Annotated in this window: 145 protein-coding genes and 1 tRNA gene (1 of these 146 only partly in view); 65 read left to right on the top strand and 81 right to left on the bottom strand. The window is 44.5% G+C overall.

Annotation, left to right across the window (positions count from 1 at the left end):
- Positions 1 to 396: 396 nt before the first annotated feature.
- Entirely contained in the window at positions 397 to 1,269 is an 873-nt protein-coding gene (locus tag R7F07_RS15230) for a Tim44 domain-containing protein (protein ID WP_005384268.1), read from the bottom strand.
- A 392-nt stretch (positions 1,270 to 1,661) separates the two neighbouring features.
- Here R7F07_RS15230 and R7F07_RS15225 point away from each other — a divergent pair, with 392 nt between their 5' ends.
- From R7F07_RS15225 to R7F07_RS15215, 3 genes are all read left to right on the top strand, one after another.
- A complete protein-coding gene (locus R7F07_RS15225) occupies positions 1,662 to 2,252 on the top strand; it encodes a TetR/AcrR family transcriptional regulator (RefSeq protein ID WP_005382308.1) in 591 nt (196 codons plus the stop codon).
- A gap of 13 nt (positions 2,253 to 2,265) precedes the next feature.
- Positions 2,266 to 4,140, top strand: a complete 1,875-nt coding sequence (locus tag R7F07_RS15220; protein WP_318110532.1) for an MFS transporter — start codon at positions 2,266 to 2,268, stop codon at positions 4,138 to 4,140.
- A gap of 114 nt (positions 4,141 to 4,254) precedes the next feature.
- Positions 4,255 to 5,184, top strand: coding sequence for a YeiH family protein (locus tag R7F07_RS15215; protein ID WP_017819997.1), 930 nt, complete (start codon positions 4,255 to 4,257; stop codon positions 5,182 to 5,184).
- Here the strand turns inward: R7F07_RS15215 and R7F07_RS15210 are convergent.
- The 7 genes from R7F07_RS15210 to R7F07_RS15180 form a co-directional block, all read right to left on the bottom strand.
- Positions 5,181 to 5,369, bottom strand: coding sequence for a hypothetical protein (locus tag R7F07_RS15210; RefSeq protein ID WP_017819996.1), 189 nt, complete (start codon positions 5,367 to 5,369; stop codon positions 5,181 to 5,183). The two genes, R7F07_RS15215 and R7F07_RS15210, sit on opposite strands and share 4 nt — an antisense overlap.
- A 100-nt stretch (positions 5,370 to 5,469) precedes the next feature.
- Positions 5,470 to 6,897, bottom strand: coding sequence for an o-succinylbenzoate--CoA ligase (gene menE, locus R7F07_RS15205; RefSeq protein ID WP_213961822.1), 1,428 nt, complete (start codon positions 6,895 to 6,897; stop codon positions 5,470 to 5,472).
- A complete protein-coding gene (gene menC / locus R7F07_RS15200; RefSeq protein ID WP_005382317.1) occupies positions 6,882 to 7,871 on the bottom strand; it encodes an o-succinylbenzoate synthase in 990 nt (329 codons plus the stop codon). The genes menE and menC overlap by 16 nt, the downstream gene beginning before the upstream one ends.
- 125 nt (positions 7,872 to 7,996) lie before the next feature.
- Positions 7,997 to 8,863 carry a 1,4-dihydroxy-2-naphthoyl-CoA synthase gene (gene menB, locus R7F07_RS15195; protein ID WP_104975975.1) on the bottom strand — a complete coding sequence of 289 codons (867 nt, stop codon included), beginning with the start codon at positions 8,861 to 8,863 and terminating at the stop codon, positions 7,997 to 7,999.
- Positions 8,856 to 9,683, bottom strand: coding sequence for a 2-succinyl-6-hydroxy-2,4-cyclohexadiene-1-carboxylate synthase (gene menH, locus R7F07_RS15190; RefSeq protein ID WP_042524030.1), 828 nt, complete (start codon positions 9,681 to 9,683; stop codon positions 8,856 to 8,858). Before menH ends, menB begins: the two co-directional genes overlap by 8 nt.
- Positions 9,670 to 11,388: a 2-succinyl-5-enolpyruvyl-6-hydroxy-3-cyclohexene-1-carboxylic-acid synthase gene (gene menD / locus R7F07_RS15185; protein WP_136976370.1), complete on the bottom strand. Its 1,719-nt coding sequence runs from the start codon at positions 11,386 to 11,388 to the stop codon at positions 9,670 to 9,672. Before menD ends, menH begins: the two co-directional genes overlap by 14 nt.
- Positions 11,385 to 12,692, bottom strand: a complete 1,308-nt coding sequence (locus R7F07_RS15180) for an isochorismate synthase MenF (protein ID WP_206947033.1) — start codon at positions 12,690 to 12,692, stop codon at positions 11,385 to 11,387. Before R7F07_RS15180 ends, menD begins: the two co-directional genes overlap by 4 nt.
- A gap of 217 nt (positions 12,693 to 12,909) precedes the next feature.
- Between R7F07_RS15180 and R7F07_RS15175 the strand changes: the two genes are divergently transcribed.
- The 3 genes from R7F07_RS15175 (at position 12,910) to R7F07_RS15165 (ending at position 16,138) form a co-directional block, all read left to right on the top strand.
- Entirely contained in the window at positions 12,910 to 14,124 is a 1,215-nt protein-coding gene (locus R7F07_RS15175; RefSeq protein ID WP_005384283.1) for a pyridoxal phosphate-dependent aminotransferase, read from the top strand.
- Positions 14,125 to 14,215: 91 nt separating this feature from the next.
- Positions 14,216 to 14,800 (top strand): 5'-deoxynucleotidase, encoded by a 585-nt coding sequence (yfbR, locus tag R7F07_RS15170; protein WP_017634778.1) that lies wholly within the window; start codon positions 14,216 to 14,218, stop codon positions 14,798 to 14,800.
- A gap of 15 nt (positions 14,801 to 14,815) precedes the next feature.
- A complete protein-coding gene (locus tag R7F07_RS15165; protein ID WP_017634779.1) occupies positions 14,816 to 16,138 on the top strand; it encodes an anti-phage deoxyguanosine triphosphatase in 1,323 nt (440 codons plus the stop codon).
- Between the two features lie 6 nt (positions 16,139 to 16,144).
- On the opposite strand, the gene R7F07_RS15160 is transcribed toward R7F07_RS15165, so the two are convergent.
- Entirely contained in the window at positions 16,145 to 16,759 is a 615-nt protein-coding gene (locus tag R7F07_RS15160) for a tRNA-uridine aminocarboxypropyltransferase (RefSeq protein WP_025766956.1), read from the bottom strand.
- 3 nt (positions 16,760 to 16,762) lie between these two features.
- Between R7F07_RS15160 and rrtA the strand changes: the two genes are divergently transcribed.
- A complete protein-coding gene (rrtA, locus tag R7F07_RS15155) occupies positions 16,763 to 17,314 on the top strand; it encodes a rhombosortase (protein WP_005382331.1) in 552 nt (183 codons plus the stop codon).
- 98 nt (positions 17,315 to 17,412) lie between these two features.
- On the opposite strand, the gene R7F07_RS15150 is transcribed toward rrtA, so the two are convergent.
- The 7 genes from R7F07_RS15150 to tig all read right to left on the bottom strand — a co-directional run bounded on the left by R7F07_RS15150 (position 17,413) and on the right by tig (position 26,350).
- Positions 17,413 to 17,697, bottom strand: coding sequence for a ComEA family DNA-binding protein (locus R7F07_RS15150; RefSeq protein ID WP_031777211.1), 285 nt, complete (start codon positions 17,695 to 17,697; stop codon positions 17,413 to 17,415).
- A gap of 255 nt (positions 17,698 to 17,952) precedes the next feature.
- Entirely contained in the window at positions 17,953 to 19,812 is a 1,860-nt protein-coding gene (ppiD, locus tag R7F07_RS15145) for a peptidylprolyl isomerase (protein WP_318110531.1), read from the bottom strand.
- 201 nt (positions 19,813 to 20,013) lie between these two features.
- Positions 20,014 to 20,286 (bottom strand): HU family DNA-binding protein, encoded by a 273-nt coding sequence (locus tag R7F07_RS15140; protein WP_005382341.1) that lies wholly within the window; start codon positions 20,284 to 20,286, stop codon positions 20,014 to 20,016.
- 191 nt (positions 20,287 to 20,477) lie between these two features.
- The gene (lon, locus tag R7F07_RS15135; RefSeq protein ID WP_005384300.1) at positions 20,478 to 22,829 is read right to left on the bottom strand and encodes an endopeptidase La; all 2,352 of its coding nucleotides are present in this window, start codon (positions 22,827 to 22,829) and stop codon (positions 20,478 to 20,480) included.
- A gap of 130 nt (positions 22,830 to 22,959) precedes the next feature.
- The gene (gene clpX, locus R7F07_RS15130; RefSeq protein ID WP_005382345.1) at positions 22,960 to 24,240 is read right to left on the bottom strand and encodes an ATP-dependent protease ATP-binding subunit ClpX; all 1,281 of its coding nucleotides are present in this window, start codon (positions 24,238 to 24,240) and stop codon (positions 22,960 to 22,962) included.
- A 70-nt stretch (positions 24,241 to 24,310) separates the two neighbouring features.
- Positions 24,311 to 24,937: an ATP-dependent Clp endopeptidase proteolytic subunit ClpP gene (clpP, locus tag R7F07_RS15125; protein ID WP_005382347.1), complete on the bottom strand. Its 627-nt coding sequence runs from the start codon at positions 24,935 to 24,937 to the stop codon at positions 24,311 to 24,313.
- A 105-nt stretch (positions 24,938 to 25,042) separates the two neighbouring features.
- The gene (tig, locus tag R7F07_RS15120) at positions 25,043 to 26,350 is read right to left on the bottom strand and encodes a trigger factor (protein ID WP_005382251.1); all 1,308 of its coding nucleotides are present in this window, start codon (positions 26,348 to 26,350) and stop codon (positions 25,043 to 25,045) included.
- Between the two features lie 526 nt (positions 26,351 to 26,876).
- On the opposite strand from tig, the gene R7F07_RS15115 reads away from it, so the two are divergent.
- The 3 genes from R7F07_RS15115 (at position 26,877) to R7F07_RS15105 (ending at position 30,285) form a co-directional block, all read left to right on the top strand.
- The gene (locus tag R7F07_RS15115; protein ID WP_171343111.1) at positions 26,877 to 28,682 is read left to right on the top strand and encodes an ATP-binding protein; all 1,806 of its coding nucleotides are present in this window, start codon (positions 26,877 to 26,879) and stop codon (positions 28,680 to 28,682) included.
- Between the two features lie 4 nt (positions 28,683 to 28,686).
- Positions 28,687 to 30,024 carry a sigma-54-dependent transcriptional regulator gene (locus tag R7F07_RS15110; protein ID WP_017819922.1) on the top strand — a complete coding sequence of 446 codons (1,338 nt, stop codon included), beginning with the start codon at positions 28,687 to 28,689 and terminating at the stop codon, positions 30,022 to 30,024.
- 78 nt (positions 30,025 to 30,102) lie between these two features.
- Positions 30,103 to 30,285, top strand: a complete 183-nt coding sequence (locus R7F07_RS15105; RefSeq protein WP_021034161.1) for a hypothetical protein — start codon at positions 30,103 to 30,105, stop codon at positions 30,283 to 30,285.
- Positions 30,286 to 30,318: 33 nt separating this feature from the next.
- Here R7F07_RS15105 and R7F07_RS15100 read toward each other — a convergent pair whose 3' ends face one another.
- From R7F07_RS15100 to R7F07_RS15040, 13 genes are all read right to left on the bottom strand, one after another.
- Complete coding sequence (locus tag R7F07_RS15100) at positions 30,319 to 31,680, bottom strand: TRAP transporter large permease (protein WP_005382255.1); 1,362 nt, start codon at positions 31,678 to 31,680, stop codon at positions 30,319 to 30,321.
- Between the two features lie 3 nt (positions 31,681 to 31,683).
- Positions 31,684 to 32,358 carry a TRAP transporter small permease gene (locus R7F07_RS15095; protein WP_005384308.1) on the bottom strand — a complete coding sequence of 225 codons (675 nt, stop codon included), beginning with the start codon at positions 32,356 to 32,358 and terminating at the stop codon, positions 31,684 to 31,686.
- A 70-nt stretch (positions 32,359 to 32,428) separates the two neighbouring features.
- The gene (locus tag R7F07_RS15090; protein ID WP_053307498.1) at positions 32,429 to 33,427 is read right to left on the bottom strand and encodes a TRAP transporter substrate-binding protein; all 999 of its coding nucleotides are present in this window, start codon (positions 33,425 to 33,427) and stop codon (positions 32,429 to 32,431) included.
- 212 nt (positions 33,428 to 33,639) lie between these two features.
- A complete protein-coding gene (locus R7F07_RS15085; RefSeq protein WP_053307499.1) occupies positions 33,640 to 35,109 on the bottom strand; it encodes a protein adenylyltransferase SelO in 1,470 nt (489 codons plus the stop codon).
- A gap of 176 nt (positions 35,110 to 35,285) precedes the next feature.
- Positions 35,286 to 36,098 (bottom strand): sugar transporter, encoded by an 813-nt coding sequence (locus R7F07_RS15080; protein ID WP_171343112.1) that lies wholly within the window; start codon positions 36,096 to 36,098, stop codon positions 35,286 to 35,288.
- Between the two features lie 172 nt (positions 36,099 to 36,270).
- Positions 36,271 to 39,255 carry a M6 family metalloprotease domain-containing protein gene (locus tag R7F07_RS15075; protein WP_171343113.1) on the bottom strand — a complete coding sequence of 995 codons (2,985 nt, stop codon included), beginning with the start codon at positions 39,253 to 39,255 and terminating at the stop codon, positions 36,271 to 36,273.
- A gap of 360 nt (positions 39,256 to 39,615) precedes the next feature.
- Positions 39,616 to 40,983, bottom strand: coding sequence for a TrkH family potassium uptake protein (locus R7F07_RS15070; RefSeq protein ID WP_171343114.1), 1,368 nt, complete (start codon positions 40,981 to 40,983; stop codon positions 39,616 to 39,618).
- Positions 40,980 to 41,642, bottom strand: a complete 663-nt coding sequence (locus tag R7F07_RS15065) for a potassium channel family protein (protein ID WP_171343115.1) — start codon at positions 41,640 to 41,642, stop codon at positions 40,980 to 40,982. The genes R7F07_RS15070 and R7F07_RS15065 overlap by 4 nt, the downstream gene beginning before the upstream one ends.
- 250 nt (positions 41,643 to 41,892) lie before the next feature.
- Entirely contained in the window at positions 41,893 to 43,101 is a 1,209-nt protein-coding gene (locus R7F07_RS15060) for a DEAD/DEAH box helicase (RefSeq protein ID WP_005382264.1), read from the bottom strand.
- A gap of 99 nt (positions 43,102 to 43,200) precedes the next feature.
- On the bottom strand, positions 43,201 to 43,941 hold the full coding sequence (locus R7F07_RS15055; RefSeq protein ID WP_080276914.1) for a transglycosylase SLT domain-containing protein: 741 nt from the start codon (positions 43,939 to 43,941) through the stop codon (positions 43,201 to 43,203).
- 211 nt (positions 43,942 to 44,152) lie between these two features.
- Positions 44,153 to 45,397 (bottom strand): NAD(P)/FAD-dependent oxidoreductase, encoded by a 1,245-nt coding sequence (locus R7F07_RS15050; protein WP_151514618.1) that lies wholly within the window; start codon positions 45,395 to 45,397, stop codon positions 44,153 to 44,155.
- Positions 45,398 to 45,404: 7 nt separating this feature from the next.
- The gene (locus tag R7F07_RS15045) at positions 45,405 to 46,472 is read right to left on the bottom strand and encodes a methyltransferase (protein ID WP_031779087.1); all 1,068 of its coding nucleotides are present in this window, start codon (positions 46,470 to 46,472) and stop codon (positions 45,405 to 45,407) included.
- A 27-nt stretch (positions 46,473 to 46,499) separates the two neighbouring features.
- The gene (locus tag R7F07_RS15040; protein ID WP_005382272.1) at positions 46,500 to 46,898 is read right to left on the bottom strand and encodes a hypothetical protein; all 399 of its coding nucleotides are present in this window, start codon (positions 46,896 to 46,898) and stop codon (positions 46,500 to 46,502) included.
- A 76-nt stretch (positions 46,899 to 46,974) separates the two neighbouring features.
- Between R7F07_RS15040 and R7F07_RS15035 the strand changes: the two genes are divergently transcribed.
- The 17 genes from R7F07_RS15035 to R7F07_RS14955 are packed head-to-tail and all read left to right on the top strand — an operon-like array spanning position 46,975 to position 62,189.
- Positions 46,975 to 47,703 (top strand): beta-ketoacyl synthase chain length factor, encoded by a 729-nt coding sequence (locus R7F07_RS15035; protein WP_171343116.1) that lies wholly within the window; start codon positions 46,975 to 46,977, stop codon positions 47,701 to 47,703.
- Positions 47,700 to 48,467 (top strand): lysophospholipid acyltransferase family protein, encoded by a 768-nt coding sequence (locus R7F07_RS15030; RefSeq protein ID WP_005388305.1) that lies wholly within the window; start codon positions 47,700 to 47,702, stop codon positions 48,465 to 48,467. The genes R7F07_RS15035 and R7F07_RS15030 overlap by 4 nt, the downstream gene beginning before the upstream one ends.
- Before the next feature lie 13 nt (positions 48,468 to 48,480).
- Positions 48,481 to 48,741 carry a phosphopantetheine-binding protein gene (locus R7F07_RS15025; RefSeq protein WP_005382278.1) on the top strand — a complete coding sequence of 87 codons (261 nt, stop codon included), beginning with the start codon at positions 48,481 to 48,483 and terminating at the stop codon, positions 48,739 to 48,741.
- A 15-nt stretch (positions 48,742 to 48,756) separates the two neighbouring features.
- Positions 48,757 to 49,014: an acyl carrier protein gene (locus R7F07_RS15020; protein ID WP_025766966.1), complete on the top strand. Its 258-nt coding sequence runs from the start codon at positions 48,757 to 48,759 to the stop codon at positions 49,012 to 49,014.
- Complete coding sequence (locus tag R7F07_RS15015) at positions 49,014 to 49,574, top strand: hypothetical protein (protein WP_025766967.1); 561 nt, start codon at positions 49,014 to 49,016, stop codon at positions 49,572 to 49,574. The genes R7F07_RS15020 and R7F07_RS15015 overlap by 1 nt, the downstream gene beginning before the upstream one ends.
- Positions 49,575 to 49,578: 4 nt before the next feature.
- The gene (locus R7F07_RS15010; RefSeq protein WP_171343117.1) at positions 49,579 to 50,979 is read left to right on the top strand and encodes an AMP-binding protein; all 1,401 of its coding nucleotides are present in this window, start codon (positions 49,579 to 49,581) and stop codon (positions 50,977 to 50,979) included.
- A gap of 10 nt (positions 50,980 to 50,989) precedes the next feature.
- Positions 50,990 to 51,358 (top strand): 3-hydroxyacyl-ACP dehydratase, encoded by a 369-nt coding sequence (locus R7F07_RS15005; RefSeq protein WP_171343118.1) that lies wholly within the window; start codon positions 50,990 to 50,992, stop codon positions 51,356 to 51,358.
- The gene (locus R7F07_RS15000; protein WP_171343119.1) at positions 51,351 to 53,057 is read left to right on the top strand and encodes a glycosyltransferase family 2 protein; all 1,707 of its coding nucleotides are present in this window, start codon (positions 51,351 to 51,353) and stop codon (positions 53,055 to 53,057) included. Before R7F07_RS15005 ends, R7F07_RS15000 begins: the two co-directional genes overlap by 8 nt.
- Positions 53,041 to 54,594 carry an HAL/PAL/TAL family ammonia-lyase gene (gene hutH / locus R7F07_RS14995; protein WP_171343120.1) on the top strand — a complete coding sequence of 518 codons (1,554 nt, stop codon included), beginning with the start codon at positions 53,041 to 53,043 and terminating at the stop codon, positions 54,592 to 54,594. The genes R7F07_RS15000 and hutH overlap by 17 nt, the downstream gene beginning before the upstream one ends.
- Positions 54,594 to 55,040, top strand: a complete 447-nt coding sequence (locus R7F07_RS14990; RefSeq protein WP_064376294.1) for an acyl-CoA thioesterase — start codon at positions 54,594 to 54,596, stop codon at positions 55,038 to 55,040. Before hutH ends, R7F07_RS14990 begins: the two co-directional genes overlap by 1 nt.
- On the top strand, positions 55,040 to 55,660 hold the full coding sequence (locus R7F07_RS14985) for a LolA family protein (protein ID WP_025534207.1): 621 nt from the start codon (positions 55,040 to 55,042) through the stop codon (positions 55,658 to 55,660). Before R7F07_RS14990 ends, R7F07_RS14985 begins: the two co-directional genes overlap by 1 nt.
- Entirely contained in the window at positions 55,632 to 57,974 is a 2,343-nt protein-coding gene (locus R7F07_RS14980) for an MMPL family transporter (RefSeq protein ID WP_318110530.1), read from the top strand. Before R7F07_RS14985 ends, R7F07_RS14980 begins: the two co-directional genes overlap by 29 nt.
- Complete coding sequence (locus R7F07_RS14975) at positions 57,971 to 58,582, top strand: DUF3261 domain-containing protein (protein ID WP_053350454.1); 612 nt, start codon at positions 57,971 to 57,973, stop codon at positions 58,580 to 58,582. The genes R7F07_RS14980 and R7F07_RS14975 overlap by 4 nt, the downstream gene beginning before the upstream one ends.
- A 20-nt stretch (positions 58,583 to 58,602) precedes the next feature.
- Complete coding sequence (locus tag R7F07_RS14970; RefSeq protein WP_258662691.1) at positions 58,603 to 59,790, top strand: beta-ketoacyl-[acyl-carrier-protein] synthase family protein; 1,188 nt, start codon at positions 58,603 to 58,605, stop codon at positions 59,788 to 59,790.
- Positions 59,783 to 60,247, top strand: coding sequence for a hotdog family protein (locus R7F07_RS14965; RefSeq protein WP_017634799.1), 465 nt, complete (start codon positions 59,783 to 59,785; stop codon positions 60,245 to 60,247). Before R7F07_RS14970 ends, R7F07_RS14965 begins: the two co-directional genes overlap by 8 nt.
- Entirely contained in the window at positions 60,244 to 60,969 is a 726-nt protein-coding gene (gene fabG / locus R7F07_RS14960) for a 3-oxoacyl-ACP reductase FabG (protein ID WP_005388326.1), read from the top strand. The genes R7F07_RS14965 and fabG overlap by 4 nt, the downstream gene beginning before the upstream one ends.
- Positions 60,966 to 62,189, top strand: coding sequence for a beta-ketoacyl-ACP synthase (locus R7F07_RS14955; RefSeq protein WP_167415075.1), 1,224 nt, complete (start codon positions 60,966 to 60,968; stop codon positions 62,187 to 62,189). Before fabG ends, R7F07_RS14955 begins: the two co-directional genes overlap by 4 nt.
- A gap of 94 nt (positions 62,190 to 62,283) precedes the next feature.
- Here the strand turns inward: R7F07_RS14955 and R7F07_RS14950 are convergent, their stop codons facing one another.
- Together R7F07_RS14950 and R7F07_RS14945 are read right to left on the bottom strand one after the other, a co-directional pair.
- Entirely contained in the window at positions 62,284 to 63,975 is a 1,692-nt protein-coding gene (locus tag R7F07_RS14950; protein WP_005382296.1) for a class I SAM-dependent methyltransferase, read from the bottom strand.
- Positions 63,976 to 64,138: 163 nt separating this feature from the next.
- Positions 64,139 to 64,215 (bottom strand) — tRNA-Arg (locus R7F07_RS14945).
- 203 nt (positions 64,216 to 64,418) lie between these two features.
- On the opposite strand from R7F07_RS14945, the gene folD reads away from it, so the two are divergent.
- Positions 64,419 to 65,279: a bifunctional methylenetetrahydrofolate dehydrogenase/methenyltetrahydrofolate cyclohydrolase FolD gene (gene folD, locus R7F07_RS14940; RefSeq protein ID WP_005382297.1), complete on the top strand. Its 861-nt coding sequence runs from the start codon at positions 64,419 to 64,421 to the stop codon at positions 65,277 to 65,279.
- A 68-nt stretch (positions 65,280 to 65,347) separates the two neighbouring features.
- Here the strand turns inward: folD and R7F07_RS14935 are convergent, their stop codons facing one another.
- The 4 genes from R7F07_RS14935 to R7F07_RS14920 form a co-directional block, all read right to left on the bottom strand.
- Positions 65,348 to 66,547: a NupC/NupG family nucleoside CNT transporter gene (locus R7F07_RS14935; RefSeq protein ID WP_005382298.1), complete on the bottom strand. Its 1,200-nt coding sequence runs from the start codon at positions 66,545 to 66,547 to the stop codon at positions 65,348 to 65,350.
- Positions 66,548 to 66,804: 257 nt separating this feature from the next.
- Positions 66,805 to 67,749, bottom strand: coding sequence for a LysR family transcriptional regulator (locus R7F07_RS14930; RefSeq protein ID WP_017634801.1), 945 nt, complete (start codon positions 67,747 to 67,749; stop codon positions 66,805 to 66,807).
- Positions 67,750 to 67,836: 87 nt separating this feature from the next.
- Entirely contained in the window at positions 67,837 to 68,808 is a 972-nt protein-coding gene (locus R7F07_RS14925) for a lytic transglycosylase domain-containing protein (protein ID WP_005388330.1), read from the bottom strand.
- 48 nt (positions 68,809 to 68,856) lie between these two features.
- Complete coding sequence (locus tag R7F07_RS14920; RefSeq protein WP_005382303.1) at positions 68,857 to 69,138, bottom strand: YcgL domain-containing protein; 282 nt, start codon at positions 69,136 to 69,138, stop codon at positions 68,857 to 68,859.
- Positions 69,139 to 69,335: 197 nt separating this feature from the next.
- On the opposite strand from R7F07_RS14920, the gene minC reads away from it, so the two are divergent.
- Genes minC through minE form a run of 3 tightly spaced genes read left to right on the top strand, consistent with a single transcriptional unit; the run spans position 69,336 to position 71,094 of the window.
- A complete protein-coding gene (gene minC, locus R7F07_RS14915; RefSeq protein ID WP_005382304.1) occupies positions 69,336 to 69,998 on the top strand; it encodes a septum site-determining protein MinC in 663 nt (220 codons plus the stop codon).
- Positions 69,999 to 70,015: 17 nt separating this feature from the next.
- The gene (gene minD, locus R7F07_RS14910; RefSeq protein ID WP_005388331.1) at positions 70,016 to 70,828 is read left to right on the top strand and encodes a septum site-determining protein MinD; all 813 of its coding nucleotides are present in this window, start codon (positions 70,016 to 70,018) and stop codon (positions 70,826 to 70,828) included.
- A 2-nt stretch (positions 70,829 to 70,830) separates the two neighbouring features.
- Positions 70,831 to 71,094, top strand: a complete 264-nt coding sequence (gene minE / locus R7F07_RS14905) for a cell division topological specificity factor MinE (protein WP_005388332.1) — start codon at positions 70,831 to 70,833, stop codon at positions 71,092 to 71,094.
- Positions 71,095 to 71,171: 77 nt separating this feature from the next.
- Here minE and rnd read toward each other — a convergent pair whose 3' ends face one another.
- The 7 genes from rnd to R7F07_RS14870 all read right to left on the bottom strand — a co-directional run bounded on the left by rnd (position 71,172) and on the right by R7F07_RS14870 (position 78,665).
- Positions 71,172 to 72,290, bottom strand: a complete 1,119-nt coding sequence (gene rnd, locus R7F07_RS14900; protein ID WP_031777213.1) for a ribonuclease D — start codon at positions 72,288 to 72,290, stop codon at positions 71,172 to 71,174.
- Between the two features lie 79 nt (positions 72,291 to 72,369).
- The gene (gene fadD, locus R7F07_RS14895; RefSeq protein ID WP_005382216.1) at positions 72,370 to 74,061 is read right to left on the bottom strand and encodes a long-chain-fatty-acid--CoA ligase FadD; all 1,692 of its coding nucleotides are present in this window, start codon (positions 74,059 to 74,061) and stop codon (positions 72,370 to 72,372) included.
- Positions 74,062 to 74,167: 106 nt separating this feature from the next.
- Complete coding sequence (locus R7F07_RS14890; protein WP_104975961.1) at positions 74,168 to 75,022, bottom strand: alpha/beta fold hydrolase; 855 nt, start codon at positions 75,020 to 75,022, stop codon at positions 74,168 to 74,170.
- Between the two features lie 6 nt (positions 75,023 to 75,028).
- Entirely contained in the window at positions 75,029 to 75,586 is a 558-nt protein-coding gene (locus R7F07_RS14885; RefSeq protein ID WP_005382214.1) for a Slp family lipoprotein, read from the bottom strand.
- A gap of 41 nt (positions 75,587 to 75,627) precedes the next feature.
- Positions 75,628 to 75,933 (bottom strand): hypothetical protein, encoded by a 306-nt coding sequence (locus R7F07_RS14880; protein WP_005382213.1) that lies wholly within the window; start codon positions 75,931 to 75,933, stop codon positions 75,628 to 75,630.
- 60 nt (positions 75,934 to 75,993) lie between these two features.
- A complete protein-coding gene (tsaB, locus tag R7F07_RS14875) occupies positions 75,994 to 76,695 on the bottom strand; it encodes a tRNA (adenosine(37)-N6)-threonylcarbamoyltransferase complex dimerization subunit type 1 TsaB (protein ID WP_171343122.1) in 702 nt (233 codons plus the stop codon).
- A 29-nt stretch (positions 76,696 to 76,724) separates the two neighbouring features.
- Positions 76,725 to 78,665, bottom strand: a complete 1,941-nt coding sequence (locus tag R7F07_RS14870) for an ATP-dependent DNA helicase (RefSeq protein WP_005382210.1) — start codon at positions 78,663 to 78,665, stop codon at positions 76,725 to 76,727.
- Between the two features lie 218 nt (positions 78,666 to 78,883).
- Between R7F07_RS14870 and purU the strand changes: the two genes are divergently transcribed.
- From purU to R7F07_RS14855, 3 genes are all read left to right on the top strand, one after another.
- Entirely contained in the window at positions 78,884 to 79,717 is an 834-nt protein-coding gene (gene purU, locus R7F07_RS14865; protein ID WP_005382206.1) for a formyltetrahydrofolate deformylase, read from the top strand.
- 206 nt (positions 79,718 to 79,923) lie between these two features.
- Positions 79,924 to 81,543, top strand: a complete 1,620-nt coding sequence (locus R7F07_RS14860; RefSeq protein ID WP_005382202.1) for a S1 family peptidase — start codon at positions 79,924 to 79,926, stop codon at positions 81,541 to 81,543.
- 4 nt (positions 81,544 to 81,547) lie between these two features.
- Positions 81,548 to 81,916 carry a hypothetical protein gene (locus R7F07_RS14855; RefSeq protein ID WP_171343123.1) on the top strand — a complete coding sequence of 123 codons (369 nt, stop codon included), beginning with the start codon at positions 81,548 to 81,550 and terminating at the stop codon, positions 81,914 to 81,916.
- A 73-nt stretch (positions 81,917 to 81,989) separates the two neighbouring features.
- On the opposite strand, the gene R7F07_RS14850 is transcribed toward R7F07_RS14855, so the two are convergent.
- Positions 81,990 to 82,586 (bottom strand): VOC family protein, encoded by a 597-nt coding sequence (locus tag R7F07_RS14850; RefSeq protein WP_017819945.1) that lies wholly within the window; start codon positions 82,584 to 82,586, stop codon positions 81,990 to 81,992.
- Positions 82,587 to 82,806: 220 nt separating this feature from the next.
- On the opposite strand from R7F07_RS14850, the gene argS reads away from it, so the two are divergent.
- From argS to R7F07_RS14835, 3 genes are all read left to right on the top strand, one after another.
- Positions 82,807 to 84,540: an arginine--tRNA ligase gene (gene argS, locus R7F07_RS14845; protein ID WP_025517318.1), complete on the top strand. Its 1,734-nt coding sequence runs from the start codon at positions 82,807 to 82,809 to the stop codon at positions 84,538 to 84,540.
- Between the two features lie 104 nt (positions 84,541 to 84,644).
- On the top strand, positions 84,645 to 85,073 hold the full coding sequence (locus tag R7F07_RS14840) for an HIT family protein (RefSeq protein WP_005382194.1): 429 nt from the start codon (positions 84,645 to 84,647) through the stop codon (positions 85,071 to 85,073).
- A gap of 150 nt (positions 85,074 to 85,223) precedes the next feature.
- On the top strand, positions 85,224 to 85,745 hold the full coding sequence (locus R7F07_RS14835; protein ID WP_042523163.1) for a YqhA family protein: 522 nt from the start codon (positions 85,224 to 85,226) through the stop codon (positions 85,743 to 85,745).
- 108 nt (positions 85,746 to 85,853) lie between these two features.
- Here the strand turns inward: R7F07_RS14835 and R7F07_RS14830 are convergent, their stop codons facing one another.
- The 5 genes from R7F07_RS14830 to znuA all read right to left on the bottom strand — a co-directional run bounded on the left by R7F07_RS14830 (position 85,854) and on the right by znuA (position 93,885).
- A complete protein-coding gene (locus R7F07_RS14830) occupies positions 85,854 to 86,084 on the bottom strand; it encodes a FeoC-like transcriptional regulator (protein WP_005426709.1) in 231 nt (76 codons plus the stop codon).
- A complete protein-coding gene (feoB, locus tag R7F07_RS14825; RefSeq protein ID WP_053307516.1) occupies positions 86,081 to 88,357 on the bottom strand; it encodes a Fe(2+) transporter permease subunit FeoB in 2,277 nt (758 codons plus the stop codon). Before feoB ends, R7F07_RS14830 begins: the two co-directional genes overlap by 4 nt.
- The gene (locus R7F07_RS14820) at positions 88,357 to 88,584 is read right to left on the bottom strand and encodes a FeoA family protein (protein ID WP_005382190.1); all 228 of its coding nucleotides are present in this window, start codon (positions 88,582 to 88,584) and stop codon (positions 88,357 to 88,359) included. The genes feoB and R7F07_RS14820 overlap by 1 nt, the downstream gene beginning before the upstream one ends.
- A gap of 833 nt (positions 88,585 to 89,417) precedes the next feature.
- Complete coding sequence (locus R7F07_RS14815; RefSeq protein WP_171343124.1) at positions 89,418 to 92,795, bottom strand: AraC family transcriptional regulator; 3,378 nt, start codon at positions 92,793 to 92,795, stop codon at positions 89,418 to 89,420.
- Between the two features lie 202 nt (positions 92,796 to 92,997).
- On the bottom strand, positions 92,998 to 93,885 hold the full coding sequence (gene znuA / locus R7F07_RS14810; RefSeq protein WP_171343125.1) for a zinc ABC transporter substrate-binding protein ZnuA: 888 nt from the start codon (positions 93,883 to 93,885) through the stop codon (positions 92,998 to 93,000).
- 78 nt (positions 93,886 to 93,963) lie between these two features.
- Between znuA and znuC the strand changes: the two genes are divergently transcribed.
- Together znuC and znuB are read left to right on the top strand one after the other, a co-directional pair.
- Positions 93,964 to 94,752 (top strand): zinc ABC transporter ATP-binding protein ZnuC, encoded by a 789-nt coding sequence (gene znuC / locus R7F07_RS14805; protein ID WP_005382185.1) that lies wholly within the window; start codon positions 93,964 to 93,966, stop codon positions 94,750 to 94,752.
- A complete protein-coding gene (znuB, locus tag R7F07_RS14800; RefSeq protein ID WP_171343126.1) occupies positions 94,745 to 95,530 on the top strand; it encodes a zinc ABC transporter permease subunit ZnuB in 786 nt (261 codons plus the stop codon). Before znuC ends, znuB begins: the two co-directional genes overlap by 8 nt.
- 119 nt (positions 95,531 to 95,649) lie before the next feature.
- Here the strand turns inward: znuB and sucD are convergent, their stop codons facing one another.
- From sucD to sdhC, 8 genes are all read right to left on the bottom strand, one after another.
- Positions 95,650 to 96,522, bottom strand: a complete 873-nt coding sequence (gene sucD / locus R7F07_RS14795; protein ID WP_005382181.1) for a succinate--CoA ligase subunit alpha — start codon at positions 96,520 to 96,522, stop codon at positions 95,650 to 95,652.
- On the bottom strand, positions 96,522 to 97,688 hold the full coding sequence (gene sucC, locus R7F07_RS14790) for an ADP-forming succinate--CoA ligase subunit beta (RefSeq protein WP_005382179.1): 1,167 nt from the start codon (positions 97,686 to 97,688) through the stop codon (positions 96,522 to 96,524). The genes sucD and sucC overlap by 1 nt, the downstream gene beginning before the upstream one ends.
- Positions 97,689 to 97,901: 213 nt before the next feature.
- Positions 97,902 to 99,110, bottom strand: coding sequence for a 2-oxoglutarate dehydrogenase complex dihydrolipoyllysine-residue succinyltransferase (gene odhB, locus R7F07_RS14785; protein ID WP_005382177.1), 1,209 nt, complete (start codon positions 99,108 to 99,110; stop codon positions 97,902 to 97,904).
- A gap of 28 nt (positions 99,111 to 99,138) precedes the next feature.
- Entirely contained in the window at positions 99,139 to 101,964 is a 2,826-nt protein-coding gene (gene sucA, locus R7F07_RS14780; protein WP_005382176.1) for a 2-oxoglutarate dehydrogenase E1 component, read from the bottom strand.
- A gap of 171 nt (positions 101,965 to 102,135) precedes the next feature.
- Positions 102,136 to 102,846, bottom strand: coding sequence for a succinate dehydrogenase iron-sulfur subunit (locus tag R7F07_RS14775; protein ID WP_005382174.1), 711 nt, complete (start codon positions 102,844 to 102,846; stop codon positions 102,136 to 102,138).
- A 15-nt stretch (positions 102,847 to 102,861) separates the two neighbouring features.
- Complete coding sequence (gene sdhA, locus R7F07_RS14770) at positions 102,862 to 104,628, bottom strand: succinate dehydrogenase flavoprotein subunit (protein WP_005382172.1); 1,767 nt, start codon at positions 104,626 to 104,628, stop codon at positions 102,862 to 102,864.
- Entirely contained in the window at positions 104,629 to 104,973 is a 345-nt protein-coding gene (gene sdhD / locus R7F07_RS14765; RefSeq protein WP_005382169.1) for a succinate dehydrogenase, hydrophobic membrane anchor protein, read from the bottom strand. It lies immediately after the preceding gene.
- A complete protein-coding gene (gene sdhC, locus R7F07_RS14760) occupies positions 104,967 to 105,359 on the bottom strand; it encodes a succinate dehydrogenase cytochrome b556 subunit (RefSeq protein ID WP_017634811.1) in 393 nt (130 codons plus the stop codon). Before sdhC ends, sdhD begins: the two co-directional genes overlap by 7 nt.
- Positions 105,360 to 105,755: 396 nt before the next feature.
- Here sdhC and R7F07_RS14755 point away from each other — a divergent pair, with 396 nt between their 5' ends.
- Positions 105,756 to 107,045, top strand: a complete 1,290-nt coding sequence (locus R7F07_RS14755; RefSeq protein WP_005382163.1) for a citrate synthase — start codon at positions 105,756 to 105,758, stop codon at positions 107,043 to 107,045.
- Positions 107,046 to 107,133: 88 nt separating this feature from the next.
- Here R7F07_RS14755 and R7F07_RS14750 read toward each other — a convergent pair whose 3' ends face one another.
- Complete coding sequence (locus R7F07_RS14750) at positions 107,134 to 107,892, bottom strand: Nif3-like dinuclear metal center hexameric protein (RefSeq protein ID WP_171343127.1); 759 nt, start codon at positions 107,890 to 107,892, stop codon at positions 107,134 to 107,136.
- A gap of 232 nt (positions 107,893 to 108,124) precedes the next feature.
- On the opposite strand from R7F07_RS14750, the gene R7F07_RS14745 reads away from it, so the two are divergent.
- Positions 108,125 to 108,898, top strand: coding sequence for a DUF1853 family protein (locus tag R7F07_RS14745; RefSeq protein WP_064369057.1), 774 nt, complete (start codon positions 108,125 to 108,127; stop codon positions 108,896 to 108,898).
- Positions 108,899 to 108,959: 61 nt separating this feature from the next.
- Here the strand turns inward: R7F07_RS14745 and pgm are convergent, their stop codons facing one another.
- Entirely contained in the window at positions 108,960 to 110,606 is a 1,647-nt protein-coding gene (pgm, locus tag R7F07_RS14740) for a phosphoglucomutase (alpha-D-glucose-1,6-bisphosphate-dependent) (protein ID WP_053303294.1), read from the bottom strand.
- A gap of 92 nt (positions 110,607 to 110,698) precedes the next feature.
- Positions 110,699 to 111,241 carry a replication initiation negative regulator SeqA gene (gene seqA / locus R7F07_RS14735; RefSeq protein WP_005382149.1) on the bottom strand — a complete coding sequence of 181 codons (543 nt, stop codon included), beginning with the start codon at positions 111,239 to 111,241 and terminating at the stop codon, positions 110,699 to 110,701.
- 92 nt (positions 111,242 to 111,333) lie between these two features.
- Here seqA and R7F07_RS14730 point away from each other — a divergent pair, with 92 nt between their 5' ends.
- The 3 genes from R7F07_RS14730 (at position 111,334) to fldA (ending at position 113,017) form a co-directional block, all read left to right on the top strand.
- Positions 111,334 to 112,101 (top strand): alpha/beta fold hydrolase, encoded by a 768-nt coding sequence (locus tag R7F07_RS14730; RefSeq protein WP_115385808.1) that lies wholly within the window; start codon positions 111,334 to 111,336, stop codon positions 112,099 to 112,101.
- A gap of 112 nt (positions 112,102 to 112,213) precedes the next feature.
- Positions 112,214 to 112,435, top strand: coding sequence for a DUF2788 domain-containing protein (locus R7F07_RS14725; protein WP_005393038.1), 222 nt, complete (start codon positions 112,214 to 112,216; stop codon positions 112,433 to 112,435).
- 48 nt (positions 112,436 to 112,483) lie between these two features.
- Complete coding sequence (gene fldA / locus R7F07_RS14720; protein WP_005382146.1) at positions 112,484 to 113,017, top strand: flavodoxin FldA; 534 nt, start codon at positions 112,484 to 112,486, stop codon at positions 113,015 to 113,017.
- Positions 113,018 to 113,069: 52 nt separating this feature from the next.
- Here fldA and R7F07_RS14715 read toward each other — a convergent pair whose 3' ends face one another.
- Positions 113,070 to 113,573: a DUF4442 domain-containing protein gene (locus tag R7F07_RS14715; RefSeq protein ID WP_005382144.1), complete on the bottom strand. Its 504-nt coding sequence runs from the start codon at positions 113,571 to 113,573 to the stop codon at positions 113,070 to 113,072.
- A 200-nt stretch (positions 113,574 to 113,773) separates the two neighbouring features.
- Here R7F07_RS14715 and fcrX point away from each other — a divergent pair, with 200 nt between their 5' ends.
- Positions 113,774 to 114,223, top strand: a complete 450-nt coding sequence (fcrX, locus tag R7F07_RS14710; protein WP_005382141.1) for a ferric iron uptake transcriptional regulator FcrX — start codon at positions 113,774 to 113,776, stop codon at positions 114,221 to 114,223.
- A 221-nt stretch (positions 114,224 to 114,444) separates the two neighbouring features.
- Here fcrX and glnS read toward each other — a convergent pair whose 3' ends face one another.
- Both glnS and nagE read right to left on the bottom strand, forming a co-directional pair.
- Complete coding sequence (gene glnS, locus R7F07_RS14705) at positions 114,445 to 116,115, bottom strand: glutamine--tRNA ligase (RefSeq protein WP_171343128.1); 1,671 nt, start codon at positions 116,113 to 116,115, stop codon at positions 114,445 to 114,447.
- 276 nt (positions 116,116 to 116,391) lie between these two features.
- Positions 116,392 to 117,885: an N-acetylglucosamine-specific PTS transporter subunit IIBC gene (gene nagE / locus R7F07_RS14700; RefSeq protein WP_005384985.1), complete on the bottom strand. Its 1,494-nt coding sequence runs from the start codon at positions 117,883 to 117,885 to the stop codon at positions 116,392 to 116,394.
- 489 nt (positions 117,886 to 118,374) lie between these two features.
- On the opposite strand from nagE, the gene nagA reads away from it, so the two are divergent.
- The 4 genes from nagA to asnB all read left to right on the top strand — a co-directional run bounded on the left by nagA (position 118,375) and on the right by asnB (position 124,294).
- On the top strand, positions 118,375 to 119,511 hold the full coding sequence (nagA, locus tag R7F07_RS14695; RefSeq protein WP_171343129.1) for an N-acetylglucosamine-6-phosphate deacetylase: 1,137 nt from the start codon (positions 118,375 to 118,377) through the stop codon (positions 119,509 to 119,511).
- A 2-nt stretch (positions 119,512 to 119,513) separates the two neighbouring features.
- Positions 119,514 to 120,728: a DNA-binding transcriptional regulator NagC gene (nagC, locus tag R7F07_RS14690; protein WP_042523152.1), complete on the top strand. Its 1,215-nt coding sequence runs from the start codon at positions 119,514 to 119,516 to the stop codon at positions 120,726 to 120,728.
- Positions 120,729 to 120,809: 81 nt separating this feature from the next.
- Complete coding sequence (locus tag R7F07_RS14685) at positions 120,810 to 122,399, top strand: cation:proton antiporter family protein (RefSeq protein WP_318110529.1); 1,590 nt, start codon at positions 120,810 to 120,812, stop codon at positions 122,397 to 122,399.
- Positions 122,400 to 122,629: 230 nt separating this feature from the next.
- Complete coding sequence (gene asnB, locus R7F07_RS14680) at positions 122,630 to 124,294, top strand: asparagine synthase B (RefSeq protein ID WP_171343130.1); 1,665 nt, start codon at positions 122,630 to 122,632, stop codon at positions 124,292 to 124,294.
- 115 nt (positions 124,295 to 124,409) lie between these two features.
- Here the strand turns inward: asnB and rfaH are convergent, their stop codons facing one another.
- Positions 124,410 to 124,910 (bottom strand): transcription/translation regulatory transformer protein RfaH, encoded by a 501-nt coding sequence (gene rfaH / locus R7F07_RS14675; RefSeq protein ID WP_005382098.1) that lies wholly within the window; start codon positions 124,908 to 124,910, stop codon positions 124,410 to 124,412.
- 333 nt (positions 124,911 to 125,243) lie between these two features.
- On the opposite strand from rfaH, the gene R7F07_RS14670 reads away from it, so the two are divergent.
- Entirely contained in the window at positions 125,244 to 126,632 is a 1,389-nt protein-coding gene (locus R7F07_RS14670; RefSeq protein WP_005382097.1) for a peptide MFS transporter, read from the top strand.
- 49 nt (positions 126,633 to 126,681) lie between these two features.
- On the opposite strand, the gene hemH is transcribed toward R7F07_RS14670, so the two are convergent.
- The 3 genes from hemH to htpG form a co-directional block, all read right to left on the bottom strand.
- On the bottom strand, positions 126,682 to 127,644 hold the full coding sequence (gene hemH / locus R7F07_RS14665; protein ID WP_054575221.1) for a ferrochelatase: 963 nt from the start codon (positions 127,642 to 127,644) through the stop codon (positions 126,682 to 126,684).
- A 166-nt stretch (positions 127,645 to 127,810) separates the two neighbouring features.
- Positions 127,811 to 128,455, bottom strand: coding sequence for an adenylate kinase (adk, locus tag R7F07_RS14660; RefSeq protein WP_005382094.1), 645 nt, complete (start codon positions 128,453 to 128,455; stop codon positions 127,811 to 127,813).
- Between the two features lie 320 nt (positions 128,456 to 128,775).
- Positions 128,776 to 130,680 carry a molecular chaperone HtpG gene (gene htpG / locus R7F07_RS14655; RefSeq protein ID WP_053303298.1) on the bottom strand — a complete coding sequence of 635 codons (1,905 nt, stop codon included), beginning with the start codon at positions 130,678 to 130,680 and terminating at the stop codon, positions 128,776 to 128,778.
- A 271-nt stretch (positions 130,681 to 130,951) separates the two neighbouring features.
- Between htpG and R7F07_RS14650 the strand changes: the two genes are divergently transcribed.
- Genes R7F07_RS14650 through R7F07_RS14635 form a run of 4 tightly spaced genes read left to right on the top strand, consistent with a single transcriptional unit; the run spans position 130,952 to position 133,459 of the window.
- Positions 130,952 to 131,830, top strand: a complete 879-nt coding sequence (locus R7F07_RS14650; RefSeq protein ID WP_017819958.1) for a transcriptional regulator — start codon at positions 130,952 to 130,954, stop codon at positions 131,828 to 131,830.
- Positions 131,831 to 131,841: 11 nt separating this feature from the next.
- On the top strand, positions 131,842 to 132,357 hold the full coding sequence (gene toxS / locus R7F07_RS14645; RefSeq protein WP_005382091.1) for a transmembrane regulator ToxS: 516 nt from the start codon (positions 131,842 to 131,844) through the stop codon (positions 132,355 to 132,357).
- 46 nt (positions 132,358 to 132,403) lie between these two features.
- The gene (locus R7F07_RS14640; protein ID WP_054728937.1) at positions 132,404 to 133,159 is read left to right on the top strand and encodes a sulfite exporter TauE/SafE family protein; all 756 of its coding nucleotides are present in this window, start codon (positions 132,404 to 132,406) and stop codon (positions 133,157 to 133,159) included.
- 21 nt (positions 133,160 to 133,180) lie between these two features.
- A complete protein-coding gene (locus tag R7F07_RS14635) occupies positions 133,181 to 133,459 on the top strand; it encodes a SelT/SelW/SelH family protein (protein ID WP_005382088.1) in 279 nt (92 codons plus the stop codon).
- Between the two features lie 38 nt (positions 133,460 to 133,497).
- On the opposite strand, the gene yfcE is transcribed toward R7F07_RS14635, so the two are convergent.
- The 6 genes from yfcE to R7F07_RS14605 all read right to left on the bottom strand — a co-directional run bounded on the left by yfcE (position 133,498) and on the right by R7F07_RS14605 (position 136,744).
- The gene (gene yfcE, locus R7F07_RS14630; RefSeq protein WP_047102892.1) at positions 133,498 to 134,043 is read right to left on the bottom strand and encodes a phosphodiesterase; all 546 of its coding nucleotides are present in this window, start codon (positions 134,041 to 134,043) and stop codon (positions 133,498 to 133,500) included.
- Positions 134,044 to 134,118: 75 nt separating this feature from the next.
- Complete coding sequence (locus R7F07_RS14625) at positions 134,119 to 134,328, bottom strand: hypothetical protein (protein WP_005382086.1); 210 nt, start codon at positions 134,326 to 134,328, stop codon at positions 134,119 to 134,121.
- A 149-nt stretch (positions 134,329 to 134,477) separates the two neighbouring features.
- Positions 134,478 to 134,885, bottom strand: a complete 408-nt coding sequence (locus R7F07_RS14620) for a CBS domain-containing protein (RefSeq protein ID WP_005382085.1) — start codon at positions 134,883 to 134,885, stop codon at positions 134,478 to 134,480.
- Positions 134,882 to 135,232 carry a P-II family nitrogen regulator gene (locus tag R7F07_RS14615; RefSeq protein ID WP_005382084.1) on the bottom strand — a complete coding sequence of 117 codons (351 nt, stop codon included), beginning with the start codon at positions 135,230 to 135,232 and terminating at the stop codon, positions 134,882 to 134,884. The genes R7F07_RS14620 and R7F07_RS14615 overlap by 4 nt, the downstream gene beginning before the upstream one ends.
- Positions 135,222 to 136,013 carry a DUF1538 domain-containing protein gene (locus R7F07_RS14610; protein WP_171343131.1) on the bottom strand — a complete coding sequence of 264 codons (792 nt, stop codon included), beginning with the start codon at positions 136,011 to 136,013 and terminating at the stop codon, positions 135,222 to 135,224. The genes R7F07_RS14615 and R7F07_RS14610 overlap by 11 nt, the downstream gene beginning before the upstream one ends.
- Complete coding sequence (locus R7F07_RS14605; RefSeq protein WP_005382077.1) at positions 136,010 to 136,744, bottom strand: DUF1538 domain-containing protein; 735 nt, start codon at positions 136,742 to 136,744, stop codon at positions 136,010 to 136,012. Before R7F07_RS14605 ends, R7F07_RS14610 begins: the two co-directional genes overlap by 4 nt.
- A 255-nt stretch (positions 136,745 to 136,999) precedes the next feature.
- On the opposite strand from R7F07_RS14605, the gene R7F07_RS14600 reads away from it, so the two are divergent.
- The 3 genes from R7F07_RS14600 (at position 137,000) to R7F07_RS14590 (ending at position 140,113) form a co-directional block, all read left to right on the top strand.
- On the top strand, positions 137,000 to 137,914 hold the full coding sequence (locus R7F07_RS14600) for a TIGR01777 family oxidoreductase (RefSeq protein WP_171343132.1): 915 nt from the start codon (positions 137,000 to 137,002) through the stop codon (positions 137,912 to 137,914).
- A gap of 44 nt (positions 137,915 to 137,958) precedes the next feature.
- Positions 137,959 to 138,786 (top strand): SDR family oxidoreductase, encoded by an 828-nt coding sequence (locus R7F07_RS14595; protein WP_064353702.1) that lies wholly within the window; start codon positions 137,959 to 137,961, stop codon positions 138,784 to 138,786.
- A gap of 472 nt (positions 138,787 to 139,258) precedes the next feature.
- Positions 139,259 to 140,113: a co-chaperone YbbN gene (locus tag R7F07_RS14590; protein ID WP_005388628.1), complete on the top strand. Its 855-nt coding sequence runs from the start codon at positions 139,259 to 139,261 to the stop codon at positions 140,111 to 140,113.
- 60 nt (positions 140,114 to 140,173) lie between these two features.
- Here the strand turns inward: R7F07_RS14590 and R7F07_RS14585 are convergent, their stop codons facing one another.
- From R7F07_RS14585 to R7F07_RS14560, 6 genes are read right to left on the bottom strand one after another with little or no spacing between them, the layout of a single operon-like run.
- Positions 140,174 to 143,938: a cellulose synthase subunit BcsC-related outer membrane protein gene (locus R7F07_RS14585; RefSeq protein ID WP_161441527.1), complete on the bottom strand. Its 3,765-nt coding sequence runs from the start codon at positions 143,936 to 143,938 to the stop codon at positions 140,174 to 140,176.
- The gene (gene bcsZ, locus R7F07_RS14580) at positions 143,929 to 145,035 is read right to left on the bottom strand and encodes a cellulose synthase complex periplasmic endoglucanase BcsZ (RefSeq protein ID WP_161441528.1); all 1,107 of its coding nucleotides are present in this window, start codon (positions 145,033 to 145,035) and stop codon (positions 143,929 to 143,931) included. Before bcsZ ends, R7F07_RS14585 begins: the two co-directional genes overlap by 10 nt.
- Positions 145,035 to 147,320, bottom strand: a complete 2,286-nt coding sequence (bcsB, locus tag R7F07_RS14575) for a cellulose biosynthesis cyclic di-GMP-binding regulatory protein BcsB (RefSeq protein WP_171343133.1) — start codon at positions 147,318 to 147,320, stop codon at positions 145,035 to 145,037. Before bcsB ends, bcsZ begins: the two co-directional genes overlap by 1 nt.
- A complete protein-coding gene (gene bcsA / locus R7F07_RS14570; protein WP_025766999.1) occupies positions 147,310 to 149,943 on the bottom strand; it encodes a UDP-forming cellulose synthase catalytic subunit in 2,634 nt (877 codons plus the stop codon). Before bcsA ends, bcsB begins: the two co-directional genes overlap by 11 nt.
- Before the next feature lie 3 nt (positions 149,944 to 149,946).
- Positions 149,947 to 150,726 carry a cellulose biosynthesis protein BcsQ gene (gene bcsQ, locus R7F07_RS14565; RefSeq protein WP_025767000.1) on the bottom strand — a complete coding sequence of 260 codons (780 nt, stop codon included), beginning with the start codon at positions 150,724 to 150,726 and terminating at the stop codon, positions 149,947 to 149,949.
- Entirely contained in the window at positions 150,723 to 150,920 is a 198-nt protein-coding gene (locus R7F07_RS14560) for a hypothetical protein (RefSeq protein ID WP_021034149.1), read from the bottom strand. The genes bcsQ and R7F07_RS14560 overlap by 4 nt, the downstream gene beginning before the upstream one ends.
- Before the next feature lie 470 nt (positions 150,921 to 151,390).
- Between R7F07_RS14560 and bcsE the strand changes: the two genes are divergently transcribed.
- The 7 genes from bcsE to R7F07_RS14525 all read left to right on the top strand — a co-directional run bounded on the left by bcsE (position 151,391) and on the right by R7F07_RS14525 (position 157,108).
- Positions 151,391 to 152,974, top strand: a complete 1,584-nt coding sequence (gene bcsE / locus R7F07_RS14555) for a cellulose biosynthesis protein BcsE (RefSeq protein ID WP_171343134.1) — start codon at positions 151,391 to 151,393, stop codon at positions 152,972 to 152,974.
- Positions 152,971 to 153,147: a hypothetical protein gene (locus R7F07_RS14550; RefSeq protein WP_171343135.1), complete on the top strand. Its 177-nt coding sequence runs from the start codon at positions 152,971 to 152,973 to the stop codon at positions 153,145 to 153,147. The genes bcsE and R7F07_RS14550 overlap by 4 nt, the downstream gene beginning before the upstream one ends.
- A complete protein-coding gene (bcsG, locus tag R7F07_RS14545; protein ID WP_171343136.1) occupies positions 153,147 to 154,772 on the top strand; it encodes a cellulose biosynthesis protein BcsG in 1,626 nt (541 codons plus the stop codon). Before R7F07_RS14550 ends, bcsG begins: the two co-directional genes overlap by 1 nt.
- A gap of 153 nt (positions 154,773 to 154,925) precedes the next feature.
- Positions 154,926 to 155,843 (top strand): SPFH domain-containing protein, encoded by a 918-nt coding sequence (locus R7F07_RS14540; RefSeq protein WP_005382060.1) that lies wholly within the window; start codon positions 154,926 to 154,928, stop codon positions 155,841 to 155,843.
- Between the two features lie 3 nt (positions 155,844 to 155,846).
- Entirely contained in the window at positions 155,847 to 156,308 is a 462-nt protein-coding gene (locus R7F07_RS14535; RefSeq protein WP_171343137.1) for an NfeD family protein, read from the top strand.
- A 324-nt stretch (positions 156,309 to 156,632) separates the two neighbouring features.
- Complete coding sequence (locus R7F07_RS14530; protein WP_021707680.1) at positions 156,633 to 156,812, top strand: hypothetical protein; 180 nt, start codon at positions 156,633 to 156,635, stop codon at positions 156,810 to 156,812.
- A gap of 113 nt (positions 156,813 to 156,925) precedes the next feature.
- Positions 156,926 to 157,108 carry a hypothetical protein gene (locus R7F07_RS14525; protein WP_021707681.1) on the top strand — a complete coding sequence of 61 codons (183 nt, stop codon included), beginning with the start codon at positions 156,926 to 156,928 and terminating at the stop codon, positions 157,106 to 157,108.
- A 40-nt stretch (positions 157,109 to 157,148) separates the two neighbouring features.
- Here the strand turns inward: R7F07_RS14525 and R7F07_RS14520 are convergent, their stop codons facing one another.
- The 3 genes from R7F07_RS14520 to zipA all read right to left on the bottom strand — a co-directional run bounded on the left by R7F07_RS14520 (position 157,149) and on the right by zipA (position 162,128).
- Positions 157,149 to 158,558 (bottom strand): hypothetical protein, encoded by a 1,410-nt coding sequence (locus R7F07_RS14520; protein WP_005382055.1) that lies wholly within the window; start codon positions 158,556 to 158,558, stop codon positions 157,149 to 157,151.
- 510 nt (positions 158,559 to 159,068) lie between these two features.
- The gene (ligA, locus tag R7F07_RS14515) at positions 159,069 to 161,081 is read right to left on the bottom strand and encodes an NAD-dependent DNA ligase LigA (protein WP_017819968.1); all 2,013 of its coding nucleotides are present in this window, start codon (positions 161,079 to 161,081) and stop codon (positions 159,069 to 159,071) included.
- Between the two features lie 90 nt (positions 161,082 to 161,171).
- Positions 161,172 to 162,128 (bottom strand): cell division protein ZipA, encoded by a 957-nt coding sequence (zipA, locus tag R7F07_RS14510; RefSeq protein WP_017819969.1) that lies wholly within the window; start codon positions 162,126 to 162,128, stop codon positions 161,172 to 161,174.
- A 251-nt stretch (positions 162,129 to 162,379) separates the two neighbouring features.
- On the opposite strand from zipA, the gene cysZ reads away from it, so the two are divergent.
- Positions 162,380 to 162,509 carry the 5' end (the start) of a sulfate transporter CysZ gene (gene cysZ / locus R7F07_RS14505; RefSeq protein ID WP_025767003.1) on the top strand. It continues 614 nt past the right edge of the window, so 130 of the gene's 744 nt are visible here — the first part of the coding sequence; the start codon lies at positions 162,380 to 162,382; the stop codon falls past the right edge of the window.

Genomic DNA, 162,509 nt, shown 5'->3' with positions numbered 1-162,509 from the left:
CTACAATCAAAAATTGCAACGCAGTTATCGAGTATTTTAACAAGCTAGAATGACCAGTTATTTACTACGATTGGTATAACCTATACTCAATCTCACTAAAGCAACCAACCCCATGTGAAACTCCACAAACAAAAGGCTGAGGAGCAGATCTTTACCCTACAAACAATGTACTAGCTATTTTGATTTTGTTAGTTCGTATGGCCTTAATATGAATGTTCAATATAAATAGGAAAACACTTGAGGACTTACTAGAAAAAGTGGGCTCGCAAAATTACCAAACGGACTCAATTAGTGATGTTTGCATAAAAACACGTACAAGAAATATAAATGATAGATACAAAAAATCCCGCAGGGGATGCGGGATTTTTACTAGTGACTAAATTGGTTTAAAGGTGACTAGCCTTGAATACCAACGATTAACCATGGCGCATTAGGCGCAGTCAAGTCACGCTCTAGGTGCCAGATATCTTCGATTTCTTCTTCAACACCTTCTACTGTGTCACGGTAACGACCGCTAAACTGCAGACTAAGCTGTGCTTTATTTGCATCGTAATCAGCACGGACGATCTCCGCATCAACGTACATTACGTCAGTATGCTGCTCACCGTCGAGCTTCGCGCGCTCTGCTTTTAGGTCTTCAAACAAGCTTGGAGAAACATATTCTTCAATAGTTTCTAGCTGGTTGTGATTCCACGCACCTTGCAGGATTCGATAGTGTTCACGAGAACCATTAATGAACGCTGCTTGGTCAAAACCCGGTGGGTAGTTATGTGGTACGTCTGTTTGAGCGCCAAAACCACCAAAGCCACCATTATTTGTGTTTGGTTGTTGCTCAAAGTTTTGCATGTTTGGTTGCTCAAACTTAGATGCGTTGCCACCAAATGCAGGCTGTTGACGATGCTGGTTCATACTGCCCTGCTTCGCACCTAGCATACCGCGCATTAGTTTAAAGATGACAAAGGCAATCAAACCAATAATTAGGATATCCATAAACTGGATACCTTCAAAAGCACCGCCAAAGAATGCAGCAAGTAGACCACCAGCAAGAAGTCCGCCTAGCAGCCCCCCCATAAGGCCTTTCTTACTTGAAGACTTTGTCGTCTGATCTTTGCCGACCGTATTGGTGTTTTGTTGCTGTTGTTTCGGTGCTGGTGCAGTTTTGTAGCTCTTACCGAAAGACTTACTGCCACCAAACTTCTTCGCTTCCGCGATAGGCGTTACAGCAACAGTAAACATCAATAAAGCAACAATAGAAAATAAACGTTTCATCGTTATCCTTAAAGTTAGCTATCTAAGATAGTGCCCCATTTTCAAGACGAAACAATCGTTGTTTCAAACAGTAGCACGCCAAAGATGATTTTTAAGTCATCATACTCTGTATACCGATTGATGAAAATAGCTTATAGAAGCTGACATGTATCAGAATATTGCCAAAAATGCAGACTGCTCACACTGCTTACAATTCAGCTGAAGGCGCTTGATCAATGTAAAAAAAGTATGGAATAAGTTCACTAATACTCCAGATTGTTTTACTTGAATTAGAATCAGTGACACAGCTCAGAATCCTACACCTTGAGGGCACTTGGACACATTGCCTTGTTGACGGTTAATAGGTAGCTGACTATCATATTGAACGATGTTCAATAAAGTAGTTTGAGAGTATGGCGCGCAGAAACGATCACACCCGAGAAGAGTTAGTGAATTTGACCTTAACAACGGTCAAAAACTTTTTAGATGAGAATTCTTACCACGAACTCAGTCTTCGTAAAATCGCTAACATGATTGGTTACGTGCCAAGCACATTGGTAAATGTTTTTGGTAATTATAATTTGTTGTTGCTTCATGTTGTCGCTCAAACTTTAGATGAGTTATCTCAAGAAGCACGCAAAGCGACTAATGACAGCAAAGACTCCCATCAAGCGCTTTTTGAACTCGCTTATTGCTACCACGATTTTGCTCAAAAACACCCATACCGTTGGCAGTTAGTGTTCGAACACAACATGAATGGAGCAGAACTTCCGGAATGGCATGCCAAACGTATCGATGGTATGACGGGAATGCTAGAGTCACTATTGGCTCAAATCGCACCACATCGTACTGAATCCGAAGTGATTCAAGCGAGTCGAGTCCTTTGGTCTGGCGTACATGGCATTACTTTACTCAGTGTTGATGATAAGTTTTTCTCTAGTGAACCGATTGATGGCAAAGAATTGATCAGTAATCTTCTTTCTAACTACCTCACGAACTGGTAACAAAGGATTATCCATGTCATCCGACAGACAGCCGTCCTTACTTACGCAGAGAAAGTTCCTGCCCTATTTCATTACTCAGTTTTTTGGCGCTTTCAACGACAATATTTTTAAAAACGTTTTGCTGTTGTTTGTCGCATTCGCTGGCTCCAGTGCACTACCTATTTCGAGCAATTTGTTCATCAACCTTGCGGCAGGCTTGTTCATTCTACCGTTCTTTCTGTTCTCTGCTTCCGCTGGCGTATTAGCCGACAAATATGAAAAGTCATGGTTTATTCGTAAGGTCAAACTATTTGAAATAGCCATCATGCTCTTGGGTGCCATCGGATTCATAACCGAAAGTTATGGTGTGCTTTTATTGCTACTGTTTTTAATGGGCACACAGTCAGCATTTTTTGGCCCAGTTAAATATGCCCTTTTGCCTCAAAAGTTAAATGCTAAAGAGTTAGTGCCCGGCAACGCTCTTGTTGAAGCTGGTACCTTTATCGCCATCCTTATTGGCACCTTAGGCGCTGGGATTATAGCCTCTGCAGACAACGCAAAATACCTCGCCGCATTTTGTGTCGTGATCTTCGCATTGTTAGGCTACTTGTCGAGCCGCTCAATCCCCTTTGCTGCAGCCAGCGCACCCAATCTCTCTTTTCGTTGGCAACCATACAAGCAAACCAAACACACGCTCTCTATCGCCAAATCCGATCGAGTTGTTTTTCAATGCATAATGGCAATAAGCTGGTTTTGGTTTTTAGGCGCCGCATATCTAACACAATTCCCGAATTTCACTAAGATTTACCTAAATGGCACCGAGAGTGCGGTGTCTTTCTTGCTCGCTCTATTTTCCATTGGTATCGCGCTAGGGTCGCTACTTTGCAATTGGATCTCAAACCATCGTATAGAAGTCGGTGTTGTGCCAATTGGTGCCTTTGGCATTACGGTATTTGGGTACCTAATGGCCACTTCCATTCCCAATGATCTACCTACTTTCCATAACTTTGTAGACTTCTTTAGATATGAGCCTTTTTGGCCATTATTTTTCTACCTATTGATGATTGGTGCTTCGGGCGGTTTGTTTATCGTGCCTCTTTACGCATTAATGCAGCATCGAGCAAAGGAAACCGAACGTGCTCAAGTCATCGCAGGGCTCAACATCTTTAACTCTCTGTTTATGGTCGGCAGCGCTGTCTTAGGTATTGTGTGCCTAAGTGTAATCAAGATGACAATTCCTCAACTGTTTGCATTGTTAGCCATTTTAAATTTCTTAGTCGCCGCTTACATCTTTTTGCAAATTCCTATTTTTGTAGTTCGCTTTGTCATGTGGATGCTTACGCACACCATCTATCGAGTTAAGCATAAGAATCTACACAACCTACCCGAGCATGGTGGGGCATTGATTGTATGTAATCATGTAAGCTACATGGATGCATTGCTACTTAGTGCCGTATGCCCAAGGTTGATTCGTTTTGTGATGGAGGAAGATTACGCCAACCTACCTCCATTAAGGCGCTTTTTACGTCGAACTGGGGTAATTCCAATTTCAGCGAGTAAGAGAAGCTCTATCAGACGTGCATTTAACGATGTGGAAGCTGCGCTAAGCGAAGGTCATATCGTCTGTATTTTCCCTGAAGGAAGATTAACTTCAGATGGTGAAATGAATGAATTCATGCGCGGTATTGATATAATCCTACGTCGTAGTCCAGTACCTGTCATACCTGTTGCACTTAAAGGCTTATGGGGAAGCTATTTCAGCCGCGCAAAAGGTCGCGCATGCTGTGGCTTACCGACTCGATTTTGGTCAAAGCTAGAAATAGAGGCAGGACAACCGGTGCCACCAAACGAGGCAACGGCAAAAACAATGTTCGATAAAGTGCATCAACTTAGAGGCGACTGGCGATAAATACACTTGAACACATGTTTAGGATAACTGAACATGTGTTCAAATCATTAAGACAAACTGACCACACCCAGTGCGATATACTCTCCCTTTCATTCACAACAGCGAATAAAAACCTTGAATAGAAACTACCTCCTGTTTGGATTGGCGTTACTTTTTTGTCTAACCCCTCTTGCCTCCTCTCCCATTGCTCTAGTTATCGGTTTTCTACTCGCAAGTTTTGGTTTTGTGCCTTCCGAGCTGCCCATCGCTTCTTTTACTAAAAAGCTGCTGTCTTACTCGATTATTGGCTTAGGCTTTGGCATCAACTTCGAGCAAGCGCTTACAGTCACATCGGATGGTATCGGCCTGATCATCGCCACTATTACAGGCACACTGATCATGGGCACTCTCATTGCCAGGGTGCTTAAATTGGAGCGAGTAACCGCTTACTTAATCTCATCAGGTACTGCAATTTGTGGTGGTAGCGCAATTGCTGCTGTGGCACCGGCGATTAAAGCGAAAGACGAGCAGATTGGATTAGCACTGGCAACGGTATTTGTCCTGAACTCCATTGCACTCTTTGTGTTTCCTGTGATTGGACATGCTTTAGGGCTAGATCAACACACATTTGGCACATGGGCTGCAATTGCCATTCATGACACATCTTCTGTTGTCGGGGCTGCCTCGGCCTATGGGGAAGAAGCGCTAACTACGGCAACAACATTGAAACTCGCGCGCGCTTTATGGATCATTCCTGTTGCTTTGATCAGTGCCGTCATCTTTTCAAGAGGCCAAAAAGAGTATGGAAAGAAAAAACTAGCTATCCCTTATTTCATTTTTTGGTACTGTGCAGCTATCGCGTTTAGCGACTTCTTTCCTCAATTTGAAATGGTCTATCACGGCATTTTCATTGGAGCAAAGCAAGCGTTGGTTGTATGTCTGTTCTTGATAGGTTGTAGCATTTCAATTTCAAAACTAAAGTCTGCTGGAGCTAAGCCACTGTTGTTTGGTGTGACTCTGTGGGTGTTAATTTCGACCACTTCTCTAAGTTGGTTACTGTTTTAGATATTGGTGGTCTGCTTATCGCGTTGAGGGGACGGTATTTCCCGTTTGCTATTTTTGTATATAACGACCAACGCAATAGCGTTCAAAAATACCGTTAGCTCTGCAAGAGAGCGGGCTAGCCCTTCACTACTTATCGCGATACTAATTTGTAGTGCTACTGCCGCAATTAAAACTAGCTTTGCCATCCTGAACCTTATGCATTTTCTCTCCACGAAGAAGCATAATTATGATTCAGAGTTATAAGGATACGAAATTCTCTTTATGACTAATACATAGCAAAATTGACTAATGCTGAAGTGATGACAATAGCCACTCTTTCACGGCCTTACGTGAAATTTTGATCCCGCCTTTTAGTAGAGTTTGTGGCATTACATGGTATTCCACTGGCCATTTAAACTTCTCTAACTTTGATTGCAAGTGCTGGTCATACTCCGATTTGCTGCGCAATCCATTGGTCTGAATCACAGCTACTGGTCTATGACCAAACTCCGCGTCTTCGACTGGAACCACTATACTCTGCACTACACCATCAATTTGGTTCAAAGCGGCTTCAATCTCTTCACAATGGATATTCTCACCACCAGAGATAAACTGATTGTCGGCACGGCCGATTATCTTTAATTCATCACCTTGCCACTCGCCAAGATCTTTGCTGTCAAACCAGCCTTTCTCATCCAGAAATGGGGTAACATGTCCTTGATGGAAATACCCTGCCGCTAATGTCTTACCGCCAACAAAAATGCGTTGGTCAACTAATTTTATCTTACGGTGCTTCAATACATGTCCAGCATTACTGGTGCTGTCAATTCTCTTTGCGGTAACGGTAGAGGCCGCCTCCGTCATCCCATAACCTAACCATGTCTCAATGCCTTGCCCTGTTGCTCGTAGTGCCAACTCGTGATCAACGTGGCTGCCGCCCAGTAGCACATGTGTCAATGACAAATGTGCATCATCATCCAATAACCGTTTGAGCTGAGTCGCAACCAAAGAAGCGTGTGATACGCCCTGAACATCATCAACAAGTTTCCCTGAACCGACTTTTAGTGTTGCTCCGACATATAGCCAACGATAGACAATCGCTAATCCAGAGACGTGATACAGCGGAAGCGATAACAGCCAAGCATCTTGCTGAGTGAAAATGAACTCCTGCAACAAGCCCTCTGCAGACGCAAGATGCTGTCGATGTGTATGAACCACAGCTTTAGGCTCCTCTGTAGAGCCAGAAGTAAATACTACTGAAGCGAGCCGGTCATGATGATAGCTATCTTCAGTCAACGAATCACTCTCTTGCTGTGATACTACAGGCGGTGAAAGCAATGTTGCCTTGAGTTTTTGTATATCATGTTCAGAAAAGGTCGAAGCGCACTCCTGAGAAAACCAGATAAACCGAGTTTGATCAGGCCTGTAAAGTGCAGCAAGCTTACCCTGCAACTTATCTAGTGGTTGTTCCATGGTCAGCGCAGCGAGCGCGCCTAACTGTTTGGAGGCAAGATAAAACAACAGTGTTTCTACTTGGTTCTTGCCAACCAAAGTCAGCACATCCCCCCGAGTTACACCCAAGTCATTCAAATAGTGAGTGTATTGGTCAATACGCTTCGAGAGTTGTTGCCAGTTTAATACTTCTGTTGATGTCTTGAGTGCAATAGAAAAAGGGCTCGTTTGAGCCCAATATTTCCATGGTGCCTTCGCAATATTGTCTACGCAGAATGCCACACAATCTCCTGGTCTTTTAGAGGAAGAACGGGAAGTTCACACTTAGGCCAGCCCTGCTCTAGCTGAGCTTTGAATAAGCCAATCGTATCCAAACCTGGAACTTCATCAGGCAGCTGCCATTGGGCAAAGCGCGCTAATTGAGTTAAACCGAGACTGGATTCAATGCTCGAGCTAATCACTGCTTTCATCCCCAGTGACTTCGCTTTCTCTATCAGTGTAATACAAAAATCCACTGAACCAATGAGTGTGGGTTTGATGATGATCGTTTTCACACCAGTTAGATCTTCAAGACGGAAATCTTCACGACGAACCGCATCTTGCAATGTTTCATCCCAAGCGATAGCAATACCAGTATTAATCGCAAAAGAGAGACTATCGCCAGGAGAGCGGCACGGCTCTTCTAGAAACGTGATTCGTTGACGCAGAGACGGGGCAATGTACTTAGCGAACTGCTGCGCTTTTTCTGGTGTCCAAGCGCGATTGGCATCGAGTCGAAGCGTTAATTGAGGGATTGATTCAAGAAAAAGGTTCACAAGCATGCCATCGCGAATTGGCTCATAAAGTCCAACTTTCACCTTAGCGACTTTCTCACCTTCCATTTCGTTCAGCTTTGGAATGAGCTCATCTGGGTCGCCAGTGCATAGTGGCGCTGTTTGGTATTTACCTTGTTGTGGTAAACCACCAGCTAATTCAAGTTGTGCCATCGATAAACCAAACGCAACCGACGGGTACATATTGGCATAATCCACATCCAACTCTGCTACCCAACGCTCCGCCTGTTCTTGTAGCTGAACACCCGCATCTTCGGTGCTCTCTAAGCTAAAACCAGGAAGAGGAGCGACTTCTCCAAACCCTGTTTTACCATCTTCGGAAAGCGCAACAACATAACCAACACGCTCGGTTAGCTTGTTGTCACGTAGGATGACACCACTATCCATGAGCAAGCTATAACGATAAATTTTCGCTTCACGCATAATTCAAGTCCTATGTAATGCCGTATATTTGAGCGTTCTGACGAGCAATCCCACCAGCCTCCCAGAGGGGGAGGCGCTCAGGAAAAAAGGAACAGAGGAGCTAACACGCTCCTCATTTAGACGGATTATGGGTTGCGAGGGAATTTATCGAAGTCTGGACGACGTTTCTCGTTGAATGCGTTACGACCTTCTTGGCCTTCATCTGTCATGTAGAACATCATAGTCGCGTTACCCGCCAGTTCTTGCAGACCCGCTTGGCCATCACAGTCCGCGTTCAACGCAGCTTTCAAGCAACGCAATGCCATTGGGCTGTGTTGCAGAACTTCACGACACCAACGAACGGTTTCTTTCTCTAGATCCGCTAGTGGTACAACTGTGTTTACTAGGCCCATGTCTACCGCTTCTTGAGCATTGTAGAAACGACATAGGAACCAAATTTCGCGAGCTTTCTTTTGGCCTACGATACGAGCCATATAAGATGCGCCCCAACCGCCGTCAAATGAACCCACTTTAGGGCCTGTTTGACCAAATTGAGCGTTGTCAGCTGCAATTGTTAGATCACACATCATATGCAGTACATGACCACCGCCAACAGCCCAACCAGATACCGATGCGATCACTGGTTTTGGACAAGTACGAATATCGCGTTGGAAGTCCAATACGTTGAGGTGATGTGTGCCTTGGTCGTCTTTATAGCCGCCGTAGTCGCCACGGATCTTCTGGTCGCCGCCAGAACAGAATGCGTCTTCACCTAGACCTGTCAGAATGATCACGCCAACACCAGAGTCGTAACGCGCATCTGCCAACGCATCAATCATCTCTTTTACCGTTTGAGGACGAAACGCGTTACGCACTTGAGGACGCGCAATGGTGATTTTCGCGATACCATCTTCAGACTTATGGTAATGAATGTCCTCGTATTTCTCGCCGCAATCTTTCCATTGAACCGGAGCGTAAAGTTCTTCTTCAGAAATGCCTACTGTTTTAGCCATGGTGATTCCCATTGTTCTCGTTACTCTCACCAAAGTGAGACTGAATTATTTGCTTGGTATGTATCGCAAACTGTTTGGGCTGCTCTTGATGGACGTTATGACCAGCGCCTTCAACTTGTCGATACGCCAACCCGCTACGTTGTGCCAGTTGGCTAAATTTTTGGTCTTTCTCACCACACAAGTAATACACTGGTATGTTCTGCTTTTGCAGTGAGGGCAACAAATATGCCTGTTTGGCTAACGATGTCGCCATCAACATATTCGCCACCGCTGAGCCAAGATTATCACTTCGCTTCGCAATGAATGTTTGTCTTTGCTCATGGTTTAGTGAAGAAAACACCGCTTGTTGGTACCAATCGTTCAAAACACGTTCAAGTGGTTCAGTTTTGAAACGCATTGCCCAGCGAGCATCATTCTCTAATCTCACCTGTTTCTCTGACTCAGTTTGAAGCCCGAAGTTTCCCCCTTCAATAATCGCGCCTGCAATATTGAGCTCTGGAAAGCATTGATGGGCAATACCATGCATCGCAATGCGGCCGCCCATAGAGTATCCAATCAAAATAAGTGGTTGTTGTGAGGGAAATAATAAAGATAGTGTGGAACCAAGAAGTTTGCAGCAATCATTTAAATCGCAGCAAAAAATAGATTGGCTGCGTCCGTGACCAGGAAGGTCAACCGTAACACGCTCATATTCGGGTAATGCATTTAAACACGCGAGCCAATCGGCACCGCTACCGAGTAAGCCATGCAAAAACACCAAAGTGGGCAACGTTCTACTTTGGTGTTTTTCTAATACAGGGAAACGTTCAAAGTAAAGCATTCAGACTCTTATTAAATGCCTTGAGTGTCTCAGCAGCTTGGTTAGATGGGGTTTGAACCTCGACCAGCAACGTTCCTTGGCCGTGACATAAATGCTCTTTTACAGATGATTGGAATTGCTCCAGTGTAGAAACATGCAAATACGCCAAACCAAACTGCTTTGCCGCGTGTTCAAACTGATAACCATGAGGCATTTGATAATATGTCGTTCTGCGCTCTGGTGGTACTGGCAACATATCAAAAATCGCACCGCCGTCATTATTAGTAACAACAAGTATCGCCGGCAGTTTATTGTGAGAAAATAGCGCCAGAGAATTGAGATCATAAAGTGCTGCTGTGTCACCGATATACATTAGTAACGGATTACCTCTTGCCCGTTGCACGCCTGATGCCGCAGCAAACAAACCGTCAATCCCTGACGCGCCTCGATTAGTGAAAACCTCTACACCATCCAATTTTCCGTACATATCAACAAGCCGAACAAACAAGCTATTACCCAAGAAAACATCTACGTTTTTTGTGCGCTCGTTGATGTCTGCTGCCAACGCAATTTCGTCAATGGCAGACGCTGAATCAGATAGGAAGGCTTCTTCGATACGTTGATGAACTCGCTTAACGTCATTCGCTAACCTATCAGCCCACCCAGCAAATATTGACTTCTCAAAACTAATGCGAGAAACCCACGTTTTAGGAGGCTCAACCCAGTGCATTTGCGCCAGATGATTTTGGTTATTCCGGTCCATACAAGGTGAGACATACCAATACTGAACGTCTTTACTTTGTTGATTTTTCGATACTTGTTTATCAATCCATTGGTTCAAACGTTTGGAGATGATTCGGCTACCAAATTGGATAATAAGTTCACAAGATTCAAGCTCGTTTGCGAACTCGGGAAGTTGAAGCCATACATCGTAATACGCCCAATCCGAACTGAGACCACTTTGCGGGTCTGCAAGTACTGGCCATCCCATCTTTTGTGCAAATGCCTGCGCCGACTTCGCTTGTTCAAGCGGTAAGCTGCCAATCACAACCAAGCCTTTTTTGTCCGAAAAAGGCGGGATGTTTGCCTGTGACAAATGGCTAAAACGCTGAGTATAAGTGCCGCTTCCTTTTCGCCATCCGGCGACCGAATCTAAGTAGGTTTGATAATCCGATTTTGCGCCGTTGGAATACAAAGGCTCTGGAAATGCACAATTAATATGAACGGCACTACCCTGCAATTGCTGAGTAAACATCACTTCGTCAACAGAGGTCAGCAACCAGTTAAGCGACGTTGCTAAATTTGGGCTTGGTAAATTCAAACTGGCCGAAACATGATGTGAAAAAATACCCAATTGATTTATCGCTTGGTTTGCACCACAGCCGACAAGTTCTACTGGACGATCTGCTGTCAGCAGCACCAGTTTTTCACCAGTAAGTTTGGCTTCGGCAACCGACGGTAATAAGTTCGCCACTGCCGTACCAGAGGTAACGATAATTGCCACGGGTTCCTGAGTAGCTTTCGCTAAACCAAGAGCCATAAAGCCCAATCCACGCTCATCAAAATGAGTATGAATGGAAAAGTCGGACTGTTCTGCCGCTTCTAAAGTTAAAGGCGTAGAACGAGATCCGGGAGCGATACAAACATGCTTAACGCCAAATCGCTGAAGCTCAATCAATATGGTTTCTGACCAAACTCGATTGAGCACCGCTTGGTCATGACTCATGATGCGACTCCCAATGGCGGATGATCAGAAATCAGCGTAAGTAACGTCGACATTTTCTTATCAAGTTCTGCCCACTCATGTTCTGCAATGGAGCCTGGAACAATCCCTGCGCCCGCAAACAGTTGTACTTGCTCACCGAGCACAAGCGCACTTCTGATTGCGACACAAAACTCTGCTCGTTCATGGCTTATGTAACCCATTGACCCCGCGTACCAGCCGCGTGCAAACGGCTCATTATCCAATATAAATTGCATCGACTCTTGTCGGGGTAAGCCAGCAACCGCCGCTGTTGGCTGAAGCGCCGATAACAACTGAACACCATTTATCCCCGCTCTTAGACTAGCGTGAATATTTCGCTTAAGGTGCTGCACTTTTCGTAGTCTGACCAAACTCGGTTCAGCTTCCACTTCAACCACTTCAGAATGTGGTGATAGACGGTCAATGATGTCGTCCACCACATACTGGTTTTCGTTGAGGTTCTTTTGGTCTTGGGATAACCAATTCGCCAACTCCATATCTTGAGTGGCATTGTCTCCCCGACCAATCGTACCTGCTAACGCTTCGGTATGTAGCTCATGCCCTACGCGAGAATACAAACGTTCTGGCGTAGACCCCATAAAACTGTGCTTACTGTCTAAGCTCAGCATGAAATGGAAGCTATGATGGTTATTTAAGTAACTTGCTTTAAGTAGCTGTGCAGCACTTAATGTGTTATCAAGCTGCACGGTAGAGCGACGCGCTAAAACCACTTTCTTAAAATCATCATTCTCTATACCAGTCAGAACCTTATGAACTAACTCATTCCATTGAGGCTGACTTGGCGTGTGAACAATAGAGCAGATGTGAGACGAAATTGGAGCTAAGGTCGCGACCTCACAAACCAGTTTATTCAACCCAGCTAGAGTTCGCGCTTTGTCTTCTGAAATATTAACTGCGAGAGACCACTGTTGGTCAAAACGAATTAACTCAATTTGAGGCAAAAAGAAAAAAGAGGGCATACAGCGACGATTCTTCTCATGCTGTCCATCAAAAGAGCGCCCGCCCCAGACTCTTTGCCCTTCACCTAGAATGGTATAAGCAGGACCTGGCTCAACAAAAGCGTGCAATTGCCCTAGTGCAACGACCTCTTCACGTGTATCGCGGGACTGCCAATAAAACTTAGGGAAAAGTGGTTGCGCATCAAGCCAATCAATAAATGAGAAATTAGGTTTCTCGCTAAGGGGCTCGACCAGACGTGTTTGATTGCCTTCCGATTGCTGAACTCGCTCGATAATTCTCTTTACGGCTTGATGGAACTGTGACAAATCAACCTCGTTGTATGTGAGGATAAATGGTAACTGACGGCTACTCTAAGTTTAGACCCAAAGCAAATCAAGGTCGTATGCGATCTTTTGCAAAATCCTGTGATAGCAAGCGAGCAAAACTTAACCAGCAGACAGATTATTTACAGATATATATTCTAATAAAAAACAAATTATTGTATTTTAATAAAGAAATTAACGAATTTTTAGGAATTAAACAATGCAAAATATCGGGATGTCGTCAAAACTCGACAATGTCTGCTACGACATTAGGGGTCCTGTACTCAAACATGCTAAGCGCATGGAGGAAGAAGGGCATAAAATCCTAAAGCTAAACATTGGTAACCCTGCCCCATTTGGTTTTGACGCCCCTGATGAGATTTTAGTCGACGTGATTCGTAATCTGCCGACTTCTCAAGGCTATTGTGATTCCAAAGGTATTTACTCTGCTCGTAAAGCTGTGGTCCAACACTATCAGCGTAAAGGTATACGCTCGCTAGATGTCGAAGATGTGTATGTAGGTAACGGCGTGTCTGAGTTGATCGTAATGGCCATGCAAGCGCTATTAAACAATGGCGACGAAATGCTGATCCCAGCACCAGACTATCCGTTATGGACAGCTTCAGTTGCACTATCTGGTGGTAAGCCGGTTCATTATCTATGTGATGAAGAGGCTGACTGGTACCCAGACCTTGAAGACATCAAAAAGAAAATCACACCAAAGACACGTGGCATTGTTCTGATCAACCCGAACAACCCGACAGGTGCGGTATACAGCCGTGACTTCCTACTTGAAGTGATTGAGATAGCACGCCAGCACAAACTGATCATTTTCGCAGATGAGATCTACGACAAAGTGTTGTACGACGGTGCAACACATACCTCAGTCGCCACACTCACTGAAGACGTGCTAGTCATGACATTCAATGGCCTTTCAAAAGCCTACCGTGTTTGTGGTTTCCGTGGTGGCTGGATGTTCCTAACGGGGCCTAAACATCTGGCTCAAGGGTACGTGAATGGCTTGGAGCTGCTTTCATCGATGCGTTTATGCGCAAACGTACCAATGCAGCATGCGATTCAAACCGCGTTAGGTGGATACCAGAGTATTAATGAACTGATTTTACCTGGCGGACGCTTATTAGAGCAGCGCAACCGAGCGTATGAACTGATCAATCAGATTCCTGGTGTTTCTTGTGTCAAACCTAAGGGTGCGATGTACCTCTTCCCGAAAATCGACACTAAAATGTACAACATCAAGAACGATCAGCAGATGGTTTTAGATTTCTTAAAACAAGAGAAGGTCTTACTGGTGCAAGGTTCCGGTTTTAACTGGCCAAAACCAGACCACTTCCGCATCGTGACACTACCGCACGTTGAAGATCTAGAAATCGCTATTGGACGTTTTGAAAGATTCCTATCAACCTACAGCCAGTAATGAATCACTGGTAGTAATTAGTGCTGATCTCTCATATGCTTAGAGGAACTCCTAGTGAGTTCCTTTTTTTACACCAGAAACGGAGGAAGCCATGAAAGAAAGCCATTTTTTCGCCCACCTGGCTCGAATGAAGCTGATCCAACGCTGGCCTTTAATGCGGTCCGTCTCACCAGAAAACGTTTCAGAGCATAGCTTACAAGTTGCTTTTGTCGCTCATGCCCTTGCCCTAATTAAAAACAAAAAGTTCGGCGGCAACCTTAATCCAGAACGCATCGCTATTCTTGCCATGTACCATGATTCCAGTGAAGTATTAACGGGTGATCTTCCAACTCCAGTGAAGTATTACAACCCTGAAATTGCCAAAGAATATAAGAAGATAGAATCGGCAGCGGAACAAAAATTACTCTCAATGTTACCGGAAGAGTTCCACGATGATTTTGCCCCCTATCTTCTTTCTCACTCTGCACACGAAGAGGACGCAAAAATCGTTAAGCAAGCCGATTCCATCTGTGCCTATTTAAAATGTCTTGAAGAACTAAGCGCCGGCAACCATGAGTTCGCTCTGGCAAAAAAACGCTTAGACGTCACTTTGCAAGAACGCAGAACGCCTGAAATGGATTACTTTCTCAATACCTTTGCCCCAAGTTTCGAATTATCGTTAGATGAAATCAGTTAGCTTACGGAGATAATCGTGTCGTTTGAATTACACCCGCAATGGCAAGAGCGCCATGATGATGAGCATAAAATCCGTCGAGACGACCATCGGAGCCCGTACCAACGAGACCGAGCGCGCATTCTTCACTCGGCTGCATTTCGACGCCTACAAGCAAAAACCCAAGTACACGGCAATAGCTTGGAAGACTTTCACCGCAGTCGGTTAACACACTCCTTAGAAGCGTCGCAACTAGGGACCGGTATCGTCGCCCAGTTAAAGAAAAAACAGCCAGAGTTCCGCGATCTATTACCATCAGACAGCTTAATTGATTCATTATGTTTGGCTCACGACATCGGGCATCCTCCATACGGTCATGGGGGAGAAGTCGCTCTAAACTACGTAATGCGCGAACATGGCGGCTTCGAGGGGAACGCCCAAACCTTTCGTATCGTCACTAAGTTAGAGCCTTATACTGAGCATTTCGGAATGAATTTATCACGCCGCACACTGCTTGGTTTGATTAAGTACCCTGCCCTCATTAGTCAAACACGCTCCGTCAAGTTGCCTCAACCAGCCGAGCATCAACGTAAACTAAAAGCAAAAGATTGGAGCCCAGCTAAAGGCATTTATGATTGTGATAAAGACTTATTTGATTGGGTAATTGCACCGCTTTCTGACAACGACAAGGCATTGCTTAGTCTGATGCGTTCAACGCCAGAATCGGAGTTTGAGCACAGTAAAACGCGTTTTAAATCACTCGATTGCTCAATCATGGAGCTAGCAGATGATATCGCCTACGGTGTTCATGATTTAGAAGATGCAATCGTACTTGGTATGGTGACACGTCAGCAATGGCAAGAAGGCGCAGCAAGTCAATTAGCGGACTGTGGCGACCCGTGGTTTGAAGCTCATATCGATTCCATCGGACAGATGCTATTTAGCGGTAAGCACCATGAGCGGAAAGATGCTATCGGTGGTATGGTTAACGCGCTACTGACCAGCATTTCAATCAAAACGGTGGATGAGCCGTTTAATAACCCGTTACTGTCTTGGAATGCGTGTTTAGAACCACAGATGGCACGTGCACTTGACGTACTCAAGCACTTTGTCAGCACCTTCGTTATCCAAGTCCCGCAGGTCCAGATCGTTGAGTATAAGGGTCAGCAAATTATTATGGATATTTTTGAAGCGTTAACAGCAGACCCAGAGCGATTACTACCCGTTCATACAAGAGATCTGTGGTGTCAGGCGAAGAGCGAGAGCAATAAAATGAGGGTCATCGCCGATTATATTTCTGCAATGACCGATGGTCACGCGCAAAAGCTACACCGCCAACTTTTCTCTTCCATCGTTCTTTAGTAACACTCAACCTTTCAAGTAATTCTTTTCAAAAACGCCCGGAGGCATCTGGGCGATTTGGAATTCGATCATCTTTTCAAACGCACGCATCAGCGGTGTAAAGTCTCGCTCGGGTTCAAGCAAGCGAAGCGAATGATAACCAGCCTCGACTGTCGATAAGCTATTCTCAGAGGGCGCCTTACGAATGGTGTAGTGCCCTTGTAGTTGCTTAGGCAACTGCACGGTTGGGAGTGGATGTAAGTTGCTTGAGAGTTGCCACATTTTGTACGCTTTTTTCCACGTACCATCGAGCAAAATCAAACGTATTTTCTTAGATACACTATGACTCGCTTGAGTGATTTCAGAAATGCATCGTGACTCTTCTGATGGGTAAAGAACAAAATGTTGATATGACTCATCCGCTAATAAGTGATTTAAGGCATCATCACAAGAAAAGTCCTCTCCTATCAAACAAATACAGTTATCTAAACTCAAATTGAGAATCCGTGCCGTACCAAGCGGACGATGTTCTTCACTCGTGTGCTGAAGAATGATAAGTTCTACCTCGCTTGCCAGCGGTACAATCCATTGGCAAATACACGCTTTTTGCGATTTTCCACAACGAGAACAATAACGAGACATAGAGTGAACCTTTATACCTTGCTGAGTATTATCAGCGTGATCTGTTTGATACTTCAATTTGAACCAATGGCAAGCCTAACCGAGTGGCACAGCTACAATATACGCCATGGTGAATGGTGGCGAATCGTAACAGGAAATCTCACACATACCAACTTTGCGCACTTAGGAATGAACCTCGCCGGATTGTGGATCATTACTTTTATTTTTCGCCCAAGCACTCGTAACTTCCTTATCGTTTTTTCAATCTTATGTGCATGTGTTGGTGCGCTGAATTTGTTTACCAACATGTCGGTATACGTGGGTTTATCCGGCGTATTACACGGATTGTTTGGATTTTGGGCGCTCAGAGAAGTCTTTGAAAGCAGAAGAAGCAGTGTGTTGTTAGTTGGAGGACTAATCGCCAAAGTAGCATGGGAGCAGGTCTATGGCCCATCCAGCAGTACTGCTGAGCTTATCGGTGCAAACGTTGCTATTGATGCTCATATGTTTGGCGCACTCGGTGGGTTAGTAATGGCTTTACTGGAAAAAGGCCTTCGCCGTCGTTTATTCGGATAAAAAATCCCGAACCACGAAAGAGGGGCTGGTTCGGGAAAGCAGTAATAGGGAAACAGATATTGTTCTGAATTCAGACTCAATATCTGCAATACATCAAGCTACAGTAAAATGCGGTCTTCGTTTTTCTTAACTGTCGCTTCACCTATGCCTTTTACGCTCTTCAAATCTGCTGCCGTTTTAAAAGGGCCATGTTCCTCGCGGTAGTCCACTATACTCTGCGCTTTCTTCTCACCTATACCTTTCAACATGGTCGCAATTTCTTCAGCAGTGGCCGTGTTGATATTTACAGTAATTTCAATTCCTTCATATTTGTCGGTGGCTGAATCCGCAGCCATGCTAAAAGGTGCAAAAACAAATAAGCACAATGTCAAAATCCATTTCATATTGAACATACAATCTCCAAAATAGTAGGCTAAAAACAGTCATCGAGAGCGAGTCACTATCAAGTTTGCAATGGAAAGCAATATGGTTATGCATTTAACAAACTGAGATGACCCGGAATTCACAACGGCCGCTATCACTTAAACGCGCACTAATTTAAGTAATGCCTATTGATGATTGAAGTTCATAAAGACAAAAATAAAACGGACCGCTTATGCGGCCCGTTTTATTCAACATACAAATTACACTAATTGTGCTTAGTTGCTCACAACATAATACTCGATGTCAGTATTTGCACGCAGTACGGCTAGTACAGATGATAAATCTTGCTGAGAAGATGCACGCTGCATTTGCATCGCAACTTGATCTTCTAACTCACTATCTAGCTCTGCGTTTACAGCATCAAGCTCGATGATAATGATGTTACCTTCAAGATCTTTAGACTGACCGTATACTGGTTTACCATCGACTGGTTTTGCCATCGCGAATACCGTTGTTGCCAACGGAGAACGACGATCTACTGTCTCTTGTTCACCAAAGGCAAGATTATTTTCAGCAAGCACGTTCGTCTTACCTTCTTTCAATGCCGCAACGACTTGTGTTCCAAGTTCCATCGCTTCTTGCTCACCTTTAACACGAGATAGCACTGCAACAACCTGATCTTTCACTTCTTCTAATGGAAGAACTGTCTCGTCACGCGCATCTTCAACACGAACAACGATAATATGCTCAGGCGCAACTTCGATAGCTTCAGAGTTTAGGCCATCTTCTTTAACTTCAGGACTCAGGATAGCTTGCATTACAGCAGAGCTACGAAGCACTTCAGGTGCATCAACCTGAGAAATAAAGTCCGTTGTCTTCACTTCTTGGTTAACCGCTTGAGAAGCATCATACAATGAGTCTGGGTATTCAAACGCTACGCGCTCAAGCTCATTTTGCAACTCGTAGAATTGATCGATAGCTTGTTGGTCAACCATCTCTTGTTTGATTTCAGCAGCGACTTCTTCAAATGGCTTCGCCACAGAATCTTTTAGCTCTTCAAGCTTGATAATGTGATAGCCAAAGTCCGACTTTACTAGACCCGACGTATCGCCAGGATTCTTCAGTGCGAATGCCGCTTCTTCAAAAGCAGGGTCCATCACATCACGCTCGATCCAACCTAAGTCACCACCGTTTTCAGCGCTGCCAAAATCGTCAGATTTCTCTTGAGCAAGCGTCGCAAAATCTGCACCCGCGTTTAGCTCATCTAGGATAGCTTGCGCTTTTGCTTCATCGTCCCCTTCTACAAGAATGTGAGCGACACGGCGTTGCTCTTCTGAAGAGTATTTGTTTAAGTGCTCGTCGTAGTACTTTTTCACCTCAGCATCAGAAACATTAACTTGTTCCTTTAGCGCTTCAGCTGACAGTTCGATGTAAGAGACTTTAACCTGCTCTGGGCGTGTAAAGTTGTCTGGGTTTGCTTTGTAGTACTCTTGAATTTCTTCGTCGGTCAATTCAATATTTTTCGCGAACTCCGCTAAGTCGATCTGAATCGTGCGAATATCACGAGTTTGAGTGAACAGCTTGCCTTCTGCTTGTACTTCACCCGGCAGAATAAATTCACTGTTTTGTAGCGCATTCAGCAGTTGCTCACGAACCAATTCACGACGCATGTACTCAGCAAAAGAGTCTGGCGAAAAGCCTGCACGACGCAAAGAAGCTTGATAGATCTCTTGATCAAACTGACCATTAGATTGGAACTGAGGCATGTCTAGAATCATGCTACGCACTTGAGTGTCGCTGATTCGCAGACCCAAAGCTTCAGCTTGTTGGTCAAGCAACACGTCATTGATCATTCGATCTAAAACGGATTTGCGGAAAGATTCAACATATGCAGGGTCAGCCAGCATTTGAGAGAAGTAGTCACCCAACTGAGCTTGCATACGGTTACGCTCATTTTGGTATGCCATCTCGAACTCACCACGAGGAATCTCAGTGTTACCGACTTTCGCTGCAGAGTTGTTGCTACCACCAACGATGTAGCTACCTACACCTGCAAATACGAAAGACAGGATGATAAGTCCAAGGATAATTTTGACCGCGATGCTATTCACGCCTTCGCGTAGTCGATCCATCATAATTTAACTGCTCTCCACAATTGAAGCCTACTGCTTCTATCTAATAGAAATAATGGCGCAATAATATCAGAAAAAGAAATGCGCATCAGTATGATGCGCATAATTTAAGAAAGTTCGGCTCGAAGTTTGTAAATTTTTGTTCGAAACTTATTGTTTGAGCAAAAGTTAAGCAAATGGCCGGTTACAGAAATAACGCCGTGATTAGTTACAAGCGTCTTTCAGTGCTTTACCAGCTTTGAAAGCTGGTACTTTTGCTTCTGCGATTTGGATTTCTTCACCAGTTTTTGGGTTACGACCAGTACGTGCAGCACGAGTACGAACGCTGAATGTACCAAAGCCAACTAGAGCGACTTGATCACCAGATTGAAGAGTTCCGCTTACTGCTTCGATGAATGCATCTAGAGCACGACCCGCTGACGCTTTAGAAATATCTGCATTTTCTGCGATTTGTTCTACTAACTGAGTTTTATTCACTGTAATTTCCCCTTTGTGTCATCTGTGATTATTTTTGTGATGACTTTCGTTCCATTGTTAAGAAAATATGCTCCACCCCTTATTCATCAAGGGCTGGCAGCTATCGAAACTAACTTAGCGCCCAAAAAAAACGCTGACAAGCCTTTTTGGGCTTATCAGCGTAAACTTTTACTTATTTTTGCTACACATCACTATTTTTGAGACTCAAACTCAACGCCCGTCGGGTCTCGCTCTAGTGCGACTTTCAGTACTTCATCAATCCACTGTACAGGGATAACTTTCAGATCAGCGATAACATTATCAGGAATCTCTTCCAGATCACGCTCGTTATCTTTTGGAATTAGCACTGTCTTGATGCCACCACGGTGTGCCGCAAGTAACTTCTCTTTTAGGCCGCCGATAGGTAGAACCTCACCACGCAGTGTGATTTCACCCGTCATCGCTACTTCTGCTTTCACAGGGTTGCCTGTCAGAGAAGAAACCAATGCTGTACACATTGCTGTACCCGCACTTGGGCCATCTTTTGGTGTCGCGCCTTCCGGCACGTGTACGTGAATATCTTTCTTCTCGTAAAAGTCAGTATTGATACCTAGCTTTTCTGCACGAGAGCGAACCACTGTCATTGCTGCTTGGATAGACTCTTGCATCACATCCCCAAGAGAACCCGTTTGTGTCAGCTTACCTTTACCTGGCATTGATTGAGTTTCAATCGTTAATAGATCGCCACCCACTTCTGTCCAAGCTAGGCCAGTTACTTGACCAATTCGGTTACTTTCATCCGCTTTACCGTAATCGAAACGTTGAACACCTAAGTACTCTTTTAGGTTGTCCATCGTTACCGTTACTGACTTGATGTCCTTATCCAGCAAGATATTCTTCACCGCTTTACGGCAGATCTTAGAAATCTCACGCTCTAAGTTACGGACACCCGCTTCACGCGTGTAGTAACGAATGATGCCAATAATCGCAGAATCTTCAATGACGATCTCATCCGCTTTCAAGCCATTACGCTTCACTTGTTTATCAACAAGGTGACGTTTTGCAATGTTCAGCTTCTCGTCTTCGGTGTAACCAGATAAACGAATAACTTCCATACGGTCTAACAATGGGCCCGGGATGTTCATCGAGTTCGATGTCGCAACAAACATAACGTCAGAGAGATCGTAATCCACTTCTAGGTAGTGATCGTTGAACGAGTTATTCTGTTCAGGATCAAGCACTTCTAGTAGAGCCGATGCCGGATCACCACGCATATCTGAAGACATTTTGTCGATTTCGTCCAATAAGAACAGCGGGTTCTTCACACCAACCTTCGACATCTTCTGGATCAATTTGCCTGGTAATGAGCCGATGTAAGTACGACGGTGACCACGAATTTCCGCTTCATCACGCACACCACCCAACGCCATACGAACATACTTACGGCCTGTAGCTGAAGCAATTGAACGACCAAGAGACGTTTTACCTACACCAGGAGGACCAACAAGACAAAGGATAGGACCTTTTAGCTTGTTGATACGGTTTTGAACAGCCAGGTATTCAAGGATACGTTCTTTGACGCGTTCTAGACCGTAGTGATCTTCATTAAGAACCTCTTCTGCTTTCGCTAAGTTTTTCTTAACTTTTGAGCGCTTAGCCCAAGGAACGCTGACCATCCAATCGATGTAGCTACGAACCACTGTTGCTTCAGCAGACATTGGAGACATCATCTTAAGCTTTTGCAGCTCTTGCTCTGTCTTTTCACGTGCCTCTTGAGGCATTTTTGATTCGTCAATCTTCTTCTGTAGCGTTTCGAACTCGTCTGGTGCGTCTTCCATCTCACCAAGTTCTTTCTGAATCGCTTTCATTTGCTCATTCAGATAGTACTCACGCTGAGATTTTTCCATTTGCTTTTTAACGCGACCACGAATTCGTTTTTCAACTTGCAGCAAGTCGATCTCTGATTCCATCTGGCCCATCAGGAATTCCAGACGCTCAGTGACGTCAACAATTTCAAGTACTTGCTGCTTATCTACCAACTTTAACGGCATATGAGCCGCAATGGTATCCGCTAAGCGTGCGGCTTCGTCGATACCATTAAGTGACGTTAGCACTTCTGGTGGAATCTTCTTGTTTAGCTTAATGAACCCTTCAAACTGATTAATCGCGCTGCGAACAATCACTTCTTGCTCACGCTCATCCAATTCTGGCGTAACAACAAATTCAGCTTCCGCTAGGAAGAAGTCACTCTCTTTAAAGTGATTGATTTTTGCTCGCTGCTGGCCTTCGACCAATACTTTTACTGTGCCATCCGGAAGCTTCAAGAGCTGGAGAATGGTGGCTACCGTACCTACGTCAAATAGGTCGTCAACCGTAGGCTCGTCAGTATCCGCTTGCTTTTGTGCCACAAGAAGAACTTGTTTGTTGGTTTCCATCGCCGTTTCTAGACAGCTAATCGATTTCTCACGACCAACAAACAATGGAATAACCATGTGTGGGTAGACCACTACGTCACGTAGAGGTAGTACCGGGATCTCGATACGCTCGGAACGTTCCAAGTTCATATAATTCTCTCTTCCGCTTTCACGTTTAACGTATTACTTAAGGCAGTATATGGGGGCTAATTGTTTGGATTCAATAAGAGAAATAAAAAAAGGAGGTAATTACTTACCTCCTTTTTCATTATGGCTGAATTTACTCTGCTCCAGCTGCCTGATTGTCTGCGTTACTGTAAATAAGCAGTGGCTCTGACTCGCCATTAATGACGGACTCATCAATCACGACTTTACTAACGTCTGTTGCAGATGGTAATTCGTACATGGTTTCAAGTAGCACGCCTTCAAGAATCGAGCGTAAGCCACGAGCACCTGTTTTACGCTCCATTGCTTTTTTCGCGATAGCGCGCAGCGCATCTTCACGGAATTCAAGTTCAGCGTTTTCTAGCTCAAACAATGCTGCATATTGCTTGGTCAGTGCGTTCTTCGGTTCACATAGGATCTGAATCAACGCTTCTTCATCAAGCTCAGTCAGTGTTGTTGTTACAGGTAGACGACCAATGAATTCTGGAATGAGGCCATACTTCACTAAGTCTTCAGGTTCAACTTGAGTAAATAGCTCACCTACCGTCTTCGATTCATTCTTCGAACGAACTTCAGCACCAAAGCCAATACCTGTACCTGTTGCAACACGCTGCTCAATCACTTTGTCTAAGCCAGCAAAAGCACCACCACAGATGAACAGGATCTTAGATGTGTCCACTTGTAGGAATTCTTGCTGAGGATGCTTACGACCACCTTGAGGTGGAACCGATGCAACCGTACCTTCGATAAGTTTTAGTAGCGCCTGCTGAACACCTTCACCAGATACGTCACGCGTAATAGATGGGTTTTCAGCTTTGCGTGAAATCTTATCAATTTCATCAATGTAAACGATGCCGCGTTCCGCTTTAGCTACATCGTAATCACATTTTTGCAGAAGCTTTTGGATGATGTTTTCAACGTCTTCACCTACGTAACCGGCTTCGGTTAGTGTCGTCGCGTCTGCCATTGTAAATGGCACATCCAAGAATCGAGCTAATGTCTCCGCAAGTAGTGTTTTACCGCTACCTGTAGGACCAATTAGAAGGATGTTACTCTTACCAAGCTCCACACCTTCGCTCGTTGTATCACCATTGCGTAAACGCTTGTAGTGGTTATATACCGCAACTGCGAGCACTTTTTTCGCGTAATCTTGCCCGATCACATAGTCATCAAGGTGTTCACGGATCTGTTTTGGCGTTGGTAACGCTTCAGATTCTTTCTTAGGGAGAACATCCTTGATTTCTTCGCGAATAATATCGTTACATAAGTCGACACATTCGTCGCAAATGTACACTGACGGACCTGCGATTAGCTTGCGAACTTCGTGCTGACTTTTGCCGCAGAAAGAACAGTACAGCAATTTACCGCTGCCACTTTCTTTGCTTTTATCTGTCATTCGCTAACCTCTTAGCCTTTACTCTTCATGAATGAGTGTATATCAATTTTTGCCAAAATGCGCTGGCTAATTACTCGCCACGGTGGCTTAACACTGCATCCACGATACCGTATTCCACAGCCTGCTCTGATGACATGAAGTTATCACGATCAGTATCGCGCTCAATGACTTCAAGAGGTTGGCCTGTATGTTCTGCTAACAACTTGTTTAGCTTCTGTTTAATCGTCAGGATTTCCTGAGCATGGATTTGGATATCAGAAGCTTGACCCTGGAAACCACCCAATGGTTGGTGGATCATTACACGAGAGTTAGGCAGTACGTAACGCTTACCTGGCGCACCACCTGCAAGCAGGAAGGCACCCATTGAACATGCTTGACCCATACACACAGTGCTGACATTTGGCTTAATGAACTGCATGGTATCGTAAATAGACATACCAGCTGTTACGCTGCCGCCTGGCGAGTTGATGTATAGGAAAATATCTTTATCTGGATTTTCAGATTCTAGGAAAAGTAGCTGAGCCACGACAAGGTTTGCCATGTGGTCTTCCACTTGACCCGTTAAAAAAATCACGCGCTCTTTCAGCAGACGTGAGTAGATGTCGTAAGAGCGTTCGCCTCGGGAAGTTTGTTCAACCACCATTGGTACTAGCGCGTCCATAATTGGCGACATTGCATTTTTTTCTTGGTAGCTCATATTCTTATGTCCCTAAAATAAATGGCCCGGATGATGACTATCATACGGACCATTGTTAGCAGAATAGTTAACGTTAAGTCAACCTTCTACGCAAGATATTGCTTATTAAGCAGCAGGTTGTTGTTGGTTAAGTAGCTCGTTGAAGCCTACTTCTTTCTCAGAAACCTGTGCTTTAGCGATGATCGCGTCGATTGCTTGCTCTTCTAGAGCTACGTTGCGCATGTTGTTCATCATTTCTTCGTTTTGCTCGTAGTAAGCAATAACTTCTGATGGATCTTCGTATGCAGTAGCCATTTCTTCGATTAGAGCTTTAACTTTCTCGTCGTCCGCTTTTAGCTCTTCAGATTTGATTACTTCACCTAGTAGAAGACCAACAACAACGCGACGTTTAGCTTGTTCTTCGAACAGTTCACGTGGAAGCTGAGCAGCAGCTTCTGGGTTACCACCGAAACGTTGTGCAGCTTGTTGACGTAGAACTTGGATTTCTTGCTCGATAAGCGCTGATGGTACGTTAATGTCGTTTTGCTCAACTAGACCGTCAATCGCTTGCTCTTTGATGCGGTTCTTAACAGCTTGCTTAAGTTCGCGTTCCATGTTCTTACGAACTTCAGCTTTAAGTGCTTCAACACCACCTTCAACAACACCGAACTTAGCAACGAACTCGTCGTTTAGTTCTGGTAGTTCACGAGCTTCAACTTTGTTCACTTTGATTGCGAACTTAGCTGCTTTACCTTTTAGGTTTTCAGCGTGGTAATCTTCTGGGAAAGTCACGTCGATGTCGAATTCCATACCAGCAGTTTTACCTGCGATACCGTCTTCGAAACCAGGGATCATGCGACCAGCACCCATTTCTAGAGGGAAGTTCTCAGCTTTACCGCCTTCGAACTCTTCACCGTCGATAGAACCAACGAAGTCGATGCTTACGCGTTTGCCATCTTCAGCTGCTTCTTCAACTTCAACCCAAGTTGCTTGTTGCTTACGTAGAGTATCGATCATCTCTTCTACGTCTGCATCTTTAACTTCTGTTAGTGGTTTTTCAACAGTGATGCTCTCTAGGCCTTTAAGCTCAACTTCTGGGTAAACTTCAAAAGTTGCAGTGAAAACTAGGTCTGAACCTTCTTTGTTCTCTACAGGAGCGAAAGTTGGAGCGCCAGCTGGGTTGATTTTCTCTTTAACGATAGCTTCGATGAAGTGGCGTTGCATTACTTCACCAAGAACGTCTTGACGTACTGCTTTGCCGTACATCTTAGCAACCATTTTTAGAGGCACTTTACCCTTACGGAAACCATCGAAACGACGGTTTTTAGCGATGTTGCGTAGTTCAGCTGTTACAGCGTCTTCGATGTTTGCAGCTGGAACAGTAATGTTTAGACGGCGCTCTAGGCCCTCTAGCGTTTCAACAGTAACTTGCATTATATATAAACCTCTAAAGTGGCTCGGTTTTCCGAGCGTATGAGCGAAACTCAGAGGAGCTTACGCTTCATCCTTGTGTAGTGTTCTGTCCGAACACCTAATTTAAAATCGAGTATCGATACTGGTTGTCAGTACCGGACTAATCAGTGATATCTTCGATAAAATAACCAAAGGTATCTCCTATTAGCCTCAGGACAGAATTTTTAGACGCGACATTCTAGCGATCTGTCGCAACCCTGTCGAGCCAATAGCCACTATGTGGACATTGTCTGCGCTAAATTCTCGAATGCTGACCCATTTTTTCTTCAAAAATGCGATTCAGACACCGTCTAAGCATCGCCAGCATATCTAGAATGGGGACAATAGCGACTTTTTCAAGAGAATCGACCGGTTTTTTTATCGAAAAGCCTAAAAAGAGATCTTGCTCTTGTTTTACTCCACAGAGTTGAAAACTAAATCCCTAATCCTTCCTACAAACTATTAACATTTTCTTACGTGACCAAAGGAAGTTGTAAGGAGTGTAAGGATGTCGCAAAAAAAACGGATTCTGCTGACATTTTTTGCTTTCTATTTCCTGTCCGCAATTATCGGTGGCCATTGGGTTTGGCAGACCAGTTATCAATCTCTACTTGATAAACACCAATCACAGCTGGAGCAGTTTTCTGGCCATATAAAAAATAAACTCGATAAGTACGCCCATATCCCAAATCTTCTCGCTAAAGATGATCCTCTTTATCAAGCGCTTCTGCACCCCAACAACAGTGCGCAACTGGAAATTACTAATCGGTATTTAGAATCCGTTAATGGCGTGATTGAAGCAGCGGATACGTACTTAATCGATCAATGGGGTACAACGATCGCGGCCAGCAACTGGCGTAAAGAGCGCTCCTTTATCGGGCGAAATTTTGCATTTCGCCCTTATTTCAAACAAGCCATTGTAGGTAAACGAAGCCAATACTACGCACTGGGCTCAACATCTCGTAAACGTGGCTACTACTATTCTTATCCCATCGTATACGCTGGCGGTGTACTTGGTGTCGTCGTGGTGAAGATGGACCTAAGTAAGATAGAGGACAACTGGCAGCAACCTAACAGTGTTTTTGTCGCCAGCGACCCATACGGAATTGTTTTCATGAGTAGCCGAAGTGAATGGCTACTCAAAAGCTTACAGCCACTGACAAAAAAAGAGAAAAAGCAAGTTTGGGCAAGCCAACAATATCTTGATGCGCCAATTGAAACGCTTGGATTAGTGGGTAGTTTGGACGAGGTGCATTCTGAGCTTAAACAGGGTTACCCATACAATAAAGGAACCTTGGTGGTCTCTTCGCTGCCCCTTCCCGAACTCAAACTGACTATTCGTGTGCTGTCTCCTAAACAGTCGATCGTTTGGTTCACCATGGGTTACATCTTTGTGCTCACTCTAGCATTCATGGTTTTGTTTTTAATTGGTCAGCTTATCTATCACCGTCAACAGCGTCACTTGCAACTTGAACGAATTCAACAAGAAGCCAATCAAAAGTTGGAATATCAAGTCATGGCACGGACTGCCGAGTTGCAAGCGGAGATCGCACAGCGTATCGATACCGAACAAACTTTACGCGTTACTCAAGACGAATTGGTGCAAGCAGCGAAACTCGCGGTGTTAGGACAAATGTCGGCCAGTATCAGCCATGAACTGAATAATCCACTTGCGGCAATTCGTAGCTTTGCGGAGAACGGCAAGCTGTTTCTAAAAAAAGAAAAATATGAGCGAGTGGAAGATAATCTCACTCGCATTTCTGCTCTCACTGACCGTATGGCAAATATCAGTCAGCAACTTCGCTCTTTCGCCAAAAAAACCAGTGGTGACGAGTTGGCTCAATCTCGACTGTTCCCTGTGATTGCCTCTGTAAAAGAACTGATGAAGCCCGCATTTAAATCAGGGCGCGTCACGTTAGAAACAAATTTGCCAAAGCATGATGTTGAAGTGCAGATCAATATTATTCAACTGGAGCAAGTGTTGGTCAATTTACTGACTAATGCGATAGAAGCACTCAAAGAACAACAAGACAAACAGGTAGAATTATCTGTAGAACACGATGAGCACACTGATTTAGTTTGGATTCATGTTGATGATAATGGCCCAGGACTTGGCTCTTTCTCACTTTCTGATTTATGTGAGCCGTTTCTAACCACTAAACTGAACGGTTTAGGTTTGGGTCTCTCTATCTCGCAACAAATCTTAGCCAGTATGAATGGAAAATTATGTGCCCATAATCGAGAACAAGGCGGCGCTCGATTCTCATTGTGTTTACCTATCACTTCTTACAACACTGAACCATCAAAAGGATAAGATCATGTGTCAGGTGTTTTTTATTGATGATGAGGCCGATCTCAGACTCGCTATAGAACAGACCTTTGAACTGGCGGATATCGACGCCAAGTTTTTTGTGGATGCAGAATCGGCTTTAATAGCGATGCAGCAAGGAGAAGAAGCTGGCGTCGTGGTCACTGATATCTGTTTACCAGGCATTTCTGGTATGGATATGCTAACAACTTTGACTCAACGCGATGCAAACTTACCCGTCATCATGATCACTGGACACGGTGATATTTCCATGGCTGTGCAAGCCCTTCATCAAGGCGCTTACGACTTTATTGAGAAACCTTTTGCGCCAGAACATTTGGTTGAAACGGTTAAGCGGGCGATTGAGAAGCGCAAACTAACCAATGAAAATGAAAAACTGCGCCTGTCACTTAAAGCCAGTAAAACCCTTGGTCCACGAGTTATTGGTGAAACCTCTAGCATCCAAATATTACGAGAGACCATCACCCAAATCGCCGATACCGACGCCGATATTTTGTTGTTTGGTGAAACCGGTACAGGGAAAGAGTTAATCGCTCGTTCTTTACATGAGCAAAGCTCTCGCCGGAACCAAAACTTTGTCGCCGTAAATTGTGGAGCGGTTCCAGAGAACTTAATTGAGAGTGAACTCTACGGCCATGAAAAAGGCGCATTCACTGGCGCCGAAAGCCGTCGTATCGGTAAATTTGAGTTTGCACAAGGCGGCACACTTTTCTTGGATGAGATCGAGTCGATGCCTATCCAAGCCCAAATTCGTTTATTGAGGGTATTACAAGAGCGCGTGATTGAGCGTGTCGGTTCAAATGAATTATTGCCTTTAGATATTCGAGTGATTGCCGCAACAAAGGTCGATTTAAAACACGCAGCTGAAGAAGGTACTTTCCGTCAGGACCTCTATTATCGGCTCAATGTCGTGACCTTGGATCTCCCGCCACTACGCGAACGAAAAGAAGACATTCCAGCCCTCTTTCACCACTTTCTGTTGGTAGCAGCTTCACGTTATGGCAAAAGCTCACCTAGCTTGTCACCCCAAGATCTAGCGCAACTGATGAGCCATGACTGGCCTGGCAATGTTCGAGAACTCAGAAATGCTGCAGAGCGTTTTGTGCTATTGGGTAAGTTAATTCAGTTGGGAGAATCGAACCCAGTTGCTAAGTCTTCCTCAAGCCTTGCAGAGCAAGTGGCGGAGTTTGAGAGAGCAGCCATTGAAGGCGCTTTATTAGAAAACAACGGTAGTATTAAACAGACAATGTGCCAATTGAATGTGCCAAGAAAAACCCTTTACGACAAGATGCAGCGCTACCAAATAAATAAAGACCTTTACAAATAAAACACGTTCAAATAGCTGGCATTATATTCAACTTGAATCATAATTTTTAACAACGGGTTTATCATGGTTGTTATAGATATGAACGAAAAAGTGAGAATACCGATTGTTACAGATACCGTGCTCGTAGACGGTTGCTATCAAGAAGAGAGAAGATTCGGTGAAGAGCGTCGCAAAAATAAAAAGAGGTGGCGACACTATGAACGTCGAATTAATTCAGACCCGCGCAAAACTTGTTACAAGTCAATAGACGAAGAGGTGTGAATTCTCACACCTCTTTCTACTTTCTGGCTTCCATTACTTGGTAATGATCTCCGGCCCCATCAAGGTAGTAGGCAACCAAGTCGAAACCCATGGCACATATGTGACGATAATTAGGAATAAGAACATCACTCCAACCCAGGGTAATGCTGCCTTCACTACGTTCATCATCGACATTTTGGCAACACCAGCGGTCACAAATAAGTTAAGACCCACGGGCGGCGTTATCATTCCTATCTCCATATTCACCACCATCATTATGCCCAAATGAATTGGGTCTATACCTAATGCAATCGCAATTGGGAACACGAGCGGCGCAACAATGATCAACAAGCCTGATGGCTCCATGAACTGACCACCAATCAGCAACAAGACGTTCACCACAATCAAGAAAGTGATTGGTCCGAGACCAGCCGAGAGCATCGACTCGGTGATCATTTGCGGGATGCGTTCTTCCGTTAAAACATGCTTCAAAATTAAGGCATTAGCAATGATGAACAGCAGCATGATGGTGAGTTTGCCCGCTTCATATAGGGTGTGTTTGGTGTCTTTATGAACAAAGGTTTGGAAGATTTTAACGAGCGCAGGTTTAGTGTTTTTCTTGTCTGCAAATGGCCCCATGTCTTTGTATACAAAGTTAGCAATAAAGAATGAGTACACAGCAGCAACCGCAGCGGCTTCTGTCGGCGTAAAGATACCGCCATAGATACCACCAAGAATGATGACGACCAACAACAAGCCCCAGCTTGCATCCTTGGCGGCATCAAAAGTTTCTTTCCAACCGACAAAAGGTTGCTTTGGAAGGTTCTTGATTCTCGCGGCAATGTAAATCGCGATCATCAACATGACACCCGCCAGCAAACCGGGAATCACACCACCAAGGAACATACGTCCAACTGACACATCCGTTGCGGCTGCATACACCACCATCACAATCGAAGGTGGGATCAAAATCCCTAGCGTACCTGCGTTACAAATTACCCCAGAGGCAAACTCTTTTGAGTAACCGTTTTTGATCATACCTGCGATAACAATACTACCTATGGCAACAACCGTTGCAGGTGAGGAACCTGACAACGCGGCAAACATCATACACGCTACAACCGAAGCCATCGCCAAACCGCCGCGGAACCAGCCTACAATGGCAATGGCGAAACGAATGATCCGCTTTGCTACGCCACCCGTCGACATAAAGCTTGAAGCCAATATAAAGAATGGAATAGCCAATAGCGTGTAGTGGCCCGCGAATGCATTAAACAGCGTTTGAGCAACTGACGCTAAAGAGGCATCCGAATGCATTAAAAGGAAAAGAACACTGGAAAGGCCCAGCGAAATAGCAATTGGCACGCCAACCAGCATAAAGCCAATTACCATCAAAAATAGAAATAAGATATCCATGGCTTATTGCTCCTTGTTTTTAGCGTCTTGCGAGGCCTTTGGAGCCATTACGTCTTCAGCGTCACTCATCTCAGCTTTAAGAGATTCGAGCTCTTCCTCCGCTTCATGTCCTGCAATCAAGCGATCGAGCTTACCAGTAGCGATTTGCCACGTGACTTGAACAAATCTAAACGTTAGTAGCGCCATTCCAAGTGGCAAAGCGAAGTAAGGAATAAAACGTGGCAGCTTTTCATAACGCTCTCCCTCATTTAACCAGTCGGCCATGAACTGGAGTATTTCAGGCATCGGAATATCGTCCGTTTCATACCACGCTCGGTCAGTAGCGAACGGATACCAGTAGTTCCAAGCGCCAATTAACAGCAAAATAGAGAAGGCTAAGCAACACATTGCAGCAAAAAGCGCCAGGGCTTTTCGTTTACCTTCCGGAACGATGTTAATAATGACATCGACACCAATATGAAAGTGTTTTTTCACACCATAAGATGCGCCAACCAACACCATCCATGCGAACATGAAAACGGTGAGCTCAAGCGCCCAAAGAATATTGTCGTTAAAGACATAACGAAAGATGACATTGGCAAAGGTCAGCAAGGTCATGGCACCCAAGAAGAAAGCAATCAAAGTCTCTTCAATGGCATCGGTGATTCGTCCAGCCTTGGCAAAAAAAGTCTGTTCCATAATTACATCACGTCGTCTGTAGGGGGAAAGAGCCCCCTCAGTTTGAGAGGGCTAAATGTGCTAGGTGTTATTATTTTTGGTTAGACGCCAAAGCGGCTTCGATTAGGTCAGAACCAATGTCTTTTTCGAACTTCTTCCATACTGGTTGAAGTGCAGTGACCCATTCTTGGCGCTGTTCTGGCGTTAGAGTACGAACCACACCACCTGCTTCGATGATATTGTTCTTATTCGCAAGGTTTACTTTGGTTGACTCAGCATTACGCTGCGCAGTTACCTCTTGAATAATGGTGTTTAACTGCTCGCGCTGATCATCTGGTAAGTTTTTCCAGAAGTCGTTTGACGTCACAACTAAGTAATCCAGAATTCCGTGGTTCGTTTCCGTAATGCCATCTTGAACTTCGAAGAATTTTTTGCCGTAAATGTTTGACCAAGTATTTTCTTGACCATCAATAACCTTAGTTTGCAAGCCGCCGTAAACTTCTTTGAACGACATTTTTTGTGGGTTAGCACCTAGCTGCTCAAACTGAGCAACGAGTACATCAGACGCTTGAACACGGAACTTAAGTCCTTCAGCATCAGTTGGAGAAATGAGCGGCTTGTTGGCTGACATTTGCTTCATGCCGTTATGCCAAAACGCAATGCCTTGTAGGCCACGACGTTTCATTGAATTTTTCAGCTTTTCACCCGCTTCCGAGTTTTGGAAACGGTCAACCGCGTCGACATCATCGAACAAGAAAGGGAGATCGAAAAGGCGGTACTTCTTGGTGAATTTCTCAAACTTAGAAAGAGAAGGAGCAGCGAGTTGAACATCACCATTCAGTAGCGCTTCCAACACTTTGTCATCATCATACAGTGTTGAGTTAGGAAACACCTGCATACAGACTTTACCGTTCATCTCTTCGTTGACGCGCTTTTCAAGTAACGAAGCCGCGATGCCTTTAGGGTGTTTGTCCGCGTTCGTTACATGGCTAAACTTGATGACCGTTTCACCCGGGTCACAATTTGCGGCAGCATTAAAACTGGTAACAGCAAGTGCAGAGACAGATAGTAGAGTTAGAGGCTTAAGCATTATTATTCTCCTTGTTGAATCACATCCCATCCCGTCCATGAGTAACTAGGTGTTAGGCGATGGGTACGGATGTTCAACAAAGAGCAATTAATGGACCATGTTAAAATTTATATGTATTTCAATAAATTAACAAAGCCCATTAACATGAATCAGAAGTGTAACGAGTGAATTCCACCCAAGAAAAAGATACAAATGGGTGGGAAATGACCCATTTATGAAGAACAGCTTATCTCCATTTTCTTCCCCCATTCCGGTGGCAATTTCGCGTAATCATCAAACTCGGGTTGCTCATCAAATGGGCGTTTTAACAGTTCGGCCAATCGGTGTAATTCGCTAAAGTCCCCTTCTTCCGCTTTATCAATCGCCAACTGAGCCAAGTAGTTACGCAAGATGTATTTGGGATTGGCTTGACGCATCTGTTTGCAACGCTGTTCGGTTGAAATCAGGCCCCCTAGTTCATCAACCTCTAGCTCACACCGAGCTAAATACAGCTCAAGCCAAGCTCGCGCTGCTTCTCGGTCGAGAAATAAATCGATTACGGCTTGGGAAGGCGCATTATCAAGGTTTGAAAGTGTTCTGAAGAAGCGAGTGTAGTCCGTTTTATTCTGGTGAAGAAGCTCAAACATAGCTTCAAACAAACGCCCGTCTTCCGCTATCTTAGTTTTTAAGCCCAACTTCTCACGCATGAGGCGGCCGAACTGCTGGCTTAAATGAACTTCAAATTGACTCAACGACGATTCTAAGTCTTCTCGTTCAACGAGTGGCGATAGCGCATGCGCCAGTGCTGACAGGTTCCAAAGCGCAATTCTAGGCTGTTGATCAAATGCGTAACGACCCTGGTAGTCTGAATGATTACAAATGTATCCCGGCTCATAATCATCAAGAAAGCCAAACGGACCATAATCAAAAGTTTGCCCAAGAATTGACATGTTATCGGTATTCATCACACCATGCGCAAAACCAAAAGCTTGCCAATATGCGATCATCTCGGCTGTTTTAGTCACGATGGCGTCAAACATCGCGGCATATGGTTTCTCCGCCGATGCACAATCAGCAAAGTGCCACTCAATCACCTTATCCGCCAACAGCTTCTGCTCTGCTAACTGGTTGGTGTAAAAGAAATGCTCAAAGTGACCGAATCGAACATGGGTTTCAGCCATTCGAAGTAACAAAGCGCCCGATTCCGTTTTTTCTCGATAAACAGGTGTATCACTGACCATCATACCGAGAGCACGTGTCGTGGGAACCCCAAGGCCCGCCATGGCTTCACTGCACAAGTACTCACGGATAGTTGAGCGTAATACCGCTCGCCCATCTCCCATTCGCGAGTAAGGCGTTAGCCCTGCACCTTTGAGGTGAAGATCAAACCAAGTACCATCCTGATGCTCAATTTCTGCCAACAGTAATCCACGTCCATCGCCCAAATCTGGGTTGTAAACGCCAAACTGATGGCCTGCATATTTCATCGCAAGAGGACGAAATTGTTCGAATTCACTTAGCCCAGAAAAAACCGCCAATAACTCATCGTTTTGCTCTTCTGGTAAACCAAACTGCTGTGCAAACTCACCATTCCAAGCGACCCAGCGAGTGTTGTCCAAGGGTTGTGGCTCGACCAACGTATAGAACGCTGACGGTAATTGACTAAAGCGATGGGTGAAATTGACCCGTTGCCAAATGGACATGTAGGGTTCCTTAATAAAAAGAAGTACTGTTGTGAGTATACGTGTGAATGTCCCTGTCATTCAGCCATGAAATGGGCATGGGTATTTTGCGTGAATAACGCGAAGGCGGCAGGAAGGTATCAACCTGCCGCAGACCGTCTCCTAAACGGAGGTAGCATGTAAAAACGATCAAAGGGTTAAGCGGAAAATTCTTCACCCGTTTTTGGTGACTGTGATGGCGTATCAAAACGAGCGCGTTCGATATCCACTACCGTTTTATAGCTCAATGATAACAATGCCAGCTGGTACGCGCCAAAAATACCATAGGCCACACCGACGAGGCTCAACATAAAGAGATTCGTAAAGTGGCTAAAGATCAGCTGACTGAGCAAGCCCGCACCCAATGGAATTAGTCCCATCAAAATGAATACTTGTTTGTTGTATGCTCTGCTCTGGTTCCACGAACGACGCAAACTGCGAGGCTGATGATCCATTGCAGTCGCTGGCAACACAAATGACCATCGCGCCATTACCCAATAGCCGGGAATGCTTGCAATCGTTGTGATAATAGCCATAGCAACAAAGTCGGCTTCACCACTTTCTGCAATGTAGATAAACGACAACACAAAGATCGGGATACCAATAACGAGCATCATCATCAGTCCAAACAGTATCCACCAGCCTATGAAACGGAATTCTCGAGCTGACAAACGAAATACATCCAACGCAGAGTGCATGTAATCGCCGGCTAAATAAATTCGATGCACACGCACAGCCGCCATAGCGGCAACAAGTGGGTACAAAATAATTGTGACGAAATAAAATCCTGAGACATTGCCTTCTTGAACGTTCGCTTGATCTTTCCCCGTCATTTCAGGATACATAAAAGCAAAAATTGAGTGCACGATAATCAACGGAATACAAGCAATAACAATTGCGAGTAGATTCCTTCTGACCATCACTGCCGCTTCTCGGCATATTTCCGAAACAGAAAAGGCCTCGGTAGACATATAACATCCTTAGTTCATAAAAATCGGCCCCTAGGGTAACCGCAGAGTAGAAAAATCGCTTTAAAAATAATGAGAAACACATCTCATAAGACAATGAGAACGAAACCAAAATAGATCAGATAAAAAATAAGCCACTCAATGTGAGTGGCTTATACCGCAATTCAATACCGTTTTAGACGCGACGTCGCCAGCCTAATGTTGCAAGTAACATCAAAGCCCAATAAGAAACACTGCCGCTACCTTCTGAGTTCTTGAATGTCGTTGTCTTCAAAGAAGCAACAACCGTCACGATAACTTCCCCCGTAGCAGTGGCACCATGACCATCTGAAACCGTATATTGCAGCTTGATGCCGTCAGTAGGGCTATCCGGTGCTTGAAAACGGATTTTGCCATTCTCTACACTCGCACTTCCCACACCCGTTACGTTCTGTACGCTTTCTACAACCAGTTTATCGCCGTTCACATCCGAATCATTGCTCGCTGCATCAATCAGAATACTTTCACCAACGGCAACGGTCGCCGTATCTGCAAGCGTAAGTGGCGCTGCGTTTTTCATGGTTAAATCGACGGTAGCACTGGACGTTTCATTACTAGGGTCAGTCACGGTTAAACGGAATGTCAGAACCTCACCCGCTTTTGCACCTTGAGGCACCGTAAAGCTTGTGCTAACACTGGTTGCATTGCCAAGAGAAACTGAAGTGCCAGCCAACTGCTCCCATTTATAACTCAACACATCGCCATCAGCATCCGTACTATTTAACGCAGACAACGTGACTCGCTGCCCAACCGTCATGTCTTTATTATCAACATCAATCACGGCCACTGGCGCTTCGTTGCTGCCAAGCACTTCCACCTGCACATTCACGATTGAAGATGAGTACGCACCATCAACCGACAACAAACGATATTGGAAAGTGTCCAGACCAACAAAGTTAGTTTCAGGTTGGTACTGGTTGCCAGAGATGGTGCCGTGCTCAGGCTTCTGCACAATGTCCACATTGAACTGATACCCTACCGCCATGAAATCATTGTCCATCAGGTTCAGTTTGATTGGCGTATTTTTATTGGTTTGTAACGAATCAGATTTCGCTTCAACCAAGTTGCTCGCATCCACATTTAATAATGCTGCAAACGGAATATAAGAGAACCCGGCTTTTTCTAGACCAAACGTGCCAATCTCACTGTAATCACCAGTCCACATTACAGGTAGGGAGGCTTTTTCAGTTTTTAGCAAGCGGCCGAAGTCAAAGTTTGCATCAAATTGACCGCCTTCCAATTCAACGACCAATAAGTGCTGACCCGCACTCAATTGGCTTGATTGGGGGAATAAAATTCGAGATGACTTTTGGAAGTTACCTTGCTGTAAAAGCTCAGCGTTGTTTTGATTCAATATTAATCGATAGCCAATGTTTCCAGAAAATGGGAATCGCCAAACTCGATAAGTCATGTCACTTTGAGCGCTATCTCTTTGCGCGTAAAGTTGAAGGCCATCAAGCTCTGTATCACTATTCAAGTCCAGTGACACCGCCAGAGTGTTACTCCCACTCGCGTACACATAACCTTGGTGAAGAGAGTTCAGCCATGCTGATTTATTTGGTTCGTTTGTATGTTCAAGAGAAAAACTACCACCGTTGGTGTTGCTGGCAATGTTGGAAATACGAACCCCAGTATCAAACCCTGTGATCGCTCTCAGACCCGGGGTCGATGTATCTGAAATGACATCGCCACCATTAGGATATAAATCGTCAGCGTCACTCCTACCATCATTTTCTAACTCATTCAGACCATCAGCCTGCATGATTTGAACCTGCATCGCGCCAACATCATTAAAGCGGTTCTGGACATTAACCGACGTCGCCAGGATACCTTCAGCCGCCAATGCTCGGTCGTAACCGCTAAAGGTGCGATTTTCCAAGTAAATACGTGGACCAAACTCTTTCAAGTACGGGTCGAGATACACCAGCTTGACATCGTCGTTGTTCACAGAAATAGGCGCTGGACTTTCATGAGTTACCGTTGGTACAACAAAACCAGCAGCGTGTTTGCTCCATGCACTCATGTTCACCGGAGTGTCGCCAGCGTATGAATCTCCCGGTTTCTGCGCCCATGAACCGCCACCCATCACGCCCCAAGAGCCAATCGAGGCATCACTGTTCCTTGCGTACAAATCCGGTAAGCCAAGCATTAAGTGACCAAGCTCGTGTACGATCACGCCCAACGTCGCTTGATGATCAACTTGATAGTCAGCGAACACACAATAGTCTGTGATCTTTTTACCATCTAGTGTGACATCATCGTGAGAGAATTTGTGCGGCCAAATCGCAGGACGGTTGAGAACCCCTGTTGAACGATCGCCCCCCGCAAAAATAAACATGACAGAGAGTTCTGACGGTTCTACGGTACCATTTTGATTGCTGTCGTAGGCCGAAAGATTAAAGTATGGATCCAGTTTTTGATAAGCCTCGGTGAAAACCGCATTCAACTTGGCGGTGCATGTCTTATCAGTCGAACTAGAGTGACAGTTAGGGTGGCTTTGTGCCACAGTCACATCTATCACACCGTCATTGGCGGTGCCGTAACTCTCAAGTGCAGGAACAACTTTGAATTTACCTTGAGAGTTTTTATCAAAGTAATCCACAACGCTTTGACCATTGGTATTAAATACGCGTTGCTCAAAATCATGCACCATTGCTTGGTCATCAAACGAAACTTGCACAACCAATAGGGGCTGCTGCTTCACCGTTGAACTGCTCATCGCCTGGTAACCTTGCGCCGAACGCAGTAGGTTTTTTCGTGCCATCGGCTCAATGGTTTTTAGAGAAGATAATTGCGGTTTAACTTGTAAATCCGGGCGAAACTTCGCCGACTCAGGTGGCTCACTCGACTGCGTTTTCACCACACCTGTCGAGATCAATATTGGCGTGTCTGACTCGCGCTGAATCTGCGCGAAAAACCAAACGCCGTCTTCCTGAAGTAAGGCATTGCCCTGCTTATCTTCAAACCAGTGGAAATCTGCCGTTCCACGTAGAATTGCCTCACTGGAGCTACCATCGCTCAACGCAATAGTATGCCAAACCGGCGATGGCGGAGTAGTTGCCATGCTCTTCCCTGCAAGAAGCGCAGTTAGCATAGCCATGGCGAGTGTGTTGAATTTCAAAGTACGACTCCATCTTTTCGATTCGTTCATTCATACCAAGCACAACAAACACAAAGTAACCCTATGGGCATAGAGTAAGACTGAGTGACTATTGACGAAGGCTGGTATCAATTCGCTCAGATAACACGACGTAGTTTGGTGTCACACTACAAAAGCGTCGGATTCCAAAACGCTGTTATGAGCGTAGCTTCTGAGAATATAAATTGAGTGAATGAATAGTATCGAAACGAAAGGAAGAAGAAATGAACTTCTACGAATTTATAGGTAAAACTGGGCAACATTCCACATATTCTATAAATGTACGAGCACTGCTATTAATCAATGCTCGTAGTGGTCGCGCGGCCATTGTTTAACGCTATATTAACCTGTAAGAACGGCGTCTTCTGGGTATTTGACCAAGGTAGGTTCAGGACGTGCCAACATGTAGGCAAGCGTGAGCGGCCCAATACGACCAATGATCATCACCACGATCATAATGTATTTACCAGGTTCAGAAAGTTCCGCAGTCAAACCGGCGGTGAGCCCCACTGTGGCAAATGCGGAAATGGTTTCAAACATAACTTTATCAAAGCTGGCCTTCTCGGTAAGCATCAATAAAAACATTGCGCTTGTCAGGATGGCTCCGCTCACAACGATAATTGCCAGTGACTTAGTCACAGTTTGCCAATTTATGGTTCGCTTAAACATAACCACATGTTTCTTTTGGCGTAAAAAGGTCCACGTAGCCATAAACGCAACAGCAAATGTGGAAACTTTAATACCGCCCCCCGTTGAGGTGGAACCCGCTCCAATTAACATCAGAACAATCATGACCAGTAAGGCTGGCTGGGTAAACAGCGCCAAGTCAACACTATTAAACCCTGCCGTTCGAGCACTCGCAGATTGAAAGAATGCCGCCAACCATTGCCCTGCTGCAGGTAAAGACGCCATTGTGTTTGGGTTGCTTCGTTCAAGTAACCAAAACAGCATCGTTCCGACTAAGAGCAATATCGGTGTCGCAATCAGCATGATTTTGGTGTGAAGATGCCAAAAGTGGAAACCTTTGCGCCAGTTTAGCCAGATGTCACCCACAACAGTAAAACCAAGCCCGCCAAAAATGAATAGCCCCGCCAGTGTAAAGATAACCAACGGATCATTCACAAAGCTCATCATACTGTCAGAAAACAGCGCGAACCCAGCGTTGTTAAATGCAGAAATTGCATGAAACAAGGCGTAAAACATACCAGTCTGCCAGCCCATTTCAGGGACCCAGCGGATAGAGAGAAAAATAAACCCGATCGTTTCTGCAACAAGCGCGAAAACAACAATCCGCTTTACTAGTCGGTGTAGATTGACTTGCCGATCTTGCCCTAATGCTTCTTTCGCCAGCGCTTGTTGACGCAAACTCAAACGCACGCCGAACATATAGAGTAAGACCGCCGACAAAGTCATCTGCCCCAACCCACCGATTTGCATTAAAAACATCAGCAAGATTTTACCCGCAAGCGTAAAGTGTTGCCCAGTATCGACAACACCAAGCCCTGTCACACTAATAGCGGACGTTGCGGTAAACAAAGCATCCGTTATCGACAGGCCCGTAACAGAAAAAACTGGCAAGGTTAGCAATACCGCAGAAGGCAGTAAAACACCGAGAAAACTGAGCAATATAATTCGCGGTTCGTTGCCTTTCGCTTTCTCTTGTTTACCATCTGGTGCGTAAAAAACACCTTTCTGATGAAAATACGTCATAGCGATTTTAATTTATTTGCGAGCACATCTTGAGGGCCGACCACAATAATTAGGTCACCAATTTCTAGTGTGGTATTAAGGTCAGGTGCCTTGGTAATTTCTGGGCCCCGTTTAAACCCTAGCACTTGCACGCCATCGACTTTGCACAGAGCCAAATCACTTAGTGTCTTACCCATCCAACGAGAGCCAATCACAAACTCCGTCATAGCTAAGCCACTGCCTAATGGGTGGAACTCAAGAACCCGTTTATCGAGCATTTTACGCGCGACACGTATTCCCATGTCACGCTCAGGCATGATAATGTGGTCTGCGCCAATTTTTTGCAGAACACGAGCTTGGAACCGGTCGTTGGCTTTAACCCATACTGACTTTACTCCCGCCTCTTTAGCTATCAATGTCGCAAGAATACTGGCATTGACATCCGCTCCGATGGCAATCATCACCATGTCGTAATCATCAAGTTTGAGCTCAGCAACCGTCTCTTCGTGAGTACAGTTAGCCACAACCGCCTGACTAACAAAACTGGCGGCTTCTTTAACTCTGTCTTCGTTGATGTCAACGGCTAAAACTTGAGCGCCTGAATCTTGTAACTCTTTACACACTGCCAAACCAAATCGGCCAAGACCAATAACGGCGAATTGCTTATCACCTGTTTTCATTTGTGCCCCATCTTATGCATTCATTAGCAAGCAAAAAAGTTTGCGCCCATTCCTTACCTTGTGCAAACCTGCGGACAGATAATTGACAAAAGCTTAACGCACCTTGATTCACTTTACGTGTTAAGCGTATGACACTGATTAACTTTTTTCCTCATTACCGAATAGAAACCGTCTCGATGGCTACATAATTGGATGCCTTAAAACGCAAAAAGCCGCAAGAATGCGGCTTTTAGATCATGGGATAAACTGGCTATTTTGATTCGCGCTTATCGTGCGGTTTACGTTTATTCTTAGGCACGTAATTTAAAATTGAAATTGGTACTGGCTTTCTTGGCGCAAAACCTTCAATTTCCACTCGCTCTAGCAAGTGCCCTAAACGACTTTCAATCATGCAGAGGTTCTTAAAGTCGTCTTTTGAAACCAGTGATATCGCCTCACCTTTCGCGCCAGCACGACCTGTACGACCAATACGATGTACATACTCATCAGCTGGGTAAGGTAAATCGTAGTTGATGACAACTGGCAGATTATCAATATCAATACCGCGAGCAGCAACGCCGGTTGCGACTAAGTACTGGATTTCACCCGCTTTAAACTTTTCTATTAATTCCTGGCGAACACGCTGATTACGGCCACTGTGGAATGCTTCTGCCACAATGCCACGTTTCTCAAGTTGGCTTACCAGTTTGGCTGCGCCGTGTTTAGTTTCAATAAATACCAGTACTTGCGACCAGTCATTTTCTTTAAGCAAGTGACTTAACAGCGACGACTTCATGTCTTTATCGACGGTCGTGATCCACTGTTTAATATTTGATTTTGAGGCACTGTGCTTTGCAATCGTGATCTCTTCAGGATCAATAATCGCATTTTTCGCCAAGTCACGAACAGGGTTAGATAACGTCGCTGAGAACAACAAACTTTGCACATGTTCTGGCATACAGTCGACGATTTTGTCGATCGCATCGATGAATCCCATATCCAACATTTTGTCGGCTTCATCAAGCACTAGCATTTCCACTTCATCAAAGTGAATCGCGCGTTGACCGTACAGATCAATCAAGCGCCCAGGCGTGCTTACCACAATATCGACACCCTCGATCAAGGCTTGTTTTTGTGGTGCATAATCCACACCACCAAACATCGCCATTGAGCGTAATGGTAAGTTTTTACCATAAGCTTCAATACTTTGATGAACCTGAAGCGCAAGTTCGCGTGTTGGCGTTAGGATAATCGCACGAGCGCGTTTTTTACGTTGCGTTTCGCCTCGACTAAGCTTTTCTAAGATTGGCAGAACAAAACTGGCCGTTTTACCTGTGCCCGTTTGCGCTGCTGCAATTAAATTGCGGCCACGCAATACGATTGGAATGGCTTTTTGTTGGATAGAAGTGGGTTTTTCATAACCTAGCGCTTTTACTGCATCAGCAATCGATGCGCTTAAACCAAGCTTAGAAAATGGCATAGAAAGGTCTCAACAGAGGAAATGGGCGCGTAGTGTATCAGAATCCCCGTGAAGTAACAGAAGGATTCATGCGCGAAAAACTAGGAACATGACACAATCTTAGCCCATGAAATTGGGCTGCAAACCTTTTTCTAATTTTTGCCTCACTTTGTAGGAAACATCATTAAGCGTGATTTTCCCCGTTTTGTGGCGGTCGATACCTGCATTCTGTCGATAGGCAATTGAGCCTTGTCTGAACAAAACGAAAGACGGCGGTTTACCAATCGCAGCAGGGTAGAGAATGGCCATGTAAGCATCTTCTAAGCTATTAATTTTATTTCGATAGGGCCAATAGTACGCTTTCACATAGTCAAGTTGTTCAAGCGCGCTCATTCTCGCAAGAGTCTTTGTGTTCACTCCTAATGACTCTGCGGTAGAGGGCATAAATTGAATTAACCCTGTAGCCCCGCTTCCGGAACCATTTTTGATGCTTGGACTGAAAGTTTCAGCAGTTTCAAATGCCATGCACGCCATAAGATGATTAGGATTGATCTTTAGCTCTTTACTAATACGGATGACTTTAGATTTGAACTCTGGAGAAACTTTCCCTCCCCACGCGACCGCGTTCTCGGGATCTGCAATCGAAGAGACCGTTGATGCGTCATGTTCTTCGACAATTTTAGAAAGTAGAGGAAGCGTTTGGCGTAGTCGATGGCTCGAACTCACCAAGCGAATTGATTTGGTAAGAAACTTGTCTTTTTTTTGATGTAGTTTTTGGAACTTTACTAACTTATACAGTTGCTTATAAACCGTTTTCACAACGAAGCCGGATGTAGGGAACACTCCCAGAATGTAATCCATTTCCTACAAATTTAATATAAATATCAGCAACAGGAATTCTAGATGTGATCAATGTCACCATAAAAATTCTCAAATTCGATACACACCGATGTAAGTGGTCAATGTGTCTCCAACACGCTAGAAGTAAAAGTAAAGAGGCATTAAAAAGGTCTTACCAATTTTTTTGGTAAGACCTAGGTTTACTGATTCTCGGATAAGCGAATGTATATTCTTACAGTTCAGCTTCCCGAACCAGTTCTGCAAGCGTCGACAAACGCTGCTCACTTTGTTTTACGTAAGGATTATTCGTATCCCAAGCATATCCAGCCAAAATCGCACTAATCATCTGTTTAATACGTGGGTTCGGGTTTTGATAGAAAATCACATCTTGCAACGTGCCGTTGTACCAGCCTTCCACATAAGTGCGGAATGTGTTCACTCCCACCATTAAGCGTTGCGAGTACTCTTCTTGCCAATCAACCTTTTCACCATTCAGCTGACGAACCACGCAGTCCGCTGCAAACTCTGCCGATTTCATGGCGATAGTGACACCCGATGAAAATACAGGATCAAGAAACTCACCAGCATTACCAAGCAACGCGTAGTGCTCTGTCGCTAAACGTTTGACGTTAGCAGAATAGCCACCCAACTCGCCTGCTGGATTCGGGTAATTCGCATTTCGCAATAAAGCAGCCAAACCCGGCTCTTCATTGGCTAACTGCTGCAACGCTGCAATCTTATCTTCTGGGTATTGTTCGAAAAATTCTGGCTCACCCACCACACCAAACGAACAAGTACCATTAGAGAATGGGATTAGCCAGTACCATACGTCGTGATTTTCAGGATGAACTGAAATTAAAATTTTGTTGCGATCGTATTCCGGCTCTTGGGGAGAGATATGATCTTCGATATGGGTAAAGATCGCTTTTCTAGGCGGAAGACAAGAAGGTTCTTCTAGCTCCAACAAGCGTGGCAAAACACGCCCAAAGCCACTTGCATCCAGCACAAAATCTGCTTCGATTTGATAAGCCTTCTTATTTGAGTCGAGCACTTCTAATCGAGACTTTTTCCCTTCAAACGCTAGGTTGAGCAGTTCATGCTGATAGCGAATCTCTACGCCTTGCTCTTCAGCGCTATCTGCCAACACTTTATCAAAGTTGGCACGTTGAACCTGAAACGTCGTGCCCGGTCCTGGCGTGTATTTGTTTGTAAAGTCGAACTGGGTGTATACGCCATTACGACGAAATGCAGCACCATCTTTATACTGGAAGCCAAACTGCTTTACCGCATTGGTCATTCCTGCTTGTTCAACAACTTCCATACAGGCAGGGAGTAGGCTTTCTCCTATGGAAAAGCGTGGAAAAGTCGCTTTTTCTAAGACAACAACATCTATGCCACGCGATTTTAATAACGCAGAAACGGTTGAACCTGATGGCCCCGCTCCTACGACAACAACTTGCTTGAGCTCTGTTTTCATTCTGAATTTAGTTTGCTTGTAGTTTTAATAAGGTATGACCAAGGCCAATATTGTCGGTTCTTTCAACGACAGATAAACCTGCCGCTTCGACAATTTCTAAGAAATCATCACTGCGATAAAAGCGACTATTACCGTTAGCTAAACAGGTAAAATAAAGAGAAGTGGCATTAAGGCTATAGGAAGCTCCCGCGTATTTTTGAGCATCCCAAAACAGCTCCAATACGTAAATAGTATCTCCCTTCGTTAACTGGGCTTTAACTTTTTTAAGGATATTGAGGATCTCAATTGGGGAAAAGCAATCCAAGAACTGGCTCATCCACCATACGTCAGCATGCTCAGGCAATGTTTGTGCTTTATCAAGCATGTTTGCAGGGTATGGACGTACACGCTCGAAGAACTGGTTTTCTGAAACATTCTTCATCGCTACTTCTAATTGCTGCGGTAAATCAACAATCGTCACTTGAACGTCAGGGTCATGTTTACAACACTGAATCGCCCATTTTCCCGTATTTCCGCCAATATCCACAAGATGCTTTGGCTTGCTTGCAAATACCTCTTTAAGCAGAAGTGGGAACGAGCGATCCGAATAGAAATGATCGAACTTAAACCAGCTCTGTTTGGCTTGTTCTGGTAACGTCGATAGACCTTGATAGATGGTCTCCCAATTGCCCAACTCTTTCAAACCAGACGGTTTACCTTCTTGAATTGCTTCCGTCAAATGCATCATCGCGGCGTAACAAACATCTGCCGTAAAATCCATGTTTGCATTCGTCATACCATCATGAAGAAGGTAAAAACCAAGGTTTGCAAGCGAATAGTTAGGTCGTTCCCATAAAACAATATGCGCACTAATCGCCATATCCAACAGTACTTTAACACCATATTCTGATACTCCCGTTTTCTCGGCAATATCTGTGGCACTCATGCCTTGAGCGCCAGCGCTGTCTAAAGCGGCTAAAATACCTAAATCTCGAAGCGTTTTGGCGGTCTGGAACACGATTGGTGCAAAAGATAACTTCTGAGCTTCTGTCTTCGCTTCAAAAGCATTAAAAGGGTCATTATTTTGATTTAACACGGAAAAACCTAACTGCAATTAATAGTTTTATTGTTGAGATTGATTGCCCAACAATGCAATAGCTCGCTGAATATCAACATTCAAGTTGTTTACCCAACGATTGTAATTGCGGTGGATTTTGCCATCACTTGCTTTGAGATTTACTGAGTTGAGATAAATAATTGAGTAATATTTATTATTGTATGGGATTTTTACTTCTGCAGAGTGTTTACGAACGTGGATTTTTGCAATAAGAACACCAGGGCTTACTTCTTCGATCGTCCAGCCTCGGTTAGTTGCTGATTGCACTATGGCCATTTTTACTTGTTTATTTTGAAGATCATAAGCAACTGGAGTATCCTCCACATTCATTACAGGTTGTACTCGTCCACAACCAACAAGAAGCAAAGTTAATAATAACGAGACATACAGCTTAAAACGCGACATGATAATTTCCTTTTTATTGTGAATTTGGGTCAACCCCAATTTGTATCGAGCTGTAAAATAAACAATTTAACCCAATATGCCAAACTCGAAGATCAACATTTCGTTCAATATTGATGCGTGGACAGCGAATTCATTCGGTTTATCCGAATCCAATGACTGGAAACAATGGGCAACAGAGATAAAATGGCCAGAAGATGGCAAAATCAATGTTGCAAATATTCCTGCGATGATGCGCAGAAGAATGAGCCCACTCAGTAAACTGGCGGTACAAACTGCAATCGAAATGCTTAATCAACATCAAGTTGATTACCTTGTATTTTCAAGCCGTCATGGTGAACTGCATCGCAGCGTCGCACTAGTTGAAGATATAATTAATGGAGAAGAGGCGTCTCCGATGGCTTTTTCTCAATCGGTGCACAATACCGCCGCAGGGCTTGCCACTATCGCAACTAAACAACCCATTCCCCTAACTTCTATCGCTGCGGCAGAAAACACATTCCAAAGCGCAATATTAGAAGCATGGCTGTTTTTGTACGACAATCCTGACAAAAAAGTACTGCTTGTTGATTTTGATGAGCCTATGCCTGACTCTTATTTAGAATATGAAAACCAACAATACCAAGGGTTTGGACTTGGCTTAATACTTTCTCATGGAGACAATTTCGCGATACAAAGCTCCATAAACGCAGAACGTTCCGGTCATCCTCTTCCTCAAGGTTTAGTATTTTTGCAACAATACTTGTTAGATAAAAGCCAGTGGACTATTTTCGCTCCGCAACAAGCTTGGGAATGGCACAAAAAATGACTCGCTTAAATCAGTATTGGCGTGTGCTAGCAACAGGCTTTTGTTTTTCAGTATTTGGGTTAGGTGGTTTAGTACTGAGCTTCATTGTTATTCCGACCATTCGTATTTTTGTTTCAGACCAAACGGAACGCGAATATAAAGTTCAAGGTGCGATTCGATATTCATTCAACACATTTTGTAAATTGATGAAGTTGAGTGGCGCAATCGATTATCAAATTATTGGTGCCGATATTCTTCAACAAGATCGTAATTGTTTAATTGTTGCCAACCACCCTAGTTTAATCGATTACGTTCTCATTGCTTCACAATTAAATCGCTGCGACTGTTTAGTAAAATCGGCAATATGGTCGAATCCTTTTATGAAGCACATCGTAAAAGCAGCCGGATATATTCCCAATGAAGCACCGGATGATTTATTAGCACTTTGTGATGAACGATTTAACAAAGGCAACGTGTTGCTTATATTTCCTGAAGGAACAAGAACAACGCCAGGTGTAGAACCGAAATTACAACGTGGTGCAGCACAAATTGCGGTAAGAACAGAACGAGATTTAAGAGTTGTCCATATTACGGTAACGCCAAGTTTCCTCACAAAAGAGAAAAAATGGTATCAAGTACCGGCAACAAAGCCCTTTTTCAGGGTTGAAGTTAAGGATAAAGTTGAGATTACCCCCTTTATAAAGCAAACTACGTCGCCGACAATAGCGGCGCGACGCTTACAACAGCACCTAGCTGAAAACATTTTTCCAGAAAACTTTTATTAATAAGCAGGTCCCAGTGGAACAGTTACACAACGACATTAAGCAACTTATTATTGATGCTTTAAACCTTGAAGATTTAACCGTAGATGATATTGAAACGGATGCACCACTTTTTGGTGATGGACTTGGCTTAGATTCTATCGACGCGCTTGAGCTTGGACTCGCAATAAAAAAACAATACAACATCGTTATTGATGCCGACGACTCAAATACGCGCGAACACTTTGCGTCTGTAGCAAATCTAGCGAAATACGTTTCTTCTCAAACTAATGAATAAGTTGTAGGTATATTCATGACTGATGTAAATAAAGATCAAGTATTTGAACAAGTTAAAGATGCGCTTGTTGAGCTGTTCGAAATTGATGCAGCCGACATTCAATCAGATGCGCACTTATACCAAGATCTCGATCTTGATAGCATTGACGCCGTTGATTTGGTCGTACACCTACAGAATGTCACTGGCAAAAAAATCAAGCCGGCAGAGTTTAGTACAGTAAGAACCGTCGACGATGTGGTTAACGCTGTTACTGAGTTATTGAAGGAAAGTTAATGCGCCAATTGCTGACTGGTCTGTCTGCAATTGTACTGTTTGCCTACCCCTTCGCCGTCTATTTCGGTATAGATAAATTTGGCTTGAACTTAGTTGGGGGCTTGTTAATTGCTGCGTTACTTTTGCGTGTTTTCGTCGCAAATAAGACCCCACTAAAAGAGTTTAAGTTCTTGGCGCTCGTTACGGGCGCTGTTGGCATTGTCCTAATTACGCTTGGCATGGTGTTTAAACAACATGGGTGGCTTCAGTTTTACCCTGTCGTTGTCAATGTATGTATGCTGTGTGTATTTGGACTGAGCTTAAAACAGCCGCAATCGATCATAGAGAGGCTTGCTCGCTTGCAAGAACCCGACCTTCCGGCTAGTGGCGTGGCTTACACTCGCAAAGTGACGATGGTTTGGTGCGCCTTTTTTACGCTCAACGCTGCCGTTGCACTCTATACCTGTTTCCTACCAGTAAAAATATGGACGCTTTATAACGGCCTCATCAGCTACTTACTTGCTGGTGGCTTGTTCGCTGGAGAATGGATCGTGCGTCAATTTGTTCGAAAGGAACACTAATCGTATGAATACAACGTATTCGAGCTTTACCTCCCTAGCGACCTTGTTCATCGCGGAGAGGTCTGAGCAATCCCCAGTCTCTTACGATCGCGATACGGTTATCACGTGGGGTGATTTCCAACAGCACGTCGCAACACTTACTCAACAGCTAGAAACCCAACCAACGCAAAACATTGCGTTGTGTTTTGGCAACAGCTACCTGTTTGCCGTTGGCTTTTTTGCTTGTTGTTATGCAGGAAAATCCATTGTATTACCTGGTAATTACCAACCAGAAGCACTCAAAGAGCTCAGTGAGCACTACGATTTGTTGCTGCATGATGCCGATGTCTCGGCTCCAGAACTCGTGAGCTCGCTTTTGATCGAAGCTCAATCATTGCTAGAAACCACCGTGATTAGCGAGCCAGAGGCCAAACAACCTTATTTTTGGCGTGAATTAAACCTGGCAGAAATACCAGTAACGCTATTTACTTCGGGTTCAAGCGGCACACCAAAAGCCATTGCAAAAACGCTGAAACAGCTCGATATCGAAGTTGCTATTCTAGATAACCTGTGGGGCGACACGGTTGCCAGCACACGCGTTGAAAGCACCGTCTCTCATCAGCACATTTACGGCTTGCTGTTTCGTGTATTGTGGCCTTTGTGTTCTGCACGTCCATTTTCAGCACACAACCTAGAGTTCCCTGAGCAAATTGTCCATCACGCCGATGTTGACACCACGCTAGTAAGCAGCCCTGCGTTACTAAAACGACTCAGTGAAGAGCATAATCCGGTTGCGATTCGGTGCGTATTTTCTTCTGGTGGCCCCCTGCCAAACCAAGCCGCGCAACACAGCCAGCTGTTGTTTGGGTCACTTCCTATTGAAGTTTTTGGCAGCACAGAAACCGGCGGCATTGCTTACCGTCAGCAGCACGAAGCCAGTACTCCCTGGACGTTATTCCCTGGTGTTGAAGCCGAGCTTAACCATGAAAATTGTTTAAAGCTCCGCTCGCCACACATTGATGAAAACACTTGGTACCAAACTGCGGATGAATGCTATTTCCATGATAGTATTTCTTTTGAATTGCGTGGACGCACTGACCGAATCGTCAAAGTCGAAGAAAAGCGTATTTCCCTTGTCGAAGTGGAAAAACGTTTAGAGCAATTGCCGTGGGTTCAAGAAAGCGTGGTGATCCCAATGGAAGAATCTGGTCGCCTCACGTTAGTCTCGATCATCGTACTTAACGATAAAGGCGGTGATGTGCTTGATGAACTTGGTAAAGGCAAGTTTTGGCTTGAACTTCGCAAGGCACTGCGCAATTGGTTAGAACCGATCGCTATCCCGAGAAAATTCCGAGTGGTCGACGAAATTCCATTGAACAGCCAAGGCAAACGCCAAGTTGCTGAAATTGAAAAACTATTCCAATAAAGCTAGTAACATGGATAAAAGAAAACCAACCATTCAGAATATTGAAGTGAGTGACCACACCGCGGAGCTTTCGCTGCGTGTGGATGCTGACATCTTAGATTTCCAAGGTCATTTCAGTCACTTTCCTCTTTTACCCGGCGTCACTCAAATTGACTGGGCGTTGTTCTACGCCGTTCAATATTTGAACACTCCCAAGGTATTTAAAGGAATGGAAGTCATCAAATTTCAAGAGCCGATTCTGCCAAACTCCGACGTTTGTCTCTCACTCTCTTGGGACAATGAGCGCGAGAAATTGACCTTTAAGTACACATCGAAAAACGGTGAAACCTTGGTGACTCACTCTTCAGGCAAAATGAAACTGGGTGAGTCACGTGAGTGATTACCGTCCCTGCTTTTTAATTCCTTGCTACAACCACGGCAGCACAATTGCAGACGTGGTTGCGTCGTTATCCTCTTTCGATTTGCCAGTGCTTGTCGTGGACGACGGCAGCAATGAAGACACCAAACAAGCGCTTTCAGCATTGAGTGAGCAAGGGCTGATAAAACTGATTAGTTTGAGTGAAAACCAAGGCAAAGGTGGCGCTGTGATGGCAGGCCTACATCAAGCTCACCAACTTGGTTTTACGCACGCCATTCAAATCGACGCAGACGGTCAACACGACCTAGAAGCATTGCCGAAATTGCTCAGCGCCAGCGAAACAAAACCAGATAACCTGATTTCGGGCCAACCGATATACGACGAGAGCGTACCTAAATCCCGTTTGTATGGTCGCTACGCTACGCACGTGTGGGTGTGGATAGAAACCTTGTCACTATCTATCAAAGACAGCATGTGCGGTTTTCGCGCCTACCCAGTGGCGAAAACGGTCGCCGTGTTGAACAAGTACAGCATCGGCAAACGCATGGATTTTGATATCGAAATTCTAGTGCGAATGTATTGGGAAGGCGTCGACATTGATTTTGTTCCAACGCGCGTGATCTACCCTGAAGGTGGCATTTCCCACTTCGACGCATTGTGGGACAACGTCAAGATAAGCTGGATGCACACTCGCCTATTTTTTGGCATGTTGCCGCGCATTCCTTCGCTACTCGCCAGAAAGCGCCAAAACACAGATGACAGTAATGCCCACTGGTCGAAACGAAAAGAACAAGGCACGATTTTAGGCATCAAAACCTTACTCGCGGTTTACCGCTTGTTCGGCAGAAAAGCGTTTGACCTGATTTTAAAATTAGTCATGCGCTACTACCACTTCTCGGGGAAATCTGCCCGTGAAGCTTCTGAGGTTTACCTGCAAAACTTGCAGTACTACGCAACGCAGCAGAGCATCGCACTACCAAAACAGTTGGACAGCTATCATCATCTGCTTTCTTTTGGGCGAACCATGCTCGACAAACTGGCTGCCTGGCAAGGTGACTTTAACGTCGATAACCTAACCATTCACGGCCAGCATCATTTCGAAGAGATGGCGCAGAAAAAACAAGGCGTGCTCATTTTAGGCTCGCACCTTGGCAATATCGAACTCTGCCGCGCGCTTGGTCGTCGACACTCTCATGTCAAAATCAATGCCTTGGTATTTACCCAACACGCTGAACAATTTAATGCGGTAATGAAGGCGGTAAACCCAAATTCGGAACTGAATCTGATTCAAGTCAGCTCAATGGGACCAGACACCGCGATTCTGCTTCAACAAAAAATCGAGCAAGGCGAATGGGTGGTGATCGTTGGCGATCGCACTTCCACCAGCAAAGAAAATCGTGTCGTTTGGGCAGATTTTCTTGGTAAACCTGCCCCATTCCCGCAAGGCCCATTCATGCTGGCCTCGGTATTAAAAGCGCCGGTTTATCTACTCTTCGGCCTACGCGACGATGAAGCAAACACTCCGCATTTTAATGTGTACTTTGAACACTTTAGTGACCAAATCACGCTACCGCGCAAGGAGCGTCAGCAGGCACTAGAACGCGTTGTTCAACAGTACGCACACAGATTAGAACACCACACACTGCAAGCGCCGTTACAGTGGTACAACTTTTTTAACTTCTGGACTTTAAGTAATCAGCCACATGACAAACAACAATAATCACAACATCACTTTTGGTGCCCAATCTTTAACCATCGAAGATGTCGTTGCCATTGCTCAAGGTGCAAAGGCAAGCATGAACACCTCGCCAGAATTTACCGCGAAAATTGATCGTGGCGTGGCGTTTCTGGAACGATTACTGAAAGAAGAAGGCGTTATTTACGGCGTGACCACGGGTTACGGCGATTCATGCACTGTGGCGATTCCACCCGCTCTTGTGGATGAACTTCCGTTGCACCTTACGCGCTTCCATGGCTGTGGCTTAGGTCAAATCCTTTCTCATGAGCAAGCTCGTGCGGTGTTGGCAACACGTTTATGTTCATTGTCGCAGGGCGTATCTGGCGTGTCTCACGATCTGTTGACCCAAATCGTTACGCTTATCAACCACGACATTGCGCCGCGTATTCCACAAGAAGGCTCGGTGGGCGCAAGCGGCGATTTAACGCCTCTTTCTTACCTAGCGGCGACCTTGATTGGCGAGCGTGAAGTGCTTTACAAAGGCGATGTGCGACCAACACAAGAAGTGTTCGCAGAGCTGGGCATTGAGCCAATTCGCCTAAAACCAAAAGAAGGTTTGGCGTTAATGAACGGTACATCCGTGATGACGGCCCTCGCCTGTCTTGCCTACAAACGTGCAGAATACCTAGCGCAGCTTTGCACCAAGATTACCGCAATGGTCTCTGTAGGTATGCAAGGTAACGATTTCCACTTTGATGAAGCGTTGTTTGCGGTAAAACCTCACCCTGGTCAACAGCAAGTTGCAGCTTGGCTGCGTGATGATCTCAATGCTGAACGTCCGCCACGCAATAGCGACCGACTGCAAGATCGTTACTCGCTGCGTTGTGCGCCACACGTAATTGGCATGGTGCAAGACTCACTGCCTTGGCTACGTCAATTGATTGAGAATGAACTAAATAGTGCCAACGACAATCCAATTATCGATGGCGACAATGAGCGCGTTCTGCACGGCGGTCACTTCTACGGTGGTCATATCGCAATGGCGATGGATACGTTGAAAGTGAACATTGCCAACTTAGCTGATTTGCTGGACCGTCAGATGGCGCAATTGATGGATTACAAGTTCAATAACGGCCTGCCGTTTAACTTAACTGGTGCAGAAGGCGAGCGTAAACCGATCAACCACGGCTTTAAAGCGGTTCAGATTGGTATCTCAGCTTGGACGGCAGAAGCTTTGAAAAACACCATGCCAGCGAGCGTTTTTTCTCGCTCAACCGAATGTCACAACCAAGACAAAGTGAGCATGGGTACCATCGCGGCTCGTGATTGCCTACGCGTACTTGAGTTAACAGAGCAAGTTGCTGCGGCTTCACTCCTAGCAAGCGTTCAAGCGGTTGAGATTCGTCGTCGTCATAACGAATTGGACGAACACCACATGAGTCAGAGTTTGCGAGTAATTCGTGACGCAGTACTGAGCGAGTTTGAATTTGTGATTGAAGATCGCCCATTGGAACAAGATTTGCGTCATTTCATTGAACGCATTCAGCAACGTCATTGGCCACTCTACGTGGAGGTATAATGCAAGAGCAGGTTCTCTACCCATTAGAAGCGGAGGTGACTATGGTCACCTCATTCCAAGATGCTGACCCGATGGGCGTGATTTATCACGGCAACTTCTTTCGATATTTTGAAGAAGCGCGTCGTGTGCTGATGGAGAAGCTCCAATACAGCTATCGCGATATGCAAGACTCTGGGTACATGTGGCCGATCATCGATACGCGCGTTAAATACGTGAAGGCGATTCCGTTTAATCACACCATTCGTATTACCGCGCAACTCACTGAGTGGGAAAACCGCTTACGTGTGGATTACGTGATTTACGACGCCGAAACGAATCAACGTATGTGCAAAGCGCATACAACGCAAGTCGCCGTATCAATTGAAAAGCAAGAGATGTGCTTTGTGTCTCCAGCAGTCTTTTTAGATAAAGTAGAGCAATGGCACAACCATGGGAGCCGGAACTAATGCAAAAGTGGTTACTCTCTTTTTTGTTGATATTTTCTGTTCCAGCACTGGCCACACCGACAGCAAACGTAACGGATTTGGCATCGCTTCAACAGCAGTTGTCTCAGCATGAAATCGTACGCGGAGATTTTACGCAGCAGCGTCATCTGGAAATGTTTAGTCAACCTTTAACCTCTAAAGGTCAGTTCACACTGAGCAAAACACATGGCTTGTTGTGGCAACAAACAGAACCTTTCGCAGTCAATTTGGTATTGACGGAAAACAAACTTCGTCAGACTTTTGCCGACCAAGCTCCGAAAACGATCTCTGCAGAAGAAAACCCAATGGCGTTCTACTTTAGCCATGTGTTTTTATCCGTGTTCCACGGGGATACTTCTGCACTGCAAGAACAATTCACACTCGATTTTTCAGTTGAGAACAATCAGTGGCAGCTCGTTTTAGTGCCCAAACAGTCGCCATTAAATGCGGTGTTTAAAGCCATCACCCTTTCCGGTAAAACGCACATTGATCGCCTAACCCTACAAGAGCTGCGTGGCGATAAGACCGAAATCACGTTTACAAACCAGACCTCTCTACCTCAGGAACTCACGGATGCCGAAGACGCTCAATTCCGTTTCTAAACTCAGTCTCGGCACTCACACCTTTGCTCTGGTTTGGCTCAATCTCGTTGTTTTAGCGGGCGCGTTGCTACTCAAACAATGGGTTTGGAGTGCAGAATCTCCGATTGAGACCAACATTTTAAAACTGTTGCCGAAGAACCAACAAAACCCGGTGGCTGAGCAAGCCTTTGAGTCGGTCTCGGCAAGTATGAGCGACAAAGTCATTTTCGTGATCACAGCGCCGGACAAAAATACCCTTTTTGCAGCGGCCGCTGAATTTGATAAGGGGTTACGCCAAAGTAATCATTTTCGCGATGTGGTGGGAAAAATCTCACCTCAAGAACAGCAAGCTTGGGCGAGTTACTACTTTAAGCACCGCTTCCAATTACTGACGCCTGAACAACGAGAGCGTTTAAGCCAAAATCCAGAACAGCAAGTACAGCATGTGATTCAGTCGCTGTACAACCCGTTCTCTGGAGTGACCGGGCAAGAGTTACAAAATGACCCTTTCTTGCTATTCCGTGATTATTTAAGCCAAGTTACCCAGCAATCGTCCTCTTTCCGATTGGATAACGGCTATCTGTCCGTCGAAAAAGACGGTGCTCAATACTTGCTTATTACTGCCGAGCTAAAAGAGTCGCCTTATAGCCTAACTGGGCAGCTTGCAGTCCCTGATATTCAAGCGCTAGAACAAAGCGTCGCGCAGAAATATGGCGCTGAAGTCGCACATACTGGCGTTCTATTTTACGCCGACTTTGGTACGCAAAGTGCAAAATCGGAGATCAGCACCATCGGTGTGTTCTCTCTGCTCGGTATCATTGCATTGTTCGTGTTGGTCTTTCGTAGTGTGATGCCTCTGTCTCTCGCACTGCTTTCCATCACCATTGGTTTGCTCGTTGCGTTGTCCGTTACGACGTGGATTTTTGGAAAAGTCCATCTGTTCAGCTTAGTGTTTGGCGCAAGTTTAATCGGCGTGTCTATCGACTACGCATTCCACTACCTAACCGAGCGCCTTGCGGCGGGAAATGAATGGGATAGCGAGCAAGGGTTAAAGCATATTTTCATAGCTATCACACTTGGCTTAATCACCAGTTTGATCGGCTATTTGGGCATGTTAGTGGCACCGTTTCCTGGTTTGCAGCAGCTTGCGCTGTTTTCATCCATTGGTCTGATTGCCGCTTACATCACAGTGGTAGCTTGGTATCCGATACTGGCTCATAACCCATCGCGCACCATTTCGACTTTACCGGGACAATCACTGTTGGCGAAATGGTTAACGCTTTGGAATCAACCTCGAATTAAAGTCGGATTACCGATGTTATGTGTGGTTGCGAGTGGCTTTTTCTTGCTGCAATTGAACTACGATGACGACATTCGTCTGCTGCAAACGATGCCGAAAGATCTCAAGCAGCAAGAAACCTTAATTACGACGCTTAGTGGCATGCAATCTTCGCAGCAAATGTTGGTCGTTACCGCCGACGATGACGAAAACCTAATGAAAAAGCTGGAGTCTTTGACGCCAACATTAGAAGCGTGGAAAGCGGACAGCACCATCGAAAGCTACCAAAGTCTGAGCCGCTACTTGAGCTCGGTGGAGCGTCAGCAACAAGACTATCAATTGATTCGCGATCTTTACGCGACACAATCCAGCCCACTAGCTTCCGGACTGAGCTTAAGTAAAAAGCCTAAAATGGACGCCGACTTTATCCCTGTCACGGTTGCTCAGTACTTGCAAAACCCAGTATCAGCGCCTGTGCGTTTTCTCCATTTGGGTAAGATCAAAGGAAAATCTGCAACGGTAGTGGTGTTAAACCAATTGCAAGACTCCGCCGTTGTTAAGGCATTTGCCAAATCGCAGTCTGATGTTGTCTACCTAAACAAAGCAGAAGAAATATCCGCCCTATTTGGTGAATACCGAATTAAAATCATGGAGCTATTGGCAGCCGCCAGTGCTGTGATCTTTCTGGTATTAATCAAGCGTTACGGTCTGCAACACAGTTGGCGAGTTTTACTGCCATCATTGATTGCTTGCGCGTGCGGTCTGGCAACTGCTGTCGCGATGGGAACAACATTAAACCTGTTCAACTTGCTTGGCTTGGTGCTCATCCTTGGTATAGGGATCGATTATACTCTGTTCTTTGCCGAGAAAGCCCGCAGTGTGAGCACACTATTGGCGATCACCCTTTCGGCAATGACCACTGTGTTGTCATTTGGATTGCTGTCACTCAGCCAAACTCACGCGATTCACAGTTTTGGCATTACGGTGTTAAGTGGTATTTTTGTCGCTTGGCTGCTCTCTCCGATTGCAATTAAAACAGAGGAAACGACGTCATGATTTTCAATCACGCCTTTCGCTGCGCGACGTTATTCGCACTGAGCCTGTTTTTAAGTGCATGCAGCTTGGTCCCTCACCAATCGACGCCTCAGGTCGACATTGCCGAGCACACCCAAGTTAGCTTGCCCACTCCCGCAAGCTTGGGCTATCAGTTGTCTGCCAGTCAGTTAATTACGGCTTCTTGGGCAATAGATGGTAAAACCAAATCTGAGCAACTTCCGGTACAACTGCAAGTGATCAACAACGAAGTGGTGCTGGCAGGCTTCTCATCCTGGGGGACGAGAGTACTCTCACTGTCTTACGATGGAGAACAAATTCAAACCGAAGTGCTCAACGGTTTACAAGGTTCGCTACCGCAGCCAGAACAGGTATTATTTAACCTGATGATCACGCTCTGGCCGAGTTCCGCTTGGGAAGGGTCGTTAAATGAGGTAAGGTGGCGAATTATTGATAAAAATAATTCTCGCGCCATCTTTGATAGCGACGGTGAAAAGATCATTGAGATTCAATACAGCTCTTCTAACAAGTTAGAGGGTAAGATTGATTTTCATCACCTCAAACATCAGTTTTCAATTTCTATTCAAACACTGCAACATCAGATTAATTAAGAACAATTTAGAATAACAATATGCCTATTCGCTCTTCTCAACCTTTGTATATTCAAGCCTGTGGCTTTCACTCTGCCATGGGACAAGATGATGCGCTCATCCACCAGTGTTTATCGGGAGCGAAGCCATCCAACATGGTGGTTGACCAAGATATTTTAAATTCAGGCCGCCAAACAGTAATCGGTCGAATTGCACAGACGTTACCGCAATTACCACCCGCACTCAGCCAGTTTGATACGAGAAACAACCGCCTCGCACTTTCGGCTTTGCAGCAAATCGAAGGCGACGTGCGTGACGCCATTGCTAAATATGGTCGTGACCGTATCGCGGTCGTGATCGGCACCAGCACATCTGGCATTTCAGATGGCGAAATCGCATTTGGTGAAAAGCTGGCAAACGGTAATTTTCCTGTCGACTACCATTACACCAAACAAGAGCTTGGAAACTGCAGCGATTTTATTGCCGCCTACTTTGATTTGAGCGGCCCACATTACTCAGTTTCAACCGCCTGTTCTTCTAGTGGTCGTGTCTTTTTAACCGCGCAACGCCTGATTCGCTCTGGCATTGTTGATGCGGTCATTGTGGGTGGTGTGGATACCATTTGTCGCCTAACACTAAACGGCTTTAACGGTTTAGAAGCCCTATCCGATACCCTTTGTAAGCCGTTTGACCAACATCGCAACGGCATCAATATCGGCGAAGCCGCAGCATTAATGTTGCTAAGCAAAACACCTGCGCCCGTTGCTCTTCTCGGAGCTGGCGACAGCTCAGACGCACACCATATTTCCGCACCACATCCAGAAGGGTTAGGCGCAGAAGAAGCGATGAAAAAAGCGTTGGCCAATGCAGGACTTACAGCGCAAGACATTGGTTACATCAACGCGCATGGCACAGCAACGCCGTTAAACGATGCGATGGAAAGCAAAGCCATTCATCGCTGCTTTGGTGACTCCGTTCCCGTAAGCTCGACAAAGCCACTTACCGGACACACATTAGGCGCAGCAAGTGCTACGGAAGCCGCGATCGCTTGGCATATTCTCAAGTACAACCTTGATTTGCCAATACAACACTGCGAAACCAAAGCAGACGATATCCATATATCGTTAGTTGAGACGCCAACCAAACTGGGTAACAAAGCGATTCTCAGCAACTCTTTTGCTTTTGGTGGCAATAATATTAGTCTTATTTTTGGTTACGCTCATGACTAAACTTCCTCCCATCGAACAACTTTTGCCACACGACAAACCAATGATCTTGGTTGATCGTGCTTTGGATGTTCAACAAGATACGATTCACTGTCAGGTTGATATCGCAGAACACAATCCGTTCTTCGACTCGGCCTCTCAAACTGTGCCAGCTTACGTTGGCATTGAGTTTATGGCGCAATCTGTCGCGGCGTGGTCTGGTTACCACGCATTAATGAAAGAACAAGCGCCACCGATTGGCTTTTTGCTTGGTAGCCGTCGATACACGTCTGAATGCGATACGTTTTCTCGCGGACAGGTGCTCGATGTGTATGCTGAAAAAGTTATGGAAGATAACGGTATGGCGGTTTTTTCAGCCCGTATTGAGCTACAAGGAACTGTTGTAGCGACTTGCCAATTGAACGTTTACGTTCCATCAGAAGAAAAATTACAAGAAATGAAAATCAGGAGTCAACAATGACCCGACAAGTCCTCGTTACAGGTGCCAGCAAAGGCATCGGCAAAGCCATTGCCGTTCAATTAGCCAAAGATGGTTTCCAAGTCATTGTCCATTACATGGGCGATCAGCAAGGCGCGCAAGACACCCTAAACACCATCGAACAGCATGGTGGTAGCGGTCGTCTTATCCAATTCGACATCAGTGACCGTGCAGATTGTCGTGAGAAGCTAGAAGCCGATATCGCCGAACACGGCGCTTACTATGGCGTAGTAAACAACGCTGGCATCACAAAAGATACCGCTTTCCCTGCGATGACCGAAGAAGAATGGGATGGTGTGATTCATACCAACTTAGACAGCTTCTACAACGTTCTTCACCCTTGTGTTATGCCAATGGTGCAAAAACGCAAAGGCGGCCGAATTGTTACGCTTGCATCAGTCTCTGGCCTAATGGGTAATCGTGGTCAAACTAACTACAGCGCAGCGAAAGCGGGCGTAATTGGTGCAACAAAATCACTCGCGCTTGAACTGGCAAAACGCAAAATCACCGTCAACTGCGTTGCTCCAGGGCTTATCGACACAGGCATGGTAGACGAACACGTAAAAGAACACGCGATGCCGCAAATTCCTTTGCGCCGCATGGGAGAACCAGAAGAAGTCGCTGGTTTAGTCAGTTACCTTATGTCTGACATCGCAGGCTATGTAACTCGCCAAGTCATTTCGGTAAACGGAGGCCTAGTATGAACCGTCGAGTCGTTGTAACCGGAATGTCGGGCGTGACTGCGTTTGGTAACGATTGGCAATCTGTCGAACCAAAACTGCGTGACTGCCAGAACGCGACGCAATACATGCCTTCTTACGAACAGTATGATGGTTTGAACACCAAGCTCGCGGCACCAATTTTAGATTTTGAACTGCCAAAGCACTACAAGCGCAAGCAAGTACGCGGCATGGGGCGTGTTTCTAAATTGGCGACCGTCGCAACAGAAAACGCACTGAGCCAAGCAGGTTTGATTGGTAACGACGTACTCACCAATGGTCAAACGGGTATCGCATACGGCTCATCAACAGGCAGTACTGACGCAATCGGCGCATTTGGTGTCATGCTGAATGAGAAAACCACTAAAGCGATCACCGCAACGACTTACGTGCAGATGATGCCGCATACCACGGCAGTGAACGTTGGTCTATTTTTCGGTTTGAAAGGCCGAGTGATCCCAACCAGCAGTGCATGTACCTCTGGCAGCCAAGCAATCGGCTACGCCTACGAAGCGATCAAGCACGGCTACCAAACGGTCATGGTTGCTGGTGGCGCTGAAGAATTGTGCCCAACGGAATCCGCTGTCTTCGATACCCTTTTTGCCACCAGTCTAAAGAATGAAGACCCGAAAAGCACACCAAGACCTTATGACTCCGATCGCGATGGTTTGGTGATTGGTGAAGGTGCGGGAACACTGGTTCTGGAAGAGTACGAACACGCCGTCGCTCGTGGCGCGAAAATCTATGCAGAAATCATCGGTTTTGCCAGCAACTGCGATGCCGCACACGTCACTCAACCACAGATGGAAACCATGCAAATCTGTATGGAAATGGCTTTGCAAAACGCGGGCATTCCTTCTGAGAAGATCGACTATGTATCTGCTCACGGCACTGCCACCGACCGCGGCGATATTGCGGAAAGCAACGCAACAGCGAATGCTCTGGGCAAAGTGCCAATCAGTTCACTCAAGAGCTACTTTGGCCACACACTAGGCGCCTGTGGCGCGATTGAAGCGTGGCTAGGTTTAGAAATGATGCACACAGGTTGGTTTAACCCAACGCTCAACCTAGAAAACCTCGACGAGCAATGTGGTGATTTAGACTACATCGCCGGACAAGGTCGAGAGCTGGACGTGAAATATTTGATGAGTAACAACTTCGCCTTTGGCGGCATCAACACCTCCATCATCTTTAAAAAGATGTAATGCCCTTAGTAAATGCAAAAGCGCTGGTTAACCAGCGCTTTTTTGTTGGTTGCCTATCAGGTTCATATATCACGCTGTAACGGCAAACAAGACATTACCATTCCGCGATACAAAGGCGACTTTTAACACCACGAATTTGTAATCCCATCGCTTCAAAGACATGCTCAAAATCTTGACAAGATGCAGGCACATTAGGTAGCGACAATGAAGCCTCGGTAAAAAACGTCCGACTCAAATTATCCGTCTCTCCCCAAGCTAACTGCCACCAATCCAAAATTCGCGGCTTGGATGCGTTTAATCGATAGCTAGCAGGAATACGATCACGCTTGTTTAGGTTTTCAACCTTAGATGTTGGTAGTAAGTTCCACTTATCATTGTTGGGCCAATAAGCAAATGGCAAACAGTGATCAACGTGATACTCATTTCGTAATTTGCTTCCACTCCATACACTGACAATGTCGCAATGGCTGAGCTTCAACTGTTCAATTCTCTTTCGCACGACTCGCGTATCATGGTCTTTATCAATCCAGACCAAACAATCATGATACGTTTGCAGTGGAATACCCCGCTCTTGATTAGACCGAAATCGTTGCATTTCCATAATCCATTGGTTGACCACCAGCGGCTCAATCCAAGAGTTATACAATCGAAAACAATCCCAAAGGCTTTCATCCAACACAAACAGCCCATAACCTTCGAGGAACTCGCTATCCACAACAATTGAACGTTTTGGCTTCTTAGCTGAACGAATCATTTCAAAGTAAGGGTTTGATTTATCACCTTGATAGGTAAAAGTGACGGGACCATCTTTTATGGTTTTTAAGCTGTCTTTTATCGCTTTATCAAGCGCCACTGCATCTTCACCAAAAAATGTCGTGCCTATAGCAAGATCATCAGGACTTAAATGGGAAAGTCTGCCCCAGCCATCGGGCTTTATAAAACCTAGCCCTTTAGACGAGTTCGAGCTTTGCTGGATGTTCTCTTTATCGATTAAACGCTTAAATTGACGAATCCAATATAAGCCAACTAATCCTAATGGGATTGCAACTTTACCTTCGCTGCGATCAACCACTGCACCAGAATGAGCGTCTGCAATACGTAGTAAAGTACGTAGTAGTGCGAGCTTATAGGTAGCCGATTTGGAATCATTGACGATAATGTGGCGAACCTTATTCAGATCACCGGAACCATCATCAGGCAAAGACATCACTACAGTTTGCCAAGATACACCCGTTCGCTTTAACTGATCGTCATCGAGAGATACGTTTCTCACCATTAAAGCGCTATTCTTTGCAAACTTTTCGAGCTCTTCAACCGATACGGGATAAGCTTTACGACCGTCAGAAAAGTCACCGTGACGAAGGCTAATCACCAATCGACCATTAGGCGCTAACAAATTTGCAAGTTTGCGAAATGCACGTTCACGGTGCGTAGGCGCAAGATGCATCCATACCGCACTGACAAGAATTAAATCGAAGCGAAAGCCAAGATTAATGGTTTTCTCAAGCTTAGGTAATGCATCTTCAAGCCAAGTAACGGAATCGCCACAGTAAGACTTACCAAGCCTTAGAAGTGCTTGAGCAGGCTCAATCGCAACAACTTCACACCCATGCTCAGCCATCCATTTCGCGTCTCGACCAGAGCCCGCGCCAACATCTAACACACGATCTCCAGCCTGGGGCCAGAAGACTCTCCAACTCGCGTGGACATCCTCAAACTGGATCGATGTGTATTGCTTCGCGAAAGAGTCGGCGTGTCGGTCATAAAAGTTAGAAGTGGCAGGCATAAAGGTTAACGAAAGGTAATTAATATGCGTCCATATTAATTGCTAGAAATTGCAATGGCTAGAATGCCATTCAAAAGTTGTAGATAGAGTGGCAATTACAGCCAAAAACCTAAAAACGACAAAGCCCCGACAACTCAAAGAGTTATCGGGGCTTTTGAATAAATGGCACGCCCTATTGGATTCGAACCAATGACCACATCCTTAGAAGGGACGTGCTCTATCCAGCTGAGCTAAGGGCGCGCTACAGGGACAGGATTATACGAGTTCAAACGGGTAAATCAACGGGTTTTCATAACATTCTGATCTGAATGCCTAAAAAAAGTCCATTAAAACGCTTAATGTTCAAAAACACCACAAAGCAAACGTTTGCGTATGGATGTTAATAAGAAATTCTGCGACAATGCGCCGCAGATAATCTGCCTTCTTAATTTATAAGGAAAGTCATGACTGCTCAAAATATAGACGGAACTCTCATTTCCCAAACTGTTCGATCCGAAGTGGCTGCACGTGTTAAAGCACGTGTTGAAGCTGGGCTACGTGCTCCTGGTTTAGCAGTGGTTCTAGTTGGTGAAGATCCTGCTTCTCAAGTTTATGTCGGTAGCAAACGCCGCGCATGTGAAGAAGTTGGGTTTGTTTCTAAGTCTTTTGACCTTCCTGCGTCTAGCTCAGAAGAAGAGTTACTAGCGCTGATTGATGAATTAAACAACGATGATGAAATTGACGGCATTCTAGTGCAATTACCCCTTCCTGCGGGCATAGACACAACACATGTTTTAGAGCGCATTCACCCAGAGAAGGACGTGGATGGCTTCCACCCTTATAACGTTGGCCGTCTTGCGCAACGTATTCCAAAGCTTCGCTCTTGCACGCCAAAGGGCATCATTACCCTACTCGACCGTTACAACATTGAGCTACGTGGTAAACATGCGGTTGTGGTTGGCGCATCAAACATTGTTGGTCGTCCAATGACACTTGAGCTGCTGCTTGCGGGCTGCACAACAACAACATGTCACCGTTTTACCAAAGACCTAGAGAGTCATGTGCGTCAAGCTGACGTTGTCGTGGTTGCGGTTGGTAAGCCTAACTTCATCCCTGGTGAGTGGATTAAAAAAGGCGCAGTGGTGGTCGATGTCGGTATTAACCGTCTTGACTCAGGCAAACTAGTTGGCGACGTGGAATACGACAAAGCACGTGAAAGTGCGAGCTTTATTACTCCTGTTCCTGGTGGCGTTGGCCCAATGACCGTCGCAAGTTTAATTGAGAACACGATGCTCGCTTGCGAACAGTTCCACACAGACAAATAACGTAAAACTTCAGATACGAAAAAGGCTCCGCAAGGAGCCTTTTTGCTAATTGTTGATATCTATTTCAATTACAGACTTAAAATCACGCCCGCAATCGAAGCGCTCATTAAGTTCGCCATGACACCAGCGATAATCGCACGGAAACCATGCTTAGAAACAAATGCACGCTTTTCTGGTACCAAAGAGCCCAACCCACCAATCAGCATCGCCATGCTTGAGATGTTTGCAAAGCCACACAAAGCAAACGTCACGATTGCTTGTGAGTGTTCACTAAGTTGAGACTTCACTTCTGCAAGCTGGATGAAAGCGACGAACTCATTCACCACAATCTTGTTACCAATCAGCGAGCCTGCTGTGGTTGCCTCTTGCCATGGTATACCCAACAACCAAGCGACTGGCGCAAACACAAAACCTAGGATGAGCTCAAAACTTAAGGGGGTCCCAATAAGATCACCTATCCAGCCTAACATGCCGTTTAGCATTGCAATGACACTAATAAACGCCAGTAACGTACCACCGACCGATACAGCAATGCGTACACCCGCCATGGCACCATCGGCTAATGCTTCTACTACGTTGGTTGCACGTGGAATTTCAACTTGGCTAATGTCGATATCTGCTGCTTTATCCGTATCTTCTGGCATTAAAATTTTTGCCATCAACAAGCCGGCAGGTGCCGACATAAATGCAGCAGCAATAAGATAGTTGAGGTCGACACCCAGTGATGCGTAACCAACCAACGTTCCGCCAGCAACTGACGCTAAACCACCTGTCATAACTGCAAAGAACTGCGAGTCAGTCATGTGTTTTAGGTAAGGCTTTACCATTAATGGTGCTTCAATGGTACCAACAAAGATATTCGCCGTAGCAGACAAAGACTCAGCACGACCGATACCCAGCAGCTTTTGAATACCACCACCGATAAAGTTAATGATTTTTGGCATCACACCAATGTGATAAAGACCTGAGATAAGAGAGGAGAAGAAAACGATGATACCCAGAACATTGATCGCAAAGGTGAAGCCCCCTGTCGCCAAATTACCGAATAAAAACGCAATGCCCTCTTGACCATAGTTGATCAAATTCGACACAACACTGCTCACTGAATTCAGCGCATCTCTTCCTGCTGGTACATATAAAACCAACAACGCAAACAGTACCTGCAAAGCAAACGCAAACGACACCGTTCTCAGCTTTATATTTTTTCTATTTGTAGAAAGTAGCCATGCTAGGAATAGTATGGCTACGATACCAATAATTGAGTTCATAAAATGAATCCGACAGAAGGGGGATATGGAAGGCACCGGATTGTATAGCGGACTCAAAATGCTGCAAGTTGAGGATGTTAACAGTGTGAAAAGTTTAAGCGACCAATAACTGACCAACAAAATAACCAATTGAATTTATTGAAGATAAACGTTTGCTTATTTTAATTATTTCCATATGGAAAATATGTTTCTGATTCAGGAAAAATTTTTGTGAAGTGAATCACCTTATGTGTCGTTCTACAACGTCATTGATCCTGTTATTTAGGAATAGAGATGTAAGGCGCCAAACGTTGGTCCCAATGACAAGGGTTGCCGATCTTCTGTTTGATAAAGTTAATCACTGCGGATATTTTTTTTGGCATATGTTGGCGGCTTGGGTATACCGCATAAAACGGCATCGACTGGCTGGCTTTCCAATCAGGTAACAGCTGTATTAACTTACCCGTTCTGAACTCATCACCCAGCAAGTAAGTGGCAAGGTAGGCAATACCCCAACCTGCAATAGCCGCATCCCGAACGGCTTCTGCCAGATCCACTGAATAGTTACCCGAGACTTTTACGTTCAATTCTTGCTGATCTTTGGTAAACGCCCACCCCGTATAGTCACGCTCCCAGCTTCTGTATATGAGGCAGTTGTGAGCAGATAGGTCATCCGGTTCTGTTGGCGTGTCATGTTTCAATAAGTAATCTGGCGATGCCGCAACAACAAACTGGCAATCCGTCAAACGCTGCGCAATGTAACCTTCAGGCAAATGCTCGTTGTTGGTTACCCATAAATCGAGCCCTTCGGCTAACATATCGACCTTATAGTCAAACAGATGTACTTCCACTTGAAGTTGAGGATACAGTTCGCGTAACTCTTGAATCGCTGGGATGATGTGTAAGGTACCAAATGATTGCGACAACCCAAGACGTACCAAACCTGCCACTTCATCCCGCTGGGTTTCCATCTCTAATGTGGCGCTGCTCACCGCTTGTACCACTTGCTCACAGTGATGAAAAAAGGTTTTCCCTGCCTCAGTCGGCGTAAAGCTTCGCGTAGTGCGTTGAACAAGCTTGATACCAAGAGACGCTTCTAACTGACTTAACTGTTTACTCACATGAGACACCGACACGCCTAAGCTCTTTGCAGCAGCTGTGAAGCTTTTGTGTTTAAGAAGAGCGGAGAAAATCACCATTTGTGCGGCACGTTCAGATAACACGCTTTACCTCGATTTGGTTATAGAAAAAACAAAGGGCTCCGAAGAGCCCTTGTATTGAAGACTGGATGCCAAATTGTTTGTGGCAGATCAGTATTTAATGCGGTCAGCCAAGTGACTCACAGCAAGTGCGAAGTAGTAAGAGCGGTTCCACTTCATCAATACGTTGTAGTTATTGTAAACCAGATACGTACGACCATTCTCGTCGTCCGGCATGATCAACCATGCTTTGATGTCTTCATCCAGTTTTGGCAACGGGCTACCGTCATATTTTGTGATACCTAATTGGCTCCACTCTTGAAGGTATTTGCCTTTTTCAGCCGTGCGCCCTTCTAGACTGCGATCAATATTTTTAGGAACCTTAACTTGGCGACCCCAAGTATATTTATCATCCCAACCAGACTTGCTCAAATAGTTAGCGGTTGATGCAAACACGTCCGCTTCAGATTGCCATATGTCTTTTTTACCATCCCCGTTGCCGTCAGCAGCAAAACGAAGGAAAGAGCTTGGCATAAACTGGCATTGACCCATCGCACCAGCCCATGAGCCTTTAAAGTTCTCTAGCTCAATATGGCCTTGATCGAGGATCTGCAGTGCCGACATGGTCTCTTTACGGAAAAACTCTTCACGACGGCCTTCAAATGCCATTGTGGATAGTGCATCAATCACTTTAAAGTTGCCGGTAAACTTACCAAAGTTACTTTCAACTCCCCAAAGTGCCACAATAAAGCGCGGGTGGACACCGTACTCATCGCCTATACGCTTTAGCTCGGTGTAATGCTCTTTGTAGAGTTGTCTGGCTTGCTTCACCTTCCATTCAGGCACCGCGCGAGGAATGTACTCATCCAATGTCAGTTTCTTTTCTGGTTGGTTTCGGTCCGCTTTTACTGCTCGGGGCTTGTACTCAACATTAGCAAAAGCAGCACTAATGACCTGCTCTGAGATACCTTTATCACGAGCTTCAGCACGCAGCTTATTCAAGTATTCATCAAAACCCTCGCTACTTGCAAAAGCCGAGGTACACATACCAACGCTAAGCATGGTAGCCAGTATCTTTTTCATATTGCCCTCCTTGAGCAAGGCAGAAATCCCAGATGAAAAACGATGACGTTATTCGCCTTTCTGCTGGGCTTTTTGTTCTTTGTACTTTTCTAATAGGTTCTCCGGCGGCGGTGGAACCTGAAGAAAGAAGCCATCATTTTGTAATGAAGCCTTCACTTTTTCGATATCAACTTGTGCCAATTTACGGCCATCAAGTTTAATCGTCATGACAGCGATAGGCTTACCGAACATCTGCATTAAGGTGTCAGGAACCTGTGAAAAATCATCCTTTTTCGGAATATAGAGATAAGTACCTTCTTTTTTCGAGCTTTTATAAATAGAACAAAGCATGACACGCCTTTTATGCTGATTTAGCCGCGTTGAGTGCGGATTAGGTTGAAAACGTCAAATTCTCGCAAACTTAATAGCAAATTTGAGATTAATTCACCTATTTGCCCACGAGAGAACTTGCTGCGTCAAAGGATGAAATATAACATGACATACCTAGTTTAAGGCAACGCTCTTTCAATAAAGGCAAGAAGTCCACGATGACCCATTCACCAGACCTTAAAGGTAGCAGTTTTACATTGTCAGTTTTACACCTTTCTGACAATGAGATCGCAAAGACTGTCGAATTTTTGCAAGAAAAAGTTTCTCAAGCACCTTCTTTTTTTGCATCCGCGCCTTTGGTAATCAATATAGCAAAAGTACAAGGCGACATTGATTTCCCTAAGCTTAAACAAGGCATCTCAGATGCCGGTTTTATTCCGGTCGGTGTAACGGGCTGTAAAGACAAGCGTGTACAAAACCTTGCTTCCGAAGCTGGCTTCGCCATTATGTCGGCGAGCAAATCGCCAAGCCAAGCACCTGCCAAAATGGCACCAACGAAAGTAGTTCGTACGCCTGTCCGCTCAGGACAACAGATCTACGCAAAAGATGGTGATTTGGTGGTGCTAGCGCACGTAAGTGCAGGTGCTGAAGTCATTGCTGACGGCTCTATTCATATCCATGGCACACTTCGAGGTCGTGCGATTGCAGGAGCAAGTGGTCAGCAGGAAGCGCGTATTATTTGCCACGATTTACAAGCAGAACTGGTATCCATTGCGGGTGACTACTGGTTAAGCGATCAAATTGAAAGCGAGTACTGGCAAAAGAAAGTAATGATCAGTAAAGCCGATGAATCATTACATTTAGAAGTTCTCGCGATTTAATCTAAAAAGGAAAAAAAATGGCACGCATTATTGTAGTAACGTCTGGTAAAGGTGGCGTTGGTAAAACCACTTCAAGCGCAGCCATCGCCTCTGGTCTAGCTCTTAAGGGAAAAAAGACCGCGGTGATCGATTTTGACATCGGTTTGCGTAACCTCGATCTAATCATGGGCTGTGAGCGCCGCGTCGTGTATGACTTTGTAAACGTCATTAACGGCGAAGCGACATTAAACCAAGCGCTGATCAAAGATAAGCGCACGGACAACCTATTTATTCTTCCTGCTTCTCAAACTCGTGATAAAGACGCACTGACAAAAGATGGTGTTCAGCGCGTATTCGGCGAACTTGATGAAATGGGCTTTGATTTCATTATTTGTGATTCACCAGCAGGTATCGAGCAAGGCGCGTTAATGGCCTTGTACTATGCCGATGAAGCCATTGTCACAACGAACCCAGAAGTCTCTTCTGTGCGTGACTCTGACCGCATTCTCGGTATTTTAGATTCTAAGTCACTGCGTGCAGAACAAGGGCTAGAGCCAGTAAAACAGCACCTGCTACTGACTCGCTACAACCCATCTCGCGTCACTCAAGGCGAAATGCTAAGCGTTGAAGACGTAGAGGAGATCTTACATATTCCACTACTGGGCGTGATTCCAGAAAGCCAAGCCGTGCTTAACGCGTCAAACAAAGGTGTGCCAGTCACTTTTGACGATAACACCGATGCGGGTATGGCTTATTCTGACACCGTTGATCGCTTATTAGGCAATCAGGTTGAATTTCGTTTCCTTACTGAGGAGAAGAAAGGACTCTTTAAACGACTCTTTGGAGGCTAGACATGTCATTATTAGAATTTTTCCGTCCACAGAAGAAAACTTCTGCGAATCTAGCTAAAGAGCGTTTGCAAATCATTGTCGCAGAGCGCCGCAGCCAAAATGATCCTGCGCCGTCTTACTTGCCTCAATTAAAAGAAGACATCTTGAAGGTGATCAGCAAGTACGTGGCAATTGATCCAAATATGGTTGACTTAACATTTGAGCACAAAGACGACGATATCTCAGTTCTTGAGCTAAATGTGAAGCTACCAGACGAAGAAAAGTAATCAGTTTCTCTCGCCAGACGAATGCTCTAATTAGAACGAAAAAGGTTGGCATCGAGGCCAACCTTTTTCATCTTTCATTACTTTAATGCTTTGTTCATCTTGTCGCCGAGTAAATCCAAACGCCACCCTTGCATCAAATCAGGCAACACTTCTGGGTCACGATCTTTTTTCCAAACCCAACTGATCAACTGATTGATCTGCTTTTTAGAGGCAAGGAACTCCGTGGCTAAACCAGACTTCTGCGAAGCCGATTTCACCAAGTCTTTCATATTTTTGAAGACCTGCTTGTAACCCGGATAGTCCATTAAACGCTCAATTTTCGCAGGATACTCTTCAGAAGGTGTTTGCTTCGCTTGTTTAACAATCGCGGCAATCTTCGCGCCATGGCGGTTAATCGCTCGGATATCAATATCTTCTGCTTCCATCTTCTTAAAGTTCGTTAAACCAAGACGAGCGACCGTTAATAGATCACCTTCTTTGAAGATAAAGTTCAGCGCTAAATCTCGTTTGATTGCTTCACGATAACGCCACGTCGCCAATGGCTTTAAAATCGCCAGCTCAGAAGGTTTTAATTGCCAAGCGCCCTTAATATCAAGGTAGGCATTCTCTTCATTGGTTACGCGAATACGTTTCGAAACGAGTAAATCACTTTCTTGCTGTACAGCTTCCCACCAACCTGCTTGCGTCACCTTATCGAACAGCTTTTCGTATAACGGTAACAAGTAATGAACATCTGCGGCAGCATAATCTAATTGCTTTTGTGTCAGTGGACGAGCCATCCAGTCGGTACGTGATTCACTTTTGTCGAGCTCTACGCCTAAATATTCTTCCACCAGCGATGCGAAGCCTGTCGATAGGCCGTGACCGAGAAAAGCGGCCATCAGCTGCGTATCCACCATAGGGAATGGTGTACAACCAAAAGCGTTTTGGAAAACTTCTAAATCTTCACCACATGCGTGCAGCACTTTTAGCACAGAAGTATCTTTTAATAGCGCTACAAACGGCGTCATATCCGTTAATTCAGTCGGATCAATCAGCGAGAGGCGATTACCATCGAAAAGCTGAATCAGACCTAACTGCGGGTAGAAAGTGCGAATACGAACGAATTCGGTATCCAACATCACTACGTCTGCCTCTCGGGCATGAGTGCAAACCTCTTCTAGGTCTTTGTTTTTAGTAATAATTTGATAGTTCACATACTTCTCGCTATAAAAAATGCCAGCAAAACGCTGGCATTCTATCATTTTTTAAATCTCTCGACTCGACGAAATCGGCTTATGCGCTTTTCTTCGCAAGTTCAGCGTCATTCTCTTCGCGTAAAACACGACGCAAGATCTTACCGACATTGGTTTTAGGTAAGTCTTCGCGGAACTCAACCAACTTCGGAACTTTGTAGCCAGTTAAGTGTTCTCGACAATGCGCGATCACTTCGTCTTTGGTCAAGCTCGGATCGCGTTTCACGACATAAATCTTCACTAATTCACCAGACACTTCATGCGGCTGACCAATAGCAGCAACTTCAAGTACTTTGCCGTGAAGTGCTACAACGTCTTCGATTTCGTTCGGGTAAACATTAAAGCCTGATACTAAGATCATGTCTTTCTTACGGTCAACGATATGCAGGAAGCCTTCGTCATCGAACTTAACGATGTCGCCAGTTGATAGCCAGCCGTCTTCGTTAATCGTATCTTTCGTTGCTTCAGGTCGTTGCCAGTAACCTTGCATAACCTGAGGACCACGAACTTGAAGTTCGCCAGTTTCAGTATTCGCAAGAGCGTTACCTTCTTCGTCCACGATACGAACTTCTGTTGATGGTACCGGCAGACCAATAGAGCCATTGTATTCAACAAGATCATGCGGATATGCCGCCACCAACGGAGAACACTCTGTTAGACCGTAACCTTCGAGCAAATAGCAACCCGTGGTCTTTTGCCATCTTTCTGCCACTGAGCGCTGCACTGCCATGCCGCCGCCAACGGCTAAACGTAGATTACTGAAATCCAACTCGTGGAAATCTTCATTATTGACCAATGCATTAAATAAGGTATTCACGCCCGTAATCGCAGTAAACGGATGCTTTTGTAGCTCTTTCACGAACCCTGGAATATCTCTAGGGTTGGTAATAAGTAAGTTACGACCACCCATTTCAACAAACAGCAGACAGTTTACGGTAAGAGCAAATACGTGATACAGCGGTAATGCTGTCACGACTAATTCACGCCCCGGAGATAAAACCGGTCCGTACGCGCCTTTTGCCTGTAGAACGTTCGCAATCATGTTGCGGTGAGTCAGAATCGCGCCTTTCGCGACACCTGTCGTCCCCCCCGTATATTGCAGGAATGCAATGTCATCCCCAGACATAAACGGTTTAACGTATTGTAGACGACGACCTTTACGTAGAGCCTGACGCATTGAGATTGCACCAGGTAAATCGTACTTAGGCACCATGCCCTTAACGTACTTCACGACAAAATCGACAATCGTACCTTTCGCTCGTGGCAGCATTTGACCAAGACTGGTTAACACTACGTGTTTGACTGGTGTTTTATCGACGATTTGTTCTAGCGTATTCGCAAAGTTAGACACAATCACAATCGTCGTCGCACCTGAGTCATTCAATTGGTGTTCAAGTTCACGAGGAGTGTAAAGTGGGTTAACGTTTACGGCGATACAACCTGCACGCAAAATACCAAATAATGCTACTGGGTATTGCAGTAAGTTTGGCATCATCAGAGCAACGCGGTCACCCTTTTGCAGTTTTAACTCGTTTTGCAGATACGCTGCGAATGCGCGACTACGCTCTTCCAATTTACGGAAGGTCATAACCGAGCCCATGTTCATGAATGCTGGTTGGTCTGCATATTTTTGTACAGACTGTTCAAACATTTCTACCAAAGACTCATATTGCTCTGGATTAATGGTTTCAGGTACGTCACTTGGATAACGTGAAAGCCATGGTTTATCCACGATGTTACTCCTCGTTTATAACTGGCTAAAAAATAGCGTCCTTTTTATTTTGAAAGCTATTACAGCACAGCGAACGTGCTTGAGCACGCAACTCTCAAACACTTGTTTAAATTTTGTTAACTACACCAAGAATTCGCGTTGCGACCTCGAGTATTTGCTCTAAATGACAGTGATGACCACCCTTGACAGACACCACTTGCGGTGGGTTCTCTCCCCAATCAGCTTGGTTAGATGGTAAATTCTGAAATCCTTGATCGCCTAATACAATCAAATGAGGACAACGTATTTGGCTGGTAATCGAGTTAGCATGCGCTTGCGCCATTCGGTAAAGCGACGCACATTTTAACTTGGCGTCATGCCGCCAATACCATTTATCTCCTCGCTGCTCTGTTCCACGCTCGACTATCGGTAGAAGCTGCTCAGCGGTTAATTGGTTGGCTTGCATGCGTAATTTTAACGCCAGATCGAAGGAGGCAATGGCTCGCTCTGGCTTGTTTTGCTGTCTTATTCGACTTAAAACGCCATCGCGAAGACGAGGCAAACTGTTAGTAGGCTCTTCATTAAGAGGTCCTGCCCCCTCAATTTGCACAAGAGCTTCGACCTGCTCTGGAAACGCAGCACTATAGCAACTTGCGATTAAAGCACCAAGTGAATGCCCTACTAATATCAGTCTGTTTGGTGATAATTCATCCAAAAACTGATACAAATCGGCAATATAGTCGTGAAAGGGGTAATAATTATCGTGAGATTTATGACTCGATAAACCGTGACCAAAATGATCGATGGCTAGGAGGTGTAAGTGAGGATTAAGTTGATTCAACTGCTCCATGAGCGCTTTAAAGCTGCCCGCATTATCTAACCACCCATGAAGAAAAACGACTGACAAGTCAGCCGTTTTCTCGTTCCCTATCTCAAGGGCTGCCATTTTGCCGGCAGGAAGCTCGAATTGACGCTCATGCATCGCAGATTATTTGACCTGTTTTATCACTTTACCGTCTTGTGGGAAATCATTACGCCACATGCGGCAGTTAATCGAGTAACATGGGTAAAAGTAGGTTGGCGAGTCATACATGCGTACACGTTCTTCAATTTTCCATAAACGGTACCCTTCCCCCTTTATTACCGGGAAGATGTAACCGTGCTCACCGATCTTTCCTTCTTCTTCCCCTGCTCCTTTGCCTACAACCGTCACCAAACGGCCTTCACTAAAGGCGACAGGCTCTAAATAGCCATCAAAATAGGCGACAAAACGCCCCGTAGGCTCTTCATCGATATCAGGTTTACCAGACTTACTGATAGGAAGGTTTACAATCTCTAGACGCGTTTTATCTTTAAAGTTATCCACTTTAGCGATGATTCCACCAAGGCGAACATCTTCACTCACTTGCCCCTGAGACTCAGCAAAAGCTTTATAGTCTGTAACGACCAATTCTGTGCTTGCATTTAGCTCCTCAGGCAACGAGCTACACGCAGACAAACCAACCGTAGCAAATAATGCGAGAAAAAACCGTCCAAAAACCTTCATAAACCACCTTTCAATATTAGTAACCCCAAGCTGGGGAGATCTCACACGTAAATATCGACACCAAGTAATTGAGCCAGTTCCTCTTTTTTAGCTCGATTCATGACATCCATGTACTGCTCCATTGCTTTACGTGCGCCCCCTTCAGGAAGGTCATATTGCACTTGAGCTCGGTGAATTTGGGACTCATCCACGTGTTTTATGGAGTGCGCCACGGCGTTAGCAACCTTTGAAGGCTGACCTACAGGCTGCTTTGTTTGTGATTTATTTACCGGCTTCTTTTGACTGGCTTTATTAGTGCGATTTGCACCGGGAATCAAAGAAGGAGGCAAGCCATTAATCGACGCCATAGCACTCCATAAAAATACAGGGCAAACGCCCTGCTTTTTGTCAGGTTAATGAAAAACGGACTATTCGCGACCAGGAAGTTTTTTCCATGTCACATTATCACGTAAATAAACAGGGCTCGAATCTTCGACCGGCACGATATTACCCTTTTTAAATTCTTGTTCAGCAAGAATCACGATGTCTTGTGAATCAGGGTACAGAACGTCACCATGCGTCAAATTAAACGGTAGGCCTGCTAATACTTCTTGGTAAGCATCCCAACCAGTACCTGCTGTCGTCCACGTTTTGTCGTCTGCTTGTGCTTCTTCAACGAGACGTGCTGGTGGAATTACGCACTCTGCATCCATCCCTGCCCACTCACCGTTTGCTTGGCGAGTGTAACGTGCCCAGTAAACTTCACCCATACGTGCGTCAATAGCCACAGAGACATCGGTCACACCATGTAAGCGATAGCTACCTTGAGCCATTGCAGCCAGCGTTGAAACGCCGATCATAGGTAAGTCAGCACCGAACGCCAAACCTTGTGCGATACCAATACCGATACGAACGCCAGTAAAGCTACCTGGACCACGTCCAAACGCTAACGCATCCAGCTCTTGTAGAGTCAGGCCAGCTTCTTTGAGTACTTCATCAACCATTGGCAGTACTTTTTTGGTGTGATCGCGTGGTGCAACCGCGCTACGTGAAATCACTTGATCATTAGCCAACAACGCAACTGAACAGTTTTCAGTCGCTGTATCGATAGCAAGAATTTTTGCGCTCATTTAACTCTCTACAACTCTCATTTATTGGGTTATGCCTCAGCACTTGCGTCTGTGACAGATTGTTCTGCTTTCAGGAATGCTTTGATTCCATCTAAGTCTCGCGTCCTTGGGATAGGTGGTAGGCTTCCGAGGAAAATACCACCATAGTCTCGCGTGACAAGGCGATTATCACAAATGATCAACGCACCGTGATCCTTCTGATCTCGAATTAATCGCCCGACTCCCTGCTTTAACGTAATCACTGCATCCGGGATTTGTACTTCAGCAAATGGTTCACCGCCACGTAATCGACAATCCTCGATACGGGCTTTGAGTAACGGATCGTCAGGGGCGGTAAACGGTAATTTGTCGATAATAACACAGCTCAGCGCATCACCTCTAACATCAATCCCTTCCCAGAAAGCGCCCGTCGCCACGAGTAAAGCGTTACCCAGTTCCATAAACTCCGCCAAGGTTTTCTGCTTACTCATCTCCCCTTGCATTAACACAGGCAGCTCAAGTACTTCTCGGAACTTCTCACCTAGTTCACGCATCATGCTGTGCGAGGTACATAAAAAGAAGCAGCGACCATCATTTTCTTCAATCACCGGAGCAAGCATTCGGACTAACTTATCCGCTAAGCCGTTACTGTTTGGCTCTGGCAAATACCTTGGCACACAAAGGCGCGCTTGTTTTTGATAATCAAAGGGGGACGGCAGAGAAAATTGCTTTGTAGGCTTGAGGCCAAGGCGCTCAGTAAAGTGCTTGAAGTCGCCCGATACAGCTAGGGTTGCTGACGTGAAAATCCACGCGCCTTGTTTAATCTCTATTTGCTCATGGAACTTGTCCGCGACAGAAAGAGGCGTAATGTGCAGAGCGAAATGACGAGGCGAGGTATCGTACCAGTATGAGTAACCGGTAATATCGACATCACAGACGCGGTCGATGCGGCCTTTGATCAAATTGGCTCGTTCAAAAGCGGTATCCAGTAATTGACTGCGCCCTAAAGCTATTTTGAGTACATCAATCGCCAATTCGAGGCTATCAGTTAAGCGCAATAATTCTCGCTTAATAGAACCTGATTGCAACGCCTCACGCCAGTTGCCACGAAAGCCTGGCTCACCCAAGACAATCCGCATGTCCATTGCGCTTTGCATGAGTTTGTCGCCCACTTTTTGCAATTGACGCATATCTTTGGCTTCGGTGCGGTAGGCTATTTCAATGTCTTTGGCAAGATCGTGAATTTGGCGGCTTGAAACTGACTGGCCGAAATATTCGCTCGCAATATCTGGCAACTGATGAGCTTCATCAAAAATAAACACATCGGCTTCTGGAATCAGTTCACCAAATCCTGTCTCTTTGATCGCTAAATCAGCAAGAAATAAGTGATGGTTCACCACAACAATGTCGGAATCCATGGCTCGCTTACGCGCTTTCAATACAAAGCAATCGGTGTAGCTCGGACACTCTTTACCTAAACAGTTATCATTGGTTGAGGTGATGGTCGGAATGATCATGCTGTCTTCTGGCAGATCATCACAATCACCAAGGTCACCTGTTTTGGTTTCTGATGACCAAGCACGCACTTTAACCAGTTGAGTTAATAACGTCGGGTCAGATTCATTAGTGTGGCTTTCGACCATTTGGCGGCTCAAACGATCCAAACACAGATAATTAGAACGCCCTTTTAATAACGCCACTTGGCCATAAAAACCAAGCGCATTGACCATGAGCGGTAAGTCACGATGGTACAACTGCTCTTGCAAGTTTTTCGAGCCTGTACTGATGATCACTTTTTTACCGCTCAACAGCGCAGGGACTAGGTATGCGAAGGTCTTACCGGTTCCGGTTCCTGCCTCCACCACCAACTGGGTTTGATCTTTGATCGCACTGCTGACGGCTTCCGCCATATCGATTTGTGGCTGGCGAGCTTGAAAGCCAGGAATGGCCTTACCTAACGCGCCATCAGAGGAAAAAGTTTTTGCGATCATGCTTGGTATTGAGTTTGAAAAATTATCGAGAGTATATCAGAGGAATAGGAGTGACATCAGCCCACAATCTGACCAGCTTGCGGCGACACGCGGATATTTTGTTGAAACCAACGTAAGAATAGATTATTTATGGTGAAACATGGCAGTACAGTTACACCCGCTAGGGAATAATAACAAATTCGTACGCTAAAATATTAATGCATGGAAGTACCTGATTTATGGAAAAGAAAACACTGTTGACCCACTGTTCTGACGCCCCGGGCCTCATCTCGAAAATTACTAATATCTGTTACAAGCACCAACTCAACATCGTTCACAATAACGAATTTGTTGATAATACCAGTGGCCACTTTTTCATGAGGACGGAGCTGGAGGGATACTTCAACGATCAAACGTTTCTTGCCGACTTGGACCAAGCTCTCCCGCAAGGTGCTAAGCGTAAATTGGTTGGCTCTCGCCGTAAGCGCATCGTCATTCTCGTCACAAAAGAAGCGCATTGTTTAGGCGATATTCTGATGAAAACCTACGATGGAAGCCTAGATGTTGAGATCGCTGCAGTGGTGGGGAATTACGACAAACTGCAAACTCTCACTGAACGCTTCGACATTCCTTACCACCACGTGACCCATGAAAACCTTAGCCGTGAAGAACACGAGCAGAAGATGCTAGAAGTGATCGATCAATACGATGCTGACTTTTTGGTGCTAGCTAAATACATGCGCGTATTAACGCCGACGTTTGTTGAGAAATATCACCACAAAATCATTAATATTCATCACAGCTTCTTACCTGCTTTTATTGGCGCGAAGCCATATCAACAAGCTTACGATCGCGGTGTGAAAATCATCGGTGCAACAGCACACTTCGTGACTAATGATTTAGATGAAGGGCCGATCATCAAGCAAGACGTAATTCCTGTCGACCATACATTCAATGCCCAAGATATGGCGCAAGCGGGACGCGATGTAGAGAAGAACGTATTGAGTAAGGCTTTGAATAAAGTGATCAATGACCACGTCTTTGTTTATGGGAATAAGACAGTGATCCTGTAATCCCTCCGTACTAGTTACAACGATAGTGAAACCCGTCCAACTTGGCGGGTTTCATCTTTTCAGAAGATCCCCCCTCCAATTCTAACCATCAAAGTTAAACCGATACGTTATAATTTTTCATTTCTCCACAACTATTTACTGAGAGAATGATTCCGTTTATCATTTGCCCTCCTTATAATAAACCACGTTAATATTACGGAATTAAAATGAAAAAAACGTTAGTGGCTTTTCTGATTGGGCTGACTTTACCAGCAACCACAATCGCAGATACTCTTGAGCCTGTTCAGAATGATGTATCCACTCGCATTATCGGCGGCGAACCTGCCAACACTTCCGACTGGAAATTTATTGCTTCACTGGTACGTAAAGGACAACCTACATCTATTGGTCACTTTTGTGGTGGCAGTTTCCTAGGTGGAAAATACGTATTAACTGCTGCGCACTGTGTGGAAGGTCTTAATGCGGACGATCTGGATATCGTTCTTGGTCTTTATGACAAAAACAGAGAGTCTCAAGCACAGCGCATCGCCATTAAAAATATCTATTCACATGATGAATATAACAACATAACAACGAACAATGACATCGCTCTTATTGAATTAGAACGCAATATCGATAGCGCAACTATTGACCTGGCAACGCCAGAACTTTTAGATAGCGTACGCGTAGGAGACAAGTTGCACGTGGCTGGATGGGGAAATACGTCCACGACAGACCGAATATACCCAACCGTTTTACAACAAGTAGATTTGGAATACGTAGATCGAGCTACCTGCCAAAACCTACCAGGAAACTACTCTAATGTATCAGATGACGGTATTTGCGCCGGATACTATTGGGGAGGTAAAGATAGCTGCCAAGGAGATAGCGGCGGTCCACTCATCGTTGATGATAACGGTATCAACAAATTGCTAGGCGTGGTCAGCTGGGGGGATGGATGTGCTCAACCAAACGCTTATGGTGTTTACGCCAACGTCGCTCATTTTCAACACAATGGATGGATAGATAGCCATCGCAATACTATCAGCTTCACTAAGTACCGAGATCTTCGTTTCGTTGAGCGAAAAGCGCAGCAAGAGACCTTTACTATTCGTAATGACGATACTATCCCATTCAACATCTACCAAAGCACAATATCATACGGAAGTACCATCGAGAAAAGCACTTGTACTGGTACCTTAAAGCCTTCGCAAAGCTGTCAAATTACCGTCGGCTACCAACCTAGCTATTCGGGATCAGAAACAACGATAGAGCTCTTTACCGATCATCCGAAACTGTCCAGACTCACAACAACTTTCGAGTATTCAGGTGTAGATAAAGCAAGCAGATCAGTGCGTAATGCCATTCCGCTAGCAGACGCAAATGTTTATACCGGTCAAAACGCTTGGACGGCTGAAAATGGTGAACTGCAATCAGCGGATATGGGAGCTTATCCTGGTGTATCTGAGCTGGTTTTGACCGATCTTCCGAAGGGCAAACTTACCATGGATCTCAAAGTAATGTCCGATGGTTTTGATTACTTGTTCATCTTAGTTAATGGTGAAATTTACGATAGCACCAACCAACTCCTCGATTATAAAGAGATCCAGATCGATCTTTACAAAGCATCTAATACGATAACGTTTGAATACGTCCAACACCCGTTTTCAAGTGGCATTTACAGCGCGCAAGCATTTGTTCGCAACATAAATATGTCAGTCAGCACAGATAATACGGGCGATGCTGGTAACGACGTTAATAAAAAGTCTAGTTCAGGCGGCAGTTTATCTATTGGCCTACTGGTGTTAATGGCTGCAGGTTCATTCGTACGACGCAAAAAAAGGTAACGAGATGAAACATAGACTCAAGATATTCCTACTTGGTTTGGGCACTATCAGTTTAACTGCATGTTCAGCAAACGCAGGACTGCAAACAAACCAGACGTCTGAGCACCAAGCAATGATGGTAGAGACTTATAGGACAAGTGAGAGTCAAATTTCATTTATCACAGAGTCTAACGGCTGCAGTGAAAACGAGGACTTTAGCCTAAAAATAGAGCAAAGCTCACAGACAGAAGCTCTTATTACTATCGTTAGAGACAAGGCGGATCATTGTAAACGAATGCCGTTTCCAAAGACTTTCACACTCACTCTAAATAAAGAGTTGAAAGGCAAAAAACTTTCCATTACCAACCCAAAAAGCAAATCACCGGCTAAATAGTGATTCGCTTACGAAAAGGGAGCCTCGGCTCCCTTTTTACCTCTCGCAACTCAGCAATTCTCACTCTAGCGTTTTACGCCTGCTCAGACTCCACAATACGCTTAAGTGAATGCGGGTGCAGTTTGATACAAATGCCTTGGTACTTAAACGCCACGGTTGGGTTGTTCAAGCGTTCGCCATCCCCTTTCGGGCTCGACAGTTTGATCTTCACACCTAGCTCTTCCAACTCATTAAAACGCGCGCCAAACGCTGGGTAAGTGTGTTTCAAATCAGCAAGAAACTCGTCTGCAGTTTCGGCATGAGACGGAATCACAAACTCCACATGTTCCCAGCTTTCATTTGGGTAGATTTTGCCTTCCGCAGGGTATGGCAATTCCAGACACTCAATCTTCCAACCACGGCTTTCCAACGCTTTGTCGAATTCGATAACGATGATTGGACGACCGTTGATTTTCGCTTGTGAAATCACCTTACCGTATTGATTCCATGCTTCATGCGCGGCTTTTGCTGTTTCAGTATCATTAATTCGCAGCGCAATATGGTCAGCTTGAGCAAAGCTCAGATCCAGTTTTAACAGGGATGCAAGCTCTTCAATCTTCGCCATAAATGCATCCAGATCTTGGATCATCAATTTAGGCGCTAGGCGTTTTTCAACTAGTTGAGTCGTCATTGTGGTTCTCTTTTGGGGCGATTTATCTCATTACTCTGAGCGCAATAGTAAACGCAAACCAAACCACATTTCCATTCAATCGAAAAAGTATAAATTTCCCCAATTCCTCTCTGTATGAAAAGCAATAAAGTTGTTATCATTAGCCCCATTTTTGTGAACTCCAACAGAACTCGGCACTTACTTCGCCGAGTTCTTCGTCCTTGAATTGAAGGAAACGCGTGTGAATATCCAAGCACTTATTAATGACAAAGTATCTCAGGCTCTAGAAGCCGCTGGCGCACCTGCAGGCAGTCCTGCGGCAGTACGCCAATCAGCAAAGCCACAATTTGGTGACTACCAAGCAAACGGCGTAATGGGCGTTGCTAAAAAACTGGGTACTAACCCACGAGAATTTGCACAGAAAGTACTGGATGTTCTAGACCTAGATGGTATTGCAAGCAAGACAGAAATCGCTGGTCCTGGTTTCATCAACATTTTCCTAAGCGAAGAGTTCCTAGCAAAACAAGCGGAAGCAGCACTGGCTGACTCACGTCTTGGCGTTGCAGCAGACGAAGCTCAAACTATCGTTGCTGACTACTCTGCACCAAACGTAGCTAAAGAAATGCACGTTGGTCACCTACGTTCAACCATCATCGGTGATGCGGTAGTACGTACTCTTGAGTTCCTAGGTCACAAAGTGATCCGTGCGAACCACATCGGCGACTGGGGTACTCAGTTCGGTATGCTTATCGCAAACCTTGAGCGTGTACAACAAGAGTCTGGCGAAGTTTCTATGGAACTGGCTGACCTTGAAGGCTTCTACCGTGAGTCTAAGAAACTGTACGACGAAGACGAAGAATTCGCAGTGAAAGCGCGAAACTACGTTGTGAAACTGCAAAGCGGTGACGAGTACTGTGCAGAAATGTGGAAAAAACTCGTTGATGTAACCATGATCCAAAACCAGCGCAACTACGACCGTCTAAACGTGTCACTGACTCGTGACGACGTGATGGGCGAGAGCATGTACAACGACATGCTTCCTAAGATCGTTGCAGACCTAAAAGAACAAGGTCTTGCCGTTGAAGATGATGGCGCGCAAGTTGTATTCCTAGATGAATACAAGAACAAAGATGGCGAACCAATGGGCGTTATCGTTCAAAAACGCGATGGCGGTTTCCTATACACAACAACAGACATCGCATGTGCAAAATATCGTTATGAAGAGCTAAGCGCAGACCGTGTGCTTTACTTCATCGACTCACGTCAACACCAGCACCTAATGCAAGCTTGGACAATTGTTCGTAAGGCAGGCTACGTACCTGAGTCAGTATCTCTTGAGCACCACGCGTTCGGCATGATGCTTGGTAAAGATGGTAAGCCATTCAAGACTCGTGCGGGTGGTACCGTTCGCCTTGCCGACCTTCTAGATGAAGCAGAAGTTCGTGCAGCACAACTGATCGAATCTAAAAACCCTGAGCTAGATGCGGAAGAAAAAGAGAAGATCTCTAAAACAGTTGCAATGGCAGCGGTTAAATACTCTGACTTATCTAAACACCGTACGACTGACTACGTGTTCGATTGGGACAACATGTTAGCGTTTGAAGGTAACACAGCACCATACATGCAATATGCATACACTCGCGTAGCTTCTATTTTCGCTAAAGCTGGTGTTGCTATGGACGCTCTCCAAGGTGACATCAAAATCACTGATGAGAAAGAGAAAGCACTTATTGCTAAGCTTATGCAGTTCGAAGAAGCGGTTCAATCTGTCGCTCGCGAAGGTCAACCACACATCATGTGTAGCTACCTATTCGAACTAGCAGGTCAGTTCTCTAGCTTCTACGAAGCGTGCCCTATCCTAGTTGCTGAAGACGAAGCAGTGAAACAAAGCCGTCTGAAACTAGCAGCGCTAACAGCGAAGACCATCAAGCAAGGTCTGTCTCTACTAGGTATTGATACTCTAGAGCGCATGTAAGCGATTCTAGAATCGAGACGATTTAGAAAGGTTGACGTGAAAGCGTCAACCTTTTGTTTTATCTGGCGTATACTGATGTCATTCAATTCAAATCGGACAACATAATGAGTTTTGAACTGCACCCTCAACTGGCAAAAGACACCACCGTTATCGGCCACTTCCCACTGTGTGTGGCGCTTCTGCATAAAGATAACGCCGTGCCATGGGTTATCTTGGTCCCTAAACGTGCAAACCTAAAAGAGCTTCACCACTTGCCAATGCAAGAACAGCAACAGTTTTTGCTAGAGTCTCAAGCGGTAAGCCAAGCACTGGAAGCAACATTCCGTCCAGACAAGCTAAACCTTGGTGCGCTAGGTAATATGGTGCCACAGCTGCACATTCACCATATTGCTCGCTTCAAAGATGACGTAGCATGGCCGGGACCGGTTTGGGGGAACACCAAAGGTGAATTCCGTACAGAAGAAGAGCAAAACGAATTGCTTGGTCGCATTAAAAATGTGCTGTCACTGAGCTCTATTTTCCAAAAAGCATAAGCACTGCTAGCGAAAATAATTCGCCTTTGAATACGGCTGAAATAGACAGAGAAAGATTAATACGTATTTGTAACAATCTTTCTCATTTTTCTGGGATTATCACTAAAATAAAACTTGTTTAGACTACCAGCTCAGTTAGAGAGGGTCATCATGAAACAAGTCTTCAACACATTCCGATACGTCAGCTGGATCGCCATTATCTGTTCTATGGCTGCTTCATTCTTGCTTTTTCTTATGGGTGCAGCAAAAACCTATTCGGCATTTGCGGTCTTCATTCTCAATCAAACACCTCCAGAAGCACTCGCACATTTAGATAAAGCAGACATCGCGATCGCTTATTTGATCAAGTCACTGGATACGTTTCTTGTCGCACTAGTTTTGTTCATCTTTGCTCACGGCATCTACACACTATTTATTTCCAACAAAGCTAAAGCGAAAACACAAGAGCAGTCGGTTTTGCATTGGATCAGAACCCCAAACATCGGCCATCTAAAAAACATTTTGGCTGAAGTCATCATCGTGATCTTGTTTGTGAAGTTCTTAGAGCTCGTGCTGATTAACTTCGACAGCTTAGATTGGACGATCTTAACATTACCTATTTCGATTTTAGTTTTAAGTCTTGGTTTAAAGTTCCTAGGGTTAGGCGCGACTAAACACTCTGAAGAACATTAATTTCGCTGTATTCACAAACAATAACCAGCAAAATAAAAGCCGCATCATTGCTGATGCGGCTTTGTCGTTTTTACGTGATAATTTTTAGGTGACTAATTTTGATAGTCGCTACATGGTGACTGTCAGAGACAAACCATCTTGTTTAGTCACTGAGTAGCGAACTCGAGTCACGTCATGAGCTTTATTGGTGTCAACTAGGCGGCTAATTTTGCCCTTCTTAATCCACACACTTAACATCGCGTCAGCACCATCTTCACTCATCCCAAACTGCTTAGCCAGATCTGACTGGGAAACGGTTCCTTTGTCTGCAATGTATTGATAAAGCTCTTTTAAAATCATGCTACTTGCGCCTCTAATGCACCGTTTTGTTTCTTACCAACTCGTTTGAACACACGGTATGTGCCAAAGAAGATAGCTACGATCACTGCCATCCAAATGCCACTTGTCACTGGGCTATCTGCGAAATGCGTCAATTGGTTGTAGAACGTCGCACATAGGTAAGCCAAGCCCATTGTCCAAACCGCGATAAAGCGTGCGAACTTATGACCAAACTCACGTACGTAAGCCCCCATCGCCGCCACACAAGGTGTGTACAGTAGGATAAAGATTAGGTAAGCAAATGCGGCATTGCCAGAAGCAAACTGCGATTTAATGTTACCGAAGATAGAAGCATCGACTTCTTGTTCTTCGGCAACGGCATTTGAGTCAGTTAAGTCACCCACTTCAATGCCTAGTGGATCTGAGTAGCTCAAACCGGCTAGGTTTTCAGGGATACTCATTACTGCCTCTTCTAGGCTGCCCATTAGATCAAATTCTGCGTCTTCACCGTCGCTTGGCGTGGTGTATAGGCTGTTAAGCGTACCAACTACCGCCTCTTTTGCGAAGATACCGGTAATGATACCAACCGTCGCTGGCCAGTTATCTTCTTGAACACCGATTGGCGCGAATACTGGAGTCACAACTTGCGCAGCTTTAGAAAGCACCGAGTTTTCGCTGTCTTCGTTACCAAAACTGCCATCAGTACCCAATGAGTTGAAGAAACTCAGAATAGCAACAACGATAACGATGGTTTTACCTGCACCAAGTACAAAGCGCTTTAGCTTTTGCCAAGTTTTGATCACCACGTTTTGTAGCGTCGGAAGCTCGTAATCTGGCATTTCCATCACTAGGCTGTCGCTGCTACCTGGGTAAAGCGTGTGCTTAAGGAAAAGACCTGTGAAGATCGCTGCCACAATACCAAGTAGGTAAAGTGCGAATACAATGTTCTGGCCAGAACCTGGGAAGAATGCCGCAGCGAATAGCGCGTATACAGGCAGACGAGCACCACATGACATAAATGGTGCCATAGAGGCAGCCAGTTTACGCTCACGTTCTTGGTCTAGAGTACGAGTTGCCATGATTGACGGTACGTTACAGCCAAAACCAAGAACCAACGGTACAAATGCTTTGCCCGGTAGGCCGATCTTCTGCATCACTTTATCTAGTACGAATGCTGCACGAGCCATGTAACCTGAGCTCTCAAGTACCGCTAGGAAGAGGTACAAACACGCGATAACCGGAATGAAGGTTGCAACCGTCTGGATACCACCACCGATACCATCAGCAAGAACCGTCACTAACCACACAGGCAAATGACCGTCTAACAAGTGATGCCCACCATCAACCAACAGAGCACCAACACCAATATCGAAGAAGTCGATGAACGCACTACCAATGTTGATAGAGAACATGAACATTAGGTACATAACAACAAAGAAGAAAGGAATTCCAATCCACTTGTTCAAAATAAACTGGTCGAGTCTTTCAGTCACACTACGACTTAACTTGCCTTCGCTTCGGCGAACTTTTTTACACTGTTCATGCAGATGCGTGTACTTAGTATCCGCGACATGCAAATCGATATCCAAATCTAACGTCGTAATGACTTCCAAGACTTTGCTTCTATCAATATCAGAAAGACTATTGAGCACCATTGTGTCTTTTTCAAGCGCACGAATCGCTAGTGCACGATGAGCGACGTTTTGGTCGTTAAAAAGTGCGGAAACCGTTTGAATTGCCGACTCCATCTTCTCACCGTAATGCAAAGACAATTCTTTAAGTGGCACTCCTTGAACGATGGATTTATGGAGCTTTTCTTTAAACTCTGCCACTTGAGTTTTATTGGTTGCAGATAAACTGACAACCGGACAACCTAACGTTTTCTCAAGCTCTGCAACGTTAATCATCTGACGTTCACGCTTTAGCGCATCCATCTTGTTGAGGACAACAATCATAGGGCGACCAAGTTCGCGAAGTTGCAGCGTCATGTATAAGCTGCGCTCTAAACTTGTAGCATCCACCACGTTAATAATGAGATCAGCAGGATGAGTTAGAACCGCACGCGATGCGATGGATTCATCAATACTATTACTATCATTACCACTGTCTAATGAGTAAATACCCGGAAGGTCAGTGAGCAAAAACTCATCCCCAGCATGCTTGAATTGTCCCGTTTTCTTTTCAACCGTGACGCCTGCCCAGTTACCAACTTGCTGTTTTGCGCCAGTTAAACCATTAAATAGCGTCGTTTTACCACTATTAGGGTTACCTACGGTTAGCACTTGATATTGCATTACACTCGCTCCACTTCAATTTTCTGAGCAATTGTTTCTCGCAATGCGACAGACACACCACGGACTTCGACTTGTAAAGGATCGCCCATTGGCGCACGTCGAATCACTTTGACTTCTGTATTGGGAAGCAGCCCCATTACCATGAGTTTCTTTCTGATATCTGATGAAAGACCATCTAACAACCGAATCGTCACCGTATCGCCAGGATTAATCTCTGATAACTTCATAGTGGCCCTTAAGAGTATTGCTAATGAGAAATATTATTATTTAATAAGTTTAGGTTGCCAATATTACTCCCCTATACCCCTTCAATCCTTGTGTGAAATCAAAGATTCCGTAAATGTTTTCACGCTTTCAAACGTTAACTTCGTAAATTTCCTCTCGTTATTTACGTCAAAATTAACAATTAAAAATGACACCTAACGAAACAAAAATGTCACAAACCAAGACAGAAAACAAAAAATTAAAATTAAAACAATGGTTTAAGTAAAAAACCAAACGTTGTCGCTTTTCTCATATAAACATGGCGTTATTTTTATAAGAAAAATAAGTAACCTCTCGTATAGTTACTCCATCGAGAGGGCAACCTCTCTAATAAATTCCAGAGGTGGCATGGCAACATGTCACTCCGGCAGCAAGCGAAGGTGTCCTTGACACCCGTGGTATAGTCCCCCCGGCTATACCACGATATTTTTTTTCACCTCTTTCAAAACTTCTTTACCTTATCCATCTTTTCAACACAGTTTTCGTTTTCACGAATGTCGCACACCATCATTCACCCAAATGAACAACGCTCTTTTGATACAGCAATACAACTGTCATTTATTTGTTGCAACTATCAATAAATCATTCTCTTGAAGCCATTTATGCTTATTGCTATGAACATCGCGACTAACAGATAGAACGTGATCGTGCTTACGTGTTGAGAATGGATTTGTAGGCTAGATGTGATGAAAAAACAATGAAACTCACTGCGTTAGCAACTGCAGCAATAATAGAGCACTGCATGCAGCTCCCCAGCATCTTAACTATTAACTAGGGAGCGTGTAATGAAGGTTTTCTAGTTAATTTCTTGGCTTTCTTGAGTCAAAGCAAACTTGGACGGGGGCAAACCAAAATGTAGCTTAAACTTTTGGCTAAAGTAAGATGGATCATTAAAGCCACAGTTAAAGGCGACTTCACTGATTTTCTCACCCGCCAATAACTGTTCACACGCCGTTTCTAAACGAACCTCTGTGACATAGTCTTTTAACGTTCTTGACGAGGCAGATTTAAAACGTCTCTGCAAAGAGCGTTCAGACATATACAGCATTTTAGCGGCTGACGCAGTGCCAAATTCAGGATCATGGTAATGCTCTGCCACTAATTGATAGACTTTTTGCAACCACTCTTTCTCTGGTGTGACTTGATCTTCTGCAATAGTTACAGGATTGAGTTCTTGCTGCGGTTCATCCAGATAACTACTTTCCTTCGCAGATGGCCATGTAATCTCGACTTTGTTTTGAGCATCAGAAGAGAAGACAGCCAAATAACCACCACTCGTTGTCACTAATTGGGCAAGGTGGTCAATACTCAACTCAGAGTGATTTAAGTTAGATGGAAACCCAGTCGCGACTTTATTAGGTAATTGCGTCCCGTAATCAAGAAAGCTCAATGACACAATATCATGCCCCTCTTCTAGCATAATTCTAACCGTTTGACCTCGGAAAGAGCGCTTGATGATATTGGCAAAAATGCTATTGAAAATAACATCAAGATTAAAGCTTTCCAGAGCAACCCGGCTCTGCTTGCTCTCATCTTCTAGCTCTACCAAAATACCCGCTTTTGCAAAGTCATCTTGCCATACATCAACCACTGACTGAGTTATCTGACTCAAGTTGTAGTTCTGGCTCCCACCACTTACATCACTTGGAACACTTTTGAGTTCATTTAACTGCCAATTCGTTTTAGCCAAATGATCCTCTGTCGCAGTATCCAGAGGCATAGGTAGTTTCGCCACAATAAAGTCGACGCTTGATTTTATGGATAGAGCTACATGGTCTACGAGTAGGTTTCTAACTTGAATCTGTTTACGTAATTGCTGGTTGCTCGTAAGCAACACTCTACTTTGATGTCTTAACTGATTCGTTTTGAGGGTCACTTGAGCTGCTAGATCACGGTTAGCCTGTACAACGTAGCGCGAGCGCCAGAATACGAGTACTGCAACGACCGCAATACTAGCTACGACAAAGCCTAAAATAGCAAATCGCGATAGATACCAAGGATGAAGGACGATAAAGTGAGATTCTAAACCAACGACTCCAGCGGCAACTTGAGACTCATTACTGACCTGCAAGTGATATTCACCGGAACTAAGGTGCTCGAGTGTCAGTTGGCCCCCCTCTAACGTTTGCCATGGGTCATCGTTGTTCAATCGATAGTACAAGTTTTGACTGTCTGGTTTTGGCATCACACCGAATAAAAAACTCAGCGAAGATCCATATGGCAGTGTGAGCCCATTCAGATCGGCACTACCAACTTGCAGAACTTCATTTTCAAGCACAACTTGGCTAACAATAAACTTAGACTCTGGGGGATTAGATACAAGCAGCTTGGATGCTTCTGCTTTTACGAGTCCGTACTTCGACCCCAGAACAAGCTCTCGCTCACCAATTTCTGTCTGCTGTATAACGCTACAAATACCAGGGAGGAACTCATTGTTCATTAAGCCTGATGACGATGAGTAATGTTTCACTAACTCACCCGAAAGGTGGTAATAGCTTAAACCGACAGAGGAAGCTAACCATACACCTTGCCTGTCTCTGATCAAGCAAGCAGGTCTGGCGTTGGGCTCACTCATTTCAACAACACGTTTTTCATCGCTTCGTGTATCAGTTTTAAACACACCATAAGATGAAGCAAACCACTGGCTGCCATCAACCGCCGTGGTCATGTCTAATGATTCACCAAACTTTTCTGAAAAACGGATAAACTGGATGTTGTCATTACTGTATTGGTATACGCCATGATCGGTGCCTATTAATAGGGCATCTTCAGTATCATATAGGCGCGTAACCTTAGCAGGCAAATACTGACTTACTAGCCACTCACTTCCAAAGTTTCGTACGCTTCGTGCAGCAGTATCAACATTGTAAAGATGGTATCCGCTTGATACCCAAAGACGGTCATCACCATCAACGGTCACATGCTCTACGGCATGTCCGGCCATAACCTGTAAATAAGGATATGTAATCTTGTTGAGACCATTTAACTCAAATATTTCCAGCCCTTTTGAGGTCGCAAGCCAAAGCATACCGTTTTGAAACGCAAATTCATTGATCTGCGACTCCAACTCTAAGACTTGGTTAATCCCACTCTTTCCTGAACGATAAATCTTTCGGTCATCAGCAAACCAAAGCGCACCATCAGGACCTTCAATAGTTTGCCGAATTCGTCCTGATAGGGTGTGTGAGTCATAACTACTAAAGGTCACTCGTTCAAATTTTTTACTAAATAGCGAGTAATAACGAATACCTTGGTTAGTCGCAATCCACATCCCTCCCATATTGTCGCTCAACAACGAATAAATCTTCGTGTTATCTAACTCTAACTCAAGAAAACTTGCAGGCGCGACTTCGGTGACCTCACCTGAAAAAAATGAGTACAAATAAAGACCATGCTCGGTCCCCACCCAATACTCTTGATTTGTCTCTGCGAATGTCAAAACATGTGAGCCGCCAATTCTAATCACTTCTTTATCAGGCTGGTAAATGTTGAAAATTAAAGCGCCACGCAATGTACCTATCAAAATTTCTCTTCGCGTGTGTGAATAATAGACTTTCTCAATGTAGTTTTGACCTGAGGCAGCGACATGGTCAAACTTATCACCTTCAGAAAGATAGAAGCCGGAAGTCGTTGCTAGTGCCCACTTGGTTTCAACTAGCACCGCATCATTAATGTAAACGTAGCTATTATTACTATGTTGATAGAGCTGCAATAGAGAGAAAGAGTTTAACTCGCTAGTGTCGATATTGTAGGTATAGAAATGCGCGCCATCACTCACCCAAATATAGTTCTTTGAAGACCCTATTTTTCTTATTTGTGAGCCTGGATTTAAACTAAAGACTAAACGTCGTTCCTGATTTGGATAGGTTCGATAGACCTCATTTTCAATAAAGGTCCAAAAAGCACCTTTATGATAAGCCAACTGCTTAGCCGACGTTTGTAGGAAGCTACCTGATTTAGGCAATATAGTTTGACCATCGTAAAACAGGACTCGTCCGTGTACGTCATGAATCCACAAACCGCCCTTTTCACCCAAGAACAACTTTTTAGCCGCGATAAAAGTACCCTTTGCCTGAGTTGGCAAAGGGTAAAAGATTGCATTTGCATTATGAAGCGCAAATGCTTGGTAGGATAAGACAAAGCCCAACAGAGCAAGGGCTAATTGGCGTAGCAAGACGAAAACCTTTTGTATCAATTTGTGCTCTGAAAGTGACCGTTCATCGTTTGTAAAACATGGATTGATACGGTTATTTTGAGCTGATAATTATTGGTAATGATATCTCAATTACTTTCTGAGAAAAGGCTCGCCTTACCAAAGGTTGTAATTCTTACTACTGGATCACGTTAAAAAGACTACTCCTACATTACGACAGCACTTAATCTGACTTTTTGTTCAAGCATTGCTCAAAACTATTCGCCATATTGTTGAGAAAAGTAAAGTAACTGCCAGGTTTTGCTTCAATTGTACTCCCTAACGGGTCAAGCTCGCCTTTAGCGACATCACTGCCTCTCATTACGCTCTGAACGACAGCCGGGGTAAACTGAGGTTCAGAAAATACACAAGCCACATCTCCACCACTTAGCTTTTGACGAATTTGAATTAAGGTCTTCGCTCCTGGCTTGCGTTCTGGGCTCACAGTAAAATACCCCATTTGATTTAGTTCATAACGATCTTCGAAATAACCGTAAGCATCATGGAATACAAAGTAACCTTTGTTTTTTACTAGTGCCAGCTTCTGCTTTATCTGTTGGTCAGTGTCTTTTAGCTCGAGTTCAAACTTTTTGAGGTTCGCTTGATATTGAGCTGCATTTTCCGGATCAAGTGATACAAGTTGATTCACAACAGCCTTGGCCACTTGTTGTGCTTGGCTTACACCTAGCCAAAAGTGCGGATCATGTGAGCCATGATCGTGCCCATCATGGTCATGGTTGTGCTCACTATCAAATTCACGCAATTCTAGATTTGGAATTTGACTAATAGTCAAAGTATTCGATCTATCCGAAACAACTTTCTCTAGAAACGGTTCAAGATCATGTCCGTACCAGATAACCAAATCAGCCGAAGCGACCTTTTTAACATCCGATGGACGCAAAGCATAGTCATGGGGTGATGTGTTAGACTGCAATAGCACGTCTGGTGAAGTTACTCCTTGAGTAAGCTCTGTTACTAACAACTGAATAGGTTTGATACTCGTCAGTACCGTTACCGCCTGTGCTGGCAGTGTTAACATTGCTGAGGCAGCAAGAATTAATGCTCTTTTCATAGTTTTACTTGGGATATGGCGTGGAAAGTGAGATAATGTTACATTATAACATTATTGATTTGCAAATGAGTTTCATTCATGTCTTCCTTAGTCCATCTTGAGCAGTTATGCGTCGAGTTCGATGGCCGCAGAGTTCTCGATAACATTAGTATGGAATTAGAAAAGGGCAAAATAACTACCCTAATTGGTCCCAATGGAGCGGGAAAATCAACGTTAGTCAAAGTTATCTTAGGTCTTCAAAAGCCGACTAGCGGCAAGTTGAACCGACAAAGAAAACTGAAAATTGGTTACGTTCCTCAAAAGTTGAAGCTCAATGACTCCCTTCCATTGAATGTAACCCGCTTCCTAAATTTAGCAGGAAAATACAGTAAGCAGGAGTGCATTGATGCATTAAGGCTTGTTGGCGCTGAACATTTACTTAATAGTAATATGCATCGCTTATCCGGTGGTGAAAACCAACGAGTGTTACTGGCGCGCGCTCTGCTTCAGCGTCCTCAGCTATTAGTATTAGACGAACCAGCTCAGGGGGTGGATATCCAAGGTCAAATCGATCTCTATGACTTAATTGAGAGCATTCGTCACCGCTTTGATTGTGGCGTATTTATGGTATCGCATGACTTACATTTAGTGATGGCGAAAACGGACGATGTTATTTGTCTGCATCACCATGTTTGCTGCTCAGGTTCACCTGCCACTATTACTCAGCACCCTTCTTACATCGCGCTATTTGGCAATGCAGCGAGAGAATCTCTCGCGTTTTATCATCACGACCATGAGCACCATCATCACGATTTATCCGGAACGCCAGTAAGCGGTGATGCGACATCATGCTCCCACCATAAACACGGACATCACCATCATGATTGAGTTTCTCCTACCTTCTATTCTTGCTGGTATTGGTATCGCGATCATTGCCGGTCCACTTGGGTCATTTGTCGTTTGGCGTAAAATGGCTTACTTCGGAGATACCCTAGCTCATGCATCGTTAATGGGCCTAGCGCTGGGCTTCTTGCTCAGCGTAAATCTCTACCTTGCGCTACTCGTCTGCTGTTTAGCTCTGGCCGTTTTGCTTGTCACTCTGCAAAAGCAACAACTTGTGGCTACAGACACGTTGTTAGGTATCTTGGCACACAGTGCACTCTCTATCGGTTTAGTATCGGTTAGCTTTTTGGAAAACGTGCGCGTCGATTTAATGAGCTACCTATTTGGGGACTTACTTGCCGTCTCTCCACAAGATCTGATGTTTATTTACGCAGGTGTTGTTGCGGTAAGTGCGTGTTTGTACGTCTTCTGGCGCCCACTGCTTTCTAGCACTGTTAGTGAAGAACTTGCCGCTGTTGAGGGCGTGAATACAGACTTAGTTAGATTGGTGTTAATGCTAATGGTGGGTGTAGTAATCGCAGTAGGTATGAAGTTCGTTGGCGCGTTGATCATGACTTCGCTCCTAATTATCCCAGCAGCAACAGCACGTAAAGTCTCTTCATCACCAGAGCAAATGGCATTGTTCGCATCCATTATTGGCTCAGTGGCAGTACTGATGGGGCTTAGCCTATCATGGCACTTCGATACACCGGCCGGCCCTTCCGTAGTGATCAGCGCAACATCCTTATTTATGCTGAGCCAGCTGATTAAAAGCAAAGCATAATCGCATTGAGTATTAAACGCGAAAGACCTTGCTAACAACAAACATAAACCCACGGAAACGGAAAAAGAAAAGCCTGCGAAATCGCAGGCTTTTTAATACTTATTAAGTAGTGTGGTCGATTACCAACCCGTCACTTCACGTAGACCTTGGCCAATCTCTGCTAGAGATTTCACAGTTTTAACGCCAGCCGCTTCTAGTGCAGCAAATTTGTCTTCAGCAGTACCTTTACCACCAGAGATAATCGCACCAGCATGGCCCATACGCTTACCAGGAGGTGCAGTTACACCAGCAATGTAAGAAACCACTGGCTTCGTTACATTTTCTTTAATGTATGCTGCTGCTTCTTCTTCTGCAGTACCACCGATCTCACCGATCATAACGATCGCTTCTGTCTCAGGGTCTTCTTGGAACAGTTTTAGGATATCAATGAAGTTTGAACCCGGGATTGGGTCACCACCGATACCAACACAAGTAGACTGGCCGAAACCTTCGTCAGTGGTTTGTTTAACTGCTTCGTAAGTTAGAGTACCGCTACGAGATACGATACCTACTTTGCCTTTCTTGTGAATGTGACCAGGCATGATACCGATCTTACACTCATCAGGAGTGATAACACCCGGACAGTTAGGACCGATCATGCGAACGCCAGTTTCTTCTAGCTTCACTTTCACGTCGATCATATCTGTTGTAGGGATACCTTCAGTAATCGTTACGATTAGCTCGATACCCGCGTCAATCGCTTCTAGGATTGCATCTTTACAGAAAGGTGCTGGTACGTAGATGACTGTCGCTGTTGCACCAGTCGCTTCTACTGCTTCACGAACTGTGTTGAATACAGGAAGACCTAGGTGAGTTTGGCCACCTTTACCTGGAGACACACCGCCAACCATTTGCGTACCGTATGCGATAGCTTGCTCTGAGTGGAAAGTACCTTGACCACCAGTGAACCCCTGACAGATTACTTTAGTGTCTTTGTTAATTAATACAGACATTATTTAGCCTCCGCAGCAGCAACAACTTTCTGAGCAGCATCAGTTAGCGACTCAGCAGCAATGATATCAACATCAGAATTAGCAAGAACTTCGCGACCTAGGTCAGCGTTAGTACCTTCAAGACGAACAACAACAGGTACGCTTACGCCTACCTCTTTAACCGCACCGATAATACCTTCTGCGATCATGTCACAACGTACAATACCACCGAAGATGTTAACAAGTACCGCTTTCACATTGTCATCAGATAGGATGATCTTGAATGCTTCAGCAACACGCTCTTTCGTCGCGCCGCCACCTACATCTAAGAAGTTAGCTGGTTTGCCGCCGTGTAGGTTTACGATATCCATCGTACCCATTGCTAGGCCTGCACCGTTAACCATACAGCCAACGTTACCGTCTAGTGCTACGTAGTTCAGCTCCCACTGAGCTGCGTGTGCTTCACGCTCATCTTCTTGTGAAGGATCGTGCATTTCACGAAGCTTAGGCTGACGGTACAGTGCGTTTGAGTCGATGTTGATCTTACCGTCAAGACATAGCAAGTTGCCTTCACCAGTAATCACAAGTGGGTTGATCTCTAGCAGAGCAAGATCGTACTGAGAAAACATAGTGCCAAGACCCATAAAGATCTTAACGAATTGTTTGATTTGGTCGCCTTCAAGACCAAGTTTGAACGCTAGCTCACGACCTTGGTAAGCTTGTGGACCTACTAGTGGGTCAATTGCTGCTTTGTGGATGAGTTCCGGCGTTTCTTCCGCAACTTTTTCAATTTCCACACCACCTTCGGTAGAAGCCATGAAAACGATCTTACGGCTAGCACGGTCAACTACCGCACCTAGGTATAGTTCGTTCGCAATATTTGAAGCTTCTTCAACAAGGATTTTTGTTACTGGCTGACCATTTGCGTCTGTTTGGTAAGTTACTAGGTTTTTACCTAACCACTTCTGTGCAAACTCTTTAACGCCTTCTTTTGTATCGTGTAGCTCTACGCCACCCGCTTTACCACGGCCACCAGCGTGAACCTGACATTTAACTACTTTCTTGGCTGTACTAATACGGCCTGCGGCTTCAAAAGCTTCTTGTGGTGTATCACACGCGTAGCCTTCTGGCACAGGCAAACCGAATTCTGCAAACAGCTGTTTGGCTTGGTATTCATGCAAATTCATTTCGATATTCCGTTTGTTTTTCCCTTAAGGGATTTATTATTTCCATAACGCTGCAGTCTTGGCTGCTTGTACGTCTGTAGGGTCTTCTCAAATCAATCCTTTATCATGAGTTCTCATACTGAAGGATTCAAATGAAGGCCAAACGTTGAGCTAGTCTAGCCATTGAAATTTTTAACGTCTAGCTACCTACGATAACTAGACGTTTTAGCGATATTAAACGTCTAATAGGAGACGTGCTGGGTCCTCTAGTAACTCTTTAATCGTTACTAGGAAACCAACTGATTCACGACCGTCAATTAGGCGGTGATCGTAAGATAACGCTAGGTACATCATCGGCAAGATTTCAACTTTGCCATCCACTGCCATCGGACGCTCTTGGATCTTATGCATACCAAGAATCGCTGATTGAGGTGGGTTGATGATTGGTGTAGACATTAGTGAACCGAACACACCACCGTTTGTGATAGTGAAGTTACCGCCCATTAGCTCGTCTACCGTTAGCTTGCCATCACGACCTTTGATAGCCAGTTCTTTGATGCCTTTTTCAACATCAGCGAAACCAAGCTTGTCACAGTCTTTTAGGACAGGTGTAACTAGACCACGTGGCGTTGATACCGCCATGCTAATGTCGAAGTAGTTGTGGTAAACAATGTCATCGCCATCAATCGAAGCATTTACTTCTGGGTAACGCTTAAGCGCTTCTGTCACTGCTTTCACGTAGAAAGACATGAAGCCCAAACGAATACCGTGACGCTCTTCGAACTGATCTTTGTACTGCTTACGAAGGTCCATGATTGGTTTCATGTTCACTTCGTTAAACGTCGTTAGCATTGCCGTGTTGTTCTTCGCTTCTAGCAAACGGTTAGCAACTGTCTTACGAAGGCGAGTCATTGGAACACGTTTCTGACTGCGAGCCGCTGCCGGCACGTCAACCACTGCTGGCGAGTCTTCTTTTGACGCAGATTTAGCGTTCGCAAGATGCGCTTCAATATCTTCGCGCGTAATACGACCACCAACACCAGTGCCTTTCACTTGGCTTGCTTCTAAGCCATGTTCAGCCAATAAACGGCGCACTGCTGGGCTTAGTGCGTCATTACTTTCTTCGCTAAGCGCAGCTTTGTGACGCTTATCAGGAGATGCTTCAGTACCTTCTGTTTTGTCTGCAGTTGGTTCACCTGCAACTGCGCCTGGCTTCAATTTAGCAATGATTTGTTTAGAAAGTACTGTAGCACCTTCTGCTTCAACAATAGCTTCTAAAACGCCAGCTTCCGGAGCTGGAACTTCTAGCACAACTTTGTCTGTTTCGATGTCAACCAAAACCTCGTCACGCTCTACTGCGTCGCCCGGTTGTTTGTGCCATGTCGCTACGGTTGCATCAGCAACTGATTCAGGTAAATCTGGAACCAGAATTTCAATTGTCATATCTGTTTCTTCCTTTAACTTCTAGTTCTTAATTCGAAGTTTTTGAGTTCACGTTCAGAGCGTCTTCAACCAACGCTTTTTGTTGTTTCAAGTGCACCGACATGTAGCCAACTGCTGGCGAAGCAGAAGCTGGGCGACCTGCGTATTTAAGATTTGCACCTGCAGGAATAGCGGCACGGAAGTTATGTTGGCTACAGTACCAAGCACCTTGGTTCTGAGGTTCTTCCTGACACCACACGAAGTCTTCAACGTTAGTGTATTGAGCAATTGCTGCTTGTACTTCTTCCATTGGGAATGGGTAAAGCTGTTCAATACGCACGATAGCAACATCGTCTTGCTCGTTGTTACGGCGCTGCTCTAGTAGGTCAAAGTAAACCTTACCAGCACAGAACACGACACGTTTCACTTTGCTTGGTTCTAAATCATCTACTTCTGGAATTGCAGATTGGAATGTACCATCCGCCAAGTCTTCAATCGTTGAAGTACATAGAGGGTGGCGCAGCAAAGATTTCGGTGACATAACAATGAGAGGTCGACGCATTGGGCGTACAACCTGACGACGAATCATGTGGTACACCTGAGCCGGTGTTGAAGGAACCACAACCTGCATATTTTGCTCAGCACAAAGCTGAAGGTAACGCTCTAAACGTGCAGATGAGTGCTCAGGACCTTGACCTTCATAACCATGAGGTAGAAGCATAGTAAGACCGCACAAACGCGCCCACTTTTGCTCGCCTGACGAGATAAACTGGTCGATAACAACTTGTGCACCGTTGGCAAAATCACCAAACTGTGCTTCCCAGATAGTTAAACCACCTGGTTCGGCTGTTGCGTAACCGTATTCAAACGCCAACACAGCTTCTTCTGACAATACTGAGTCAAAGACTTGGAATGGCCCTTGGTTGTCATGAATATTCGCTAATGGAATGTAAGTGCTTGCATCGGTTTGGTTATGAAGAACCGAGTGACGGTGGAAGAAAGTACCACGACCCGAGTCCTGACCAGAAAGACGAATACGCTTGCCATCGTCAACCAATGTAGCATACGCCAATGTTTCAGCCATACCCCAGTCAATGGCTTTTTCACCGGTCATCATTGCTAGACGATCGTTGTATAGCTTATTAACACGGCTTTGCAGTTTATGGCTTTCTGGGTACTGACACAGACGATTGCCTAGCTCAATAAGGCGTGTCTTGTCGTATTTTGAATCCCACTCCATATCCCATTCGTGCCCTAAGTAAGGGGACCAGTCTACAGAGTGCAACGCCATTGGACGCCATTCTTTAACAACCACTTCACCGCGATCCAATGCATCGCGATACTCATTGACTAACTGAGTCGCTGTCTCGATATCTGACTCATTTTTGTCGATCAGAACATCTGCATACAATTTGCGTGGTGTAGGATGCTTTTTGATTTTCTGGTACATCAAAGGCTGAGTCGCATTTGGCTCATCCGCCTCATTGTGACCGTGGCGACGGTAACATACAAGATCGATCACGACATCGCGCTTGAACTCGTTACGGTAATCCAATGCAATGCGAGTAACAAAAGCAACTGCTTCTGGGTCATCTGCGTTTACATGGAAAATTGGCGCCTGCACCATCTTCGCGATATCGGTACAGTACATCGTAGAACGCGTGTCACGAGGATTAGACGTCGTAAAGCCTACTTGGTTGTTGATGACGATACGTACCGTACCACCAACTTGGAACCCACGAGCAAGAGACATGTTGAACGTTTCGGCAACCACACCCTGACCAGCGATTGCTGAATCACCGTGGATGGTGATAGGAAGTACTTTGCTACCTTGATTATCACCCAAGCGGTCTTGACGTGCTCGAACTGAGCCCATGACTACCGGGTTTACGATTTCTAGGTGCGACGGGTTAAATGCAAGTGCTAAGTGAACATCACCGCCTGGAGTCGCAAAATCAGCAGAGAAACCTTGGTGATATTTCACATCACCCGTACCCCAAGTTTCGTCGTGTTTACCGGCGAACTCATCAAACAAGTCTTGAGGTTTCTTACCAAGTACGTTCACCAGCATGTTCAAACGACCGCGGTGAGCCATACCGATAACCACTTCACGCATTCCACTTGTACCCGCATGACGGATCAACTCTTTCGTCATCGGAATCAACGCATCACCACCTTCTAAAGAGAAACGTTTTGCACCTGGGAATTTCGCTCCGAGGTAACGCTCCAAACCTTCAGCGGCTGTTAGCTCTTCTAGGAATGTGCGCTTCTCATCTTTGTTGAATGATGGCTGGCCTACGACAGACTCAAGGCGTTGCTGAATCCAACGCTTTTGCTCTGTGTCAGTCATGTGCATGTATTCAGCACCGATGGAACCGCAATAAGTTTTGTTGAGGGCTTCATAGATATCTTTCAACTTCATGGTTTCTTGCCCAACAGCAAAAGAACCTACGTTGAAAGTTTCTTCGAAGTCATCTTCGGTAAGATTATGAAAAGCAGGGTCTAACTCCGCCACGGTTGGGCGTTGCCATAGACCTAGTGGGTCTAATTCTGCAGCTTCATGCCCGCGGAAACGGTATGCGTTGATTAGCTGTAGAACTTTTACTTGTTTTGCATCGACATCTGGGTCACTAACTTGGACATTGTAATGCTTTGTTTCTCTAGCGAGTCGTCGGAAGTAGTCACGGACACGTGAATGTGGTTGTTCTGCCACTTCTTCTGATGGCTTAGGCAAGCCTTCAAAAACACGTTTCCACTCCTCACTTACCAGATCGGGATCACTTAGATACAGTTCGTAGAGGTCCTCTACATACGTTGCATTGGCGCCAGCCAAGTGTGAAGACTCGAGCCATGCCTTCATCACGCCGTTGTGCATATTTTCCCTTAACCAGTAGTTTTCACGTTTGCTTCGGTCTTTGCCGAGCTATAAGAGCCGACTAAAAATACGGTCGGCAATTTTTGTATTCTTTACTCGAATATTACTGAAGCAGTGAAGCGGTCATATCGGGTGATCCGCAACACTGCGACATTCCTAAGAGCGAGTAAATTAAACCGAACGATTAACCAACATCGACTTAATGTGACCGATGGCTTTCGTCGGATTTAATCCCTTAGGACAAACACTTACACAATTCATGATGCCATGGCAACGAAAAACGCTAAATGCATCATCAAGATCAGACAAACGTTCATCTGTTGCCGTATCGCGGCTATCAATTAGCCAACGGTACGCTGCGAGAAGACCAGCTGGGCCGATGAATTTATCAGGGTTCCACCAGAATGATGGGCAAGACGTTGTACAACATGCACACATGATACATTCGTACAATCCATCTAAATGCGCACGGTCATCAGGCGATTGTAGATTCTCACGTGATGGTGGTAATGCACCATCATCAATCAAGAATGGTTTAACTTTCGCATAGTTATCATAGAACTGCGTCATGTCAACGATAAGATCGCGCACGACAGGTAACCCTGGTAGTGGACGAATAACTATCTTATCGCCTTGTAGAGCAGATAACGGTGTGATACACGCTAGGCCGTTTTTACCATTCATATTCAAACCATCAGAACCACATACCCCTTCACGGCATGAGCGACGGAACGCGATGCTTGGATCTTGCTCTTTTAGCAGAATCAATGCATCAAGCACCATCATGTCTGAGCCTTCGTCTACCTCAAGGGTATACTCTTTCATGTAAGGCTTAGTATCCACATCCGGATTGTAACGGTATAAAGAGAAGTTTAATTTCATAGTCGTATCCTCCCTTTAGTATGTACGTACTTTCGGCGGGAAAGCTTCACGATGCGTTGGCGTCATGTTCACATCACGCTTAGTCATCGCTTCTGTTTCCGGATTGTAGATAGAGTGGCATAGCCAGTTCTCATCATCACGCTCAGGGAAATCGAAACGAGCATGTGCGCCACGACTCTCTGTACGGTAGTTCGCTGCAACGGCAGTTGAAAACGCGGTTTCCATCAGGTTATCAAGTTCTAGACACTCGATACGCTGCGTGTTGAACTCTGAAGACTTGTCCGCTAGATGTGCATCTTTCAAACGTTCGCGAATCACTTTCAACTCTTCTAGACCGGTTGCCATCGCATCGCCTTCACGGAATACCGAGAAGCTGTTTTGCATGCATGCTTGTAGGTCTTTACGAATCTGAACTGGATCTTCACCACCAGTGCTGTTTTCCCAACGCATAGTACGCGCTAGAGACGCTTCAATATCAGATTCTGTTGCAGGACGAGCTTCCGCTTGCGCTGCTAGCGTTTCGCCAAGGTGCAAGCCAGTGGCACGACCAAATACGACCAAGTCTAGTAATGAGTTGCCGCCAAGACGGTTAGCACCGTGTACCGATACAGAAGCAATCTCACCACATGCGTAAAGGCCTTGAACTTCCATCTCGCTACCGTCGGCCTTCTGCTTAATTGCTTGGCCAGAGACTTGAGTAGGTACACCACCCATCATGTAGTGACAAGTTGGAATTACTGGAATTGGCTCTTTCACTGGGTCAACGTGTGCAAATGTACGAGACAGTTCACAGATACCTGGTAGACGTGATTCAAGTACTTCTTTACCAAGGTGATCAAGTTTCAACTTGATATGTGGACCCCAAGGGCCATCACAACCGCGGCCTTCACGGATTTCAATCATCATTGAACGAGCAACCACGTCACGACCAGCAAGGTCTTTCGCGTTTGGTGCGTAGCGCTCCATGAAGCGTTCACCATCTTTATTTAGAAGGTAACCACCTTCACCACGACAACCTTCCGTCACTAGAACACCCGCGCCAGCAATACCTGTTGGGTGGAACTGCCACATTTCCATGTCTTGCATTGGAACGCCTGCGCGAAGTGCCATACCAACGCCATCACCCGTGTTGATGTGCGCGTTAGTGGTCGATGCGTAAATACGACCTGCACCACCTGTAGCTAGAATGGTTGCTTTCGATTTGAAGTAACAGATTTCACCCGTTTCCATACAAATCGCAGTACAACCCATGATTGCGCCGTCTTGGTTTTTCACAAGATCCAAAGCGTACCACTCCGAGAAGATGGTTGTTTTGTGTTTTACGTTTTGCTGGTAAAGCGTGTGAAGAAGTGCGTGACCAGTACGGTCTGCAGCAGCGGCTGTACGAGCAGCCTGCTCACCACCAAACTCTTTAGATTGACCACCGAATGGACGTTGGTAGATGGTACCGTTATCGAAACGAGAGAATGGAAGACCCATCTTTTCAAGCTCGATAACTGACTCAGGACCATTTTTACACATGTATTCAATCGCGTTCTGGTCACCGATGTAGTCAGAACCTTTAACGGTATCGTACATGTGCCATTGCCAATCGTCTTTGTGCGAGTTACCCAGAGCAACGGTAATGCCGCCCTGTGCAGACACAGTATGAGAACGTGTTGGAAATACTTTTGACAACAAAGCACATGATAGGCCTTGTTCTGAAATTTGTAGTGCAGCGCGCATACCTGCACCACCAGCGCCGATTACTACGGCATCAAACTCACGAACTGGAATAGACACTTACGCACCCCACAGAATAAATAGACCAGAGAAGACATAGCCGAATAGCACGGCAATAACACCAAGTTGTAGTGCGCCACGTAGTTTCGCGCACTTAATGTAATCAGTTAATACCTGCCACAAACCAACCCATGCGTGAATCAGGATCGAGACAAGTGCCAACATGGTGAATACTTTAGTGAAGGTACCACCAAAGAATTGGGTCCAAGATGCGTAAGAGATATCTGAAAATGCACAGAAGCTAATCAGATAAATCGTGTATAGCGTCATAATGATTGCAGTTGCACGAATTAGTAGGAAATCGTGTACACCATTACGACCAAATGAAGATACGTGTTTTACCATACCAAGATCCCCGCCAATAATGATAATACTGCTGTTGCACCAAACGCGACTTTCGCGCTCATCGTGCCTGAATCTAGTTCTTCAAAGTGACCTAGATCCATCAATAAGTGACGGATACCACCTGCGATGTGGTAGGCAAGTGCAGTAAGAATTCCCCACAGGATGAATTTTACGAAGAAACTATCGACGATGTCAGCGGCTTCCATAAAACCCATTGGGGATGACAGAGAAATGGATAGTAACCACAGTAATATACCCACCGCAACAAACGTAATTACCCCAGACACACGGTGTAGGATGGATGCGATTGCTGTGATAGGAAAGTGGATGGTCTGTAAATCTAAATTAACAGGTCTTGACTTTCTTTCTTTCACGGGCTTGCTCACTCAGCTCCATTGAGCATTTATTGTTATAACCAATTTCAGCTTCCAAACGTACAAAAGTTAACATCTATTTAACAAATATCGCGAGTAACCACTCAGATAATTGTAAACAAGTTGTTAACAAACGGAATCCAGCAACAAACCTCACTCTTTGTTTCTAGCCCCGAATTTATAAGGATTTAACTAAAATTTTCTTTGCCAATATACGGCGAGCAACATTCTAATACAATTGGTGTAACAAATTATGCTACATAGAACAGATTTTTAACGATTTTCATGAGAAAAATCATAACAAGTGCACACAAAGATGGAGAAAAATTGACTTTAAGCTTTAACAACAGTACAAAAATGGCACATAAACATCCTGGACGGATTAAATAATAAACAAAGGAGATTGTTATGGCGGATAAGAAAGCGACCCTTCATGTTGAAGGTCAAGCGCCAATCGAACTGCCAATTATGGACGGTACGCTAGGTACACCTGTAATTGACGTTCGTAAGCTGGGAGCCAATGGTTACTTTACTTTTGACCCAGGTTTTCTTGCCACTGCATCTTGTGAATCATCAATCACGTACATCGATGGCGGCAAAGGTATTCTTTTGCACCGCGGTTTCCCGATTGATCAATTAGCCAATAACGCAGATTACTTAGAAGTATGTTACATCCTTCTTTATGGTGAAGCCCCTACCCGAGAACAATACGAGCAATTCAAAACGACCGTTACTCGTCACACAATGGTACACGAGCAAATCGCAAGCTTTTTCCATGGCTTCCGACGCGATGCACACCCAATGGCGGTAATGTGTGGTGTAGTTGGAGCACTTGCAGCCTTCTATCACGACTCTCTTGACATTAACAACGACGAACACCGCGAAATTGCAGCGTACCGTCTGCTGTCAAAAATGCCAACACTGGCGGCGATGTGTTACAAATACTCTATCGGTCAGCCATTTATTTACCCTCGTAACGACCTTAGCTACGCTGAGAACTTCTTGCATATGATGTTCGCAAATCCTTGCGAAGAATATGAAGTAAATCCTGTGGTTGCCCGTGCGATGGATAAGATTTTCACTCTACACGCGGATCATGAACAGAATGCGTCGACATCAACTGTACGCCTAGCTGGCTCTTCTGGTGCGAACCCATTTGCATGTATTGCCGCTGGTATTGCATCCCTTTGGGGACCTGCTCACGGTGGTGCAAACGAAGCCTGCTTGAGAATGCTAGAAGAGATTGGCAGCGTCGATAACATCCCTGAATATGTAGACCGCGCGAAAGACAAAGATGACCCATTCCGCTTAATGGGCTTTGGTCACCGCGTTTACAAGAACTACGACCCACGTGCGACAGTAATGCGCGAAACGTGTCATGAAGTTCTCAAAGAGCTAAACATTCAAGACCCTCTGCTAGACGTTGCAATGGAACTTGAGCGCATTGCGCTTTCTGATGAGTACTTCGTTTCTAAGAAGCTGTACCCGAACGTAGACTTCTACTCAGGTATCATTCTTAAAGCGATTGGTATTCCAGTTTCTATGTTTACGGTTATCTTCGCGATTTCTCGTACCATCGGCTGGATTGCTCACTGGAACGAAATGCACAGCGATCCACTGAACCGCATCGGTCGTCCTCGTCAGCTATACACTGGTGAGACACAGCGTGAGTTTTCTCCACTTCACGAACGTGAATGATCTTTTTAGTTAGAAGATAAACAAAAGGGTTGAGATTTTGTCTCAACCCTTTTTTCTTTTCAGCGTTTCACGTTATGAATAGCGAACACTAAACCGGATTATCAATATCGATAAACTCCACATGTAGGCCATATTCATCCGCTAGCCATTTTCCTAAAACCTGAACACCATAACGCTCAGTAGCATGATGACCTGCAGCAAAGTAATGAATGTCCATTTCACGAGCGGTATAAGTGGTACGCTCTGAAATTTCTCCAGAGATAAATGCATCCAGCCCGTGTTGTACAGCAAGTTCAATGAAATCTTGCCCTCCACCAGTGCACCAACCGACTGTCTCAATCATCTTATCGGTATTCTCTGGAGCAATATGCAGTGGTTCTCTATCAAGAACTTGATTGATCTTGCTCGCAAACTCAGCACCAGACATCGGTTTTTTCAAGCGTCCAAACATGGCTACTGATTGAGGGTGCCCTTCAAGCCCACCTTCTACTTCGATTTCAAGTAAGCGAGCTAATTCAGCGTTGTTGCCTAGCTCTGGATGAATATCTAGAGGAAGGTGATAACCATATAAGTTGATATCATTTTTGATCAGGCTACGAATTCGTTTACCTTTCATACCACGAATTGGCTCAGGTTCACCTTTCCAAAAATAACCGTGATGAACGAGTAATGCGTCTGCATTAAGCTCAATCGCTTTATCGATTAAGGCTTGAGAGGCAGTTACGCCAGTGATAATACGCTTTACGGCTGGCGTCCCTTCTACCTGTAACCCGTTTGGTGCGTAATCTTTAATTAACTGCGGTGACAGTTTGTCATTAAGAATCTGTTCTAGCTTTAAGTTATTCATTATTACTTCCAATTTCTAGCGCATGTAAACCTAAATAACCTCTCGATGAAATCAGACCGAGAGTGTGCAACCTAGTTGATACAACAACGTTTTGACATCTGGCACCTTGATATCATTTAGGTACTTAAAGTGTATCTCGAACCCTAATATCGATGCTAGCCACCCTACCCTCAAAAGCAAATTTAGTTACAATAACAAAGCTTTTCGCCTCACCATACATATAGGGATACGGATGAACCAACTGCAACGCTTTTACCAATGGATCGCCACTTCACCTCCTCTTTTCAAGTTACGCCCTCCGTTTACAACCTTAGAGGATCTTTCGGTAACGCCTTTAAATAACGCTGAGCAATACAATGGTAATCCAAGATTGGGCTTTTTATATCAGCACTTATGCACTGCAGTTCTCTCTAGTTCAGAACGATATCAGGTTATCGCGGAAGAGGTTCAGTTAAACGACATCGAAGGTAAGACTATTGGTGCTATCGACTTGGTGTTGCGGAATACAGAATCAAATCAAATAGAACACTGGGAAGTAGCGATTAAGTTTTATCTTCTTTATAACGGCGTATGGTATGGTCCGAATGCTCACGACCAGCTGCATACAAAACTGAATAGAATGCTTACTCATCAGTTAAAAATGAGCGATCGCCCGGAATTTCAAAAAATAATTCCGTTAAACGACGCTCCACAAGAACGTCTATTGATGCAAGGACGACTCTATATTAATCCGTTTACTCCAGAGCCAACTCCTAGCGAGTGCTTGGGTTATGAATTAAATCCAAGTCAGATTAGTGGTTACTGGTGCTATCAAAGTCAATGGGATTTAATTGGTAAACCCCTTTATCATTTACATAAACCATGCTGGGCGATCGGAACAGACGATTTCTCTCAACCTATTGAAAAGCCTTTAGATCGATTCATACACGCACAAACGGAAGACGGTCAATTCTGGTTTGTGGTACCAGATTCATGGCCCGGAGATAAAGCTGTTCGGGGCACTTAAACATGAAAGGGTTGATGTTTTCACATCAACCCTTTGCTAGATACATTGACCATTGGATGTTTTACAAACCAGCGGCTGCAAACACTTGATTAACTATTTCTTGTGCTTCTGCTTCGATTTGTTTTAGGTGCTCTTCACCTTTAAAACTCTCACAGTAAATCTTGTAGATATCTTCTGTGCCTGATGGACGAGCAGCAAACCAGCCATTCGCTGTTGTTACTTTTAGACCACCGATTGCAGCACCATTACCAGGCGCATGCGTGAGACGAGCCGTAATTGGATCACCCGCTAGTGTTTCAGCCGCGACCATTTCTGGCGACAACTTCTTCAGCACGTCTTTTTGTGGGCCATTTGCTACAGCTTGAATACGGTTGTACTTAGATTCACCGTGCTTCGCTGCAAGCTCTTCATAGTAATCTTGAGGGTTCTTACCCGTTACCGCAGTGATCTCTGCTGCTAGAAGGCATAGCAAGATGCCATCTTTGTCTGTTGACCAAGGCGTGCCATCTTTACGAAGGAAAGACGCACCAGCACTTTCTTCGCCGCCGAAACCAAACTTACCAGTGTACAGACCGTCTACAAACCATTTGAAACCAACAGGCACTTCACATAGCTCACGACCTAGATCCGCAACAACACGGTCAATCAGCGCACTTGAAACTAGTGTTTTACCAACAGCGACGTCTTTACCCCACGCGTCACGATGACGGTACAAGTAGTCAATACAAACGGCTAAGAAGTGGTTCGGGTTCATCAAACCTTTTGGCGTAACGATACCGTGACGGTCGTAGTCAGGATCGTTACCAAATGCTAAATCGTATTCGTCTTTCAGTGCCAATAGACCCGCCATTGCGTAAGGAGAAGAACAGTCCATACGCACAACGCCGTCTTTATCTAGCGACATGAATTGGAAAGAAGGATCGATCGATTCACTTACTAGCGTTAGGTCTAGGTTGTATGCCTGACCAATTTGACGCCAGTAATCGATACCGCTGCCACCCAATGGATCTACACCAATCTTCAGGTTCGCCTTTTGGATTGCTTCCATATCGATAACGTTCACCAGGTCATCGATGTATGGCTTCACCAAGTCCATCTCTACAAACAGATCCGATGCTTTTGCTTCTGCTAGTGGTAGGCGTTTAACACCTTGTAAACCTTCAGCAATCAATTCGTTCGCACGATCTTCGATAGCTTGAGTCAACTCAGCTTCAGCAGGACCACCATGTGTCGGATTGTATTTGATACCGCCGTCTTGTGGTGGGTTATGTGATGGGGTAATAACGATACCGTCTGCTTTTTCATCGTGTTTGATGTTGTAAGTCAGAATCGCGTGTGAAATACCCGGTGTTGGCGTGTAACCGTTGTCTTGTTGGACAATCACTTTCACACCATTTGCGATCAATACTTCAATCACACTTGAAAAAGCTGGTTCAGATAGCGCATGCGTGTCTTTACCCACAAACAACGGGCCAGTTGTGCCTTGCTCAGCACGAACTTCTGCTACCGCTTGAGCGATCGCTAAAATGTGGTTTTCGTTAAAAGTGTGCTTGTCTGCAGTACCGCGGTGGCCAGAAGTACCAAATTGAACTTTGTGTTCTGCGTTTGCCGCGTCTGGTTGAAGTAAGAAGTAGTTAGCAACGAGTGCTGGGATATTGTGAAGATCTTCCTGCTGCGCTTTTTGCCCAGCACGAGGGTGCATAGCCATGTTTGACATCCTTTCTTTCAATACAAATAAAATTAAAAAAGCCTCATAATATCCGCTCACTGCGACGCATTATGAGGCTTCTATCAGGTTTCTTAGATTGAACCTGTTACTTTTTCTATTAAGTCAGGTTGGAACCCCATGTGTGCCATCACTTGTTCAACCATCTGTCTTTTACGACTTGTATTGTTATTCGTGATAACCCAAAACGGTGTGCCAGGAATGGCTTTTGGCTTGGTCGTATTACCGTTTGCTAGCAAGGTTTCTTCATTATCTGCAAAGTACACGCGTTTGCGTCCTTTTACATTCGTAGCCTGGGCGAAACCTTCTGGATTCAATTTATGTAAGGTCGATAATACTAACATAAAGCGATCAATCGCTTTTTTTAGACCGGCAAACTCATCAGAAATAAGCAGTGAACGCATTTCTTTCACTACATCAACAGATTCCGTTTTACCCGCATCTTTACTTACTACAATCCCTTGTGGCTTCTCTACTACAGGCGCGGCTTTAGCTTCCTGCAACTGACCATCAAGGTTTAAAAGGCGTCGCAAAATATCCGAGGCGCTTTCACCGATATGCTTAGTTTGACTAGCTATATAACGGTATAGATCCTCATCAACCTCAATTGTTTTCATTCGCTTTTCACATTCTCAATGTTTAAACTCTGGGGGATTATAACGAGATCCACGCGGATACTCCACGTTAAACCCATCACGAATAAGATAAAATGTCAGCATTACTCAACTATAAGCAGGAAGGCCAAGGCCAAACAGTTGTTTTGATTCACGGATTGTTTGGTAGTTTAAGTAATCTGGGTCTACTCGCCCGCGATCTTATTAAAGATCACACGGTGATCAGTATTGATCTGAGAAATCACGGCCTCTCTTTCCACTCCGAAGTCCATAACTATACCGATATGGCAAAAGATGTGGCTCAGCTCCTTCAGCACTTAAACGTTGAGCCATCTATTGTTATTGGTCACTCCATGGGCGGAAAAGTCGCGATGGCTCTTGTGGACATTGCGCCAAATGTAGTCAAGCAGTTAGTCGTTCTCGACATGGCGCCTGTTGCCTACACTACGAACCGTCACGATAATGTTTTTAACGGCTTACATGCTGTTATTAATGAAAAACCAACAAATCGACAGCAAGCCATGGATATCCTAGCTCAACATATTGAACTCGATGGTGTAAGACAATTTCTCTCTAAATCACTGTACAAAAATGGCGATAAGATGGATTGGCGGTTTAACGTACCGAGCCTTTTTGAGAATTATGACCAAATTATTGGCTGGCAAGAAATCACACCAACAGATATCCCAACTTTATTTATCAAAGGCGGCGACTCTGACTACTTAATGCCAGAACATCAGCCGGCAGTGAAGCGACAATTTAACCATGCTAAAGCACACATTATCGCTGGCACTGGTCACTGGTTACACGCCGAGAAACCGACAGAAGTAATGAGAGTCATTCGAAAATACATTTCGAGTTAACAAATTCGAAAAGCAACACTAGATTATTGAAATAACCCTTCTTGTAGTGCATTAACTTTACCGTTTAACAGTGGTATAGTGCGCCCAAGATTTTTCGGCATGAAGGGCTAAAATGCTTTACGACTATATGGATATGCTCGAGTCTATTGGACTCGATCTTCTTTTTGCTGCTATCTTTTTTTTCATCGGGATGGCGATAAAAGATGTACTAAAGCAAGGCAATGTACCTGTTTTTGGTCGTCGTATTGTGTGGTTAGTCCTTTTCCTAGGCTGTGCTGGCTTTATTGCAAAAGGTGTAATTCAGCTAACTTGGGAAGGCTCAGGGTTAGGTTAAACCCTTAGTAGCATCGCCAATAACAAACAATGTAAAGGTATAGACTCTATGGCAAGTGTAGGTATCTTCTTCGGTAGCGACACAGGTAATACTGAAGCCGTTGCAAAGATGATTCAAAAGCAACTAGGTAAACATCTAGTTCACGTTCAAGACATCGCGAAAAGCAGCAAAGAAGACATTGATAACTTCGATCTTCTTCTTCTAGGTATCCCAACTTGGTACTACGGCGAAGCACAATGTGATTGGGATGACTTCTTCCCTGAACTTGAGCAAATCGACTTCTCTACTAAGCTAGTGGCTATCTTTGGCTGTGGCGACCAAGAAGACTACGCAGAATACTTCTGTGACGCGATGGGCACAGTCCGTGATATCGTTGAATCTAAAGGCGGCACAATTCTTGGCCATACCTCGACAGAAGGCTACGAATTTGAAGCGTCTAAAGCACTTGTTGAAGGTGACGAAAGCCAATTCGTAGGTCTATGTATTGATGAAGACCGCCAACCAGAATTGACTGACGAGCGTGTTGAAAGCTGGGTTAAACAGATCTATGAAGAGATGTGTTTAGCTGAGCTAGAAGGCTAATCAAATTGAATGATGCAAAGACCTCCACTTGGAGGTCTTTTTGTATGTATTGTCACACAGCATCGGTAAGTACTTCCTCTTCGCGATACTGAGGTTTCTTTCTTACATAAAGCTTGCGTTGAACCTCTGAAACCACATTCCCCTGTTTATCTTTTACATGAGTAATAAACTCAGGAAAACACTTTTCTCCATTCCGTGTCATTTGATAAATGTTTTCCAGCATCCCTTCAGTGACCTCAAATTCTGCAAACAAATCACTTTGCCCCGGCTTAATAAAGTTAATGCTTGCCTCTTTATCCCACACATAATATTCCTCTCGTAGAATCCCCATCAGCATCAACGAGTAAATAGGATCAGTTAAAGAGAAAATACTGCCGCCATATTGGGTGCGATTGGCATTTTTATTCCACCAGCGAAGCTTTAAACGTACCTTTACAGTACGGAAGTCTTGAGAAATATGTAAGATTTTAATACCCGCCCCCCAAAAAGGAGGCCAAATATTGAGTGCGAACTTTACAATTCCTGGTTTGTATATCTTCGCTAGTCGCCTATTCATCGCTATCCCTGCCCTCTCCAAGCTTAATGTTACACAATTGTAACTGGTCAGAGCTGTAATATAATGGACCTGTTTCTAATTTACAAAAAGATTCTATTAACCCTTTGAAGTTCGTGGTTTAATGTTCCGAACGCTTATCCTATAATGGTAGGAAGATTGAATTCTGTTAAATCGCTGCAGATGATCCAACGGGAAAGTATATGTCAGATAATAATCAGGCGCTGAAGGATGCGGGTTTAAAAGTAACCCTTCCGAGGCTAAAAATTCTAGAAGTACTTCAGCAGCCAGACTGCCAGCACATCAGTGCTGAAGATTTGTACAAAAAGTTGATTGATCTAGGTGAAGAAATTGGCCTAGCAACTGTTTACCGAGTTCTAAACCAGTTCGACGATGCTGGTATTGTAACTCGTCACCACTTTGAAGGTGGAAAGTCAGTCTTCGAATTATCGACTCAACATCACCACGACCACCTAGTGTGCCTAGACTGTGGTGAGGTAATTGAATTTTCTGACGATCTTATTGAAGAACGTCAAAAAGAGATTGCAGCTAAGTACAATGTCACACTAACAAACCACAGCTTATACTTGTACGGCAAGTGTAGCGATGGTGGTTGTAAAGACAATCCAGATGCACACAAACCGAAAAAATAAGGGTTTGTTAATTTAAAAAGTAAACGTCAGCACATGCTGGCGTTTTTTGTTTCTAGAAGTAAGTACCTTAGACGTCAGTACTTTGGTTACAGAACAAAAGCTACTAAACGCCCATCTTTTTCTCCACAGTCTTGCACATCTATATAGCGCTCTGTGGGAGTAGGTATAAAAAATGCCAGCGTTTGCTGGCATTTTTTCATCATTCTCAGCATTAATCGAGATTATTGATTCTCAATTTTTGCCCAGGTATCACGTAGACCAACCGTGCGGTTGAATACTAGATTATCTGCTGAAGAGTCTTTCGAGTCTGCACAAAAGTAACCCATACGTTCAAACTGGTAACCTTTTTCTGCTTCTGCAGAAGCTAGGCTAGGCTCGACAAAGCCATTGATCACAACTAATGATTCAGGGTTGATAGTAGAAGCAAAATCTTCCGCTGCGCCTGGGTTTGGCACCGTAAATAAACGATCGTACAGACGAATTTCCGCTGGAAGAGCTTTATCAGCTGACACCCAATGAATAACGCCTTTCACTTTACGACCATCTGCTGGGTTTTTACCTAGCGTATCTGTATCATAAGAACAGAAGATCGTTGTGATATTGCCTTCGGCATCTTTTTCAACGCGCTCAGCTTTGATCACGTAAGCACCACGTAAACGAACTTCTTTACCTAGCACTAAACGCTTGTACTTTTTGTTCGCTTCTTCACGGAAGTCTTCACGCTCAATCCACAATTCACGCGTGAATGGCACTTCACGCACGCCCATTTCAGGTTTATTTGGGTGGTTGGCAACTGTCAAGTTTTCTACTGCGCCTGCTTCAAAGTTTTCGATAACAACTTTAACAGGATCCAGTACAGCCATTGCACGCGGAGCGTTCTCGTTTAGGTCATCACGAATACAAGATTCTAATGAACTAAACTCGATCATATTTTCTTGCTTCGTTACACCAATACGCTTACAAAACTCACGAATAGATGCAGGTGTGAAGCCACGACGACGCAGACCTGAGACAGTCGGCATACGTGGATCATCCCAACCATTAACCAGTTTTTCAGTAACTAGCTGGTTAAGCTTACGCTTAGACATCACTGTGTATTCAAGGTTTAAACGACTGAACTCGTATTGATGTGGACGGCTTTCGATCGTGATGTTGTCTAGAACCCAATCGTACAGACGACGGTTATCCATGAATTCAAGCGTACAAATAGAGTGCGTAATGCCTTCTAGTGCATCAGAAATACAGTGCGTAAAGTCGTACATTGGGTAAATGCACCACTTATCACCAGTTTGGTGGTGCGTAGCAAAACGCACACGGTATAAAACTGGATCGCGCATGACCATGAATGAAGAACCCATGTCGATTTTAGCACGAAGACACGCTTTACCTTCTTCAAATTCACCAGCGCGCATTTTTTCAAACAACGCCAAGTTCTCTTCAACAGAACGGTCACGGTATGGACTTGGTTTACCTGGCGCCTTTAGTGTGCCGCGGTATTCACGAATTTGCTCTGGACTTAGCTCATCTACATACGCTAAGCCTTTGTTAATCAATTCAATTGCATATTCGTAAAGCTTATCGAAGTAGTTTGATGAGTAACATACTTCACCACTCCACTCAAAGCCCAACCAGTTTACATCTTTCTTGATAGACTCAACGTATTCGATGTCTTCTTTTTCAGGGTTTGTATCGTCGAAACGCAGATTACATTGACCCTGGTAGTCCTGAGCAATACCGAAGTTCAAACAGATAGACTTAGCATGACCGATATGCAGGTAGCCATTTGGCTCCGGCGGGAATCGAGTATGCACGCTAGTGTGTTTACCATCCGCTAGATCTTTATCAATGATCTGGCGAATAAAGTTTGATGGACGAGCATCAGCTTCACTCATCTATAGCACCTCAAAAATATTAGTATTGTCAGAGAAAACGGAACCCTGTATCCAAGTATGGTTTCACAGAGTACATTGTTCCTAATGATCCACAATTCTAAGCAATTAGACAACAAGAACTCGCTCTAAAACGACAATATTTATCGAGTTAGCGTGAAAGCAAAGCAGATTCAAAGGGCCTAAACGAAAAAAGGCCCCCTGCGGAGGCCTTTTGCGATGTTGTAGTATCAATTGTTTGCAATACCAATAACAAACAATCGCACCACTATTAAACAGTTAAGCTGGTAACTGAACACCACTTAAGTCTTCATCTTTAGATACATTCTTCATCTCACCAGCAACAATCTCTGCTAGTGGACCAAGGATAACTTGTAGGTTGTTTGTACCTAGCTTCACAACTCCCATAGCTCCAAGATCTTTCAGAGTTTTCTCATTGATAACGCTCATATCCTTCACAGAAAGGCGCAAACGAGTAATACAGGCATCGATAGAACTTAGGTTGTCATGACCGCCAAGTGCCTTCAAGTACTGACGAGCAAGCTCTGAAGAATTGCTTGATCCAGCCACGTTAGATGAAGCTTCTTCATCATCTTCACGTCCCGGTGTTTTAAGGCCAAACTTAACAATCACGGTACGGAACACGAAGTAGTAAACCGCAAAGAAACCAAGACCTTGTACAATGAGCATGTACCAGTTTACCGCTAGCGGGTTACGAGTCGACAATACTAAGTCGACTAAACCAGCAGAGAAACCGAAACCTGCAATCCACTGCATTGATGCCGCGATATAAACTGATAGACCAGTCAGCGCTGCGTGAAGAACGTACAGTCCTGGAGCAAGGAACATGAATGCAAATTCAAGTGGTTCTGTTACACCTGTAAAGAATGAAGCAAACGCAGCCGCAATCATGATAGATGCCACTTTCTCTTTATTCTTTGATTTCGCTGTATGGTACATCGCTAGAGCAGCGCCTGGTAAACCAAACATCATGATTGGGAAGAAGCCCGCTTGGTACATCCCCGTAACACCTACCGTTGCCGTGCCTTCAGCTAATGATTTCGCACCGCCAAGGAAGTTTGGAATGTCATTAATACCAGCAACATCAAACCAGAACACTGAGTTTAGTGCATGGTGCAGACCAACAGGAATTAGAAGACGGTTGAAGAATGCGTAAACACCTGCACCTGCTTCACCCATACCTTGAATGCTTTCGCCAAAACTGACCAGACCGCCGTAAACTGATGGCCAAACGTACATCAGGATGAACGCAATAACGATACCAGCAAAAGACGTTAGGATAGGTACAAGACGCTTACCAGAGAAAAACGCCAGTGCTTTGTGCAGCTCTACGTGAGAAAAACGGTTGTACAACTCAGCAGAAACAATACCAACCAAGATACCGACGAACTGGTTATTGATTTTACCAAATGCAGCAGGTACTTCACTTGGGTCAATGCCTTGAATTTGTGATACTGCACCAGGGGCCAAAAGCGTTGTGACAACTAAGAAGCCCACGAAACCTGAAAGTGCAGCGGCGCCATCTTTGTCTTTAGACATTCCATAAGCAACACCAACAGCGAACAATACTGACATGTTGTCAATGATCGCTGCACCAGCTTTAATAAGAAATGCAGCAAGTGCACTGTTTGCGCCCCAGCCATTTGGGTCGATCCAGTAGCCAATACCCATGAGTATTGCTGCTGCAGGAAGTGTGGCAACCGGCACCATAAGCGCCTTACCCACCTTCTGGAAGTATCCGAGAATGTTCACCTTAAGTTCCCCCTATAGGATTAGATGTTATGTTGAATGACTTATTTCAGCCGTCCAATTTAGTCATCCTAAGTTTATGATATTAATTTTGCTCCGCAAATTAAAAGCTCACCGTTTGTGATCATAATCACCACAATTTGCCCTTTCGGAAGGTTTTTGCTAGCGAGATCATAAAACTTATTTTATTATACGAAAAAATGGCGTTTTAAAGATAATATTCTCGCACTTTATGCAAGGCAGAATCAGTGTTATTTTGGTATCTAGGCGGGTAAATCACTGTAACTTTGCTCTGAAAAAGAATCATAAAAAACCATACAATTATTACTTTTCAGTTAGTTACTATGACAATAACATCGATAAAACGCGACTTGCTGTATGTGACTCGTTATCTAATTCAGTGATACAAACTAAGTACCCATATGACTGAAGCAGTCTCTACTTAGATAACGATATAGAAATTGAATTCTCATCTATAAGGACTAGCTGACTATGTACGCGCTAAGTAACTGTAAAATTTATACCGGTAGTGATGTTCTTACCGATCATGCGGTCATCATCGAAAACGATCTTATTCAATCTATTGTGCCGGTTTCTGAGCTACCTCAAAGCATCGAAGTAAAAGACCTTGCAGGCGCTAATCTAAGTCCAGGCTTTATCGATCTGCAGTTGAACGGTTGTGGCGGTGTAATGCTAAACGATGCAATTACCCCTGAAACCATGCAAATCATGCACCAGGCAAACCTCAAATCTGGCTGTACTAGCTTCCTGCCAACACTCATTACATCATCTGATGAAGATATGCGAACTGCAATTGCCGCAGCTCGTGAGTACCACAACAAGTATCAAAATCAATCGCTTGGCTTACACCTCGAAGGTCCTTACCTTAACGTCGCGAAAAAAGGCATCCATAACGTCGATTTTATTCGCCCATCAGACGAAAGCATGATCGACCTTATCTGCGCAAACGCCGATATCGTAGCGAAAGTAACACTAGCACCTGAGCATAACGACCCAGAGCATATTACGCGATTAAAGGCTGCTGGCATCGTGGTTTCAATTGGCCACACAAATGCAACCTACGCCGAAGCACGTAAAAGCTTTGAAGCAGGCATTACTTTTGCTACACACCTCTTTAATGCAATGACACCAATGGTTGGTCGTGAACCAGGAGTTGTTGGTGCAATTTACGATACTCCTGACGTATATGCTGGCATTATTGCTGATGGTTTTCACGTCGACTACGCAAACATCCGAATTGCTCATAAAATCAAAGGTGAAAAGCTTGTTTTGGTGACGGATGCCACAGCTCCAGCAGGTGCTAACATTGATCACTTTATTTTTGTCGGTAAGAAAGTATATTACCGAGATGGTAAGTGTGTTGATGAAAATGGCACGCTAGGCGGCTCAGCTTTGACAATGATTGAAGCAGTTCAGAATTCAGTTGAGCACGCGGGGATCGCTTTAGACGAAGCTCTACGAATGGCCACGTTATACCCAGCAACAGCAATTGGTGTTGAGGATCGCCTTGGCCGAGTTCGAAAAGGGATGGTTGCAAACCTGACTATTTTCGATCGTGACTTTAAAGTAAAAGCGACGGTTGTTAACGGACAATACGAGCAAAATTAAGCATGAATGGCGGACAGATTGGTAATGTAGATTTAGTAAAACAGCTTAACAGCGCTGCGGTATATAGGCTGATTGATCAGCAAGGTCCTATCTCCCGTATTCAAGTCGCGGACGTGAGTCAGCTCGCGCCTGCTAGTGTTACCAAAATAACCCGCCAACTTTTAGAGCGCGGCCTTATTAAGGAGGTCGCCCAACAAGCTTCAACTGGTGGTCGTCGTGCGATCTCTTTGACTACTGAAGTCAAACCTTTTCATTCGATTGCCGTTCGCTTAGGTCGAGATTACGTACAGTTCAGTTTATACGATTTAGGTGGTACCGCGCTGGCAGAAGATCAGCATGAACTGTACTACACTAACCAAGCAGACTTAATCGCAGGACTCATCGATTTATTAAAAGATTTCGTAAGCCGTTGCGAAGACAAAATTGATCAACTCATCGCTATCGGCATCACTTTACCGGGCCTTGTTAACCCAACAACTGGCGTGGTCGAATACATGCCTAATACCGATATCGATAATCTTGCTCTCGGTGAAATTGTTGGAGAGAAGTTTAATACAGCATGCTTTGTTGGCAACGACGTACGTGGCATGGCGTTGGCTGAGCACTACTTTGGGGCAAGCCAAGACTGCCAGGATTCTATTTTGGTTAGCGTCCACCGCGGTACTGGCGCAGGTATTATCGTTAACGGCCAGGTTTTTCTTGGTTTTAACCGCAACGTCGGTGAAATTGGTCATATCCAAATTGACCCGCTTGGTGAGCAATGCCAATGTGGAAACTTTGGCTGTTTAGAAACCGTAGCTGCAAACCCAGCGATTATTCAACGAGTGAAGCAACTGATTACTCAAGGATACGAATCAAGCTTAACCGACCTTGAAAACATCACAATTGAAGCGGTATGTCAGCACGCAATGAATGGTGATGAACTTGCGAAACAGAGTTTAGTGCGAGTGGGCAACCAGCTAGGTAAAGCGATTGCGATTACGGTTAACTTATTTAATCCACAGAAAATTGTAATTGCTGGCGATATTACTGCAGCACAAGATATTCTTTTCCCTGCAATTCAACGCAACGTAGAGAATCAATCTCTTAAAACTTTCCATAACGACCTCCCTATCGTGGCTTCTCACATTGATAAGCAGCCAACGATGGGCGCATTTGCGATGATTAAACGCGCTATGCTGAACGGAGTTTTGTTACAAAAGTTACTGGAAGACTAAGTTTATACAACCAATTGAGTTACAATCTCGGGCTGTGTTTTCACAGCCCGTTTTTGTATATCAGGAATACAGCTTAACAGTATGGAAATTATTCTAATTACAGCCGCTTTTTTAGCTGGTTTTATTGCGCTTAAATGCAGCCTCCCTCCCCTCGTTGGTTTTCTACTAGCTGGATTTGGCTTGCATGCATTTGGTTACCAAAGCAATGACGTTATCGTCACTCTCGCAGATCTTGGTGTTACTCTTCTTCTGTTTACTATTGGACTCAAACTCGATGTAAAAACCCTGCTGTCCAAAGAAATATGGGGAGGGGCAACCGCCCACAACATACTCTCTACCGCTTTTTTTGCCCTAGCGTTATCCGGCTTAAAACTACTGGGCTTGACTTCGCTAGCCAGTATGGACGGCAGCCAAATCCTGCTTTTAGCTTTTGCACTATCGTTCTCTAGTACCGTTTTTGCCGTAAAAGCATTGCAAGAAAAAGGCGAAATGAACGCGACCTACGGCACACTCGCGATCGGTATTTTGGTTATGCAAGATATTTTTGCCGTAGTATTCCTGACTGCTTCAACCGGAAAAGTCCCAGAATGGTATGCCATCGGTTTGTTCGCACTGCCTTTCCTTCGTCCCCTATTCTATAAGCTGCTCGATAAAGTTGGCCACGGCGAAATGCTGGTGCTATTCGGTATTTTCTTCGCGCTTGTTGTCGGTGCTGGGCTATTCGAGTTGGTCGGGATGAAACCAGACTTGGGCGCGCTAATTTTAGGCATGCTACTCGCAGGTCACCCAAAAGCCTCAGAACTATCCAAGTCATTATTCAATATGAAGGAGCTCTTTTTAGTCTGCTTCTTTTTAAACATTGGTTTATCCGCCTCATTGAGCGTGAATGGCGTCGTTCTCACCCTGCTATTTATCTTACTGCTACCAATCAAAGGACTCTTGTACTTCGTCACTATTAATCATTTTAAGTTTCGAGTACGTACCTCTTTGCTCGCCTCTTTATCACTATTTAACTACAGTGAGTTTGGTCTTATTGTTGCTGGGTTGGCCTATAAAATGGGCTGGATGCCAAGTGATATGCTTGCTGCGATTGCGGTTGCGGTGTCGGTATCCTTTGTAATTTCCGCGCCACTTAACCGCCTTAGCCATAAAATTTATCAACATTCAGGTAAGTGGCTGCAAGAGACAGCGGTAGAAAAGCTCAATCAACGCGACCAACTCATCAACCCAGGTCATGCCCAAGTATTGATCTTAGGTATGGGGCGTATTGGAACGGGCGCTTATGATGAGCTACGCTCACGCTATGGCAAAATTTCATTGGGTATAGAAATTCGTGAAGACGCTGCACATCATCATCGTTCAGAAGGAAGAAATGTGATTTCTGGTGATGCCACCGACCCGGATTTCTGGGAGCGAATTTTAGATACAGGTCATGTAAAACTGGTTCTGCTTGCAATGCCACATCATCAAGGTAACCAAACAGCACTTGAGCAGCTTAAACGCAGAAAATATAAGGGGCAAATTGCCGCTATCGCCGAATACCCAGATCAATTGGAAGGCTTACTTGAAAATGGCGTTGACGCAGCATTCAATATATATAGTGAAGCTGGTAGCGGTTTTGCTCGACACGTCTGTAAACAACTTCAACCTAAATTCACACCAATTAAATAAGCAACAGCACTGATATTTTTCGGAAGGCTTTCTATTGATAGAAAGCCTTTTTTGTATAGTTTTTATACCAAACCTTGATCTCATTCACCAAAACAACGGTTGAGTTAAATATTTTCCATACAACAAGGCCTTTTATCATTTTTTTAATCACAAAACGTTGCTTTTTTTATTAGTAATGGCAAATTTAAACCATACCGATTAGAAATTGTTTAGTTTAGTAAGGATGTAGTATGTGTTCAGTATTTGGCATTTTAGACATTAAAAGCGATGCAGCCGCATTGCGCCCTATCGCATTAGAGATGTCGAAAAAACTTCGTCACCGTGGCCCAGACTGGTCTGGGATTTACTCTTCAGAGCGTGCTATTTTAGCGCACGAGCGCTTGGCGATTGTTGGTCTAAATAGTGGTGCACAGCCGCTATACAGCCCTGATAAGAAGCTCATCCTTGCCGTCAATGGTGAAATCTACAACCATAAAGAAATTCGTGCTCGTTACGAAGGAAAGTACGAATTTCAAACCGATTCAGACTGTGAAGTCATTCTTGCACTTTACCAAGATATGGGTGCAGATCTCCTTGAAGAACTAAACGGTATTTTCGCTTTTGTGCTCTACGACGAAGAAAAAGATGAGTATTTAGTCGGCCGTGACCATATTGGTATTATCCCTCTTTATCAAGGTCACGATGAGCATGGTAACTACTATGTGGCATCAGAGATGAAGGCTCTTGTTCCAGTATGTAAAACAGTAAGTGAATTCCCTCCTGGTAGCTACTACAGCTCTAAAGATACTGAGCCAACACGTTACTATGTTCGTGACTGGAACGAGTACGCAGCAGTACAAGGTAACAGCACTAGCAAAGAAGAATTAACTGAAGCGCTAGAAGCGGCTGTTAAACGCCAACTAATGACTGACGTGCCTTACGGTGTACTTCTTTCAGGCGGTCTAGATTCTTCTATTACATCTGCGGTAGCAAAACGCTTTGCAGCGATGCGTATTGAAGATGATGAAAAGTCTGAAGCTTGGTGGCCTCAACTGCACTCTTTTGCTGTTGGCCTAGAAGGCGCGCCTGACCTGAAAGCAGCTCGCGAAGTTGCCGACCAAATTGGTACCGTTCACCACGAAATGACGTACACGATTCAAGAAGGTTTGGACGCGATTCGTGACGTGATTTACCACATTGAAACGTATGACGTGACGACTATCCGCGCATCAACACCTATGTTCTTAATGGGTCGTAAGATCAAAGCGATGGGTATCAAGATGGTATTGTCTGGTGAGGGCGCTGACGAAATCTTTGGTGGCTACCTTTACTTCCACAAAGCGCCAAACGCGAAAGAGTTCCACGAGGAGACAGTGCGTAAACTGCTTGCTCTGAACATGTTCGACTGTGCTCGTGCTAACAAGTCGCTGGCAGCATGGGGAGTTGAAGGACGCGTACCTTTCCTAGATAAAGAGTTCATTGATGTAGCAATGCGCTTGAACCCAGCAGACAAGATGTGTGGCAACGGTAAAATGGAGAAACACATCCTTCGTGAGTGCTTCGAGCACTACCTGCCAGAATCGATCGCATGGCGTCAAAAAGAGCAGTTCTCTGATGGCGTTGGCTACAGTTGGATCGATACGCTGAAAGAAGTAGCAGAACAGAAAGTGACAGACCAGCAGATGGAAACAGCTCAATATCGATTCCCATACAACACGCCAACGACAAAAGAAGGCTACGCGTACCGTGAAATCTTTGAAGAGTTATTCCCACTTCCATCAGCAGCAGAGTGTGTACCAGGAGGCCCTTCAGTAGCGTGTTCTTCAGCGAAGGCGATTGAATGGGATGAATCGTTCCAAAACTGTGTTGACCCATCAGGTCGTGCAGTACAGACCGTTCACAACGACTCATACTAATTCTCTACGATAAAGATAAGGGTCGGTTCGTCCAATCCTTTTAAAACAGACAGAAAATTAGATACGATCAAAAAGAGGTGCTTTTGCACCTCTTTTTATGTTTGATGGAATTAGGCTATTTTAAATCTAAATCACTATTGTCTATGCTGACAGGCACACGCTTGGTGATCATCTGAACTAGCATAATTGAGCGTTTCTCACCATCTTGTTCTTGGAAGATGGCATCTATGCCCGCAAATTGACCGCTTTTAACTCTAATTTGATCGCCTGGTTTTGGCATACATTCAGAAACGGTATTGTCATTACAACACTTTTCTAGCTGCATCAATTCGAAGACCAAGTCACCTTGAACTTCTTTCGGTTGAGCACCAAAACGCACAAAGTCAACAACACCTCGAGTAGAGCGGACTGAGGTGAAGTTTGGCCCTTGCTCATAATCAAAGTAAGCGAATACGTAACAAGGAAACAGCGGTTCCTCGACTTTTTGTCTTTTACCGCGCAAAATCTTCTCAACTTCTACAGTTGGATAAAAGCACTCTACACCTTGATTTTCAAGGTGTTGTTTCGCCCTAACCTGCTCCCCACGTTTACAATAAAGTAGATACCAACGTTTCATCTTTTTACTAGCCAATTCTATTTTGTTTTTATCCTAGCATTAAGCCAAAGTTGAGTCATTGATATTCAGTTTATCTATAAAAGTATGATTATACATCGCTCGCATTAACGACATTTTTCAGCAACTTACGATAAAGAAGTCCATAGGCAAAAATGGAAATTAAGTTTGTAACACAACCAATACACCATCATATAATCTGCAAATCCAATCAAAAACAGCCACTTAACAAACAAAAATAGTTGAATGGCAAAATTTTATTATTTGTCACTCGTTGAATTGCATTGTATACGTAGAAGTCGTTAAAAAATGTAATAACTATTATTAGAAGAGCTTATGTCAAACCAACATCAATATTTTGGTCATCCACGTGGCCTGTTCTTATTGTTCGGTACAGAACTGTGGGAACGCTTTTCTTACTACGCAATGCGTGCCATTCTCGTGCTTTACCTTACTGATACAACAATGAATGGCGGCCTTGGCTGGTCAACCAAAGACGCATTAGACCTATACGGCATATACACAGGGCTTGTGTATATCACGCCTCTTATCGGTGGTTACCTAGCAGATAACTATTTAGGTCAACGTCGCTCAATTTTGCTTGGTGGCGCGTTAATGGCCATCGGCCAGTTTACTCTTGCACTTCCTGCTGATGCTTTAGGTATTGGTTCGCTACACAGTTTCTATTTAGGTCTTGGCCTACTTATCACTGGTAACGGTCTCTTTAAGCCAAATATCTCAACCATGGTTGGCGACCTTTATCAAGAAGGTGACAACCGTCGTGACGGCGCATTCACTATCTTTTATATGGGTATCAACTTAGGTGCATTACTTGCCGGCGTCGTTTCTGGCTCTGTGACAACCTCTTACGGTTGGAAAGCTGGCTTTGTTGCCGCTGGTGTGGGTATGCTGGTTAGCCTAGTGATGCAAATGGTACTGGCTCAATCATGGCTTGGTGATATTGGTCGCGAACCAGCGGCGAAACGAGATCTAAACAACAAAAACGCCACCACGAAGCAGCCACTCACCAAAGAAGAAGTGAATCGACTAAAAGTAATTCTGGTCATGAGCTTATTCACTATTGTCTTCTGGGCAGGCTTTGAACAAGCTGGTGGTCTGATGAACATCTACACTCAACAATATACTGATCGCATGATTGGTGGTTTCGAAGTTCCTGCTGCGTGGTTCCAATCACTAAACCCATTTTTCATTATTACTCTAGCGCCAGTTCTGGCTGTCCTTTGGGTAAAATTGGGTAAACGTGAACCTACTTCGCCAGTGAAATTTGCGATGGCACTATTTTTCTTGGCGATTGGTTTCCTTTGTATGGTTGGCGCAGTGCTAGAACAAGGTGGAGATACAACAGTAAAAACATCGATGTTATGGTTGGTCGGCGCTTTCTTCTTCCACACATTAGGCGAGCTGTGTTTATCACCAATTGGTCTTTCATTGGTGACTAAATTAGCACCGCTTCGCTTAGCTTCACTTATGATGGGTGCATGGTTTGGCTGTAATGCGATTGCTAACTATGTTGCGGGCTATGTGGGCTCTCACGTAGGCGAGTTAGGCGCTATGGCTATCTTTAGTGGTATTGCGGTCAGCGCAACCGTAAGTGGCGTAATTTTGCTCCTATTCTCTAATACACTCGTTCGCTGGATGCATGGCGCTGAAAATACGCACAGCACGGCAGAGCAAGTAGAAGAGCAGCAAGTACAAGTTGCTTGATCGCTCAACTAAACGTAGAAAGGGTCGCTATTGCGACCCTTTTTTGTATCTAAAGTTTAGATTGAACTAACTCAACCATCATCTCGATATGAAGTTCACTATCGTTCAAACAAGGGATGTAGGTAAAGTTTTCGCCACCAGCTTCAAGGAAAATCTCTTTACACTCTTCCGAGATCTCTTCCAACGTCTCTAAACAATCTGACGAAAATGCGGGGGTCACAACATTAATATTTTTCACACCCTTTGCAGGAAGTGCCTCTAGGGTCTTATCGGTATAAGGTTGAAGCCACTCTTCTCTCCCAAATCGGGACTGATACGTCATGCCAATTTGTTGTTCGCTTAAACCTAACGCTTCCCCAAGCAAGCGAGTCGTCTCTTCACAATGCTGTGGGTAAACATCACCATTGTCAGCATAGCGTTTTGGAATACCATGATAAGAACACAGCAGGTAATCTCCCTGACCATTCTTTTGCCAATGTTCACGAACTGAATGCGCTAACGCTTCAATATATTTCGGGTGATTGTAATAATCACGAATAAAGCTAAAGCTTGGCATCACAGGCAGGTTTTTAAATGCTTTAGTGATTCCGTCAGAAACCGCTGCCGTTGTTGTGCCCGAGTATTGCGGATACAAAGGTAAAACAATGACTTCATCAACGCCTTGCGCCAATAGGGCTTCAAAGCCTGATTGTAAACCTGGGTTACCATACGTCATACCAAGCTCTACAGGTATATCAAGCTTTTGTGCCAACTTTTCCGTTTGGCGTTTAGAGTACACCATCAACGGCGAGCCCTCTTCCATCCATACTGATTGATAGAGTTTGGCAACTTTAGGAGCTCGGATAGGAAGGATAACGCCGTGCAATAGTGGACACCAAAGCCATCGAGTCATGTCTACCACTCGGTGATCATGAAGAAACTGACTTAAAAAGCGCTTTACGGCAGGAGCGGTTGGTGCGTCAGGAGTTCCCAGGTTAACTAGGAGTACACCCTGTTTATTATTCTCTTTCATAACATCCTATTCATGGTAAACGGCTTGGTTCATATATTTAAGTAACCTCGAAGTAACGAATAGCCGAGCTGAGGTTAATTAGATATATGTTTACGAGTAAACTAAAAAAGCGACCACTTGGGCCGCTTTCAATATATCAAAATATTAAATTTTTGACTTCAGCAAATTAAGATAGTGCTTTCTCGATATCCGCACTAACTTCAGCTACTTGCTTAGTACCATCAAACTTAAGGTACTTAGTCTTGCCTGCTTCAGCTTCTTTGCCGTAGTAGTTGATTAGCGGTGCAGTTTGCTCGTGGTAAACACCTAGACGAGCACGTACTGTTTCTTCTTTGTCGTCATCACGAACAACAAGATCTTCACCAGTTACATCATCTTTACCTTCCACTTTAGGCGGGTTGTAAACCACGTGGTAAGTACGACCAGAAGGAAGGTGAGCACGACGACCAGCCATACGCTCAACAATCACATCGTCTGCAACGTCAAATTCGATAACGTAGTCTACGTCTACGCCCATTTCTTTTAGGCCGTCAGCTTGAGGGATAGTACGTGGGAAACCATCTAGTAGGAAACCGTTTGCACAGTCTTCTTGAGCGATACGCTCTTTGATAAGACCAAGGATGATTTCATCAGAAACTAGCTGACCAGCGTCAATAACAGCTTTAGCTTGTTTACCAAGCTCTGTACCTGCTTTGATAGCAGCACGAAGCATATCACCAGTAGAGATTTGTGGAATACCGTATTTTTCCATGATGAAGTTTGCTTGTGTGCCTTTACCTGCACCTGGAGCACCTAGAAGAATGATGCGCATGATTTATCCTCTTTAATATTTAAGATTTATACCGAAGCTCACAATAGCTGACCTCTTAGACATCAAACCTGAGAAGCACCTGCAACGATAAGTTTCGGTATAACGTATATAGGCGAGCAAAAATACACGCCTTATTACTCACATTCAAGTCGCAGATTCTATCACAGGTTCTCTGAGCAAAGAGTGTATTAAGACTAAAGAATGTTAACAGTACCCTCTTTCACGCCCTATTGATTATTAACTCAGCACTTGAGATGCAAAATTTTGCGACAACAAACAAAAAGCTCGCGAAATGCGAGCTTTTTGATTTGCAGAGGTTATTACACCTTAGTCAAAAGTTGATTAACGGCTCCTAAGAACTCTGTTGGATCCTCAATAGAGCCTCGCTCCGCTAGCATTGCCTGACCAAGCAGAACTTCAACCCAGCGACCAAACGCTTCTTCATCGGCTTCGTCAGCCATACGCTTAACCAATTTGTGCTCAGGGTTTAGCTCAAAGATGTATTTCACTTCCGGCACAGCTTGACCAGCTGCCGCAAGAAGCTTCGCCATTTGAGTGCCCATTTCGTAATCGTCCGTTACCACAACAGCAGGCGTAGATGCGAGTTTGAAGGTCGTACGAACTTCTTTCACACGATCGCCTAGGTAAGACTTCGTGCGCTCTACAACCGACTTGAACTCTTCTTCGGTTTCTTTTTGCTTCTCTTTTTCTGCTTCATCTTCAAACTGACTTAGATCAAGCCCAGCTTTAGTGATTGACTGGAACTGTTTACCATCAAACTCAGTTAAGTAGTTCATCAGCCACTCATCAATGCGGTCGTACATCAAGATAACTTCAATGCCTTTCGCTTTGAACTGTTCTAAGTGAGGGCTGTTTTTCGCAGCTGCATAGCTGTCTGCCGTCAAGTAGTAGATCTTATCTTGACCTTCTTTCATGCGCTCAACGTAAGACGCCAAGCCCACAGTTTGCTCAGAAGAGTCCACTTCAGTTGAAGCAAAGCGCAATAAACCTGCAACTTTCTCTTTGTTTGCAAAGTCCTCCGCAGGGCCCTCTTTCATCACAAGACCAAACTCTTTCCAGAATGATTGGTATTTCTCTTCGTCATTCTTGGCCATACGCTCGAGCATCGTTAGCACGCGCTTAGTACAAGCATTACGTAGAGACTGAGTCACTTTATTGTCTTGTAAAATCTCACGCGATACGTTTAGCGGTAAATCGTTTGAGTCTATTAAACCACGTACGAAGCGTAAGTATGACGGCATAAATTGCTCTGCATCGTCCATAATGAATACGCGCTGTACGTACAGTTTCAAGCCTGATTTGTGGTCGCGGTTCATCATATCCCAAGGTGCTTTCGATGGGATGTATAGTAAGCTCGTGTAGTCGTTTTTACCTTCTACACGGTTATGACTCCAGACCAAGGGATCGGCAAAGTCATGTGATACGTGCTTGTAGAACTCTTGATACTCTTCTTCTGAAATATCAGATTTGTTACGCGTCCACAGTGCTTGGGCTTTGTTGATTTGCTCCCACTTTTTCTCATCTGTTTCCTTGCCTTCGTCATCACGAACGACAGTTTGGATTGAAACAGGAATGCCGATGTGATCAGAGTACTTACTGATAACGTCACGTAGACGCCACTCATTCAAAAACTCTTTACCCTCTTCACGCATATGAAGAATGATGTCGGTACCACGTGACTCTTTGGTAATGTTTTCGATGGTGTACTCACCTTCACCCGCTGAGTGCCATTGTACCGCTTCATCAGCGGCTAGACCCGCAGCGCGAGTGCGCACGGTAACGGCGTCAGCAACGATAAATGCCGAGTAGAAACCAACACCAAACTGACCAATAAGCTGAGAGTCTTTGCTCTGCTCTTCAGATAGCTTTGAGAAAAACTCGGCTGTTCCAGATTTTGCGATTGTTCCTAAGTGCTCAATCACATCATCACGGCTCATACCGATACCGTTATCAGAAATGGTTAAGGTATTTGCGCTTTCATCAAACGACAGTTTCACGCAAAGATCTGCATTACCTTCGTATAGATCTGGGTTAGATAACGCCTGAAAGCGCAGTTTGTCTGATGCATCTGATGCGTTAGAGATCAGCTCGCGCAAAAAGATCTCTTTATTTGAATAAAGAGAATGGATCATTAAATGCAGTAGTTGTTTTACTTCTGATTGAAAACCACGAGTTTCTTTATTTTGAGATACGGTTTCGCTCATGTGTGCTCCATAACATCTAAACTAATTGGCTTTTTCATAGGGACAAGTTTGTGACTTTCCCCTTGAAATCACCTTACCGAGATGTCATTTAACATGTGGCTGACAAATGTAAATTCAAGGTCAATATTGCTAAAAACGGTGTTTTTTTAGAAAATTTTAATTATCCTACCCGTCTAAAAGCATCTAAAATGTCGTGCGCACTCCAAGCGCCCCGGTAATTTTGTGACATAAATCACCATAATTACAACATCATCCATCTAAGAAGAACTAAATGACTAACATTGGCACCAAATTTCTACTTGCTCAAAGGTTCACCTTTGATCCAAATAGTAATTCGCTCGCTGACCAACAAAACGGCAACGACGTTGTACGATTAGGAAGCAACGAAAGCCGTATACTTCTGATGTTGGCAGAGAGACCAAACGAAGTTTTAACCCGTAACGAGCTTCACGAGTTTGTTTGGCGTGAGCAAGGTTTTGAGGTGGATGACTCAAGCCTGACTCAAGCGATTTCTACTCTGCGTAAGATGTTGAAGGATTCAACAAAATCTCCAGAGTTTGTTAAAACGGTACCTAAACGTGGCTACCAACTCATTTGTTCAGTGGAACGCTTGAGCCCATTTTCTACTGACTCTAACACTGACGTTGAAGAAACCGCTTCTGAACACGAAGCGCCAGCAGTGGAGTTAGAAGCGAGCGATACACCACCAACAGAGATAGTGACCGATACTACTGCTGATCTTGAGCCTCAAGTAGAGCCGACTAAAACTCAGCCGAAGCCAGCATCTAACACGATTAACTGGCTACCGCGTGTCATTATCTTTTTGTCTCTGCTGCTTCCTGTTTGCGTATTGTTATTCACGAACCCTGCGGAATCCCAATTCCGTCAGATTGGTGAGTATCAAAATGTACCAGTGATGACACCTGTAAATCACCCTCAAATCAACAACTGGTTGCCTTCAATAGAGCAATGCATTGAGCGCTACGTGAAGCACCATGCAGAAGACTCGTTGCCAGTTGAAGTGATTGCCACTGGTGGACAAAATAACCAGCTGATTCTGAACTACATTCATGACAGTAACCACTCTTACGAGAACGTAACACTGCGTATTTTCGCAGGTCAAAACGATCCAACAGACATCTGCAAATAAAGGAGGCCAATATGAAGATTAAATTAGCATCTGCGGTTTTGGCCGTATCCGTTCTTTTCAGTAGTTGGTTGTATTGGGGAAGTGACCTAAAAGTGGAGCAGCTCCTCACAGCAAACGAATGGCAGTCGACCATGGTGACAGTCATTACAGACAGCTTGCCTGACGATACTGTCGGCCCACTACGCCGAGTTAATGTTGAATCAAACGTGAAATATCTCCCTAATGGTGACTATATTCGCGTAGCAAATATAAAACTATTCGCTCAAGGTTCAACCGCAGAATCAACGATAAATATCTCGGAAAAAGGCCGCTGGGAAGTAAGTGACAACTATTTGTTGGTCTCGCCTTCGGAGTTTAAAGATATTTCATCTTCTCAATCAAAAGACTTTTCCGAAGCACAGCTACGTTTGATTACTCAAATTTTTAAGCTAGATGCGGAGCAAAGTCGTCGTATTGACGTCGTGAACGAAAAAACACTCTTGCTCACTAGCTTGAACCACGGTTCTTCGGTACTGTTTAAAAACTAATTTTGATTGGATGATAAGGGGGCAAGACGCCCCCTTTGTTTTGCTTATGGATTGGCTAGATACCACTACTCTCTTTTTCGGTTCACTAATCGCCAACACGCTGGCTTCACTTTCCGGTGGCGGAGCAGGCTTGCTTCAATTCCCTTTACTCATCTTTCTCGGCTTACCGTTCTCCGTTGCGCTAGGCACACATAAGGTGGCTTCGGTCGCTTTAGGCTTAGGCGCAGCAAGCACGCATTTAATATCAGGCACTATTAAATGGAAAATCGCGCTCTACCTTATCTTGTCCGGTAGTATTGGCGTGATTTTAGGGGCTAACTTAATTGTACAGATCCCTGATGGTATCGCGGAAAAGATGCTCGGCACGATGATCCTAGCGCTAGGTATCTACTCGCGATTTAAGACATCGCTAGGCCAAGCTGAAGTAATACGTAACCGTCATCCTATCGGTTGGGTTATTGGTGGAATTGGCTTACTGTTTATCGGCATCATTAACGGATCTCTTACCGCAGGTTCTGGTTTGCTCGTGACACTATTTTTGGTGCGCTGGTTTGGTTACGACTACAAACAAGCCGTTGCTTACACCATGATTTGTGTCGGCCTGTTTTGGAATGGCATTGGAGGCATTGCCGTCGTACAGGCAGGGGCGCCTATTCACTGGGCTTGGTTACCTGTTTTATTGTTAAGCTCTTTTCTAGGCGGCAGTTTAGGCGCATGGGCCGCGACTCGATACAGTAACAGAGTGATTAAAGTTGCATTCGAAATTCTCACGTTTGCGGTGGGCATCAAGTTGCTGGTTTAAAAAGATTAAAAGGAAAGTTTCATGGATAAAGCAATCATTGATATTTATTACTGCCGCCAGTGCAACTGGATGTTGCGTTCAACTTGGCTATCGCAAGAATTACTGCATACTTTTAGCGAAGAAATAGAAACAATCAGCTTACACCCGGACACAGGTGGTCGCTTCGAAATTTTCTGTAATGGCCAGCAAATTTGGGAACGGAAAAAAGACAGCGGCTTTCCTGAAGCCAAGGTGCTAAAACAGCGCGTTAGAGACATTATCGACCCAGAACGCGATTTAGGACATTCAGACACAAAATAGGGAGCAATTCGCTCCCTATTTTTTACTTAGTAAAACCGTTAAATCATGGTTTGTGCTAATACTTCGCCTTCTGGCGTTTTTACCGTTAGCTTATTGCCTTCTAGAGTACCAAAGCTTCTCGGTAAGCCATTACGTGGGAATGTCATCGAGCCTGGGTTGAATATAATGGCTCCATCTTGCATCTCTGCGACGGGAACATGTGTATGACCGTGGGCGATGATATCACCTTCACGCAGTGGCGGCCGTTTTTCAGAGTTGTACAAGTGACCATGAGTCAAAAAGATTCTCTTGCCAGATTCAAGTAGCACCCATGAGTAATCCATCATCATTGGAAACTTCAATAGCATTTGGTCTACTTCACTATCACAGTTGCCACGTACAGAAATAATTTGATCACTGTATTGGTTCAATAAGTCTGCTACCTGTGGAGGGTTGTAGCCTTCCGGAATAGGGTTTCGCGGCCCATGGTTCAGCGTATCTCCTAGCAAAATCAGGTGGTGCGCACCAGAAGCCAAAAATAGATCAATGGTTTCTTTAGTTGCTGGCAAAGAGCCATGCAGGTCTGAGGCAAAAAATAGTTTCACGACATCGTCTCCTCAAAAAGTATGAGGTCATTCTACGGCATTTTTTTAGCAGCTCAACCTACGACGGTTTGAATACTACTGATAGCGCAATGATTCAATGACCATAGGCAAAACATAGAACCATGCTGCATACGCTGTTCCAACCAACACCAGTATCCAAAACACCATCGACATAAATTTTGATTTGGCTAGATGGTGCAGCGGATCGGGCTCTCCGCATCCTGGACATGCATGAGCGCGTTTTGAGATTTGTTTCTCACACACGGGGCAAGAGACTAAAGGCATGATACAGATTCCTCGACATTAGGCTTAGGGCGCAAAGAATAATGGTGAATTAACACATATGCAACCTAACATATATTAAATATTTTAGTTCTTTGTAACAGTCGCTGACTTGAGAAAAAATTCGTTGATTTTTCATTTATATCAACCTATTACACTTCTTCTCGCACCATACCATTGATGACAATATTGTTATAACTCACCATCCCAATGACCTCGCCACTTTCAATGACCGGCGCTCTGCTTATGCCAAATCGCTCAAACAAACGTGCACAATATTTTACGTTCATATCTGGTTCGACACACAAAGCGGGCTTGGTCATGATTTCATAAATATTTGTGCGCTGAGGAGAACGATTATTCGCCAGCACCTTTTTGGCGATATCATTCATCAACACAATGCCATATTCATCATTATCATCTCGCTTTTTCACCACCAGCGCTTTGACTTGGTATTTTTTCGCTAGCGTTATGCCTTCGTATACGGTCATCAGTCCATCAACCATCACATACGTTGCCGCCATAACATCTCGAACTCTAATTATCGTTTGATCACTCATAATTCATCCTCGACCACTTTGGTCAATGTCTCGACTTGATGCGCGACACCGACTGCATCTTCAATATCGATCTGAATAGCAATCCCCTGTCCCGACTCTCTGTCGAATTCACCAACCTCATTAATGGTTTCTAATATGTGTCGAGAGAGATGTTCCTCGACCACAAACAGCAGCACATCTTTTTGCACTTCTAGCGTTAAACCAAAAAACGTTCGCTTTTGATTTAAACCTTGCCCGCGAGCATTGTTAATCACTGTAGCACCGGTCGCACCAGCATCGCGTGCAGCGTCCAACACCTTGTCTGTTTTGCTGTCTTCAACAAACGCAAGTATCAATTTAAAGCGCATTTTCTTCTTCCTCCGAGACGTTTTTATTCAGCCACTGGGTTATTTGCGCATAGCCCATCACAGAGATCATAGGAAATAGACTGGCAAACGCGATCAAGCCAAAGCCATCAATCATTGGGTTTCTTCCAGGGACGGTCGAAGCAAGCCCTAACCCTAATGCAGTTACAAGTGGGACAGTGACGGTAGAAGTTGTTACGCCTCCAGAATCGTAGGCGAGTGGAACAATAAGCTTAGGAGCGTAAAACGTTTGAATCACAACGACGATGTAACCCGCGATGATGTAATAATGAATGGGATCGCCTACGACAATCCGGTAACTACCTAATGCAATACCAATTGCCACCCCAAACGCAACGGCTACGCGCAAGCCGTTAATACTGATACTGCCTCCAGAGACTTGGTTTGCTTTTATCGCTACAGCGATTAAAGAAGGCTCTGCAATCGTGGTACTAAAGCCTATAAAAAAGGCGAAGGTGTAAACCCAATAATAGTCGACCCACATTAAGGCTTTCCCTACCGATACTTTGAACTCTTGTAAAAACTCCGGCGCCGTTAATTGCACAGCCATCGTCTCCCCAAGTGGAAACAACGCCATTTCTAATCCAAGTAAAAAAAGAGCTAACCCGAAAATCACATAAACGAACCCAAACAAAACCTTCTTAAGGTTGCTAACAGGACGCCTTAACACCGCTAACTGAAAACCAAAAATAATGCTGGCGATGGGAACGACGTCTCGAACGGTCGATAACAAAGTGTCTAGGAAATGATCAATTGAAATCATGTTACGACCATTCCGTAAACCATCACAAACATCATCGGTAACAGCGAGGCAAAAGCGATTAAACCAAAGCCATCCACCATAGGGTTACGCCCTTTAATAGAAGACGCTAAACCGACACCCAGTGCAGTGACCAAAGGTACTGTTATGGTGGACGTTGTTACACCTCCGGAATCGTAAGCAACGCCAATAATGGCTTCAGGTGCAAACCACGTCAGTATTACAACGCCGACGTAGCCACCAATGATCATGTAATGAATCGGCCACCCTTTTAAGATACGCAAAACGCCGATAACGATGGCTATCCCCACTGAGAGAGCTACTGTTACTCGAAGTCCTTCTCCGTAATCCTGCATGGACTGCTCTGAGTTAGCGATCATTCCGCCCTCTGCCGCAACTTCTGAGGCTTCTTCCGCTACCGCGGTTAATGCAGGTTCAGCTATCGTGGTGCCAAACCCCAAACAAAACGCAAAGACTAATAACCAAAACACGCTGCCTTTTTTTGCAAAGGCTTGAGCCATACTCTCTCCGATAGGAAAAAGACCAAGTTCTAGGCCAAAGATAAAAAAGGTTAATCCTAAAACGACAAGCAACAAGCCAAAAAGAATGGAGACCAGGTTGGGCAGCGGCTCTTGCAAAACGACTAATTGGAAAAAAGTGATAACAATGATGATGGGTAATAAATCACGAGCACTATTGAGGAGCGCTCGAAAAAGCGCAACAAATGCTTCCATGCCTATCCTCCTTGATTGTGCAAACTGATTACGCTCGTTCCAATGAGCGATAACTTCTAGTCTGGCATAGATTTCACTCTTCTACCGTGAATGCACTAGCGCCATCTATAACATTTAGTTACATATTTTCTAATATGTGAAGTTAATAGCCTCTCTGTCAGCTTGTCACTATCCTAGAAATAATGGTGTTGAGATGATCAAGCTAAGCACAAAGCGACTATAATGTTCTAATACGTGTACATTCAAAGAGATAACATGAAGATATTACTCACAGGTGGCACTGGGTTTATTGGCTCGGAGTTGCTCAAGCTGCTATCAACTCACCAGGTTATGCTACTTACACGCTCTCCAGAGCGAGCAAAACAACGCCTACAGCATGCTGATCTGGGTAATATCGAATACCTTGACTCGCTCGAGTCGTTCGCCGATCTCAATCACGTTGATGCCGTCATTAATCTTGCAGGTGAGCCTATTGCGGATAAAAGGTGGACCAGCGAGCAAAAAGAAAAAGTCTGCAAAAGTCGTTGGAAAATTACCGAACAAATTGTTGAGCTGATCCACGCAAGTACCGAACCTCCCTCTGTTTTTATTAGTGGCTCGGCAGTTGGCTACTATGGTGACCAACAAGATCATCCGTTTGATGAGTGCTTACATGTTAATAGCGACGGCTTTCCTCACGAGGTTTGTGCAAAGTGGGAGCAAATAGCTAAGCGCGCAGAGTCGGAACAAACACGGGTTTGTCTACTGAGAACTGGCGTGGTACTCGGCCTTAATGGTGGTGCGTTGGCAAAGATGCTATTACCTTACAAGCTTGGCGTAGGCGGCTCACTTGGGAACGGTAATCAGTACATGCCTTGGATTCACATCCTAGATATGATCCGCGCTATCATGTACTTGCTTGAAACACCACATGCCCACGGTGCATTCAATATGTGCGCCCCCCATCCTGTGACTAATCGTATATTCAGCGGCACACTAGCTAAAACGCTAAAACGTCCGCATATCTTGTTCACGCCTAAATGGGCGATGGAACTCCTAATGGGAGAATCTTCCTGCTTGTTGTTTGATAGCATGAGAGCCAAACCCAAAAAACTCACCGAACTGGGCTTTAAATTTAGCTACTCCAGAATAGAGCCAGCACTCAAGCACTTGCTTCATGACCGGAGCTGATGAATGATGGCTCCAATCAATGTTTCTGAGTCTTAAATTAAATTATGAAAAAGTCGATTCTTATTACGGGTTGTTCAACCGGCATCGGTTACGTGTGCGCTCACGCCCTACAAAACAAGGGATTTAATGTCATTGCATCTTGTAGGAAAGAACAAGATGTCCAGCGCCTAATTAATGAAGGGCTAACCTGCATCAATCTAGACCTAAATAGCCCAGAAAGCATTTCTTCGGGCGTGAAGCAAGCGCTAGAGTTAGCAGAAGGTAAGCTTTACGCAGTGTTCAATAATGGTGCCTATGGTCAGCCCGGAGCACTGGAAGACTTACCCACCGAGGCTCTTCAAGATCAATTTCAGACCAACTTTTTTGGTTGGCACCAGTTGGTCAGAGAGGTGCTTCCTCATATGCGCCAGCAAGGCGAAGGACGCATCATACAAAACAGCTCTGTTCTTGGTTTTGCCGCAATGAAATACCGTGGCGCCTATAATTCATCAAAATTTGCCTTAGAAGGCTGGACAGATACGCTCAGGCTAGAGCTTGCGGATACGAATATCAAAGTGGCATTGATAGAACCAGGACCGATCGAAACTCAATTTAGAAACAATGCATTACGAGCCTTTGAGAAGTGGGTTGATATTGAATCTAGCCCCCATCGTCATGCTTATGAAGGACAAAGAGAGCGACTCAACAACGACAAGTCTAATAATCGATTTGTTTTGCCTGCAGAGTCTTGCATCGCACCAGTTCTTCATGCATTAACTAGCGTTTCACCGAAAATTCGTTATCGAATTACTACACCGACTAAATTATTCGCAGTCTTGAAAAGACTATTACCAACCCGTGTACTTGATAAAATTTTGCGACAGGCTGCATAAAAAAGTTTTGTCGAAATGTAATTTCACCGTAACAATGTGATGTCATTATGAACATGTAGGTTAAAAAAACCTCAACTAAACGAATCAATTTCTACGCAATTCAGCGGGGATTCTTTCGCCCAAAGTGATTGAGTTGCTTAGATTTGGTATCGCCACCCATTACGTTTTGTAGCAATGTTTATACTACTGCGAGGCAACAATGACATTAAATCAGCTTAACTGGCTTAGTGTGGGTGTAGTGTTGACCATGTTCATCCTATTTTGATACCGCACTAACAAATAGCATTAGAATTGCGCTGCTTCGGCAGCGTTTTCTTTTTATCTAACACCTGAGCAGCAATAACCTCACTCTATTACCTCACGTTTTCTCAAAATAGAATGATTCATTATTGATGGTGAATGTCGCTTGAATTTCACCTAAATCAACTCCATATCTAATATCAACGACAAGACACAAGGCAAGGATACTCTGATGCAATCCCCATTTATCGTTGAGATAACAGAACAGAACTTTCGCGAAACGCTTGAAGGATCAATGAACACGCCCGTTTTGATCCACTTTTGGGCCAACGCTCAACCAGAAAGCGCACAGATACTCCCTGAGTTGCAATCTCTTGCTCAACAGTACAACGGTGCATTTACGCTTGCTCTACTAAATTGTGAAGATCAGCCCGCTTTAGCGTCTCAATTTGGCGTGCAAGTATTGCCAACTATCGCGCTGTTTATAAATGGTCAAGCCGTCGATGGTCTAGGAGGCCCCCAGCCAATTGATGCCATTGCTACCATGCTACAAAAGCATTTGCCAAGCCCAGATGAACAACTATTAAAACAAGTCAGTGAACTTCTTCAGCAAGGTGAGCATGCTCAGGCTTTGAGCATCATCCACACTTTGCCGCCAGAGCTGCAAGAGCGTGGTGATGTGAAACTCGCGATGGCTGATTGTTTGCTAGAAACCAAACAATTTGATATTGCCCAAGAACTACTGAACGCTATCCCTCTCGAGTATCAAGATAACTACTACAAGAGCCTAATAGCCAAGCTCGAGCTGCATTTGCAGGCTGCAGATAGCCCTGAGTTACAGCGACTAGAACAAGCATACGCAGCAGACATGGCAAACTTCGAACTCGCTTGTGAATTGGCGGTACAATACAACCAAGTTGGTCGGGATGAAGAAGCGTTGGAACTGCTGTGGAATATTCTTAAAAAAGACTTGGGCGCCCAAGACGGTGACGTGAAGAAGACTTTTATGGATATTCTCAGTGCACTAGGTCAAGGTAACGCATTAGCAAGCAAATATCGTCGCCAGCTTTACTCAATTTTGTACTAAGCGCCGCATTCTTCTAAGAATAAGACAACAAAGGCCGGGATTTCCGGCCTTTGTTTTTTGTTAGAAGTCGCTATACAACGTTGGTGCTGCTGGCGGATACTCTATTGGTTGCCAACGATCATTAAAGGTGTACTTGGCATAAAGCATGAAATGGTTTGGTGTATAAAACTCAGAACGTTGTACATCGACTAACGCACCAAGATACCAACGTTTGCTGACTCGCTTTTCCACCGCCGCTTGCAACGACGTACCAAAACCACCACCCTTGTCTGACTCCGCTACTGTCGATAAGTATGGCGCGTCTTCCTTAGTCCAAGAGTTAGAGACGGATGCACTCAATTGATATGACCAAGAACTGTTGTATCGGCCATAAAAGTTGATAGGTAAAGACACCGAGAAGTAACTTTGCGGGCTGTAGTAGCCACCGTGACCTAGCGTGTACTCACCCAGATTTTTGTCGTAATCAAGGTACATTAAGTTCGTACCTATACTTAAACGCTGGTCATCCGTTGCAATTAACTTGTAGTACGCTCCACCTAGCACGCCTAAACGAGTGTTGTCCTCAACCTTTTCACCAGTCAAAACATGATACTGCAAGCTACTCCAAAAACCGTAAGGGCCACCAATGTCCCAACTTGAGCTCAACTTCACACCAGTACGAGCAACTCCGCCCCATTTAGTCCCTTGAGGGTCAGTCGTGCCGCTAGGGACAGACATTCCAGCATAAGAAAGCGCGCTACTGGTCTCAGGGCGACGCGAAGCTTCTGCCGTCCAACCGAACTCACCCAGGTCCCCATTGATGCGCACACCACCAACCCATGTGGTATGGTCGAAACCAATTGGTGTCGTGCCGATATCGACCAACCAATCTTCAGCCTGCCAGCCCACTCCAAATGCCATACCTGATGCGTCATTTTGGAACGAAGTGCTGTCAGAATCGGTGGTTTTTTCATAATAGTCCAACTGACCTGAATCGATAGAAACATAATCGGCTTTTAGCAACAGGTGCCCATCCCAGCTCTCTATCGGGATTCGGGCTTCTATGGGCACTTGATTCGAAGTATTACGGCCATCTCGTGCACTGTAATCCCAGCCAATCATGACATGCCCATCACTCCGATCATGCAGTTTATCGATGTCCGATTTGACGTTACGAGTCAACCAGTAGTCGTCAGCAGTATCATATAGCTCGCGTAAGCTTAGGGGTTCTTTTTTCGCCTCTTCAGGTTCACGATTTTTATCCATTCGGTCACGATTTAAGGCTTGATAGGCGCGTGTTTCAGCTAACGCCCACTGTTGATTTTCCATTGCTATAGACATGCTATTGCGAAATGCTAATGCGTCAGCATCAGGCATCGCATCCAACAACTGATTTAGCGCATTAGCGTCATTTCGATAGCCTTGTTGATTAAACACCGCGGCCACTGTCATCAACTGTGCCGCAGTTAAGCTATCGCGCTTTTTATTCAAAATGAGGTGCATGTCGTGATACGTCGCTTCATACCCAGTCAAAGCACTAGCTTGCAACATGCCAATTTCTGCTTGAGTTTTAAATGGCTCAGGCTTTAAAGAAACTTGTTCATACAAATCCAACGCAAGCTTAGGCTGTTGATTAACCAGCATCAGATCCGCTTGACTCAACAGTCGACGGGTTTTGAGTTCATCAAGCTGTAATGCTTCCGAAGCACTTAAATCTTGTGTTGCGGAATTTAATGCTAAGTCCGCGTACCAACGATCAAAATCTTCAAAGTGATTCAAGCTTACCATCATGCTGCCGTAAGCCAGTTTGTCATCGGTTGACCAATCTTCTGAAAGCGAAATGTTTTGGAAAATCCTCTCAGCTTCCTTAACTTCATCAATGTCTAACCACGCACTCACTAGACGAGCGAGCGGTTGAATTTGACCTTGATAATCCGACTCTAGCGCACGTAATATCGCCATTACTGATTCGGGAGAAGCTAAGTAACGCGTTTGAATGTCTCTCAACTGAGCATCAAGCTTCAAGCGGGTTAAATTGCGCTGCATTGCGTCTGTCATGTCATGTTGTGCGATACTCTCTAGCTCAGCGATGGCCTCATTCACGTTGAAGTCCTGCGCGAGATAAAGCGCGTAAGCAAATTTCATTTCAGGGTCATTACTAGATGTAGCCCAATCGGACATCAGCGTATCCGCGCGTACTTTGTCGCCCATTGAATGAACCACGTCAGCAATATCAAGCCTTAACCATGGGGAGGTTGGCTGTAGCGCAATCAATTCCTCTACGGACGCTTTCATCGTTGCCTGATCATTTTGAGCGATTGCGATCCGCAGACGAGTCAAAATAACTTCCGACTTGATGCTCGCTATTTTTTCAGCGACCACTTTCTGCTGTGGGGCTGAGTAACTGCGCGCGAGTGCTTCCGCGCCAGACCAATCTTGCTGCTGAATACGAACATCTAAGCGACCACGCAATGCAGAGCTATTGCTGCTATCCAGTTGCAAAGCTTGTTTGAAAACCTTCTCTGCCGCGGCATAATTTTCTTGTACCAGATACAAAGAGCCTAATGATGAATAAGCATAAGGTTGGGATTTATCTACTTGAATCGCTTTTTGATAAGCGCTTTCTGCTTGCTTAAACTGGCCTTTTTCGACCAAGGCATCACCTTGATCAAGATACGCCCAATATTGAGAAGTCTCGATTAGCGCTGCCCATTTTGAGGCCGAGTCAGGATTATGATCTAAGTGCTGAGCCTGTTTAAAGTATCCGAGCGCTTTTTGTTGCTGCCCTCTACGTAGATAAACCTTACCCATAGCACCAAGCAATTCAGGATCTTGCGGACGAGTCGTCAACGCATAACGCAGCTGAGCTTCTGCTTGGCCGGTTTTATCTTCCTCGAGCAACGCTAACCCTTTGAGCTTGGCGAGATAAGTGGGGTCTTTGCGTAGTTCCTTTTCCTTTTTCCAGCGATCTTTCGCGCTTTGATTCGCTCTTTGTATCTCCATGTCAGACGGGTAGTAGCTAGCTAAGATGGCATATTGCTGAACAACTTGATCTGAAATAGGCAATTGATCCAATGCACGCAACCACGACGTTGCCGCATTTGTTCCAACCGAAGGAGCAAGCGCTAACTTTTTATAGGTATCGAGAATCCATGGATCAGCAGGATTCTCTTTGCGAATGTGGTTGGCTAACGCGAGTTGAAAAGACGGAACACTAGGATAATTTGCATTTAAACGTTCCAGTCCCTGTTTTACCGAGCTCCAACTGCCTGGCAAATTACTTTGCAACTGTAGGAATTCCAGTTGTAACGCTGGTGATGGCATTCCATTTGGGAAAAGGGCTTTGTAAGCTTGAATCGCTTCATCGTAACGACCAGATTTTGCAAGCAACTGAGCGCGCTGATAATCCGCTCTTTTCTCTCCCTGAATAGCCATAATCGATGACAAGTTTTTCGCTTGAGTCGAATGAGGCGCCTGTCTGATTAAGCGCTCAAATACCGGTTTTGCTAATTCTGGCTGCTTACGTTTCAGATACATATTCGCTTGATAGAAAAGCCCCGTTGGATTGCTTTCTTCAATCGCGAACAGCCTCTCCAGAGTACTCTCGACAATATCATCTCGGCCAATCGCATCCGCCAGTTTTAGCTGCTCAACCAACCACTCAACCGAGTCAACTCGTGCTAATGATGTGGAAAATTGAACCAGCTCGATAGGCTTGTAGACCTGTGCGAGCTGCGACTTTGTCAGAGGTTTTGAGCTAAAGCTTTCTGCATGCACAGTGCCGACGCCACCAGCCGCCAAAGCAACCAGTGGAATCCACCATAACACGCGTCCTGTTACTGACATCTCTCGCTCCATACAGGAAGCAATTCACCTTGCACACCAAAACGGTAACGTTCTTCATGCCAACCAAGCCCAAATAGACTTAATACGTTGTCGTAATAATGATCGTTTTTGTCCACCACAAGTTCATTTTGAGCACGACGAAACTGCGTCTCCAACAGCGTAGATTCACCAGAAGCCGCGAGTAACGGAAGAGCCGCAGCAGAAAAACCTGCGCTTCCTGCTTGGGTATATTTACCCGTTTCAGTATTTACTTCTCTCGCTGGCGCACCAAGGGCTTTGGTTGCCGCGACAAACGGCTGCATTTTTTGTACTAATACTGCTTTTTCTGAAACTTGGTCATTTAGCATACCCGCCCAAAGATAAGTGCGGATCGCGTTGTAACTGCCCATCGGCCCTGTAACCACATCTGAGCTATAACGACCATTTCTCAATGCTGCCCAGTCTGGGCTAAAGCCAGCTGGCATCGTTTTCTCTAGCATGTGAACACTTGCCTTGTACATTGAATCCCAGTTGTATTGCGGGTACAGCGACTGCATACGAGCAATCAGTTGTAACGGAACATAACTCGGATTCACACGGTACTGGCCGTCGGCATCAAAGCCCGTTGGAGCTGGCAACAATACCGTTCCAACTCCCGCTATGTTGACGGTTTCTTCACGTAAAATACGACTCGCGATCAGATGTCCAAGGGTCTGATAGTAGTAGTTATTCCATAATCTCCCCGCCTCAACAAGGGAGTAAGCTATCCACAAATCTGAATCTGACGCTGGGTTAGAATCCAAGACTCCGAACTGACCATTTTCTTTTCTTCCCCACAACCAAGCAGGAAGCCTTGCCGTCAAATCCCCACCAGCCAAATGTGATTGAGTCCATTTTAAAACCTGATCGAAGGTTTTAGGGTCATTGGCAACCAAGGCAAAGAACAATGCGTAAGATTGGCCTTCCGAGGTTGTAATCATACGCTCGTCACTGCCATCAACGACTCGGCCTTGCTCCATGTATACCGACTTAAATGTTTCCCATTGTGGCCACTCGCAGGTGTTAGCCCACAAGTAAGGAGACACGAACAACATAAGGAACGAGATGAGTTTTTTCATTATTCCTCTTCCTCAGTTTTTTCTAAACGTCTAGACGCGACTTGACGTAATACGCGCCAAAGCACAATGGTTACGATCACCACTAGCAAGGCGGCAAAGCACGCAACGATGACTGGGTGATTAGAGAAGTGATACCAAACGAGCTGCCACACAGGAAGCTTACCGACATAGTAGTGCGAACCCACGTTGTAGCTTGCTACTTCGTTATTTCTCAACGTCACCACCGAGCCAAACATGTGCTCCACTTTACCGGAGTCAGCCAACGCGCGATCAACCGACGAAAAATCTGACGGGTGAGCCGCCATAATAGAAATGACGCTGCGTTTTTTCGTAAATGGCGATTCTGCACCATAAATAGCAGCAAAAGAGCCTTCTGCCTCGACAGAAACATAATCTGCGGCGGCTTGACGAGCATCACTTGGACTCATCCAGTTCATTCCGAGCTGCTTTTCATTTTTGCTTGGTAGGCGAATTTGTCTCTGACCTTCTTTAACCACTAAGTTTACTTGGTCAGGGTTATTAGCGGCTTCTTCTAGTGCATCCACAACACCAATCGTCAGGATATCTTTATTTTTTAGTTGCTCAGCATTCCATTTATCTGTCAAAAGCACCTGAATACCTGGGTACCCAGAGTCACGTCCCAATGACCCCATGACGTTTAAGAAGGTTTGCAACACTTCTTTTGCAGCACTCTCTGGAACAACAATAGCAGTTTCTGACAAATCAGCCATGCGAGTGTAAGGAAAACCGGATGTAGCAAAAGCGCGCATGTTCGGCATTTCGATGTAGTGGGGGAAACCACTAAAATCAATAGTAGAATCACCATCAATAACCGCGTATTGCTTACTTGGCTGCGTTACCTGGCACTGCCCATCGGTCACCGAAGCAAAGCCAAATTCGAACTCGATTCGGTTTTGACTACCCACCTTAAAAGCCGGAATGCGAACAAACGTATCACCACTTAGAATGCCATCATCTAACAAAGGAACACGTATACGGTTAGATTCTCCACCTTGACCTTTTGTGGTTAGGTTGAACGCCTCAATGAATTGGTCATTAATACTCAAAGTCAGACGAGAGCCGGAATGATCCGCAGCAGGCGGTGAATAACGATAGTTAAGATCCATCGGTATACCACGGCTTTGCCAAGTAAAGAGATCGGGTGGTAAACGCAAACTTACGTTGATTGGTGGAGGCGTTCGGCCTTCCACTTGCAGCATGCTTTTTTGTTCGACTAACTCAGACAATGCAACAGGACGAGCCGTACTCACCCAGTTTGGCGCATCGTACGGGACTCGTGGTTTGATTTGTTTGACTTCATTAATCTTCGCGATTGGTCCAGTAAGAAGTTGGTTTCCCAACGCCAAACCTTGCACCGCAATGTTAAGATCCTTACTGTCACGGCCTGTCACCAGAAGAAGCTTCACGTACGGGTCTGTTGGATGAGTGATGACTTGAAGACGAGGGCCATCCGTGTCTGGAAAATCTCTCAGAAACTCAGGTTTGTTGTCATTGGTAACAAAGACAATGGCGTTGCGCTTAGGTAACGTGTCGACACTAAAAGGGAATTGAGCACCACGCCAACCCGCAAGAGCACCAAAGTAAGAGCTCAAGACACCGGCAGCCTTGACATCATCTAAATCGTATTTGCTACCCATCACGACAGGCAGATTTAACTGGCTGAAATCACGGACATCAAAAAAAGGAGCCGGTAACAAACTCAAGTCACTTTCCAGCACTGTCTTTTGAGCAAGCATCTCAATTCGACTACTTTGGCTAATCTCAGCCCAAATGCTCGAGTCATTGGGGTTAGCACAGTCTTTCTGAGTATTCCCTATTAACTCAAAGCGAATTTGGTTGTAATTACTAAAGTAACGAGTGTCCAGCGGCATAGATAAGCTCAACTTTTTGCCTTGCTGGCCATCGACGATTGACGCTACTCCCATAAGTTCGTTGTTCAAATACACTTTGACGTGAGAAACCAAAGAGAGCAACGCTGGCGAAGGTGTGATATCAAAGTGCAACTTTGCTTTAGATACCACCTCATCGAGTCGCGAACCGAAACCAATATAAGCACTGGCCTCACTACCTTGGATAGCAATTGAACCACTGTAACCTAATTGACTAAATGGGATGACGCGCTTAAACACGGTCGAATCTTCAGCATCTTGCTGTGCCAAAGGCGTTGCTTGTTGCTGACTTACTTCTTGTGCCGCGAGACTGCACGACATACACATGAGAGTGATAGCCGTTGTCAACGCTGTTAGTTTTTTATTATTTAGCATGACTTGAGGTCCTGATTGGGACATAACGAGGTCTTAGTGACCAAATAAATTCGATACAAAATAAAAGTGCATCCACACTGACCTGAACAAACTTAGGACAATGTTGCAGCAAGCGTTTGTATCCATTAAAGCCGACTTGCAGTACAGCCTGCATACTCGATAGAGGTTTATCTGATTGATAACCTTGTTGCCATTTCGCCCATGTATCTGCACGTGCAAATGTACATTGGACGTATTGGATTCGTTGTTGATGAGACAATTCGTTGAGTTGTAAACCAAATATCCCCTTATGAGCATAGGCAACCGTCATAGGGAACACGAATTCTTGGCCACCTCGATTGAGGATCACTTCTAAGGTTTGACCGAGTAAGTAAGCACAGGTTGGTTCATCGACCCCGTCAATTTCTATGCGCACGCCCCCCAAAGAGAAATCCTTCATCTGCGCTTGTATTAAATGCCCAGAATTAAGCCTAACCGCGACAGGAATCGCCACCTCTACTCGGTGATCTTTTCGCACTTGTTTAGCTTCTACTGCAACCGCAACGGCAGCACCTAAAATCAACAGGTTGTACATCGTCCATACGAGATTCACGATAACTGTACCGATTTCATTTTGAGGCCCCCACCCCATTCGGTAAATCCCTACAGCGAAGCCCAAAATGTTGAGTGCAACCAAAACCAAATATGGTCGAGAGATCACCCAATCGTAGTGAGACTTTTCAACCAAACCGCCTTTTGCCGTTACGTTGAATGTCCCTTTATGGGGCGCAAACAAAGCCACCGTTGTTGGCCTTGCGATATACCAAGCAAGCACGGTTTCGTATACCTCACCCCAAAACGAATAACGGTAGTCACCCTGCATACGAGAGTTGGTCATGCTGGCGTGAATCATGTGGGGTAATACGTACAAAATGATCGCCAGCGCTGGTGCATAAATCACGTAGGAATGCAGCAACAAATAAGCCAAGGGTGCGATCAGGAATACAATCCTCGGGATACCAGATAGAAAGTGCAGCATGGCATTGACGTAACAAAGCCGTTGAGAGAGCTTAAGCCCCTTTCCAGTCAATGGATTATCTACCCTAAATATCTGCGCCATCCCGCGAGCCCAACGAATGCGTTGCCCAACATGTGCAGACAATGTTTCTGTCGCCAAACCAGCAGAAATCGGCTGCTTAAGATATGCAGAACGATAGCCTAAACGGTGCATGCGCAGAGACGTGTGCGCATCTTCCGTCACGGTTTCGACTGCAATACCACCGACTTCCTCTAAAGGCTCTCGACGTAAAATAGCGCACGAGCCACAGAAGAAAGTCGCATCCCATAAGTCGTTACCATCTTGAATCAGGCCGTAAAACAAGTTGCCTTCGTTTGGCACGTTACGAAAGTTCGATAAGTTACGCTCAAAAGGATCCGGTGAGAAAAAATGGTGCGGCGTCTGAATAAGCGCCAACTTTGGATCTTTCAGGAACATCCCCATTGTGAGCTGAAAAAATGCTCGTGTAGGAATATGGTCACAGTCAAAAATCGCAACAAACTCACCGCTGGTCTGCTTCAACGCATAGTTAATGTTACCGGCTTTCGCATGTTCATTCGTTGGGCGGCGGATGTAGTTCACCCCTACACTTTTGGCGAAATCTCGGAAGCTATCACGCTTGCCGTCATCCAGAATGTGGATGTTAAGTTTGTCTTTCGGCCAATCGACACCTAACGAGGCATAAACCGTCGCTTTCACAACATCGAGATCTTCGTTGTAAGTAGGGATCATCAAGTCAATGGTTGGCCAAGTTGACTGATCCGGTGGCATCGATACTGGTTTGCGATTCAATGGCCAGATATTTTGGAAATAGCCAAGCATTAGCACAATCCAAGAATACGTCTCAGCTAGAAGTAAAACGCCCCCTAGAAACAAAGCAACAGGATCGTCCCAGTTCAGGGTAGACGAATAACGCCACCACAAGTATCGACATGAGGCCGTAACCGACAAGATGATCAAAAGCATGGTAGGAAAACGACCCGGCATGCGACGGACCATCATCGCTAATGCCCAGAGTAACAGCACAAAGACAGTCTGAGCCTGATAACCAAATGGCACTGTAAAGCAAAGCAAAGCGATTAACACCACGAAAAACAGCAAGGTGTAGTTCAACGCCATCGCGGACTTACTTGCTTTAATACGCTCTCGAACTTGTGGATCTTTGATGTTGTTCGCTGTCTGTTCTAACCAGCGGACGCCTTTTGCAACCAATTCAAATGGCAAGTAGAACGCATTGCGAATTTGCTCGGCTAAAGTCATCGCTAAGCTGCTGGTTTTTTTGGACCATGCTGTATTTACGTTTTGCCTGAAGCAAAGCAACCACACGCTTTGGATAATAAAACGTACAGGATCAAACCATCTTGGCGCAGCAAAATTAACGTTTGGATAGTAAACCAAAGGCAGTTTCCATGAGGGAACACCCGAAATAACCGGCTTTAAAAATACAAAACTCAATGAAAACCAAAAAGACAAAGCACACTCACCAACCCAGTTTGTTTTACAATTCCAGGCTTGCTCGTAAGCGTTCTTCTGCAGTCTGAATTGATCCACTACCCAACGTTGGAAAATCAGATTAAGACTTCGCATAAATTAGCTTTGGTCCTGAGCGCTTGATAACGCTGATACACACCAAAAAGCAAAAGACTGAAAATCTTTTGCGGCTTGGCTCGATGGCGAATAGTGTTGAACGGTCGTCAGGTTTGCCACACATTCAAGCAATGCCGTATCTCGATGAATCGAAACAGGAATCAAGGATTCGCTAAGTTCCTTTTTCAGCACCAACATGAAATCACGACCAATTTCGGTTTCTGGCTGATACTTATTCACCAAAAAACGTAATTTGTCAGAGCGAAGCAATCTCGATAGCTCTTCATGTTGTAGCCAAGATTGAAGAGTGAGATAACTCAAGGCGTCTGCCGTTACCACCACCACAATCATATCCATTGAGTCGACAAAAGATCGCACTTCAGGATCAGTAAGCTCTGCTAAGTCGGCGTGAAAAAGCAGCCACTGTTCACCACGGTTTTCGCTCACTTGCAACGTCGTTTCACCTAACATTGATAGATAGTGAGAACGCTCATTAAAAAACGCTTTTAACTGCTCAGAATTCAGATGGCCAAACGGTAAAAAAAGTGCACCTTGTGGGCTTTCATAACCAGCCTGGGTCCAAGGCTTATCTAAAAGAAGTTGTTTCGCCCAGCCTCCTTGCTCTTCCCTCGGCAAGCCAAGATGAGCTTGCAGTAAACTATTAGGCACCACCTCAATGGCCAGTACCTGTTTATTTATCTTAACTAACGCTTGTGCCAAATTCGCAGCGACGGTCGTTGAGCCACAACCGCCTTTTAAACTAACAAATAGAAGGCGCTTCATATCGCTTCCGTTTCTGAATTTTTCTGCGTATTACGTACCAAAGATAGAACATTACGAGCACCGTTGGCTTTGAAGACTTGCCACTTATTTTTAACTTGTACGTAAGACTCGTTTTCTGTTGTTTCAATATACGTGTATTGAGTTAAGTTATAAGAAGAGTAGATCGAATTAATATCTTTTGCAGACTCAGTCATAGAATTTTTCACAATGTAACGGAGCTTAAACTGAGATAACAGCAATCCCGCCACTATCATTTTCAGTATAAATTCCATTGTTAAAAAATTGACGCATCGACCTATGCGTCTCATATTTATAGAACGATGATGAATGTGAATAAGTTTATTTATAGCCCATATGAATAACAAAGGCCTAAATAATATTTAACTTCAGAAAAAAGGATTACAATAATGAATTGTTACCATCCATTTAATACACATAAGAAATTTAAATATTTTAAATGAGAATCATAGACTTAGAGACTATTGATTTTAAACTCATAAACATCATGTGAAGCACATGCTATAACTATTTTAATTTCTGATCAATTTCGTTTAATATCTTAGCGTCATTTTCTTGTCACTAAGAAAATCAAAATTGTAACGATTAGCATACAACGGATTGTGAGCTTCACAAAACACATTAAGTTATTGATTTAAGGCTCTTTATGTCATCACTCTCTGAATCATCTGCTATTAAAAACGAACGAGAGATAAACTCTGTTTATGTAAACTTATTTACTCATAAACAGATGCTTATTGATTATTTGTTCAGTACACTACCGGAAAATGACAACACTTCACTTACAAGCTTTACAGACAAAGAAACTTTTTTGTCCACATTGAATGATGAAGCCTTAATGAAATTCAATGACTTATCTAAAACCCACCTTGAACAGTGTTTTTTTCTTAGTCATAAATTCACAAAAAAAACACCCAAAGCTATAAATCTTGCTAAAGACATTCACCAAACGAACATAAAGAAGTTTTCTACATGTCTATTAGTTGTTCCAGACTCGCTACTATCATCAACTAATGATGATTTTATAAGTGTCTTTCTACAAAGCTTAAATGAGCTGGCAAATAATAAAAAAATCACTATTAGTGTTTGTATATATGGGCATCTGACGACTTCACTATTAAAGCCCATTCTTATTTCTCATAATAGACACATTGCAGGTTTGGCGACCATGACATCATTAGATGACGCTCGCTACTGCTATCTTGTGGATTTTTGGTCCAATAAACACGGTGTAATTACCCAACACGAATACATTCTCACTAAAACTAAAGATAAAACACTAAAAGCAACGTCTTACGAAACGCATCAATCTCATGTCATGCCAGAAGACAAATCGGATAGCGATAGAATCTATGTCAGCAGAAGAGCTTTCAGAGAAAGCGTGAAAGCCCCAAAAGGGATGCGTGTGGCAGAGAGCAATCAAGGACTCATAGCGATGCTAGACAACCCTCGCTCTTCAACGATTATTTTCAGCTGCGATAACCAAAGCGAAGTTCAACAGATCGCGTTAGATTGCTACCGTTTAAGGTCCGCATATGGCCGTCGACTAAAGATTATTGTCAGGGAGACCCAACAATGTCTGAGATATGCAGATGAAAAGTTCTTGCTTCGCGCGGGGGCAAACTTCATTTCTCACGCGCAAATCCCCCACATGCGCTTTATGACTCAGGTTGAGGCAATTCAAGGCCAAATGCTTACACGTCCAATTCCTGAAAGTTTAGAGGCGCTCTTAAAATATGACTTTGAGTTTGGTAGCAAAGGCTACTTACAAAACCAGGACTTTAGTCAATACTGTATTGACGTCATTTCCCACTCAACACACTCAAGTGTGAACTTTGCACTTATAAAGCTGAACTTATTGCCAGGTATGACTGCAGAGGAATGTTTACGTCTTTGTCATATTCGAAGAGATGGCGACGTTGTGACAGCCTGCAACAAAGCTCTATATGTCGTGTTCAGTGCTATTCGACAAAGCGATATTGATATTGCGCTAAACAATATATTTGAGTTCCCAGTGAGAGACCTATTTCACTCGACCCACACGTTTGATACTCAATTAGATATCGAAACAGAGTTAAAATTCATCGTTCAAGATGCCGCTGTCATATCCGACGACGTTTCAGCTCTGGCGACAGAGAGGAAAATATTCCATACCGCCACTAACTCCATTACTGATGTTCCTCCTTTGTTTGCTGTGAAAAAAACCATCGAGCTCAAGGAGCGTTCATGAATATTAACGATTTTTTACTGACCGTGATTATCAGCTCAGGTATTGGCCTACTCCTAGGATACTTTATCCGTGACCTAGTAAACGCTACCCGACGCTTTTACCACAAGTACTTAAAACGCTCGCGCTATTTTGAGCTAGATACATCAGCCACTAACACTAAGAAGCTTAAGTAATGATATCGCATTCTCATGACTCTACCCCCTCTACTATAGGATTGGGCTGGTGGAACATTTACTTTATCGCAAAAACAGCGCTCTATTTTCAAGGAATCATCGATTTCCATCCAATGGAAAACTTTGCGCTGTTGATCTTCATCCTGCTTCCTATCTCGATGAAAAGCCTAAATGCGGTACGTCATATCGTTGTGTTTGTCGCCGCAGCCTGGCTCTTGCATTACGATTCTTACCTACCTCCTCTAGACCGTCTTTGGGCTCAAGCGGGACAGTTAATGCAGTTTGAATTGAGTTATCTGGTCGAGCTTTTGGGACGATTTTTATCATTCCAAGCAATACTCGGATTGCTCGCTTTGTGTGGTGCGTACTTTATTTTGAGCAAGTTTGTTAGGATTTCAGTCTTTGTGGTTATTGCGATGGTCTATATAAGTATTCCTATGACGACTGAACCTCAGACAACAGTGGCTGCAGAAGTAGCCCAACAACAGCCAACAACCGAGGTTACTGCTAGCAAACAACCTCAAATAACGGAAATTAATGATGCCAGTCTCAACACGTTAACTGCAGATTTCTTTTCTAAAGAAGCTTCCCGACATGTGACATTCGATACCAACAGCGCAATGGATGCTCCTTTTGATTTGCTGTTCTTGAGTATTTGTTCGGTCGCGTGGGATGACATCGAAATTGCAGGACTGGCTGATCATCCTCTATTCAAAGAATTTGACATCATGTTCGACAACTTTAGCTCTGCAACGTCATACAGCGGGCCTGCGGTCATTCGTCTGTTACGAGCCAATTGTGGTCAACAGGAACACAGTCAACTGTTCCAGCCAGCACCATCAAAGCAGTGCTACTTGTTCGAAAGTTTGAAAGAGCTAGGCTTCACAGAAAATTTACTGATGAACCACAATGGTGTCTTTGATAGCTTCCTTGAATTGATCAAAAAAGACGGCGACTTACAAGCGGCTCTTATGTCTCAAGAAGACTTAACTCCTTACCAAAAATCTTTTGATGGCTCTTCGATCTTCCGCGATAAGCAAGTATTGGATAACTGGTGGCAGCAAAGACTTAACAGTAGTGACGACAAAGTCGTGGCACTCTACAACTCAATTTCACTACATGATGGCAACAGGATCATCAATGCGAATTCAAGCACATCTATTGCTAGCTACAAAATGCGCCTTAAGAATTTGCTTGATGATCTCCACGCGTTCTTTAAAACCTTAGAGTCCTCAAAACGCAACATCGTTGTCGCTTTGGTACCAGAACATGGTGGTGGTATGCGAGGAGACCGCATGCAAATTTCAGGTATGCGAGAAATTCCTGCGCCGACAATCATTCATACACCGGTAGGAATTAAAATCTTCGGAGAAGGAATTCAGCGTCAGGGCAACACCGAACACGTAAGCGAGCCATCTAGCTATCTGGCATTGTCGCAGCTCGTTTCGAATATCCTGGATAAAAACATTTATCAAAGTAAGACGTTTAGCCCTTCAATATTGACAGAGAACCTACCAGAAACACGAGTTGTCGCGCAGAACTCAGGCTCTACTGTGATTGAAGTACAAGGGAAGTATTATGTTTCTCTTGATGGTTCAAGTTGGATTGAATACCCCGCGAAATAGCGAGAGTAAAACCATGCAATGACAAAGGCCGGTGTTTCCGGCCTTTGTCATATAAAAAACCAATAACCTCTCAAAGGTCTCAGAACTTCAATTGTCTATTGTCTATAAATAGGTAAAAATGGATCGAACATTATGCACTTAAGGGAATAACTCATGCCAATTGATTCACTGATCACCATCGGTATTTTCGTCGTTCTTGCTGTCGTTATCTTATCTTCAGCCATTAAAACGGTTCCGCAAGGAAACAACTGGACAGTTGAACGCTTCGGACGCTACACCCACACATTAAAGCCGGGTTTAAACTTGATCATTCCATTCGTTGATAAAGTTGGTCAAAAAGTAAATATGATGGAGCGCGTTCTCGATATTCCTGCGCAAGAGGTCATTTCAAAAGATAACGCTAACGTGGTTATTGACGCTGTCGGATTTGTTCAAGTGATCGATGCTGCCAAAGCGGCTTATGAAGTCAACGATTTAGAACACGCTATTAGAAACTTGACCCTTACCAACATTCGTACCGTTTTAGGTTCAATGGAACTGGACGAAATGCTGAGCCAACGCGACATGATCAACTCTAAGCTGTTGGCGATTGTTGACCAAGCAACAAACCCTTGGGGCGTAAAAGTCACACGAATTGAGATTAAAGATGTCCAGCCACCAGCCGATCTGACCGCTGCAATGAATGCGCAAATGAAAGCCGAGCGTAATAAGCGTGCGGAAATTCTTGAAGCAGAAGGGGTTCGCCAAGCTGAGATATTAAAGGCCGAAGGTCATAAACAATCAGAGATATTAAAAGCTGAAGGCGAAAAGCAGTCTGCTATTCTCCATGCAGAAGCACGTGAGCGTGCCGCGCAAGCAGAAGCAAAAGCGACTTACATGGTTTCCGAAGCCATTGCAAAAGGTGACATGCAAGCCGTCAATTACTTCATTGCACAGGGTTATACCGAAGCGATCAAGAGCATTGGTCAAGCCGAAAATGGTAAAATCATTATGCTTCCATTAGAAGCAACCGGACTAATGGGCTCGGTTGCAGGGATAGCAGAAATGTTTAAACAGCAAGATAAAGAATAATTTATGGACTTTTTTAGTTTGTTGGAAGGTATCTCTTTCTGGCATTGGCTAGCGTTTGGCTTTGCTCTTTTAGCAGTTGAGCTACTTGGTACCGCAGGGTATTTTCTCTGGCTCGGGATGTCTGCACTTATCGTTGGAGCACTCATGACCGTTTTGCCAATGAGCTGGCAATTGCAATGGCTTTGCTTTGCAAGCTTCAGCTTAATCACCACCTGGCTTTGGTGGCGACGACAATGGTCTAAAGACAAGCAAGAAGACCAAGAAAGAGATCTGAACCAAAAGTACAAGCAGTTAATTGGGCGTACTCTTATCCTTGAAGAAGACTTTTCCGTCGGGCTCAATCGCATCAAGGTAGCCGATACCACATGGTCCGCACAATCGGATCAAGCACTTCCAGCCGGTACCCGCGTAAGAATCACCGATGTTGAAGGTATTATTTTAATCATTGATCCTGATTCTAATTAATTTATGCCAAAGTAATGGGGCAAATCATGCTCCATTACTTTAATCTAAACAACTGCTTTCATTTCATTACCTTAATTAAAATCGAGAAAAAAATAAGTATTAGTAATATTATTAATACCCTACCTACCATTTCCTATTATTTAATTATTCAACACACGACAATCAATAAGATAGAAATATATCTAGGTAAATTATCGATCTAAATTTATTTTAAAAAATAAAACTTTATTGAATTATTTTTTGATCTTTTTATCCTCGGATACATACTTAACGCATAAGCATTTAAGTTGAGTGCTTTTTATTTGGTAAGTAAGAGGATGTACTATGAATAAGCTTCTCTTTTTAATGTTGTGCGGTATTTTTTCTTTTTCTTCCTTTGCCTACAACAACGGAAACGGCGGTACAACTAATTTGGGACCTATAGTCGAATGTAAGATGCCAAGTGGCGACGTTACGAATATTCCAAGTGAAATGTGTCGATTTAGAGGTGGGGAATGGGAATAGTAAAGAAGTAAGAGCTTAGTTTGATATAATAGCCCTATTCAACCTTGCCTTTCTGCGTAGTCACGGTTTATACAAGCACGTAGATATTTAAAGTTTATATTAAGGTGATTATTATGAGATTTTTATCTGGTCTATTAGTAATATCTTTTGCCATAATTCCGTTAACCACTCATGCTAATGGTGCATCCGGTGGTCGTACGTTAGGCCCAGAGATAAAGTGTGAGTTGCCAAACGGTAATGTACATATGTTGCCACCGTTATATTGCAAAATATACGACGGCCGAGAAGTGAAATAGAAAAGGAGCCTAGCGGCTCCTTTTATTATCTAATTAAGTATTAGTGGAAGCTGTAAGGGATAAGAACTTGTAGACGTAAGTCTGTTTCATCCGCATCGCCAGCACCTGCGTACTCATCACGTTCTAGGATTGTACCGTGTAAACGAATGGTAGAACCTTTAAGCGCGCCACTTTGTAGTGAGTAAGATACTGTTGCGTTAACTGCGTATTCGCTTTCGTAATCCCAGTCACCTGATGCTCCGCTTGCTGCAGAGTCAGCGCCAGTACCGTAACCAAAGCCTAGGTAGTAGTTCCAGCCGTTACCTTGGTTGTAAGATAGACGGTTGTACCATGCTAGCTCACCCGCTTTGTTCCAGTCAGACAGCGCGTCCCACCACTGAGACCAAGTACCATTGTTCATACCATATGTATGAATAGTACGAGGAACGAAGTCCGCACGGTTATCTGTGTCTGTGTAGCGCAACTCAGACATCCAAGCTAGCTTGCCGAAAGATTGATTCAAAGATAGACCAGTGTGGAAACCTAGACCATCGTATTTCACATCATCGTCAACACCGTAGAAATCAAATGCTAGAGTTGTACGGTCACTAACAGTGTACTTCAAGTAAGCCTTGTAAGAAGTGTTGTCAGTTTCGTTGTGGTAGCTAGTTACTTGACCTGCACCCCAGTCAACACCATTTGCATATTGAACGCCAGTAGCTTGACCCAAACCAAGTTGCATAAACAAGCTGTCAGTTAGGTTACCGTTTAGGCCTAGAGAGTGTAGGTAGCTCCATGAAGTGTCAGACCAAAGCGCTGGTGCGTAATCATCTTCGTGAAGCAGCCAAGGTGCTGTAAATTGGTCTGCGCCAAAGTAGCTTAGGTTGAAATCACCAAGTTTAGCGTTTAGTTCGAAACCACGGTAAGTACCAGGTACAAAGCTCCAAACGTTACCGATTGTACCGTTACCACCAGCCTGTAACATACCGAAACGAGCATTAAAGTTTTCGTTTGCTTTGAATTTCAGCGCTGCTTTGTAAACTTTAAGCTGCTGACCATCACCTGCACCCCAGTCTAGGTTGTTACAAGTTGAGATTTCGTTACATAGGTAGCCTTCGTTTGAATTGTAAAGACTATCGTTGTAAAGATCGCCAGAGTAGTAAGCCGCAACATCTGCGCCCACCCAACCATCGTGGTAGCCAGAAGTGAAGTCTAAAATTGCGTTGTAAGAAGAGTAGTTTAGACGACTCCAACGGTCACCATTTTCACCGCCGGGCTTACCTGTTGTACGAGTTCGTGAACGAGTATCAACTATGAATAATGCATTCAGACTTGAGTCTTGCATAAATTCGTTCACTTTCTCTACGTACTCGCCACCTGCTGCACTTTCAGTAGACGCTGTAGCTGGAGCGACAGCAACAACACCAAACATTGCTGCGGTTAACGCTGAAACCTTAAAAAATTTGTCCATGGAAAAACTCCTAAAAATGGATATAGCTGTATTTTTCTATCTCACCTTTAGTTGGCCGCCGAAGGAGAGAAGTAAATTCCTGATCAAACCTCATTATTTCTAATTTGGCTTTTTTTAGTTCCTGCATACACACCGTGTATCCACGTGATTAAGACTAACTTCGCAGCTAAAAACATCCAAATGGAACTTATTTTTTTTCTAAAAAAATATGAGCCACTCCAAAGTTCCATATAACTTATTGATCCAGATCTTATTTTTAATAACATCAACACAACACAATAAATTATTATTTAAAATCAAACACTTAAACTGAACTTAAAAGTATCAACTTGAAGTCACTCGCAGACTAAAAAAGCCAAAAAAACCAATAACCCAAGGTTCGATCTTGATCACTGAAAAGAACAAAGGCATCAATTACTCAATAAAAAAATACTTAATTATGAACAAGAAAAAGCCCCGCATGCTTACCATACGGGGCTTTTAGTTATTTTTTAGCTTTTTTGAGAAGACTTAATTCATCAGTTCGAGTAAGTCTTGTTCTGTTTTAATTTCGATACCCAGTTCTTGTGCCTTTGCGAGCTTCGAACCTGCATTTTCACCAGCAAACAAAATATCGGTTTTCTTAGAAACACTACCCGTCACTTTAGCCCCCAGTGCTTGGAGGGCTTCTTTGGCTTCTGTACGCCCCAGTTGAGAAAGTGTTCCCGTTAATACTACTGTTTTACCTTCTAATGGTAATTCCCCCACCTGCTCAGTAGTATTAATCTCTGGCCAATGAATTCCTTGTTCAAGCAAATCTTTAACCACCGCTTGGTTCTGTTCTTCACTAAAGAAAGTCGTAATATGTTGAGCAACCACAGCACCGATGTCTTGCACTTCAATCAACTGCTCTTCGGTAGCATTTTGGATCGCTCCCAACGTTTTAAAGTGCATTGCTAAGTTTGCTGCGGTTGCCTCGCCAACTTCACGGATCCCCAGTGAATACAAAAACCGAGGTAAAGTTGTTTCTTTGGATTTTTCTAACGCATTCACAATATTCTGCGCAGACTTTGGCCCCATGCGATCTAGTACGGTTAAAATCCCCGCTGATAACTTAAATAAGTCAGCAGGAGTTTTCACCATCTCACGATCAACAAGCTGCTCGATCACTTTATCGCCTAAACCGTCAACGTCTAACGCTTTACGAGAAACAAAGTGTTTTAGCGCTTGTTTGCGTTGGGCTTGGCAAACTAAGCCCCCCATACAACGTGTTACCGCTTCTCCTTCGATCCGCTCAACATGCGAACCACAAACAGGACACTGAGTTGGGAAAACAATATCTCGAGCTGTTTCTGGTCGACGCTCTTTGATGACAGAAACGACTTGCGGAATAACATCGCCAGCACGGCGGATCACAACGTGATCACCAATCTTGACTTGCAGACGTTCTATCTCATCTGCGTTATGAAGCGTCGCATTACTTACCGTTACCCCACCAACAAATACAGGCTCTAGTTTAGCAACAGGTGTAATCGCACCAGTGCGACCGACTTGGAACTCCACTTCATTCAGTGTCGTCATTTCTTCCTGAGCTGGAAATTTGTAGGCAATCGCCCAACGTGGAGCGCGAGCAACAAAACCCAGACGCTCTTGCACGGCAATATCGTCAATTTTAATAACGACACCATCGATCTCATAAGGGAGGGCATCACGACGCTGCAATATATCTTGGTAGTAAGCTTTTACATCCGCCAAGCTTTCAACTCGCTTAGTTTCCGGACACATTGGCAGTCCCCAAGATTTGATTTGCAAAAAGCGTTCGTAATGACTTGCTGCCAATTCTGCACCTTGCACCACGCCTACACTGTATGCATAGAAGCTAAGCGGACGAGAAGCCGTAATACGTGAATCCAATTGTCGTAAGCTACCTGCCGCAGCGTTACGTGGATTAACAAAGATTTTCTCGCCTTTCTTCCTTGCTAATTCATTGAGCTTTTCAAACCCAGCTTTCGGCATAAAGACTTCACCACGAACTTCAAGACGATTTGGCCAGTCATTACCTCTGAGTTTTAAAGGAATAGCTTTAATCGTACGCACATTCTCTGTGATGTTTTCACCCGTAGTACCATCGCCTCGAGTGGCCGCCTGAACTAAAACGCCATTCTCATATAACAAACTTACGGCGAGTCCATCCAATTTAGGCTCACAACAGTATTCTTTCACACTCTGGCTGCCCACGCGCTCTTGTGCGCGCTTGTGGAAACTATCGAGTTCACTATCATCAAACGCGTTATCAAGCGAAAGCATCGGTACTTCATGTGTCACTTGGCTAAACGCAGAGAGAGGTTGCCCACCGACACGTTGGCTTGGCGAGTCTACGGTTATTAAGTCAGGGTTCTCAGCTTCAATATCCAGTAACTCTCGCATTAAACGGTCGTACTCGGCATCAGGGATCTCTGGGTTATCTTCCACGTAGTAACGCACAGCGTGGTAATGCAACGACTCTTTTAGTTCTTCTAGTCGCTGAAGTACTGATTCAGACATAGTAAAGCCCCGTGTATTTTCAATCGGTGAGGTTGGGAAATCCAAGAAAAAGGGCTCCATCCGGAGCCCTATTATTATTTGCTGTTAAGATTATGCGTTAGCGGCATTAAACTCAACTATTTGACGTCGATAAGATGCTAAACGATCTGGCGTCATTAAGTTGCGCTGGTCATCAAGTACGTTACCACCTAAGTCATCAGCAATTTGCTGCGCAGTTCGAAGCATTAAGTTGAAGTTCTGTTCAGCCTCGCCATAACAAGGCAATGTCATGAAGAATGAAATACCCTTCGTTGTAAACTCAGCAGGATCAGCATGTTCAAACGTACCAGGGTGCATCATATTAGCGACGCTAAACAGCACTTTGCCGTTACCGGACAAGTCGACATGACGATGGAAAATATCCATCTCGCCATAAATTAGACCGTTTTGTTGCATACTTTCAAATAAAGCAGTACCAACAAATGGCTCTTCACCAGCACAGTGCACATTCAATACAATCACTTGCATTTCAGGTTCTGGCTTTGGCTCTTCCTTAGGCTCTGCAACGACAGGCTCACTAACCGTTTCGACTTGCTGTTCTTTCTCCGTAATATCAAACGCGGCGGGAATAACTTCTTCTTCCACAGCAGGCTGGAATGGCTCTTCAGCTACTGTTGCTTGAACAACAGGCTCAACGTCCTCTTCTTTATCTTTTTCTGCAACAAATGAAGGGATGTCATCCGGCTCCTGCTGCGTCTGTTTGACTTCAGATGGACCACCGAATAACGGGTCAGATTCAAACTTGTTGTCGAAAGAACTCGCCATCCCAAAATCTGGTTCTTTGCGATCTTTGCGAATGATCTCAAAGTCATCTTCAGGAGCGGGAGCGAAGTCTCGTTCTTTCTCAACAAGATCATTTTTGTCTTCTTGGTCAACATCCAGCTTACCAAGTGGCTTGTTACCAAACTTTGCTTTGCCTTCTTTTTTACTGCTCCATAAACCATGAAACAGTAATGCCGCGATGGCTAATGCGCCAACAACAATGAGTACGAATCGCAATTCCTGCATTATTTACTCTCAATATACTTGTTTTTACTACTCGCAGTTCCTTGAGCAGCAACCCAAGTGCAATAAATCTGAATGATACGTTTACTTTACCAAAACTATATGTAGATTTAGAACAACTTAATGCAAGAAGTTCCGTTTTTTGTTGTGATTCTTGCCACGATTCCACTTAACAAGACGTCATTTGTCAGGGCTTTGAAAGAAAAGTCCTCACAGGTACAATGAGTTTTCATTTACACGAAGCCAAAATAGACATGAAGAAAAACAATCAGCAGAGAACCGGGTTCGGTTATTTTCTATACGGGATACAATTGGCACTAGCCCCTAAAATCAGGCGCTTTGTCATCTTACCTCTACTTGCAAATATCTTGCTTGTAGGTGGTG

The organism is Vibrio sp. YT-16, assembly GCF_033337405.1.
GTDB classification, from domain to species: domain Bacteria; phylum Pseudomonadota; class Gammaproteobacteria; order Enterobacterales; family Vibrionaceae; genus Vibrio; species Vibrio alginolyticus.
Note: the sequence above shows the minus strand (reverse complement) of the source record. Positions and strands in the feature narration are given on the sequence as shown.

What these genes read in the sequence shown, in the direction of transcription:
- R7F07_RS14535 (WP_171343137.1), top strand. Translation starts at nt 155,847, where the DNA reads ATGGACTTTTTTAGTTTGTTGGAAGGTATCTCTTTCTGGCATTGGCTA.
- R7F07_RS14935 (WP_005382298.1), bottom strand. Translation starts at nt 66,547, where the DNA reads ATGAACTCAATTATTGGTATCGTAGCCATACTATTCCTAGCATGGCTA.
- R7F07_RS15070 (WP_171343114.1), bottom strand. Translation starts at nt 40,983, where the DNA reads ATGACGTATTTTCATCAGAAAGGTGTTTTTTACGCACCAGATGGTAAA.
- R7F07_RS14975 (WP_053350454.1), top strand. Translation starts at nt 57,971, where the DNA reads ATGATTTTCAATCACGCCTTTCGCTGCGCGACGTTATTCGCACTGAGC.
- R7F07_RS15100 (WP_005382255.1), bottom strand. Translation starts at nt 31,680, where the DNA reads ATGGATATCTTATTTCTATTTTTGATGGTAATTGGCTTTATGCTGGTT.
- znuA (WP_171343125.1), bottom strand. Translation starts at nt 93,885, where the DNA reads ATGAAAAGAGCATTAATTCTTGCTGCCTCAGCAATGTTAACACTGCCA.
- menH (WP_042524030.1), bottom strand. Translation starts at nt 9,683, where the DNA reads ATGCTTTACTTTGAACGTTTCCCTGTATTAGAAAAACACCAAAGTAGA.
- R7F07_RS14585 (WP_161441527.1), bottom strand. Translation starts at nt 143,938, where the DNA reads ATGTCAGTAACAGGACGCGTGTTATGGTGGATTCCACTGGTTGCTTTG.
- R7F07_RS14730 (WP_115385808.1), top strand. Translation starts at nt 111,334, where the DNA reads ATGTCAGCATTACTCAACTATAAGCAGGAAGGCCAAGGCCAAACAGTT.
- R7F07_RS14850 (WP_017819945.1), bottom strand. Translation starts at nt 82,586, where the DNA reads ATGACGACTCAACTAGTTGAAAAACGCCTAGCGCCTAAATTGATGATC.
- R7F07_RS14715 (WP_005382144.1), bottom strand. Translation starts at nt 113,573, where the DNA reads ATGAATAGGCGACTAGCGAAGATATACAAACCAGGAATTGTAAAGTTC.
- R7F07_RS15035 (WP_171343116.1), top strand. Translation starts at nt 46,975, where the DNA reads ATGCCAAACTCGAAGATCAACATTTCGTTCAATATTGATGCGTGGACA.
- lon (WP_005384300.1), bottom strand. Translation starts at nt 22,829, where the DNA reads ATGAACTTGGAACGTTCCGAGCGTATCGAGATCCCGGTACTACCTCTA.
- R7F07_RS15175 (WP_005384283.1), top strand. Translation starts at nt 12,910, where the DNA reads ATGCAAAATATCGGGATGTCGTCAAAACTCGACAATGTCTGCTACGAC.
- tsaB (WP_171343122.1), bottom strand. Translation starts at nt 76,695, where the DNA reads ATGAGCGCAAAAATTCTTGCTATCGATACAGCGACTGAAAACTGTTCA.
- R7F07_RS14615 (WP_005382084.1), bottom strand. Translation starts at nt 135,232, where the DNA reads ATGCGCTTTAAATTGATACTTGCGTTTGTTGAAGACAGCAAAACAGAC.
- R7F07_RS14635 (WP_005382088.1), top strand. Translation starts at nt 133,181, where the DNA reads ATGGATAAAGCAATCATTGATATTTATTACTGCCGCCAGTGCAACTGG.
- R7F07_RS14640 (WP_054728937.1), top strand. Translation starts at nt 132,404, where the DNA reads ATGGATTGGCTAGATACCACTACTCTCTTTTTCGGTTCACTAATCGCC.
- R7F07_RS14950 (WP_005382296.1), bottom strand. Translation starts at nt 63,975, where the DNA reads ATGCCTGCCACTTCTAACTTTTATGACCGACACGCCGACTCTTTCGCG.
- adk (WP_005382094.1), bottom strand. Translation starts at nt 128,455, where the DNA reads ATGCGCATCATTCTTCTAGGTGCTCCAGGTGCAGGTAAAGGCACACAA.
- R7F07_RS15060 (WP_005382264.1), bottom strand. Translation starts at nt 43,101, where the DNA reads ATGCCATTTTCTAAGCTTGGTTTAAGCGCATCGATTGCTGATGCAGTA.
- R7F07_RS15015 (WP_025766967.1), top strand. Translation starts at nt 49,014, where the DNA reads ATGCGCCAATTGCTGACTGGTCTGTCTGCAATTGTACTGTTTGCCTAC.
- clpX (WP_005382345.1), bottom strand. Translation starts at nt 24,240, where the DNA reads ATGACAGATAAAAGCAAAGAAAGTGGCAGCGGTAAATTGCTGTACTGT.
- R7F07_RS15095 (WP_005384308.1), bottom strand. Translation starts at nt 32,358, where the DNA reads ATGGAACAGACTTTTTTTGCCAAGGCTGGACGAATCACCGATGCCATT.
- R7F07_RS14980 (WP_318110530.1), top strand. Translation starts at nt 55,632, where the DNA reads ATGCCGAAGACGCTCAATTCCGTTTCTAAACTCAGTCTCGGCACTCAC.
- R7F07_RS14775 (WP_005382174.1), bottom strand. Translation starts at nt 102,846, where the DNA reads ATGAAATTAAACTTCTCTTTATACCGTTACAATCCGGATGTGGATACT.
- R7F07_RS14880 (WP_005382213.1), bottom strand. Translation starts at nt 75,933, where the DNA reads ATGGCGTCGATTAATGGCTTGCCTCCTTCTTTGATTCCCGGTGCAAAT.
- R7F07_RS14870 (WP_005382210.1), bottom strand. Translation starts at nt 78,665, where the DNA reads ATGATCGCAAAAACTTTTTCCTCTGATGGCGCGTTAGGTAAGGCCATT.
- R7F07_RS14605 (WP_005382077.1), bottom strand. Translation starts at nt 136,744, where the DNA reads ATGGAAGCATTTGTTGCGCTTTTTCGAGCGCTCCTCAATAGTGCTCGT.
- R7F07_RS14530 (WP_021707680.1), top strand. Translation starts at nt 156,633, where the DNA reads ATGAATAAGCTTCTCTTTTTAATGTTGTGCGGTATTTTTTCTTTTTCT.
- znuB (WP_171343126.1), top strand. Translation starts at nt 94,745, where the DNA reads ATGATTGAGTTTCTCCTACCTTCTATTCTTGCTGGTATTGGTATCGCG.
- hutH (WP_171343120.1), top strand. Translation starts at nt 53,041, where the DNA reads ATGACAAACAACAATAATCACAACATCACTTTTGGTGCCCAATCTTTA.
- R7F07_RS14750 (WP_171343127.1), bottom strand. Translation starts at nt 107,892, where the DNA reads ATGAATAACTTAAAGCTAGAACAGATTCTTAATGACAAACTGTCACCG.
- R7F07_RS14550 (WP_171343135.1), top strand. Translation starts at nt 152,971, where the DNA reads ATGAATATTAACGATTTTTTACTGACCGTGATTATCAGCTCAGGTATT.
- feoB (WP_053307516.1), bottom strand. Translation starts at nt 88,357, where the DNA reads ATGCAATATCAAGTGCTAACCGTAGGTAACCCTAATAGTGGTAAAACG.
- toxS (WP_005382091.1), top strand. Translation starts at nt 131,842, where the DNA reads ATGAAGATTAAATTAGCATCTGCGGTTTTGGCCGTATCCGTTCTTTTC.
- folD (WP_005382297.1), top strand. Translation starts at nt 64,419, where the DNA reads ATGACTGCTCAAAATATAGACGGAACTCTCATTTCCCAAACTGTTCGA.
- hemH (WP_054575221.1), bottom strand. Translation starts at nt 127,644, where the DNA reads ATGAAAGAGAATAATAAACAGGGTGTACTCCTAGTTAACCTGGGAACT.
- R7F07_RS14650 (WP_017819958.1), top strand. Translation starts at nt 130,952, where the DNA reads ATGACTAACATTGGCACCAAATTTCTACTTGCTCAAAGGTTCACCTTT.
- yfbR (WP_017634778.1), top strand. Translation starts at nt 14,216, where the DNA reads ATGAAAGAAAGCCATTTTTTCGCCCACCTGGCTCGAATGAAGCTGATC.
- menB (WP_104975975.1), bottom strand. Translation starts at nt 8,863, where the DNA reads ATGGCTAAAACAGTAGGCATTTCTGAAGAAGAACTTTACGCTCCGGTT.
- R7F07_RS14890 (WP_104975961.1), bottom strand. Translation starts at nt 75,022, where the DNA reads ATGCATGAGCGTCAATTCGAGCTTCCTGCCGGCAAAATGGCAGCCCTT.
- odhB (WP_005382177.1), bottom strand. Translation starts at nt 99,110, where the DNA reads ATGACAATTGAAATTCTGGTTCCAGATTTACCTGAATCAGTTGCTGAT.
- pgm (WP_053303294.1), bottom strand. Translation starts at nt 110,606, where the DNA reads ATGGCTATGCACCCTCGTGCTGGGCAAAAAGCGCAGCAGGAAGATCTT.
- R7F07_RS15085 (WP_053307499.1), bottom strand. Translation starts at nt 35,109, where the DNA reads ATGTCCATTTGGCAACGGGTCAATTTCACCCATCGCTTTAGTCAATTA.
- zipA (WP_017819969.1), bottom strand. Translation starts at nt 162,128, where the DNA reads ATGCAGGAATTGCGATTCGTACTCATTGTTGTTGGCGCATTAGCCATC.
- R7F07_RS15230 (WP_005384268.1), bottom strand. Translation starts at nt 1,269, where the DNA reads ATGAAACGTTTATTTTCTATTGTTGCTTTATTGATGTTTACTGTTGCT.
- R7F07_RS14610 (WP_171343131.1), bottom strand. Translation starts at nt 136,013, where the DNA reads ATGATTTCAATTGATCATTTCCTAGACACTTTGTTATCGACCGTTCGA.
- menC (WP_005382317.1), bottom strand. Translation starts at nt 7,871, where the DNA reads ATGCGTGAAGCGAAAATTTATCGTTATAGCTTGCTCATGGATAGTGGT.
- R7F07_RS14590 (WP_005388628.1), top strand. Translation starts at nt 139,259, where the DNA reads ATGCAATCCCCATTTATCGTTGAGATAACAGAACAGAACTTTCGCGAA.
- minD (WP_005388331.1), top strand. Translation starts at nt 70,016, where the DNA reads ATGGCACGCATTATTGTAGTAACGTCTGGTAAAGGTGGCGTTGGTAAA.
- R7F07_RS14755 (WP_005382163.1), top strand. Translation starts at nt 105,756, where the DNA reads ATGGCGGATAAGAAAGCGACCCTTCATGTTGAAGGTCAAGCGCCAATC.
- sucD (WP_005382181.1), bottom strand. Translation starts at nt 96,522, where the DNA reads ATGTCTGTATTAATTAACAAAGACACTAAAGTAATCTGTCAGGGGTTC.
- R7F07_RS14620 (WP_005382085.1), bottom strand. Translation starts at nt 134,885, where the DNA reads ATGAGTGATCAAACGATAATTAGAGTTCGAGATGTTATGGCGGCAACG.
- R7F07_RS15040 (WP_005382272.1), bottom strand. Translation starts at nt 46,898, where the DNA reads ATGTCGCGTTTTAAGCTGTATGTCTCGTTATTATTAACTTTGCTTCTT.
- ppiD (WP_318110531.1), bottom strand. Translation starts at nt 19,812, where the DNA reads ATGATGGATCGACTACGCGAAGGCGTGAATAGCATCGCGGTCAAAATT.
- R7F07_RS15210 (WP_017819996.1), bottom strand. Translation starts at nt 5,369, where the DNA reads ATGGCAAAGCTAGTTTTAATTGCGGCAGTAGCACTACAAATTAGTATC.
- bcsZ (WP_161441528.1), bottom strand. Translation starts at nt 145,035, where the DNA reads ATGAAAAAACTCATCTCGTTCCTTATGTTGTTCGTGTCTCCTTACTTG.
- fabG (WP_005388326.1), top strand. Translation starts at nt 60,244, where the DNA reads ATGACCCGACAAGTCCTCGTTACAGGTGCCAGCAAAGGCATCGGCAAA.
- R7F07_RS14600 (WP_171343132.1), top strand. Translation starts at nt 137,000, where the DNA reads ATGAAGATATTACTCACAGGTGGCACTGGGTTTATTGGCTCGGAGTTG.
- bcsQ (WP_025767000.1), bottom strand. Translation starts at nt 150,726, where the DNA reads ATGAAGCGCCTTCTATTTGTTAGTTTAAAAGGCGGTTGTGGCTCAACG.
- R7F07_RS15020 (WP_025766966.1), top strand. Translation starts at nt 48,757, where the DNA reads ATGACTGATGTAAATAAAGATCAAGTATTTGAACAAGTTAAAGATGCG.
- nagA (WP_171343129.1), top strand. Translation starts at nt 118,375, where the DNA reads ATGTACGCGCTAAGTAACTGTAAAATTTATACCGGTAGTGATGTTCTT.
- R7F07_RS14560 (WP_021034149.1), bottom strand. Translation starts at nt 150,920, where the DNA reads ATGACTGAGTCTGCAAAAGATATTAATTCGATCTACTCTTCTTATAAC.
- R7F07_RS14925 (WP_005388330.1), bottom strand. Translation starts at nt 68,808, where the DNA reads ATGAAAAAGATACTGGCTACCATGCTTAGCGTTGGTATGTGTACCTCG.
- R7F07_RS14595 (WP_064353702.1), top strand. Translation starts at nt 137,959, where the DNA reads ATGAAAAAGTCGATTCTTATTACGGGTTGTTCAACCGGCATCGGTTAC.
- R7F07_RS15150 (WP_031777211.1), bottom strand. Translation starts at nt 17,697, where the DNA reads ATGAAATGGATTTTGACATTGTGCTTATTTGTTTTTGCACCTTTTAGC.
- R7F07_RS14520 (WP_005382055.1), bottom strand. Translation starts at nt 158,558, where the DNA reads ATGGACAAATTTTTTAAGGTTTCAGCGTTAACCGCAGCAATGTTTGGT.
- ligA (WP_017819968.1), bottom strand. Translation starts at nt 161,081, where the DNA reads ATGTCTGAATCAGTACTTCAGCGACTAGAAGAACTAAAAGAGTCGTTG.
- R7F07_RS15010 (WP_171343117.1), top strand. Translation starts at nt 49,579, where the DNA reads ATGAATACAACGTATTCGAGCTTTACCTCCCTAGCGACCTTGTTCATC.
- R7F07_RS15115 (WP_171343111.1), top strand. Translation starts at nt 26,877, where the DNA reads ATGTCGCAAAAAAAACGGATTCTGCTGACATTTTTTGCTTTCTATTTC.
- R7F07_RS14965 (WP_017634799.1), top strand. Translation starts at nt 59,783, where the DNA reads ATGACTAAACTTCCTCCCATCGAACAACTTTTGCCACACGACAAACCA.
- R7F07_RS15110 (WP_017819922.1), top strand. Translation starts at nt 28,687, where the DNA reads ATGTGTCAGGTGTTTTTTATTGATGATGAGGCCGATCTCAGACTCGCT.
- R7F07_RS14820 (WP_005382190.1), bottom strand. Translation starts at nt 88,584, where the DNA reads ATGAAGTTATCAGAGATTAATCCTGGCGATACGGTGACGATTCGGTTG.
- sucC (WP_005382179.1), bottom strand. Translation starts at nt 97,688, where the DNA reads ATGAATTTGCATGAATACCAAGCCAAACAGCTGTTTGCAGAATTCGGT.
- R7F07_RS14990 (WP_064376294.1), top strand. Translation starts at nt 54,594, where the DNA reads ATGCAAGAGCAGGTTCTCTACCCATTAGAAGCGGAGGTGACTATGGTC.
- menD (WP_136976370.1), bottom strand. Translation starts at nt 11,388, where the DNA reads ATGAGTCATGACCAAGCGGTGCTCAATCGAGTTTGGTCAGAAACCATA.
- seqA (WP_005382149.1), bottom strand. Translation starts at nt 111,241, where the DNA reads ATGAAAACAATTGAGGTTGATGAGGATCTATACCGTTATATAGCTAGT.
- fldA (WP_005382146.1), top strand. Translation starts at nt 112,484, where the DNA reads ATGGCAAGTGTAGGTATCTTCTTCGGTAGCGACACAGGTAATACTGAA.
- R7F07_RS14970 (WP_258662691.1), top strand. Translation starts at nt 58,603, where the DNA reads ATGCCTATTCGCTCTTCTCAACCTTTGTATATTCAAGCCTGTGGCTTT.
- R7F07_RS14725 (WP_005393038.1), top strand. Translation starts at nt 112,214, where the DNA reads ATGCTTTACGACTATATGGATATGCTCGAGTCTATTGGACTCGATCTT.
- R7F07_RS14860 (WP_005382202.1), top strand. Translation starts at nt 79,924, where the DNA reads ATGAAAAAAACGTTAGTGGCTTTTCTGATTGGGCTGACTTTACCAGCA.
- R7F07_RS15160 (WP_025766956.1), bottom strand. Translation starts at nt 16,759, where the DNA reads ATGTCTCGTTATTGTTCTCGTTGTGGAAAATCGCAAAAAGCGTGTATT.
- nagC (WP_042523152.1), top strand. Translation starts at nt 119,514, where the DNA reads ATGAATGGCGGACAGATTGGTAATGTAGATTTAGTAAAACAGCTTAAC.
- R7F07_RS15105 (WP_021034161.1), top strand. Translation starts at nt 30,103, where the DNA reads ATGAACGAAAAAGTGAGAATACCGATTGTTACAGATACCGTGCTCGTA.
- bcsA (WP_025766999.1), bottom strand. Translation starts at nt 149,943, where the DNA reads ATGCGAAGTCTTAATCTGATTTTCCAACGTTGGGTAGTGGATCAATTC.
- R7F07_RS14985 (WP_025534207.1), top strand. Translation starts at nt 55,040, where the DNA reads ATGCAAAAGTGGTTACTCTCTTTTTTGTTGATATTTTCTGTTCCAGCA.
- minE (WP_005388332.1), top strand. Translation starts at nt 70,831, where the DNA reads ATGTCATTATTAGAATTTTTCCGTCCACAGAAGAAAACTTCTGCGAAT.
- R7F07_RS14525 (WP_021707681.1), top strand. Translation starts at nt 156,926, where the DNA reads ATGAGATTTTTATCTGGTCTATTAGTAATATCTTTTGCCATAATTCCG.
- R7F07_RS14830 (WP_005426709.1), bottom strand. Translation starts at nt 86,084, where the DNA reads ATGATTTTAAAAGAGCTTTATCAATACATTGCAGACAAAGGAACCGTT.
- fcrX (WP_005382141.1), top strand. Translation starts at nt 113,774, where the DNA reads ATGTCAGATAATAATCAGGCGCTGAAGGATGCGGGTTTAAAAGTAACC.
- minC (WP_005382304.1), top strand. Translation starts at nt 69,336, where the DNA reads ATGACCCATTCACCAGACCTTAAAGGTAGCAGTTTTACATTGTCAGTT.
- bcsG (WP_171343136.1), top strand. Translation starts at nt 153,147, where the DNA reads ATGATATCGCATTCTCATGACTCTACCCCCTCTACTATAGGATTGGGC.
- purU (WP_005382206.1), top strand. Translation starts at nt 78,884, where the DNA reads ATGGAAAAGAAAACACTGTTGACCCACTGTTCTGACGCCCCGGGCCTC.
- asnB (WP_171343130.1), top strand. Translation starts at nt 122,630, where the DNA reads ATGTGTTCAGTATTTGGCATTTTAGACATTAAAAGCGATGCAGCCGCA.
- R7F07_RS14840 (WP_005382194.1), top strand. Translation starts at nt 84,645, where the DNA reads ATGAGTTTTGAACTGCACCCTCAACTGGCAAAAGACACCACCGTTATC.
- R7F07_RS15030 (WP_005388305.1), top strand. Translation starts at nt 47,700, where the DNA reads ATGACTCGCTTAAATCAGTATTGGCGTGTGCTAGCAACAGGCTTTTGT.
- R7F07_RS14685 (WP_318110529.1), top strand. Translation starts at nt 120,810, where the DNA reads ATGGAAATTATTCTAATTACAGCCGCTTTTTTAGCTGGTTTTATTGCG.
- R7F07_RS14670 (WP_005382097.1), top strand. Translation starts at nt 125,244, where the DNA reads ATGTCAAACCAACATCAATATTTTGGTCATCCACGTGGCCTGTTCTTA.
- clpP (WP_005382347.1), bottom strand. Translation starts at nt 24,937, where the DNA reads ATGAGCTACCAAGAAAAAAATGCAATGTCGCCAATTATGGACGCGCTA.
- R7F07_RS15090 (WP_053307498.1), bottom strand. Translation starts at nt 33,427, where the DNA reads ATGCTTAAGCCTCTAACTCTACTATCTGTCTCTGCACTTGCTGTTACC.
- R7F07_RS14540 (WP_005382060.1), top strand. Translation starts at nt 154,926, where the DNA reads ATGCCAATTGATTCACTGATCACCATCGGTATTTTCGTCGTTCTTGCT.
- tig (WP_005382251.1), bottom strand. Translation starts at nt 26,350, where the DNA reads ATGCAAGTTACTGTTGAAACGCTAGAGGGCCTAGAGCGCCGTCTAAAC.
- rfaH (WP_005382098.1), bottom strand. Translation starts at nt 124,910, where the DNA reads ATGAAACGTTGGTATCTACTTTATTGTAAACGTGGGGAGCAGGTTAGG.
- R7F07_RS14920 (WP_005382303.1), bottom strand. Translation starts at nt 69,138, where the DNA reads ATGCTTTGTTCTATTTATAAAAGCTCGAAAAAAGAAGGTACTTATCTC.
- R7F07_RS15050 (WP_151514618.1), bottom strand. Translation starts at nt 45,397, where the DNA reads ATGAAAACAGAGCTCAAGCAAGTTGTTGTCGTAGGAGCGGGGCCATCA.
- htpG (WP_053303298.1), bottom strand. Translation starts at nt 130,680, where the DNA reads ATGAGCGAAACCGTATCTCAAAATAAAGAAACTCGTGGTTTTCAATCA.
- R7F07_RS15065 (WP_171343115.1), bottom strand. Translation starts at nt 41,642, where the DNA reads ATGAAAACAGGTGATAAGCAATTCGCCGTTATTGGTCTTGGCCGATTT.
- sucA (WP_005382176.1), bottom strand. Translation starts at nt 101,964, where the DNA reads ATGCACAACGGCGTGATGAAGGCATGGCTCGAGTCTTCACACTTGGCT.
- R7F07_RS14835 (WP_042523163.1), top strand. Translation starts at nt 85,224, where the DNA reads ATGAAACAAGTCTTCAACACATTCCGATACGTCAGCTGGATCGCCATT.
- R7F07_RS14625 (WP_005382086.1), bottom strand. Translation starts at nt 134,328, where the DNA reads ATGCCTTTAGTCTCTTGCCCCGTGTGTGAGAAACAAATCTCAAAACGC.
- R7F07_RS15080 (WP_171343112.1), bottom strand. Translation starts at nt 36,098, where the DNA reads ATGTCTACCGAGGCCTTTTCTGTTTCGGAAATATGCCGAGAAGCGGCA.
- bcsE (WP_171343134.1), top strand. Translation starts at nt 151,391, where the DNA reads ATGTCATCACTCTCTGAATCATCTGCTATTAAAAACGAACGAGAGATA.
- R7F07_RS14955 (WP_167415075.1), top strand. Translation starts at nt 60,966, where the DNA reads ATGAACCGTCGAGTCGTTGTAACCGGAATGTCGGGCGTGACTGCGTTT.
- R7F07_RS15005 (WP_171343118.1), top strand. Translation starts at nt 50,990, where the DNA reads ATGGATAAAAGAAAACCAACCATTCAGAATATTGAAGTGAGTGACCAC.
- R7F07_RS15225 (WP_005382308.1), top strand. Translation starts at nt 1,662, where the DNA reads ATGGCGCGCAGAAACGATCACACCCGAGAAGAGTTAGTGAATTTGACC.
- znuC (WP_005382185.1), top strand. Translation starts at nt 93,964, where the DNA reads ATGTCTTCCTTAGTCCATCTTGAGCAGTTATGCGTCGAGTTCGATGGC.
- glnS (WP_171343128.1), bottom strand. Translation starts at nt 116,115, where the DNA reads ATGAGTGAAGCTGATGCTCGTCCATCAAACTTTATTCGCCAGATCATT.
- R7F07_RS15220 (WP_318110532.1), top strand. Translation starts at nt 2,266, where the DNA reads ATGTCATCCGACAGACAGCCGTCCTTACTTACGCAGAGAAAGTTCCTG.
- R7F07_RS14855 (WP_171343123.1), top strand. Translation starts at nt 81,548, where the DNA reads ATGAAACATAGACTCAAGATATTCCTACTTGGTTTGGGCACTATCAGT.
- bcsB (WP_171343133.1), bottom strand. Translation starts at nt 147,320, where the DNA reads ATGCTAAATAATAAAAAACTAACAGCGTTGACAACGGCTATCACTCTC.
- R7F07_RS14745 (WP_064369057.1), top strand. Translation starts at nt 108,125, where the DNA reads ATGAACCAACTGCAACGCTTTTACCAATGGATCGCCACTTCACCTCCT.
- R7F07_RS14885 (WP_005382214.1), bottom strand. Translation starts at nt 75,586, where the DNA reads ATGAAGGTTTTTGGACGGTTTTTTCTCGCATTATTTGCTACGGTTGGT.
- R7F07_RS15055 (WP_080276914.1), bottom strand. Translation starts at nt 43,941, where the DNA reads ATGGATTACATTCTGGGAGTGTTCCCTACATCCGGCTTCGTTGTGAAA.
- sdhD (WP_005382169.1), bottom strand. Translation starts at nt 104,973, where the DNA reads ATGGTAAAACACGTATCTTCATTTGGTCGTAATGGTGTACACGATTTC.